This window comes from Variovorax sp. PAMC 28711, assembly GCF_001577265.1.
Classification (GTDB): domain Bacteria; phylum Pseudomonadota; class Gammaproteobacteria; order Burkholderiales; family Burkholderiaceae_C; genus Variovorax.
In genome coordinates this window covers 987984-1213153 of record NZ_CP014517.1, presented here as the reverse complement: position 1 = coordinate 1213153, position 225170 = coordinate 987984, and the positions used below count along the sequence as shown (strand labels likewise).

Here is a 225170-nt window from a genome sequence, read left to right as displayed (position 1 = left end):
CAGTCCGATCTGCCTGCACGTCGACGCCAAACGCTATCTCTGCGCCACGCAGCCGGGCTACGCGGAGGCCTTGTCACCGGCGTCCGTGGCGAGCCTCGCATTGCAGGGCGGCCCGTTCGACGCAGCGCAAGCCGAGGCTTTCATGCGTTTGCCTTTCGCGTCGGAAGCGGTGCGACTGCGGCTGTACGACGACCAGGCCAAGGTGGTTGGCTTGCGCACCCCGACACTGGATCACTTCACGACGGTCATGGAAGTTGCCTGCAGCCACAACGTGTAGCGCCGCAGCGCTATGACCGGAATTAACTGCGCCTATTCGCTATCCGGCGGCTTCTGACACAGAATTTGCGCTTCCCCAAATTCAAAAAGCAGGAGTCTCCCGATGGCCGAAGAAAAGAGCGAAGCGAAGTGTCCATTCAGCCAGGCCACTGGCGCCGGCAGAACCAACCGTGACTGGTGGCCTCAGCAGTTGCGCGTCGACCTGCTGCATCAGCATTCGTCCAAGTCCGACCCAATGGGCCAAAACTTCGACTACGCCACAGCCTTCAAGAGCCTCGATCTCGCGGCGGTCAAGAAAGACCTCGCCGCGCTCATGACCGATTCGCAGGACTGGTGGCCAGCCGACTTCGGCCATTACGGCCCGCTCTTCATCCGCATGGCCTGGCACAGCGCCGGCACCTACCGCATCGGTGACGGCCGGGGCGGTGCAGGGCGCGGCCAGCAGCGTTTCGCGCCGCTCAACAGCTGGCCCGACAACGTGAGCCTCGACAAGGCGCGCCGCCTGCTGTGGCCCATCAAGCAGAAGTACGGCCAGAAGATCTCGTGGGCCGACCTGATGATCCTCACCGGCAACGTCGCCCTCGAAACCATGGGCTTCAAGACCTTCGGCTTTGCCGGTGGCCGCGCCGATGTGTGGGAACCCGACCAGGACGTGTACTGGGGCCGTGAAGACAAGTGGCTCGGCGGCGACGTTCGCTACAGCCAGGGTTCGCCGGGCGTTGAAGAAGCACATGGCGTGCTCGTGAAGGACGACGACAGCCAGGTCCCGCACACCCGCGACCTCGAGAACCCGCTGGCCGCCGTGCAAATGGGCCTGATCTACGTCAACCCCGAAGGCCCGGACGGCAACCCCGACCCGCTCGCCTCGGCCCGCGACATCCGCGACACCTTCGCCCGCATGGCGATGGACGACGAAGAAACCGTGGCACTCATCGCCGGTGGCCACACCTTCGGCAAGACCCACGGCGCCGGCCCGGCCGACAACGTGGCGCACGAACCCGAAGCCGCCGGCCTCGAAGCGCAGGGCTTTGGCTGGCACAACAAGTTCGGCAGCGGCAAGGGCGGCGACACCATCACCAGCGGCCTCGAAGTCACCTGGACGACCAAGCCCACGCAGTGGACCAACGACTACTTCGACCACCTCTTCGGCTTCGAGTGGGAACTCACCAAGAGCCCCGCCGGCGCCCACCAGTGGACCGCCAAGGGTGCCGAAGCGACCATCCCGCATGCGCACGACGCGTCGAAGAAGCTGGTGCCTACCATGCTCACGTCCGACGTGGCGCTGCGCATGGACCCGGCCTACGAGAAGATCTCGCGCCGCTTCCACCAGAACCCCGACCAGTTCGCCGACGCCTTCGCCCGCGCCTGGTTCAAGCTGACCCACCGCGACATGGGCCCGCGCGTGCGCTACCTCGGCCCCGAAGTGCCGGCCGAAGTGCTCGTCTGGCAAGACCCGATTCCGGCCGTCGACCATGCGCTGGTCGATGCGCAGGACGTGGCCGCGCTGTCGAAGAAGGTGCTGGCCTCGGGCCTGACGCCGGCACAACTCGTCGCGACCGCCTGGGCCTCGGCATCGACCTACCGCGGCTCCGACATGCGCGGTGGCGCCAACGGCGCACGCATCCGCCTGGCACCGCAGAAGGACTGGGCCGTCAACGAGCCGGCGCAGCTGGCCAAGGTGCTGTCGGTGCTCGAAGCCATCCAGGCCGAGTTCAACGCCGCACAAAGTGGCCATGACGCCGGCGGCAAGAAGATCTCGCTCGCCGACCTGATCGTGCTGGCCGGCGGTGCCGCCGTGGAACAAGCCGCCCGCGACGGCGGCCGCGACGTCAAGGTGCCCTTCACCCCGGGCCGCGCCGATGCATCGCAGGAACAGACCGACGTGCACTCGTTCGTGCCGATGGAACCGGCTGCGGACGGCTTCCGCAACTACACGAAGGCGCGCTTCAGCGTGCCCGCCGAGGCACTGCTCATCGACAAGGCGCAACTGCTCACGCTGACCGCCCCCGAGATGACCGTGCTGGTCGGCGGCCTGCGCGTGCTGGGCGCCAACGTCGGGCAAAGCAAGCACGGCGTCTTCACCCAGAAGCCAGGCACGCTGAGCAACGACTTCTTCGTCAACCTGCTCGACATGAACACCGCATGGACCTCGGTCGGCGGTGCCGGCGAGCAGTTCGAAGGGCGCGACCGCCAAAGCGGCGAACTGAAGTGGACCGGCACGCGCGCCGACCTGGTGTTCGGATCGAACGCGCTGCTGCGCGCGACGGCCGAGGTCTACGCCAGCGCGGACAGCCAGGCGAAGTTCGTGGATGACTTCGTGAAGGCTTGGGTGAAGGTGATGGAGCTGGATCGGTTCGACATCGTCTGATCGTCGATGCCTGGAGCGCGCACCGGCTGGTTGCGCGCTCCACCGGCTTATTCTTCGCGACCATGTCTCCAGCCAACCTGATCACAGCGGTCGTTCGAACCCACCTGAAGCCTCTGTTGACCGCCCGAGGATTCACGTCCTTGGGTTCGACCTTCAAGCGCCGGGTGGGGGAGGCCACACAGATCGTCAACGTGGAGCGCAGCTCGCGCAACGGTGCGCTCGCGGCGCGGTTCTACATCAACGGGTCCGTGTACCTGCCGGCGCTCGACGCGGTGATCGGCGAGCCCCTCATCGAAGACCCAGACGAGCCGTCGTGTCACGTACGCTTGCGACCGAACGACGCTGACCCCGACGCTCGACGGGAATACGACGTCACCTTGGACACCGATGCCGACTCCCTCGGCGCGGAGATCGCAAGCGATGTGACGGCGCTGCTCGACATGCTCGACGGCCTGACGACGCCGCAGGCTGCGGTGGCGCATCTTGCCGGGCGCAGGCTCGCTCAGTACGAACGCGTCTTCGGTTGGTACCTCAGCCAGAACGAGCTCGATCTGGCGAGTCGCTTCGTGAAGTCGCTCCACGCGGAGTTCGGCGGTGAACGCCGCTGGGCGATCTTCGCCGGTCGACTCGATGACGTTGCGCGTCGGGTGCGAGGCGACATTTCGTGCCGCGAGTGGGTTGGCTGAGGCGTACACCGCAACGTACAAGTCCATCAGCAGCTCTGTTCAAGTAGACTGCACAGAATTCTGTCATCTACTTCTTTCGGAGAGCCGCCATGGGATTCGCATCCAGTGATGTCGTCGCGTTCACGCAGGCCCGGGCCAACTTGTCCGAGTTGGCGGACCAGGCCAAGGCGGGCGCCGAGAAGATCATCACCAAGAATGGTGAGAGCTACGTCGCGCTGATCGATGCCGACCGGCTGGATTACTACCACCGCCTCGAACGCGAGCGCATTCACCTGCTCCTGATCGACGACGCCAAGCGCGGACTGGCCGACATCGCGGCAGGCCGTACCTTCGAGGCCGATGGCGCGCTCGCCAAACTTCAGCAACGCCGCGCCGCTGCGACCAAAACAGCAAGCCCCACCAAGCCCGCCAAGAAGCGTGGCTGACGCGCTGTACCGGGTCGAACTGACCGCGAGCTTTCTGGAGCGCCTGGAAGCCATCGAGGCCTTCCTGGTCGAAGCCGACGCTGGCTTTGCCTTCGACGCGTTGGTGGCCGAGTTGCGTGCCACGGTCATCCCCAACCTGCGCCGCTTTCCACGCATCGGCCGGCGCTATTTGGCCAACCCGCCACAGTCCGCCGAAGCGCTGGCGCAGCTTGCCGCGCTGCCTGCCGGCGCTCCAGACGCGCTGCGCGAATACCTGCATGGTGACTACCTGATGCTTTACGCAGCCACGGAGGCCGATGCCGCCGTGTACCTGCTGTCGATTCGGCATCACCGCCAACTTTCATTCGACTTCGCTGGGCTGTGGGCGAGCTGATCACCAGGAGACGTTGCCATGGAACTCATCGACAACATCAATCGCCTGCTCGGCGATGACCTGAAACGGACGATCCGACCCGGCGGGCGTCTGAAGATCGCCGCCTCCTGCTTTTCGATGTATGCGTATGAAGCGCTGAAGGACGAGCTGGAAAAGGTCGAGCATCTGAGTTTCATCTTCACGTCCCCGACCTTCGTCGCCGAGGAGGCGACCGACAAGATTCGAAAAGAGCGCAGGGAGTTCCACATTCCGCGGGCCGAGCGGGAGCGCAGCCTGTACGGCAGCGAGTTCGAGATCCAACTGCGCAACAAGCTGACCCAACGCGCCATTGCCAAGGAGTGTGCAGACTGGCTGCGGCGCAAGGCCACCTTCAAATCGAATCGCAGCAAAGCGCCCATGCAGCAGTTCGCTTGCGTGCAAGTCGCCGATGCGGACGCGACAGCGTACATGCCATTGCACGGCTTCACCGCCGTCGATCTGGGTTACCAGCCAGGCAATGCCGTCTCCAACCTTGTCAACAAGATGGACGAGCCGGCCTTCACCGCCACCTGGCTCAGCTTGTTCGATCAGATCTGGAGCGACTCCGAGAAGCTCGAAGACGTGACCGCGCAGGTTTGCGACCACATGGCGTCGGTCTACCAGGAGAACTCCCCCGAGAGCGTCTACTTTCTGATGCTCTTCAACATCTTCAACGAGTTTCTCGACGACATCGACGAAGACGTGCTGCCCAACGATCGCACCGGCTACCAGGACACCCTCATCTGGAACAAGCTGTTCAACTACCAGCGCGACGCGGCCACGGGCATCATCAACAAGCTCGAAACCTACAGCGGGTGCATCCTGGCCGACAGCGTTGGTTTAGGTAAGACCTTCACGGCTCTGGCCGTGGTGAAGTACTACGAGCTGCGCAACAAGTCGGTGCTGGTGCTTTGCCCCAAGAAGCTGGCCGACAACTGGCTCAACTACAACCGCAATCTCACTACCAACATCTTCGCCAAAGACCGGTTCAGCTACGACGTGCTCTGCCACACCGACCTCATGCGCACCAGTGGAGAGTCGTTCGGAACGCCGCTCAACCGCATCAATTGGGGGAACTACGACCTGGTCGTGATCGACGAGTCGCACAATTTTCGCAACAACGACATCTTCAAGGACAAGGAGACGCGCTACCAGCGGCTGATGAACCAGGTCATCAGAGAGGGCGTGAAAACCAAGGTGCTGATGCTGTCTGCCACCCCGGTCAACAACCGCTTCAACGATCTGCGCAACCAACTGGCGCTCGCCTACGAGGGCGACTCGGAAAATCTCAGCCCGAAGCTGCGTACCAGCAAGACTGTCGAGAGAATATTTCAGGACGCCCAGTCGGCTTTCAACGTGTGGGCCCGACTCCCGCCCGAGGCGCGAACCGCGCGTGCCATTCTCGATGCGCTGGACTTCGACTTCTTCGAACTGCTCGACAGCGTCACCATCGCGCGCTCGCGCAAGCACATCCAGACCTTCTACGACACCCAGGACATCGGGCCGTTTCCCGAGCGGCGTGCGCCGCTGTCCTTTCACTGCGCCATCACCGAACGTGTCGACGTGATGGGCTTCAACCAGATCTTCGAGCAGCTCTCGCTGCTCAAGCTCGCGGTGTACGCGCCCATCAGCTACATCCTGCCCAGCCGCCTCAAGAAGTACGAGGACATGTACGACACGCAGGTCAGTGCGAGCAACGTCACCTTCCGCCAGATCGACCGCGAGCGCAGCCTGCAGGCGCTCATGGTCACCAACCTGCTCAAGCGTCTGGAAAGCTCCGTCCATTCTTTCCGGCTCACGTTGGAATCGCTGCGTGACAACCATGCCAACACGTTGGACAAGATCGACGCCTTCCAGAAGAGCGGCGACACCGCGCTGGTGAGCGACCTCACCGATGCGCTCGAAGACCTGGATGCGGAAGAGGACGACATTCCGTTCCAGAGCGACGAGGAAATCGGCGGCAAGGTCAAGATCAACCTGGCCGACATGGACTTGCCCTCGTGGGAGCGCGAACTTCAGTCGGACCTGCGGGTCATCGAAGGCCTGCTGGCCTCCATGCACCTCGTCACGCCCGACCACGACGCCAAGCTCCAGCACCTGAAGGCGCAGGTGCTCGCCAAGATCGCCAACCCGATCAACCCCGGCAACAAGAAGGTACTGATCTTCACCGCCTTTGCCGACACCGCCGACTACCTCTACGCCAACCTCGCCCCTGAGCTGCTGGCGCGGCTGGAACTGCACAGCGCCAAAGTCACCGGCAAAGGGTCGCCCAAGTCCACGCTGAAGAAAAGCTACGACTTCCAGGAACTGCTCACCCTGTTCTCGCCGCGCTCCAAAGAGAAGGCCATCGTGCTGCCGGCCGAACCGGCCGAGGTGGACCTGCTCATCGGCACCGACTGCATTTCCGAAGGCCAGAACCTGCAGGATTGCGACTACCTCATCAACTACGACATCCACTGGAACCCGGTGCGCATCATCCAGCGCTTCGGCCGGATCGACCGCATCGGCTCGCCCAACAGCAGCATCCAGCTCGTCAACTACTGGCCCGACATTTCGCTCGACGAATACATCAACCTCAAGGAACGCGTCGAAAGCCGGATGATGATCGCGGACGTGACCGCCACCGGGGACGACAACGTGCTGAGTGCCCAAGCCAACGACGTGTCGTACCGCAAGGAGCAACTGCGCCGCCTGCAGGAAGAGGTGATCGAGCTGGAAGACCTGAAGACCGGTGTCTCCATCACCGACCTCGGCCTCAACGACTTCCGCATGGACCTGCTCAATCACGTCAAGGAGCATGGCGACCTGGGCCGCGTGCCCAACGGCATGCACGCCGTGGTGCCCAGCAACGCCGCGTTGGGCCTGCGGCCGGGTGTCATCTTCACGCTGCGCAACCGCCACAACGGGCTGAACCCGCCCAGCGGCGCACCGCAGCACAACCGGCTCCACCCGTATTACCTCGTCTGTTGGCGCCGGCCGAAAATTGACCCACCTGTGAGGGTTGTGCCGCTTCAAATTTGACCCGGGTGTTCAGCCTACCCTGCTGCTTTTTTAAGCGGCGGGGGTATGAGGAGTGATCACCATGGCCATGATTGGCAAGGTCCTGCGGATGCACCACCGCGAGAAGAAGTCGGTGCGCGAGATCGTGAGGGCGACGAGCCTGTCGCGCAACACGGTGAGGAAGTACCTGCGAACGCCGGTGGCGCAGCCACCGAAGTACCGTCGCCGCCCGGCGGCGACGAAGCTGGCGCCGTTCATCGAAACGATCAAGATGGCGCTGCTGGCCGATGCGCGCCGCCCAAGGAAGGAACGGCGAACTGCCAAGGCACTGCTTCAGCAGATCGCCGCGGCGGGCTACGAAGGCGGCTACACGCAACTGACGGACTTCATTCGTACATGGCGCGCCAGCCAGGGCGGCGTTGCAATCGGCAAGGCATTCGTGCCGTTGACCTTCGAGCTGGGCGAGGCGTTCCAGTTCGACTGGAGCGACGAGTCGCTGGTCATCGGGGGCCTGTACCGCAAGCTGCAGGTGTCGCACATGAAGCTGTGCGCGAGCCGCGCGTTCTGGCTGGTGGCGTACCCGAGCCAGGGCCACGAGATGCTGTTCGATGCGCACACGCGCTCCTTCGCGGCGCTCGGCGGTGTGGCGCGTCGCGGCATCTACGACAACATGAAGACCGCCGTGGACAAGGTGCACAAGGGCAAGGGCCGCACCGTCAACGCGCGCTTCGCGGTGATGTGCGCGCATTACCTGTACGACCCGGACTTCTGCAACGTCGCTTCGGGCTGGGAGAAGGGTGTGGTGGAGAAGAACGTCCAGGACAGCCGCCGGCGCATCTGGATCGACGCGCGTGAGCGGCGCTTCGCCAGCTTCGACGAGCTCAACGCCTGGCTGGGGGAACGCTGCCGGGCGCTGTGGGAAGAAGTCCGGCATCCCGAGCACAAGCAGTTCAGCGTTGCCGAAATGCTCGAGCACGAGCGGGTGCAGTTGATGCCGATGCCGGCCGCGTTCGATGGCTACGTCGAGGAGGTGGCCCGGGTGAGCAGCACCTGCTTGGTGTCGGTAGCGCGCAACCGCTACTCGGTGCCATGCGAGTTGGCCGGGCAGATGGTCAGCACGCACCTGTACCCGACGCGCGTGACGGTGGTCGCTGGCGACGGTGTCGTGGCCGAGCATGAGCGTCTGACGGACAAGAGCAAGACGCGCTACGACTGGCAGCACTATGTGCCGCTGGTGCAGAGGAAGCCAGGCGCGTTGCGCAATGGCGCACCGTTCACCGATCTGCCCGAATCATTGCAGCGGTTGCGTCGTGCACTCTTGCGCGAGAGCGGAGGCGACCGGCTGATGGCCCGGGTGCTGGCCTTGGTGCCGACGGCCGGACTGGAGGCGGTGCTGGTGGCCGTAGAGCTGGCGCTGGACGGTGCACCGCCCTCCGGGCGTGTGAGCGTCGAACACGTCATCAACGTACTCGCGCGTTTGAACTCGGCGCCGCGGCCAGAGAACGTCGAGACGTCGCTGCAGGTGCTGACGCCGCCGATCGCCGACACGGCTCGCTACGACCGGCTGCGCGACTTGAACAAGATAAGGGAGGCCGGTCATGCGTGACGTCATCGCCGAACTCAAGACGCTGCGCCTGCACGGCATGGCGGGAACCTGGGCCGATCTGATGGAGCAGGACAACACCGAGCTGGAGCGTTCGCGCTGGCTGGTCGAGCAGATGCTGCGTGCCGAGACGACCGAGCGCGCCACGCGCTCGGTGACCCACCAGATGAACGCGGCGAAGTTCCCTGTGCACCGGGACCTTGCAGGATTCGACTTCGAGGTCTCGGCGGTCGACCGCAAGCTCGTGCTGCAACTGGCCGAAATGGCCTTCACCGACGAGGCGCACAACGTCGTGTTGGTGGGTGGCCCCGGCACGGGCAAGAGCCATCTGGCGACCGCCATCGGCGTGGCGGGCATCACGCAGCATGGCAAGCGTGTGCGCTTCTACTCGACCGTCGACTTGGTGAACGCACTCGAGCAGGAGAAGGCCCAGGGCAAAGCGGGGCGCATTGCGGCGAGCCTGCTGCGCCTGGACGCGGTGGTGCTCGACGAGATGGGATACCTGCCCTTCAGCCAGGCCGGCGGGGCATTGCTGTTCCACCTGCTCTCAAAGCTGTACGAGCACACCAGCGTCGTGGTGACGACCAACCTGGACTTCGCTGAATGGAGCAGTGTGTTCGTGGATCCAAAGATGACGACAGCATTGCTGGACCGGCTCACGCACCACTGCCACATCGTGGAGACGGGCAATGACAGTTACCGGATCACGCACGCCACTGCCAACTCGAAGAAGCGCATCAAAGCTCGTGAGCAGGAGCGAAAGGCGTCGGCTGGAAACGCCGGTTGAGCAACACCGCAGAAGGGGACAAGGCGCTGCGGGCTTCGCCCTTCGCGCCTTCTTCGTGCAAGCGATCAGTCATCAGAAAGGAAACCGGGAAAGGACGAAGACGGTAGAGTTATGCACAGCCGGCATCCACGATGCCGGCTTCCATCCCCGGGTCAAAGTTCAAACGGCAGGGTGGGTCAAAGTTGAACCGGCGCCGACACTCGATGGCCCTGAGCGGGCCTACGAACACTTCGGAGCGCCGTTTTTGCTGAACACGACAGCGCTGTACCAGAAGATTCGCAACATCCAGTTGCGCTTGCTGCCAAATGGGCAGTTGGTGCCGCACGAAATTTCCAAATACGACCAGAAGATGGTGTTGGAGGCTTTGCACAACTGCATTGCCCACCAGGACTACACGCGCCATGGCCGCATCGTGGTGGTCGAGAAGCCGGACCGGTTGATTTTTGAGAACGAGGGTGGCTTTTTTGAGGGCCAGCCGGACGACTACCGCCTGGGCGAGAGGCTGCCGCGCCGTTACCGCAACGCCTTTTTGGTAGAGGCGATGTCGGGCCTGAACATGATTGACAAAATGGGTTTTGGCATTCATGACATGCATCTGTCGCAGGCCAAGCGCTACTTGCCCATGCCTGACTACGACTTGTCAGATCCCGCTGCGGTTCGGCTCACGATTTATGGCGGCGTGGTGGACCCGGTTTACACCCAGATGCTGATGCTCAATACCGACTTGCCGCTGGCCGATGTGCTGGCGCTGGACCGTGTGCAAAAGAAGTTGGCAATCCCTGACGATGCGGTCGCTCGCCTGAAGCGCAGGGGACTGATTGAGGGTCGAAAACCCAACTTCCATGTGTCGGCTGCCATCGCAAAAGCGACCACCGGCAAGGCGGAGTACATCCGCACGCGGGCGCAGGACGATGAGTTCTATGCCAAGTTGGTGTTGGACTACCTGCGGCAGTTTGGTCAGGCCACTCGCGAGGAGATCAATCGGCTTTTGATGCCCAAGCTCAGCGACGGGCTGGACGAGGTGCAGAAGATCACCAAGATCAGCTACCTGCTTACAAAGCTCAGGCGTAGAGGCGAGGTGGTGAACAAGGGCAGCGATCGCAAGCCGCAGTGGACGCTTGCAGAGAAAACCCTTTGATATGTAGAGAAAAAGTCGGCTGCGCGCCTCCTTTTTCTGACGAAATCTCTTTCAAATCAATAACTTACGATTCTCTGCAGACAACTCGGCGCAGAAAATTGCAGAGAAAACCCATCGCATGAAGCTCAAATTCAAAACTCAGGCCTACCAACTGGCTGCGGTGCAGGCGGTGGTGGACTGCTTCAAGGGCCAGATGGCCGCGCATGGCGGCATCCGCTACCGGCTGGACCTTGGCGCGCAGCCAGCCCGGCCCGCCAGCCCGCAAGCGGCGCTGCCGCTCGACCCGGTCGGTGTGGCCGAACAAGACACGGAAGCGGCGTTCCGCAATGCCGACATCGCCCTGTCCGAGATGGACTTGCTGACGAACATTCAGCAGGTGCAGCGCCAGCAGAACCTGCCGCAGTCCACCGCACTCGTCAAGACCAAGGTGGCCAAGGTGAATCTGGATGTGGAGATGGAGACCGGCACGGGCAAGACTTACTGCTACATCCGCACGATCTTCGAGCTGAACAAGCTGTATGGCTGGAGCAAGTTCATCATCGTCGTGCCCAGCATCGCCATCCGCGAAGGGGTGGCGAAGTCGCTGGAGATCACGGCCGAGCACTTTTTGGAGATCTACCAGAAGAAGGCGCGCTTCTTCATCTACAACTCCAAGCAGCTGCACTACTTGGAGAGCTTCTCATCGGACGCGGGCATCAACGTGATGGTGATCAACGTGCAGGCGTTCAATGCCACCGGGCAGGACGCGCGGCGCATCTATGAAGAGCTGGACGACTTCCAGAGCCGCCGCCCGATCGACGTGATCAGCGCCAACCGGCCGGTGCTGATCCTGGATGAGCCGCAGAAGATGGAGGGCGGCAAGACACTGGACTCGCTGGTCAACTTCAAGCCGCTGATGGTGCTGCGCTACTCGGCCACCCACAAGACGACGCACAACAAAATCCATCGGCTGGACGCACTGGATGCTTACAACCAAAAGCTGGTGAAGAAAATCGCTGTGCGCGGCATCGCGGTCAAAGGCTTGGCCGGCACCAACGCCTATTTGTACCTGCAGTCCATCGACATCTCGACCAAGAAGCCGCCCGAGGCGCGGGTCGAATTCGAGCAGAAGCTGGCCAACGGCGAGATCAAGCGTGTGGTGCGCAAGATCGGCAAGGGCAGCAATCTGTTTGTGCTGTCGGAGGAACTGAACCAGTACCAGGGCTTCGTCGTTTCAGACATCAACGCCAACACCGACACCTTGAGTTTTGCCAACGGCGTGGAGCTGATGGTCGGCGATGCCTACGGTGACGTGAACGAGGCGGTCTTGCGCCGCATCCAGATACGGGAGGCCATCCGCGCGCACTTCGACAAGGAAGAGGCGTTGTTTGCGCAGGGCGTGAAGGTGCTCACGCTGTTCTTCATCGACGAGGTGAGCAAGTACCGCGACTACGCGGCAGCAGACGAAAAGGGTGAGTACGCGCGCATCTTCGAGGAGGAATACAACCAGCAGCTCAACGACGTGCTGGAGCTGGAGGACAGCCCGTACATGCGCTACCTCAAGGGCATTGACGCGGCCCGCACGCACAGCGGCTATTTCTCCATCGACAAGAAGACCAAGCGGCTCACCGATCCGGACATGGAGAAGCGCGGGGAAAACGCGGGTCGGTCCAACGACGTGGACGCGTACGACCTGATCTTGAAGGACAAGGAAGCGCTGCTCTCATGGCCGGCGGTCAATGATGACGAGGTCACGCGCAGCAGGAAGAATGTGCGCTTCATCTTTTCGCATTCGGCCCTGCGCGAGGGTTGGGACAACCCGAACGTCTTTGTGATCTGCGCGCTGAAGCACAGCGACAACACCATCTCCCGTCGACAAGAGGTGGGGCGTGGCCTTCGCCTGTCGGTGAACCAGACGGGCGATCGCATGGACAACCCCGCCACCGTGCACGACGTGAACGTGCTGACCGTGGTGGCGAGCGAGAGCTACAAGGACTTCGTGGCCGCACTGCAGCGGGACATCAGCGATTCGCTGTCGGCGCGGCCCAAGGTGGCTGACAAGGCGTATTTCGCAGGCAAGGTGCTGACCACGGCGGACGGCACGGTGACCGTTTCCGACGACCAGGCGACGGACATCGAGTTCTATCTGATCCAGAACGGCTACGTCGACAAGAAGCGCACCATCACGGCGAAGTATCACGAAGCCAAGGCAGACGGCACGCTCGCGCCACTGCCGGACGAACTGATGCCGCTGGCGGAGCCGGTGTTCAAGCTGATCGACAGCGTGTTCAGCGAAGGCCAGTTGATGGTGCCGGAAGATGGACGCAAGGCCAAGAAGCTGGAGACGAACGCCAACTTCGACAAGCAGGAATTCAAGGCGCTGTGGAACCGCATCAACCGCAAGGCGGCATACAGCGTGTCCTTCGATTCCGCCGAACTGGTGCAGAAGGCCGTGCAGGCCATGGACGACGAACTTCGGGTGACCCCGTTGCAATACACCATCCAGAAGGGTGAGCAGGCGGCACAGGTGACCTATGACGGTCTCAAGGAAGGCGGCGCTTTCGTCCTCAAAGCGACTGAGACCGAGACGAACGCGTATTCCATCCAGTCGGCCGTGAAGTACGACCTGGTGGGCAAACTGGCCGAAGGCACATTGCTGACCCGACGCACCGTGGTCGAGATTCTGAAAGGCATCAACGTCGCTGTGTTCGCACAGTTCAAGACCAATCCGGAGAACTTCATTGCCGAGGCGATCCGTCTGATCAACGAACAGAAGGCCACGGTGATCATCGAGCACCTGGCCTATGACGCCGTGGATGGCCGCTTCGATCTGGACATCTTCACCACCGGCCAGACCAAGCAGGACTTCAGCAAAGCGGGCGAGAAGCTCACGCGCCACATCTACGACTTCGTCCTGACCGATTCCAAGGTCGAGCGCGACTTTGTGACGGAACTGGACACCTGCAAGGAGGTCGTGGTCTACGCCAAGCTGCCGAGGGGTTTTCTGATCCCGACGCCTGTCGGTGACTACAACCCCGACTGGGCCATTTCCTTCCAAGAAGGTGCGGTCAAGCACGTGTACTTCGTCGCTGAGACCAAGGGCTCGATGTCGTCGATGGATTTACGGCCGATCGAAGCCACCAAGATCCAGTGCGCCCGCAAGTTCTTCGAAGAAATCAACCGCAAGTTCGCGCCTGAGAACGTGAAGTACGACGTGGTGGACAGCTTCGGGAAGCTGATGGAACTGGTGAAGTAGCTCGGCGATAGCAACAAGGGACCACAGGCCCGCCGCGTCTTGAACTTCGACGCGCCGCTGCCCGGCATTCGATCGGCGACTTCGGCTGTGCATACCTTCGTGACGGCGTACCCTCAGGCCATGAACCTCGACCGCTTCGACATCGTCCGTTTGCTCCCAACCCGACGCGCTGCCGCCGCAGGCTTGCTTGCGGCGGCAGCGCTGTTGTCGGGCTGCGCCGTCGGCGGCGCGACCACGGCGGATTCCACGGCGAGCGCGGCAAGCGCGACCACGAGCGCAGCGGCGAACGCGTCCGCGGCGCTTGTTCCGTTTTCGTCCGACGAAGGCGTTGCGCGTCTGGCACGCTCTCGTGCCAAGGTGGATTTCGCCACGCTCGCCAACCAGTTCGAACCGCAGTACAACGGTGCGTTCTGCGGGCCGACATCGGCGGCGATCGTGCTCAACACGGTGTACGGGCAGCGCGCCGACCTGCCCCGCGACCACACGCGGTTGCGCAGCAGCGATGTGCAGTTCTTGCCACCGGGCGCCGACCCGATCGTGCCGCGCTTCACGCAGGACAGCGTGATCGACAAGGGCCAAAAGACACGTGCGCAGGTGCTCGGCGAACCGGTCGTCATCGGCGGCAAGCAGGTGCGGGACTTCGGCTACCAGTTGCGGCAGTTCGACGCCATGCTGCGCGGGAACGCGCTCGCCACGCGCGTCGTGGTCGTCGACGATGCGATGCCGGAGCAGGCCATTCGCGGCGACCTGGTCGCCAACCTCGCACGAGGCGGCGACTACGTGGTCGTCAATTACCGGCGCGAAGCCGTCGGGCAAAAGGGCGGCGGGCACATTTCGCCGCTCGGGGCGTACGACGCCGTGTCCGATTCGTTCCTCGTGCTCGATGTCAATCCGGCGGCAGCAGGCTGGGTGTGGATGCCGACGGCCGTGCTGGTCAAGGGCATGCGCACGTTCGACACGGTCGAAAACCGCGGCTACGTGCTCGTTTCCGCGCCGTAGTCGGCCGGTCGCCACTGACCGGACCGAGGGCAAACCTCGACCCGCGCGCCGTCCAGCCTCACTTGCTGTTCTTCCAGCTGCGATGCCGTCGATGGATCGGTGTCGAAGGCGATGCCAAGTGCGCGCGCGACCCGAGGGTCCTCGATCGGAAGCTCCCATGTCAGGAGGACTTGCGTGCAGTCTTTGGCCGGCGCGAAGTCGGCCGTATCGAAGTGCTCGGTGCCGCGCTCGACGACCGCGTGCGGCTGACCGGTATCGAAAATCAGGGCGGTCCCGCGAACCAGTGCAATGCGCTGCCCGGTATTCGGAAAATGCACATCGAGGTTCCTGTCTTCGCTCATGAAGAGATTGCAGAAGGCGGCATCGCCGTACTGCGCAGCGTCGTGGTGATAGCGCGCGCCACGACAGGTCATGAGGGCCACGTCGCTTTCTGCAAGCACCTCTGCCAGTCCGAGCGCGCGGGTCCACGCCGAGACGGCCTGCACGCACCGCGCGTAGTCCGGCCAGCGCGCACGGGCGCGGGCCATGGGCAGGGGTTCGACATCGCCGGGTTCGAGCGCCAGGCGCGACGCGGTCTCGCGCTCCCAATCGGCCACGAGCCGTGAAGGCGGCGCGGGGACATCGAGCACGCTGGAGAGGACGAGGGCGCCGACGCTCCGGCTGCGGATGATGTCGCCGCTCCGGTAATGGGAAACGAGACGGTCTGGCGCGTGCTGCGGCCGGGTGGGAAAGCTCATCGTGGCGCAGTTTAGTCAGGCTTGGAGCGGCGCACTTCGCGGCATACTTGCCGAGGTCATCACTCGCCAGAATCCTCCCCTCCATGGACAAAGAAGTCGAACCCGCGGTGCTCGCGGTCATCAATGAAAAGCGCCTGCTCGGCGACAAGCGCACGCCCGTCGAAATCATCGCCAAGATGGGCGTGTTCGATGCGCGCACGAAAGCCGCCGACTCCGCCTGGCTGGCGACCGGGGACAACGTCATTGCCACCCTCTGGGCCGAGTACGTGAGCCTCAGTGCCGACGGGCACTGGTTTTATCTGGAATCGCTGGATGCACAGCACCGCACCGATGGCGGCGAACGCAGCGCGTTGCAGATCCAGCGCGCCAAGGACCGTCTGGGCCTGCTCAAGCGCACGCTCGACGCGGGCCAGGGCGTCCGGGCCGTGCTGCAGACCAACCGCGTGCCGATCGCCGATCTGGAGACCGACAAGGCCGCCAAGGTGTCGATGCGCATTCCCGATGAGCACGAATGGCACATCGCGAGCTGGGACACCGACCTGAAGATCGCCGTGCTGGTCCGCGGCCCGCGCGGCTGGGCGCCCACCGCCGAAGACATCGAGGCCGCACGTGCGCGGGGCGGCGTACCTGCCCCCGTGGTCGAAAGCGCCGCGGGCGATGCGTCGCCCGAGGCGGTTCAGGCCGCGGCACTGGAGTACCTCACCCGGCATTTCGCGGGCTACGGCTACAAGGCCGCCAACGTGGTCGACCAGAAGCTCGGCTACGACATCGAGGTCGCCGACAAGAAAGGCAACACGCTGCTCAAGCTCGCGGTCAAGGGCACTGCCCGTGGCGTGGCGAGCTTCCAGCTCACCGGCGAGGAGCGCGCGTGCGCCAGCAAGGGCGACCCGTGGCGCCTGGCCGTCGTGTCCGACGCCATCGGCCCCGCCGCGCAGCACAAGCTCTACAAGCCCGACGAGATCGACAAGGCGCCGGGCCTCGCGCTGTAGGCCACAGGCGATGGCACCGCAACCGTCCCTGTTTCTTTCGCTGCCGGAAGGCGCGCCCGATCGCTATGTGCGTTGCCTCAACGCGGGCGGGCGCTGGGCGGTGCACGGCAGCCCGTCGTCGCCGCTGCTGGCGTGGGCACCGGCCGAGGCAGACGCTGCACAGGCCGCCGCCGGGCGTGCCTCCGGGTCGCGCGGCCGCGCGGTCGTCGTCGTGTCACGTTCCCACGTCGAAGAGACCGAGGGCCGCGATTTCCAGTTTTTCACCGAGGCGCTGGAAGCAGCGCTCGTTTCACCCGCGCCGCAGAGCGCGGCCAGGGCGCGTCGGTTGCGCACCGAAGCGGACAAGCTGGAGGCGTTCTGCGTCGTCGTTCGCGCGGCTTCGGCCGCCGCCGACCACGATGCGTTCGCCGAGGTCAGCCGCGCGGCTTCGAAGGCGTTGCGTGCGAAGTTCGGCGGGGGGTCGATCACCTCGGCGTTCGCCTGGCTGGCCGGGCGCACGGGCCAGGAAGCGCTGCAGAGCGTGCTGGCCGGCGATGTCGAACTCGCCGGGTCGCTGTCGATCCAGCAGGTCGTCGAAGCGGCTGACATGGCGCAGAACGCCGAGCAGCTGCGCACGGCAGGCTGACCGCCCGCGCCGGGCGGCTACAAGACCTTGACGGCCCGGCCGATGAACTGGATCGGGCCGGTCGGCCGGTCGATCGGCGAGCCGTTTTCCGGCTCCAGCGTGAGTTCGAACAACTGGTTGGCTTCCAGCGGCGGAAGCTGGTTCAGCGGAACCCGCAGCGTCTGGCCGGGCTTGACCAGGCCGAGCGACACCGGCCCGCGCCACTGGTCGGCCTTGGTCCAGAACTGAAGGGACTTCTGGCTGGGGACCGTCGCGGTGCCCAGCGGCACGAGGCTGAGCTGGCGCGCCGCGTTCGTCTGGATCACGTAGCCCGGCGCCTTGCCTTGCGGTTCGACCAGCACGACCATGAATTCGGGGGAGGGTGGCGGTGCGGCGATGCGCAACGCCAGCACCGAGGCCAGCACGGCGGCGGTGGCGAAACCCGCGCCGGTCATGCCGCGCCACAGGGTGAGGTTGTTCCACCAGTTCGGGCGGGGCGCAGGGCGCTGAACGGGTTTCGCGTCCGAGGTAGCGGCGAGGCTCTGGTCGATGCGTTGCCACAGCGCCGGTGACGGCTCCACGGGAGGCGCCAGCGAGGCGAGCGGCAGCAAGCGCGCTTCCCAGGCCTGCACCGCGTCGCGCAGCGCGGCGTCGTGCGCGAGGCGCGCCTCCACCGCCCGGCGCTCGGCGGCGCTGGACGTGCCGAGCACATAGTCGGCCGCGAGGGCGTCGATGTCTTCGTTCACGACATGCATTCCCGCAGGGTCTTCATGCCGCGTTGAATCCACGCCTTCACGGTACCGAGCGGCGTGCGTGTGCGCTCGGCAATCTCCGAGTGCGAACACCCTTCGACGTACGCGTAGAGGATGCAGTCGCGGCGCGCCGGCTCCAGGCCCGCGAGGCAGCCGTGCAGCCGGCCGAGGTCGGCGCGCAGCTCGAACGGATCGGCCGTCGTCGCATAGGCTGCGAGCGCAGCGTCGTCGTCCAGCGCCGCGCCGGTGTCTTCGTCGACCGTGATTTCGCGCGAGGTGCTGCGCACCATGTTGAGCGCGGCATTACGCACCACGCTGTAGATCCAGCCGCGGCCTTCGCCGCGGGTGGGATCGAAGGTCGCCGCGCGTTGCCAGATGCTCAGGAACGCGTCGTGCAATACGTCTTCTGCACGGTGGTGCGTGCGCACGATGCGCAGCGCCACGCCCAGCAGGAACCGCGCTTCGCGCTCGTAGAGGCGGTGCAGGGCCTGGCGGTCGCCTTGGGCGCAGGCCATCAGTGCGGCGTCGTAGTCGAAGTGGTCGGCAGGCGGCAAGGTCGATCGCGGCGGATGAAAGAGGGCTCGATGGTATTCGAGCCGCGCTTCACCGCCGCGATGCGGCCTCGGTGCCCTCGGTCAGGAGGCCTTCCAGAAGATGTAGTCGGCCTGGTACTTGACCGTCTGCTTCTGGCCCTTGGTGGCGGGCGTGCAAGGCATGGCCGAAGGTGCCACGCCACCCGTGAGTGCGACGCGCTGGATGTAGGTCACGCCGGTCATCGCACCGCTGCCCATGGCCGGATTGGCCTTGACCAGCTGGTAGGGCAGCGAGGTCGGGCTCGATGGCGCGACGGCGAGCTGCGTGGCGGTCAGCTTGGAACCATCCATGGCTTCCCACGTGGCCGGCGGACCGTAGTACTTGCCGACCTGCTTGCCGCTGCGATCCATCAGTTTGGCATCCGGGCCCGCGAAAACCCATTCGGTCTGGCCGGGCGCGTTGGCCTTGTCACGGCATTCGTAGGTGACGTCGCCCATGCCGACAGTTTCCATGGCGACCTTGTTGCCGGGTGGCACCTGGATCGACGCCGGCAGCGACGACTGGTTGAAGCTGGTGCCCATGGCGCCGGAGCCGCCCATGGAGCCGCAGGCGGCGAGCAGTGCGACGGCAGACAGGACGGCCGGAACCGCGACAAGACGTGAAACGTGGGGTGTGCGCATTTGATTTTCTCCAGTGAAAAGGAAGCAGCACATTTGCTGCCACTGGCTCTACACGCCGGATGCGCTGCCGGATGCACCCGTGTCAAAAAAAATCGGCGGCTATCCAGCGGAAGAATGTCACGCGAAGGCGCCATTCGTGTTTTCGGAGCGTGCAACCGTGTCAGGGTTCTCACGGGGTTCAGGCCATTGCCGACAAGAATCGCCGCATGACTACTGCACCTGGCCTCCTCTGCGATAACCAATTGCTCGTGCGTTCCTTCGCCTGGCGCCGGGATGCGACGCACGGCGTGAAGAACGCGCGTGAAAAAGCCCAGGCGCACGAAGCCGAAATCCGGCGCCGTTTTACTGACACGGCGCCGACCGAATGCGGCACGCTCGAAGCGCCGCGCGTCATTCGCCGGTCGGCGTGGCGGCTGTGGTGAACGGCGGCATGTTCGTGGATGGTGCCGGGCGCACGGCTGAGGCAGCGGCTGACAGGCCATTTGATGCGGTGCCGCAAAACTACCTGCCCATGAGCCACTACATCGCCATCCTCATCGTCTCCATCGCTTCGGCCGCAGCCCTCGTGCTCGCGGCGCCGGCGGACGCATCGTCCACCGCATGGGAGCTGCCGCCTTTCGGCGGGGCGACGAAGTGACGGCCTGACGGACCCGGAAATCGGGCGCATCAAGCGCCCCGAAAAAAAGGCGGACACAGTCCGCCTTTTTCATGGGTGCGAGCCGGGTTCAGCGCGGCGGGATAGGCGTTACCGTTTCGTAGATCAGCCCGCCACCCAGCACACTGCCCTCGACAGACGTGCGACCGGCACCTTGCACGCGCGCCTCGCAGGCGGCGCGATCGACCGGCTCTTGCGCAGCGCAACGCGCCATCGCATTGCGCCGGTAGTCCGGCGGATTGGAGAGGTCGCCGCGCGCCGCGGCCTGGCGCGCGGCGCCCGCTTCGCGAATGCAGGCGGCGCGGTCTTGCTGAATGTGCCCGCACACCGCAACTTCCTGCTGGTAAGTGCTGGAATCCGCCGCGCGGCGCGGGCCGGCAGCCGACGCTGCACTCGCACCGACGATGCCGCTGACCGCGATCAGCGCTGCGATGGCGGAACGCTGAATGACTTGCTTCATGGTTGCTCCTCGACGTGTGTCCTGGCGGCGGTTACTTGGCAGGAACCGGGGTGACGGTTTCACGAATGACGCCGCCGCCCATCACGCTGCCGCTGGTCGTCGTGCTGCTGCCGGCGGCACCGCGCAAGCGCGCTTCGCAATCGGCCCGATCGGCCATCGGTTGCAGGTCGCAGCGCGCCATCGCGTTGGCGTTGTTGCCGGCGCGGCCGTCGCTGGTCAGTCCGTTGCGGCCGGCTTCCTGGCGAGCCGCGCCTGCCTCGCGCAGGCACGCGGCCTTGTCCTGTTGCGTGCCGTCGCAGGTCGCGCGCTCGCTTTGCATGCGGGCGGCGGAGCCGGGTGCGCCGGTCGTCTGAGCGAAAGCGGTGGCGGTGCAGATGCCAAAGCCGAGGGCCAGAGCGGTGCGAGTGATCTTGTTCATGGGATTCCTTGAGTTGCCATGCACACTGAGCCACGAGCCCACGGTCGACTGTGGGACGCCGCGGCGTTCCCATCGCTCGGGGCGCGCCGATTCGTGTCGGACGTGTCTGGCAAGCCTGCCAGATGTGCGGTCAGCCTTCTGCGATGCGTTTGGCCAGGTGCGCCAGGGCTTCCTCGACCTGGTCGACCAGGATCAGCGACAGGTCGCCCGGCTGCAGGCGCGCCAGCGCGGTGTCGATCGCGATGAACTCGCCGCGGATTTCCTCGATGTGCCGGGTGCGCGATGCGCCTTGCAGGCCTTGCCGCAACAGCGCCATGACTTCGCCATCGGCGCGCCCGCGTTGCGCCGCGTCCTGGTACAGGATCACATCGTCGAAGGCCTGGCCGAGGATGGCGGTCTGGTCGCGGATGTCGCTGTCGCGGCGGTCGCCGGCGCCGCTGATCACGACCGAGCGCTTGTGCGCCGGCATGGTGTCGACGGCCGACACCAGCGCGCGCATCGCATCGGTGTTGTGGCCGTAGTCGGCGATCACGGTGGCACCGCGGTACGCCATCACGTTGAAGCGGCCGGGCACGCCGGCCGCGTCGTTCATGAAGCTCGCGAGGCCGCTGCGGATCGTGTCCCAGTCCAGGCCCACGGCCCACGCGGCCGCGACGGACGCCATGACGTTGTCGACCTGGAACCCGATGCTGCCGCCGCGCGTGATCGGCACGTCGCGCAGTGGAATGCGTTCGCGCCACGAGCCTTCGGCGGCGACCAGCACGTCCTGGTCGACGTACACGGTGCGCTTGCCCTGTGCGCGATGCGTGGCCATGACAGCGTGTTGCCGATCGGCCGCGAAAAAGATCACTCGGCCCGGGCAGCCGGCGGCCATGGCCGCGACGATCGGGTCGGCCGCGTTGAGCACCGCGTGGCCGTCGTCGGACACGTTGCGCACGATCACGCGCTTGAGCACCGCGAGGTCTTCCACTGTGGTGATGTAGTTCAGGCCGAGGTGGTCGCCGCTGCCGATGTTGGTGACCACCGCCACCTGGCAGCGGTCGAAGCCGAGGCCTTCGCGCAGCACGCCACCGCGCGCCACTTCGAACACGGCGGCATCCACGTCGGGGTGCATGAGCACGTTGCGCGCGCTCTTCGGGCCGCTGCAGTCGCCGCTGTCGGTCTGCCGGCCGTCGACGTACACGCCGTCGGTGTTGGTCATGCCCGTTCGGAGGCCGCTCGAGGCGAGCAGGTGGTTGATGAGGCGCGCGGTGGTGGTCTTGCCGTTCGTCCCGGTGACTGCGACGACCGGAATGCGGCCGTTGTCGCCTTGCGCGTAGAGCGTGTCCATCACCGCCTCGCCGACCGCGCGGCCGCGGCCGAACGACGGCGAGATGTGCATGCGAAGGCCCGGTGCCGCGTTCACTTCGACCACACCGCCGTGCTGCTCCTCGAGTGGCCGCAGCACGTTCTCGCAGACCATGTCGACGCCGCAGATGTCGAGGCCGACCATCTGCGCCGCATCGACCGCGCGCGCGGCGATTTCGGGGTGCACCGTGTCGGTCACATCGGTCGCGCTGCCGCCGGTCGAGAGGTTGGCGTTGTTGCGCAGCACCACGCGCTGGCCGCGCGCGGGCACGCTGTCGGGCGTGAGGCCTTGCGATTCGAGGCGGCCGATCGCGATGTCGTCCAGCCGGATCTTCGTGAGCGAGGTCGCGTGGCCTACGCCGCGGCGCGGATCGAGGTTGACGGTGTCGACCAGCTGGCGCACGGTGCAGGTGCCGTCACCGATCACTTGCGGCGGGTCGCGGCGCGCCGCGGCGACCAGCTTGTCGCCGACCACCAGCAAACGGAAGTCGAAGCCCGGCAGGAATTTCTCGACCATCACTTCGCCGTAGTGCGCGGCGGAGTCGTAGGCGGCCACGAGCTGCTCGCGCGACGTGATGTTCACCGTCACGCCCTTGCCCTGGTTGCCGTCCTGCGGCTTGATCACGACGGGCAGGCCGATGTCTTGCGCCGCTGCCCAGGCGTCGTCGGCATCGGCGACCGGGCGGCCGAGCGGCACCGGCACGCCGGCGGCATTGAGCAATTGCTTGGTGAGTTCCTTGTCTTGCGCGATGGATTCGGCCACGCCGCTGGTGCTGTCGATCTCGGCGGCCTGGATGCGGCGCTGCTTCGAACCCCAACCGAACTGCACGAGGCTGCCGCGCGTGAGGCGGCGGTAGGGAATGCCGCGCGCCACCGCGGCGTCGACGATCGAGCCGGTGCTCGGGCCGAGGCGCTCGGACTCGTCTTCGTCGCGCAACTCGGCCACGGCGGCGTCGGCATCGAAGGCGTTGTTGTGCAGCGCGGCGTTGATCAGTTCTTCGGCCAGCGCGACGGCACGGCGGCCGACCGATTCTTCGCTGTACTGCACCGTGACCTGGTAGACGCCGGCCTCCGGCGTGGGCGCCGTGTGGCCGAAATTGACCGCGCAACCGGCCTGCGCCTGCAAGGCCATGGCTGCGTTCTCGAGGACATGCGCGAGCGCCAGCGGATGGCCCAGCACGATCGGATGCAGTTCGCCGATGTTCGGGAACAGCGCGCGCAGCCGCGCTTCGAAACCGGGCAGCCGCTCGACGGCGTTCTCGTCGCCCTCGCAGGTGACGATGGCCTCGATCGTCGTGTGGCGACTCCAGAGGTTGGGGCCGCGAAGGGCGCGGATGCGGGTGACTTCCATGCCGGGCGTCTCAGGAAAGTTGGGGGGATGTCAGCGACGCCGACTGCGACAGCTGGAGCGACGCAAGCGCCGCGTTCAGGTCGGCTTCGAAGGCTTCGACGCCGGCGCCGATCAGGTTCAGCGGAATGCCGAGCGCCCAGGCCGCGGCGACTGCCGCCAGCAGGCTCTCGAGGCTGACGCCGATGTGCGTCGCGCGCCAGACGGTGAGGCGACCGAGGCCGGGCAGGAACGATTCGCTGCTGCCGTTGGCCAGCACCACGCGGTCTTGCCGTACCAGCACGGCCTTGCCGCCGGTGGACTGGTGCGTGGACAGCGCCGGTGCTTGCGGATCGGTGGAATAAAGAATGACGGCGCCATCGCACAGCGGCGCGAGGCCGGCGACGCGCGGGTCGGCTGCGTTCAGCACGGCGGTGCCTTCGGCCAGCACCACATCGACCTGCGTTCGCAGCACCTTGACCATCTGGTCGCTCTCGGTGATGTCGAACTCGGCGAGCGCCCCTGCGCCTTCGAGGTCGGTCACGATGCCGACTTCGCAGCGGTCGTAGGCCAGGCCGTCGCGCAGGATGCTGGCGGCGCCGTTTTCGATCACCACGGCTTGCACGGCGCGGTTCACGAGCAGGCGGTGGCCGGCTTCCCAGTGGGCGCTGTCGCGCGCGTCGACGCGGCGGCGTTCGAGGAACAGGCCATCGCGGCAGGCCAGGCCCGTGTAGTGGCCGCCGAGGCCGAGCAGCCAGGCGACCAGGCGCGCCAACACGGCGGTGTCTTGCGAGCCCGCCACGCCGATGACCGGAATGCGGCCGGACGCCTCGTCCGGAAAAAGGTGGTCGCAGATCGCGCGACCCACGGGGCGCGGCGAACCGACGGCGGGCTTCAGGTGCATCAGCAGGCCGGGGCCGGCGTTGACTTCGACGATGGCACCGCCTTGCGCCGCGAGCGGTCGGCCGATGTCCTGCGCGACCAGGTCGATGCCCGCGATGTCGAGTCCGACCACGCGCGCGGCCAGCACGGCGGCATGCGCCACTTCAGGGTGGACCTGGTCGGTGCAGTCGACTCCGAGGTTGCCGTTGCGTTGAATGACCACCACGCGGCCCGCCTCGGGCACCGAGGCGCCGTCGAGCTTTTGCCGCTGCAGTTCGAGCTGCAGCTTGGCGTCGGTCGCGAGGTCGATCAGGTCGAGCGGGAACTCTTCTTCGGCGCCGCGGCGTGGGTCGCTGTTGAGCTGCTTGTCGATCAGCGCCACCACGTTCGTCTTGCCGTCGCCGGTCACGGTGATCACCTCGCCGCGCGCCGCAGCGACGACCTGTCCGCCGACCACGAGCAGCCGGTGCTCGGCGCCGCGCACGAAGCGCTCGACCATCACGTCGCTGCCTTCGGGCTCGGCCACCGCGAAGGCGTCCATGACTTCCTCGCGCGTGGTGAGTTCGAGCGACACGCCGCGGCCGTGGTTGGCGTCGGATGGCTTCACCGCCACCGGCAGGCCGATGTCTTCGGCCGCTTCCCAGGCTTCTTCGGCGCTTTCCACTACCCGGCCTTCGGGCACCGGCACGCCGCAGCTCGCGAGCAGCGACTTGGTAAGTTCCTTGTCGCTCGCGATCGATTCACCGATGGCGCTGGTGTAGTCGGTCTCGGCGGTCCAGATGCGCTGCTGGCTCGCGCCGTAGCCGAGCTGCACGAGGTTCCCGCTGTTCAGGCGCAGGTGCGGAATGCTGCGGTCGGTGGCGGCACCGACGATGCAGGCGGTGCTCGGGCCGAGGTAGCAGTCCTCGACCTGGCCCCGGACCGCATCGACCGCCTTCTGCACATCGGCCGGCGTGAACGGGTCGTCGTTGATGGCGGCCATCAGCAGGCGGTGGCCTTCGGTGAGTGCGGCACGCGCCACCTGCTCGTCGCGCGCCCGGAACACCATCCGGTACACGCCGTGCTTCGACGTGCTGCGGGTCTGGCCGAAGCCGGTCGGCATGCCCGCGAGGTTGAGCAGTTCGATGACGACATGCTCCAGCACGTGGCCCGCCCAGGTGCCTTCGTTGAGGCGCTGGATGAAACCGCCGCGTTCACCGACGCCGCAGTGGTGCTCGATGAGCGCCGGCAGCAGGGCGGTCAGGCGCCCGGTGAAACCGTCGATCGTGTTCGAAGGAAAATCCTCGAGCGTGCCCAGATCGAGCCAGGACTCCAGCACAGGCCGGTAGGTCCACACGTTCGGTCCGCGCAGATAGTTGATGCGCAGCAGTTGGATGTCGTCGAAACGGTTCATAAAAACGTTAAGGGTTCGCTCACCCCCAGGCAGGAAATCAAATAAACACAATGCAACATCACGATCCAGTCGGGGCCCGGGAGGGAGAAGAGGGGGCGATTTCAGACGCGCTGAAAATCCGGCTCGCAGTCGCGGAAAACGTTCTGGCAACCCTCACGGTTGACCTCGACGCCGAATTGAGGTTTTCTTCGGGCGTTGTCGCACTGACCGATCAGCGCATTCTGTCGCGCGACGGCAGCGACCGCTGGCGCGAGTGGCGGCTCGCCGACGCGGGCCTGGACCTGCAACTGGTCGACCACGCGGGCGTCGGCACGCTCGACCTGGTGGACGCCGGCGGCCAGCTGGCGCGATGGCGCTACACGCTGGGCCACCAGCCCGCCGCGCTGCGTTTGCAAAAGCGGTTCGCGCAACAGGCGGCGGGCGTCGCAGAAGCGACAGCAACGGCCGACCCGGACGATGGGTCGATCGGCGAGCCCGAGCGCCAGGCGCCACCCTCGACCTGGGTGCTGCTGCGGCTCGGCCGCTTCGCCAGGCCGTATCGGAAGCAGTTGATCGCGGGCTTCCTGCTCACGCTGGCGTCGACCGCCGCGACGCTGGTGCCGCCCTACCTCACGATCCCGCTGATGGACGACATCCTGATCCCGTTCCAGAACGGGCAGCAGATCGCGATCGAGAAGGTGGTCATGTTCCTCGCGGCCCTGCTGGCGGCTGCGCTCACCGGCTGGGGGCTGGGCTGGGCACGCACCTACCTGCTGGCGCTGGTGTCCGAGCGCATCGGCGCCGACCTGCGCACCACCACCTACGAGCACCTGCTCACGTTGCCGCTCGATTACTTCGGCGGCAAACGCACCGGCGACCTGATGTCGCGCATCGGCTCGGAGACCGACCGCATCAACGTGTTCCTCTCCTTGCATGCGCTCGACTTTTTGACCGACGTGCTGATGATCGTCATGACCGCCGTCATCCTCGTGTCGATCAATCCGCTGCTGGCGGTCGTCACGTTGGTGCCGCTGCCCTTCATCGCCTGGATGATCCACGTGGTGCGCGACCGGCTGCGTACCGGCTTCGAGAAGATCGACCGGGTGTGGAGCGAGGTGACCAACGTGCTGGCCGACACCATTCCCGGCATCCGCGTGGTCAAGGCCTTCGCGCAGGAAAAGCGCGAGGCCGACCGCTTCCACGCCGCCAACGCCTACAACCTGCAGGTCAACGACAAGCTCAACAAGACCTGGTCGCTGTTCACGCCCAGCGTGTCGCTGCTCACCGAAATCGGCTTGCTGGTGGTCTGGGGCTTCGGCATCTGGCAGGTGGCGCGCGGACGCATCACCGTGGGTGTGCTCACCGCCTTCATCGCGTACATCGGGCGCTTCTACACGCGGCTCGATTCGATGAGCCGCATCGTGTCGGTCACGCAGAAGGCCGCGTCCGGCGCCAAGCGCATCTTCGACATCCTCGACCATGTGAGCAACGTGCCCGAGCCGGCGCACCCGGTAAAGGTCGAGCGCCTGACGGGCCGCATCGAGATGAAGGACGTGGGCTTCCGCTACGGCTCGCGCGCCGTCATCCGCGACCTCGACCTCGTCATCGAGCCCGGCGAGATGATCGGGCTGGTCGGCCACAGCGGCTCGGGCAAGAGCACGCTGGTCAACCTGATCTGCCGCTTCTACGATGTGACCGACGGCGCCATCAAGGTCGACGGCACCGACATCCGCCGCTTCGCCGTGGCCGACTACCGGCGCCACGTCGGGCTGGTGCTGCAGGAGCCCTTCCTGTTCTTCGGCACCATCGCGCAGAACATCGCCTACGGCAAGCCTGACGCCACGCGCGAAGAAATCGTCGCCGCGGCACGCGCCGCGCATGCGCACGACTTCATCCTGCGCCTTGCGCATGGCTACGACTCGCTGGTCGGCGAGCGCGGGCAGGGGCTGTCGGGCGGCGAGCGTCAGCGCATCAGCATCGCGCGCGCGCTGCTGATCGACCCGCGCATCCTGATCCTCGACGAGGCCACGTCCGCGGTCGACACCGAGACTGAGAAGGAAATCCAGAAGGCGCTCGACAACCTCGTGAAGGGCCGCACCACCATCGCCATCGCGCACCGGCTGTCGACGCTGCGCAAGGCCGACCGGCTGGTCGTGATGGACCGCGGCGAGATCGTCGAGGTCGGCCCGCACGACGCGCTGATGGACAAGCAGGGCGCCTACTGGCGGCTCTACCAGGCGCAGCTGCGCCAGGTGGACGACGATCCGATGGCAGGATCGATGGCGGCCGAACGCATCGGCGTGGCCGTCGCCCTGAGCAACCATGCGGCGCACCCCGCGGGAGAAGCCTGATGGTCGACTTCAAGATCGAACGCGACCCTTTCGGCCAGCTCGTGCTGACCGATGCCGAAGGCCGTCGCCATGTGGGCATCGTGCCGGTCCGCGCGTTTCCGCTGACGGCGCCCGATGCGGGCATGTCGCTGGTCGGCCCCGAAGGCAAGGAGCTCGTCTGGCTCGAACGGCTCGACGACCTCTCCGCCGACGCGCGCGCGCTGTTGACGGAAGACCTCGCGGTGCGCGACTTCGCGCCGACGCTGAAGCGACTGCACGCGGTGTCGAGTTTCGGCGTGCCGAGCACCTGGACCATCAGCACCGACCGCGGCGACACGCGCTTCGTGCTGAAGGCCGAGGAAGACATCCGCCGGCTCGAAGGCGGCGCGCTGTTGATCGCCACCGCGCACGGCGTTCAGTTCCGCATTCCCGACGTCAAGGCGCTGGACCGCGGCTCGCGCAAGTTGCTCGAACGCTTCCTCTGAACCGCCGGTGGTGCCTCAGCGCGAGGCGAACCAGCGTATCGCATACGCGCCGGCGGCCGATGCCACCGCGCTTGCGAAGGTCCCCCAGGCCATGTCGACGAAGGACAGCGTCACGGGCCAGTCGCGCACCACCGCGAGGTTGGTGAGGTCGTAGGTCGCATAGGCGAAGAGGCCGAAGAGGGCGCCCAGGACCGCCGCGCGCGCGACGCTGTCGGCCGCCACGCCCGGCGTGACCGCGAAAATCGTGAGGCCGACCGGGTACATGAGGTAGAACAGCGCCGCCACGCCAAGTCGTGGTTCGGGCGACATCAGGGTGCCCATGGCCTGCTGGTAGTAAGACTTGGCGATCACGCCGAGCCAGAGCAGATCGATGGCCAGCATCACGATGAAAGTGGCGGCCCAGGCAACGAGGTATTTGGTGGTCATGCGCGGCATCGTATCGGCGGCGCCTGGGCTGCTGCGAAAATCGCGCGCTTCACCTACGACCCCGTGGCCGCTCACCGCACAGCCGCTTGCCGATCGCAAAAAATGCCGATGCACACCACCGCCCTCGTCCTCTTTTCCGGAGGCCAGGACTCGACCACCTGCCTGGCCGAAGCGCTCACCAAATACCAGCGGGTGGAGACACTGGGCTTCGACTACGGCCAGCGCCACCGGATCGAACTCGATGCCCGCACGAAGGTGCTGGCTGCCCTGCGCGAGCGCTTTCCCGCATGGGCGCCCCGGTTGGGCGAAGACCACCTGCTGACGGTCGATGCGCTGCACCAGCTCGGCGGGTCATCGCTCACCGAAGAGGTCGCCTTCGCCATGCAGGCCGACGGACTGCCCAACACCTTTGTGCCGGGTCGCAACCTGCTGTTCCTCACGCTGGCCGGCGCGCTCGCCTACCGGCGGGGTCTGCAGGTCATCGTCACCGGCGTCTGCGAAACCGACTTCTCCGGCTACCCGGACTGCCGCGACGACACCATGAAGGCGATGCAGCTGGCGCTGTCGCTGGGGCTCGAGCGCCGCCTGGTCATCGAGACGCCGCTCATGTGGATCGACAAGGCCGAGACCTGGCAACTGGCGCATCGGCTGGGCGGCGACCCGCTGATCGAACTGATCGTCGAGGACACCCACACCTGCTACCTCGGCGATCGCACGCACCGCCACGCGTGGGGTTACGGCTGCGGTCAATGCCCCGCCTGCGATTTGCGCCAGCGCGGTTGGGACAGGTATCAGGCTGTAAGTTGATGCATTGGTAGCGTATTTACGTTATTTCGTGCCCCAGAATCGGGTTCGGCGACGGTAGCTTCAGGCTGTTGTCCTACACCTTTTCACTGAAACCCTGACCTGTAAGTCAAAAGGGTGCATGCATCAACTGGAGTTTTATGCGATCGTCTCGGCTGGTTTTCCCCATGGCTTCGCTCGGCATTGTTCTGACCGCTTGCGGTGGTGGGGGGGGCGGTGGCGGCTCATCCGGCTTCCCCGTCGGGCTCATCGCGCCTGCCCCTGCGCCCGCCACAGCGGCCGCGACACCCGCCCCGGCACCCGCCCCGGCCGCGGCACCGGCGCCAGCCGCGGCGCCGGCTTCGGCCGCAACGGCCATCCAGCCGGCCGCCGTCGGCACGGGCGCGTGTGCAGCCACCGACATTCCTTCAGGCGCGCGCGCGCTCGGCTATACGAAGAATGTGATCAACACCTGCCCGACGGCTGCGCAAGTCTCTCTGGACGGCAAGGGCAAATTCCCGCTGTACGACGGCCATTGGTGGTCCAACAACCGTGCCGCACCCGGCGCTTACGGCACCACCGGGAACGCGTTGATCATTCGGCAGGGCGCTGGCGTGGCCACGGTGTCGCCGCTGGATGGCACCGGCGCCTTGCCGCTGTTGCCGGGCAGTGCGGGGTTCTATGTGGAATTCGACGTTCGTTTGTCGGGCAACGATCCCGACTACTTCCCGGCCGTGTGGGTGATGCCGATCGAGCACAACGGCAAGCAGGACGACAAGTACCCCGGTGACCCGCCGGGCTTCGAGCGGTGGATGGAGCTCGACGTCGACGAGGGCGGCTACGCACCGGGCTGGCTCGGCACGGTGCACAGCTGGACGGGCGTCTGGCCGAATTACGCGTCGAACCGCAATCCTTATCAGGTGCTCGGCCCGGCGGCGCTCGATCGGAGCAAAACGCACAACTTCGCCGCCGCGTTCGACCCCAAGACGCTCAAGGTCACCTGGTGGCTGGACGGCCAGTACATCAACGAGGCGGGCGCGCCTTTTGTGCCCGAGGTCGCACGAAAGCAGAATTTCTACCTGCTGCTCGATGCGCAGAGTCACGGCAAGAACAAGCCGTACGAGATGATCGTGGAGCGCTTTCGGGCCTTCGTGCCGAACTGAGGCCCGGCCCAGCGATCAAGCCGAGGCGGGCGCGCTTTCCTTGCTGAGCGTGTAGCGGGCCGGTCCGCCCTCGGGCTGCGGCACCAGCACCCAGCGTTGGCGGTGGTGTTCTGCGACCGCCGCCCGGTGCGCAATCGACACCATCGCGCCGCCCGCCGATTGCACGGACGCGGCGAGTCGCTTGTACAAGGTGTTCTCGGCCGCTGCATCGAGTGCGCTGGTCGCCTCGTCGGCGAAGAGCCACATCGGTTTCTTGAGCAACACCCGGGCGATCGCGAGGCGCTGCTGCTCGCCGCCCGACAGCTTCTGGCTCCAGGCGTCGCTGTCGTCCAGGCGGCTTGCAAGCTGCGGCAGCAGCGCGTCGGTCAGCGCCTGCTTGAGCGCCTCGTCGCTGTAGTCGGACGTCGGATTCGGATAGGCCAACGCGTCGCGCAACGTGCCGTCCGGCACATACGGGCGCTGCGGAATGAACATCGCGTTGCCCGGCACCGTCACATGCCCGCGCGCGAAAGGCCAGATGCCGGCGAACGAGCGGAACAGGGTCGACTTGCCACTGCCCGACGGGCCCTGGAGCAGCACCGTGTCGCCGGGATGCACCGCAAGCGCCGTGTCGGCCAGCAGCACCTGGCCATCGGGCAAGGCGACCGTCAGGTCGTCGCTTTGCAGCTGTGCGGACGGCGTGCGCGCCAACTCGATCTTCGTTTCGGCATGGGCCCGCATCGCGTCGTCGAAGCTGGTCAGCCGGTCGGTGGTGGCGCGCCACACCGCCACGCGGTCGTAGTTGTCGACGAACCAGCTGAGCGAGTCCTGCACCTTGCCAAAGGCCGACGAGATCTGCATCAGCTGACCCAGCTGGATCGCGCCGGAAAAGAAGCGCGGCGCGGCCACGATGAACGGAAAAATCACCGCGGCCTGTCCGAAGAACGAGGTGAAACCCACGAGGTTCTTCTGCTGCTTGATGAGCTGCAGGTAGTTCTTCAGCACGCTGCCGAAGCGCGTGTCGAGCTGCCGGTGTTCGACCGGCTCGCCGTTGTCGAGCGCAATCGCTTCGCTGTATTCACGCACCCGCACGAGGTGGTGCCGGAAGTCGGCTTCGAAGCGCTGCTGGCGAAAATTGAGGCCGATCAGCGGCCGGCCGATGTAGTGGGTGATCACGGTACCGACGATGCAGTAGACCAACGCGATCCACACCATCGAACCCACCACGTTGTAGGTGCTTCCGCCCAGCGTGACGGGCACCACGCCCGACAGCGCCCACAGGATGCCGATGAAGCTCAGCAGTGTCACCACCGCGTTCAGCAGGCCCATCGACAGCGTCACCGTGTAGTCGGTGAAGAGCTGCATGTCTTCCTGGATGCGCTGGTCGGGGTTGTCGGGCGTGGCGCCCGTGCCGGTCCGGTAGCGGGCGAGTTCCAGGTGATAGAAGGTCTTGTCGGCCAGCCAGCGGCTCAGGTAGCTGCGCGTCATCCAGGCGCGCCAGCGCACCTGCAGCAGCTGCGTCAGGTAGAACTTGACCACCTGCACCGCGATGTTCGCGAAGGCGATCCAGCCGAACACGCCGATTTCGCGCCAGAACACCGCGGCGTCCTTGTTTTGCAGCGCGTCGTAGAAGCGCCCGTACCACTGGTTGCCGAGCACGGCCACGTACACATAGCCGAGGTTGAGCGCGACGATCGCGATGAGCAGCGCCCGCGCCTTCCATTTCTCGTCGGAGCGGAAGTAGGGCGCCGCGAGCCGGCCGATGCGGCGCAGCGTGTCGAGAAACGACCGCGCGGGCGCGGGTGCGGCTGAGGAATCTGCAAGGGCTGAAGAAGACATGGACCGCCATCGTGGAGCGCGCCCAGCGCGCGCATGGCGGTCATCGTAGCGTCGCCGGCCTGCCCAGCCTTAGGCGACGCTGAAACCCGTGCGCCTCAGTCGTCCTTGGGTTTGGGCAGCACCGGCGTCGAGCCCGGCGCCAGCAGGCCGGTCTTCGTGTACGTCATGAGTTTTTCGCGCGTGTCGACGATGTCGAGGTTGCGCATCGTGAGCTGGCCGATGCGGTCGGCTGGCGAGAAGGGCGCGTCTTCCACCTTCTCCATCGACAAGCGCTCGGGCTTGTAGGTGAGGTTGGGCGAATCGGTGTTGAGCAGCGAGTAGTCGTTGCCGCGGCGCAGCTCGATCGTGACCTCGCCGGTGATCGCGCTGGCGATCCAGCGCTGCGCCGTCTCGCGCAGCATGATGGCCTGCGGGTCGAACCAACGCCCCTGGTAGAGCAGGCGGCCGAGCTTCAGGCCGTTCATGCGGTACTGCTCGATCGTGTCTTCGTTGTGGATGCCGGTGACGAGGCGCTCGTAGGCGATGAACAGCAGCGCCAGGCCGGGCGCCTCGTAGATGCCGCGGCTTTTGGCTTCGATGATGCGGTTCTCGATCTGGTCGCTCATGCCCAGGCCGTGGCGCCCGCCGATGCGGTTGGCTTCCATCAGCAGGTCGACCGGGTTGGCGAAGGTCTGGCCGTTCAGCGCGACCGGCATGCCTTCTTCGAAGCGCACCGAGACTTCTTCGGTCTTGACGACGACATCGTCCTTCCAGAAGGCCACGCCCATGATCGGCTGCACGATCTTCATGCCGCTGCTCAGCAGCTCGAGGTCTTTCGCCTCGTGCGTCGCACCCAGCATGTTGGAGTCGGTGGAGTAGGCCTTTTCGGCCGACATCTTGTAGCCGAAGCCGTGCTGCGTCATGAACGCCGACATCTCCGCGCGGCCGCCCAGCTCGTCGATGAAGAGCTGGTCGAGCCACGGCTTGTAGATCTTGAGCGACGGGTTGGTGAGCAGGCCGTATCGGTAGAAGCGCTCGATGTCGTTGCCCTTGAAGGTGCTGCCGTCGCCCCAGATGTTGACGTCGTCTTCCTTCATGGCTGCCACCAGCATGGTGCCGGTCACGGCGCGGCCGATGGGCGTGGTGTTGAAGTAGGTGACGCCGGCGGTCGAAATATGGAAGGCGCCGGCCTGCAGCGCGGCGATGCCTTCGTTGACCAGCTGCGCGCGGCAATCGACGAGTCGGGCCTGGATCGCGCCGTATTCCATCGCCTTGCGCGGGATCTCTTCGTAGTCCGGCTCGTCGGGCTGGCCGAGGTTGGCGGTGTAGGCGTAGGGCAACGCGCCCTTCTGCTTCATCCAGAGCAGCGCGGCGCTGGTGTCGAGGCCGCCGGAGAAGGCGATGCCGACCTTCTGGCCGGAGGGGAGGTGCTGGAGGATGGTGGACATGGAGCGTGGGTGCCGAAGCACGCAGGAAGAAAACGGGAGAGCGCTATTTTCGGCGCTTTTTCAGCGCGGATTGCTGACGCCGCTGGAGACGTGGCCCGAAGGCACGTGACGCGCTGCCGCATCGACGTGACCGGTCTGGTCATCGAAGAAGAAGTCGGGCTCGAATTCGCGAAGGAACTCGCCTTTCGGCAAGCCGCCGAGGAACATCGCCTCGTCGACCCGGATATTCCATTTCATGAGCGTGCGGATCGCGCGCTCGTGGGCCGGCGCGCTGCGCGCGGTGACCAGCGCGGTGCGGATGCGCATGTCGGCATTGCCCGCCTGCTGGAGGCGGTGCAAGGCCGCGAGCAATGGCTTGAACGGGCCTTCAGGCAGCGGCAATTCGGCCTTGCTCGACTCGTGCGCCTGGAACGCGTCGAGCCCTTCGGCCTGGAACACGCGCTCGGCCTCGTCGCTGAACAGTACCGCGTCGCCGTCGAAGGCGATGCGCACCTCGTTTGGATAGGCGTCGCTCGCCTTCACCGACTCGACCAGCACGCGTGCCGCGGGGAAGCCGGCGACCAGTGCTTCGCGCACGTCTTCGGCGTTGACCGACAGGAACAGGTGCGCGCCCAGCGGCCGGAGGTAGCCGTAGGGCGGACGCCCCTGCGTGAACACGCCGCGCTGCAGCTTGATGTCGGCTGCCACGCTCGACTTGAAGATGCGCATGCCCGAGACCGGATCGTTGCGCGACAGGATCACCACCTCCACGCGCTCGACCCCGTCGCCGTTGAAGCGCAAGAGCTTCTGCACCAGCGAATACGCGATGCCGGGCTGCGCAGGCACGTTGAGCCGCTCGAACTGCAGCTTCATGTAGCCCTCGGCATCGCCGGAATCGAACAGCTTGTTTTCTTCTTCGAGATTGAAGAGGGCGCGCGAGGAGATCGCGACGACGAGCTTGTTGTCGAGGGAGACGGCCATGGCGCTACTTCACGAACTGGTTCAACTGGATGATCGGCATCAGCACCGCGAGCACGATCAGCATGACCACGCCGCCCATCGCCACGATGAGCAGCGGTTCCAGGATGGTGGCCAGGTGCATCGCGCGGCGCTGCACTTCGGCGCCGAGCTGGTTGGCCGCGCGCTGCAGCATCAGCGGCAGCGTGCCGGTCTGCTCGCCAAGGCGCGCGAACATCGAGACCAACCCCGGAAAGCGCTTCTTTTGCGCGAGCGCGGAGGCGAGCGGCGCGCCTTCGCGCACCAGCACCAGCGCATCGAGCGCATCGGCGCGCATCGCCTGGTTGCTCAGTGTTTCGGAAGCGGCCTGCAGGGCGCGCAGGATCGGCACGCCTGCCGTCGCGAGCATCGCCAGCGTGCTGGCAAAACGCGCTGCGTTGTACTGGCGCGCCAGCTTGCCGACCAACGGCAGGTTGAGCCAGGCGGCGTCGAACTTCAGGCGGAAGGTGGCGGTCGAGAGCGCCACGCGCGCGCCGACGGCTGCCACCACGATGCCGATCAGCATCAGCCAGCCGTAGTTGCGCACGAACGCGCTGATCGCCAGCATCGCCACGGTGAGGAAGGGCAGCGCGCGCTTGGTGCCCGCGAACACGTTGGCCACCTGCGGCACGACGTAGCTCACGAGAAAGACCACGATGACGATTGCCACCAGCGTGACGATGGCCGGGTAGAGCGCCGCGCCCACCAGTTTCTGCTGCAACGCCATGCGCTGCTCAAGGTCGTCGGCCAGGCTTTCCAGGACCATGCCGAGGTTGCCGGTCTGTTCGCCCGCGCCGATCACGGCGGTGTAGATCGCGGAGAACTCCTGCGGATGCTGCGACAACGCACGCGCGAACGGCGAGCCGCCGTTGACTTCCGCGCGCAGCGATGCGACCAGGTTGCGCTGGCCCACCGTCTCGGCTTCGTCGGTGAGCGCCGTCAAGGCGCGCTCCAGCGGCAGGCCGGACGATACGAGCCCGGCGAGCTGCCGCGTCCACACGGCGAGGCCGGTCGAATTGAAGACGCGCCCGACGCCGAGCGCACGGCGCCAGCCGCCTGCGGCCGGCGCATCCACGCCCCCGCTGCCCACCAGCGTGACCGACAGCGGAATGAGGGCTTGGGCACGCAACAATCCGCGGGCACCGCGCGCGGTGTCCGCTTCGAGCACGCCTTTGCGGGCGTGACCCTCTTGATCGATGGCGTCGAAGGAGTAGGCGGGCATGGCGAACGCGCAGTTTCGCTCAGTCCCGTGTCACGCGGAGCAATTCGGCACGCGAGGTGATGCCGCCGTCGACCAGGCGTTCGCCGTCTTCGCGCATCGAGCGCAGGCCGCCTTGCTCGGCAGCGGTCAGCAGCTGGGCTTCGGAGGCGCGACCGTGGATCAATCCTTGCACCGCTTCGTCGGCGACCAGCAGTTCGAAGATGCCGGTGCGGCCCTGGTAGCCGGTCTGGCCGCAGACGTCGCAGCCGGCGCCGGTGCAGGCGGTGCAGAGCTTGCGCACCAGCCGCTGCGCCAGCACACCGAGCAGCGACGAACTCAAAAGAAAGGGCTCGACGCCCATGTCGGTGAGCCGTGTCACCGCGCTCACCGAGTCGTTGGTGTGCAGGGTCGCGAGCACGAGATGGCCGGTGAGCGAGGCCTGGATCGCGATCTGCGCGGTCTCGAAATCGCGGATCTCGCCGATCATGATCACGTCGGGGTCTTGCCGGAGGATCGCGCGCAAGGCCTTGGCAAAAGTCAGTTCGATCTTGGCGTTGACCTGCGTCTGGCCGACGCCTGCCAGCTCGTATTCGATCGGGTCCTCGACCGTCATGATGTTGCTGCGACCTGCATCGAGCCGGCCGAGCGCCGCATACAGCGTGGTCGTCTTGCCCGAGCCGGTCGGCCCGGTGACCAGAATGATGCCGTGCGGCTGCTGGATCAGTTTTTCGAAGCGCGACAGCGTGCCGCCCTGCATGCCGACGGCTTCGAGCGTGAGCTTGCTTTCGGTCTTGTCGAGCAGCCGCAGCACCGCGCGTTCACCGTGCGCCGACGGCAGCGTCGACACCCGCACGTCGACCGCGCGCGTGCCGATGCGCAGGCTGATGCGGCCATCCTGCGGCAGCCGCTTCTCGGCGATGTCGAGGTCGGCCATGATCTTCAGCCGCGAGATCAACGCGGCGTGCAGCGCCCGGTTGGGCTGCACCACTTCGCGCAGCGTGCCGTCAATGCGAAAGCGCACCGACGAGGTCCGCTCGTACGGTTCGATGTGGATGTCGCTGGCGCCGTCCCGCGCGGCCTGCGTGAGCAGTGCGTTCAGCATGCGGATGATCGGTGCGTCGCCGGCGCTCTCGAGCAAGTCTTCGACCGCGGGCAACTCCTGCATCATCCGCGTCAGGTCGGCGTCGCTCTGCACCTCGCTCACCACGGCGGCGGCGTTCGACTCGCCCTGTGCATAGGCCGCGCTGATGCGCTGCGCCAGCTGCGCCGGCGGCAGAGCCTCGAACGACTTGACGGTGTACTTGCGCATCACCTCGCCGACCGCGCTGCGCGGCGGCGTCTGCGGCATCCACAAAGTGAAGTGGCCGTCGTCCGCTTCTTCGAGCAGCAATTGCTGGCCGCGCGCGAACGCGTAGGGCAGGGGATAGCGCATCGCTTAGGGCAACTCTTTCGCGCTCGACGGATCGGCCGAGGGTGGGAAGGCCCCGCGCAGGCCCACGCGCGGCGCTGGAGCGCGATTGTTGAAGGTGGCGTTGGGTTGCGGAATGAGTTGCGTGCCCTCCATCCGGAGGTTGCCGGCGTCCGCGTTGCCGCTGCGGGTGCTGGCGCCGAGGGTCGGAACTTCGGGCAGCACGGGCGCCGCATCCACGCCGCGCAGCATGACGTTGTCGGTGTTCGGCTGGGTGCGAATCTGCATCGCACGGATTTCGTCGTAACGGCCGGTGGCGAACGATTCGGTGGCGGCGCCATCGCGCATGACGACGGGTCGCAAGAACATCATGAGGTTGTTCTTGACGCGCGAGCGCGTCTCGCTCTTGAACAGGTTGCCGAGGATCGGGATGTCGCCTGCGAGCGGCACCTTGTCGGTGGCGGTGCCATAGGTGTCCGACAGCAGGCCGCCGAGCATCACGAGCCCGCCGTCTTCGACCAGCACGCTGGATTCGAGCGAACGCTTGTTGGTGGTCGGGCCGTTCGGATCGGTGAGCGTGCCCGCGGCGACATTCGAGATCTCCTGGAAGATGACCATCTTCACGGTGCCGTTCTCGTTGATCTGCGGACGCACGCGCAGCGTGAGGCCCACGTCTTTGCGCTCGACCGTGGTGAACGGATTGATCGACGACGTGTTGCCGTTGGTGCTCGCGTACGACCCCGTCGGAAAAGGCACGTTCTGGCCGATGACGATCTTGGCTTCTTCGTTGTCCAGCGTGAGCAGGTTGGGGGTCGACAGCACATTGGCGTCGTTGTCGTTGCTGAAGAAGTTGGCGATCGCGCCGAGGATGTACTGCCCCCCGATCTTGCCGGCGATGCCGAGGTTCAGGCCGGAGCCGAGCTGGATGCCAGCCGGATTCCTGGCAGCGATGGCCTGCGTCAAGGCCAGGATGTTCGCGCCGCTCAGCGATGAGTTGGTGCCGGCGACCGCGTTGTTGCCCAGCGCGGTTTGCCACTGCACGCCGAAGCTCGCGGCCTTGGTGGCGTTCACCTCGACGATGAGCGCTTCGATCATCACCTGCGCGCGCCGGCTGTCGAGCTTGTCGATCACGGCGCGAATCTGACGGTATTGCGGCTCTGCGGCCGTGATGATCAGCGAGTTGGTCGACGGATCGGCCTGGATCTGGCCGCCGGTCGAGGGCTGGTTGGCGTTGTTGAGCGGCGTGTTGGCCGCCGAGTTGCCCAGCCCGTTCTGGACCGGCTGCACCTGCGACACCGGCGGGGTGCCCGTCGAATTGGGGAACGCCGCGCCTGCCGCGCTGCCGCCGCGGGCCTCGCTCGACATCGCTGCACGCAGCGTCGCGGCGAGCTTCACCGCGTCGGAGTTCTTCAGGTAGACGACATAGATGTTTCCGGAAGCGCCGTTGCCGCCCTCGACCGGCGCGCGGTCGAGGCGGTCGACCAGCGTGCGCACCAGCTGGGCACGTGCCGGGTTGGCAGCACGCAAGATGAGCGCGTTGCTGCGCGGTTCGGCGAGCAGCGTGGTGCGGTAGGACGCATCCGCGGTACCGGCAGGGCCGGTCCCGCTCGCGCCGCTGCCCTCGAGCAGCCGATTGACCAGCGGCACCATGTCGGTCGCGACCGAATGCTTGAGCTGGATCACCTCGATGTCCGACGCGTTGGGCACGTCGAGCGAGGCCACGATGCGCGCAAGGCGGCGCATGTTTTCGGCGTAGTCGGTGATGACCAGCGAGTTGTTGCCGGGGTTCACGTTGATCGTGTTGTTCGGTGCGATCAGCGGACGCAGCACCGGCAGCAGGTTGTTGGCCGATTCGTAGTTCAGCTTGAACACCTGCGTGACGATCTGGTTGCCCGACAGCGAGCCAGTGGCGCTGGTCGACGTGGTCACGGCACTGCTTTGCAGCTTCGCATCGGCTTCGGGCAGGATCTTGTAGAGGCCGTCGGCCTGCACCACCGCGAAGCCCTGCAGACGCAGCGCCGCAGCGAACTGGTTGAAGGCTGCGGCCGGCGCGATGGCGCGATCGGTCTGCAGGTTCATCGTGCCCTTCACGCGGGGATCGACCACCACGTCGCGCCCGGTGATCACGGCCATCGTGCGTGCGACGGATTCGATCTCTGCGTTGCTGAAATTGAGCGTGATCGGTTCGCCGCGGCGCGGTGCGGCGGCGTCTTGCGCGAAGGCGGAAGGAATGCAGGTCGCGATCAGGATCTGCGTTGCCAGTGCAACCAGACCGATCCGAACGCCGTGCGAAGACAAATGCTTCATGGTGTCAGCCCAGGGTGATGAGCGAACGCGCGCCGTTGCGCCGTCCGATGATGTTCAACAAATTCGAGAGTGCTTCTTCGCGGCCCGGGGCCGCACTGGCCTCACCGTCGAAGCGGAAGCCGCGGCCGTTCCAGCGGCCGCTGCCGCTGAGTTGCAGGCTGCCTTCGCGCGTGGTGAGCAGCAATGTCGGCGCGGGGCCGCCGTCGAGTGTGAGCCGGTAGCTGCCCATGGGGCGCAAGGTCGACAGACTCGATGACATGTCGGTGGCATCGAGCGCGGCGCGCCCGGCCATCACGAGTTTCGGGCCGTCGAATTCGATCGACCAGGCCTGGGTCGACAGGTCGAGCACGCCTTCGGGCTTGAGGGTGTTCCACGGCGCACCGAACCCGCCCAGCAACGCCGCCGGCCAACGCGACTGGCTGTCTTGCCAGTCCAGACGCAGACCCCCGGCGCGCGGACTCGCCGTGAACTGCACGGGTTGCGTTGCGCAACACGGAATGCGCAGCGCCGCCGCGACGCTGTTCCAGCGCGGCCGCAGCGCCCAGTCGAGATGGCCCGGCAGCGAGATGGATTCGGCACCGCCGCCGCCGCTCGACAGCACCAGGCCAGCACTGCCGTTCCAGACGGTGCCGCGCGGATTGACCAGTTGCAGATGGCCGTTGCTCCACTGCGCCAGGCTGCTGGCAAGCCAGCGCGCCGGCGCGAAGACGGCGGTGGCGAGCACCACGCCCAACAGGCCGCCGACGAGCGCCCAGCGCCAGCCGAAGGCAGCGGTATCGGGAGGGGGAGGGCGTCGGGCCATGGAATGGACAGGGTGAATACGCGATCAGCGTGTGGGTAGATTCATGACCAGCGTGCCATCCCAGCGCACCTTGGCTGCGTCGGTCGGGCCGGCGCCGGAGGCGTTCTGCGATCGCGTGAGGTGCGCTTCGCGCGGCACCGCGCGCGCATTGCTGCGCGCCTGGCTGAACCACTGCGCCAGCGCGTCGGCGGGTGCCGCCCGCATCTGGACGTTGACGCCCTCGTTGGCGCCGATGGTCTGCAGCTGCGCATTGGCGCCGAAGCTTTGGCGCACCGAGGTTTCGAGGGCGCGCAACGCGTCGTCGCGACTTGCGCGCGGCTGCGACTGCAATGCCCTGGCCTGGGTTTGCAGCGCGGTCATCTGCTGCAGTTGCGCATCGAGCTTCGCGTGTTCGGCCGGCGCCGCATTGAGCGTGCGCAGCGCAGGCGCCAGCGCGACCCACCACAGCAGCGCAGCCCCGACCAGCAGCGCCGCGATCAGGACCATGCGCTGCTCGCGCGGCGCGAGTTCGGGCCACCAGGCCTGCCAGCGGTCTTCGATGGCGTTGAAAATTTTCATCGCGTCGCCTCCGCCTGCACCAGCAGCAGGTCGCCTTCGACGCGTGCGCTGTAACCGCGCGCCGAAAGCGTCGCGGCGAGCGCGGATTCGTCAGACGGCTGGATCCCGAGGCCGCGCAGCCGCAACTGGCCCGCGCTGTAGTCGACCGCGCTGGGCGAACGCCCGGCCGGCAGGCTGGCCGCCAGCGCACCGAGCATCGGCTCCAGATCGGCATTCGTGACGCCGCCGGTCGCCTGCTGGAGCGCGGCGACTTCGCGGGCCATCTGCAGCGGTGCGTCGACCACCGGCTGCACCGACGGGAATGTTTGTGTCATCACATCGCGCACTGCGTTGCGCTTGGCCTCGAGTGCGTTGCGCTCTTTCCAGGCCCAGGCGTTGAGCCCGACGAGTTGCGCCAGCACCAGCACCAGCGCCCCCCAGCGGGCAGCCCGCCAGCGCGGCGCGCGCCAGAGCGACTGCGCGATCGAGGTGAACTTCTTGCCGGCGCGGGCGCGACCGGTGGAAGCGAGATCGAACTGCGCGAGATCCCATGGCGAACGGCTCGCCTGAAGCCAGCGCGCTGCCGGTTTGACGATGGGTACCGGCGGGCTGAAGAGGGCTTCGGCCAGCGCGGCCACGCCGGGTTCGGCGAGGACCGACGCGCCCTCGGGCAGGCCGCCGATGAGCGCCAGGCTCGCGCTGGTGAGCGGCAGCACGGCGACGCCGGTCGCATCGCAAACGGTCAATTGCGCGGTGTCGGGCGTGCCGGTCGCGACCAGCATCGGGGGCGAGCCTGCGGGTTGGGGCGTGAACTCGGGAACGATGCGGGTGATGCGTCGGCCTGCGCCCTCCATGGCCTGCGCCACGCTGCGCAGCCAGATGCGGTTGCAAGCCGCGACCCAGACGGGGGTGCCTGCCCGCGCGCTGGGCTCCAGTGCGAAATGCAGCAGTTCGGGCTCATCGAGCAGCCGGTCTTCGAGCAGGCCGTTCAGCACCGAGCGCAGCCGGACCGCGCTGCCGAGGCTGCCTTGCGGCAGCGTCACCTGATGCCACGAGAGCGCAGCCGCCGGAATGCACAAGGTCACTTCCAGGCTGGTCGGCAGCAGCGCCGGGACGGCGCTCCCTTGCTGGCGCAGGCGTCTGCCATCGGTCGTCCAGGCCGCCCAGCTGTAGTCGCTGCCAGCGGAGGCGGGCGGTAGCGGGGCAACGACGAGCAACGGCATGGAGTGACGGGTTGAAACAGGAGAAGCATTGTAGGAGCGGGCCGGCAATCAGTTGCTACACAATTGATAGCGGTGCTGGCAACGATGGCGGGCGTTCCGGGCTTTTTTAACTGATAAGTAAGACAGTGAGGCCGGGCCTCAGGATTTGGGCGGCAAAGGCGTGGCGCCTGCGCCACGGTTGCGCCACACGATGCGCACGTCCAGGCCGTCCCGCCGCAGCAGCGAATGTTCTTCGACCCAGGTGCGGTCCAGCCGCAGCCGACCATGAACTTCGAAGAAGCGCGTGTTGATGCTGTGCTGGAGGTCGTTGAAGCCGCTCGATGCGTCAGGCACAAGCGCGCTGGCGTCGGTGATGCCCTTGAAATGCCCGCGGGTGCGTTGCGCCACGATGCGCTTGGCGCCGGCCAGGTCCAATGCCGGCACGCTGGCATAGATCGCCTCGGCACTCGCCGTGTTCAGGTTCAGCGGCGTGCCGACCGGCAGGATCGTGACATAGGGTTCGATCGCCGAGATCGTCGCGGAAGACAGGCCGAGCCAGGCCAGCTGCGTCGTCTGCTGCGGGAGCAAGGGGCCGGTCGCGTCAGCTGCCGCGGCCGTGCTCGCGGCCTCCACCGGCGTGTTCAACCCGCCAGCCCCCGCAGAGGCAGCAGCAGCCGGCGATGTCACGGCCTGCACGGGCAACGCGCGCTGGAGATTGGCTGTCATGATTGCCACCTCTTGCCCGGGCAGCCCGAGCAATTCGAACAACTTGGTGAATGCGGCGACGGCGGTCTTGACCGGTTTTCCGCCGGACATGAGATTTGTGACATTGAGCTTGGACTGGGCATCGACGATGCGGCCCGACAGAAATGCATCGGGCAACCCCTCGAGCGCATCGCTCGCCACGTTTTTCTCGGCAGCGACAAAGCTGGAGAGGCGCGCTTCCTCGAGGGGTATCGCCCAGGGTTCAGCCAGATGGTCGGGGCCGCCGGCACGTCCGTCCTCGCGCAGGATGAGCCGCGACCAGTCGATGGCGCCGATCAACACCCAGGCCGACTGCATGCGGCCCCGTTCTGCGGCCTCCACTTCGGCGGCGCGCCACTGCTGCCACAGGGCCGCGGCAGCGAACGTGGCCACCAGCGTAACGATGAGCATGGCGGCCAGCAGGGCGGCGCCGCGCTGGCGACGAAAAGAGCGGGCTCTCATGATTTCGGCACGTTCGCCGTGGGGCGAATCCAGTCGCGCGTGAGCAGTCCGGCGAGCGCCTGCCCGGGTGGCAGATCGAGCACCAGCCGCACGCCGTCGGGCATCGCCGTGTCGGCGCCGAGCGATTCGGCGCTGACGGCGGGGCCCCAGCCGTTGTCGCGAAAGTAGGCGAGCTGCCAGCCCTGTAGCGGCATCAGCGGCGTGTCGGCGCCGCGCGCGTCGCTGCCGCCGTCTTGCGCCCACGATGTGGCGCGATCCCATGCCTGCCGCCACTCTCCGCGCGAAACGAAGGGTGCCGATTGCCAGCGATACCAGCGCAGCTGCCCATCGGCCCCGGGGCGCAGCGTCCAGGCCACCACGTAGACGACGGGCTGCGTCAGGTCGGGGCCGCGGCGCGTCAGGCGCAGCACGCGGCCATCCCAATCGATCGCCTGCGTCTGGGCCAGTGCAATCGTCGCGTCGAGGTCCGCGGTCCATTGCGACAGCGTGGTTTGCAGCGTGAGCACCGCGTCGCCGCGTTCGCGGTTCTGCGTCTGCGCGCGGCTCATGCCGTCGAGGCCGCGCCAGCTGATGAGCGCGAGCAGCGCCATCACCGCGATCGCGACCATCAGTTCGATGAGCGTGAAGCCGCGCGGGCAAGCGGCGCGGCGCATCAGTAGCGTCCCACCACGGTGGAAATGCGCAGCACCGTGGCTTCGGTGCCGTCGCGCACCTGCACGTCAATGCGCCGGAAGTTCGGGTTGAGCGTGGCCGTGGTCGACACCGTGACGCCAAAAGGCGTGTTGGCCTGCGTGCACACCAGGCCCGATTCGCCGACCGCCGGCATCACGCGGGCCAGCCGTGCCTTGACGAGCTCGTTTTCCGCGCAGATCTGCGCCAGCATCACATCGGATTGCCGCTGTGCGTTGCGGGTCAGCGACGACGTGGCCTGCGTGCCGGCTGCCAACGCGATGGCCACGATACCGAGCGCGATGAGCACCTCGATCAGCGTGAAGCCGGCGGCGCGGCGCGCGCGAAATGGTTTCACGGCGCGACGACCGCGAACGGCCGCAACCCGTCGGTCGCGATGCGCAGCGTGCGTGCCGGCGGACCTTCAGCCGTCAGCAACAGTTGCTGCGCGGCGATGATCGGGTCCGGCCCCAGCAGCAGCGCCACGGCGGCCCGGCCATCGGGCGCGATCGGCTGTGCGCTCATTCCTCCGCTGAGCCAGGCGCCGGGCAGCGAGCCGGGCGGCAGGCCATCGAACACGAACGATTCGGGCCCTTGTGGCGTGGTGCGAAAACGCACCGCGATGCCGCTGGCGCGCGACTGGGCGCGCGCCGATTCGAGGAGGGCGGCGAGCCGTTCGGCTTCGCGGTCGAGCGAGGCTTGCCCGGAGTCGCGCAGTGCGAGGCCGACGCCGGCCGTGGCCAGCGCGACGATCGCGATCACCACGATCAGCTCCAGCAGCGTGAAGCCTCTATTGCCAGCTGCCGACATCCGCATTGTTGCCCTCGCCACCCGGTTGACCGTCGGCACCCAGCGAGAACACATCGATCTCGCCCTTGATGCCGGGGTTCATGTACTGGTACGCATGGCCCCATGGGTCCATCGGCAATTTCTCGACATAGGGCTTCCAGTTCGGCGCAGCGGGGCCGGACGTCGGCCTCGCGAGCAGTGCCTGCAGGCCCTGCTCGCCGGTCGGGTAGCGCTGGTTGTCGAGGCGGTAGAGCTTCAATGCCTGCATCAGGTTGTTGACATCGGTGCGGGCTGCTGTCACCCGGGCATCGTCGGCACGGCCAATCACGTTGGGCACGATCAGCGCCGCCAACACGCCGATGATGACCAGCACCACCATCAACTCGATGAGCGTGAAGCCGCGGCGCAGCGAGCGAGCGGAGGAACGGGACGGGCGGGGCGCGAGGATCATCGGCCGATGATAATGCGGCCCCATGGCACTTCCTTACGCTCCCGCACGCTGGCCCGCTGCCGCTTCTACCGTGGTGTTGTGGGCGTTGGCGGCGGCCAGTGTGGTGTTCTGGGGCCTGCGGCTTTCGTCGCCGTCCGATTCGCTGGCGCCGCCCGCCGTGACCGTCGCGCCGGCGGCCCCGCCCGATCCGGTGGTGCTGTCGCGCTTCTTCGGCGGCACGCCGGCCGAAACGGTAGCCAAGGTCGCGCCCGAGGCTTCGAGTCGCTTCGTGCTGCTCGGGGTGGTCGCCGATAGCGACCAGCAAGGCGCTGCGCTGATCGCGGTCGACGGAAAGGCGGCGCGTCCGTTTCGTGTCGGCGCCAAATTGAGCGATGACTTCGTGCTGCAGTCGGTGACCACGCGCGCCGCGACCCTCGGCGCGAGTGCCGGCTCGGCGCCGGCGTTCACGCTGCAGCTGCCGACACGCCCGCTGGCCCTTCCCGGCCCCCCGCGCGCGCCCTGATCAGGCCTGCAGGAACAACTTGTAGACCGGGTTGTTCGTCTCTTCGACGTACGGGTAGCCGAGCGTTTCCAGAAATTCGTTGAACACCGCGTTGTCGGCCGCAGGCACCTGCAGGCCGACCAGGATGCGACCGTAGTCGGCCCCCTGGTTGCGGTAGTGAAAGAGGCTGATGTTCCAGTTCGGACGCAGCAGGCTCAGGAACTTGAGCAGCGCGCCCGGCCGCTCGGGGAACACGAAGCGCAACAGACGCTCTTCCTGCGCCAGCCCGGTATGGCCACCGACCATGTGGCGGATGTGCTCCTTGGCCAGCTCGTCGTGCGTGAGGTCGATCGTGGCGAAGCGGTGCGCGACGAAGGTGTCGGCGATCGTCTTCGACTCGCCGCGCGTCGACGTCGTGAGGCCGACGAACACATGGGCCGACTTCGAATCGCTGATGCGGTAGTTGAACTCGGTCACGTTGCGCGACGCACCCGGTAGTTCGCCGACCAGTTCGCAAAAGCGGCGAAAGCTGCCCCGCTCTTCGGGAATCGTGACGGCGAAGAGGGCTTCGCGCTCCTCACCCACTTCGGCACGCTCGGCCACGAAGCGCAGGCGATCGAAATTCATGTTGGCGCCACACAGGATGGCCGCGTACGTTTCGCCGCGCGTGCGGTGCTTGTCCACGTACTGCTTGATGGCGGCAACCGCCAGCGCGCCGGCCGGCTCGACGATGCTGCGGGTGTCGATGAAGACATCCTTGATGCCGGCGCACACGGCATCGGTGTCGACCGTGATGAATTCGTCGACCAGGTTGCTGGCGATGCGGAAGGTTTCCTCGCCGACCAGCTTGACGGCCGTGCCATCGGAAAAGAGGCCGACGTCGGGCAGCGTGATCCGCTGCTTCGCCGCCACCGATTGCATCATCGCGTCGGAGTCGTTCATCTGAACGCCGATCACCTTGATCTCGGGACGCACGGCCTTGATGTAGTTGGCCACGCCCGAGATGAGCCCACCGCCGCCGATGGCGACGAACACGGCATCGAGCGGACCCTGGTGCTGGCGCAATATTTCCATCGCGACCGTGCCCTGGCCGGCGATCACGTCCGGGTCGTCGAACGGGTGCACGAAGGTCATGCCGTGCAGCTTCTGCTGCGCGAGCGCGTAGACGTGGGCGTCCGAATAGCTGTCACCGTGCAGATGCACTTCGCCGCCGAGCGCGCGCACGGCGTCGATCTTCAACTGCGGTGTCGTCAGGGGCATCACCACGACGGCGCGGGCGCCCAGCTTGCGGGCGCTCAACGCCACGCCCTGCGCGTGGTTGCCGGCGGACGCGCAGATCACGCCGACTGCCAGCTGTTCGGGCGTCAATTGCGCCATCTTGTTGTACGCGCCGCGCAGCTTGAAGCTGAACACGGGTTGCTGGTCTTCGCGCTTGAGAAGCACGGTGTTGCCGATGCGGGCGCTGAGCGCGGTTGCCGGCTCGAGCGCCGATTCGACCGCGACGTCGTAGACGCGCGCGGTCAGGATCTTTTTCAGGTAATCGGCAGGCGTGAGGGGCGAAGACATAGGGCCGCGATCATAGGCGCCGCAGTTGCCCAAGAAAAAAGCCCCGAGTCTTGCGACTCGGGGCTAAATCCACCAATTGGAAGGGTGGAGGAGACAACCGGTGCACCCGTTGAGGTGCGATGAAATAAAGTATATCGGCTGTTTGCTGCAATGCAACAAGCAGCGATGCTTTTCCCACACAAAGCGCTTGAGGCGTGATTTTTCCCCGCTGCCAGGCGCACTAAAGGCTGCAAAAAAATGGAATGCACAGTCAGTTGGACCGGCGGCGTTGGCGCCGAATCGCCGATGGGTTTTATCGCCGAAACCGGCAGCGGCCATGTGATCACGATGGACGGCGCGCCTGACGCCGCCAAACCGGAAAACGGTGGGCGCAATCTGGCGCCGCGGCCCATGGAAACGGTGCTCGCCGGGACGGGTGGCTGCACGGCTTACGACGTGGTGCTGATCCTGAAGCGCGGGCGTCACCAGGTCGAACGCTGCAGCGTCAAGCTGACCAGCGAAAGGGCTGAAAAAGACCCGAAGGTGTTCACGAAAATCCACCTTCATTTCACGGTGGCCGGCAAGAACATTCCGGAAGCTGCGGTCGAGCGTGCCATTGCGCTCAGCCACGAGACCTACTGTTCCGCCACGATCATGTTGGCGAAGACTGCCGTGGTCACGACCAGCTTCGAGCTGATCCATCTCTGAGCGCAGGGCGGCTCAGATGCGATGGGCGACCGTGGTCATCACGCGGGACGCCAGCCGCATCAAGCCCTTGACCGGCCGAGGCAACTCCCTGGCACCCGCGCTCCATGCCTGCGCCGCGTGACGCGCTTCATCGACTTTCATTTGTTCGATCACCGCACGTGAGGCGGTATCGCCGGCAGGCAGCCGGTCCAGGTGGCCGTCCAGATGCGCTTCGACCTGCTTTTCGGTTTCGGCGACGAAACCCAGGCTCCAGCGATCGCCCAGCCGGCCTGCCACCAATCCCAGGCCGAACGCCCCCGCATACCAAATCGGATTGAGGAGCGATGGCCGGGCGCCCAGCGCATCGAGGCGCTGTTGCGTCCACGCCAGATGATCGGTTTCTTCGCGTGCCGCTTCGGCGAAATGCGCCCGAAGGTTCGGATCGCGCGTGACAGCCGCCTGGGCTGTGTAGAGCGCCTGGGCGCATACCTCGCCCACATGGTTGACGCGCATCAACGCCCCGGCCTCCCTGCGATCGGCCTCGGCCAGAGCAGAAGGCGCTGATTCGGCCGCGGGCATGGCGCGCGTCGCGCGGGCAGGGGAGAACAAGGTACGCAGCGCCGAATCGGCGGCCGCCAGCAAAACGTCTGAATGGGCACTCATGGCGAGATTGGAACGTATTGCGCGCCCCCCGCGGCTGGAGCGGGTTTCCTTACATATTGTGACGTTCGGCGCACTCGCGGCCTTTGTTGCACCTGTGCAACGAAAGCCCCCGGACACCCGATTTTTCGGGCGATTTGTTTTGCCCTGCCGCGATGCCTCTGGTGCAATAGCAACAACTTCCCAAAAGGAGGTTGGCCCGGGGTCCGGTGGGAACACAAAAGTGCACGAGCACAGTGAGCCCTTCGCGCCGGAGCCCTATGTTTAACCTTGGAGAAACTTGCAATGAAAAAATCCCTAATTGCTCTGGCTGCACTGGCTGTCGCTAGCGTCGCCTCGGCTCAATCGTCCGTCACCCTGTTCGGCGTGGTTGATGCTTCGATCAGCGGCGTGTCGAACAAGGCCGACCTGGTTGTTGCCAACCCACTCGCCCTTATCAACAACCCTTTTGCCCTCTACGGCGTGCCTGGCTCGGCCAAGACGAGCAAGACCGGCTTGAACAACTCGGCCTACAACTCCAGCCGCATCGGCTTCCGTGGTACGGAAGACCTGGGCGGCGGTTTGGCTGCCGGCTTCTGGCTGGAAGGCGCACTGGCCAATGACGAAGGCGCATCGGGCGGCTCCACGGCATTCAGCAACGCAACGACCGGTCAGTTCAATCGTCGCTCGACGGTGAGCCTGTCGGGTGGCTTCGGTGAAATTCGCCTCGGCCGTGATTACAAGCCAACGTTCTGGAACCTGACCGTGTTCGACCCGTTCGGCACCAACGGTTCGGGCACCTCGCTGATCCAGAAGGCTTCGGGCCTGGAAACGTCGAACGTTCGCGCCGGTAACACGGTTGGCTACTTCCTGCCGCCGAACCTGGGTGGCTTCTACGGTCAAGTCCAGTACGCTTTCAGCGAACAACTGAAGGCCAACGACGGCCTGCAAGGCGCAGTGAACAACAACAGCCGTGGTGGCCGTTATGTCGGCGGTCGCTTCGGCTACGCCAACGGCCCGCTGGATGTGGCTGTCGCTTACAGCGAGCAGAACAACAGCTCCAGCTACCTGGCTGGTACCGACAACAAGGCTAAAGACCTGAACGTGGGCGCAAGCTACGACTTCGGCGTCGTGAAGCTCTACGGTATCGCCGGCACCATCAAGAACAAGGTTGACTACACCGGCAGCATCAATGCGCCTGCGTTCAATCCTTCGACCAAGATGGAAGGCTACCAGCTCGGCTTGACGGCACCTATCGGCGCTGGCCTGATCCGCGCTTCGTACGGCCACGTCAAGCTCAAGGTTGATCAGCAGCCCCTGCTGTTTCCTACTTTCTTCGCACCTGCTTACGAAGACCCGAAGGCTGATCAGTTCGCTCTCGGCTACGTGTACAACCTGTCCAAGCGCACTGCCCTGTACGCTACCGGCACGTACGTGAAGAACAAGAACGGCGCTGCTTACACTGCTGGTTCGGGCAACATCGACGCTGGCTTTGCTGCACCTGCAAATGGCTACGCATACCGCCCGAAGACCTCGATCGGCTACGACTTCGGTGTCCGTCACGCTTTCTAATTTGATGCTGGCTTCGCCAGTTCAAAGTTGAAAGACTCGAAAAGCCACTCGACGCAAGTCGGGTGGCTTTTTTTATTGGCCAGAACGGCGGCTCGGCACAGGGCTTGCTCAGTCTTCCGCTGTTCCCTACATACTCACTGATGTTCGTTTTCGTATTGCGTCGTTTGGTCCAGGCCGTGATCGTCATGGTCGTTGTGGCGTTCGTTGCGTTCCTGCTCTTCCAGTACGTTGGCGATCCCGTCGTGTTCCTGTTGGGTCAGGACGCCAAGCCGGAGCAGATCCGGCAGTTGCGCATCGACCTGGGTTTCGACAAACCCTTTGCGGTGCAGTTCTGGCACTTTCTCGTCAATGCGGCGCAGGGCGAATTCGGGCTGAGCCTGCGTCAGGGCGCGAAGGTGTCGCGTCTCATTGCCGAACGCCTCCCGGCCACGCTGGAACTGTCTTTGGTCGCCGCCGTGCTGGCGCTCGTTGTCGGGCTGCCCATGGGTGTGTATGCGGCCCTGCGTCGCGGAACCTTCGGCAGTCAGGCGCTGATGGCGCTGTCCTTGCTCGGCGTGTCGCTGCCGACCTTTTTGATCGGCATTCTGCTGATCCTCGTTTTTTCCGTGTGGCTCGGCTGGCTTCCCAGCTTCGGTCGCGGCGAGGTCGTGAGCCTGGGGTGGTGGACCAGCGGGTTGTTCACCCGCGACGGCTGGAGTCATCTGATCCTTCCGGCCATCACGCTCGCGGTGTTCCAGCTCACGCTGATCATGCGACTCGTGCGTTCTGAAATGCTCGAAGTGCTGCGCACCGACTACATCAAGTTCGCGCGTGCCCGTGGCCTGTCGGATCGCGCGATCCATTTTGGGCACGCACTGCGCAACACGATGGTGCCTGTGATCACGATCACGGGCTTGCAACTCGGCTCGCTCATTGCCTTCGCGATCATCACCGAGACCGTGTTCCAGTGGCCCGGCATGGGCCTGCTGTTCATCCAGGCCGTGACGTACGCCGACATTCCCGTGATGGCCGCCTATCTTTGTCTCATCGCGCTCATTTTCGTGACGATCAATCTGGTCGTCGATTTACTGTATTTCGCAGTCGACCCGCGGCTGCGCGTGTCGACCCTCGGGGGGCATTGATGGCGACGTCGACATCGCGGCTGCAGGTCTCGGGGCGGGCATTCGCCCACATCGCAAAGTTCTATCCCGAGATCGCCGCCTTCCGGCGCGACCTGCATGTGCATCCCGAACTGGGATTCGAGGAGGTCTACACCGGCGCCCGCGTGCACGAGGCACTCAAGGCCTGCGGCGTCGATGAAGTGCACACCGGCATCGGCAAGACCGGCTTGGTCGCGGTGATCCGCGGCCGGTCGACCGCCAGCGGCCGAATGATCGGCTTGCGCGCCGACATGGACGCACTGCCCATGAACGAAGACAACGACTTCGCATGGCGCTCTGCCAAGTCAGGACTCATGCACGGCTGCGGGCACGACGGCCATACCGCGATGCTGGTCGGCGCGGCGCGCTACCTGGCCGAAACGCGCAACTTCGATGGCACGGCGGTGTTGATCTTCCAACCCGGCGAAGAAGGCTACGCCGGCGCCCGCGTGATGATCGAAGACGGCCTGTTCGACCGCTTTCCCGTGCAGTCGGTCTATGCGATGCACAACTGGCCGGCCATGCCGGTCGGCACCATCGGCCTCAACAGCGGCGCCATGATGGCGGCGGCCGATCGCATCACGATCGAGGTTATTGGCAAAGGCGGCCACGGCGCGCACGCGTACCTCACGGTCGACCCGGTGCTGGTCTCGGCGCACATCATCACGGCGGTCCAGAGCATTGTGTCGCGCAACGTTCGCCCCATCGACGCGGCCGTCGTCAGCATCTGCGCGGTCCAGGCCGGCGACCTCGGCGCGATGAGCGTCGTACCCGGCAAGGCCGTGCTCGTGGGCACGGTGCGCACGTTCAGTGCCGCGGTGCAGATGCAGATCGAGAAGCGCCTGACCGAACTGTGTTCGTCCATCGCGGCCGGATTCGGCGCCAGCGCGACCGTCACCTTCGAGCGCATCTACCCGGCCACCCTCAACACCGCTGCCGAAGCGCGCTTCGCGGGCGACGTGGCGCAGAGCCTCGTCGGCACCGAAAACGTCGAGCGCCACATGGAGCCGAGCATGGGCGCCGAAGACTTCTCCTTCATGCTGCAGAAGAAGCCCGGCGCGTATTTGCGCATCGGTCAGGACGCCAGAGGCGGCGCCTTCCTGCACAACAGCCGGTACGACTTCAACGACGAGATCCTGCCGCTCGGCGCCGCGCTCCATGCCGGCCTGATCGAGCAGGGCATGCCATTGCAAGGCGCCGCGCGTTCTGCGCCGTCGTCCATCAAGGAAAGCGCCAAGCCCGGCGTGCACCAAATGGCGGCATGATCGCCGCCTTACCGATTCACCCTGTCCCCACACCCCGAGGAGTTTTCCCCATGAGTTTCAAGCGAAATGTGCTCGCAGCGTCCGTTTTCGTCGCGCTGGCAGCGACCAGTTTGATGGCAGGCGCGCAGACCATCCGTATTGCCAACCAGGGCGATGCACTGTCGCTCGACCCGCACTCGCTGAACGAATCGCTTCAGCTGAGCGTCGATGCCAACGTGTATGAAACGCTCGTCGGTCGCAACAAGGACCTGAGCCTCGCGCCCTTGCTCGCCACCAGCTGGAAGCAGACGTCGCCGACGGTCTGGCGCTTCGAATTGCGCAAGGGCGTTCAATTCCACGACGGCACGCCGTTCACGGCCGACGACGTCGTCTTCAGTTTCCAGCGCGCCAAGGGCGAAGGCTCCGACATGCAGTCGACCATCAGCTCGGTCAAGGAAGTGCGCAAGGCCGGTGATTTCGCCGTGGACATCGAAACGGCTGGGCCGTTCCCGATCCTGCCGGACGTCATCTCGCTCACCATGATCATGAGCAAGAAGTGGTGCGAAGAGAACGGCGCGACCAAGCCCGTCGATCGCCGCAAGGGCATCGAGAACACCGCATCTTTCAAGGCCAACGGCACCGGTCCGTTCCGCGTGCGCGAGCGCCAGCCCAACGTGCGCACCGTGTTCACGCGCAACGGCACCTACTGGGGCAAGATCGAAGGCAACGTGCAGGAAGTGATCTTCACGCCGATCGCCAACCCGGCCACGCGCGTCGCGGCGCTGGTGTCCGGCGAAGTCGATGTGATGGAACCCGTGCCCGTGCAGGACATCGCCCGCATCAACGCGAGCCCGACGGCGCGCGTGATCACCGGCCCCGAACTGCGCACCATCTTCCTGGGCATGGACCAGAAGCGCGACGAGCTGCTGTATTCCAGCGTGAAGGGCAAGAACCCGTTCAAGGACAAGCGCGTTCGCCAGGCGTTCTACCAGGCGATCGACATCGCCGGCATCCAGCGCACCGTGATGCGCGGCGCATCGCGCCCGACCGCGCTGCTGGTCGGCCCGGGCATCAATGGCTGGACCGAAGCACAGGACAAGCGCTTGCCCTACGACGTCGAAGCGGCCAAGAAGCTCTTGACCGAAGCCGGTTACCCCAACGGCTTCGAAGTGACGATGAACTGCCCGAACGACCGTTACGTGAACGACGGTCAGATCTGCCAGAGCGTGGCTTCCAGCCTCGCGAAGATCGGCGTGAAGATCAACCTCGCGACCGAGACCAAAGGCACCTACTTCCCCAAGGTCCTGCGCCGCGACACCAGCTTCTACCTGCTCGGCTGGACGCCCACCACGTACGACGCGCACAACGCGCTGAGCTCGCTCACTGCTTGCCCGGACGACAAGGGCACGGGCCAGTTCAACCTCGGCGCCTATTGCAATCCGAAGCTGGACGCCCTGACCAACCAGATCCAGGCCGAGACCGACAAGACCAAGCGCAACGAACTCATCAAGCAGGCTTTTGCACTGCATGCAGAAGACGTGGGCCATCTGCCGCTGCACCAGCAATCGCTGGCCTGGGGCGTCAGCAAGAAGGTCGAACTCGCACAACTCGCCGACAACTTCATGTACTTCAAGTGGATGAGCATTAAGAAGTAAACACGTTGACGGGGCATGGGCCCCTGCGAACCCCCACACGATGAAAAAAACTCTCGCTCGCTGGTACGACAGCGACGTCGGCTACAGCTTTCGCCATTCACCCGTCGCCATCACGGCGGCGTTGATCGCGTTCGTCTGTGTCTTCTGCGCCGTCTTCGCCGGATGGATCGCGCCGCACGATCCCTACAACCTCGCCACCCTGCGAAGCGAGGATGCGGCATTGCCGCCGGCCTGGATCGACGGCGGTTCGCGCAACTTCCTGCTGGGCACCGACGACCAGGGCCGCGACATCCTTTCGACGTTGATGTACGGCGCCCGCATCTCGCTGGTGGTGGGCATCGCGTCGGTGATCGTTTCGATGGTCGCGGGCGTGGCGCTCGGTTTGCTCGCCGGATTCCGCGGCGGCTGGATCGACAGCTTCCTCATGCGGCTGTGCGACGTGATGCTGTCGTTCCCGACGATCCTGGTGGCGCTGTTGATTGCCGGCGTGGGGCGCGCACTCTTTCCGAATGCGCAGAACACCGTGGCATTCGGCGTGCTCATCCTCGCCATCTCGCTCACCAAGTGGGTCGACTACGCGCGCACCGTGCGCGGCTCCACGATGGTCGAGCGCAACAAGGAATACGTGCAGGCCGCGCGCGTGACCGGCGTGCCACCGCTGCGCATCATGGCGCGTCACGTGCTGCCCAACGTGATGGGGCCGGTGTTCGTGCTCGCCACCATCCAGGTCGCGACGGCGATCATCACCGAGGCGACGCTGTCGTTCCTCGGCGTCGGCGTGCCGCCGACATCCCCGTCGCTCGGCACGCTCATCAGCAGCGGCAACCAGTTCCTGTTCTCGGGCGAGTGGTGGCTGTCGGTGTTTCCCGGCGGCGCGCTCGTGCTCATCGTGCTGAGCGTGAACATGCTGGGCGACTGGTTGCGCGATGCGCTCAACCCGAGGCTGCAATGAGCGCCAACCCGAAGCTTCTCGACGTCCAGCACCTCGTGGTGGAATTTCCCGGCCGACGCGGCACCTTGCGCGCGATCGACGACATTTCCTTCGACATCGCACCCGGGGAAATCCTCGGCGTGGTCGGTGAGTCCGGCGCGGGCAAGTCGCTGACCGGCGCATCGATCATCGGCCTGCTCGAGCCGCCGGGCCGCGTCGCGAGCGGCCAGATCATGCTCGAAGGCCAGCGCATCGATCAGCTCAACCACCAGCAGATGCGGCACATCCGCGGCAAGCGCATCGGTGCCATCTTTCAGGACCCGCTGACTTCGCTGAACCCGCTCTACACCGTGGGCCGGCAGATCACCGAGACCATCCGCGCGCACCTGCCGGTCAACGAGGCCGAGGCGCGGCGTCGTGCGATCTCGCTGCTCGAAGACACCGGCATTCCGGGCGCTGCTCAGCGCATCGACCACTACCCGCACCAGTTCTCCGGCGGCATGCGGCAGCGGGTGGTCATCGCACTGGCGCTGGCCGCCGAGCCGACGCTGATCGTCGCCGACGAGCCGACCACCGCGCTCGACGTGTCGATCCAGGCGCAGATCATTCAGTTGCTCAAGCGCCTGTGCAGGGAGCGCGGCGCTGCGGTGATGCTCATCACGCACGACATGGGCGTGATCGCCGAAACCTGCGATCGCGTCGCCGTGATGTACGCCGGCCGCATCGTCGAGATCGGCCCGGTGCACGAAGTGATCCATGCGCCTGCGCATCCCTACACCGCCGGCCTCATGGCTTCCATTCCCGACATGGCGATCGAACGCGATCGCCTGAACCAGATCGATGGTGCCATGCCCCGCCTCAATGCGATCCCGACGGGGTGCGCCTACCACCCACGCTGCCCGCGCGCCTTCGACCGCTGCACGCAGGAGCGACCCGAACTCATCGAAGCCGGTGCGACGCAAGCCGCCTGCTGGCTGCACGACATGCAGCATGCGAAGGAGCTCGTCGCATGAGCGCGCAACTGTCTACCGGTGCGCTGGTGCAGGTCGACGACCTGGCCCGCACCTTCGACGTGTCGGCGCCGTGGCTCAACCGCGTCATCGAGCGCAAGCCGCGCCTGCTGCTGCATGCGGTCGATGGCGTGAGCTTTTCGATTCCGCGCGGCCAGACGATGGCGCTGGTCGGCGAATCGGGCTGCGGCAAGAGCACCGTCGCGCGCTTGATGGTCGGCCTGTACGGCCCGAGCCGCGGCAGCGTGCGCTTCGATGGCGAGGATGTGCATGCCACCTTCGCTTCGACCCAAGGTCGCGCGCTGCGCCAGCGCATCCAGATGATCTTTCAGGATCCGTATGCCAGCCTGAACCCGCGCTGGACCGTGGAGTCGATCGTCGGCGAGCCGCTGCGCGAGCACGGCATCGTGACCGAGAAGGGTGCGCTCAAGGAGCGTGTGGGCGAGCTGCTGCGCTCGGTCGGCCTCAACCCGCTCGACGGCGTGAAGTACCCGCACCAGTTCTCGGGCGGACAGCGCCAGCGCATTTCGATTGCGCGCGCTTTGGCCACCTCGCCCGATTTCCTGGTGTGCGACGAGCCGACCTCGGCGCTCGACGTGAGCGTGCAGGCGCAGGTGCTCAACATCATGAAAGACCTGCAGCGCGAGCGCGGGCTGACCTATCTCTTCATTTCGCACAACCTCGCGGTGGTGCAGCACGTGAGCGACCACGTCGGCGTGATGTACCTCGGCCGGCTGGTCGAAGTCGCGCCCAAGCGCACGCTGTTTGCGACGCCGCGCCATCCCTACACGCGCATGCTGCTCGACGCGATCCCGCAGATGCACGCCACGGGCCGCGACCGCACGCCGGTTCAGGGCGAGGTGCCGAATCCGCTGGCGCCGCCGACCGGCTGCGCGTTTCACCCACGCTGCCCGCACGCCAACGCGCGCTGCTCGGCGGAACGGCCGAAGTTGCAGACCTTCGACGATGCCCAGGTCGCCTGCCACGCGGTCGAAGAAGGCCGTATCTAGGCCGGATCCAGGCGCTACTGTTCTTCACTCCAGGAGAAGCCGTCACGCGCGATCATCGCGCTCGACGCGCTCGGGCCCCAGGTGCCGGCTGCGTAAGGACGCGGACCGCCGTCGGCGCCCCAGCTGTCGATCAGCGGCTCGACCCAGCGCCAGGCTTCTTCCTGCTCGTCGCTGCGCACGAACAGGTTGAGACGGCCGTCGATCACGTCGAGCAGCAGGCGCTCGTAGGCACCGACGCGTTCGGTGCCGAAGCGCTTGTCGAAATCCAGGTCGAGTTGCACCGGCGCCAGCGGCACCATGCCGCTGCGCACGCCCCCCTTGGTGGTCACGCGCTGGTCTTGTGCCTGCGCGAGCAGGTGCAGTTCGAGCCCGTCCTTCGGTTGCAGGTTGATCACCAGCTTGTTCGCCACGCCGGTGGGCGTGCGGAAGATCGCATGCGGTGCCGGGCGGAAGTTCATCTCGATGCGCGCATCGCGCGAACCCAGCCGTTTGCCGGTACGGATGTAGATCGGCACGCCGGCCCAGCGCCAGTTTTCGATCTCGGTGCGCAGCGCGACGAAGGTTTCGGTGCGGCTGTCGGGCGGCACGCCGGTCTCTTCCTTGTAGCCCGGCACGCGTTCGCCGTAGGCCGTGCCGGCGGTGTACTGGCCGCGCACCGCGTGCAGGCCGAGTGTCTCCGGCGTCCAGCGCTTCAAGGAGCGCAGCACTTTCAGCTTCTCGTCGCGGATCGCGTCGGCGTGCGCGTTGATCGGCGGCTCCATGCCGATCGCGCACACCAGCTGCAGCGCGTGGTTCTGCACCATGTCGCGCAGTGCGCCGGTCTGGTCGTAGAACGCGCCGCGCTTCTCGACGCCCAGGTCTTCGGCGATCGTGATCTGGATGTTGGCGATGTGCTCGCGGCGCCAGATCGGCTCAAACAGCGAGTTGCCGAAGCGCAGCGCGAACAGGTTTTGCACCGACGGCTTGCCGAGGTAGTGGTCGATGCGAAAGACCTGGTTCTCGTTGAGCACCTTGCCGACCGCCGCGTTGATGGCGCGGTTCGATTCCAGGTCGTGGCCCAGCGGCTTTTCGAGCACGACGCGCGTGTTCGGCCCGTTGAGCCCGGCCGCCGCGATCTGCTCGACCGTTTGCGTGAAGAGCGCCGGCGCGGTGGCGACGTACATCACGACGGTGTCGGCGTTGCGTGACTTGAGCATGTCGGCCAGCCGCCCGTAGTCGGCTGGCTTGGACAGGTCGAGCCGCAGGTAGTACAGCATCGACGCGAATTCCTTGAATTCTTCTTCGCTCGGCCGCTTGGCGCCTTCCACGGCCTTGAAGCGCGACGAGATCAGCTCGCGGTACTGATCGTCCGAATGATCGTCGCGCGCGACACCGATGATGCGACCGCCCGGCGGCAGACTGCCGTGGCGGAACGCCTGGAACAGCGCGGGCATCAGCTTGCGCCAGGCGAGGTCGCCGGTGCCGCCGAACAGAACGAGATCGAAGCTCATGGGAGGGAAATCCGTGTGGTGGGAAGTGCCGAATCAGCTGCCACTTTAATGGTAGTTGCACCGATGCTTGAACCGTGCCAGCGGCGGTATGCTCGCGAGCGGCCTGAGGGGCCATTTCGTTTTTTTGAAGCTCGAGGTTGTATGAAGAAATTTTTGTGCGCTGCGGCGCTGATGGGTCTGTCGGCAGCCGCATCGGCACAACAGGTCAACGTGATCTGCTCGGTCCAGGCCGACTGGTGCAACATGATCGCCACGGTCTATGCGCGCACGACGGGCGTCAAGATCAACCTCGCGCTCAAGGGCTCCGGCGAGGCGCTGGCGCAGCTGGTCGCCGAAAAGGAGAACCCGAAGACCGACGTGTGGTTCGGTGGCACCGGCGACCCCCACCTTCAGGCGGCCGAGTCCGGCCTCACGCTCGAATACAAGTCGCCGTCCTTGCCGCAGCTTTATCCGTGGGCGCAACAGCAGGCGCAGCAGTCCGGCTACAAAACGGTCGGCATCTACTCGGGGCCGCTCGGCTTCGGCTACAACACCGAGCTGCTCAAGAAGAAAAAGCTGGCCGTGCCCATGACCTGGGCCGACCTGCTGAAGCCCGAATACAAGGGCGACATCCAGGTGGCGAACCCCGCTTCGAGCGGCACGGCCTACACGATGATTGCCACGCTCGTGCAACTCATGGGCGAAGACAAGGCCTTCGACTACCTCAAGGGCCTGCACAAGAACGTCGGCCAATACACCCGGTCGGGCACCGGCCCGATCAAGGCGGTGGCGCGCGGCGAAACGGCGGTGTCGATCAGCTTCGTGCACGACGCGCCGCAGGAAAAGATGCAGGGCTTTCCGGTCGAGACCGTGACGCCGGCCGAAGGCACCGGCGCCGAGATCGGCTCGATGAGCATCATCAAGGGCGCGCGCAACCTCGATCAGGCCAAGAAGTTCTACGAGTGGGCGTTGACGCCTGCTGCGCAGGCCTTCGGCGCGGCGTCCAAGCAGTATCAGCTGCCGTCGAACAAGGCCACGGTGGTCGATGCCAACGTGCCCGATTTCAAGAAGATCAAGCTCATCAATTACGACTACAAGAAGTACGGCGAGAGCTCGGAGCGCCGGCGCCTGATTGCGCGTTGGGAAAAAGAAGTCAATTCGCTGCCGCGCTGACCGGTGAACCGCCGTCCCAACGCCGCGATCTGGTTCTGTCTCGCGGCCGGATTGCTGGGTTATCTGGTCCTGCCCTGGTACGCGATTCAGGACACGAGTTGGTATGAAGCACTGCCGCGGGTGTTCGCCAGCGGCGAGGCTGCCAACGGCGTGCTGCAGGCCGCGATGCAAGGGCGCGACTGGCTCTTCCTCGGCGTGGCAGGGTTGGCGCTCTGCGCCATCGGCGCCGCGCTGCCGGCGGGCCGCGCACAAGGGCGCTGGTTGTTGGCGGGCGGGCTGGTCGGCGCGGCCGGGCTGGCGGTCAGCGGCTTCCTGATCGGTGCGCGCGGCTGGAGCAGCGCCTTCTTCAACACCACGTTCGGCGAACTGGCGATCAACCAGTTCGGCATCGGCGCCGGCGGCTTCGTCGTGTTGGTCGCGCTGATCCTGCTGGCGGCCTTCGGGCTGGCCCGGCTCGGTTTCTTCAAGGGAGATCTCTTCGTTTCCGGTGCGGTCATCGGCTGCGGCGTGCTGATGGCGCTGTTCATCGCCTACCCGGTGAGCAAGGCACTGGCCGGCGCGTTCCTCACTGAAGAGGGGCAATGGTCGTTGTCGGCTTTCGTCACGCGCGTTTTCACCGAGCGCATCTGGGGCCTGAGCTGCGTGGTGGGCGGCGTGCGTTGCGGGGTTGCCTGGAACACGCTCGCGCTCGCTCTCATCGTGGCGGCGGGCACCACTTTTCTCGGCACCTTGATGGCGTTGATGGCCGAGCGCGGCCACAAGCGCTGGCAAGGGCCGCTGCGCGTGCTGGCGCTGTTGCCGATCATCACGCCGCCTTTCGTGGTCGGGCTCGGGCTGATCCTGCTGTTCGGCCGCGCGGGTGTGGTGAACCAGGTGCTGGAAAGCCTGTTCGGCGTCGAGCCGTCGCGCTGGTTCTATGGGCTCAAGGGGTTGGTCATTGCGCAACTCTTCGCGTTCACGCCGATCGCTTTCATGATCATGCGCGGCGTGGTGCAGGGCATCGCGCCGAGCCTGGAAGAAGCGGCGCTGATGCTGCGCGCCGACCGCCGTCGCACGTTTTTCACCGTGACGCTGCCGTTGCTCAAGCCCGGACTGGCCAACGCGTTCCTCGTCGGCTTCATCGAAAGCATCGCGGACTTCGGCAATCCGATCGTCGTCGGCGGCGACTACTCCGTGCTGTCGACCGACATCTTCTTCGCGATCGTCGGCGCCCAGAACGATCCGGGCCGTGCGGCCTCGCTCGCGTGGATCCTCACCTTCTTCGCGCTCGGTGTGTTCGCATTGCAGCGCGGCGTGCTCGGCAAGAAGAACTACACGACCGTGAGCGGCAAGGGCGACGCCGGCATTCCGATGCCGCTGCCCGACGGCGTGCGCCGTACCATCTATTCGATCGCGTTCCCGTGGATTGTGTTCACGCTGGTGGTCTATCTCTTCGCCTTCGCGGGCGGCTTCGTCCAGACCTGGGGTCGCGACTACACGCTCACGCTGAACCACTTCAAGACGGCGTTCTCGCTGGAGTGGGGACAGTTCGGTCTGGTGTGGGCCGGCACCGCGTGGAACTCGCTCATCACCACGGTGAAGCTGGCCGCGATCTCGGCACCGATCACCGCGACGCTGGGCCTGCTGATCGCGTGGCTGCTGGCGCGCAACGAGTTCAAAGGGCAGGGCGCTTTCGAGTTCGCGGCGCTGCTGGCGTTCGCGATTCCCGGCACCGTGCTCGGGGTGAGCTACATCCTCGCGTTCAACGTACCGCCGCTGGAGCTCACGGGCACCGGCCTCATCATCGTGTTGTGCTTCATGTTCCGGAACCTGCCGGTGGGTGTGCGGGCGGGCACGGCGGCGTTCAAGCAACTCGACCGCTCGCTCGACGAAGCCTCGCTGATGCTGCGTGCGTCGACCTCGCAGACGCTTTTCAAGGTCGTGCTGCCGCTGTTGAAGCCGGCGCTGGTGGCCGCGCTGGTGTACAGCTTCGTGCGCTCCATGACGACGGTGAGCGCGGTCATCTTCCTGGTCACGGCCGAGAACGAACTCGCGACCACCTACATCATCGGCCGCGTCGGCAATGGCGACTACGGCGTCGCGCTGGCGTATTGCACGGTGCTCATCGTGCTGATGTCGGCGGCCATCGCGCTGATCCAGTTCGTGGTCGGCGAACGCAAGCTGGGCCGCCGCAAGGCGGGCCCACCCACTACCGAAAGACTGGCATGAGCGGCATCGTTTTCAAGGACATCACCAAGCGCTACGGCACCGACCCGCGCGCGCCGCTCGCGGTCAAGGGCATCAGCTTCGAGGTGCCCGAAGGCACGCTGACCACCATCCTGGGCCCGTCGGGCTGCGGCAAGACGACCACGCTGCGGATGATCGCGGGGCTCGAATCGCCGACGTCGGGTTCGATCGTCATGGGCGGGCGCGACGTCACCACGCTCGGCCCGGCCGACCGCAATGTCAGCATGATGTTCCAGAGCTATGCGCTGTTCCCGCACATGAACGTCATCGAGAACGTCGGTTACGGATTGCGCATGAGCGGCGTCAAGAAAGAGGAGACCACCTCCCGGGCGCGCGAGGCGCTGCGCGGCGTCGGCCTGGTCGGCTTCGACGAGCGGCTGCCGAGCGAACTTTCGGGCGGCCAGCAGCAGCGCGTGGCGCTGGCGCGCGCATTGGTGCTGGAGCCCGCGGTGCTGCTGTTCGACGAGCCACTCTCCAATCTCGACGCGCGCCTGCGCCGCGAGATGCGCGAAGAGATCCGCGCCATCCAGCAGCGCCTGAGACTCACGGTCGCCTATGTCACGCACGACCAGAGCGAAGCGCTCGCGGTCAGCGACCAGATCATCGTGATGGACCATGGCGTGATCGCGCAGCGCGGCACGCCCGAGGCTTTGTACGGCAAGCCCGAGAGCGAATTCGTCGCCGGCTTCATGGGCGAGGCGATGGTGTTCCCGGCGGTGGCGCAACCCGACGGCCGCGTGGCGCTCGGCCCGTTGACGCTGGCGCCGCGCTACAACGTGCCGCCCGGCGTTGTGAAAGTCGCTGTGCGGCCCGAGGCCTGGCAGATCGGCGCGGCTGTCGGGCTGGACGCGCGCTGTACCAAGTCGACCTATCTCGGCAGCTTCTACGAGTACAACTTCGACACCGCGCTGGGGTCGGTCTTCGTGGTGTCGTCCGACCTGTCGCATCCGCTGGCTGTCGGCGCCCAAACCACCTTGGCGCTGGCCAGCCATGGTGTGTCGGTCGTGACAGGCGCCGCCTGAGTCCTGCGCCGATGAACATCGTCTTCGATTTCGGCGCCGTGCTGCTCGAGTGGGAGCCGGTGGCACTGGTGCGGACGCATCTGGGTCTCCATGCGCCGACGGCGGAAGCCGCACACGCATTGGCTCGCGCGATGTTCGGCCATGAGGACTGGTGGGGATTCGATCGCGGCACGCATCCGCTGGAAGTCGCAGTGGGGCGCATGGCCAAGCGGCTTTCCCTGCCGCCCAACACGCTGAGCGACTTTCTGGCGCCGATGGGCGAGCGGCTGCAGCCTGTCCCGGTGACGGTGAACCTCTTGGACACACTGCGCCAGCGCAGGGATGCAGGGGAAGACCTGCATCTTTACTACCTCTCGAACATGTCGGTGCCCTACGCGCGAGCGCTCGAGGCGCGGGGGCTTTTCTTGCCGTGGTTCGAGGGCGGGATCTTTTCAGGCGATGTGAAGTTGATCAAGCCACAGCGCGAAATCTACGAGCTGCTGGCGACGCGCTACGGTCTCGACGCGGCAGAGACGATCTTCATCGACGACTCGATCGCGAACGTCGACGCCGCACGAAGGTTCGGCTGGCAGGCGATCCATTGCGAAGCCCCGAGCGCGCTTCCCCAGCAGCTCGCACACGCCTTGACGCATCGCGTCTCGCCAGGTCTCAACGCGCCGTCGTGACGGTCTCGCCTGTGCGGACGACCTTGTCGACATCGAAGCCAAGACTGCGCGCGTACTCGAGTTGCTCGCGCAGCGTCGCCTCGTCCAGCTTCGGCGTGCGCGACAGCACCCACAGATAGTCGCGGTTCGGCGCGCCGACGAGCGCGACCTGGTAGTCGCGGTCGAGCTTCAGGATCCAGTAGTCGCCCCACACAGCGGGCAACCAGCTCAACCATGCCGGTGCGAAGCGCACTTCGAGACGTCCGGCTCCGGGCTGGCCGGCCACTGGAACGACCCGTGCCGACCCGGCGACCTCATCGAATTGGCCGTCGGCCAGCCCGCATCGATTGACCACTTGCACCGTGCCGTCTTCCTGCGGCGTGTACTCGGCGGTGACCGGCCCGACGCATTTTTTCTCGAACCGATTCGGCAAGCGTGCCTGCTCGTGCCACAAACCGGCGTAGCGCTTCAGGTCCACCGGCGCGACCACTTGCAGCGGCGCGCGCATGAGCGGCGCGCCATCGGCCGGGCCGGCGCCAGTCTGAGCCCGCGCCGTGCGTGCGGTGCTCAGCGCGATCAGGGCCACCACGCCGCCCACGCAAAAGGCAGCGGCCAGCGTGCCGATGGACACGCTGCGCGCGCGGTCGTGCTCGGCGGAACTCGATGGCGGGGATGCCAGTTCGTTGCGGGAGAAGCGAAAGGACATGGTTTTCCTCCTGATAGAACAGCGTTGAAGGATAGCCGCGGCTTTCCCGGTGCCGCGTCAGCAACGGACCACGGGGGCTGTCGGCGTCGGGCGCAATGCCCGCACCAGAGCATCCGGCTTCGTCAACAACGTGTGAACAGCGCGGAAGTGCGCAGGATAATGATTCGATGAACCAACTCGACGCTCTCCGCCAATGGACCACCGTGGTGGCCGACACCGGCAACTTCAACGACTTTGCCAAGTTCAAGCCGACCGACGCGACGACCAATCCGTCGCTCATCCTCAAAGCCGTGCAGAACGACGCCTACCGGCCCTTGCTGGAAGAGACCGTCGCCAAGCACAAGGGCAAGCCGCTCGACGAAGTGATCGACCGGCTGCTCGTGCGCTTCGGGACTGAAATTCTCTCGATCATTCCGGGCCGCGTGTCTACCGAAGTCGATGCGCGCCTGAGCTTCGACACCGCCGGCACGATTGCGCGCGCCGATCGCATCGTCGCGCTGTACCGCGCCGAGGGCATCGAGATCGAGAAGCGCCTGCTCATCAAGGTGGCGTCCACCTGGGAAGGCATCGAGGCCGCGCGCGAACTGCAGAAGAAGGGCATCAACACCAACCTCACCTTGCTGTTCTCGTTCGCACAGGCGGTGGCGTGCGGCGACGCAGGCGTGAAGCTCATTTCGCCGTTCGTCGGTCGCATCTACGACTGGTACAAGAAGTCGGCGGGCGCCAAGTGGGACGAGGCAGCCAACGCGGGCGCCAACGATCCGGGCGTGAAGTCGGTCCAGCAGATCTACAACTACTACAAGAAGCAGGGCATCGCCACCGAGGTGATGGGTGCGAGCTTCCGCAACGTCGGCCAGATCGCCGCGCTGGCGGGTTGCGACCTGCTCACGATCAGCCCCGACCTGCTCGGCGAACTCGCCGGCAGCGAAGCGCCGCTCACCCACGCGCTCGACGCCGAGGCCGCGAAGAAAATCGACGTCGAGAAGGTGTCGTACGACGAAGCTTCTTTCCGTTTCGCGATGAACGAAGATGCGATGGCCACCGAGAAACTCGCCGAAGGCATCCGCGCCTTCGCGGCCGACGCGGTCAAGCTCGAAAAGTTGATGGTGACGAAATGAGCACGCGCTGCGACCGCACGAGCGCATGGGGTTCGCTGCAGTCGCAGTACGACACGTCGGGCCGCGACTTCGATCTGCGTGAAGCGTTCAAGAACGATGCCACGCGTGTGGCGTCGTTCAGCCAGGAAGCGCCTTTTCTGTTTGCCGACCTGTCGAAGAATCTTGTCGACGTCGCCACCGAAAAGCTGTTGTTCGAACTGGCCCGCGAGTGCGGCCTCGAGGCGCACCGCGACGCGATGTTCGCAGGCAAGCACATCAACAGCACCGAAGACCGCGCGGTACTTCACACCTTGCTGCGCAGCCCGGATGCGACGCCCGAAGTGCTGCAGACGCTCGACGCGATGCTCGCTTACGCGGAGCACGTGCGCGGCGACCACACCATCACCGACGTGGTGAACATCGGCATCGGCGGCTCCGATCTCGGGCCGCAGATGGCCGTGCTCGCCATGGCCGAATTCGTCGCGCCGGGCAAGCGCTTTCACTTCGTCTCCAACGTCGATGGCCACGAACTGGCCGGCGTGCTGCGCGACCTCGCGCCTGAACATACCCTGTTCCTGATCGCGTCGAAGACCTTCACCACCGCCGAGACCATGACCAACGCGCTGTCGGCCAAGCGCTGGTTCGAGCGGGCCGGCGGGCTGGACATTGCGCGTCATTTCGCGGCGCTGACCACCAACGTCGAGGCCGCGAAGGCGTTCGGCATCACGACGACCTTCGGTTTCTGGGACTGGGTCGGCGGTCGCTACTCGCTCTGGTCGGCCATCGGCCTGCCGATTGCGCTGGCCATCGGCGCCGAGGGATTTCGGGGAATGCTCGCGGGCGCACACGCGATGGACGAGCACTTTCGCACCGCGCCGCTGGCGCAGAACCTGCCCGTGCGGCTCGGCCTGCTCGACGTCTGGTATCGCAACTTCCACCGCTTCACCACGCGCAGCATCGCGCCGTACCACAGCGCGCTCAAGCGGCTGCCTGCCTACCTGCAGCAACTCGAGATGGAGAGCAACGGCAAGCAGGTCGACATCGATGGCCAGTCGTTGACTTACGGCACCTCGCCGGTGCTCTGGGGCGAACCCGGCACCAACGGCCAGCATGCCTACTTCCAGATGCTGCATCAGGGCACGGACGTCACCCCGCTGGAATTCATTGCGGTGCGCGATGCCTCGCACGACCTCGAAGGCCACCACGCCAAACTGCTCGCCAATTGCATCGCGCAGGCGCAGGCGCTGATGGTCGGCCAGCACGATGCCGGCGGCCACAAGAACTTCCCGGGAAACCGGCCGAGCACCTTCTTCGTGTTCGAGACACTGTCGCCCGAAACGCTCGGCGCCTTCCTCGCGATGTACGAACACCGCGTGTTCACGAGCGGTGCGCTGTGGGGCATCAACAGTTTCGACCAGTGGGGCGTCGAGCTCGGCAAGGTGCTGGCGAAAGACATCGAACCCCGTCTCGCTTCGGGCGCTACGGACGGCCTGGACGCGTCGACGGCAGGCCTCTTGGTGCGGCTCAAGCCGGCCTGAGCACGCCTCTGGCGGGGTGCCGCCGAATATGATGCCCGGGGGAATTTCCCGCGGGGTTAACAAAGAGGAGTTGTTTGTGAATATTCAGGAATCCGTCAAGACGTGCTTTGCCAAGTACGTCGATTTTTCCGGTCGCGCGTCGCGTTCCGAGTACTGGTGGTTCGTGCTGGCCGAGGTGATCGTCCTGATCATCACCGGCTTCATCCACGAGTACGTCTACTTTCTGGCCGCACTCGCCTTGATCCTCCCTGCACTCGCCGTGGGCGCCCGCCGCCTGCACGACATCGGCAAGAGCGGCTGGTTTCTGCTGCTTGGCCTGATCCCGATCGCCAACTTCGTGTTGCTGTATTTCCTGGTGCAGCCGAGCCAGCCGGAAAGCAACGCCTACGGCGCACCGCCGACGGCCTGAGCCGCAACGCTTTCCTGTTGTCAAAGGCCGCCCTGTGCGGCCTTTTTCTTTGCGCCCGCCCAAACGGTTACATCCTGTATTGCCAGGATCAGGGATTTCACTAGGCAAACGGTGCGTGAAAGTATCAGCACGGGCGGATGAAGTACCAAAACTGCAACGCCGAATCCTCAGAATCCCGGCACGGCGATCGACGGTCGCTGCCTACAACAGGAGACATTTCATGAAGCGTTTCGTCAAAGCCGGCCTCGTCGTCGCACTCGCCGCCGCGGGCGTGGCCCACGCAGCCACCGAACTGGTCATCGCCACCGTCAACAACGGCCACATGATCGAGATGCAGAAACTCACGCCGATCTTCGAAAAAGCCAACCCCGACATCAAGCTCAAATGGGTCACGCTGGAAGAAGGCACGCTGCGCCAGCGCGTGACGACCGACATCGCCACCAAGGGCGGCCAGTTCGACGTGATGACCATCGGGCTCTATGAAGCGCCGATCTGGTCGAAGAAGGGCTGGCTCAAGCCGATCGCGACCGACGCCGCCTACGACGTCGACGACATCCTCCCCGCCATTCGCAGCGGCCTCTCGCTCGACGGCAAGCTCTTCGCGGCACCGTTCTACGGCGAAAGCTCGATGCTCATGTACCGCAAGGACCTGGCCGACAAGCTCGGCATCAAGATGCCCGACCAGCCGACCTGGGCGCAGGTCAGGGACTTCGCCGACAAGGCCAACGACCCGAAGGCGGGCGTCTACGGCATGTGCCTGCGCGGCAAGCCGGGCTGGGGCGACAACATGGCCTTCCTGACCACGCTGGTGAACACCCACGGCGGCCAGTGGTTCGACATGCAGTGGAAGCCGCAGATCGACACCAAGCCCTGGAAGGACGCGATCACCTTCTACGTCGACATGATGAAGAAGGACGGCCCGCCGGGCGCGTCGGCCAACAGCTTCAACGAGAACCTCGCGCTGTTCAACGAAGGCAAGTGCGCCGCGTGGGTCGATGCCACGATCGCTGCGTCGTTCATCTCCGATCCGAAGCAGTCGAAGGTCGCCGACAAGGTGGCCTTCGCCCAGGCGCCGACCGCCTCCACGCCCAAGGGTGCCAACTGGCTCTGGTCGTGGAACCTGGCGATTCCCGCCAGCTCGTCGAAAGACGCTGCGGCCCAGACCTTCATCAAGTGGGCAACGTCCAAGGACTACATCAATTTGGTCGCCAAGGAAACCGGCTGGGCATCGGTGCCGACCGGCACGCGCAAGTCGACCTATGCCAATCCGGAGTTCCAGAAGGCTGCCAAGTTCGCCGCTGCCGAAAAGAAGGCGATCGATTCGGCCAACCTGACCGACAGCACGCTGCCGAAGTCGCCGTACATCGGCGTGCAGTACGCAGCGATTCCGGAGTTCCAGGCGATCGGTGTGGCCGTCGGCCAGCAGATGAGTGCAGCGCTCGCCGGCAAGGTGACGGTGGACCAGGCCCTCAAGACGTCGCAGACCGCCGCAGAACGTGAGATGAAAAAGGGCGGGTACTACAAGTAACCGCCTCCGGCCTGCCAGGGGAGCGATCACATGAAACGCTTACTGCCCCGGGTGCTGATGGCACCCGCCGTGCTCACGCTCTTCCTCTGGATGATCGTGCCGCTCGCGATGACGTTGTATTTCTCCTTCGTGAACTACAACCTCAACGACCCCATGCCGCTGTTCGACAGGGCGTTCGCGGGCCTCGAGAACTTCGAGTACTTCATCACCGACCCGGACTTCTGGCCGGCGGTGTGGAACACGCTGCTGCTCATCGGCAGCGTCATCGTGATCACGGTGGTGATGGGCGTGTTGCTGGCCTTGCTGGTCAACGAGCCGTTCCCGGGCCGCGGCATCGTCCGCGTGTTGCTGATTTCTCCTTTCTTCGTCATGCCCGCAGTCAACGCGCTGCTGTGGAAGCACATGATGATGAACCCCATCTACGGCGTGCTGGCCGACGTGTGGCGCGTGTTCGGCGCGACGCCGGTCGACTGGCTGACCGATTGGCCCTTGCTCTCTGTGATCATCATGGTGGCCTGGCAATGGCTGCCGTTCGCCTGCCTGATCTTCATCACGTCGCTGCAATCGCTCGACCGCGAACAGATGGAAGCCGCGCGCATGGACGGCGCCACGGCACCGCAGCGGTTCTTCTACCTGACCATCCCGCACCTCGGCCGTCCGATGGCCGTGGTGATCATGATCGAGATGATCTTCCTGCTCAGCGTGTTCGCCGAGATCGCCATCACCACCAACGGCGGTCCGGGCAATGCGAGCACCAACCTGACCTACATGATCTTCAAGCAGTCGCTGATGAATTTCGACGTGGGCGTGGCGTCGGCCGGCGCGCTCTTCGCGGTGATCCTCGCGAACATCGTGGCCGTCTTTCTGATTCGTATCGTCGGCAAGAACCTGGACTGAGCACGTCATGCACACCCACCCCCTGCTCACTGCCTTGCGCACGATTTCGGCCTGGGCCGTCACGCTGCTGCTGTTCTTTCCGCTCGGCTGGTTGTTCCTCACCGCCTTCAAGACCGAGCTGCAGGCCATCGCCGTGCCGCCGCTCTTCTTCTTCGAGCCGACGATGGAAAACTTCGGCGAGGTGCAGCGTCGCAGCGACTACCTGCTGTACGCGCGCAACTCGCTGATCACGAGCCTCGGCTCGACCCTCCTGGGCCTGTTGATTGCGGCACCGGCGGCCTACTCGATGGCCTTCTTTCGCACGAAGCGCACGCGCGACATCCTCATGTGGATGCTCTCGACCAAGATGATGCCGGCCGTCGGCGCGCTGATGCCGATCTACGTGCTGGCACAAAGCGCCGGGCTGCTGGATTCGCTCACCGCGCTCACCCTCGTGTTCACGCTGTCGAACCTGCCGATCATGGTCTGGATGCTCTACACGAACTACAAGGACATCCCGCCCGAGATCCTCGAAGCGGCGCGCATGGACGGCGCCGGCATCTGGAAGGAATTTCGCTACGTGGTGCTGCCGCTGTCGGTCGGCGGGCTCGCGTCGACCGGCCTGCTGTGCCTGGTTCTGAGCTGGAACGAGGCGTTCTGGGCGCTCAATTTGGTGTCGGCCAAGGCCGGCACGCTGGCCACGCTGATCTCGCAGTACTCCAGCCCCGAAGGCCTCTTCTGGGCCAAGCTCTCGGCCGCTTCGCTGATGGCGATCGCACCGATCGTCGTGTTCGGCTGGTTCTCGCAAAAGCAACTCGTCCAGGGACTGACCTTCGGCGCGGTGAAGTAATCAAGGAGACAAGAATGGCCTACCTCGAACTCAACAACATCACGAAGAGCTTCGGCGACGCGCACATCATCAAGGGCGTGAACCTGGAGATTCAGAAGGGCGAGTTCATCGTCTTCGTCGGGCCCTCGGGCTGCGGGAAATCGACCCTGCTTCGCCTCATCGCCGGCCTCGAGCCGACCTCCGGCGGGCAGCTCATGCTCGACGGCAAGGACATCACCAACGTGGCCTCGGGCAAGCGCGATCTGGCGATGGTGTTCCAGAGCTACGCGCTGTACCCGCACATGACGGTGGCCGACAACATGTCGTTCGCGCTCAAGCTGGCCGGCGTGCCCAAGAGCGAGATCAAGACCAAAGTCGACTACGCGGCCCGGCAGCTCAACCTCACGCAGTACCTCGAGCGCACGCCCAAGGAACTGTCGGGTGGCCAGCGGCAGCGCGTGGCCATCGGCCGCGCGATCGTGCGCGCGCCCAAGGTGTTCCTGTTCGACGAACCGCTGTCGAACCTCGATGCGGCCTTGCGCGGCAACACCCGCGTCGAAATCCACAAGCTGCACGTGTCGCTCGGCGCCACCAGCATCTACGTGACGCACGACCAGGTCGAAGCCATGACGCTGGCCGATCGCGTGGTGGTGCTGAAAGACGGGCTCATCGAACAGGTCGGAACGCCCATGGACCTGTACGACCGGCCCGCCAACCAGTTCGTCGCGCAGTTCATCGGCATGCCGTCGATGAACATGATTCCGGCGGCTGCCATCCCGAGCTTTTCGTCGCAGACCGGCGGCCGGCTGCCCTCGGACGGTTCGCTCGGCGTGCGCCCCGAAGGCTTGCGCGTGCACCCCGGCCACGGCACCGGCGTGCCGGGCCGCGTCGATCTCATCGAAGCGCTGGGTGCCGACACGCTGATCCACGTCGACGTGGGCGGCACGCCGCTCATCTCGCGCCAGAACGACCGCACGTCGCTGCGCGTGGGCGACGCGGTCGGCGTCGAGCTCGACCCGTCGGTGTTGCACCTTTTCAGTCGCACGGGCCAGACGCTCGCAGCCTGACATCCCCTGACCCGAAAGCCCGACGTGACACTCGCAGCCGCACCGGCCCCCGCCTCTTCGATGGTGCAACTCCATCTGGGGCTCGGCTCCTTCCACCGTGCCCACCAGGCGGTCTACCTGCAGCAATTGATCGACCTCGGCGACACGCGCTGGTCGATCTCGGGCGCCAACCTGCGGCCCGACATGGCCGACGTGCTGGCGGCGCTGCAGTCGCAGGGTGGCGCCTACACGCTGGAGACGGTGACGCCCGAAGGCGTTTACAGCTACCAGCGAATCGCGTCGATCCGAGAGGTGCTGCCGTACCAGAAAGACCTCGCCGCCGTGATCGCGCGCGGGGCCGATGCGGCGACGCGGATCATCTCGTTCACCGTCACCGAGGCGGGCTATTACCTCGATGCAAAAGACAAGCTCGATCGCACCTTCAGCGATCTGGCCAACGACATCGAGCGCGCCAGCAACGGCGTCGCGGGCGAAACCATCTACGGCGCGCTCTGCGCGATCCTGCGCGCGCGCAGGGCGGCCGATGCCGGGCCGGTCACGCTGCTGAACTGCGACAACCTGCGCCACAACGGCGACCGGTTTCGCAAGGGACTCCTCGAATTCATCGGTCTCATCGGCGACGCGGCGCTGCTCGCCTGGATCGAGGTCCATACGTCGTGCCCCAACGCGATGGTCGACCGCATCACGCCGCGGCCACCGCCGGAGCTGCGCGAACGTGTGCGCCAGGCCACGGGCCGGGACGACCTCGCGCCCGTCACCGGCGAGAGCTTCATCCAATGGGTCATCGAGGACCGTTTCATCGCCGGGCGTCCCGCGTGGGAACACGTCGGCGCGCAGCTTGTCGATTCGGTGCAGCCGTACGAAGAAGCCAAGATCCGCCTGCTCAACGCGACGCACAGCTGTATTGCCTGGGCCGGCACGCTGATCGGGCTGCAGTTCATCCACGAAGGCACGCACACGCCGGCTATTCGCAAGATGGCCTACGACTACGTGACCGACGACGTGATTCCCGTGCTCGGTTCGCCCGGCGCGCCGAACCCGGTCGACCTGCCTGCGTACCGCGACGTGGTGCTCGACCGGTTCGGCAACCCGGCCATCCGTGACACCAACCAGCGTGTGGCGATGGACGGTTTCTCGAAGATCCCGGGCTTCATCGTGCCCACCATTCGCGAGCGGCTGGCACGCAACGAAAGCATCGACAGCGTCGCGATGCTGCCGGCGCTGTTCCTCGCGTTCCTGCAGCGCTGGCACAAAGGCGAGGTGCCCTATACCTACCAGGACCAGAGCATGGACCCGGTTGTGGCGCACGCGATCTGCGAGGCGGCCGATCCGGTCGCCGCCTTCTGCGCCGACAGGCCGCTCTGGGGACCGTTGGCGGGCGATGCGCGGCTGGTCGATGCGATGCGCCGCGCCACCGCACGGGTCCAGGATTTCGTCGCGACGGCCACGTCGGCCTGACCCGCCATGCGCATCGCGTTCGCGGGGGAATCCCTCATCGATTTCACTTGCACTTCGGGGCTGAGTTTCGAAGGCCATGAAGGCGGCGCGCTGACCAACAGCGCCATCGCCGCGGCCCGGCTCGGCCAGCCGACGGGCTTCATCACCCAGCTGTCGACCGACCTGTTCGGCGAGCGACTGTGGCGGCACCTCGAAAGCAATGGCGTCGACATGCGCTTCGTTCTGCGCAGCGAGGCGTCGTCGACGCTGGCTTTCGTGGAGCGCCTCGCCACGACGAACCGCTACGCGTTCTATACGCACGGCACGGCCGATACGCTGTGGGCGCCGACGTCGCTGCCGGCGTTACCCGACAGCTGCCGCTACCTGCATTTCGGCTCGATCTCGCTGCTCGCCGAGCCCGCGGCCGGCCGCATCACCGACCTGGTCGAAGCGCAGTGCGGTCGGCGCATCGTGCTGTTCGACCCGAACGTCAGGCCGAGTCTGATCGCGGACATGGCGGCCTATCGCGCGCGCATGCCGCGGTGGGTCGCGGCCTGCGATGTGCTGAAGTTCAGCGACGAAGATTGCGCCTTCCTGACGCCGGGCCTCGGCCTGGCCGAGGCCGCGGCACACTTTCTGGCGCTCGGCCCGCGGGGGCCGAGCGCCGTGATCGTCACACGCGGGGGCGAGGGCGCGACGCTGTACCGCAAGGGCCATTCACCGATCGACGTCGCGGCACCGAAGGTCGACGTGGCCGACACCATCGGTGCCGGCGACACGTTCGCGGCGGGCCTTTCGGTCGCGCTGCTGGAGCAGGGCGTGGAACAGGTGGCGCAACTCGCTGCGCTGCCCGACGACGCCTGGCGCGAGGTGCTGCGCTTCGCGGCGACGGCCGCGGCACTCAACTGCACCCGCGAAGGGTGCGACCCGCCGGGCCGCGAAGCATTGCGCGTTGCGTTGGCGGCCTCTTGAAGCACACGGCATGACCCCGTTCCACCTCTACCTCGACAGCGCCGACATCGACGCGCTTGAGCGCTGCCTGCCGCACCCGGCCATTCATGGCGTCACCACCAATCCGACACTGATGCGCCGCGCGGGGGTGACACGCGACAGCCTGTTCACGCTGCTGCACAACGCGCTGAAGTTGGGCGCCCGGCAGGTCCAGGCGCAGGTGCAGGCGGCTGACGCGGAGGGCATGCTCGCCGATGCGCGCGCAATGCTCGCGGAGTTCGACGTCGGGCAGTTCGTCGTCAAGATTCCCGCTACGCGCGAAGGCCTGCGCGCCGGCGCCGAGCTCAGCGCGGCGGGCGTGCCGGTGACCTACACCGCCGTCTATGCAGCCGAGCAGGCGCACTTCGCCGCGCAGCTGAGCGCGGCCTATGCCGCACCGTATCTCGGACGTTTGCAGGATGCCGGCGCGGACGGGCTCGCGCTGATCGCGCAGATGCAATCGCTGGTCGCGCGCAGCGGCGCTGCCACGCGCCTGCTGGTGGCCAGCGTGCGTTCGCGCGAGGCCTACCTTGCGTTGTTGGACCTCGGCGTCGGTGCCATCACGATCCCGCCGTCGCTCTTTGCCGAACTGATGGACCATCCCGCCACGCTCGACGCCGAGCGTGGCTTCCTGGCCGATGCGGCCGCACTGAACACCCACACTCCATGACCAACGCTTCTTCTCCCGGCCGGCTCGCCGATCGTCACGTTCTCATCACCGGCGCAGGCGGCGGCATCGGCCTGGCCGTGGCCGAGGCCTGCATCGCAGAGGGCGCGCGCTGCAGCATCGTCGACCGCAGCGCGCAGGCGCCGGCGGCCGCTCGCGCGCTGCTGCAACAGCATCCCGAATCGTTGGCCTACATCGGCGCCGACGTGACCGACATGGATGCGATCCCGCGCATGCTCTCGGCGGCCCAGGCCCGATTCGGCCCGCTGCACACGCTGGTGAACAACGCTGCCGTGTTCGACATGGCGCCGCTGCTCGACAGCGACGAAGCCTCGTTCGACAAGATGTTCGCGGTGAACGTCAAGGGCATGTTCTTCGTGATGCAGGCCGCGTTGCGGCACATGGTCGAGGCCGGCACCGAAGGTGCGTCGGTCATCAATCTGGCGTCGCAGGCCGGACGCCGCGGCGAGGCGCTGGTCTCGCACTACTGCGCCACGAAAGCCGCGGTCATCAGCTACACGCAAAGCGCTGCACTCGCGATGGCCCCGCACGGCATTCGCGTCAACGGCATCGCGCCGGGCGTGGTCGATACGCCGATGTGGGCGGGCGTCGACGCGCTGTTCGCCAGATACGAAAATCTGCCGATCGGCGAGAAGAAGCGCCAGGTCGGGCTCGCCGTGCCGCTCGGCCGCATGGGCAGTCCGGCCGAGATGGCGGGGGCCGTGGTCTTTCTGGCCAGCGACGAAGCCCGCTACATCACGGCGCAAACGCTCAACGTCGACGGTGGTAGCGTCATGAGCTGAAAACCATGCAAAGCACCCGCACCCGCCAGACCCCGCGCCATCGCCAGCCCGAGTTGGAGCACGACTTCGCGCGCTCGCCTGAACTCGGCTACGAAAAGCCTGAAGAAGCGGGTTGGGTGCGTTGCCTGGCGCACGGGTTTCCGAGCCCGCTTGCGCGCTGGCACTGCCACGACGAATACGAGCTGCACTTCATCACCGGCACCTCTGGCAAGGCTTTCGTCGGCGACTGGATCGGGCCCTTCCAGCCCGGCCACCTGGTGCTGTGCGGCCCGCGCCTGCCGCACAACTGGATCTCGCTCGACGTGCCGCAGGAAGGCGTCGCGACGCGCGACCTGGTGATCCAGTTCCGCCACGAGCCGCTCGAACAGTTCGCCAGCCAGATCCCCGAGCTCGGCGAAATTCACCAGCTGCTCGAGCGCGCGCGGCATGGCATCGAGTTCTTCGGTTTTTCAGACCGCGCGGAAGCGCAGTGGCAGCGCGTGAAATCCACCCGCGGCCTGCGGCGCCTCGGTGCATTCTGCGATTTCCTGGCCGACCTGGCCGAATGCACCGACTACCGATTGCTCTCGAGCGTGCAGATGAAAGGCGCCGAAGGCGATGCCGAGGTCGACCAGATCAACGCCATCGTCAACCGCATCACCGACAACGTGGCCGAGCCGATCGCGATGGCCGACGTGGCGGCCGAGCTCGGCATGAGCGAGAGTCGCTTCAGCCGCTACTTTCGCCGCTCGACCGGCAACAGCTTCACCGACTTCGTGAACCGCGTGCGCATCAACAACGCCTGCCACCTCTTGATGCAGACCGACCACTACGTGACCGACATCTGCTACCAGGTCGGCTTCAACAATGTCGCGAACTTCAACCGGCGATTCCTGGAGATCAAAGGCATGACCCCCAGCGAATTCCGCCGCCAGTCCGACAGCCGCTTCGGCGGCGCCCACTGACTTAGTCGACGAACCTACCAATAGAAAAAGCCCGTCTACGACGGGCTTTTTCTTGTTCGCAAATCACCGCGGATCCGGCTTCGCCGGTCCGCAGGTGATGCCGGGAATTACATCCCCATGCCGCCCATGCCGCCCATGCCACCCATGTCAGGCATGCCGCCGCCGGCGCCCGACTCGTCCTTCGGTGCATCGGCGACCATGGCTTCGGTCGTCAGCAGCAGCGAGGAAACCGACGCTGCGTTCTGCAGCGCGGTGCGGGTGACCTTGGTCGGGTCCAGGATGCCCAATTCGAGCATGTCGCCGTAGGTGTCGTTCTGTGCGTTGAAGCCGTAGTTGCCCTTGCCGGCCAACACCGCGTTCACCACCACCGAAGCTTCGCCACCGGCGTTGTTGACGATCTCGCGCAGGGGCGCTTCGACAGCCTTCAACACCAGCTTGATGCCGGCGTCCTGGTCGGCGTTGTCGCCCTTGACCTTGTCGCCCACAGCCTGCTTGGCGCGCAGCAGTGCCACGCCGCCGCCAGCCACAACGCCTTCTTCCACGGCAGCGCGGGTAGCGTGCAGTGCATCTTCGACGCGAGCCTTCTTTTCCTTCATTTCGACTTCGGTGGCAGCGCCGACCTTGATCACTGCAACGCCACCGGCCAGCTTGGCCACGCGCTCTTGCAGCTTTTCACGGTCGTAGTCGCTCGAAGCTTCTTCGATCTGAACGCGCACTTGCTTGACGCGCGCTTCGATGTCACCGGCAGCGCCAGCGCCGTCGATGATGATCGTGTTTTCCTTGCCGACTTCGATGCGGGCAGCCGAGCCGAGGTCGGCCAGGGTCACCTTTTCGAGCGTCAGGCCGACTTCTTCAGCGATGACCTTGCCGCCCGTCAGGATGGCGATGTCTTCCAGCATGGCCTTGCGGCGGTCGCCGAAGCCCGGTGCTTTGACGGCCACGACCTTCAGGATGCCGCGGATCGTGTTCACGACCAACGTCGCCAGGGCTTCGCCTTCGACTTCTTCGGCAATGATCAGCAGCGGACGGCCCGACTTCGCGACTTGTTCCAGTGCCGGGAGCAGGTCACGGATGTTGCTGATCTTCTTGTCGTAGAGCAGCACGAAGGGGTTGTCCAGAATCGCCGATTGCTTTTCCGGGTTGTTGATGAAGTACGGCGACAGGTAGCCGCGGTCGAACTGCATGCCTTCGACGACGTCGAGTTCGCTGTCGAGCGACTTGCCGTCTTCGACGGTGATGACGCCTTCCTTGCCGACCTTGTCCATCGCGTCAGCGATGAGCTTGCCGATGGTTTCGTCGCTGTTGGCCGAGATCGAACCGACTTGCGCGATTTCCTTCGACGTGGTGGTGGGCTTCGATGCCTTCTTCAGCTCGGCGACCAGGGCGGTGACCGCCTTGTCGATGCCGCGCTTCAGGTCCATCGGGTTCATGCCGGCCGCGACCAGCTTGAAGCCTTCACGAACGATGGCTTGCGCCAGGACCGTGGCGGTCGTGGTGCCGTCACCGGCGTTGTCCGAGGTCTTGGAGGCCACTTCCTTCACGAGCTGGGCGCCCATGTTCTGGAGCTTGTCCTTGAGTTCGATTTCCTTGGCGACGGACACACCGTCCTTGGTCACCGTGGGGGCGCCGAACGAACGCTCGAGCACCACGTTGCGACCCTTGGGGCCCAAGGTCACTTTGACGGCGTTGGCCAGGATGTTGACACCCTCGACCATGCGTGCGCGGGCTTCACCGCCGAAGACTACGTCTTTTGCTGCCATGTTGATTCTCCGAATTCAGTTGATTGGGGGATGAGGAGAAGTGGATTACTTCTCGACGACTGCGAACAGGTCGTCTTCCTTCATGACCAGCAGCTCGTCGCCGTCGACCTTGACGGTCTGGCCCGAGTACTTGCCGAACAGAACGCGGTCACCGACCTTGACGTTCATGGCGATCAGGTCGCCCTTGTCGGTCTTCTTGCCCGGGCCCACGGCCAGGACTTCACCCTGGTCGGGCTTTTCGGCGGCGGCGTCGGGGATGACGATGCCGGAGGCGGTCTTGGTTTCGCTGTCAATGCGCTTGACGATCACGCGATCGGCCAAAGGACGAAGTTTCATTGCATCTCCTGAATAGAAACGGGGGTTGGTTCCGGGGCGTCGGCCTGAAAGACCGGCTCCCCATCGACTGGAGGCGGCACTTGTTAGCACTCAACCTCAGCGAGTGCTAATGATAAGGGCATTTGGCGGGGTTTCAAGGGCAAAGCCCGCCCGGCGATGTGTGGACAATGTGTCCGGATGCTGCATCCCACCCCGTCGCCCACCACCGATTTCGAGTCGATGTTCGATCTCGCGCCGGTCTCGCTCTGGCTCGAAGATTACAGCGGGCTGAAACGCCTTTTCGACGCCTGGCGCGCGGAGGGCGTCATCGATCTGGCCGCGCACCTGGCCGCCGACCCGAGCCGAATCGCGGCCTGCATCGCGCAGTTCAAGGTGCTGCGCGTGAACCAGCGCACCCTCACGCTGTTCGGCGCCGACAGCCAGCCGGCGCTGCTGGCCGCGCTCGATGTCGTCTTTCGCGATGACATGTCGCAATCGGTCCGCTACGAGCTCGACCAGCTCTGGTCGGGGCAGCTCGATTTCAGCAACCAGACGGTCAACTACACGCTGGACGGCCGCCGGCTCGATGTGCAGTTGCAGGTGCGCGTCCTGCCGGGCCACGAGTCCGCCTGGGACCGCGTGCTGGTGTCGCTGCACGACGTCAGCGCCCGCGTGGCTGCGGCCCGGGAGCGCGCCGAAAGCGAGCGCTACGCGCGGGGCCTGTTCGAGCGCTCGCCGGTGTCGCTCTGGGTGGAAGATTTCAGCGCGGTCAAGGGGCTGCTCGACGACATCCGCCAGCGCGGCATCACCGACTTCGCCACCTTCATCAAGGTGCACCCGGAGTTCGTGATGCGCTGCATGCAGGAAATCCGGGTGATCGACGTGAACCGCGAGACGCTGCGCATGTTCGGCGCGGACGATACGCCGACGCTGCTGCACGACCTCACGAAGGTGTTTCGCGACGAGATGCACGACTCCTTCGCAGACCAGTTGCAGGACCTTTGGAACGGCAAGACCTTGCAGCAGCGCGAGGTGATCAATTACTCGCTGCACGGCGATCTCATCAACATCCACATGCAGTTCGCCGTGCTGGAGGACCACCTGGAGAACTGGGACCTGGTGCTCGTGTCGCTGGTCGACATCACGGCGCGCAAGAAAGCCGAGGCGTACCTCGAATACCTCGGCAAGCACGATGTGCTCACGCGTCTGTGCAACCGCTCGTTCTACACCGAGGAGCTGAACCGGCTCTCGCGCAAGGGGCCGTGGCCGGTGTCGATCCTCACGATCGACCTGAACGGCCTGAAGCCGATCAACGACGAGCTGGGCCACGCCGCCGGCGATGCGTTGCTGAGGCGCGTGGGCGATGTGCTGGCGAAAGCGGTCGAGTCGCCGGGCTGGCCGGCGCGCATCGGCGGCGACGAGTTCTCGGTGCTGCTGCCGATGACCGACGAACGCGGCGCCCAGGCGATGCGCGACCGCATCCTGTCGATGTTCGAGCTCAACAACCAGTTCCATGCGGGCCAGAGCGGGCATGTCCTCAGCGTGTCGATCGGCATCGCCACCTGCGCCGCCGGCGAATCGCTCGACGCCGCGGTGGTGCGCGCCGACCGCGCGATGTACGACGACAAGGCGCGCCATTACGCTGCGCGGGACGGCGCCCCGTGACAGCGCAGCGCATCCGCACCGGCCTCGCGGCGGGCGAGTTCCGGCTGGCCTACCAGCCGAAAGTCGACATGCGCGGCGGCACCGTCATCGGCTTCGAGGCGCTGATCCGCTGGGACCATCCGACGCACGGCCTGCTGCAGCCGGACGCCTTCATCCCGTCGATCGCAGAGGACGAGGTCGTCGAGGCGCTGGCCGACTGGGCCATCGGCGAGGCGCTGCGTCAGGTGGACGTTTGGCACCGGGGTGGCGTGACGACCTCGGTCAGCGTGAACATCAGCCCGCGCGATCTTCTGTGTTCCGATTTCGCGGCGCGGCTCGAAGCGCATCTCGCGCGTTATCCGCTGCTGCAACGCGGCGTGCTCGAACTGGAAGTGCTGGAGACCACGGCCATCACCGACGCCAGTGCCGTGGTGCAGTCGATTGGCCGGTGCGCCGCGCTCGGCGTGCCGGTCGCGCTGGATGACTTCGGCACCGGCTATTCGTCGCTGACGTACCTGCGCCAGTTGCCGGTGGCCTCGCTCAAGCTCGACCAGAGCTTCGTGCGCGGGCTGCTCCAGAACGAGGCCGATCGCGCCATCGTGAAAGGCATCCTCGTCATGGCCGAAGGCCTCGGCTTGCGGACCATTGCCGAAGGGGTCGAGTCGGTGGCGCACGGTCACGCGCTGATGGCGCTCGGCTGCACCCTGGGGCAGGGCTACGGCATCGCCAAACCGCTGGCGCCCGACGCGGTGCCGGCGTGGATCGGCGCGTTCGAGGCGATGCCGCCATGGGGTCGCGTGGTCGAATAAGTGACCAGGTGCGCACTTGGCGCCTCTTTTTGACCGGCGGCGCCTTTTTCGCGCACCGGCCGTGGCTAAACTCCGCCCCCTTTGAAGTTTTTGACAATCATGAAAGTCTGTGTTTCCAGCCACACCGCTCCGCGCGTGATCGCTTAGGCCCGACCGGCGCATGCGCGAAATCCGGCTCCGTTGGAAGGACCGTGTCTCTCATGCCGAGCACGAGATAGAGACCCACGCGCGGTGGACCCGCACGTCGGCCGAAATCCGTCGCGATCTGGAGATCATCGTCAGGACGGCCAACGAGCTCTATGGCCCGCGCTCGCACTGGATCGAGGAACGCGAAGCCCGACAGCCCGACCGCAAGGCGCGCCTGCGCTTCGACCGGCGGGTGCTGCAGGGCGAAGCCGCCGCGAGCCCCTACGCGCGCCAGCTCATGGCGGGTTTTCCGCGGCTCCGGTTCGATGCGCCGCTCGAGCGCGAATACGCCGACCACGTGCACGACGCGCAACGGCGCGCGGCGCTGGCCTGCGGCTGGCTGGCGCTGGCACTGTGGCTTGCCTGGGCCGGCGCTTCGGCGCACGCGGCGGTGCCGACCGCCTAGTGGGTCGCGCGGGGCGGCGTGGCGTTGGCGCTCGGCGTGGGCATCTACCTGTTCGCCACGCGCCGCTTCTTCGTGCGGACCGACCGGGTCGTGCTCACCCTGCTGCTGCCGCTGGCGATCGTCACCGTGATGCAGGCTTTCCGGCAGCCGGTCACCGACCTGTCCCATGCTCGTTTCGCGGCCATCCTCGTGGTGGTGGCGGCGTTCTTTCCGATCGGGCTGTTGCTGCTCCAGAGCGTCGGCGCGGTACTGCTCGTGCTGGTCAGTTGCACGGTCGGGGCGCTGGTGCAACTGCCGGCCGAAACGCACGGCGCGACGCTCGGGTTCGCGGGGCTGCTGCTGTCGACCGCGGTGCTTTCCGCCGTCGGCGCGTATTTCAGGGAGCATTCGCAGCGGGAGCAATTCCTGCTGCACGAACTGCTGTCGCGCCAGGCGTACATCGACCCGCTGACCGGGCTGCAGAACCGCCGCGGCACCGACCACCTCACGCAGATCGCGCGCCTGCAGGCGATTCGTGAAGGCGTGGGCCTGTCGTTCGTGGTGATCGAGATCGACCACTTCAGCCGGCACCACGAACGCTTCGGCCACGAAGCCGGCGACGCCACGCTTATGCAGGTGACGAAGATCCTCGGCGCCTTCGCCCGCCGCCCGCTCGACGTCGCCAGCCGGCTGGGCGGCAACACCTTCGGCGTGCTGCTGTACGACTGCAGGCTGGAGCAGGCGCTCCTGCACGCCGAACAGTTGCGCAATGCACTGCATGCCGTGCGGCTCGACCACGGGGAGGGCGAGGGCGAGGGCGAAGCCGCCGCCACGCTGACCACCCACATGGGCGCGGTCGAGTTGCAGGACGACGAGAAGGCCGAAGACTTCTATCGCCGTGCCGACAGGTTGCTCGATGCGTCCCGACGCGCGGGCCGCGACCGCGTCACGATTCGCTGATCCCGCCGTTGGCTGACGCGGCATCGCGGAATGCCCACGCAGAATCCACCGGATGAATCACATGCTCGCCCCGGTCGTTCTCGCTGCGGCTGCCATGGGCGGCGCGGCCCACGCGCAAACCGTCGTCGCGCAAGAGGCGCCCACGCTGCCGGCCATCACCGTCTCGACGCCGCGCGGCACCGGGTCGGCGTTCGACGTGGCGGGCTCGGTCGATCGCGTCGACGGCGCGCAACTGCGTGACGGCAACCTGCAGGTCAACCTCTCGGAAAGCCTCGCGTCGGTGCCCGGCCTGCAGGTGCAGAACCGGCAGAACTACGCGCAGGACCTGCAGTTGTCGGTGCGCGGTTTCGGCGCCCGCTCGACCTTCGGCGTGCGCGGCGTCCGCATCTACGTGGACGGCATCCCCGCGACCCTGCCCGACGGGCAGGGCCAGACCTCGAACATCGACATCGGCTCGGCCGACCGCGTGGAAGTGCTGCGCGGGCCGTTCTCGGCGCTCTACGGCAACTCGTCGGGTGGCGTCATGCAAGTCTTCACCGAAAGCGGGGAGGGCGCGCCGCAACTGCGCTATTCGTTCGCGGCCGGCAGCAACGGCGTGCTGCGCCAGAGCCTGAAGCTCGGCGGCGCCTCGGGCGCGGTCGACTACCTGCTGAGCGGCAGCCACTTCACCACCGACGGCTGGCGCGACCACAGCGCCGCCACGCGCGACATCGCGAACGGCAAGCTCGGCATCGCGCTCGACAACGGCGACCGGCTCACCCTCGTGGTCAACAGCGTGCACCTGAAGGCGCAAGACCCGCTCGGTCTCACCGCCGATCAATATGCGCTCGCCCCGCGCAGTGCGCCGCTCGCGGTGCAGTACGACACGCGCAAGACGGTCGACCAGACGCAGCTCGGCCTCCTGTACGAGCGGCGCATCGATGCGAACAATGACCTGCGCGTGATGCTCTACACCGGCGAGCGCCGCACCACGCAGTACCAGGCGATTCCGCCCGCCGCCCAGCTCAATGCCTTGCAGGCCGGTGGCGTGATCGACCTCGAACGCCGTTATGGCGGCATCGACGTGCGCTGGAGCGGGCGGTTGCAACTCGCCGACCGGCCGTTCGACCTGGTCGCCGGCCTGGCCTACGACAGCCTGCGCGAGGCGCGCACCGGCTACGAGAACTACCTCGGTCGTGTCGCCGCGCCGCTGCTCGGTGTGCAGGGTCGGCTGCGCCGCGACGAGCGCAACACGGTCTGGAACCTCGACCCCTACGCGCAGGCGACGTGGCGCCTCACCGAACGCTGGACCGTGGAAGCGGGCGTGCGCCGCAGCAGCGTGCACTTCGATTCGCAGGATCGCTACCTTGTCGGCGCCAACGGCAACGACAGCGGCAGTGCGCGCTACAGCCGCACGCTGCCGGTCGCGTCGTTACGCTATCAGGCCACGCCCGATATCGCGCTCTACACCTCGGCTGGCCGTGGCTTCGAGACGCCGACGCTCAACGAGCTGTCGTACCGCGCCGGCGGCCAGAGCGGGCTCAACTTCGCGCTGCAGCCTTCGGTGAACGACAGCGTCGAAGTGGGCGCGAAAGCGCGCGTGGCCGGCGGGCTGCTCACCGCGGCGCTGTTTCGCACCGCAACGCGCGACGAGATCGTGACCAACACGAACATCGGCGGACGCGCGACCTTCCAGAACGCCGGCCGCACCCGGCGCGACGGCTTCGAGGCGGCGTGGCTGCACGAGACGGCGAACCACTGGCGCACGCAGCTGGCCTACACCTGGCTCGATGCGCGCTACCGCGACGGGTTCTGTTCGCCAGCGCCCTGCGCCACGCGCAACACGGTCGCGGCGGGCAACCGCATCCCGGGCATCGCGCAGCAATCGCTGTTCGCGGCGTTCGGCTGGGTGCCGCCCGAAGGCTGGCGCGCCGGCGCGGAGCTGCGCGCCCTCGGTCGCATCCAGGCCAACGACGTGAACACCGCCCGGGCCGCGGGCTACGCGGTGGCGGCCCTCCACGCGGGCTACGTCAAGCGCTGGGAACGCTGGGAGCTGAACGCCTTTGCGCGCATCGACAACCTGTTCGACCGGCGCTACGCCGGCTCGGTCATCGTGAACGAAAGCAATGCGCGGTACTACGAGCCGGCGTTGGGGCGCAACTGGACGGTGGGCCTGGGCGGCACCTACCGTTTTTGAGCGGCAGCCTGGCGCACGACGAGCGCCTTCAGACGTCGTCCGGGACTTCGGCGATGCCGACGCCCAGCAGGCTTTCGAGCAGCGCCGTGTCCGCAGCCAGCGCAGCGCTCGTGCCGGCGTGCACGACCGTACCGCGTTCCAGCACGATGGCCTGGTGCGTCATCTCGAGCGCCAGCACCGGGTGCTGCTCGACCACGATCGACGCCAGGCCTTCGCTCTCGCACAGCCGGCGGATCGAGGCGGCGAGCTCTTCGACAACGATCGGCGCCAGGCCTTCCATCGGCTCGTCGAGCAGCAGCAATTTCGGGTTGGTCATGAGCGCGCGGCCGATGGCCAGCATCTGCTGTTCGCCGCCCGACAACTGGTTGCCGTAGTTGCCGCGACGTTCTTCCAGGCGCGGAAAGAATTCGTAGACGCGCTTCAGGTTCCAGGCGCCGGATCGTGCGATCACCGTCAGGTTTTCCTCGACCGTGAGCGACGGGAAAATTTCTCGCTCCTGCGGCACCCAGCCGAGGCCCGCGCGCACACGGCGATGCGACGGCCAGCGCGTGATGTCTTCGCCGCACCAGCGGATGGCGCCTTGCATCACGCGCGTATTGCCCATCAACGTTTCGAGCAATGTGGTCTTGCCGACGCCATTGCGCCCGAGGATGGCGAGGCTCTCGCCTTGCTGCAGCGTGAAGCCGAGGCGGTTGAGCACGACCGCGTTGCCGTAGCCCGCGATCAGCTGGTCGAAAGCGAGCAGTTCAGACATGGGCGGCTCCCAGATAAACCTCGCGCACGCGCGGGTCGGCGCCGATCTCGGCCGGCGTGCCTTCGGTCAGGATCTGACCGGCCACCAGCACCGAGATGCGGCGCGAAAAACGGAACACCAGCTTCATGTCGTGTTCGATGAACAGCACGCTGATGTCCTGCGGCAGTTCGGCGATGACTTCGAAGAGTTCGCCGCTCTCGTCCTCCGGCACACCGGCTGCGGGCTCGTCGAGCAGCAGGATGCGCGGTTTGGCCGCCATCGCCAATGCGATCTCCAGCAGCCGCTGCTTGCCGTACGCCAGCTCCGCTACCGGCACATCGGCCAGCGCATCGAGCTTCAGGCGGCCGAGCAGCGCATGCGCTTCGTCGAACACGCGGGTGCTGCGCACCAGCGGTCGCCACCACACCGCCCCCAGCCCTTCGCGCTCGCTGATCGCCAGCACCACCGACAGCAGCGGCGTGAGGCTCGGGAACAGCGTGTTGATCTGGAAGGTGCGCGCCAGGCCCATGCGGGCGCGCTTGTCGGCCGACAGTGACGTGATGTCCTGGCCGCCCATCGTGATGGTGCCGGCGGTTGGCTTGAACACGCCCGTGAGCAGGTTGATGAGCGTCGTCTTGCCCGCACCGTTGGGACCGATGAGTGCCTGGCGTGCACCGGGTTCGAGCGACAGGTTGACGTCGCTCACCGCGCGAAAGGCGCCGAAGGAAATGCCGAGACCGCGCGTGTGAAGCGCCGCGCCGGTGGTAAGGGAATTGGCGGCGCTCATGACGGCTTTCCGGTCTTGAACAGGCGCGACAGCGCGCCCATGATGCCGCCGCGTCCCACCATGACGGCCGCGATCAGGAAGATGCCGAGCCAGAACATCCAGTACTGGGGGTTCATGTCGGCGAACGCGTCGTGCACCAGCATGTAGACGATGGCGCCGATCATGCCGCCGTAGAGCCGGCCGGTGCCGCCGAGCACCAGGATGATCAGCACCTCGGCGGAGCGGTTGAAGCCGATCGACTCGATGCCGACGAACTGCGTGGTCTGCGCCAGCAGCGCGCCCGCGACACCGGCCACGCCGGCCGACAGCGCGTAGGCCATGCGCAGGCGCGACGCAACCGGCGAGCCGATCGCGAGCATGCGTTTGCGGTTGTCGTGGATGCCGCGCAGCGTGAGTCCGAAGGGCGAGCGCAGGATCAGCCGCACGCCGAGGAACATGACCAGCACCACGCCGAACGCGTAGCAGAAGGCCGTCTTGCCATAGAGGTCGAAGTCGAACAGGCCGAGCACCGGCGAGATCACCACGCCCTGCAGGCCGTCGGTGCCGCCGGTGATGCCCGAGAGCCGGTTGGCGAGCTCGGCCAGCAGCACGCACACGCCGATGGTGATCATCAGCCGCGTGAGGTCGGCACCGCGCACCACCAGGTAGCTCAGCACGTAGCCGAGGGCCACGCACACGAGCAGCGCGAACAGCAGGCCGCTGAACGGTTCGGCCCAGCCGTGCTTGGCCAGCAGGCCGGCCGCGTAAGCCCCGGCGCCGAAGAAGGCCGCGTGGCCGACGGTGAGGATGCCCGCGTAGCCGAGTGCCATGTCGAGCGACACCGCGAACAGGCCGAAGATCAGGATCTGGCTCATCAGCGTGAGCTTGTCGGGCAGCAGGAAGAAGCTCGATGCCAGCACCAGCCAGAACAGCAGCTCGACGGCACGCAGGCGCGCCGGAGAAAGGGCAATCGTCTTCATGCGATGCCTTTGCGGGGAATGATTCCGTTGGGCCGCAGCAGCAGCATGACGATCATCACGATGTAGATGAGGAACGCGCCGGCCTGGGGGTAGTAGTACTTGCCCGCCATGTCGACGATGCCCACCAGCAGCGCGGCCACGAAAGGCCCGGTGATGGTGCCGGCACCGCCGACGCACACCACGATGAGGAAGTACACGAGGTACTTGAGCGGGAACGTCGGCTCCAGCCCCAACATGCCGAGGCTCAACGCACCGCCGAGTCCGGCCAGGCCGCAGCCCAGCGAGAAGGTCAGCAGGAACAGCCGCTGCACGTTGATGCCGGTGCCCGCCGCCACGCGCTGGTTGTCGACCGCCGCACGCACCATCGCGCCGTAGCGCGTCTTGCCGAGGCCGAGCAGCAGCGCGGCCAGCACGACGACGCCGCAGAAGATCAGGAACAGCCGGTAGCGGCCGACTTCAAGGCCGAAGAGGTCGATGCGGCCATCGAGCATCGGCGGCAGCGCGAAGGCCTGCATCGTCGGGCCGAAAAAATACGTGAACGCGGCCACCGACACGAACACGATGCCGATCGACAGCAGCACCTGGTCGAGCGGATGCGCGCGGTAGAGCCGCCGATAGAAAAAGAACTCCAGCACCGCACCGATCAGCGCAGCGGCCACGAAGGCCGCGGCCAATGACGGGAAGAATCCCACGCCGAAGCGGTTCATCAGCACGCTGGCGGCATAGCCACCGACCATGGCGAAACTGCCATGCGCGAGGTTGACGAAGTTCATGAGCCCCATCGTGATGGACAAGCCCACCCCGATGAGAAAAAGGAGCATGCCGTAGGCCACTCCGTCAAAGATAACGATGCTCATGAAGGGTCCGCTTGCTTGCTTGATCGGCTGGCTGTTTCAGGTTTACTTGGCTTCCTTGGCCGGGTCCTTCACGCGGTCGAACTTGTCGAACTCCACGTTGACCAGCTTGCCGTTGACCTTTTCCGTCTTGCGGATGTAGACGGTCTGCACGATGTCGCGCGTGACCGGGTCGATCTCGATCGGGCCGCGCGGGCTCTCGAAGCGCAGGCCCTTCAGCGCTTCCATGAACGCGTCGCCGGCGGTGTCGCCCTTCGTCTTGGCGAGTGCCAGGTCGATCGCGGCCATGGCGTCGTAGGCGGTCACGGCGAAGTAGCTGGGGCGCAGCGACGTGCCGAACTCGGCGACGAAGTCCTTCACGAACTTCTGGTTCTTCGGCGACGGGTGCGCATACGAATAGTGGTGCGCGGTGACGAGGCCGAGCGCCACTTCGCCGGTGGCGTCGAGGTAGCTGTCGTCGGTGGCTTCGCCGGTGGCGTAGAGCTTGATGCCGGCTTCTTCCATGCCGCGTTCCTTCCACACTTTCAGGAAGGCCGGTGGCATCACGCCCGAGGGGAAGAAGAAGAACACGGCCTGCGGCTTCACGTCCTTGATCTTCTGCACGTAGGCCGAGAAGTCGGGGTTGTTCATCGGCGTGCGGACTTCGCCCGACACCTTGCCGCCGCCGGCGGTGAAGGCTTTCTTGAACGCGGTCTCTGCATCGACGCCCGAGGCGTAGTCGGCCACCACCGTGTACGCATCCTTCACGCCCTGCTTGATCATCCAGCGCGCCATCGGGTCGGTGACCTGCTGCACCGTGAACGACAGGCGCGCCACGTACGGCGAGCTGGACGTGATGGCCGACGAGGCGGCGTTCATCACGAGGGTCGGCACCTTGGCCTGCGTGGCGATGGCGGCGACGGCGTAGGCGTTGGGGCTGAAGTCCAGGCCGGTGAGGATGCTCACCTTGTCGCGCACGATCAGCTCCTGCGCGATGCGCTTGGCCACGTCGGGTGCCGGGCCAGCCGTGTCCTTCTTGATGATGTCGACCGTGCGTCCGGCGATCTTGCCGCCGTGTTCTTTCAGATAGAGCGCGATGCCGGAATCGAACTGCCGGCCGTAGTCGGCGTACGGGCCCGAATAGGTGGCGATGACGCCGATGCGCAGCGGCTCGTCGGCGGCGTGCGCGGCCGTCATGGCGCCCAGGCAGGCCATCGCCAGCGTGGCGAGGGCGGTTCTCTTGTTCATCATCATCGTGAAAACTCCGGGGCGTGAAAAAGCCTGCGGCCGCAAGGAGCAGGCGCAGGCTTTCAGTGGGACCGGGCGAATGCGCTCAGAGGCCAGCAGCCGCGCGCAGCTTCGGCGCGATGCTCGTATTTTCCCAGGTGAACTCCGGCTCTTCCCGACCGAAGTGGCCGTAGGCGGCGGTCTTCTGGTAAATCGGGCGCAGCAGGTCGAGCATCTGGATGATGCCCTTGGGGCGCAGGTCGAAATGCTCGCGCACGAGGGCGGCGATCTTCTCGTCGGAGATGAGGCCGGTGCCTTCGGTGTAGACCGTGATGTTCATCGGCTCCGCCACGCCGATCGCATAGGCCACCTGGATCTGGCACTGGCGCGCGATGCCGGCGGCCACGATGTTCTTGGCGACGTAGCGGGCAGCGTAGGCCGCCGAGCGGTCGACCTTGGACGGGTCCTTGCCCGAGAACGCGCCACCGCCGTGCGGGCAGGCACCGCCGTAGGTGTCGACGATGATCTTGCGGCCGGTGAGGCCACAGTCGCCTTGCGGGCCGCCGATGACGAAGCGGCCGGTCGGATTGATCAGGTAGCGCGTGTTCTGCAGCCATTCCTTCGGCAGCACCGGCTTGATGATCTCTTCGATGATGGCTTCGTTGAACGACGCCTTCATCTTGGTCGACGTCTCGCTCTGGTCGGGGTGGTGTTGCGTGGAGAGGACCACCGTGTCGATGCTGTGCGGCTTGCCGTCGACGTAGCGCATCGTGACCTGGCTCTTCGCGTCGGGACGCAGGAAAGGCAGGCGGCCGTCCTTGCGCAGCTGGGCCTGGCGCTCGACCAGGCGGTGCGCGTAGTAGATGGGCGCGGGCATCAGTTCCGGCGTTTCATCGCAGGCGTAGCCGAACATCAGGCCCTGGTCGCCGGCGCCGGTGTTCAGGTGGTCGTCGCTCGCGTGGTCCACGCCCTGGGCGATGTCGTTGGACTGCTTGTCGTAGCAGACCATCACGGCGCAACCCTTGTAGTCGATGCCATAGTCGGTGTTGTCGTAGCCGATGCGCTTGATGGTGTCGCGCGCGACCTGGATGTAGTCGACGTGCGCGTTGGTGGTGATCTCGCCGGCGAGGACCACGAGGCCGGTGTTGGTCAGCGTCTCGGCGGCCACGCGGCTGCGCGGGTCTTGTTCGAAGATCGCGTCGAGGATCGCGTCGGAAATCTGGTCGGCCACCTTGTCGGGGTGGCCTTCGGAGACGGATTCGGAAGTGAAGAGAAAGTCGTTCGCCATTTTTTGAAAACTCCGGGAAGTTGAAAGGGCGCGTTGCCGATTCCGGAAGGAGTTTTGGCGAACGCTTTAGCAGTACTGTTTAACGTCGCCCTGCAAGTTGTTCTGTAACTCGGCGACAATTTGTATTCTATTCGAGCCGCGTTGTCCCTTGCGCGCGCGTCAGTTCTCACCCCCACTGCCCGATGACCACCCTGTTCCGATTGCTTGCCCACGTGCCGTTGCCATGGATGCAGTGGCTGGGCGCGCTGTTCGGCTGGCTCGTGTACTGGGCGTCGCCGTCGTACCGCGGACGCGTCAAGGCGAACGCCGAGAACGCCGGTTTCACGCGGGCCCAATACCGGCCCGCCATCGGCGCGGCGGGCGCCATGGTCGGCGAGCTGCCCTGGCTCTGGCTGCGGCCGAAGGGCGTCGGCGTGCTGGACCGCGTGCAGTGGCGGAACGACCGGGTGTTCGAGGACGCGCTGGCCGGGAAGCGCGGCGTCATCCTCGCCACGCCGCATGTGGGCAGCTGGGAAATGATCGGCCAGGCCATCGCCGAGCGCTTCGGTCCGGTGCACGGGCCGCTCACCGTGCTGTTCAGGCCCGCGCGCAAGGCGTGGCTCGCCGACCTCATTGCCGGCTCGCGCGACCGGCCCGGGCTCAAGTCGCTGCCGACCAATCTCTCGGGCGTGCGTGGCCTCATCCGTGTGCTGCGGGCCGGTGGCTACACGGGCGTGCTGCCCGACCAGGTGCCGCCCAAGGGGCAGGGCGTGTGGGCGCCCTTTTTTGGCAAGCCCGCCTACACGATGACCCTGCTGGCGCGCCTCGCGCAGCAGACGGGCGCCCAGGTGCTCATGACGTGGTGTGAGCGGTTGCCGGGCGGTCGTTATGTGATCCACTTCGAGCGCGTCGACGCGCCCGCGCTGCATGACGCCAGCGCCACACCCGAGGCGGCTGCCACCGCCATGAACGACACCTTGATGCGACTGATCGAACGACTGCCCGGCCAATACCTCTGGGGCTACGGCCGCTACAAGCAGCCGAGGGACGAGCTGTGAGCGTGGGGGCGAAGCTCGGCATCGGCTTCATGCGGGCGCTCGCGCATCTGCCGTTGCCGGTGGTGCGCGGCATGGGCGCGGTGATGGGACGCATCCTGCACACCGTGGCCGCGCCGCGTCGGCACGTCGTCGACACCAATCTCGCGCTCTGTTTCCCCAACACGTCTTCCGCGCAACGCCGCCGCATCGCACGCGAAACCTTCGTGCACGTGGCACAGGCATGGCTCGATCGCAGCTGGCTCTGGCATGCGCCGCGCGACGTGGTGGAGCAGCGGCTGAACCTGCATGGCGCCCTGCACGAATTCGACGGCACCACGCCGACCATCGTCTTCGCGCCGCACTTTTGCGGGCTCGACGCGGGCGGCACGGCGCTGTCGCTCGCGGTGCGCCGGCCCTGGACCTCGATCTTCACGCCGCAGCGCAACGCGTTCATCAACGACTGGCTCGAAGTGGGGCGCACGCGTTTTCATGGCGAGGTGCAGGTGTTCGATCGCACGGCGGGCGTGAAGCCTATCGTGAGCGGCCTGCGAAAAGGCGGCTTGCTCTATCTGCTGCCCGACATGAACTTCGGTCCGCAAGAGTCGATCTTCGTGCCCTTCTACGGCGTGCAGGCGGCCACGGTGCCTTCGCTCTCGCGCTTCGCCCGCCTCGGCCGTGCCAAGATCGTGCCGGTGCTGTCGCGCCTGACGAAGACGGGTTACGACATCGAAGTGCTGTCCGCCTGGCAGAATTTTCCGACCGACGACGTGGTGGCCGACACGGCCCTCATGAACACGCGCCTGGAAGGCTACATCGACACGATGCCCTCCCAGTATTACTGGGTGCACCGCCGGTTCAAGACACGCCCCGACGGCGAGCCCACGGTCTACTGATTCAGGAAGCGCTCGATCTCGGCGGCCACCAGCTTCGGCTGCTCGTGCACGATCCAGTGGGTCGCGTTCGGCACCTTCTTCACTTCGAGATTCGGCACGTAGTCTTCCAGGCCGGTGAGCAGGCCGGGCAACAAGGCGCTGTCGTCGAGCGCCCAGAACACGAAGGTCGGCACGTTCACCGTGAAGCGCTCCTTCGGCAGCACCGGAATGCTGTCGATCGAGCCGCCCGGCATCGGCGGCTTCATCGGCGTCACGCGGTAGAGATTGCAGGCGCCGGTCAGGCCGGCGTTCCACACCTCGCGGTACTGGTTCTTCACGTCTTCGGTGAGCCAGCCGAAGCCGTCGGGCCCGGCTTTCATCAGTTCGAAGAACGGCCACATGCGCTTGTAGTCGTCGGCTGCCAGCATTTCCTCGGCCTTCGGATGGGCCAGGAAATTCATGTACGCACTGGCCTTCTGCTGCTCGGGGTTCTCGCGCAGTTCGCGCACGAAGGTGCCCGGGTGCGGCGAGTTGATGATCACCAGCTTGGCGACCTGCTCGGGAAACGCGTTGGCATAGCCCCAGCCGAAAGCGCCGCCCCAGTCGTGCGCGACCAGCGCGGCCATCGTGCCGTCGGCGCTTTCCGTTGCGACCAGCTGCTGGATGTCCTGGATCAACAAGGGCGCCTTGTAGGCCGCGACGTCCTTCGGCGCACTCGATTGCTCGAAGCCGCGCAGGTTGGGTGCCACGCAGCGGTAGCCGCCGTGTTCGGGTTTGGCGAAGTGCGCGAGCATTTCGTCCCAGATGAACGCGGCCTCCGGGAAGCCATGGAGGAACACCATCAGCGGCCGGCCGGGCTCACCGCTCGCGCGGCAGCTCAGCGTGGTGCCGTTGGGCAGGGTGCGGGCAAATTTCTCGATCATTGTTTTTGTCTCCGGGTTGTTTTTTTGCGGGGCTCTATTCGGCTTGGGGTTCCGGCGCAGGCTCGGGCTCGGGATCGGCCGCGGTCACGGGACCGTCGGGATGAATCCATCGCCACAACAGTTCGGCCGCCTCGCCGACGCCTTGCTTTTTCAGCGCCGAGAACAGTTTGACCTCGCCGCCGCCCGCCTGGAGTCGCGTGATCGACAGGATCTTGGCGCCGTCGCTGCGGGTGAGCTTGTCGGATTTGGTGAGCAGCACCAGCAGCTTCAGGCCCTCGGCGACGCGTGGGCGGATCACGTCGAGCAGGATCTCGTCCAGGTCGGTCAGCCCCTGTCGCGGGTCAACCATCAGCACCACACCGCGGAGGCTTTCGCGTGTCATGAGGTAGTTGCCCATCACGCGCTGCCAGCGCAGCTTCGCCTCCTTGGGCACCGCGGCGTAGCCGTAGCCGGGCAGGTCGGCCAGCACCCCGTCGTCGACCTTCTGCTTGCCGACGCCGAACAGGTTGATGTGCTGCGTGCGGCCGGGCGTCTTGGAGGCGAAGGCCAGCCGGGTTTGCTGGGTCAGGGTGTTGATGGCGGTCGATTTGCCGGCGTTGGAACGCCCGACGAAAGCGATTTCAGGCAGGTCGACAGGCGGCAGGTGCTCCAGCTGGGGCGCGCTGGTGAGGAAGTGGGCGGTGTGCATCCAGCCGAGCGCGACGCGTTCGCGTTCGGCGGTGGCGGCGTCGGGAGCGGAGCGGGTGGAAGCCGGCTTGGGCGGCGGGGTGGTCATCGATGGGGCTTTCGGAACGGGGGGCCATTGTAGAATCGCGGGGTTTTGCGCCATAAATCCAAGCCCCCGATATGAAGTTGTTTGCCCACTTTCTGCTTGCAGCCCTCATGGGCGCCGCCGTGGCGCCAAGCCTTGCGGCCGATGCGCCTGGCGCCGCTCCCGCCGCCGCCGCGCCCGCCAAACCGGCAAAACCCGATCCGGCCAAGGGCGACACGATCTTCAATGCGACCCCGGCCAACAGCCAGAGCTGCGCTTCATGTCACAACGCCGACGGCAACTCGGCCATCGCCGCGAATCCGAAGCTGGCGCAACAACATCCTGAATACATCCTCAAGCAGCTGCAGGAATTCAAGTCTGGCAAGCGCAAGAGCGCGATCATGAAGCCGCTGGCGTCCGCGCTGAGCGAAGAAGACATGCGCAACATCGCCTGGTTCGTCGGCTCCAAGAAGATCAAGCCGGGCTTCTCGAAAGACAAGGACACGATCGCGCTGGGCGAGAAGATCTGGCGCGGCGGCATCGGCGATCGCATGATCCCGGCCTGCGCAGGCTGCCACAGCCCGAACGGCGCCGGCATTCCGGCCCAGTATCCGCGTCTCGGCGGCCAGCACGCCGACTACACCGTGGCCCAGCTGACCGCTTTCCGCGACGGCGTGCGCCTGAACAGCGCGCCGATGACGGGCGTCGCCGCCAAGCTCAACGATCGCGAGATCAAGGCCGTCGCCGATTACATCGCGGGCCTGCGCTGATTCGCTTTCGCGTGAACTAACCGCCGACAACCCAACCCAACAAGGCGGGCCGATCCAGCAGGATGGCCCGCCTTTGTGTTTTTTCCCCTCCTGATTCTTCATGTCCGTTTCCACCCATGGCCTTCGACTGAAACGCGGCTCGCGCGCTCTGCGCGCCGTGGTGGAGCTGTTCTCGTCGATGCGCTTCGCGATCGCGCTGCTCACGATCATCTGCATCGCGTCGGTCATCGGCACCATCGTCAAGCAGCATGAGCCGCTCGGCAACTACATCAACCAGTTCGGACCGTTCTGGGCGCAGTTTTTCCGCACGGCCCGGCTCGACTCGATCTACAGCGCCTGGTGGTTCCTGCTGATCCTGCTGTTCCTGGTGATCAGCACGTCTTTGTGCATCGCGCGCAACACGCCCCACATTTTTGCGGACCTGAAGAACCTGAAGGAAGGCATCCGCGCGCAAAGCCTGAAGGCTTTCGGGCAGCGAGCGCAGACGTCGCTGGCGGAAGCGCCCGAGGCCGCGGCCAACCGCGTCGGGCAACTGCTGTCGGGCGGCGGCTGGAAGGTGAAGCTGCAGCACCGCGAAGGCAGCGGATGGATGGTCGCCGCGCGCGCCGGCGGCGCGCACAAGTTGGGCTACATCGCGGCGCACAGCGCGATCGTGCTGGTGTGCATCGGCGGGCTGCTCGACGGCGACCTCGTGGTGCGCGCGCAGACGTGGTTCAACGGCAAGAGCGTGTTCAACGGCGGCGGCATGATCGCCGACGTGGCGCCCGAGCACCGCCTCTCGGCCCGCAACCCGACCTTCCGCGGGAACATTCTGGTGCCCGAGGGCGGGCAGTCGAGCGTGGCCATCCTCAACCAGTCCGATGGCGTGCTGCTGCAGGAGTTGCCGTTCTCGATCGAGCTCAAGAAGTTCATCGTCGACTACTACTCGACCGGCATGCCCAAGCTGTTTGCGAGCGAGGTGGTGCTGCACGATCGCGAGACCGGTGAGCAGATTCCGGCCCGCATCGAGGTCAACCACCCGGCCAGCTACAAGGGTGTGGAGATCTATCAGTCGAGCTTTGACGATGGCGGCTCCAGCGTGAAGCTCAAGGCCGTGCCGATCGCTGCGGCGGCCAAGCCGTTCGAGGTCGACGGTGTCATCGGCGGCGCGTCGACCGAGATCACCAACGGCGCCGAGAAGCTCACCCTCGAGTTCAGCACGCTGCGCCTCATCAACGTCGAAAATTTCGCCGATCCGCAGGCCGGCAGCGGCCTCGACGTGCGCAAGGTCGACCTGCGGCACAGCTTCGAGTCGCGCCTCGGCGCGGCCAACAAGACCAACAAGCCCAAGGTGTTGCGCAACATCGGTCCGAGCATCGGCTACAAGCTGCGCGACGCGGCAGGCCAGGCGCGCGAATTCCAGAACTACATGGTGCCGGTCGACACCGGCGACGGCCAGCCGATGTTCCTGCTCGGCATGCGCGAACGGCCGGAAGACGCCTTCCGCTACCTGCGTGTGCCGGCGGACGAAGACGGGTCGATGGATGGTTTCGTGCGCATGCGCACCACGCTCGCCGATGCCGGCCTGCGCGCACGCGCCATCGACCGCTACGTGGCCCGGTCGGCCGACCCCGCGCGACCCGAGCTGGCCGACCAGCTGCGCACTTCGGCCACGCGCGCGCTCGCGTTGTTCGCCGGTGCGGAGTCGCCGAAGGCCGATGCCGCCAGCACCGGCGGCTGGCAGGCCATCGCCGAGTTCATGGAAGCCAACGTGCCCGAGGCCGAGCGCGAGCGCGCGGGCACGGTGCTGGTGCGCATCCTCAACGACGTGCTGTTCGAGGTGCTCAACATCAGCCGCGAAACCGCCGGCCTCGCGCCGCTGCCGGCCGATGAAAAGTCGCAAGCCTTCCTGACCCAGTCGGTGCTCGCCATCAGCGACGCGCATTTCTATCCGGCGCCCGTCGCCATGATGCTGACCGACTTCAAGCAGGTGCAGGCCAGCGTGTTCCAGGTGGCGCGTGCGCCCGGCAAGAACATCGTCTACCTCGGCTGCCTGTTGCTGATCGTCGGCATTTTTGCGATGCTGTACGTGCGGGAACGGCGGGTCTGGATCTGGCTCGCCCCCGACGAAAAGCAGGGCGGCCACACGGAAGCCACGATGGCTTTCTCGGTCAATCGCAAGACGATCGACAGCGATCGCGAATTCGAGCATCTGAAGCACAAGCTGCTCGCTCTCAACAAGGACCCGGCGTCATGACGACCACCACCCTCACGCTCAACGACAGCTGGCTCTCGCGCCGCAACACCTTCGACTGGGTGTTCGCCGCGCTGGTTCTGGCCGGCGGTGCCTTCGCGTTCTCGCGCTATGCGGGCTCGATGGACTACTACGAGAAGCCCATCCTCGCGGCCACGATGCTCGCGGCGATTTCGCTCGGCTGGTTCTGGCGCCCGCTGCAGGTGCTGGCACTCGTGGTGGCGGCCGCGTCGGTGCTGGCCATCGTGTCGTATCAGGGCGATCTCGGCCGCGCAGAAACCGTCTTTCAGCTCAAGTACTTCCTGTCGAGCCAGTCGGCCATCCTCTGGATGAGCGTGCTGATCTTCATGAGCACGATCTTCTACTGGCTCGGGCTCTTCGGCGGCAAGCAGGGCGATGCGATGGAGCTCATCGCCTCGCGCCTTGCGTGGGTGGCCATCACGATGGCGCTCATCGGGACCATGGTGCGCTGGTACGAGAGCCATCTGCTCGGGCCGGACATCGGCCACATTCCTGTCAGCAACCTCTACGAAGTCTTCGTCTTGTTCTGCTGGTTGACGACGGCGTTCTACCTGTACTTCGAATCACGCTACGGCACGCGCGCGCTCGGCGCTTTCGTGATGCTGGTTGTCAGCGCCGCGGTCGGCTTCCTGCTCTGGTACACGCTGGTGCGCGATGCCCACGAAATCCAGCCACTCGTGCCCGCACTGCAGAGCTGGTGGATGAAGCTGCATGTGCCGGCCAACTTCATCGGCTATGGCACCTTTTCCCTGGCCGCGATGGTGGCGTTCGCCTATCTCGTGAAGGAGCAGGCCGAGGAAAAACGCTGGTTCAAGCTCACGCCGATCTGGTTGCTGGGTGTGGCGCTGTGCTTCGTGCCGGTGGCGTTCCGCCAGCGGGTCCAGGAAGCGGGCGGCAGCTACTGGGTGATTTACGCCGGCATTTCGGCGCTCATCGCGGCCGGCATCCTGCTTGGGCGCAAGCGCATCGCGGCGCGCCTGCCGGCCAACGAGGTGCTCGACGACGTCATGTACAAGTCGATCACCGTCGGTTTCGCCTTCTTCACGATCGCGACGGTGCTCGGCGCCCTGTGGGCAGCCGATGCGTGGGGCGGCTACTGGAGCTGGGACCCGAAGGAAACCTGGGCGCTGATTGTCTGGCTCAACTACGCGGCCTGGCTGCACATGCGGCTCGTCAAGGGCCTGCGCGGCACCGTGGCCGCCTGGTGGGCGCTCGGCGGTCTGGCCGTCACGACCTTCGCGTTCCTCGGGGTCAACATGTTCCTGAGCGGCCTGCACAGCTACGGCACCTTGTAGGCGCCCGCTGTCGCTGGATCAGGCTGGATTGAAACCGTGCACGCGAATTGCGCGTAACCAATTCAGGGGACGCAACGAACTACCCTTGGCAACAACGACTTCAGTGAAAGGCGACCCATGCGCAGGCATTCCGGTAACGATGGTTTCAATCACCCGCTTTCGAGCGAGGTCACGCCACGCAGCGTGTACGAGGAGCGGCGCGGTCTGCTCAAGCTGATGGCGGGCGGGGCGGCTGGTGCCGCGCTGGCCACCTGGGCGGGTCGGGAAGCCCTGGCGCAGACGGCAGGGCCCGGGAAGCTGGCCAAGCTGCCTGGCGCGAAGTCCACGGTGGCAGGCGCCATGAGCATGGACAAGCTGACCGACTACAAAGACGCCAGCACGTACAACAACTTCTATGAGTTCGGCACCGACAAGGCCGATCCTGCGAAGAACGCAGGCACGCTCAAGACCCGGCCATGGACGGTCGAAGTCGAAGGCCTGGTCAAGAAGCCGGGCAAGTACGGCATCGAAGACCTCCTCAAGTTGAGCGCGCAGGAAGAGCGCATCTACCGCCTGCGATGCGTTGAAGGTTGGTCGATGGTGATCCCGTGGGTGGGCTACTCACTTGCCGAGCTCATCAAGAAGGTCGAGCCCCAGGGCAACGCGAAATATGTCGAGTTCGTCACCCTGGCCGACCCGAAAACCATGCCCTTCGTCGGCTCGCGTGTGCTCGATTGGCCGTACGCCGAAGGCCTGCGCATGGACGAGGCGATGCATCCGCTGACGATGCTCACCTTCGGCATGTACGGCGAGGTGCTGCCCAACCAGAACGGCGCGCCGGTGCGCCTCGTGGTGCCGTGGAAGTACGGCTTCAAGTCGGCCAAGTCGATCGTCAAGATCCGTTTCGTCGAGAAGGAGCCGAGCACCGCCTGGAACAAGTCGGCCGCGAACGAATATGGTTTCTTCTCGAACGTCAATCCGAACGTCGACCATCCGCGCTGGAGCCAGGCGACCGAACGCCGCATCGGCGATGGGGGCGGCCTGTTCGCCAAGCGCCGCAAGACCGAGATCTTCAACGGCTACGAAGCACAGGTCGGCCAGCTTTATGCGGGCATGGACTTGAAAAAGTTCTTCTGAACAAGCGCGGCGCATGAACAAGCTGCTGATGCACAAGGCTGCGAAGCCGCTGATCTTCCTGTTGTGCCTGCTGCCCTTCATTCGGTTGGGCTATGGCGCCTTCACCGACGGGCTGGGTGCGAACCCGGCCGAGTTTTTGATCCGGGCCACCGGCGAGTGGACGCTGCGCTTCATCTGCATCGTGCTGGCCGTGACGCCGGTGCGCGTCATCACGAAGTGGAACGCGCTCGCGCGGCTGCGCCGGATGCTGGGACTGTTCGTCTACTTCTATGTCGTCGTGCACCTGCTGAGTTACAGCTGGTTCGACATGGGCTTCGTGATCGGCGACATCGCGACCGATATCGCCAAGCGGCCTTTCATCCTGGTGGGCTTTCTCGCGTTCGTGTTGCTGACGCCGCTCGCCGCCACCTCGTTCAATCGCGCGATCAAGGCGATGGGCGCCAGGCGTTGGCAGATGCTGCACAAGCTGGTGTACGTGATCGCGGGCCTCGGCCTCCTGCACTTCTTCTGGATGCGTGCGGGCAAGAACAATTTTGCCGAGGTGTACGTCTACGCCGCGATCGTTGCCGTGCTGCTGGGCTGGCGCGTGTGGAATTTCTTCGACAAGAAGAAGAAGCTTCAGCGCGCGCCGGTCGGGCGCGGGCAATTGTCCAAGCCATAGCACGCCGGTCGGCCTAGCCGCTCAGCCGGCCAATTGCTCGCTGCGCAGCTGGTCGTCGAGCGTTTCGCGGCGACGAATCAGCGTGGCCTGTCCGCCGTTCACAAGCACTTCCGCCGCGCGGCCCCGCGTGTTGTAGTTGCTGGCCATGCTCATGCAATAGGCGCCGGCGGAGAGCACGGCCACCAGGTCGCCGGCCTGCACATCGAGCGCGCGGTCGCGGCCGATCCAGTCGCCGCTCTCGCAGATCGGCCCGACCACGTCATACAACGCGGCGGTGCCCATGCGCGGTTGCAGCGGCACGATTTGCTGGAAGGCCTGGTACATCGCAGGGCGCGGCAGGTCGTTCATGGCAGCATCGATGATGCAGAAATTCTTGTCGTCGCCAGGCTTCGTGTAGAGCACTTCGCTCACGCAGACGCCGGCATTGCCGACCAGTGAACGACCGGGTTCGATCATCAGCTGGCGATCGCCGAAGCCGCGCGCGTCGATGCGCGCCAGCAACTGCTTCCACAGGGCATCGGCGGCCGGTGGTGTGTCGCCGTTGTAGTCGATGCCCAGGCCGCCGCCGAAATCGATGTGATGCAGGCGAATGCCGGTCGCTTCGATCGCTTCGACCAGGTCGAGGATCTTGTCCATCGCATCGAGATACGGGCTCGCCTCGGTGATCTGCGAGCCGATGTGGCAGTCGATGCCCACCACGTCGAGGCCCGGCAACCGCGCCGCATGCTGGTAGGCCGCAACGGTGCGGTCGTGCGCCACGCCGAACTTGTTGCCCTTGAGCCCGGTCGAGATGTAGGGATGCGTCTTCGGATCGACGTTGGGATTGATCCGGATGCTGATGCGGGCGCGCTGCCCGGCAGCAAGCGCCACCTCGTTGAGCACCTCGAGCTCGGCTTCGCTCTCGACGTTGAAGCAGCCGATGCCGGCGGCCAGTGCCTGCTTCATCTCTGCGCGGGTCTTGCCGACGCCAGAAAAAATGACCTTCGCGGGGTCGGCACCGACCGCCAGCACCCGGCCGAGTTCGCCGCCCGACACGATGTCGAAGCCGCAGCCGGCTTCTGCGAAAACACGCAGCACGCCGAGCGAGGAATTCGCCTTCATGGCGTAGCAGATCAGTGCATTCCGGCCTTCGAAGCCCCGCTGATAGGCGGCGAGCGCATCGAGCATCCACTGCTTCGAATAAACGAAAAGCGGCGTTCCGTGCGCTCGCGCGAGTGCGTCGAGCGCCACGTTTTCGACGCACAGCACGCCGTCGCGCCGTGCGATGTGGGGTTGTCCGGGAAGTCGAGTGAGCGGGTCGTTCACCGGGCCACTCCCGGCGCGCTGGCAGCAGCGGCGGGCGCAGGTGCCGCGTTGTCCGATGCACCCGGCATGCGAGGCGTCATCAGCTCGGGCAACGTTGCGCGGCTGGCCGCAGCGGCATCCTTGGGCAGGTAGAGCGCTCCGCGCTGGCCGCAACCCGAGAGCACGGCGGCGCCAGCGAAGAGGCAGACCACGAGCGCAGCGTGGCGGCGGGCGCTCACTAGAATTTGGGGAACATTCAACATGGCGAAATTGTAATGACCGACCCCGAGTACATGAACCGCGCAGAAGCAGCGCTTGCCGCCATCGAGCAAGCCTGCGATCGCATCAACGATGCGACCGATGCGGACATCGACAACCAGCGCGTCGGCGGAATGATCACCATCACGTTTCCGAACCAGAGCCAGTTGATCGTGAACCTGCAGCCACCGCTCCAGGAGATCTGGCTGGCGGCGCGCTCTGGCGGCTACCACTACCGCCACGACGGCGCTTCGTGGATCGACACCAAGACGCGCGAGGAATTCTTCGGCAATCTCTCGCGCGAGGCGAGCGCCCAGGCCGGGCAGCCGCTGGTGTTCGCGGCGGCCTGAGCGTTCCGGCCTAGTTTCGGAACAGATCGAGGATGCGGTTGCGCTCCTCGGGCGGCGGTGTCGGCGCCACCGGCACGCCGGTCAGTGCTTCCACCGGCACGGCCGGCGCGGTGTCGAGCCCCAGGCTCGCGACGCTGCGGCCCGGCGCATAGTCGTCGAAGTACCACTCGCCGCCGACATTGACGATGCCGGAAGGTGGCGAGCTGGAAAGGTCGGTCACCGGCACGCCCTTGAGCGCAGTGTCCATGTAGCTGATCCAGATCGGCAGGCTGAGTCCGCCGCCGGTTTCGCGATCGCCCAGCTTGCGCGGTGTGTCGTAGCCCATCCAGGCGATGGCTGCCATCGTCGGCTGGAAGCCGGCGAACCAGGCGTCGAGCGAATCGTTGGTGGTGCCGGTCTTGCCGTAGATGTCGGGACGCTTGAGCATCGCCTGTGCCTTGGCGGCCGTGCCGCCGCGCGCCACAGACTGCAGCAGCGTGTCCATGATGAAAGCATTGCGCTGCGGGATCGCCCGCATGGTTTCGTTCAGGAGCGGCGGCTGCTTGTCGACCAGCACCCGGTCGCGGTGATCGGTGATCTTCGTGACCAGGTACGGATTGACGCGGTAGCCACCGTTGGCAAAGACCGAATAGGCGGTCGCCATCTGCATGGGCGTGACCGAACCTGCGCCCAACGCCATCGGCAGGTAAGCCGGGTGCTTCTCACGCTCGAAGCCGAAGTTGGTGATCCAGTCCTGCGCGTAGTGCGTTCCGATCGATTGCAGGATGCGGATGGACACCAGGTTCTTCGATTTCATCAGCGCGGTGCGCATCGACATGGGGCCTTCGAAACCACCGTCGTAGTTCTTGGGCTCCCACGGCTGGCCGCCGGTCGTGCCCGCGTCGAAAAACAGCGGCGCGTCGTTGATCACGGTGGCTGGCGAGAAGCCTTTTTCAAGCGCGGCCGAATAAATGAAAGGCTTGAAGCTGGAGCCAGGCTGCCGCCATGCCTGAGTCACGTGGTTGAACTTGTTCTTGCCGAAGTCGAAGCCACCGACCATCGCCTTGATGGCGCCGTCCCGCGGATCGAGTGCCACGAAGGCGCCTTCCACTTCGGGCAGCTGGGTGATTTCCCAGGTGTTCTTCGGTGTTTTCATGGCGCGGATCACCGCACCGCGGCGAATGCGGATGTTGGGCGGCGCCTTGTCGGACAAACCAGATTGCGCGGGCTTCAGGCCTTCGCCGGTGATCTGCACCGTTTCGCCGTTGCCGCGAATCGCGTCGATCTGCTTGGCCGTTGCCTTGAGCACCACTGCCGCGATCACGTCGCCGTTGTCGGGATGGTCGGACAGCGCGTCGTCAATGGCTTCGTCGAGTTCCTTGGCGTCCGAGGGCAGATCGACGAATTTCTCGGGGCCGCGGTAGATCTGGCGGCGCTCGTAATCCATGATGCCCTTGCGCAGCGCCTTGTACGCCGCCGCCTGGTCGGCTGCAACCAGCGTCGTGTAGACCTTCAGGCCCCGCGTGTAAGTGCTGTCGCCGTACTGTGCATACATCAGCTGGCGTACCGTCTCGGCGACGTATTCCGCGTGGAGGCGCGTCGTGTCGGAGGCGTCGCGCAGCTTGAATTCTTCCTTCTTCGCATCGGCGGCCTGCTCGGCGGTGATGAAACCGGCTTCCTGCATGCGGCCGATCACATAGACCTGGCGAGCGCGCGCACGCGTTGGGTTGTTAACCGGGTTGTTGGCGCCCGGCGCCTTCGGAAGCGCGGCCAGCATCGCAGCCTCGGCGATGGTGATCTCCTGCAGCGGCTTGCCGAAATAAGCTTCCGACGCCGCGGCGAATCCATACGCGCGGTTGCCCAGGTAGATCTGGTTGAGATAGATCTCGAAGATCTGGTCCTTGCTCAGCAAGTGCTCCAGCTTAAAGGTCAGCAGGATCTCGTAGATCTTGCGTGTGAGCGTTTTCTCGGAGCTCAGGTAGACGTTGCGGGCCACCTGCATCGTGATGGTCGAGGCGCCCTGGCTCTTCATCTTGTTGACGTTCGCGAGGCCTGCGCGCACCACGCCCTTGTAATCGACGCCACCGTGCTCATAGAAGCGCGCATCTTCTGCAGCCAGCACAGCGTCCTTCATGATTTTCGGGATCGTGGAGATCGGTGTCAGGTTGCGACGCTCCTCGCCGAACTCGCCGATCAATGTGCCTTCGGCCGAGAAAACGCGAAGCGGCAGTTTGGGCCGATAGTCCGACAGCTCGGAAATGTCCGGCAGGTTGGGGTAGGCCACGGCGAGCGCGACGGCGACCACGCACATCAGTGACACGACGCCGGCGGCGACGATGCCCGCGCTCCAGAAAACGATTCTCATCAGCCACTTGAGCCATGTGGGTCGAGTGGAGGGAGGCGGCTTGCGGGGGCCCGGAGGGCTTGTTTTTTCGGGCATGGAGCGGTGGGGAGTCTCCGCACATTATAAAAAGTCGGCGTTCAGGGGCCGGTCAGGTACGCTACAAAAGGGCCGCTCCCGTCAATTCGTGACCTAAGTTGCAAGCGGCGTGACCTTTTGACAACGATTGCCGGGCCTCCGCGTTTGGACGCTTGGCCGGTCACGATTGTTGCTGCTAGCATGCAACCACTCGCAAATATTTCCAATCGTTACAAACGACAGGACAGTACCTTGACCGCCTTGGGATCGCTTTTTCGCCGTCAACCCGCGCCATTGCTCGGTTTGGACGTCAGTTCTTCCAGCGTCAAGCTGGTCGAACTTGGCCGCGATGCCTCTGGCAAGCTGGTGCTGGAGCGTTGCGCGATTGAACCGCTGGAGCGTGGCTGGATCACCGATGGCAACGTCGAGAAGTTCGATGAGGTGGCTGAAGCAGTCCGTCGTGTCGTCCGAAAAAGCGGCACGCGCACCAAAAATGTCGCGCTCGCGCTTCCGCCTTCTGCGGTGATCACGAAGAAGATCGTGCTTCCCGGCGGCATGAGCGAGCAGGAACTCGAAATTCAGGTCGAGTCCGAGGCCAACCAATACATTCCGTTCTCGCTGGACGAAGTGAGTCTCGACTTCTGCGTGATGGGCCAGAGCGCCAACTCCACCGGCGACGTCGAGGTGCTGATTGCCGCTTCGCGCAAGGAAAAAGTCCAGGACCGCCAGGGGCTGGCCGAAGCGGCCGGTCTGAAAGCGGTGATTCTGGACGTGGAGTCGTATGCGTCCCGGCTCGCAACCGCGCGTTTGATCGAGCAACTGCCCAACCAGGGCCGCGATGCCGTCGTCGCACTTTTCGAAGTCGGCGCGTTCACCACCAGCATGCAGGTGTTGCGCAACCAGGAAGTGCTGTACGACCGCGACCAGGCTTTTGGCGGCGCGCAACTCACGCAACTGATCGTGCGCCAGTACGGCTTCTCGGCGGAAGAGGCCGAAACGAAAAAGCGCAGCGGCGATCTCCCCGACGACTACGGTTCCGGCGTCCTGAAGCCCTTTGTGGCCAGCATTGCCCAGGAAATAGCCCGGGCGCTCCAGTTTTTCTTCACCAGCACGCCGCACAACCGTGTCGACTACGTGCTGCTGGCGGGCGGGTCGGCCGCGCTGCCGGGCCTCACCAGCGCAGTCACGCGTCAAACGTCTTTCGCGTGCTCGCTCGTGAACCCGTTCGACGGCATGGAAATCGGCGCCGGCATTCGCGAAAAGAAAGTGCGCCGTGAAGCGCCTTCCTATCTGACGTCGTGTGGACTGGCGATGCGGAGGTTCCTGCAGTGATCCTCATCAATCTATTGCCGCACCGCGAGGCTTCGCGAAAACGCCGCAAGGAGAGCTTTTATGCCACGCTCGGCGCTGCCGCCCTGCTGGGTGGCTTGATCGCCGGTGGCGCCTATGTCTGGTATCAGGCGCAGATTGCAGGCCAGCAGTCCAAGAACACCTATCTCCAGTCAGAAATCCAGAAGCTGGAAGTGGAGATCAAGGAAATCTCGACGCTGCAGGGCGAAATCACGGCATTGCGTGCGCGCCAGCAAGCGGTGGAAGATTTGCAGGGCGACCGCAATCTGCCGGTCCACCTCATGAACGAACTCGTTCGGCAACTGCCGGACGGCGTCTACCTCACCAGCATGAAGCAGGACAACCAGGTCGTCACGCTCCAGGGAATGGCGCAGTCGAACGAACGTGTCTCCGAACTATTGCGCAACCTCGGCAACAACAGCCCGTGGCTGGTCAAGCCCGAACTGGTCGAGATCACCGCGGCCAATGTGAACCTCACGCCGCGTGATCAGCGCCGCGTGGCGAGCTTCACGATGCGAATCGGCGTCAAGCGGCCGACGGACGCGGAAAAGGCTGTCGGCGCCGCCGCAACGGCCTCCGCCGCGGTGAAGGGTTAAGGGGTCAGCATGGCAATACGACGCCCATCCAGCAATATCGATGTCGCAGCTTCCCTGCGTCGTTTCGGCAGTCAGTTCCAGGGCCTCAACCCGAACGACCCTTCCGTATGGCCGGCGGCACCGCGCTATGCGTTGTGCCTGGCAGTCACGCTCCTGGTGCTGGTCGCCTTGTGGTTCGTCTGGCTGACCGGGTCCAACGACGAGCTCGAATCCGAGCGCGCCAAGGAAGTGGCGCTCCGAGTCGACTACACCAAGAAGGTGGGCCAAGCGGCCAATCTCGATCTCTTGAAGAAGCAGCGTGAGCAGGTTCAGCAATACGTGACGCTGCTCGAGAAGCAGTTGCCCAGCAAGGCCGAAATGGACGCCTTGTTGTCGGACATCAATCAGGCTGGACTCGGCCGCAGCCTTCAGTTCGAACTGTTCCGCCCGGGTCAGATCTCGGTGAAGGACTACTACGCCGAGTTGCCGATCGCGCTGCGGGTCACCGGCAAGTACCACGACATGGGCGCCTTCGCTGCCGACGTCGCCAACCTGTCGCGCATCGTCACGCTGAACAACATCGCCATCGTGCCGCAGAAGGATGGCGCCTTGACCATGGACGCGACGGCACGCACCTTCCGCTACCTGGACTCGGAAGAGCAGGCCGCACAAAAAGCTGCGGCGAATCCGAAGGTCAAGCAATGAGAGCACTCCTTTGGACCGGCTTCTGCCTGATGGCATTGGCCCTCGCCGGATGCGGCTCGTCGGACCGCGACGATCTGCAAAAATGGATGGCCGACCAGCGCGCACAGGTCAAGCCCACGGTGCCGCCGATCTCGGAACCCAAAAAATTCACGCCACAGGCCTACACCGAAGTTGCGGCCTTTGAACCCTTCAACAGCCAGAAGTTGACCCAGGCGCTGCGCCGTGATTCGGCGCAGCCCAGCACTTCCGGATTGATCGCGCCCGAGTTGTCGCGCCGGAAGGAATCGCTCGAGGCGTTTCCGCTGGATTCGATGGCGATGGTCGGCAGCCTGAACCGCAACAACCAGCCGGTGGCGTTGATCAGCGTGGACAAATTGTTGTATCAGGTGCGTGTGGGCAATCATCTGGGCCTGAATTACGGCCTGATCACCAAAATCAGTGAAACCGAACTCGCCTTGCGTGAAATCGTGCAGGACGCCGCCGGTGAGTGGATCGAACGCGTGGCGACGTTGCAGTTGCAAGAAGGGCCGAAAAAATGAACCGACAAAACCCGATCACCGCACTGTGGCTGCGCGCCGCGGGCGTGACCCTTCTCGCGCTGACCTCGGCCGTTTGGGTCCATGCGCAGAATTCCATTCAAGCCGTCACGAGCTCGACCCAGTCGGGGGCTGAAGTCCTGAAGATCGATCTGGCACAGCCGCTCACGGTCGTACCGACCGGCTTCGTCATTCAGACGCCGGCGCGCATCGCATTGGACTTCCCGGGCGTGATCAACGCGATCGGCCGCACGGCGATCGACGTCAATCAGGGCAACCTGCGTTCGGTGAACGTCGTCCAGGCGGGTGAGCGAACACGTCTGGTGCTGAACCTGAAGGAAGCCACGGCGTACAAGACCGAAATTCAGGGCAAGTCGTTGCTGGTGTCGCTGGAGCCGGTTGCAGGCACTGCACTCGCCGCCTCCACCGCCACGGCGTTTGCCGAGAACCGCAACCGCGACATGGTGCCTTTGCGTGATGTTGACTTCCGCCTGGGTTCGGACAACACCGGCCGCGTGATCGTCGATCTCGCCAACAACCAGACCGGTGTGGACATTCGTCAGCAGGGCAAGAACCTGGTGGTCGAGTTCACCAAGTCGACGTTGCCAGAAGGCCTGCGCCGCCGTCTCGACGTGGCCGATTTTGGAACGCCGGTGCAGCTCATCACCACGCAGCAATCGGGCGACCGCGTGCGCATGGTCATCGAGCCGAAGGGCGAGTGGGAACACAGCGCCTACCAGAGCGAAAACCAGTTCGTGGTGGAAGTTCGCCCCCGCAAGATCGACCCGACCAAACTGACGCAAGGCGCTGGCTACAACGGCGAGAAGCTCTCGCTGAACTTCCAGAACATCGACGTCCGCTCGCTGCTCCAGGTGATTGCCGACTTCACGAACTTCAACATCGTGACCTCGGATTCGGTCACCGGATCGCTGACGCTGCGCCTCAAGGACGTGCCGTGGGACCAGGCGCTCGAAATCATCATGCAGGCCAAGAACCTCGGCATGCGCAAGAACGGCAGCGTGCTGTGGATCGCGCCCAAGGATGAAATCAACGCCAAGGAAAAGCTCGACTTCGAAGCGCAGGCAGCGATCCAGAACCTGGAGCCGCTGCGCACGCAATCCTTCCAGCTGAACTACACCAAGGCGCTGGTGATTGCCCAGGGTCTGACCGGCAGCGGTGCTTCGTCGGGTGGCGGTGGTGGTTCGGGCAGCACGACGCGCATCCTGAGTGCGCGGGGCAGTGTCATCGCCGAAGCGCGCACCAACCAACTGTTCGTGTCGGACATTCCGTCACGCCTCTCGCAGGTCGCCGAACTGATTCAGAAGCTCGATATCCCGGTGCGACAGGTGCTCATCGAAGCGCGCATCGTGGAAGCCTCGGACACGTTCGGCAAGTCGCTCGGCGTGAAGCTCGGCGGCGGCGCGGTGAACAACCGCAACTCGCTCGGCACGTTCCCCTCGGTCACCGGTGGCGGCACGGTCACGACGAACACCAACGGCGTGATCAGCTCGACCAGCACCAGCCCGACGGTCACGTTCCCGCAGTTCACCCAGGGCAACTTCATCAACCTGCCGTCGACCGGCGTGTCCGGCAACGGCAACGCCGCAGGCACCTTCGCGATTTCGCTGTTCAACAGCAGCTTTTCGCGCATGTTGAATCTTGAAATTTCCGCGCTCGAGGCCGACGGCAAGGGCAAGGTCGTGTCGAGCCCGCGTGTGGTGACGGCCGACCAGACCAAGGCGCTGATCGAGCAGGGCACCGAGCTGCCCTACCAGGTCGCGACGTCGAGCGGCGCCACATCGATCGCGTTTCGCAAGGCGAACCTGAAGCTTGAAGTGACGCCGCAGATCACGCCCGAAGGCAACATCATCCTGACGCTGGACGTCAACAAGGACACGGTCGGCCAGGCGACGACGGCAGGTTTCGCGATCAATACCAAGCACGTGCAGACCGAAGTGCTGGTCGAGAACGGCGGCACGGTGGTCATCGGTGGTATCTTCGAACTCACCGAATCCAACGATGAGTCGCGCATTCCGGTCCTGGGTGAAGTGCCTGTCCTCGGTGCACTGTTCCGGACGCGCAACCGCGTTGCCAACAAGACCGAAATGCTCGTCTTTATCACTCCGAAGATGATTACCGACCGCAACGCCGCGCGCTGACGCGCGGGCGTCGCAGCGATACGCGTGGCGGTCGCATTTGTCGGGTTGCCCGGCGCCGGAAAATCCGCGGTGGGCCGGCGGCTGGCGCAGCGCCTGCAGCTTCCTTTCGTCGACAGTGACCATGTCATCGAGCAGCGCATCGGCTGCTCGATCCGCGAGTATTTCGACCGCGAAGGCGAGACGAACTTCCGCGATGTCGAACAGTCGGTGATCGCTGATCTCGCCGCCAACGCGCGCGGCGTGGTGGCAACCGGCGGCGGTGCGGTGTTGCGCCAGCCGAATCGCGTCCAATTGCGCGACCGCTTTCACGTGATCTATTTGCGCTCTTCGCCGGAAGATCTCTTTCGGCGCTTGCGCCACGATGTGAAGCGCCCCTTGCTCCAGGTGGCCGATCCGCTCGGTCGACTGCGCGAACTTCATTCGGTGCGCGATCCGCTCTACAGCGAGACGGCGCACGACGTCGTCGAAACCGGCCGGCCCTCCGTCTCCATGCTCGTCAACATCATCCTGATGCAGCTCGAACTCGCCGGCGTGACCCTGTCGGATCCGCAAGCCGAGCCGCCGCCCTGACGGCCTGCGGATCGACGGGTCGGGGCCGGCCGAGGTCCGCGCCTCTACACTCTCCCCATGCCATTGACCGCCTTTCGTGACCGGGTCGATATCGACCTCGGCGACCGCAGCTATCCGATTTTGATCGGCACCGATCTGCTCGGTGATTTCGACGCCTTTGCGGCGACCCCGGCCGCGGCCACCGCGCTCATCGTCACCAACACGACGGTAGCGCCGCTGTACCTGGCAGCCTTGCGCAACACGTTGACCGCGCGGTTTCGCGCGGTGCATGTGCTCGAGCTGCCCGACGGCGAGGTCTACAAGGATTGGGCGACGCTGAACCTGATATTCGATGCACTGTTGCGCCATGGGGCGGACCGCAAGACCGTTCTCTTCGCCCTGGGCGGCGGCGTGGTGGGCGACATGACCGGCTTCGCCGCCGCGAGCTACATGCGTGGCGTGCCTTTCGTCCAGGTGCCGACCACCTTGCTGGCCCAGGTCGACTCGTCGGTCGGCGGCAAGACGGCCATCAACCACCCGCTGGGCAAGAACATGATCGGCGCGTTCTACCAGCCTCAGCTGGTGCTGTGCGATCTTGCGACGTTGCAAACGCTTCCGCCGCGCGAGCTCAGCGCCGGGCTGGCGGAAGTGATCAAGTACGGCCCGATCTCCGACATGGCGTTCTTCGACTGGATCGAGGCGAATGTTGACGCACTGGTCGCGCTCGATCCGGCGGCGCTGGCGCATGCGGTCAAGCGCAGCTGCGAGATCAAGGCGGGAGTGGTCGGCCAGGACGAGCGCGAAAACGGCCTGCGCGCGATCCTGAATTTCGGCCACACCTTCGGCCATGCGATCGAGTCGGGCCTGGGCTACGGCGAGTGGCTGCACGGCGAGGCGGTCGGCTGCGGCATGGTCATGGCAGCGCATCTGTCACAGCGCCTCGGCGGCGTCGACGCCGCTTTCGTCGAGCGGCTCACTCGCCTGATCGAGCGCGCCGGGCTGCCCATCGTCGGGCCCGCGCTCGGCGACGCGCGCTATCTGGAATTGATGCGCATCGACAAGAAATCAGAGGCCGGCGAGATCCGCTTCGTTGTCATCGACAAGCCCGGTTCGGCCGTCGTTCGCAGCGCACCCGATGCAATGGTGCGCGAGGTTCTCGTGCAGTGCTGCACCGCCTGAACTCCTGTATGTCGTGGACGCCATGAGCCGCCTCGCGCCCTACGCCTGTGACCCGGCGCAGTCTCGCGGACGCCGCCACACCGAGCCGCCCGCTCCGACCCGCGACGCCTTCCAGCGCGACCGCGACCGCATCGTGCACTCCACCGCGTTCCGCCGGCTGGTCTACAAGACGCAGGTGTTCCTGAACCACGAGGGCGATCTGTTTCGCACGCGGCTCACGCACTCGCTCGAGGTGGCTCAGCTCGGCCGGTCGATCGCGCGCGCCCTGCAGCTGAACGAAGATCTGGTCGAGGCGATTGCGCTGGCCCACGACCTGGGTCACACGCCGTTCGGCCATGCCGGGCAGGACGCGCTTGATGTCTGCATGCATGCGCACGGCGGCTTCGAGCACAACCTGCAAAGCCTGCGCATGGTCGACGCGCTGGAGCTGCGCTACCCCCAATTCGACGGGCTCAACCTCAGCTTCGAGACCCGCGAAGGCATCCTGAAGCACTGCTCGCGCGTCAATGTCGAGCGCATCGAAGCCGGCGAACCCGCCGGCGTGGCGCGGCGCTTTCTGGACCGCACGCAGCCGTCGCTCGAGGCGCAGCTGTGCAATCTCGCGGACGAGATCGCCTACAACGCCCACGACATCGATGATGGCGTGCGCTCCGGCCTCATCAGCATGGAGAGCCTGGCCGAGGTCGAGCTGTTCGCCCACTATCGGCAGCAGGCCCTCGACGAATACCCGGCACTCGCCGGCCGCCGGGTGCTCTACGAAACCATCCGCCGCATGCTCAGCGCGCAGGTGTACGACGTGATCGACGCCACGCGCGCGGCCCTGGCGGCGGCGGCGCCGGTCGATGCCGACGCGGTGCGGCGAGCAGCGCCGATCGTGGCGTTCAGCGAGCCGATGCGCGTGCAGTCGGCGGCGCTCAAACGCTTTCTTTTCGCCAACCTCTACCGCCACCCGCAGGTGATGGCGACGACCGAACAGGCGAGCGACGTGGTCCGTGAACTGTTCGATGCCTACCTCGACCGGCCCGACGACATGCGCCCTTCGTTCGCGGAGCGCGCCGATCGGCATCGGGCCGTGGCCGACTACATCGCCGGCATGACCGACCGCTTCGCCATGCGCGAGCACGAGCGCCTCACCGGACGGCGGTGGGTCGTGTGAGCTCAGCGACGGCGGGCGCCGTGGCCAAAGTGCCGGCCGCCGCGCTGGCGGTGTTGTTCGCGGGCGTGAGTGCCGCGCTGCATCTCGGCAAGTTGCCGCCGGCCGTGCCCGCGTTGCAGGCCTCGCTGGGCGTCGGGTGGGTCGAGGCCGGCTTTTTGCTGTCGCTGGTGCAGGGCGCCGGCATGACGCTCGGCGTGTTTGCGGGCCTCGCTGCAGATTCGATCGGGTTGCGGCGCAGCATGCTGATTGGCCTGGTCATCGTGACGCTGTCGAGCGCAGCGGGCGGTCTCGTGCAGCCGGGACCGGCGGCCGTCGCCTGGCTCCTTGCACTGCGCGCGCTCGAAGGCGTGGGCTTCCTGCTCGCCGTGATGCCCGGCCCCGGCCTCATCCGCGCGCTGGTCCCGCCTGGCGCCGACAAGGGGGCGCTGGGTTTGTGGGGCGCCTACATGCCGCTGGGCGTGGCGCTGGCGCTGCTGCTTGGCCCGGCCATCATCGCCCGGGCCGGATGGTCGGGTTGGTGGTGGTCGTTGTCGCTGGTGTCGGCCGCAGCGGCGGTCTGGGTGGTCGTGCAGGTGCCCGACGACCGGGCGCGTGCTGCCGCGACGCAAGCGGTCAGCGTGGCCGGTTGGCGCGCGCGGCTGCTCGACACCGTGCGGGCCAGCGGGCCACGGCGTGTGGCATTGGCATTCGCGGTCTATTCCTCGCAGTGGATGGCCGTCATCGGATTTCTCCCGGCGATCTATGCCGAGGCCGGCGTGCCACCCGGCTGGAATGCCGTGCTGACGGCGCTCGCTGCGGCCATGAACATCGTCGGCAACCTCGCGGGCGGGCGGCTGCTGCAGCGCGGCGTCGCGCCATCGCGGCTGTTGCGACGGGGCTTCGCGCTGATGGCGCTGGGCAGCATCGCCGCCTTTGCGCAGTGGGGGCAGGGCGCCGACGCAATCGCGTTGCCACCCGCTTGGCGCTACGCCGCGGTTTGCCTCTTTTCATTGGGCGGTGGTGTCGTACCCGCCACGCTCTTCATGCTGGCGGTGCGCCTCGCGCCGGGCCCGTCGACCGTGTCGACCACGGTCGGCTTCATGCAGCAGGCGTCGGCGCTGGGCCAGTTCATCGCGCCGCCGGTGGTGGCGTGGGTGGCGCACCGCGTCGGCGGATGGCAATGGACATGGGTCGTCACGCTCGCGTGCTCGGTCGCCGGCATCGTGCTGGCCGGACGACTGGTGCAAGCCGACCCTCCCGGGCGCGCAGGATGAGCGGCGCTGCCACAATCAGTGCGGCACAGGCTGAAGCAGACATGCGGCACTGGCTGGAGCGCGCGGTGATCGGCCTCAACCTCTGCCCGTTCGCCAAGGCCGTGCACGTGAAGCAGCAGGTCCACTACGCGACGTATCTCGATGGCGGCGATGCGGGCTTGATGGACGCGCTGCTCGCCGAAGCTCGGGCGCTTGCAGACAGCGCGCCGTCCTTGCGGGACACCACCCTTTTGATCGCACCGAACACCTTGACCGACTTTCTCGATTTCAACGACTTCACGCTTCGCGCCGAACGCCGGCTGACGCGTGCCGGTTTCGAGGGCGTGTTCCAGCTCGCGAGTTTCCATCCTCTATTCCAGTTCGCAGGCAGCGAACCCGACGACCTCGCGAATGCCACGAACCGCGCGCCGTACCCCACGCTGCACCTGCTGCGCGAAGACAGCGTAAGCCGGGCCGTCGAGGCCTTCCCCGACGCCGGGGACATCTTCGAGCGCAACATCGAGACGCTCGAATCGCTGGGTGCGGCCGGCTGGGCTGCGCTCGACGTCGGCCCGGGAGGCGCACACCGATGAACGCTGTCGCCAAGCCCTCGAAAGCCGCCAAGGCGGAGGCCGACGTGCTGGCCGAATTGCGACCCGGGCAGTCGCAGGAGCTGCTCAAGGAGCTTCACATCCTCACGCGCGAAGGGCGACTCAACCAGGATTCGCGACGCAAGCTCAAACAGGTCTATCACCTGTTCCAGTTCATCGAGAAGCTGCTGCGCGAACTGCCCGACGGCGGCGCGCACGCCACCCTGGCCGATCACGGTGCGGGCAAGTCGTACCTTGGCTTCATCATCTACGACCTGTTTTTCAAGGCGTTGCAGGACGGCCACGTCTACGGCATCGAGACGCGCGCGGAGCTGGTCGAAAAGTCGCGCGTGCTGGCAAGGCATCTGGGCTTCGACCGGATGTCGTTTCTCAACCTCACGGTGGCGGCGTCGGCGCACGCGGCCGAACTGCCGCCGCGCATCGACGTCGTGACTGCGCTGCACGCCTGCGACACCGCGACCGACGACGCCATCGCGTTCGGCCTCGCGAAGCAGGCCGGCTTCATGGTGCTGGTGCCGTGCTGCCAGGCCGAGGTGGCGGCCTGCCTGCGGGAGACCAAGGCGCTCGCGCTGTCGCGCACGCCGCTCGCCGAGCTGTGGCGCCATCCGCTCCACACCCGCGAAATCGGCAGCCAGCTCACCAACGTGCTGCGCTGCCTCTATCTCGAGGCGAACGGTTACCAGGTCACCGTGACCGAGTTGGTGGGCTGGGAGCACAGCATGAAGAACGAACTGATCATCGCGCGCCGCACCGGCCACGCGAAGACGAGCGCGGCCGAGCGGCTGAAGAGCCTGCTGGGCGAGTTCGGTCTTGCGTCGCTGCTCGAGACGCGCTTTCGCTTGTCCTGAACAGAATCATGGCGCGCCTGCCCCGACTCACGCTGGCGGACCATCCGCATCAGGTGATCCAGCGCGGGCACAACGGCCAGCCGATCTTCATCGACCGTGACGACCGAGAGCGTTTGCTCTTTCTGATGGCCGACAGTGCGACGCGCTTCGGCGTGGCGATCCACGCTTACGTGCTGCTCGACAACGCCTTCCACCTGCTCGCCACGCCATCGGGGCCGGATGGCATGTCGCAGTTCATGCAGGCGGTCGGCCGGGGCTATGTGCGCTACTTCAACGATCGCCACGGCCGGAGCGGCACGCTGTGGGACGGCCGGTATCGGTCGACGCTGATCCAGGCGGACCGATATTTGTTGCCCTGCATGGTGAGCATCGACCTGCGCCCGGTTCGTGCCGGTCTCGTGGAGGAAGCCGGCGCATTTGCGTGGTCCAGTCATGGCCACTACGCCGGCTCTCGGAACGACCGCCTCGTCACGCCCCACGCCTTGTACTGGGCGCTCGGCAACACCCCCTTCGCGCGCGAAGCCGGTTATGCCGATTTGGTGCACGCCGGCGTGTCCGCTGCCGACGAGGCCGCCCTGGACGAAGCCACGCTTCGGGGCTGGGCGGCAGGCGATGAGCAGTTCCTCGAATCGCTGCAGAAGGCCACCGAGCGGCGGGTGGTCAAATCCAGGGCGGGCCGGCCATCCTCTGCGAACTCGGCATTTCAGAAAGCGGCATAACGCCCGCAGCGGCGCCGCATAGCGCTATGAATTTTGATATGTCCCCAATTTAATGAGAACCGGAAGCTCGGGGATTTAATGTGAATCCGACCCCGAATAAATTATTTGGCATTGTTTGTGCATCGCAATATGCTCACCTTCCCCCGAGAAATTGCAGCGAAAAAATGAAGGAGTGCGCCCCCATGACGACGGATGCCGAAATCAAACACCTCGAAGATCACGGTCTGTATTCGTCCGCCCACGAGCACGACGCGTGTGGCCTGGGCTTTGTGGCCCACATCAAGGGTGAGAAGCGGCACGACATCGTGACCCAGGCGCTCAAGATTCTCGAGAACATCGACCATCGCGGCGCAGTGGGCGCTGACAAGCTGATGGGCGACGGCGCCGGCATCCTGATCCAGATTCCGGACGCGCTGTATCGCGAGGAGATGGCCAAGCAAGGCGTCGAGCTGCCGCCGTCCGGCGAATACGGCGTCGGCATGATCTTCCTGCCGAAGGAGCACGCCTCGCGCATGGCGTGCGAGCAGGAGATGGAACGCGCCGTCAAGGCCGAAGGACAGGTGCTGCTCGGCTGGCGCGACGTGCCGGTCAACCGCGACATGCCGATGTCGCCGGCGGTCAAGGTGACCGAACCGATCCTGCGCCAGGTCTTCATCGGTCGCGGCAACGACGTCATCGTGCAGGACGCGCTGGAACGCAAGCTCTATGTCATCCGCAAGACGGCCAGCGCCAACATCCAGAACCTGAACCTCAAGCACAGCAAGGAATACTACGTTCCGAGCATGTCGAGCCGCACCGTGGTCTACAAGGGTCTGCTGCTGGCCGACCAGGTGGGCGTGTACTACCTCGACCTGTCCGACGAACGCTGCATCTCGGCGATCGGCCTGGTGCACCAGCGCTTCTCGACCAACACCTTCCCCAAGTGGCCGCTGGCCCACCCGTACCGCTACGTTGCCCACAACGGCGAAATCAACACGGTGCGCGGCAACTACAACTGGATGAAGGCGCGCGAAGGCGTCATGTCGTCGCCGGTGCTGGGCCCAGACCTCAAAAAGCTGTACCCGATCAGCTTCGCGGGCCAGTCCGACACCGCCACCTTCGACAACTGCCTCGAACTCATGACGATGGCCGGCTACCCGATCAGCCAGGCCGTGATGATGATGATCCCCGAGCCGTGGGAGCAGCATACGACGATGGACGAGCGTCGCCGCGCGTTCTATGAATACCACGCCGCGATGATGGAGCCGTGGGACGGCCCTGCCTCGATCGTCTTCACCGACGGTCGCCAGATCGGCGCCACGCTCGACCGCAACGGCCTGCGGCCTTCGCGCTACTGCGTGACCGATGACGACCTGGTCATCATGGCGTCCGAGTCCGGCGTGCTGCCGGTGCCCGAGCACAAGATCGTGCGCAAGTGGCGCCTGCAGCCCGGCAAGATGTTCCTGATCGACCTCGAGCAGGGCCGGATGATCGACGACGACGAGCTCAAGGCCTATGTCGTCAACACCAAGCCGTACAAGCAGTGGATCGAGAACCTGCGCATCAAGCTCGACAGCGTCGAGGCCCCTGCGCCCGAGGTTCACGAGAGCAAGGTGTCGCTGCTCGACCGCCAGCAGGCTTTCGGTTACACGCAGGAAGACATCAAGTTCCTGATGAGCCCGATGGCGCAGGCCGGCGAAGAGGGCATCGGCTCGATGGGCAACGACAGCCCGCTGGCCGTGCTCTCGAGCAAGAACAAGCCGCTCTACAACTACTTCCGCCAGATGTTCGCGCAGGTGACCAACCCGCCGATCGACCCGATCCGCGAAGCGATCGTGATGTCGCTGAACAGCTTTATCGGCCCCAAGCCCAACCTGCTGGACATCAACCAGGTCAATCCGCCGATGCGGCTCGAGGTGAGCCAGCCGATCCTCGACTTCGCCGACATGGCGAAGCTGCGCAACATCGAGCAGCACACGCAGGGCAAGTTCCGCAGCTCGACGCTCGACATCACCTACCCGGCCGACTGGGGCCGCGAGGGCGTCGAAGCGAAGCTGGCGTCGCTGTGCGCCGAAGCGGTGGACGCAATCAAGGGCGGCAGCAACATCCTCATCGTGAGCGACCGCCTGGTCAGCCCGACGCAGGTGGCGATTCCGGCCTTGCTGGCCTCCAGCGCGATTCACCAGCACCTCGTGCGTGAGGGGCTGCGCACCACGGCCGGCCTGGTGGTGGAAACCGGCAGCGCCCGCGAGGTGCATCACTTCGGCGTGCTCGCAGGCTATGGCGCGGAAGCGGTGCATCCGTATCTCGCCATGGAAACGCTGGCCGCCATGCACGCCGACCTGCCGGGCGCACTGTCGGCCGAGAAGGCGATCTACAACTACGTGAAGGCGATCGGCAAGGGCCTGTCGAAGATCATGTCCAAGATGGGCGTGAGCACCTACATGAGCTACTGCGGCGCGCAGTTGTTCGAGGCCATCGGCCTCAACAACGATGCGATCGGCAAGTACTTCACCGGCACCGCGAGCCGCGTCGAAGGCATCGGCGTGTTCGAGATCGCCGAAGAAGCGCTGCGCATGCACGCCGCGGCCTTCGGCGACGACCCGATCCTCGCCAACATGCTCGACGCCGGCGGCGAATACGCCTGGCGCACGCGCGGCGAAGACCACATGTGGACGCCCGACGCGATCGCCAAGCTACAGCACAGCACGCGCGCCAACAACTGGAGCACGTACAAGGAATACGCGCAGATCATCAATGACCAGAGCCGTCGCCACATGACGCTGCGTGGGCTGTTCGAGTTCAAGATCGATCCGTCGAAAGCCATCCCGGTCGAAGAAGTCGAGCCCGCCGTCGAGATCGTCAAGCGCTTCGCCACAGGCGCGATGTCGCTTGGCTCGATTTCCACCGAAGCGCATTCGACGCTGGCCGTGGCCATGAACCGCATCGGCGGCAAGAGCAACACGGGTGAGGGCGGTGAAGACCCGGCCCGCTACCGCAACGAACTCAAGGGCATCCCGGTCAAGCTCGGCGACACCCTCAAGAGCGTGATCGGCGACGCCAACGTCGAGGTCGACCTGGCGCTGAAGGCAGGCGATTCGCTGCGCTCGAAGATCAAGCAGGTCGCCTCGGGCCGATTCGGTGTCACCGCCGAATACCTGAGCTCGGCCGACCAGATCCAGATCAAGATGGCGCAGGGCGCCAAGCCCGGAGAGGGCGGCCAGCTGCCCGGCGGCAAGGTCACCGAGTACATCGGCAAGCAGCGCTACTCGGTGCCGGGCGTCGGCCTGATCAGCCCGCCGCCGCACCACGACATCTATTCGATCGAAGACCTGGCACAGCTGATCCACGACCTGAAGAACGTCGCGCCGCACGCCAGCATCAGCACCAAGCTGGTCAGCGAAGTGGGTGTGGGCACGGTCGCGACCGGCGTCACCAAGTGCAAGAGCGACCACATCGTGATCGCCGGTCATGACGGCGGCACGGGGGCGTCGCCCTGGTCCTCGATCAAGCACGCGGGCGGCCCGTGGGAAATCGGCCTCGCCGAAACCCAGCAGACGCTGGTGCTCAACCGCCTGCGCGGCCGCGTGCGGGTGCAGGCCGACGGCCAGATGAAGACCGGCCGCGACGTCGCGATCGGCGCGCTGCTCGGGGCCGACGAGTTCGGCTTCGCGACCGCGCCGCTGATCGTCGAAGGCTGCATCATGATGCGCAAGTGCCACCTGAACACCTGCCCGGTGGGCGTGGCCACGCAGGACCCGGTGCTGCGCAAGAAGTTCTCGGGCAAACCCGAGCACGTGGTCAACTACTTCTTCTTCATTGCCGAAGAAGTGCGTCACATCATGGCGCAGCTGGGCATCCGCAACTTCAACGAGATGATCGGTCGTGCCGACCTGCTCGACATGAAGCGCGGCATCGAGCACTGGAAGGCGAGCGGCCTCGACTTCAACCGCCTGTTCGCGATGCCGAACGTGCCGGCCGACGTGCCGCGTTACCACGTCGAGAACCAGGACCACGGCCTCGAGCACAACCTGGACACCAAGCTCATCGAGAAGTCGCGCGCGGCCATCGACAAGGGCGAGAAGGTGCAGTTCATCGAGGTGGCGCGCAACGTGAACCGCACGGTCGGCGCGAAGCTGTCCGGGGCGCTGACACGCGTGCATCCCGAAGGGCTGCCCGACGATTCGATCCGCATCCAGCTCGAAGGCACGGGCGGGCAATCGTTCGGCGCGTTCCTGGCGCGCGGCATCACGCTGTACCTGATCGGCGACGCCAACGACTACACCGGCAAGGGCCTGTCGGGCGGCCGCATCGTGGTGCGACCCAGCCTCGAATTTCGCGGCGAAGCGGTGCGCAACACCATCGTCGGCAACACCGTCATGTACGGTGCGACGACCGGCGAGGCCTACTTCTGCGGCGTCGCCGGGGAGCGCTTCGCGGTGCGTTTGTCAGGCGCTACCGCAGTGGTCGAAGGCACCGGCGACCACGGCTGCGAATACATGACGGGTGGCACGGTGGCGGTGCTCGGCAAGACCGGGCGCAACTTCGCCGCCGGCATGAGCGGTGGCCTCGCTTTCGTCTACGACGAAGACGGCCAGTTCGCCTCGCGCTGCAACCTGTCGATGGTCACGCTCGAAAAGGTGCTGACCACTGCCGAACAGACCGCCACGATCAAGCGCGGTATCTGGCACAACGGCCTGACCGATGAAGCGCAGCTGCGCAAGCTGCTTGAAGAGCACCACCGCTGGACCGGCAGCAAGCGCGCGCGCGAACTGCTCGACGACTGGACGATGGCGCGCACCCGGTTCGTGAAGGTGTTCCCGAACGAATACAAGCGCGCATTGGGCGAGATCCACGACCGCAAGGTCGAGCTCGCGAGCAGCGGCAACAACGCGCACGCCGGCCTCGAGCCGCATGCAGCGAAGACGCCGGCCAAGGTCTGAGCGGCCGCAGCGAAACGAAGAACAGCGAAGAACAGAGGACAGCACGATGGGAAAAATCACCGGCTTCATGGAGCACGAGCGTATCGAAGAGGGCTACAAGCCCGTGGACGAGCGTCTCAAGCATTACAAGGAATTCGTGGTCGGCCTGACGCCGGAAGAGGCGAAGGTACAGGGCGCGCGCTGCATGGACTGCGGCACGCCGTTCTGCAACAGCGGCTGCCCGGTCAACAACATCATTCCTGATTTCAACGATCTGGTGTATCGCAATGACTGGCAGAACGCCTTCGCGGTGCTGGATTCGACCAACAACTTTCCCGAGTTCACCGGTCGCATCTGTCCCGCGCCCTGCGAAGCGGCGTGCGTGCTGAACGTGAACGACGACGCCATCGGCATCAAGTCGATCGAGCACGCGATCATCGACCGCGCCTGGGATGAAGGCTGGGTCACGCCGCGCGTGGCCCAGCACAAGACCGGCAAGAAGGTCGCCGTGGTCGGTGCCGGGCCTGCCGGCATGGCGGCGGCGCAACAGCTCGCGCGCGTGGGCCACGACGTCACGCTGTTCGAGAAGAACGATCGCATCGGCGGCTTGCTGCGTTACGGCATTCCCGACTTCAAGATGGAGAAGACGCACATCGACCGTCGCGTCGAGCAGATGCAGGCCGAAGGCGTGGTGTTCCGCACCAGCGTCGTCGTCGGTGCCGCCAAAGACCCGATGGGCAAGGGCTCGAAGGTCACGAACCTGGCCAAGGAAACCGTTACGCCCGAGCAGCTCGACAAGGAATTCGACGCGGTGCTGCTCACCGGCGGCTCGGAGCAATCGCGCGACCTGCCGGTGCCCGGCCGCGAACTGGACGGCATTCACTTCGCGATGGAAATGCTGCCGCAACAGAACCGCGTGAACGCGGGCGACAAGCTCAAGGGCCAACTGCGCGCCGACGGCAAGCATGTCATCGTGATCGGCGGCGGCGACACCGGCTCCGACTGCGTGGGCACCAGCAACCGCCACGGCGCGGTCAGCGTCACGCAGTTCGAGGTGATGCCGCAGCCGCCCGAGGAAGAAAACCGGCCGATGACCTGGCCTTACTGGCCCATCAAGCTGCGCACCAGCTCCAGCCATCAAGAAGGCTGCGAGCGCGAGTTCGCGATCTCGACCAAGGAGTTCATCGGCGACGGAAAGAAGGTCACCGGCCTGAAGACCGTTCGGGTCGAGTGGAAGGACGGCAAGATGGTCGAGGTCGCAGGCAGCGAGCAAATCCTGAAGGCCGACCTCGTCCTGCTGGCCATGGGCTTCGTGAACCCGGTGGCCACCGTGCTCGACGCTTTCGGCATCGAGAAAGATGCACGCGGCAATGCCAGGGCGAGCGTCGATTTCATTGGTGGCTACGCGACCAACGTGCCGAAGGTGTTTGCCGCAGGCGACATGCGGCGCGGCCAGTCGCTGGTGGTATGGGCCATCCGCGAAGGGCGGCAGGCCGCGCGCTCGGTGGACGAGTTCCTGATGGGCTTCAGCGATCTGCCGCGCTGATGACTGTCGCGAAGCCACAACGGTGCTCCCTTTATCATGAAGGGAACCGCACGCCGGGATGCCTGAGAAGGTGCCCCGGCTTTTTTTGTTTCCATGGACACCGCCCTTTCTTCTCCCTCTCTCGTTGAATTTCGCGATGTCGTGTTCGGCTACGGCGCGCGCGCGATCCTCGATGGCGTCTCTTTCGAGGTGCCCCGCGGAAAGGTGACGGCGTTGATGGGTGCTTCCGGCGGCGGCAAGACCACGGTGCTGCGCCTGATCGGCGGCCAGCAGCGCGCACAGCGCGGCGAAGTGCTGTTCGACGGCCAGAACGTCGGTGGCATGGCGTCCGACGTTTTGTATGCGGCGCGGCGCCGCATGGGCATGCTGTTCCAGTTTGGGGCGCTGTTCACCGACAGCAGCGTGTTGGAAAACGTCGCGTTTCCGCTGCGGGAACACACCCGGCTGCCTGAGGCGCTGGTGCGCGACATCGTGCTGATGAAGCTGGAGGCGGTCGGGCTGCGCAATGCGCGCGACCTGATGCCGAGCGAAATCTCCGGCGGGATGGCGCGTCGCGTGGCGCTGGCCAGGGCGATCGCGCTCGATCCCGAACTCGTCATGTATGACGAACCGTTCGCCGGGCTCGATCCGATTTCGCTCGGTACGGCCGCCCGGCTGATCCGCCAGTTGAACGACACGCTGGGCCTGACCAGCATCATCGTGTCGCACGACCTCGAAGAAACTTTCCGGATCGCCGATCACGTGATCATCCTGGCGAACGGCCGCATTGCGGCCCAGGGCAAACCGGAGGATGTGCGTCAAAGCAGCGATCCGCTGGTGCACCAGTTCGTCAACGCGCTGCCCGAAGGCCCGGTGCACTTTCACTATCCCGGCGTGAGCGTCGCGGACGATTTCGGCAACGCCAACGGAGGTCGCGCATGAGCTGGTGGCGACCCTCCGACGTGGGGTTGGCCGCGCGCAACAAGCTGGCCGATATCGGCAGCGCGGCGCGGCTGTTCGCGCGCCTCCTCGGCTCGGCCGGCTCGTCGCTGCGCCGGTTCTCGCTGGTTCGCGACCAGATCCATTTTCTCGGCAACTACTCGTTGCTCATCATTGCGGTCTCCGGCCTGTTCGTCGGCTTCGTGCTGGGGTTGCAGGGCTACTACACGCTGCAGCGCTACGGCGCGTCAGAGGCGCTCGGCCTGCTCGTCACCTTGAGCCTGGTGCGTGAACTCGGGCCGGTGGTCGCGGCCTTGCTTTTCGCGGGCCGCGCCGGCACGTCGCTGACGGCCGAGGTGGGCATCATGAAGCGCGACGAGGTGCTGAGCTACATGGAAATGACGGCGGTCGATCCCGTCAAGCGGATTCTGGCGCCGCGATTCTGGGCTGGCGTCATCACCATGCCACTGCTGGCCGCGGTGTTCAGCGCCGTGGGCGTGATGGGCGGTTACGTGGTGGGCGTGCTGATGCTCGGGCTGGACCCGGGCGCCTTCTGGGGCCAGATGCAGAACGGGGTCGACGTGTGGCGGGATGTCGGCAACGGCGTCATCAAGAGCATCGTCTTCGGCTTCACCGTGACGTTCGTGGCGTTGCTGCAGGGCTACGCGGCCCAACCGACGCCTGAAGGGGTCGCGCGTGCCACCACGCGAACCGTGGTCGTGGCCTCGTTGGCCGTGCTCGGGCTGGACTTTTTGCTGACAGCCATGATGTTCAGCATCTGACACGAAAGTAGACACACTTATGCAACGCTCCAACAACGATATTTGGGTCGGGCTGTTCGTATTGATCGGCGCGGCGGCACTGCTCTTTCTTGCGCTCCAGTCGGCCAACCTGTTGAACCTGAATTTCCAGAAAACCTATGCCGTGACGGCACGTTTCGACAACATCGGCGGACTCAAGCAACAAACTGCGGTTAAAAGCGCAGGCGTTGTGGTCGGGCGTGTTGAATCGGTCACGTTCGACGACAAGAATTTTCAGGCCAGCGTCACGCTTGAGTTACAGAGCCGTTACAGTTTCCCGAAGGACAGCTCGCTCAAGATCCTGACCAGCGGCCTGCTCGGTGAGCAATACATCGGTATCGAGGCTGGTGCAGACGAAAAAAATCTGCAGGCGGGCGACACGATCACGTCGACGCAATCTGCCGTCGTGCTCGAAAATCTGATCAGCCAATTCCTCTACAGCAAGGCGGACGGAAGTGCGTCGCCAGGGACTGCACCCAAAAAATGAACACGTTGAAGCCATTTCCTCTTGCTACTAAAAAGATAGCGCGATACGCCAGCGCGACAGGCGCAGCCGTCGCCTTTGCCTTGTTGGCCGGTTGTGCCACCGGTCCGAATGCCAACCCCGCAGATCCGTTCGAGCCGATGAATCGCAGCGTCATGCGCTTCAACGACGGCATCGACAACGCGGTGTTGCGCCCGACGGCGACCGCCTATCGCAATGTGGTGCCCTCCTTGGTGCGCACTGGCGTGAGCAATTTCTTCGGCAACATCAGCGATGTCTGGAGCCTTGCCAACAATGTGCTGCAGCTCAAGGTGCAAAACAGCGCGGAAACGTTCATGCGCCTGAACGTCAATACTTTCTTCGGGCTGGGCGGTTTGCTCGACGTGGCGGGTGACCTCGGCATCGAGCGGCATCGCGAGGATTTCGGCCAGACGCTGGGTCATTACCGTGTTCCGGCCGGCCCCTATCTGGTGCTGCCCCTTCTGGGCCCGTCGACCGTGCGCGACACTGCAGCCTTGCCGGTCGACAGCTATGGTGATGGCGTCGGTGCCATCCAGGACATTGCCTGGCGCAATTCTTTCTACGCCCTGCGCGTGGTCGACGGGCGTGCCAACCTGCTGCGCGTGAGCCAGATGCTCGAAGACGCCGCACTCGACAAATACTCGTTCACCCGGGATGCGTTCCTGCAACGGCGTCAGAGCGAGGTCTACGACGGCAATCCCCCCGGCGATGGCGGGCAATAGCCCGGCCGGGGAACTGTCTCGGCATGGCGCGCCTCCAACGGGTTGCAACCACTGAACCGTTTCATTTTCGGGGACTTATTTCAATGAATCAGACAATCCTGCACCGTCGTACTCTTGGTCATTTCCTGCTCGCCGGCGCCTTGCTGGTCGGCGGTGCGGTCGGCCTTTCGCGCGGTGCGCACGCGGCTGACGAGGCGCCCGATGCGCTGGTGAAGCGGCTGACGACCGATGTGCTCGAGACCATCAAGTCCGACAAGTCGATCAAGGCGGGCGAGACCCAGAAAATCATGGCGCTGGTCGACAGCAAGATCCTGCCGAACCTCGATTTCGCGCGCATGACGGCCTCGGCGGTCGGTCCGGCCTGGCGCCAGGCGACACCGGAGCAAAAGACCCGGCTCCAGGATGAATTCAAGACGCTGCTGGTGCGCACCTACGCCGGCGCGCTCGACCAGGTGAGCGATCAGACGGTCACGGTCAAACCGTTCCGCGGCTCTGTGGACGACAAGGAGGTGTTGATCCGCACCGAAATCACCGGTCGGGGTGATCCCGTGCAGCTGGATTACCGCCTGGTCAAGACGCCCGGCGCGGCGGGCGGCTGGAAGGTCTACAACTTGAATGTGCTGGGTGTGTGGCTGGTCGACACCTACCGGACCCAGTTCGCCGAGCAGATCAACAGCAAGGGCATCGACGGCCTGATCGCCACGCTGGCTGCGCGCAACAAGAGCAGCGTGAAGAGTTGAGCGACGCGCTCAGGTTGCCCACACCATGATGCTCGTCCTGCCTGCCCGTCTCACCCACGAAGAAGCCCCAGCCTGCATGCGCATGCTGCAACAGGGGCTGGCGGGGCAGACCGACGCCGGATCGGCCGCGGTGATCGATGCGAGCGCGCTGGCACAGTTCGACTCATCGGCCATCGCGGTGCTGCTCGAGGTCCGTCGCGAGGCCAGCGCCCTCGGTCGCGGGTTCGCGGTCAAGGGCCTTTCTGCGAGGCTGCGTGAGCTGGCTTCCCTGTACGGCGTCGCCGGCCTTTTGCCCGCCGCCCCCTAGGAAAACCGCTGGCCCGTAAAATCGCCGGCTTCCCATGCCAGCGATCTCCTTCCAGTCGGTCTCCAAGACCTATCCCCCTTCCCGACAACAGCGCGCCCAGGGCAAGCCCGGCTTGCGCGCGGTCGACGAGGTTTCCTTTCAGATTGAAGAGGGCGAGTTTTTCGGCCTGCTCGGTCCCAACGGCGCGGGCAAGACCACGCTGATCAGCATGCTGGCCGGGCTGTCGCGCCCGACGGCGGGTGCCATCAGCGTGCACGGCTTCGATGTGCAGCGTGACTTTGCCCAAGCCCGGCGCACGCTCGGCATCGTGCCGCAGGAGCTGGTGTTCGACCCGTTCTTCAACGTGCGCGAGTCGTTGCAGATCCAGTCAGGCTACTTCGGTATCAAGAACAACAACGCCTGGATCGACGAGCTGCTGCAAAGCCTCGGCCTGACCGACAAGGCGACTGCCAATATGCGCCAGCTTTCCGGCGGCATGAAGCGCCGTGTGCTGGTCGCGCAGGCGCTCGTGCACAAGCCTCCGGTCATCGTGCTGGACGAGCCGACCGCCGGCGTCGACGTTGAATTGCGGCAAACGCTGTGGCAGTTCGTCGCCCGGCTGAACAAAGAGGGCAGCACCGTGTTGCTGACGACCCATTACCTCGAAGAAGCCGAAGCCCTCTGCAATCGCATTGCCATGCTCAAGCAGGGCCGCGTGATCGCGCTCGACAGCACCAGCGCGTTGCTCAGCGCGTCGGCGAGCAACGTGCTGCGCTTCAAGACCGATGCCGATCTGCCCTGGGCGATCGCGCAGCACGCGCGCATCACCGGCCGCATCGTGCAACTGCCGGCGCGCAACGCGCACGAGGTCGAACAGCTGCTGGCATCGATCCGCGAAGCCGGCGTGGCGGTGGAAGACGTCGAAATGCGCAAGGCCGACCTGGAAGACGTGTTCATCGACCTGATGGCGGGCGAACAGACCCCGCTGGAGGTCGCCCGATGATCGCCGTCACGGGTTGGCAGGCGCTGCTCTACAAGGAAACCTTGCGCTTCTGGAAGGTCGGATTCCAGACCGTCGGCGCGCCCGTGTTGACCGCGCTGCTCTATCTGCTGGTGTTCGGCCACGCACTCGGCGACCACGTCAAGGTCTACGGAACGATCGGCTACACGCAGTTCCTGGTGCCCGGGCTGGTGATGATGAGCGTGCTGCAGAACGCGTTCGCCAACAGCTCGTCGTCGATCATCCAGAGCAAGATCATGGGCAACCTGGTCTTCGTGCTGCTCACGCCGCTGTCGCATTGGGGCTGGTTCTTTGCTTACGTGGGTTCGTCGGTCATCCGCGGGCTGGCTGTGGGCCTCGGCGTGTTTCTCGTGACGATTTTCTTCGCGATGCCGACCTTCGCAGCGCCGGGCTGGATCATCGTGTTCGCGTTTCTGGGCTCGGCGATGCTCGGCACGCTCGGCCTCATTGCCGGGCTCTGGGCCGAGAAGTTCGACCAGATGGCCGTGTTCCAGAATTTTCTGATCATGCCCATGACCTTCCTCTCGGGCGTGTTCTATTCGATCGGCTCGCTGCCGCCGATCTGGCAGAAGGTGAGCCACCTGAATCCGTTTTTCTACATGATCGACGGCTTCCGCTACGGCTTCTTCGGCGTGAGCGATGCGTCGCCGTGGCTCAGCCTGGGCATCGTCGGCACGGCCTGGCTGGTGGTCAGCGCGATCGCGGTGCACCTGCTGCGCATCGGCTACAAGATTCGTGGATGAACCGACATGACCGCTGAAGAACTGCAAACCATCATCCAGGGCGGCCTGCCCTGTGAACACATCGCGCTCGAAGGCGACGGCCGTCACTGGTACGCGACCATCGTGTCGGGCGAGTTCGAGGGCAAGCGCGCGATTCAGCGCCACCAGCGCGTCTACGCGACCCTGGGTGCGAAAATGCAGACCGACGAAGTGCACGCGCTGTCGATGAAGACTTACACGCCCACCGAGTGGGCTGCTCTCAACCCCTGAGCCTTATTCCATGGACAAACTCCTGATTCGCGGTGGGCGCACGCTCAGCGGCGAGGTATTCATTTCCGGTGCCAAGAACGCCGCGTTGCCCGAACTGTGCGCCGCGCTCTTGACCGACCAGCCGGTCACGCTGCACAACGTGCCGCGTCTACAGGACGTGTCGACCATCCTCAAGCTGTTGCACCACATGGGCGTGACCAGCGAGCGCGACGACAAGGGCACCGTGCGCCTGGACGCCGGCGACCTGAGCAACCCCGAAGCGCCCTACGAACTGGTCAAGACGATGCGCGCCTCGGTGCTCGCACTGGGCCCGCTGCTCGCGCGCTTCGGCCATGCACGCGTGTCGCTGCCGGGCGGTTGCGGCATCGGTTCGCGTCCGGTCGACCAGCACATCAAGGGCATGCAGGCGATGGGCGCCGAAATTGTCGTGGAGCACGGCTACATGATCGCCAAGCTGCCGGCGGGGCAGACGCGCCTCAAGGGCGCGCGCATCCTGACCGACATGGTCACCGTCACCGGCACCGAAAACTTCCTCATGGCCGCGGCGCTGGCCGATGGCGAGACGCTGCTCGAAAACGCGGCACAGGAGCCGGAGATCGTCGATCTCGCCGAAATGCTCATCAAGATGGGCGCGAAGATCGAAGGCCACGGCACGAGCCACATCCGGATCCAGGGCGTTGACAAGCTCCACGGCTGCGAGCACGCCGTGGTGGCCGACCGCATCGAAGCCGGCACCTTCCTCTGCGCGGTGGCCGCGACCGGCGGCGATGCCGTGCTGCGCCACGCGCGCGCCGACCACCTCGATGCGGTGATCGACAAGTTGCGCGAAGCGGGATGCACTGTCGACGCGGTCGAGGGCGGCATCCACGTGGCGTCGGCCGGTGCCAGCGCGTTGAAGGCCCAGGGCTTTCGCACGACCGAATACCCCGGCTTTCCGACCGACATGCAGGCCCAGTTCATGGCGCTCAACTGCGTGGCGCAAGGCGCCTCGGCCGTGACCGAAACCATCTTCGAGAACCGCTTCATGCACGTGAACGAGCTCGTGCGGCTCGGCGCCAGCATCCATGTCGACGGCAAGGTGGCCGTGGTCGAAGGCGGGCACCAGCTGTCGGGCGCGACCGTGATGGCCACCGACCTGCGCGCCTCCGCCAGCCTCGTGATTGCCGGCCTCGTGGCCGACGGCGAAACCATGGTCGACCGCATCTACCACCTCGACCGCGGCTACGACCGCATCGAAGCCAAGCTGCGCGGTCTGGGCGCCGACATCGAACGTGTGACCGGAGCGGCGGCGTGATCACCCTCGCCCTGTCGAAGGGCCGCATCTTCGACGAGACGCTGCCGATGCTGGCTGCCGCCGGCATCGAGGTGACCGAAGACCCCGAGAAATCGCGCAAGCTCATCCTGGCCACCAACCAGCCGGACGTGCGCGTCGTGCTGGTCCGCGCGTCCGACGTGCCGACCTACGTGCAGTGGGGCGGCGCCGACCTCGGCGTGACCGGCCTCGACACCATGATCGAGCACGGCAACGCCGGGCTCTACGTGCCGCTCGACCTCAAGATCTCGGCCTGCCGCATGAGCGTGGCAGCGCGTGCCGACTTCGACTACGCGCATGCGGTGCGCCAGGGCTCGCGTCTCAAGATCGCCACCAAGTTCGTCGGCATCGCGCGCGACTTCTTCGCCAACAAGGGCGTGCACGTCGACCTGATCAAGCTCTACGGCAGCATGGAACTCGCGCCGCTCACGGGCCTGTCCGACGCCATCGTCGACATCGTTTCGACCGGCAACACGCTGCGCGCGAACAACCTGGTCGAGGTCGAGCACATCATGGACATCAGCGCGCGCCTCGTCGTCAACCAGGCCGCGCTCAAGCTCAAGCGCGAACCGATTCGCCGCATCATCGACGCGTTCGCGTCGGCCATCCCACAGTCCTCACAGTCCTGACGCCATGAAATTGGTCGCTGCTCCCGCCCGTCTGTCGACGGCTTCCGCCACCTTCAACGAAGAGTTCAAGGCGCGGCTGCACTGGTCGGCCGATGCGGATGCGGCCATCGAAAAAGTCGTGGCCGACATCCTCGCCGACGTGCAGCGGCGCGGCGACGACGCGGTGCTCGAATACACGAACCGCTTCGACGGACTGGGCGCCGTGTCGGTCGCGCAGCTCGAGCTCACGCAGGCCGAACTGAAGGCGGCTTTCGAGTCGCTCCCCGCCGTCCAGCGCGAAGCCCTCGAAGCTGCCGCGGCCCGCGTGCGCAGCTACCACGAGGCCCAGAAAAAAGCGTCCGGCGAGAGCTGGAGCTACCGCGACGCCGATGGCACGCTGCTCGGCCAGAAGGTCACGCCGCTCGACCGCGTCGGCATTTACGTGCCGGGCGGCAAGGCCGCTTATCCGTCGAGCGTGCTCATGAACGCGATTCCGGCGCACGTTGCGGGCGTCGGCGAAATCATCATGGTGGTGCCGACGCCGCGCGGCGAGAAGAATCCGCTGGTGCTGGCAGCCGCGTACGTGGCGGGCGTCACGCGGGCCTTCACGCTCGGCGGCGCGCAGGCGGTGGCGGCGCTGGCCTATGGCACCGTCACCGTGCCGGCCGTCGACAAGATCACCGGTCCGGGCAACGCCTACGTGGCCGCCGCCAAGCGCCGGGTGTTCGGCACCGTGGGCATCGACATGATTGCGGGCCCGAGCGAAATCCTCGTGCTGGCGGACGGCAGCACGCCGCCCGACTGGGTCGCCATGGACCTGTTCAGCCAGGCCGAACACGACGAGCTCGCCCAAAGCATCCTGCTGTGCCCCGACGCGGCCTACATCGATCGCGTGCAGGCCGAAATCGACCGCTTGCTGCCGACCATGCAGCGCGCCGACATCATTGCGGCCAGCCTGAACGGCCGCGGCGCGCTGATCCACACGCGCAGCATGGAAGAGGCCTGCGAGATCAGCAACCGCATCGCGCCTGAACATCTCGAAGTCAGCAGCAGCGAGCCGCACCGCTGGGAGCCGCTGCTCAAGCATGCAGGCGCGATTTTCCTGGGCGCGTTCACGAGCGAGAGCCTCGGCGACTACTGCGCCGGCCCGAACCATGTGTTGCCGACCAGCGGCACCGCGCGCTTCAGCTCGCCGCTTGGCGTCTACGATTTCCAAAAGCGATCCAGCTTGATCGAGGTGAGCGAGCAGGGCGCGCAAGTGCTCGGCCGCATCGCCGTCACGCTGGCGGAGGGCGAGGGTTTGCAAGCGCACGCCCGGGCCGCCGAATTGCGTTTGCGCACGAGCTGATTCGCGATAGCCTGCAGGCCATGTTCAATACCGTCGGCTACCTGAGACGCTACCGTGATCCGCACGGCGCGCTGGGAATGTTGGCACCGGCCTGTCGCCAGGTCGACACCGTTCAGCTCGTGCGGGTGCCGATGCATCCGGTGTTGCTCGACAGTGCCGCCGTGCCGCCCCGCGCCAAGGTGATGCTCGGCCGAATGTTTGGCCATATGAGGCTGGTTCCGAAGGCCTATGCGTCCGGCGGGCGGGCGCTTCTCGTCCGGGAATTCCTGACGGTTCCGTTGTTCCTGGTTGCGCCGGTGCTCTGGCCACGCCGGCGCGCGATGTGGTTCCTGTGCAACCACAACATCGGGCAGGCGGCCAAGCGGCCCGTGCATCGCTTCATGATGCGCACGCTCGCTGCAGTGGGTTTCCGCTTCGTCGTCTACGAGTCGCTCGACACCTGGACGCCGGTGGCTGCGCACCCGGACCCTGCACGGGTGATCGCATTGCCCCACCCGATCCCCAGCGTGGTTCGGCGGGCGCCGGTGCGCGAGCTTGCCGGGCGCCGCATCGTGGTCGGGTTCATCGGCAATTTCAGGGCAGAGAAGTCGCCGCTCTGGGCGCTCGATGCGATCGCCAGGGCCAGCGCCGAGGGGCGTTTCACGCCGGCGATCGACATCCTGATCGGCACAGCCGACGCGGAATTCCTCGACCGCTGGCGGGACCGGGCGGCAGTGATCGACACTACGACCCGAGCCGATTACCTGCGCGCACTTGAATCCTGCGACATGGTGGTGCTGCCCTACGACGAACTGTCATACAGCTGGCGAGTGTCGGGCGTCCTGTCCGAAGCTGTGGCGCTGGGTTGCCTCGTGGTCACGCCGGACCTGCCGACGCTGCGTGATCAGGTCGGGCTGCCTTTGCCGGCGGGCGTTTGCTATAAGGATCGGTCGGAACTGGTCGACTGCGTACAGCGGGCGATCGGCATCGCACTTCGGCCCGCAGGGGCGCAAGCCACGCAGGCGCACATCGACCATCGGTCGATCGTCACCACCGCAAAAGTGATCGCACGGATGGGGGCATCGTGAAACCGGAATCATTGGATCTACAGAACAGCAGGCACCACTGGAGTCTCGGCCACAAGCTTCGCAGGGCGACCTGGATGCTGGTCTGGAACGTGCTGGGCCGCTTCGGGCCGCGTGCCTTTTCACCGATGCGGATCCTGCTGCTGCGCATGTTCGGCGCGACGATCGGCGAGGGCGTGCTGATCTGCCCGGCGATCAAGGTGCTGATGCCCTGGCACCTGAACATCGGCGCATTCACGGCCGTCGCCGAGGGAGTGGACATCTACAACTTCGGCCAGGTCCACATCGGCAAGAACACCTGCGTCTCGCAGGGCGTGTGGCTGTGCACCGGCTCGCATGATTACAACGTGCCCAACTTTCCGTTGATCTGGGACGACATCCGCGTCGGCGACGGTGTGTGGCTGGCGGCGCAGAGTTTCGTGGGCCCTGGCGTCACGATCGGCGACGGTGCGGTGGTCGGTGCGCGTTCGGTCGTGACGCGCGATCTCGAGGGATGGACTGTTTATGCGGGGAATCCATGCGCGCTGATCAAGCCGCGGCGGCGCGACTAGCCCGGCGCCTCCGCCTCGTGGTGGGCGCCGTGATGCTGCTGGCGATCGGTGTCACCCACGCGATGACCCTTCGCGAATTCCGCACCCTCGAGACGCAGGAGAAGAAAAACGGCAAGGCCTACGCCAGCTATTACCTTGTCGGCGTGATGGAGGGGTTGCGCGAAGCCAGCGACGCGTCGCTGCGCAACGGCCAGAAGCCATCGTTCTGCATTGAAAACCGGAAGATCGAGCCGTCGATGGCGCGCTCGCTCTACCAGACCGAACTCGCGCGCCATGCCGATATTTACGAGGCCGACATGCCGGTGCAGCTCGTGATGTCGAACGCGCTGGGCAACAGCTACCGCTGCACGCACTGACCACTTTTTTCCCATGACCGTTTCCCCGCTGGCGCGCTTTCGCCCCGATGTGCAGTCGATGCACGCCTATGCCGTGCAGGACGCGCGCGGCCTCGTCAAGCTCGACGCCATGGAGAACCCCTACGGTTTGCCGCCGGCGTTGCAGGCGGCGCTCGGCGCGCGGCTCGGCGCGCTCGCGCTCAACCGCTATCCCGGTGATCGCGGCGACGATCTGAAGCGCGCGCTGGCCATCCACGCGCACCTGCCTGAAGGCTTCGCCTTGATGCTCGGCAACGGGTCCGACGAACTCATCTCGCTGCTCGCCATGGCCTGCGACCTGCCCGGTGCAGCCATCCTCGCGCCGGTCCCCGGCTTTGTGATGTACGCGATGAGCGCACAGTTGCAGGGTCTCCGGTTCATCGGCGTGCCGCTCACCGCCGACTTCGCGCTCGACGCGGCCGCGATGCTCGCCGCCATCGCGCGCGACAAGCCGGCCATCGTCTACCTCGCCTATCCCAACAACCCGACGGCCAATTTGTGGGACGACGCCGTGATCGAGAAGATCGTCGAAGCGCAGGGCGCCCAGGGTGGACTGGTCGTCATGGACGAGGCCTACCAGCCGTTCGCCTCGCGCAGCTACCTCGACCGCATCGAGCGCCACGGCCACGTGCTGCTGATGCGCACGCTGAGCAAGTTCGGCCTCGCGGGCGTGCGGCTCGGCTACCTGATGGGGCCGGCGGCGCTGATCGCCGAAGTCGACAAGGTGCGCCCGCCCTACAACATCAGCGTGCTGAATTGCGAGTGCGCGCTCTTTGCCCTCGAGCACGCCGACGTGTTCGAGGCGCAGGCCGAGGCAATCCGGACCGAACGCACGACGCTGCTGGCCGGGCTGGCGGCGCTGCCCGGCCTGAAGGTGTGGCCGAGCGACGCGAACATGGTCCTGGTGCGTGTACCGGACGCGACAAAGACCTTCGACGGCCTGAAGGCGCGCGGCGTGCTCGTGAAGAACGTTTCTAAAATGCACGAATTGCTGGCAAATTGCCTGCGTCTCACCGTCGGAACGGCCGACGAAAACGCGCAGCTGCTCGCCGCCCTCGAAGCCTCACTATGAACACTCCCACCGCCCCCGAAGCCGTCGTCGCGGCCGGCGCACGGACCGCGACCGTCACGCGCAACACCGCCGAAACGAAGATCACCGCCAGCGTCAACCTCGACGGCACCGGCCGGGCGAAGCTGTCCACCGGCATCGGCTTCTTCGACCACATGCTCGACCAGATCGCGCGCCACGGCCTGATCGACATCGCCATCGATTGCCAGGGCGACCTGCACATCGATGGCCATCACACGGTCGAAGACGTCGGCATCACGCTTGGCCAGGCGGTCGCCCAGGCCGTCGGCGACAAGAAGGGCATTCGCCGCTACGGCCACGCCTACGTGCCGCTCGACGAAGCGCTGAGCCGTGTCGTCATCGACTTCTCGGGGCGTCCGGGCCTGGTGATGCATGTGCCGTTCACCAGCGGAATGATCGGCACCTTCGACAGCCAGCTCACCTACGAATTCTTCCAGGGCTTCGTGAACCACGCCTTCGTCACGCTGCACATCGACAACCTGAAGGGTGTCAACGCGCATCACCAGTGCGAAACGGTGTTCAAGGCCTTCGCGCGCGCGTTGCGCTCTGCGCTTGAGCTCGACCCGCGCTCGGTCGGCGTCATTCCTTCGACGAAAGGCTCGCTCTGACCACGAACACAGTGGCCGTCGTCGACTACGGCATGGGCAACCTGCGCTCGGTGTCGCAGGCGGTGCAGCACGCGGCCGACCAGGTCGGCGTGCAGGTCTTCGTCACGTCCGATCCCGAGGTGGTGCGCAAGGCCACGCGCGTCGTGCTGCCGGGGCAGGGCGCGATGCCCGATTGCATGCGTGAACTGCGCGAATCGGGCCTGCAGGAGTCAGTGCTTGAGGCCGCCGCCAAAAAACCGCTCTTCGGCGTGTGCGTCGGCATGCAGATGCTGCTGTCGCGCAGCGACGAAGGCCCGACCGACGGGCTCGGCCTGATTCCGGGCGAGGTCGTCAAGTTCGACCTGCTGGGCCGCCTGCAACCCGACGGCAGCCGCTTCAAGGTGCCGCAGATGGGGTGGAACCAGGTGCGGCAGGCCGAGCCGCATCCGGTGTGGGCCGGCGTGCCCGACAACAGCTATTTCTATTTCGTGCACAGCTTCTACGCGCGGCCGACCGATGTGAAGCACAGCGTGGGCGAGGCCGACTACGGCGCGACCTTCACGGCCGCGATCGCCCGCGATAATATTTTTGCGACCCAGTTCCACCCCGAAAAGAGTGCGGACCACGGATTGCAGCTCTATCGCAATTTTCTCCACTGGAACCCCTAGCCCTTCCGGGCTTGCCTGTCGCCATGCTGCTGATTCCCGCCATCGATCTCAAAGACGGTCACTGCGTTCGCCTGAAACAGGGCGACATGGACCAGTCCACCCTCTTCAGCGAAGACCCGGCCGCGATGGCCCGCAAGTGGGTCGAAGCCGGTGCGCGGCGCCTCCACCTGGTCGACCTGAACGGCGCTTTCGCCGGCAAACCGCAGAACCACGCGGCCATCAAGGCGATCCTGCGGGAAGTCGGCGATGAAATCCCGGTGCAACTGGGCGGCGGCATTCGCGACCTCGACACCATCGAGCGCTACATCGACGACGGCCTGCGCTACGTGATCATCGGCACCGCCGCCGTCAAGAATCCGGGCTTCCTGAAGGACGCCTGCGTCGCCTTCGGTGGCCACATCATCGTGGGCCTCGACGCGAAAGACGGCAAGGTCGCCACCGATGGCTGGAGCAAGCTCACCGGCCACGAGGTGGCCGACCTCGGCAAGAAGTTCGAGGACTACGGCGTCGAGTCGATCATCTACACCGACATCGGGCGCGACGGCATGCTCTCGGGCATCAACATCGAAGCCACCGTCAAGCTGGCGCAGGCGCTCACGATTCCCGTCATCGCCTCGGGCGGCCTGTCGAACATGGCCGACATCGACGGCTTGTGCGCCGTCGAATTCGAAGGCATCGAAGGCGTGATCTGCGGCCGCGCGATCTATTCCGGCGACCTCGACTTCGCAGCGGCCCAGGCCCGTGCCGACGAACTCGCCGGCACCTGAGCGGCGCGTCGGGCGCATGCCGATCCAATCCCTCGACTTCCGCGGCCAGCCGGCGCTGGCGCTCGCCCTGCCGAGCGGCGAGCGCGCCGTCGTGGCGCTGCACGGTGCGCATGTGCTCTCCTGGACCCCGGCCGACGGCGTCGAGCGTCTTTACCTGAGCCCCGATGCGGTGTTCGACGGCAAGGCCGCCCTCCGCGGCGGCGTGCCCATCTGCTGGCCGCAGTTCAACCAGCGCGGCGCGTTGCCCAAGCACGGTTTCGCGCGCAACCTGCCGTGGCAGCCTGCCACCGACGCAACGGAGGGCGAGCTCGCGCTGGTGCTGCAGGACGACGAGGCCACCCGCGCCCTCTGGCCGCATGCGTTCCGTCTGCGGCTGGCCGTGACGCTCGCGCCCCGCAGCCTGCGCATCGCATTGACCGTCCAGAACACCGATGGCATCCCATGGCGCTTCACTGCCGCGCTGCACAGCTATCTGGCGGTCGCCGACATCGCCGCGGTTCGGCTCGAAGGCCTCCAGGGCGCCAACCGCTGGGACGCGGTGCGCGACGAGCGCCAGGTCGAGATGGCCGAAGCGCTGCGCTTCGACGGCGAGTTCGACAGCGTCTACGCCGCGCCGGCCGCGCCGCTCAAGCTGGTGCAACGCGCCGGCATCCTTGAAATCGAACACAGCGCGAGCTGCACCGAAACCGTGGTCTGGAACCCTGGCGCCGCGCTCGCCGCCAGGCTGGCCGACATGCCCGACGACGGCTACCGCCACATGCTCTGCGTGGAGGCCGCGCGCATCGACGACAACGTGCTGCTCGCGCCCGGTGCCGAGTGGCTGGGCTGGCAACAACTGACCGTGATCTGAAAATTCCCATGCTCGCCAAACGCATCATTCCCTGCCTCGACGTGACCGGTGGCCGTGTCGTCAAGGGCGTCAACTTTCTCGAGTTGCGCGACGCCGGCGACCCGGTCGAGATCGCCGCGCGCTACAACGCCCAGGGCGCCGACGAGCTCACCTTCCTCGACATCACCGCCACCAGCGATGGCCGCGACCTGATCCTGCCGATCATCGAAGCCGTGGCCTCGCAGGTCTTCATTCCGCTGACGGTCGGTGGCGGGGTCCGCACGGTCGAGGACGTGCGCCGGCTGCTCAATGCGGGCGCCGACAAGACGAGCTTCAATTCGGCCGCCATCGCGGACCCGCGAGTGATCGAAGACGCCTCGCAGAAGTACGGCGCGCAGTGCATCGTGGTCGCCATCGACGCCAAGCGGCGCAGCCCCGAGGAAGCGGCCACGCGCGGTCCGGGCTGGGACGTCTACAGCCACGGCGGCCGCAAGAACACCGGGCTCGATGCCGTGCAATGGGCGGTCGAGATGGCGCGCCGCGGCGCCGGCGAGATCCTGCTGACCAGCATGGACCGCGACGGCACCAAGAGTGGTTTCGATCTGGCGCTGACCCGTGCGGTGAGCGACGCGGTCGGCGTGCCGGTGATCGCTTCGGGCGGCGTCGGCGCGCTCGACCATCTGTCGGACGGCATCCAGATCGGCGGCGCCGATGCGGTGCTGGCCGCCAGCATCTTTCACTACGGCGAATTCACGGTGGGCGAGGCAAAGGCGCAGATGGCTGCGCGCGGTATTCCGGTGCGGCTTTGAGCCTGTTCGCCGCTCGGTCACGACGGTTTGCGACAATGCTTTGATGGATTGGCTCAACGAAGTGAAATGGGATGCGAACGGCCTGGTGCCGGTCATCGCGCAGGAGCAGGGCAGCAACGACGTGCTCATGTTCGCGTGGATGAACCGCGAGGCGCTCGCCAAGACCGCCGAGCTCGGTCGCGCGGTGTATTTCAGCCGCTCGCGCGGCAAACTGTGGTTCAAGGGCGAAGAGTCGGGCCATGTGCAGACGGTGCACGAGATCCGGCTCGATTGCGACAACGACGTCGTGCTGCTCAAGGTCACGCAACTCGGGCATGAGCCCGGCATCGCCTGCCACACCGGACGCCACAGCTGCTTCTTCAGCAAGTACGACAAAGGGCAATGGACCGCGGTCGAGCCGGTCTTGAAAGACCCGAAAAGCATCTACACATCATGAAGACGACGACGAACACCGACGCGCTGGATCGGCTGGCGACCGTGATCGAAAGCCGCTTGCCCGCGCAGGGCGGCGATCCCGACACGAGCTATGTGGCACGGTTGCTGCACAAGGGTCCCGATGCCTTCCTGAAGAAAATCGGGGAAGAAGCGACCGAGGTCGTGATGGCCGCGAAGGACGCCGACCACGGTGGCGATCGCAGCAAGATCGTCGACGAGGTCGCCGACCTGTGGTTTCACTGCCTGGTGGCACTGGCCCATTACGGACTCAGGCCGGCCGAGGTGATCGCCGAGTTGGCGCGCCGCGAAGGCACCAGCGGCATCGAGGAAAAAGCCCTGCGCAAGTCGCAGCAGCGGGAAGCCGCCGAAAACTCTGACAAGGATGCGTGATGGCCAACGAAATCATTGACGTGACCCCGAACGACTCGCTCAAGACCTGGGGCTGGGTGAGCTATGTGTTGCACCTGGTCGTGGCGGTGGCCGCGGTGTTGCCGGGCGCGCAGGTGTCGGTGTTGCTGCTGCTCATCGCGTTGGTGATCGACCTGGTCAAGCGTGACGAAGCCACAGGCACCTGGCAGGCGTCACATTTCAGCTGGCGCATCCGCTCCGTGCTGTGGGCGGGCGTGCTCTATTTGCTGACGTCGTGGCTCTGGTTGTTGCTGCTGGTGCCGGGCTGGATCGCCTGGGCGTTGATCTCGCTGTGGTTTCTCTACCGCATCGTCAAGGGCATGGTCCGCATGAACGCGGGCCGCACCGTGGAGTCCTGAATGGCGTCGACCGATCCGAACTGCATTTTCTGCAAGATCATCGAAGGCAAGATTCCTTCGCGCAAGGTCTACGAGGACGATGAAATCTTCGTGTTCCACGACATCGCACCGTGGGCGCCGGTGCATTTCATGATCGTGCCGAAAAAGCACATCCCCTCGATGGCGCAACTCACGCCGGACGATGCAGCGTTGATGGGGCGCATCATGACGCTCGCGCCGAAGCTGGCGCTCGACGAAGGTTGCCGTCCCTATCCGGACGGCGGCTTCCGTGTGGTGGTGAACACCGGCAACGAAGGCGGACAGGAAGTTCATCATCTCCACGTTCACGTCATGGGCGGCCCGCGCCCATGGCTCAGGGGCTGATGCCAGTCGCCCGGTAAAATTAGACACATTCTTCAGGAGTCATTCATGGGTTCTTTTTCAATTTGGCACTGGTTGATCGTGCTGCTGGTCGTTGTCATGATTTTCGGCACCAAGAAGCTGCGCAACATGGGTGGGGATCTCGGTGGCGCGGTCAAAGGTTTCAAGGACGGCATGAAAGACGGTTCGAGCGACACGCCGACGCCGCCCGCCGGCCAGGTGACATCGAATCCGGCGACCGACAAGTCGACGATCGACGTCGAAGCTCGCCAGAAGTCCTGATCCGTCACACGACGTGTTCGATCTCGGTCTGGAGAAGATGGCGCTGATCGGCGTGGTCGCGCTGGTCGTGATCGGTCCCGAAAAGCTGCCGCGTGTCGCGCGCACCGTCGGCATGTTGCTCGGCAAGGCGCAGCGTTACGTGAACGACGTCAAGTCGGAAGTGAATCGCTCCATGGAGCTCGACGAGCTGCGCAAGATGAAGAGCACGGTGGAAGACGCCGCGCGCGACGTCGAGCACACCATTCATTCCGGCGCGAGCGATCTTGAGAAGGAGCTTTCAGGCGCCAGCGGCGAAACGCTCTCGGCCCTGGCCGAGCCCGACGCGATCCCGCCCGAGTATCGGCATCCCCGCAAGAACTGGCGCCTGAAGCAAGGCGCCACCCCGCAGTGGTACAAGGCGCGCAATGGTGTGCGCACCAAGGCGCTTTCGGGCGCCGCACGTGTCGCGCGCTTTCGTCCCCACAAGATCAATTGAGCGTCTTCACGCGCCGGCCGCCGCAAAGGCCAATGCACCTTTCTCATGGCCGACACTAAAGACAAAGAAGACGAACTCGCAGGCACCGAGCAGCCGTTCGTGGCGCACCTGGTCGAGCTGCGCGACCGCCTTCTGTACTGCGCCTATGGCCTGGCCGTGGCGGCCGCGCTGCTTGCGATCTGGCCCGGCCCGGGCGGTCTGATCGATCTCATCGCAGTGCCCATCCGGGCGCACATGCCGCCGGACGCCAAGCTGATCGCCATCGGCGTGTTCTCGCCGTTCTTCGTGCCGCTCAAGGTGCTGGGCATGACCTCGGTGCTGCTCGCGCTGCCCTGGCTGATGTACCAGGTCTGGATGTTCGTCGCGCCGGGGCTCTACAGCCACGAAAAGAAGTTCGCCCTGCCGCTGATCTTCTTCGGCAGCCTGCTGGCGTACAGCGGCATCGCATTCGTCCAGTTCTTCGTGCTGGACAAGATGTTCAACTTCATCCAGAAGTTCACCCCGGCCGCGGTGGCCGCGACGCCCGATATTTCGTCGTACGTCGAGGCGATCCTGTCGCTCTACATCGCGTTCGGCGTCGCGTTCCAGGTGCCGATCGTCGTGATGCTGCTCGTGAAGTTCGAGATGGTGACGGTCGAAAAGCTGCGCTCGTTCCGCGGCTATTTCATCGTGGTGTCCTTCGTGGTCGCTGCCGTGCTGACGCCGCCCGACGTGGTCTCGCAGCTCGCGCTGGCGATACCGATGTGCCTGCTCTACGAGATCGGCATCATCGCGTCGAAGTATTTCGTGAAGCACAGCAAGGCGCCGGACGAAGACACCGTGTCGACCGAGGTCGACTCTTCGCCGAACCCCTGATCGTCTGACTATTCGGTCTCGGGCGTCGGCGTCGTCGGTGCGCGCCGGTTGGTGGTCTTGGGGCGCAAGCCCGGTGTCACGTCGAGTTCCATCTTGTCGCCCCCGCGCCGCAACGCGAAGCGTGATGTTTCGCCCGGCTTGAGGCCCGCCACCGCGGTCAGCAACTGCTGGACGTTCTCGATGGGCTTGTCGCCCACCGTGGTGACCACGTCGCCCGGCCGAATGCCGGCCTTGGCCGCCGGACCGTTCTGCAGCACGCCGGTGATGATCACGCCGCTGTCGGCTTTCACACCGAAGGTTTCGGCCAGTTCGGGCGACAGGTCGTTGGGCTCGACACCGATCCAGCCGCGGCGCACCTGGCCTTCCTTCACGATGCCTTCGAGCACGATCTTCGCCATCGACACGGGGATCGCGAAACCGATGCCCATGCTGCCGCCAGAGCGCGAATAGATCGCCGTGTTGATGCCCTGGAGGTTGCCGTTGACGTCGATCAGCGCGCCGCCCGAGTTGCCGGGGTTGATGGCGGCATCGGTCTGGATGAAGTTCTCGAAGTTGTTGATGCCGAGCTGGTTTCGGCCCAGCGCCGACACGATGCCGCTCGTCACGGTTTGCCCGACGCCGAACGGATTGCCGATGGCCAGCACCTGGTCGCCGACCTGCAGCGCATCGGAATTGCCGAGGACGATGACGGGCAGTTTGTCGAGCTCGACCTTCAGCACGGCCAGGTCGGTGTCGGGGTCGGTGCCGATCACCTTGCCGGTGGTGTGACGGCCGTCGTTCAGCGTGACCTCGATCTCGTCGGCGCCCTCGACGACATGGTTGTTGGTGAGAATGTAGCCATCGGTGCTCACAATCACGCCGCTGCCCAGGCCCACCTGCGCCTGGTCTTCGCCCTGGTCGCCGAAGAAGAACTTGAACCACGGGTCGTTGCTGCGCGGATTGCGGCGCGCGGCCTTGCTGGTGTTGATGCTCACCACGGCCGGCGAGGCCTTCCTGGCCGCGGCACTGAGGCTGCCGGGTGCGATCGAACTGGCGCCGCCGTTCGGGGCCTCGACCACCGACACCACGCCGCCGAGCGATGTCGATCGCTTGTTGAGCCATTCGGGCTTGAGCGTGCCGACAACGAAATAAGCCGCGAGCAGGACAGTCACGGCTTGTGCAAACAGCAGCCAGGTGCGTTTCATTTTGGGAGATTCGGGAAAGGATGCTTGGAAAAGTGCATTGTCTCCCAGCGTCGGCCGGGCGCCTTGTAGGCGGGCGCTTCCGGCAGGGGTCAGGCAGCAGATGCCGACTCGCTGCGCCGTGCGGCCACAATCGGCGCATGAGCACCACACGCCACGAGCTGCTGCACGCCTTCGATCTGCTGCTGGCGCCCGAGCGCTTCAAGGACTACGGACCGAACGGACTGCAGGTGGAGGGCCGCACCGTGGTCCGCAAGATCGTGTCGGGCGTCACGGCAAGCCGTGCACTGATCGAGGCGGCCATCCATGCCGAAGCGGACGCGATCTTCGTGCACCACGGTCTGTTCTGGAGCGGGCAGGACGGGCGTGTCACGGGCTGGATGAAGCAGCGCCTCGGGCTGCTGCTCGGTGACGATGTCAATCTGTTCGCCTACCACCTGCCGCTCGATGCGCATCCCGAGCTCGGCAACAACGCCCAGCTCGGGTTGAAGCTGGGTCTGCTGGCGCACCCCGCATCGGCAGGGCGCTTCGGCAAGCAGGACCTGGGCTTCCTGGGTGGCCGCGCCAACGGGGAATCGTTCGCCGACGCGAGGGCGCTCGCTGCGCATGTCGAAACAATGCTGGGGCGCCCGGTCACGATGGTGGACGGCGCCTCGCGCCCCCTCCAGACGATCGCCTGGTGCACGGGCGGTGCGCAGGGCTACTTCGAAGACGCCATCGCCGCCGGTGCGGATGCCTTCATCACCGGCGAGATTTCGGAGCCCCAGGCGCACTATGCGCGCGAGATGGGCGTCGCTTATCTCGCCTGCGGTCACCACGCGACCGAGCGCTACGGCGCGGCGGCCGTGGCCGGACACGTTGCTGCCCAGCTCGGTCTGGCACACGAATTCATCGACATCGACAACCCGGCATGAGCGGGCTGCCGATCGCCATCACGCTAGGGGATCCCGCCGGCATCGGCCCGGAGATCATCGTCAGGGCCTTTCACGATGCGCCGCAATGGACCCGCGGCTGCTTCGTGGCCGGCGACGTCGGCACGGTGCGCGCCGCGTCTCAGGCGCTGCGAAAGGACGGACAGCCGGCATGGCCCATCGCGCAGATCGACGGTCCCGAAGCAGCCCGGCATGCGCCGCCGCATTGCATTCCGGTGCTGCAGGTGGTCGCCCCACCGACCGGCGTGGTGATGGGCCAGGTCAGTGCCGAGGCGGGCCGCGTGGCGGGCGAGTGCGTCGTCTGGGCCGCGCGCGCAGCACTGCGCGGAGAGGTTGCCGCCATCGTGACCGCGCCGCTCCACAAGGAAGCGCTCGCCGCGGCAGGCTTTCCCTATCCTGGCCACACCGAACTTCTGCAGGCTGAGTCGGCGGCTCATCTCGGCCGCACATTGGCCGACGTGCCGGTGCGCATGATGCTGGCGAACGACGAGCTGCGCACGGTGCTGGTGAGCATCCACATGTCGTTGCGCAATGCGATCGATGCGGTCACCTTCGACAGCGTGCTGCAGACGCTGCACATCACGCACCGCGCGCTGTCGGCCGCGCTGGGCCGCGCGCCGCGCATCGGCGTGGCGGGGCTCAATCCGCACGCGGGCGAGGGCGGTCTGTTCGGGAGCGAAGAGCGCGACATCATCGCGCCGGCCATTGCGGCAGCGCGGGCCGCGGGGCTGGATGCGCAAGGCCCGCATGCGCCGGACACGGTCTTCATGCGGGCCCGGCGCGGTGAGTTCGACGTGGTGGTGGCGATGTACCACGACCAGGGATTGATCCCGGTCAAATACCTGGGCGTCGAGAAGGGCGTGAACGTGACGCTTGGTCTGCCCCTGGTGCGGACCAGTCCCGATCACGGCACCGCATTCGACATTGCCGGCAGCGGGCGCGCCGATGCGTCCAGCCTCATCGAAGCGCTTCGCATGGCTCGCACGCTGGTGGGCGCGTCAGCGTGATGACGGGCGTCGGACGCTGTCCCGAATTTCGCGCAACAGCACGACGTCTTCCGGCGTCGCGGCGGGCGCTGCTTCTTCGGTTTTGCGCATCTTGTTGACCTGCTTGACCATCATGAAAATGATGAACGCGAGGATCACGAAGTTGACCGCAATGGTGATGAAGTTGCCGTAAGCGAGCACCGGAACGCCGGCTTTCTTCAGGTCGGCGAGGTTGCTCGCCACGCCGGCCGGAACGGTGCCGAGCACGATGAACAAATTGGAGAAATCCAGCTTGCCAAACACCATGCCCGCCAGCGGCATGATGATGTCGGCGACCAGCGAATCGACGATCTTGCCGAATGCGCCCCCGATGATCACGCCAACAGCCAGATCGATCACATTGCCCTTGACGGCAAACTCGCGGAATTCCTTCAGCACGCTCATGGCGATCCTCTTCTTGGGGTGGGCAGAAGGCGGTCAGTATAGGGGCGCAGTCTTGGCATCCGAGGTGTCGCGCGCACCCTGTTGCGCGATGAATTCGCCTCTTACGCTCCGCTACAATCGCCGGTTGACCCCAGCCCCAGCGAGAAGATTGAGGACCCCCCATGAGTGACATCCCCGTCGGCGCCCCCCGTATCGACAGCAGCAAGCGGACGTGGTTGATCGCCTCCGGTTGTGCCGGTGCAGTGGGTGGCGTGGCCACCGCCATCCCTTTCGTGAGCACGTTCCAGCCTTCCGAAAAGGCCAAGGCAGCGGGCGCCCCGGTCGAAGTCGACATCGGCGCGCTCCAGCCCGGCGAGAAGATGACGGTCGAGTGGCGCGGCAAGCCCGTGTGGATCCTCAAGCGCACGCCTGCGCAATTGGCTGAATTGCCCAAGCTCGACGGCCAATTGGCCGACCCGCAATCCAAGCGCAACCCCGACGAGTTCACGCCGGAATACGCGCGCAATGAAAACCGCTCGATCAAGCCGGAAGTGCTGGTCGTGGTGGGCATTTGCACGCACCTCGGTTGCTCGCCCACAGACAAGTTCCAGACCGGTCCGCAAGCATCGTTGCCCGACAACTGGGAAGGCGGGTTCCTCTGTCCCTGCCACGGCTCCACTTTCGACCTGGCCGGCCGCGTCTTCAAGAACAAGCCCGCGCCCGACAACCTGCCGGTACCGCCGCATATGTATCTCTCCGACACGCGCCTCGTGATCGGCGACGACAAGAAGAAGGCCTGAGGGACACGACATGGCTGAATTCAAGGACATTTCCCCGAACGCGCCGGTCGGCGCAAAGGCCCTCAACTGGGTCGACAACCGCTTTCCCCTGACCAAGCTCTGGAATGACCAATGGGGGAAGTACTACGCGCCGAAGAACTTCAACTTCTGGTACATCTTCGGCTCGCTCGCGATGCTGGTCCTCGTGATCCAGATCGTGACCGGCATCTTCCTGGTGATGCACTACAAGCCCGACGCCAGCCTCGCGTTCGCATCGGTCGAATACATCATGCGCGACGTGCCGTGGGGCTGGCTGATCCGCTATATGCACTCGACCGGGGCCTCGGCCTTTTTCGTCGTTGTGTACCTGCACATGTTCCGCGGGCTGATCTACGGCAGCTACCGCAAGCCGCGTGAGCTGATCTGGATCTTTGGTTGCGCCATCTTTTTGTGCCTCATGGCCGAAGCCTTCATGGGCTACCTGCTGCCTTGGGGGCAGATGAGCTACTGGGGCGCGCAGGTGATCGTGAATCTGTTCGCCGCGATTCCCTTCGTGGGTCCGGACCTCGCCCTGCTGATCCGCGGCGACTACGTGGTGAGCGATGCCACCCTGAACCGCTTCTTCAGCTTCCATGTGATCGCTGTGCCGCTGGTGCTGCTGGGCCTGGTGGTGGCGCATCTGATCGCGCTGCATGAAGTGGGTTCGAACAATCCCGATGGCATCGAGATCAAGGCGAACCGTGGGCCGGATGGGCATCCGCTCGACGGCATCCCTTCGCACCCCTACTACACGGTCCACGACATCTTCGGCGTGGTGGTGTTCCTGACGATCTTCTCGGCCGTGATCTTCTTCGCGCCGGAAGCAGGCGGCTATTTCCTCGAGTACAACAATTTCATTCCGGCCGATTCGCTCAAGACGCCCAATCACATCGCGCCGGTCTGGTACTTCACGCCCTACTATTCGATGCTGCGCGCCATCACCGGCGAGATGATGTACGCCTTGATGGCTTGCGTCGCGGGCGCGGCCGTGTATGCCGTTTGGAAGTCCCGCATGGCCGCGCTCCTGAAGGGCGTTGCGGTTGCGATGGCCGTGATCGCCATCGTGCTGATGCTCAACATCGACGCCAAGTTCTGGGGCGTCGTGGTGATGGGTGGCGCGGTCATCATCCTGTTTTTCCTGCCCTGGCTGGACCACAGTCATGTGCGGTCGATCCGCTACCGCCCGAGCTGGAACAAGTATCTCTACGGCGTGTTCGTCATCAATTTCGTGGTGCTGGGCTACCTGGGTGTTCAGCCTCCTTCGCCGATCGGCGAGCGCGTGTCGCAGGTCGGTACGTTGTTCTATTTCGGCTTCTTCCTGTTGATGCCGTGGTGGAGTCGTCTGGGCGAATTCAAGCCGGTGCCGGAACGCGTGACGTTCTCTGCGCATTGAGCTGGAGAGCAGAAGAATGAAAAAACTGATCCTCACGCTGATCGCCGCACTGGGCATCGTCACCGGCGCACAAGCGGCCGAAGGCGGCCTGGCCTGGGACAAGGCGCCGAACAAGACCAACGACGTCCAGTCGCTGCAGAACGGCGCGAAGCTGTTCGTCAATTACTGCCTGAACTGCCACTCGGCTGCCTTCATGCGCTACAACCGCCTGCAGGATCTCGGCATCACCGAGCAGCAGATCAAGGACAACCTTCTGTTCACGACCGACAAGGTCGGCGAAACCATGAAGGCGAACATCGATCCGAAGCAGGCCAAGGACTGGTTTGGCGCCAACCCGCCGGACCTCACGCTGGTGGCGCGCTCGCGTGCCGGCCACGGCGGCACAGGCGCGGATTACCTCTATACCTATTTGCGCACCTTCTACCGTGACGACACCAAGGCCACGGGTTGGAACAACATGGCTTTCCCCGCCGTGGCCATGCCGCATGTGCTCTGGGAACTTCAAGGCGACCGTCGCCCGGTGTTCGAAAAGATGGAACAGCACGGCCACGAAACCGAAGTCTTCAAGGGCTGGGAGCAGGTGAGCCCCGGCACCATGACGCCGCTTCAATATGACCAGGCCATGGGTGACTTGGTGGGTTACCTGCAGTGGATGGCCGAGCCGGCGCAGAACCAGCGCGTGCGCATCGGGGTTTGGGTTTTGCTGTTCCTCACGATGGCGATGATCTTCGTCTGGCGTCTGAGCGCCTCTTACTGGAAAGACGTCAAGTAGTCCGTTTTTCCCGATCGGATGCTGACGCGTCCGGTCCCTCAGAGTGGGCTGCGCACGCATCCCACTCTTTTTGATTTTTAGGAGTCTTTCGCCATGATGGTGCTGTATTCAGGAACAACCTGCCCCTTTTCCCACCGCTGCCGCTTCGTGCTGTTCGAGAAGGGCATGGATTTCGAAATTCGCGACGTCGACCTCTACAACAAGCCGGAAGACATCAGCGTGATGAACCCGTACGGTCAGGTGCCGATACTGGTCGAGCGCGACCTGATCCTGTACGAGTCGAACATCATCAACGAGTACATCGACGAGCGCTTCCCGCATCCGCAACTGATGCCCGGCGACCCGGTCGACCGCGCCCGCGTGCGACTGTTCCTGCTCAACTTCGAGAAGGAACTTTTCGTGCATGTCTCGACGCTCGAGAACCGCACGGCCAAGGGCAACGACAAGGCGCTTGAAAAAGCGCGTGCGCACATCCGCGACCGCCTCACGCAGCTGGCGCCGGTGTTCCTGAAGAACAAGTACATGCTGGGCGACAACTTCTCGATGCTCGACGTCGCGATCGCGCCGCTGCTGTGGCGCCTCGACTACTACGGCATCGATCTCAGCAAGAACGCTGCGCCGCTGCTGAAGTACGCCGAGCGCATCTTCTCGCGCCCGGCCTACATCGAAGCGCTGACGCCTTCCGAAAAGGTCATGCGCAAGTAAGCGCGTTCTCGCCGACATGATCAACGCGCTCGAATCGTCTTCCACGCGCCCGTATCTCATCCGGGCGCTGTACGAATGGTGCACCGACAACGGTTTCACGCCGTATGTCGCGGTGCAGGTCGACGACACCGTTCAGGTGCCGCGGGAGTACGTGAAGAACGGCGAGATCGTGCTGAACATCAGTTTTGATGCCACCAGCTCGCTGAAGCTGGGCAACGACTTCATCGCGTTCAAGGCGCGGTTCGCCGGCACCGCGCGCGAGATCAACGTGCCGATCGGGCGCGTCATCGCGATCTATGCGCGTGAAAACGGGCAGGGCATGGCGTTCCCTGCGCCGGCCTCCGCAGCTTCGGCACCGGGCCAGCCCGCTTCAGTCGACGGCCCGGCACCGGCGCTGCGTGATGCGTCGCGTCCGGACGGCGATCCGAAAATCATGCACTTGGTCACCGGTGACGAACTGACCGACGAATCCGTCGCCGATGCCTCGGCGGGAGATGGTGAACCGCCCCGACCGCCACCGGCGACCGGCGGCGCCAAGCCTTCGCTGAAACGCATCAAGTAGGCATCGAGCCTGCACCGCTAGAATTCTTTTTCCGTGCCGCCTTAGCTCAGTTGGTAGAGCACCCGCCTTGTAAGCGGAAGGTCGTCAGTTCGATTCCGACAGGCGGCACCAAATTTAAGCCCGGCAACATCCGACGTTGTCCGGGCTTTGTTTCTTTTCGCTGTACAGCCTTACTTTTCCCGTCCGAAGTCGTCCATCGAAGTATGCCGTAGTCCGGCTATGCTCGGGGGCACATTTGGGGGCACCAATTTTTGCCTGGGGGCATATCGGTAACTGCTCGCACACGAAGACTGTTCGAGCCGTATAGGCGCTTGCTCGCGCTGTACAGAACGAAGGGTGCACAACAGTATCTAGTGGCATTAGTGGAAGTCGCACGGCACGAGCGCATCGAGCAGTTGCGCCGCTCGCGCATGCCCATGCGCCGCATCGCTTCATCGTCGGGCGCAGCGTGTCCACTGTCTGTCGCCTGCTCCAACGTCTGGGCCTGGCTAGCATGAAGGCGCTTGAGCCTATTGCGCCAATCCTTCGCTACGAGCGAGAAGCGACCGCCGGGCTGCTGCACATTGACACCAAGAAGCTCGGGCGCATCGTGCAGCCCAGCCACCGTGTGACGGGCGACCGTCGCGATGCCGCACACGAGGCGCCGGCTGGGAGTTTGTTCATGTGGCCATGGACGACCACCCGCGCGTGAGCTTCGTGCAGACGCATACCAACGAGCGCAAAGGTTCGGTCGCGATCTTCCTTCTGGCGGCGGTGGCGCACTACGAGTCGCCGGGCGTGAAGATCAATCGCCTGAGCACGGACAACGGCTCGGCCTACCGATCGCAGCTGTTTGCCGAGCCCTGGTATCAACCACACCTTAACCAAGCCTTACCACGCGAAGACCAATGGCAAGGCCGAGCGATTCATCCAGACGTGCCTGCGCGAGTGGGCTATGGAAGCGTCTGGACCAACAACGCGGAGCGCACTGCATCCCTGCCAGCCTTCCTGAGCTACTACAACACCTGACGGCCGCACTCGGCCCTGGGCTAAAAGCCTCCAGCCTCCCGCCTCTGCGGAAATAACCTATTGTGCAACTCAGCACCTAGCGCGCTTGGGCTAATTAGCGGATATTCGATAATGCAAGAGAGCTTCCAGCATGCTATTAAACCCGCTCAGCGCAATTCCTTGACGAACGCGTTTTCAGATGATGAACGCGCCATGATAAGGACTACTGGCTTTAGCGAGGTAGAGCTGTTGAAAAGCTTGAAACTCGCTGCGAGACAGATGCGAAATTTAGCTCCGAACCAGAATACAGTGATCCTGCGGCCAGAACTTCCTCAGGTCGAAACCGTCGTAACTGCCGTCGTCGCTTGAATTGTAAAATTAAATCAATTTTACTCAAGATAGGGTCAATACGACGTAACTTCCCCCAAATTTTGCGGAACCAACGAGCATCCTCGATGCGAGCTGGCCAGGACGCTGCATCGATCAACGGGAGTTTATAGTCTGAAAACAAAGCTAAGATAAAAGTGGAGCACGTTAATCCACTCCCGTCTTGCATATTGACAAAATTGCCACTTGCATCAAAATTTCCGGTCGGACGGAAGAAAGCACTGTACGGAATTGGATGAATTCCTGTGCGAGATGAAATCGCAACTATCTCAGCCCAATCGCAAAACAATTCCTGTACATCTGGATCAATCCCGTCCATCTCAATCCAGCTATAATGGCGGGCCTCCCACCGTTGGTAAAGCAGAGTCTTGTTCCAGCCTAAATGCAACATCACAAGAGCTCTGGAAGCCTGCTTGTAGACGAGCGCGACGTGACGCTGTCCCCGTTCTCTTGTAAGAGAGCTTCCCGCTATGGCGATACCGAGGACGTTTTTTTGGGTGAATGGAGTTTCTTCAGGTGGGCGAATCAACACTTTCCCCCGCCGACGGATTCTCCATACCCACGAACATCGCTTGTGGACTTTTCCCCTTCTCTTCGATTGCATCCCAAGCGCGTCGATACGTCTTCTTCCACGCCGGTAAAGCCTCTTGAGTCCGCGCCGTGGCACGTATTAAACCAGTAAGAGCTTTACTACTGAGGCGAGCAGTATCAACGTCAGCTAATAGCTTGTTCGTGGCAAACCATTCGTGCGACTGAGCATTCGATTCAACAAAACGCATCAGCTGCTTTGCAGCATCCCTTGAGAGTTTTTCGGTTTCAAGCTTGTACGCGATCGACAGTGCAGCAGCTACAACTCTATTCGCAGTAGACAGAGCTGTTTGAGCTCGAGAATCCGCAACAAGTGCTAATTGCTCTAAAGCTGAGGCAAAGATATTTGTTGTTGGCGCACTAGCAAAACAAACCAATGCAGGCCGCTGATGCGGATCAACTACAGGAGTGGTGAGGCTGTTTTCAGCCCAATAAGAATGGCTTTTGCGCCGATCGCGTTCCAGAGTCCGACATGCGGTTAAGAAAAATTCTTCGTCCGTGGATGACGAGGGCTGCGGGTTGATCATTGCATGCCCTTGTTGAGAATGTTGTCGCAAACGCTAGCCAGTTCGGAGATAACACCAACTATTTTCTCTCGCGGGATTGGTTGGTTCCGATCTGCATCAGTATTTACATCCAAGATGGACTGGACATAACTGTTCTGAATTGTGTTCAACGCAATCCCTGTTGTCGGCGCAGTCCCATCGAACATCGATGCATTGACGAAAATGCTTGCCCATGTGGCCAACGCATTAATCTGCAGGTCGGGAATCAGTGCCGACGCCAGAGGCGTATTTACCCGAAGTTGAAAGTCTTTATGTCGCGAGGAATCAAGGTTAACAAACGACAGAAGCTCCGCGAGCTTTCTATATCCGGCATCGCGATCTGCAACTGGAAAAAGCGCGCCTCCGCCGATGGCCACCCGGTAGATGGGCATTTGCTGCCCTGAGAGCCAGGCTTCCAAGCGCCTTGCGAGATCTCTTATCTCTTCCACGGCATCGAAGAGTACAGGGGGTATGGATTCGGGCATCACGTCCAACCTAGGCTGCACGACGCAGTCCATACGATTCATGGTGAACTTAATCTCAATACGACGGCGGGCGTCCAGCGGGGCACTCGCAACTCGCTCCGACATAACAGGGCGAGAGCCCGTCTCTGCCGGTTCACCGCCGGTCAGTGCACGAACCACGATGCTTGGGTCTTCAGGCCATATGACGCTAGAAAACAGTGTGATGCGAACATGATCCGCGCTCCACTTCGTATTGCCATCTGCCACCGAAACTCCTTTGGACCGCCGCTAGTAATGTAAGCACTAGTATCAGTCAGATTGTGAGTGTGAAGCTTACCCCAGCCACGTTAGGTTTTTCACGAAAAAGGTTGTAGGGAAGCTGTGAGCGGCACCATGCACGGCTCCGCCGGGCCCTCGTCGTCTTAGGCAAGGAGATACGAAGACCACGATGTAGCAGCTACTGATCCACAAGTACCGTCGTCCAAGTGAGCTACACCCATAGCGGACGTTCCACGACACGCACAAAAGTGTATGGAGAGGGTCCCTTCTCAAATAAGTGACATATTCTGGAATAAGCCTTAGAGTCTATCCATACAAAATGAGATTGAATCTCTGACAGCTTCCACAGCGCCGTCGAACCATCCGTTCAAAGGCATGCGCGTCGGCTACGTCCGGGTTTCCACCGCCGGCCAGCACGATGCACGTCAGCTGGACGGAGTACCCCTCGATAAAACTTTCGCCGACCAAGCGAGCGGCAAGGACACGGAACGGCCGCAACTCAAAGCCATGCTCGAGTTCGTGCGGGAAGGCGATTGCCTATTCGTTCACAGCATGGACCGCCTGTCGCGTTCGCTTCGGGATTTGCAAGACGTGGTCAAGGGGCTGACCGACCGCGGCGTGTCCGTCTGGTTCGTGAAGGAAGGCATGAAGTTCACCAGCAGCGATGACCCCATGGCCACGTTGATGCTGCAGCTCCTCGGTGCCGTGAGCCAGTTTGAACGCGCGCTTATCAAGGAGCGACAGCGCGAAGGCATTGCGATCGCAAAAGCCAGCGGGGTCTACAAGGGCCGCAAGCCGGCCTTAAACAAGGAAGCTGCCGAGACGCTGCGCGACATGGCTGTAAACGGGATTCCCAAAGCGCAAATCGCATCCACGCTTGGCATTTCCCGGGCAACGGTCTACGAATACCTCAAGACCACTGCCTGAGCCGTAATGTTCCGCGACCTTCTAAGTGTTCGCAGTGCCCCGGACGCCGGGCATAGCCGTACAAGTCCGGCAAACGCGGCCTTCGCCTGTACGGGAGCAACTTGATGGACGACTTCTTTTGGCAGCCACAAGGGGCGCGACTCAGCGAGTCCGCTGCGCAAGCCTTGGCGATTCCGGGCTCACGCAAGCCCCAGCCTGGACTGTTCAGACGGCTTTGGTCCCAACACATTCAGGCTTTGGTCGACTCAGATCCAGGAGAAGCCCGCTACGCCATGGAGATGTCGGTCGAGCACTCACCAGCCACGTGGGCGATCGCGATGGAGACCAGCCCCAGCGAATGGGGGGACGCCCTCTCCCGCTGCGATGCGGTCGATCCCTTGATGTGCCGCATTGACTGGAGCCTGCCGGGGTTGGTGACTGATGGGCCGGAGTGCGGGCTTGCCGGAATCATCGAGCAGCTCGATCCCATGCGGATAGCTTTGGACGTGGTCGATGATTCGCCCAGCAGCGCATCGTCGGTCGACTATGGGCGCATCTCGCGGGCGCAAACCGAGAGCCTGTGGCTCGACGAGCGGGACCGTTGGCGGTACGACTGGTACGAGGAGCGTGTAGCGCACGATGCTGAACTCGCCGAGGAGCTTGCGTTGTTTCAGGTGGTGGCCGACAGCGATCCCCGTTTCGAGGATTCATGCGAGGAGTGGAACGAGTTCATTCTGGAGAACGGGTTGTGGCTGGGTCTGGAGCAAAGCTGCTACGAGGGTGTGTTGCTACCCGCCGACCAGCGCGCGCTGCGGCTGGCGACCTGTCCTGGGGCAATGCTGTCCAAGCTGCGCTGGCTATTCGAGTGTTGTCCGCCCCACGTGAAGCATCGCCTCGCTTTGAAGTACTGGGTGGTACTTCGCATCGATCGCAGCAAGCGTACGGGCAACCCTGATTGGCGACCCGAGCGGGCTGTGCATGAGCCGCCCGAGTCGGCCTTCTTTCGGCCGCCTAAGGTGAGGTTCCGGCCTTACTCTGGATGATCGGTGCGGTGCCGCCCAAAATGGTCGCCAGGCGTCGGTTGGGCAATTCAGGTGGCCTGACCCACATTCCGACTTTTTCAGGAGTTTGAGGAGACTCTCCAGTAGCGATATCCCTCTGAATTCCTCCGCAGGCGATCAACGGGAAATCAGGGTCGCGGTATTTTCGCCATTCTGCCCACTCGGCCATCAACTCGATGTCGACCGCGGTGAACGGATGGAGCGCGTTAAGTGGGAAGGGAATCTCCATTCCGTAATGTTACGGCCTGAGAACCGAATCCGCCACCCTGTAGAGTCTGGGCAGCTCGCTTCAACGTATCAAGCTCATACTGAGAAGCGGAGGAGCGCGTTGAAGTGGCCTGGCGCCGCTCGTGGTATTTCCATAATCGATCAGATGCCTGGTGGTTGCGGCCGCAGCGGTCATCATTGGAGGCAGCAAGATGCATTTCGAAGAACCGATAGAAGCAGAAATGGACGCATTGATGGCGACCGACACCGCGCGAGCAGCGCGAAAAGGCACGGATAGCGTGCCGCCCACTTCCCGTTTAATCAAGCCAGGGAAGAAGGCCAAACCTGAGGCTTTGATCGGCGAGGCGAGTGCCATATGGCTGGGCGATGTTCTTGCGTTTCTGAAGGGCCTGCCTGCTGAGCCAGTGTTCGACCTCATCGTGACTTCCCCGCCCTACAACATCGGCAAGGAGTACGAGAGTAAGCAGGGATTGGAGGCCTATTTGGAATGGCAGGCCAGCATCATCGATGAGTTGATCCCGCGTCTCAAAGACGGTGGGAGCCTCTGCTGGCAGGTCGGCAACTTCGTGGTAGACAGCCAGATATTTCCTTTGGACATCGAGTTCGCTCCGATCTTCAAAAGACACAAGCTTCAAATGCGCAACCGTATCATTTGGACGTTTGGCCATGGGCTCCACACGCAGCGCCGCTTCTCGGGGCGCTATGAAGTCGTTCTCTGGTATACGAAGACTCGGTTAAAAAAGGACGATTACACCTTCAACCTCGATGAGGTAAGGGTGCCATCAAAGTATCCGGGCAAGAAGCACTTCAAGGGGCCCAACGCAGGCCAATTTTCGGGCAATCCCCTGGGCAAGAATCCCGAGGATGTCTGGAATATTCCCAACGTGAAAAGCAACCACGTTGAAAAAACCATCCACCCCTGCCAGTTTCCGGTTGGGCTTATCGAGCGCCTCACCCTCGCGCTAACTAATCCGGGGGATCTCGTTTTCGACCCGTTTGCAGGCGTCGCGTCCGCGGGCGTCGCTGCCGCGATTCATGGACGTCGCTTTTGGGGTTGCGAGTTGGATGCGGATTATGCCGAGGTGGGCAGGCAGCGCATGCAGGCCGCACTCGACGGCAACGCCATCTATCGGCCTCATGACCGGCCGATTTACGACCATACCCAGAGCTCGCTGTCGAAGACGCCGCCCTCCGTCTCTGCCCCGACGGACGAGGGCTCAAGGTGAAGCACTTCACGCTAAGCCACTGCGCTGGCGACAAATGCATATCAGCGGCTTTGCGCAAAACCGTCGCCGACGCGATCACCAGCGTTACTGAAAAAGCGGGGCCTGGCGCCGCGACGCGCATTCGCGGTCAGTTGCTCTCTCAGCTTAAGGCCACGGGATGGTCTGGTGAGGTGTGCGTCTCCGCCGATTCGGACATGACGATTACAGCGGCCAAAGACGACATTGGCTTGTGCATACAGACCGGGAACATCTCGCGCGTCTACGCGGACCTGATGAAGCTGCAGGCCATGTATTTGGACAACCTCGTCAAGGGCGCAATCATTATTTTGCCCTCTCAGGACATGGCCAAACTGCTCGGTGACAACCTCGCGCAGGCAAAGCGATTGGAGCGCGAGCTCGCGATTTTCAAGAAGGCCTATCACGTCCCCACGCTCGTTTTTGCAATGGAATCTTGACATGCTCACATCGTTGCCTCTGAACCCAAAAGACTCTCGCTTCGGCTGGACGAAGGCCGCTCGCATTGAAGAGTTCGGCAAAAAGCTGGTGGCCGCCAATGGCGCAACGCATCGAGTGGTGATCCAAGGGCAGACGCAGGACATCAAGATCATCCGCGTCCATCAAAACGTGCCCAAATACCGACTTGAGAACGGGCGCACGGCGTCCGCCCAAGTAGAGCACCTCGCGAAGAATCCGCAGGAGTCAGTTGGCTTGTTCTTGGACGACCCTGAGCTTTGGAAGGCGCAGGAAATACAGCACGCCCTCCTTTTGAAGCTGGCCGAGAAGTCCGACCTTCGAAAGTATTTCGAGAACGCTGCCAACAAGCAGGTCGACCCGATCCTGCTCGACGAGCACGGCTTCGTGATCAATGGGAACCGCCGGCTCGCCACCTGGCGCGATCTTTTTCATTCGGATTCGAGCAAATTCGGGCATTTCGAATACATCGATGTTGCGGTCTTGCCACCTGTGGACACGAAAGCGATCGACCGCCTGGAGGCAGAACTTCAAATCGAGAAGGACATCAAGGCCGACTACTCGTGGGACTCGAAAGCCAACATGATGCTGGCCAAGCGCCAGCGCGAGGGCTACTCCGACAAGGAACTGGGCGAGGTGTATGGAATGAAGGAAGCAGATATCAAGGAGCTGCTCGACATGCGGGATTACGCCCACGACTGGCTCCTGTCGCGTGGCAAGGACAACATGTGGTCCCTTGTCGCGGGCGGCGAGCTTGCCTTTCGCAGGATCGTCACATCCCGCGGCAAAGTCGGCGGTACTGGAAGGCAGCAGCTTTTCAAGGAGGCGGCGTTCGCGTTGATCGACAAGCCCGACGAGGTCAAGGACAGCCTGCACGACGCTATCAACGGCATGGCGCAGCACATCGGGCCAATCATCGAGAAGCTCAAAGCCGCCTTTCCGATTTCCACTGTTGCAGTCGACGACGAAACGACGGACCTGTTCGGCGGCGGGCCGGCCAAGTCGAGCGGCGAAGCTGACGACCTGGCACTTTCAAAAGAGATCTGTAAGGGCGATAACGCCGGCGCCGCGCGCCAAATCATCGTCGAGTTCATCGAGAGCCAAAAGCAGCTCAAACGCGACACGAAGTCGGCTGAGAAGCTGCTCGACTGCTGCGCACGAGCGACCGGCGCGCTTGAGGACGGCATCAAGCTCGGCCTGGGCGCCGAGACGAAGGTCGAGGGCGTCGCCGGCCAGTTGGACAGGTTGGAGGCCCAGATCGCAAAGATCAGGGAATTCATCGCGTCGAAGGCATGCTGAGGATCGACTATCGTGAAGGCGATCTCTCGGCGTTCATGCGCTGGGAGCCGGAGGACGACGGGCAGGAGTGGCCCTCGCTCGTCCGCCGGCTGGCGATGGACCACACACCGAACGCGCGGCAGGAGGGCAGTCGCGAGCTGTCGATGCCCTGGTGGAATTTCGCCTCGCTGCGCGGCTCGATGCTCAACATCCTCAGCACGTATGGGCTGCGCCTCGGTGTCGGCTACGAGGTGGGCCCGGCCGCGCGGGAGCTCCTGCTCAGGTCGGCGCGCGCGGCGGCGGGATACGACGCCGCAGTCAGGCAGGAGTGGGTGGACCAAGCGGTCCTACGCTCCGAGCTGAAATCCCTCGGCTTTGCCCGCGACCTGTCACCGCAGCAGGCTCGCAACGTGGCCAAGATGGCGTCGCTGCCGGCAGCCGCGACTTTTTCCGTTCCTGGCGCGGGCAAGACTACCGAGGCGCTGTCCTTCTTTTTCTTCAAGGCACGGGACTCGGAGCGTCTGCTGGTTGTCGCCCCTAAGAACGCCTTCGCAGCGTGGGACGAGCAAATCGTCGACTGCATGCCGCAACTGGGGAGGCAGTTTGTGCGTCTTCGTGGAGGCCGGGACAAGATCGAGCGGATGCTGATGGACGATCCTCGCTTTATGCTGATCACCTACCAGCAGCTGGTGAACGTGGGCGACATGCTCGCGGCCCATTGCGCGCGTCACAAGGTCTTCGTCTTCCTGGACGAAAGTCACCGTATCAAAAGCGGCATTGCAAAACGCACCGCAAGAGCCGTGCTCTCGTTGGCCCATTTGCCTGTCGGCAAGCTGGTGATGTCCGGCACGCCGATGCCGCAGGCCGTCGACGACCTGATACCGCAGTTCTTTTTTCTCTATCCCGAGATCGATGCGAATGTTGACAATGTTGTCGACCTGATCAAAGCCGTATACGTGCGGACGAACAAGACAGAACTGGGGTTGCCGCCGATCACTCGCCAGCGAGTTCGCCTGCCTCTGGCTCCTCTGCAGCGCGAGCTATATCGCTTGATGAAGCACGAGGTCGCCCGCGAGGCTGCATCGGCGTTAAGTATTCGAAGCAAACAGTCGTTTCGAGCACTCGGGCGGTCGGTGACACGGCTCTTGCAGTTTGTATCGAACCCTGCGCTGCTCGCATCCGAGTTCGGCTTCGCGCACCCTGACTTGCTGGCCGCCGTTCTTGAAGAGGGTGACGGGCCCAAGTTGCGATACGTTTTGCGTCGCGCGCGGCAGCTCGCGCTCGAAGGCAAAAAGGTGTTGATCTGGTCGTCTTATGTGCGGAACGTCGAATACATCGCGGCGCGTCTGTCGGACCTGGGGGCTGTTTACATCCATGGAGGAGTGGACGCGGGGGACGAGGACGACGATGAGACGCGGGAGGGCAAAATCAAGCTCTTTCACGACGACCGAAACACCATGGTTATGGTGGCAAACCCTGCCGCCGCAGGCGAGGGCATTAGCTTGCATCGTGTCTGCCATCACGCCATGTATCTCGACCGCACTTTCAACGCGGCCCACTACCTGCAATCCGAGGATCGAATTCATCGCTTCGGCCTCTCCGCGGATGAAGAAACGATCATCGAGATCGTTGAGTGCGAGGAGACCGTCGACGAAACCGTCCTCGAGCGCCTCGACTACAAAATCAAGCAGATGGCCGCAGCCCTTGACGATTCGGCGCTCGGCGTCGACCCCATCGCGCTCGATCCAAACGATATTGAGGACTACGACTATTACTCGGTGGGATTGAAGGAAGAGGATATTGAGGCGCTGTTGCGCGACCTCGAAAAGGGGTTTGCGTGATCGCGTTGTCGCCTGGCATCGCATATGGTTGCTTCAACTTGCTGCGCCTGGCCGACGAGCACCCCATGCCGTTTCAGCAACTGCGCTCGGAGCTCCCTCGCCAGGGCGGCATGGAGGTTGGGCGATTGTTGGAAGTGGCGCAGGAGCTGCACTGGCTGCGCGCCAATGACTGTGGCATTGCAGTCCTGACGCCGGCCGGGGCGCGGCTGCTCGGCATTGACTTGGATTACTTGAAGCTCCGGCAGGCTCTGCTCGACTACGTCGAGACGATCCGGCCACCCTGGATCAAAAATGCGATCGACGGGCGTTTAAAGGTGCTGAGCTTCTCGCCGACCGAGGTCGCGCAATCATTGATCGAGGCGGAGCTTGCCCGCGGCTACGAGAACGACGTCGTCCACTTTTGGGACCGACTGGCGGCGATCGCCCGGGGGCTTAGGAACGCCGAACTCGGCGAAATCGGTCGCGAGGGGGAGCGGCTAACGTTGGCCTTTGAGCGCGAGCGAACGGGGCGTGAACCGAAGTGGAGGTCTGTAGAGAGCAACAGCGACGGCTACGACGTGCTTTCCGTTGCGTCGGCCAGCGACCTTCAACAACTGCCTATAGAGGTAAAGGCGTCGCGAATGGGGATGCGTGGAACCTTCCATCTGACTCGAAACGAATGGGACGCAACAGAGTTGATGCCACTGCATCAATTTCACCTGTGGGATCTGTCAAAAAATGGAAGTCCGACCTTGGCCGTCGTGTCTCGACCAGAGGTTGGCGAGCATGTCTCTCTCGACGTCGGCGAGGGACAATGGGGCGAAGTTGTGATTCCCTTTGCAACTTTCGCTCCACTGTTTGAGCGCACGGTTGGGCACGGCGCGAGACTTGGCTGCGCTGATAGTCACTGAGTATCCTGTGTGAGGTAAGCGGCGCGCCCACGGATGTCGCCGACGGGGATCTGCTCCTCCGACTCATCGGGAGCGGCAGCGTCTCGCACGCGCGCGCGTACATCTCCGAATCGCTCGTCGAGCGCCCCCCCAGCCCAATCAGCGGACGCTCCCGGTATCAGAAAATGCAGGGCATCGCTGCGGCATGCTGACCAGTTCGCCCATCTCCTGTCTACTAATGTCGGCTTGTAGCCAAACTGTGCAGCGAGAACGATCGATGGTGCCGCGTATGTTTGAGCATTCCAGACAAAGGCGCCTGTCATCACTACCCCGATCACGAATTACCAACGCATCAGCAACTGCGATTGCATGTTTGAGGCTGATGCCACGATTGAAGAATTGATCGACGCGCGCCACCATTCGGTCAAGCTCGCCGGTATTCATTGCGCTTGTGTGTGGCCAGCAATCACGATCAGGGTCATCTCTGAAATCGTTAGCCGGTGGTTGCCCCGCCGAGTCGAAATTCTTTAGATGCCCCGGGGAAGGGCCTACAAAACCTACAAATCTGGGTTTCGTTGGTTTCGTAGGGAGCGACCCGGGCCCGTCCAGCTTCTTCAGTCGGGCAAGCCAGCTCTTATCGCCCGTCCCTTTGCAGAGGGGTTGATCCGATATCGCTCGCTCGGCCTGCCGCCTGCCGCACCTCCTTGGATCACATCTCGCCGCAGCCAGTCGAAGTCGCAGAGCAGGTCAGCCGCCTTGCGTACAGCTTCGGGCGTCGGCATGCCGGTCCAGCCCTTCACCGCGACCTCACGCGGCGTAAATGAATCGATCAGGGCGCCGGCCTTGATCTTTCGCAGAAGCCCCGCGGCCGCCCCGGTTTCTGGCGTCGTCGCCGCGCTATAGAGGCGCTCGGCATGGCTGCGAAGGTAGTCACACCACGCCAGTGCTCGGAGTAGGTCTCCCTCTTTGATCAGCTGCGTATCTGGGTTTTCCAGCAGCGCAAAGATTAGCGCCAGGGCTGGGATCAGCTTGCGGTATTTCGAGAGGTGGCCTTCCATCGCAGGGTGCAGCTCCCCGAGCTTCAGTTCCTGGCCCAAATGCGTGCTCCATTCCACATACAGAGCTTGTGCCTTGGGGTCGAATCGCCAAACTTGGGGCTCGGTGTCGCTGGCAGGTTGAAGATCTGCCAGCCGCTTAAACGCTTCCCATGCGTGCGCTTTTGCAGCTGTGTCAGGCCATTGATCGACATGGACGAAAGCCCCAGCCGTATCCGGCCATACGGTGAGGCCGAATCGCTGCAGCAAGCCGTCATCAGCACTGCCCCCTGCTACGGCTCCCCGAACATACTCCTGCACCCGTCCCGGCTGGATGCCACCGATCATCGAGAGGCAGATTCGAGGGATATGCACTGTGCCGCGGCCGATGCGATCAAAGGTGTAGCTTTGATTGCCGTCATAGCTTTGCAGGTAGAACGAGCGTGCACCTTCTTGGCCTTGTTTGTCCATGCTTGTGAGCAAGCCGTACAGCTCATCCCGGTAGCTCAGGATGCCCCATGGGTTGGCATTCAGCAGTTCCCCCAGCTTCTCCACCGTGGCATCGTTTACGGTGAAGCGGCGGGCGATAGGCTCGGCAGCTACTACTTCGGGAATCAAAAGCGAACGCGCCGCCGCCGGGTCTTTTGATGCGAGTCCTTTGGCCTTTTTCTCCCGCTCGGCACTGGCCAGTTCGGCGACTTTGCTGTCAAGCGTCCAAGCCTCATGCGCGGCTTCGTGCAGTTCAAATTCAGCCAATTGCAAATGAAACAAGGGTTTTAAAGCCTCCCCCAACGCCGGAGATTTCATGACGCCGGGGCGACCCACAATCAGGCCCCATAGATTGGGCACCACTTGCCAGTCATCGAACTCTTTAGGCTGCACTACTGCACGCGCGCCGATCAGGCTGGACGCAGCAATAACTGCGCCAACGGCGGCAAAGTCGGGCGGGCATTGCATGCGGTGAGCAATGTCAACCACCCATCCGCGCAGGTTCGACGGCAATAGCTCGGGGTCGAAGGACTGCACCGGCGGCAGGGCATCGGGCAAAGGCGTTGGCTCAGGCCACTCTTCAGGAACTACCCGCGCGGTTTCGAAGGCAGCGCGAACAGTGCCCCTTGAGTCAAGGACCGTGCTCATGCTGAAACCGCTTGGCCTGCCAGCCGGTGCAGGTCGTTGAAGTCAGTGTCCTCCTCGCCGCGGGGCAATCCGGTAAATATCGGCACCGCCAGCAGGCCCCCCACGACGCGGGTCGCCTCAGTAGCTGCTGTAAGACCTGGGTTGCCTTCGGTCTTCCAGTCGTCATCGGCGCAGAGCACGAGCGTGATGCCAGGGTACTTTGCGCGCAGCGCCTGCGCAACGGCCAGCAGGTTGCCGGAATTGAACGCGATTGCCACGGCATGTCCCGTATTTTCGTGAAGGGTGGCGCCAGTGGCGTAACCCTCGCAGATCGCCAGCTTCCCACGAGGCTGGCCAATAGCGTGATAGCAGCCCTTGACCTTGCCTCCGGGCTGAAAGCGTTTCGTGCCATCGAAGGCAATAGCCTGAAAGCTGTGCATGCGGCCTTGTGCGTCACGCACAGGGATCAGCAGCGTGTCATTCATCTCGACCCGTATGCCGTAAGCGCGAACGCCCTTGGAACTTAGATAGGGATGCGCCTCAACAGGGGACGCGGCAGTCCAGCGAATCAGGGCGGCAACCGCTGCATCGGACTGGCGCTTGCGCTGCTCTTCACTGTGTTGGCGACGAAGAGCGTCGATGCGCAATGCCAAGGTTTTCCGTGCAGATGGTGTCAGCGTGCGCTCGTGATGACGGGTTTCCACGTAGCCACACCGAAAACAATGGGCTATCCCGTGATCATCGGCAGCCACGGTGAGACCCATCGTTTTATCGCTCCGTTTCCCCGGACAGGCTGGACAAAATACTCGATGCCCTCCAACAGAGAACTCGGCCCATTGAATGCTGGGGTTCATGTTGGGCATCTCAGTTCACCGACTCGAGCCAGGCTGTGACAGTGCTCGCACGGAATCGCGTGCAGCGCGCTCCCTGCTTGATCGGCGCGGGGAAAGTCCCAGCCTTTATTTTTGCGTACAGAGTCGACCGACTCAGCCCGGTGAGCGCCGCAACGGTGTCGAGTCGAAGGAGCGCAGCAGGATTGTTTGCCGCCTCAATCGGTTGGCGAAGAACCTTTGCGCTGACAGGAGGAACCGCTCGGGGCAGGGGCAGGGGGCGTCTGCTGGGCATCCCCAGAGTTGGGAGGTTCGCTAAGGGAGCGAGCTTCCAATGATGTCCGTTTGTGGCCACTTGGGTACCTTGATATGTAGTTGTACAAGGTTCTGAAGTGTTACCACATTTTTTCCCTATTCAAGGGGGGTCGAACTTTCCCGGATTCACTTGGCTGACTTCGCACAACACAGACCGGGAGTTGTTTAACGATCCGAACCCTCGCTGGTGAGGATGGGGCTACCAGATTGTCCAGCCTCAAGCGCCGTCACTAATGCACCCCAATCGTCCATGATCAGGCGCCGCTCACTAAGGTGCTCGCTCCGGGCGTAAGCTGCCACTACCTTGCTGCGTTCGGCGTGGTCCAACTGACGCTCCAGTGCAGCCACACTCCAGCCTCTTTCTGAAAGTAAGCTCCGTGCAGACGCACGGAAGCCATGCAGTGTCTGCCTGCCTTGATATCCCATCCGGATCAGCATGCGCCCGATTGTGTTCTCGCTCATAAAGCCGTCAGCGCCGAAGCTGTTGGGGAAGACGTTGGTCGTGTCGCTGGTCAGTAGATGGATGGCTTTCAACGTCTCGACGGCAGCCTGAGATAGTGGAACGATGTGCGCTTGATTTAGACCCTTGCCCATCTTCATGCGGGCTGCAGGAATGCGCCACTCGCGGCTATCGAAGTCGATTTCTCGCCATTGAGCCAACCGCAACTCTTGCGAGCGCACGAACGTGAGCAGCGCCAGGCGAGTTGCAAGCAAGGTGAGTCTGTCGGCCGCTTGATAACTCTGTAGGTCCCGCAACAGCGTGCCAAATTCCCGGCGGTCAGTGATCGCCGGCCGGTGCTTGACGCCGGGTAGCACGATCGTCTTCACCAAATCGGCGGCCGGGTTGTATGTAGCTCGGCCGGTGGCGATGCCATAGCGGAATATCTGGCCGCACAGTTCCCGCAGTCGGGTTGCTGTGTAGGCTGCGCCGCGACTCTCTACTTTTCGTAGCATCGCCAGCAATTCGGGCGGGGTAACCGTTGCGATCGGGCGGTTGCCGATGACCGTGAAGACGTCGGACAGCAAATGCGTCATCGTTTTTGCCGCGGTTACGTTCGACCATCTCTTGGAGTTGGCCTTGTGCCAGTCAAGCGCCACCGCCTGAAAGCTGTTGGCTGCCTCTGTTGATACCTTGACCTTTGCGGCCTTGCGCGCTTCGCCTGGATCCTCACCGCGACCGAGAAACTGCTTGGCAATCTCGCGCTGCTCTCGAGCGTCTTTCAGGCCAACGGCGGGGTAAACACCAAACGCAAGGCGCTTTTCTTTGCCGCCGAATCGGTACTTCAATCGCCAGTACCGCCCGCCAGTCGGAAGGACCTCCAAATAAAGGCCCCCGCCGTCGGCATGCTTGCCGGGCAGGGTGAGGTTGCGAAGCTTCGCATCTGTCAATTTCATCGGGCATCCGTCGCAGGGTGGGGGCACATTTGGGGGCAGATTCTGCCCCCGCTCTGACGACTTCAAGCATTCATGCGGGTTGGCGGGCCATGTTCGAGTCAGACAGGCGGCACCACCCTATTCGACCCCGTCAGGACCGCGCCGTTCTCAGCGGCGCGCCTGGACTTTGATCCGGATCGTCGCGACATCCCATCCCCTTGATTTCAGCCGTGTGACGAGCATCGGGGAGAGCTGTCGCAGCTTGGCGGCGGCGGCACTTCCGGTGACCAGCACACACCACACATCGCCCTCGGCAGGGCCCGGCTGCAGCGCCGCGCGCATGTCCACGGGGATCAGCTCCTCCACGGCTTTCAGCCTTTCGGACGCATCGCGCGCCCGCGCGAGCAAGCTGGCGAGCGTGGGCGACTCGTGGGCGGCTTGCTGCAGGGTGAAAGGGGCGGTGCGACGGTTCATGGGAGAGCACGAGGGCTTGGGCGGGGCGGCTAAAATGCCAGGTTTGCCGACATGCGTGTGTCGGCCGTTCAGTGCGAACCGGGCCCACTTGCTTTACGGCCGGGGGCGCCCAACTGCATTCACCATATCTTAGGGAATTCGGTCGCGGCATCTGACTTCCAGATGCTCGTTCCTTCCTCCATCCATGGCCAACAACTTCCTGACCCAAATTTTCGGCAGTCGCAACGACCGGCTCCTCAAGCAATATCGCAAGACGGTCGATCGCATCAATGCGATGGAGCCGGACTTCGAGAAGCTCAGCGACGACGCGCTGCGTGCCAAGACGGTGGAGTTCAAGGAGCGCGTCGCCCGGGGCGAGTCGCTCGACGACATCCTGCCGGAGGCATTCGCCACCGTGCGCGAAGGCTCCAAGCGGATCATGAAGATGCGCCACTTCGACGTGCAATTGCTGGGCGGCATGGCGCTGCACAACGGCAAGATCTCCGAGATGCGCACGGGCGAAGGCAAGACGCTCACCGCAACCTTGCCGGTGTACCTGAACGCGCTGTCCGGCAAGGGCGTGCACGTGGTCACGGTGAACGACTACCTCGCAAGTCGCGATGCCAAGTGGATGGGCCGCCTCTACAACTTCCTGGGCCTGACCGTCGGCATCAACCTGCCCCAGATGCCGCGCGAAGAAAAGCAGGAAGCCTACGGCAGCGACATCACCTACGGCACCAACAACGAATACGGCTTCGATTACCTGCGCGACAACATGGTGTACGAGCCCGGCGATCGGGTGCAACGCGGCCTCAATTTCGCGATCGTCGACGAGGTGGACTCGATCCTGATCGACGAAGCCCGCACGCCGCTCATCATCAGCGGCCAGGCCGAAGACCACACCGACACCTACCTGGCGATCAACAAGGTGGTGCCGCTCCTGACCAAACAGGAAGGCGAAGCCGATCCTCGCACCGGCGAAGGCGTGATCAAGGCGGGCGATTTCACGGTCGACGAGAAAACGCACCAGGTGTTCCTGACCGAAGACGGCCACGAGAACGCCGAGCGCATCCTGACCGAGTTCAAGCTGTTGCCCGAAGGCGCGTCGCTGTACGACCCCACCAACATCACGCTGATGCACCACCTGAACGCCGCGTTGCGCGCGCGTCACCTGTATCACCGCGACCAGCACTACGTGGTGCAGGAAGGCGAGGTCGTCATCGTCGACGAGTTCACCGGCCGGCTGATGAGTGGTCGGCGCTGGAGCGATGGTCTGCACCAGGCCGTCGAAGCCAAGGAAGGCGTGAACATCCAGGCGGAAAACCAGACGCTGGCCTCGATCACCTTCCAGAACTATTTCCGGCTCTACGGCAAGCTGGCCGGCATGACCGGCACGGCCGATACCGAAGCCTACGAATTCCAGGAAATCTACGGGCTCGAGACGACGATCATTCCGCCCAACCGTCACAGCAAGCGCGACGACCAGCTCGATCGCGTCTACAAGACGACGCGCGAAAAATACGAAGCCGCCATTCAGGACATTCGCGAGTGCTACGACCGGGGCCAGCCCGTGCTGGTCGGCACCTCGTCGATCGAGAACTCGGAAATCATCGACGAGCTGCTCAACAAGGCGGCCTTGCCGCACCAGGTGCTGAACGCCAAGCAGCACGCGCGCGAAGCCGACATCGTGGCGCAGGCCGGCCGCACGAAGATGATCACGATCGCGACCAACATGGCCGGTCGCGGCACCGACATCGTGCTCGGCGGCAACATCGAGAAGGTGATCGAAGCGGTCGAGAACGACGAGTCGCTCGACGAGGCCGGCAAGGCCGCCGAAGTCGCGCGCATTCGCGCCGAGTGGACCAAGGACCACGAGTTCGTGAAGTCGCTCGGCGGCCTGCGCATCATCGCCACCGAGCGTCATGAGTCGCGCCGCATCGACAACCAGTTGCGCGGGCGTTCGGGACGTCAGGGCGATCCGGGTTCGTCGCGCTTCTACCTGAGCCTGGACGATCCACTGATGCGCATCTTTGCCGGCGACCGGGTCAAGTCGATCATGGACCGACTCAAGATGCCCGACGGCGAGGCAATCGAAGCCGGCATCGTCACGCGCAGCATCGAAAGCGCGCAGCGCAAGGTCGAAGCCCGCAACTTCGATGTGCGCAAGCAGTTGCTCGAGTACGACGACGTGTCGAACGACCAGCGCAAAGTGATCTACCAGCAACGCAACGACATCCTCGACGCCACCGACCTGCGAGCGCAGATCGCTGCGCTGCGCGAGGGTTGCTTCACCGACCTGGCGCGCCAGTACGTGCCCGCGGAATCGGTCGAAGAGCAGTGGGACCTGAACGGTCTTGAGAGCGCTTTGGCAAACACCTGGGGCCTCGATTTGCCGCTCGTCCAGGAAGTGGAAGCCGCAACCGCCATCGCCGACGACGAGGTCGTGGAAAAAGTCGTCGCGGCGGCCAACACGGCTTTCGACGCGAAGCTCGCGCTGATCGGCGAAGAAAACTTCGTGCAGTTCGAGCGCATGGTGCTGCTGCAAAGCATCGACAGCCAGTGGCGCGAGCATCTGGCCTCGCTCGACTACCTGCGCCAGGGCATTCACCTGCGCGGCTATGCCCAGAAGCAGCCGAAGCAGGAATACAAGCGCGAAGCGTTCGAGCTGTTCGGCCAGTTGCTCGACTCGGTCAAGAACGAGGTCACGCGCCAGCTCATGACGGTGCGCGTGCAGTCCAGCGAGCAGCTCGAAGAGGCCGCCGAAGCACTCGAGAGCCGCGGCGAAAATGTCTCGAATCTCACCTACACCGCGCCGACCGAAACCGGCGAAGTGGAGGTGCGGGTCGATGAAGAAAACCAGCGCCGCATCGCGGCCGCGGGTCTGGGCGCGCTCGGCGCCGAGGCCGCCGCCTTTGCGCGCGTGGGACGCAACGACCTCTGCCCTTGCGGCAGCGGCAAGAAGTTCAAGCATTGCCACGGCAAGCTCAGCTGACCTGAAGACACCACCATGCCTGTGAATCTGTCCGCTCCCGATCCCGCCGCCTTGTTCGCGGTGCCCGGCGTCCGCATCGGCGTGGCCGAAGCCGGCGTGCGCAAAGCCAACCGCAAAGACCTGACCGTCGTGCTGATCGATGAAGGCGCGGCGGTTGGCGGTGTCTTCACGCTGAACCGTTTTTGCGCCGCACCGGTGCAGGTGTGTCGCGACCATCTGGCGCGGAACTACGGCATTCGCGCCATGGTCATCAACACCGGCAATGCCAATGCCGGCACCGGGCAGGACGGGCTCGCACGCACGCTGCAGACCTGCGTGGCACTGGCTCGCGAGCTGGACATTGCGCCCGAGCAGATTCTGCCGTTCTCGACCGGCGTGATCATGGAGCCGCTGCCGGTCGACCGCATCGAGGCCGGCCTCCCGGCCGCACTGGCCGATGCGGCGCCCGACCATTGGGCACGGGCTGCAGAGGGCATCATGACCACCGACACCGTGCCCAAGGCTTTCAGCCAGCAGGTGCAGATCGGCGGAGTCACGGTGACCATCACCGGCATCAGCAAGGGCGCCGGCATGATCCGCCCGAACATGGCCACCATGCTCGGCTTCATGGCGACCGATGCGAAGATCGACCCGGCACTGGTGCAGCCGCTGGCGAAGGCGCTGGCCGATGCATCCTTCAACCGGGTGACGATCGATGGCGACACCTCGACCAACGATTCGTTCGTCGTCATCGCGACGCAGAAGGCGGCACACGCGCCGGTCGCTTCGCTCGATTCCGAAGACGGCCGCACGCTGGTCTCGGCGATGCAGAACGTGGCGCGCCAGCTGGCCCAGGCCATCGTGCGCGACGGCGAGGGCGCCACCAAGTTCATCACGATCCGTGTCGAAGGCGGACGTGATTCGGCCGAATGTCGGCAGGTTGCCTATGCCGTCGCGCACTCGCCGCTGGTGAAGACGGCGTTCTTTGCGAGCGACCCCAACCTGGGCCGCATCCTGGCCGCCGTGGGCTATGCCGGCATCGACGACCTCGACCAGACCGGCATCGATCTCTATCTCGACGACGTGCATGTGGCCGTCGACGGTGGCCGCAACCCGGCCTACCGCGAGGAAGACGGCCAGCGCGTCATGAAGCAAAGCGAGATCACGGTGCGCATCGGCCTCGGCCGCGGCAACGCGAGCGACACGGTGTGGACCTGCGACCTGAGCCACGACTACGTGACCATCAACGCCGACTACCGTTCATGAACGAGCAGTTCCAGCGCCTGATCGAGCGCGCCGAACAGCTCATCACGCGCATTGAAGCGGTCCTTCCCCAGCCGTTGAGCGCGCCCTCCGACTGGAACGCATCGATTGCCTGGCGCTACCGCCGCCGCAGTTCGGGCCATGGCGTGATGGAGCCGGTGCGCCACGTGGCTGCGATGGCGCTCGACGATCTGAGGGAGATCGACGCGCAGAAGGAAAAGATCGAGCGCAACACGCGGCAGTTCGTCGAAGGCAGGCCGGCCAACAACGTGCTGCTGACCGGCGCACGCGGCACCGGCAAGTCTTCGTTGATTCGCGCCTGTCTGCAAACCTACGCACCGATGGGCCTGCGCCTGATCGAGGTCGACAAGGCGGAACTGGTGGACCTGCCCGACATCGTCGAGGTGGTGTCGGGACGCCCTGAAAAATTCATCGTCTTCAGCGACGACTTGAGCTTCGACGAGGGCGAGCCGGGCTACAAGGCGCTCAAGTCGATCCTCGACGGTTCGATCGCCGGGTCGGCGCCCAACGTGCTGATCTACGCGACCAGCAACCGCCGCCATCTGCTGCCCGAGTACATGAAGGACAACCTCAGCTACACGCACACGGACGACGGCGAGGTGCACCCGGGCGAGGTGATCGAAGAAAAGATCTCGCTGTCGGAGCGCTTCGGGCTCTGGGTGAGCTTCTATCCGTTCAGCCAGAACGAATACCTCACGATCGTGGCGCAGTGGCTGTCGTCTTTCGGCGTGACGCCGGCGGCCATCGAAGCGGCCCGGCCGGAGGCGCTGGTGTGGGCCCTCGAGCGGGGTTCGCGCAGCGGCCGCGTGGCCTACCAGTTCGCGCGCGACTACGCCGGACGGGCGAGCCTGTGACGGCGGTGTCTGCGCGGCAGCACACCGAAGTGGCGGTTGGCATCCTGATCCGCGAGGCCGACGACGCACTGCTGCTGTCGACACGGCCCGAGGGCAAGCCATACGCGGGTTATTGGGAATTCCCGGGAGGCAAGATCGAAGCCGGTGAAACCGTCGAACAGGCGTTGCGGCGCGAGTTGCAGGAAGAACTGGGGATCACCATCGCAAGCGCCATCGCCTGGAAGGTGACCGAGCACGACTATCCGCACGCATTGGTGCGCCTCCACTGGTGCAAGGTGACCCAGTGGACGGGGGACTTTGAGATGCGCGAAGGGCAGGCCATGAAGTGGCAGCAGCTTCCGCTCGAGGTGACGCCGGTGCTGCCGGGCGCGATGCCCGTGCTGGGCTGGCTCGCCGACGAGCGCGGCGTGTCTTAGGCGCGCTGATCGCCCGCTACTGCAGCTTCGGGTCGCCGAACGGATCGTCGTCCGGCGGCGCATCGGCCGGCATCCTGAATTCTTCGCTGGCCCAGGCGCCGAGGTCGATGCCCTTGCAGCGCGCGCTGCAAAAGGGGCGATACGGGTTGCTGGCGGCGTAGACACTGTCGCCACCGCACGCCGGGCAGCGCACGATGCGCTCGCCGATTTTTCCGGTCTCGCTCATGCGCAAAGGGTAAGTTCGAAAGGTGCGGCTTCGCCGGTCTGGTGCAGACGGTCGTCAGCTTCGTGGCGCATGAGGCGCACCGACACCATCAGCCGGTTGCCGCTGATCTCGGGCACCAGTCCGAGGCTCGGGTCGATGCGCAGGCGCAGCAACTGGAAGCTGCGGCCCTGGGGCAGGCTTTGCTGGAACTGGCCGTTGGTGGCGATCACCTTGTAAGGGACATCGGCGTCGCGCAGCAGCTTGAGCAGCAGATAGATCGATTCGGCGAGCGGCGCCAATGTGACGAGCCAGCGTTCGAGGTCGGATCGACGCGACGCCGCGGTGCCGTTCTGCCACGCGAAATAGGCGGGCAAGTCGAACTCGCACGTGCCGCCCGGAATGCCGACGCGGCTTCGAATGCTCATCAGCCATTCGTTTTCCGTCAGCGACTGTCCGGCCTTGCCGGGAATGGTGTTCAGCGCAGCGAAGTTGCGTTCGAGCTGCCCGACGACCTGGTCGAGCGCCTGCTCCGAAATGGCCGGGTTGCCGCGGTAGCTGTTGAAAACGTTCTTGTGCTTGTCGAGATCGCGCAGGACATCGGCCTTCAGGTCAGCCCGCGCCGCCACGTCCATGATCTCGAAGATCGTGACGAGGGCGTAGTGATGCGACAACGCGGAATCGGCAGGCACCAGTTCGCCGAGGCGACGAAAGAGATGCTCCAGCCGAAGGTAGGTGCGGATGCGCTCGTTGAAAGGGTACTCGTAGAGAATCAAGCTGCTCGGTTCCTGTCACAGGTCATCATAGCTTTACCGTGCCTGTACGGGCGGTGGTTCTACAGGGCGAATCACTTGCAACATCCGGTCGCCAAGTTGCAACTGTCCGTGCATCGACAGATGCGTATCGTTCGGAAAATAGAAGTCGCGGACCCGACCCCGTTCCTCGGCGGCGAACCGGAAAAGATCGGGACCGATCCGTGCGTCGTTGAATGCCTTCATGAAGTCCGCGTTGTGCGCGGTGTCGATGTACACCGTGGTCTTGTCCGGGATCACCATCCAGATGAACTTGAAGTCGGGGTGGGCGGCATTGAACGTCGTCATGAACGTCACATCCGCCGGCTTGAGTGGCGGGTTGTCGGTGTCCTCGTAGAAGAACAGGGCTTTCTCGCACAGCTTGTGACTGAAGTACAGGCAGCCATCCTTTACCGGGCGGACCCACGTTTCCTCCGAGTACTCCGTGTCGCCCGTGGCCCGGCGCGCCTTGCGCGTATTGAGCCAGGTGATGATTCCGGTGGTGAGCTTGGCGCTTGAATTGAGCTGGAAGCCAGGCACCTGTTCCAGCGGCTCGAGGAAAGGCGTGGTCTTGACCTGCGGTTGCTTGATCATGGCGTTGCACGTCTGGCTCTTGGCGACGCGTTCGCTGAGCAGCCGCTCCACACTCTCCACGACGACCAGCTTGCCCTTGAACCCCGCATGCTGCGCCCAGGTCGTGAAATCGCTGCACAGGTAGCCGATCTGGCCCCAGTAGATGGTCGACACGGCATAACCGGCGGCTACCAGTCTGGACTGCCAGCGATGCGTCATCGAGAAGCTGTCGCCGATCACGAGAACGTCGGCTTCGGTGAGCGGCACGCCCTTCACGAGCGACTTGTCCACGACCGGTGGCGGAGCCAGCCAGCCGAAGTCGGCATCGGACAAGCGGCCGATCCGGCTCAGGTCGCCATAGGGCGCCGGGGTGAACAACGTGACGACGAGCATTGCGCTGACCACGGCAAAGCCGGCAACGAATGTCTTGAGCCAGGCAGACGGGGCCGTCATGACGCGCGTGCGTTGCGGTTCGGCGCGCCGATCGCAGATTGCACCACCTTCAACATCTGTTGCCCGAAATAGAGCTGACCCTGCATCGACCAGTGTGTGTCGTTCGGCCAGTAGAGATCTACGACCTCACGGCGCGCGACGCGCGCCATCGAGAAGAGATCGGGGCCAATGGCGAGTTCATTCGCTCGCCTTTCGAATTGCTTCGCGTGCTCGGCGTCGAGATAGACCGACGTCTTGTTGGGAATCACCATCCACAGCATTTTCGTCGGTGCCGCCCGATCGCGGATTTGGGCCAGAAATTCTGCGTCATCGATGGTGAGTTCGCGGAATTGCCTGTCGTGCATCAGAAAAAGACCATGCTCGCACATGCGGTTGCTGAATTGCGCGCAACCGTCGGGAACGTTGGCTGCGAACACGGAATCGCCATAGCGCGGCACATTGAAAACCACGTCGTTCTTGCCCATATAGCGGATTCTCTGGGTGTTGCGCCACACCTCCAGCCCGCTGAACACCGTGCCGTTCCAGTTGACCTTGAAGTCGGGCGCAGCGGCCGACGGACTTGAAGGGGGTATCGGTACAGCAGTGAAAGGTCGACGCATTGCCTTACAGGCTTGTGCGTTGGAAATGCGCTGGGGCATCACGCGTTCGACACTTTCAAACAGTACGAGCTTGCCCGCGAAGCCAGATCGGCGTAGCCACGGTCCGAAGTCATCGCAAATGGCGTCGATGTTGTCCCAATGCGTCGTCGCCACGCGGTAGCCCGCTTTGACCAATACCGATTGCCATGCGAAGAACATCGAATAGCTGTCGCCGATGATGAGGACGTCTGCATCCTGGATCGGCGCGTTGACGATGTCGGCCATGGCGATCGGCGGCGGCGTCGAGCGCCAACCGAACTCGCGCTCGGAGATTTTTGCGATACGGGTCATGTCGCCGTGCGCAGGTTGCGTCGACAGCGTGACCATCAGGTTCGCGAACAGCACCCCGAAGGCCATGAGAAAGAGTCCGAGCCAGACGCGCGACGCCTTCATGGCCTAGAACTGGAAGTAAAGAAAGGGGCTGTACGAGCCGAGCTTCGACACGGAAAGTCCCAGCAGGATGACGGTCCCGATCGCGGTCGCGACCGTCATGGCGCTGGAAAGTCGAGGGCGGCCGCCCAGTGCGGCAACGGACGGCACCCAGCGCTCCAGTGCGATGGTCGGCGGCAGTGCCAGACAAATGATCATGCCCAGCAGCAGGGTCTGGAAGAACTCGGGTTTTCGGAACGGCACCGTGAACTCGCTGAACGCACTGACCGGTGCGCCGTGAAATCCCAGCATGCCCTTGTAGATCTCGATGGCCGCATTAAGGCTTTCGGCGCGAAACACGACCCAGGCAATCATCACGCACAGGAAGGTCAGACACCAGCCCAGCACGCGTGCCCACCAGCCTGGCGCAGCACCACGACGAACCTTGGCATTCCAGACGTGATTGACCATCAGGAAAGCGCCATGCAGCGCGCCCCAGATCACGAAAGTCCAGGAGGCGCCGTGCCAGAGGCCGCCCAGCAGCATGGTGAGGAAAAGATTCAGGTACCGGCGCGCCTCGCCTTTGCGGTTGCCGCCCAGCGGCACGTACAGGTAGTCGCGCAGGAAGGTGGAAAGCGAGATGTGCCAGCGCCGCCAGAATTCGATGATGTTGGTCGACTTGTAGGGCGAACGAAAGTTGAGCGGCAACTGCACGCCCATGCACAGCGACAGTCCGACCGCCATGTCCGAATACCCCGAAAAGTCGAAATAGATCTGCAGCGTATAGGCGAGCACACCGAACCACGAGGTGTACAGCGAGGGCAGCACGCCGGTGTGGACGCCGTTGAACATCATGTCGGCGTACTGGCCCAGGCGATCGGCGATAAGCAATTTTTTGGCCAGACCGAAGGTGAAGATGGCGAGGCCGAGCGCCAGTTTGTTGGTGTCGACCCGGTAGATCGCCGGATTGGCGAACTGCGGCATCATTTGCTTGTGATGCAGCACCGGTCCCGCGATCAGGTGCGGAAAGTAGGTGACGAAGAGCACGTACGGTACGAAGCGGCGTTCCTGCACCTTGCCCTGCCAGCAATCGACCAGGAAGGCGATCTGGGTGAACGTGTAGAACGAAATCCCGATCGGCAGCGCCACATGGAGCAGCGGCACCGACGACAGGCCCGCTTCCGCCAGGCCACTGTTTACGTTGGTGAGGAAGAAGTCGGCGTATTTGAAGACCGCCAGCACGCCGAGATTGATGGTCAGCGCCGCGATGAGCCATTGCTTGCGTGTGCGGTCGCTGCGACCCGGTTGTGGCGTCAGCTGCAGCCCCATCCAGTAGTTGAAGCAGATGGAGCCGAGCAGCAGCGGAAGCGCCTTGATGCTCCACCACCCGTAGAAGAACAGCGAGGCCAGTGCCAGGAAGCCCGCCGCTGCGCGGGCATTGCACCGGCCGATCAGGAAGAACCCGAGCAGGACCAGCGGAAAGTAGAAAAAGATGAACGCGTACGAATTGAAAAGCATGTCTGTCGGACGAAGGTCGTGAACCCTGTTCGCCCATTTCTTCTTCGAGTTCTATGGCGGCTCGGCGTGAGCAAGCCCCGGATTATCGCGTAGGCGATTGCACCCACTGATCCCACAGAGAATGAACCTCGAGGCCAAGTTCCTCCAGCGTCTTCCCGCCGTTGAAAATAACGCCATCGGCCGCTCTCAACCGGCGTTGCCGGGAGGTTTGGTTCGCCATCACGGCGAGCACTGTCTTGCGTGTCCAGTTCGACCTTGCCATGACGCGCTCGACCTGTTTTTCTTCCGGCGCGTCGATCACCAGCACGCGATCGACGCGACGGCGCCAGCGGGTCGATTCCACCAGCAACGGCACATCGAAAACCACGAGGCCCGCGACGGCGGCTGCTTCCTGACGCGTGCATTCCTCACCGATCAGCGGATGCAGGATGGCCTCGAGCTTGGCCTTGAGCGTGGGGTCGGCGAACACGAGCTCGCGCATGCGGGCGCGGTCCAGGCCAGCGTTGATGTCGAGCACCTTGGCGCCGAACTGCTGCTCGATCGGTTGCATCGCGGCACCGGCCGGTTGCGTCAGGGCGCGGGCGATGGCGTCCGTGTCGACCAGTGTCGCGCCGAGCGCGACGAACATGCTCGCCACCGTGCTCTTGCCACTGCCGATTCCACCGGTCAATCCGAGACGTTGCATCGAAGCGGACCGTGTCGGGGATCAGCCCGGCGCGAACGGGAAGGCGAAGGGCACGAGCCGCTTCACCTCGGCCGGACCGATGGCGAGGCAAACGAGTCCGGCGCCGGCGAGAAACGGTCCGAACGACATCGGAATGTTCTTGTTGGCCAGCCGACCGGCGGCCAGGAGCGCAAGGCCAAGCACTGCGCCGACCAGCGAAGACACCAGCACGATGCCGATCAGATAGTCCGCACCCAGCCAGGCGCCCAAGGCCGCCAGGAGTTTGAAGTCCCCGTAGCCCATGCCTTCCTTGCCGGTGGCCAGGCGATAGGCGTGATACACGAGCCACAAGCTGAGGTAGCCGAAGACGGCGCCCCACACCGCAGACGAGAGCGCAATGCCCGTCAGTCCCAGGGCTGCTGCGCCCAGTCCCATCCATAGCAGCGCGTAGTTGAGTGAATCCGGCAGCAGCTGGGTGTCCAGGTCGATCAGGAACTGGCAGATCAGCAGTGCGGCGAATGCGGCCCAAAGCGCTCCGGTGAGCGTGAACCCGTAGCGCCATGCACACAGCGCAAAAAAGGCACTGGTTACGATTTCGACGGCGGGGTAGCGCGGGCTGATGGACGCCCTGCAGCTCGAGCACCGGCCACGCAGCGCCACGTAACTCACAACCGGGATGTTCTCGTACCAGCGAATGCCGTGGCCGCAGTGACCGCATCGCGATGCGGGCCGGGACAGCGTGAGCGGCGGCAGGGCGTCGAGGCGCATCGCGGCGTCGGAAGCGCCGCGTTCCAGCGTCGAAGGAATGGCGGGGCCCTTGGGCCCGAGCACCTGGCGCCACAGCGACGGTCCGCTCTCCGCCGCCATCAGGTTGCCCACAGATTCTTCGAGCCAGCCACGCAGCATCATCGCGGGAAGCCGATAGATCACGACATTGAGGAAGCTGCCAATCAGGAGCCCCAGCAGGGCGGCCAATGCCGTGTCAACGTCCTGCGACACCAGCATCAAACGACTTGGCCGAGCTTGAAAATCGGGAGGTACATCGACACGACGATGCCGCCGATGATCACGCCCAGAAACACGATGATGATGGGCTCCATCAAGCTGGACAGGCCGGCGACCATGTCGTCGACCTCGGACTCGTAGAAGTCCGCCGCCTTGCCCAGCATGTGATCGATGGAGCCGGATTCTTCGCCGATCGCGGTCATCTGCAGGACCATCGACGGGAACAGGTTGGCGTTGGTCATCGCGCTGGTCAGGCTGGTGCCTGTCGACACCTCTTGCTGAATCTTCGCTGTGGCGTCGGCATAGACCGAATTTCCCGAAGCCCCGCCGACGGAGTCGAGCGCTTCGACCAGTGGCACCCCGGCGGCGAACATCGTCGCGAGCGTGCGGGTCCAGCGGGCCACACACGACTTGTCGATCAGGGTTCCGAAGATCGGCACGCGAAGCAGCAGGCGGTCCATGAACTTCTGAACGCGTTCGTTGCGCCGCCAGGCCTGCATGAAGAAATAGATGCCGCCGCCGATGACGCCGAAGATCAGCCACCAATAAGCGACAAAAACTTCGCTGATGGCCATCACGATCAGGGTGGGCGCCGGCAGGTCTGCGCCAAACGAACTGAACACCTGTTTGAACGCCGGAATCACGAAGATCATGATGATGGCCACCACGACGAACGCGACGATCACCACGGATGTCGGATACATCAGTGCCGACTTGATCTTCGACTTGATCGCTTCGGTTTTCTCCATGTAGGTGGCGAGGCGGTCGAGCAGTTCTTCCAGAATGCCGGCGGCTTCACCGGCTTCCACCAGATTGCAATAGAGGTTGTCGAAGTATCTGGGGAACTTGCGGAAAGCGGCTGAAAGCGAGGTACCAGTTTCGACATCGCTTCGAATGTCGTTGAGCAGTCGGGCGACGTTCGGATTCGCATTGCCGCGACCGACGATGTCGAAGGCCTGCAGCAACGGCACGCCGGCCTTCATCATGGTCGCGAGCTGTCGCGTGAAGATCGCGATGTCTTTCGGTTTGATCGACTTGCCACCGCGCATCCGGCGCTTTTTGATCTTCGACGCGAGAACACCTTGCCTGCGAAGTGAAGCCTGCACCTGGTTTTCACCCGCAGCCCGGACCTCACCGCGGACCGCCTTGCCATTGCGGTCCTTGCCTTCCCATTCGAAGACGAATTCTTTGAGCGTGCGTGTCGATGTGGCGGTGGCCATGGAAACTCCGATTCGCAGTGTTATAGGTTGGTGACCGCGACCACTTCTTCGAGTGATGTGAGTCCCTGCATGACCTTGCGCAGCCCGGATTGACGCAGGGATCGAACACCCTCCGCCTCGGACTGCCTTGCGATGTCCAGCGCGCTGCCGTCGCGCAGGATGATCTTCTGAATTTCTTCGGTGATCGGCATCACTTGGTAGATGCCGACGCGGCCTTTGTAGCCGCCGTTGCAGGCAGAACATCCCACCGGGCGGTAAGGCGTCCACGAGCCGTTGGCGTCCGCTTCGGCATAGCCGGCATCGAGCAGTGCTTCCCGCGGAATGTCGGCGGGCTCGCGACACACGACGCAGAGCCGGCGGGCCAAGCGCTGCGCGGTGATCAGGATCACGCTGGAGGCGATGTTGAAGGGCGCAATCCCCATGTTGCGCATCCGCGTGAGCGTGGTGGGCGCGTCGTTCGTGTGCAGCGTGGACAGCACGAGGTGACCTGTTTGCGCCGCCTTGATGGAGATGTCGGCGGTTTCAAGGTCGCGGATTTCGCCGACCATGATGATGTCCGGGTCCTGACGCAGAAAGGCGCGCAACGCGGTCGCGAAGGTCAGGCCCGCCTTCTCATTCACATTGACCTGGTTCACGCCAGGCAAGTTGATTTCCGACGGATCTTCTGCCGTGGCGATGTTCACGCCCGGCTTGTTCAGGAGATTCAGGCAGGTGTAGAGCGACACGGTCTTGCCCGAGCCCGTGGGACCCGTGACGAGAACCATGCCGTACGGCCGCCCGATGGCACTGAGGAGTCGGGCCTTTTCATCGGCGTCGTAGCCGAGCGCATCGATGCCGAGGCGGGCGCTGCTCGGATCGAGAATCCGGATCACGATCTTTTCGCCAAACAGCGTTGGCAGGGTGCTCACCCGAAAATCGATGACGCGGTCGGGGCCGATCTTCAGCTTCATCCGGCCGTCTTGCGGGACGCGCTTCTCGGAAATATCCAGCCGGGAAATGACCTTGATGCGGGACGCGAGCTTGTCCTTGATGACGGTCGGCGGGCTGGCTATCTCGCGCAGCTCGCCGTCTACCCGAAATCGCACCCGATACTGGTGCTCGTAGGGCTCGAAATGGATGTCCGATGCGCGCATGCTGAATGCGTCCAGCAGCATCTTGTGCAGGAACCGGACGACTGGCGCGTCTTCGACTTCGGCGACGGCCTGTTCGTTGGAGTCGCCCGACGTGTCCGCGGAGGCCTCGTCGAACTCGAACTCGGCACCGACGATGCCTTCGATGGTTTCAGCCGCGCTGACCGCTGCGGCTTCGACCATGCGCGACAGCTTGTCGTATTCGGCGATGACCCAGTCGACACCCATTTGCGACGCGAACTTGATCTTCTCTGCCGCTTGCTGGTCAGACGGATCGGCCGTTGCAACGATCAGGCGGTTGCTGCGCTTGCTGAGAACGACGATCCGATACGCCTGACAGAGCTTGGTGTCGAGCAGGTCCTTCGGGAGCCGCTGCGGGTCGATCGCATCGAGGTCGAGCAGCGGGGCGCCGAACGCGCTCGACAGTGTGTGGGCAAGATCGGCTGCAGACACGGCACCGGTGCCCGTCAATTCGGCGATGAAACTGGTGCGGCTGCTCTGCGACTTCTGATAAATCTCCTCGGCCGCCTTTGCGGGCAATTTGCCTGCCGCTATCAAGGCGCGCGCGAGCCCAGGAAGGGCTATGGGCGAATGTTCTTTGACGAGAGGTTCGGCAGCGGCCATGCAGCGAGTGTAAAAAACGTGAAAAAGTGCTTCACGATCATCGCTGATCGCCTTTGGACTGTAAACCGCATTGCGCTGCGAGATCGCGTAGCAATTGGCATTACAACCACAAAATGGCTGGTCGGGGTGAGAGGATTCGAACCTCCGGCCTCTACGTCCCGAACGTAGCGCTCTACCAGGCTAAGCTACACCCCGATATCAGTTACAAGTAGCGAAATCGCCCTTGTCTTTTTCAGATTCAGGCTCTGCGCTCTAGCAATTGAGCTGCCAATTCTAGCAAACCCGTCGTGTGCGAATTCGCCGGAAAGCCATCGAGAGCGTCCATCGCGCGCTGCGCCTCGCTCGCTGCCGTGATCCGCGTTGCGTCAAGTGCCCCGGTTTCGCGAACGATGTCGACGATGCGTGCAAGTTGGCCGCTGTCGCCGGTTTCAATGGCAGCACGAATCAAGGCGGCATCGGCGGGCGCGGCGCGTTGCATGGCCAGAATTAGGGGCAGGGTGGTTTTGCCTTCGCGAAGATCGTCGCCCAGGTTTTTGCCGGTTTCACTGGCGTCGCCTGCATAGTCCAGCACGTCGTCGATGACCTGGAATGCGGTCCCCAGCGCCTGACCGTACATCGCGCACGACTGTTCCACTTCTGCGCTCGCGCCGGACAGGACGGCGGCCAATCGCGTGCTCGCCTCGAAAAGTTTCGCAGTCTTCGAGCGAATGACGCGCAGGTAGGCGCTTTCGTCGAGCGAAGCGTCGTGCATGTTCATCAACTGCAGCACTTCGCCTTCGGCGATCACGTTGGTGGCCTCCGCGAGGATCTGCATGACCCGCATGTTGTCGGCGTCCAGCATCATCTGGAATGCGCGCGAGTACAGGAAGTCACCCACGAGCACGCTGGCAGGATTGCCGAACGATTCGTTGGCTGTTGGCCGGCCGCGGCGCAAGGTCGATTCGTCGACCACGTCGTCGTGCAGCAGTGTGGCGGTGTGGATGAACTCGACCACCGCCGCGAGGTTGTGCCGCTGCGCGCCGGTGTAGCCGAGTGCGCCGGCCATCAACAGCAGCAGCGCGGGGCGCAGGCGTTTGCCGCCCGCAGAGATGATGTACTTCGACACATGACTCACCAGCGGCACGCCGGTATCGAGTCGGGCGGCGATCACGCGGTCGACCTCGACCATGTCGGCGGCAATGAGGCCAAGGACGGCGGTGGTGGAAGAAGCGTCTGCGGCAGGAACTGACAAGGCGTGTGCGCGGGCGCGCTGCTAGGGTGGCGATGGAATGCCGTTCAAGGCATCGGACTCCCAATTATAGAGAGCCACCGCCGCTTGGCAGAGCCGTTGATGTTAGCGGCTGCAAACCGTGCTAGAATAGAGGGCTCTACGGAATTCGTCCGTGGAGCTTCCTTTTCAAGAGGTCTTTCATGTACGCGGTCATAAAAACCGGCGGCAAGCAGTATCGCGTTGCTTCCGGCGAAAAAATTAAAGTAGAACAGATTGCTGCGGACGTAGGCCAGGAAATCGTGTTTGATCAAGTTCTCGCAGTCGGTAACGGCGCAGAGATCAAGGTCGGCACGCCCCTGGTGTCCGGCGCATCCGTCACGGTGACAGTCCTGTCACACGGTTTGCACGACAAGGTTCACATCTTCAAGATGCGCCGTCGCAAGCACTATCAGAAACGTCAAGGCCATCGCCAGCAGTTCACCGAACTGCAAATCGGCGCGATCGCCGGCTAAGGAGAAAATTCCATGGCACAGAAAAAAGGCGGCGGCTCAACGCGAAACGGGCGCGATTCCAAGCCCAAGATGCTCGGCGTGAAAGCGTTTGGCGGCGAACTGATCAGCGCAGGCTCGATCATCGTGCGCCAGCGCGGCACCAAGTTCCACCCCGGCGTCAACGTCGGTCTGGGCAAGGACCATACGCTCTTCGCCCTGGTCGACGGCCACGTGTCGTTCGGCATCAAGGGATCGCTGAACAAGCATATGGTCAACGTGACCCCTGCGGCGTAAGCCAGTCACTTCGATCCGTTCGAAGCCCCGCTTGTCGGGGCTTTTTCATTTGTAAACTGGACAGCCCATGAAGTTCGTCGACGAAGCCTTCATCGACATCGCAGCCGGCGATGGCGGCAACGGCTGCGTGTCGTTTCGACATGAGAAATACAAGGAGTTCGGCGGCCCGAACGGCGGCGACGGCGGCCGTGGCGGGCACGTATTTGCCATTGCCGACTCCAATCTGAACACGCTGGTCGACTTCCGCTTCTCGCGGCGGCACGATGCGAAGCGCGGACAGCACGGCATGGGTTCCGACATGTTCGGTGCTGCCGGCGACGACATCACGCTCAAGATGCCGGTCGGCACCATCATCAGCGACGCCGAAACCGGCGAGGTGCTGTTCGAACTGCTGGCGGATGGCGAAGTCATCACCATCGCCAAGGGCGGTGACGGCGGCTTCGGCAACATGCGCTTCAAGAGCGCGATCAATCGCGCACCCCGGCAAAAGACGCCGGGCTGGCCGGGCGAGAAGCGCAGCCTCAAGCTGGAGCTCAAGGTGCTGGCGGATGTAGGCCTTCTGGGCATGCCAAACGCCGGCAAGTCCACGCTGATCAGCGCGATTTCGAACGCGCGGCCGCGCATTGCGGACTATCCGTTCACGACCCTGCACCCCAATCTCGGCGTGGTTCGTGTCGGGCCCGAGCAGAGCTTCGTGGTGGCGGACTTGCCCGGCCTGATCGAGGGCGCTTCCGAAGGCGCGGGCCTCGGCCATCTGTTCTTGCGCCACCTGCAGCGCACGCGGCTGCTGCTGCACGTCATCGACCTGGCACCGTTCGACGAAGCGGTTGATCCCGTCGCCGAGGCCAAGGCGATCGTGGGCGAATTGAAGAAGTACGACACCGCACTCTACGAAAAGCCGCGCTGGCTCGTGCTCAACAAGCTGGACATGGTGCCGGACGACGAACGCGCCGCGCGCATCAAGGACTTCGTCAAGCGCATGCGCTTCAAGGGACCGGTGTTCGAGATTTCGGCACTGACGCGCGAGGGCTGCGAGCACTTGGTGCAGGCAGTCTTCCAGCACGTCAAGGCGCAGCATCTGGCCGAGCAGCCGCCTGTTGAAATCGATCCACGCTTTGCCAATCCGGCGCCCGACGCGGGCTGAAATGACCCTCAATTCCGGATCCACAGCATTGCGCGATGCGCGTCGAATCGTCGTCAAGGTCGGCTCGAGCCTGGTGACCAACGACGGTCGCGGACTCGACGAAGCGGCCATCGGCGAATGGTGCCGCCAGCTTTCCACGCTGGTGCGCGAGGGGCGCGAGGTGGTGATGGTATCGAGCGGGGCGATTGCCGAGGGCATGAAGCGTCTCGGCTGGCGCAACCGGCCCAAGGCGATCAATGAATTGCAGGCTGCCGCAGCGGTCGGACAGATGGGGCTTGCGCAGATTTATGAAACGAAGCTGCGCGAAAACGGCGTCGGCAGCGCGCAGGTGCTGTTGACCCATGCCGATCTCGCCGACCGCGAGCGGTACCTCAACGCCCGCTCGACGCTCGTCACGTTGCTGCGTCTTGGCGTGGTGCCCGTCATCAACGAGAACGACACCGTCGTCAATGACGAAATCAAGTTCGGCGACAACGACACGCTGGGTGCCTTGGTCGCCAACCTGGTGGAGGCCGATGCGCTGGTCATCCTCACCGACCAGAAGGGCTTGTTCACGGCCGATCCCCGCAAGGACCCGCAAGCCACGTTTGTGCATGAAGCCGCTGCAGGCGATCTGGCGCTGGAGGCCATGGCGGGCGGCGCAGGATCGAGCATCGGCAGCGGCGGCATGATCACCAAAATTTTGGCCGCGAAGCGCGCGGCCGGCTCGGGTGCCTCGACCGTCATCGCCTGGGGCCGCGAGAGCGATGCGCTGCTGCGTCTCACGCGCGGCGAGGCGATTGGCACCCTGCTCGTCGCACAAACTGCCAAGCACCAAGCCCGCAAGCGCTGGATGGCCGACCATCTCCAGATGCGCGGCGCGGTGCTGGTCGACGCCGGAGCGGCAGCCAAAGTGCGCGGCGAAGGCAAGAGCCTGCTGCCGATCGGCATGACAGCGGTGGAAGGCGAGTTTTCTCGCGGTGACGTGATCGCGGTGCGCGACGAAACCGGCGCTGAGCTGGCCCGCGGGCTCGCCAACTATTCGAGCGCCGAGGCCCGACTGCTGTGCCGCAAGCCTTCAGCCGAGTTCGAGCGACTGCTCGGGTATGCGGCCGAGCCGGAGATGGTGCATCGGGACAACATGGTGCTCAGCCCCGCTACGACCGGCGGGCGCTGAGACCGTTACTCCAGGTTGCGCACGGGCTGCTTGATGTGGTCGACGATGTCGGCCACAGACGAGCGCGGCGCGCTGTCGCGGCAAACCCCCTGTCTGGCAAGGCGCTTGGTGTAGTTGGAGGGCGCGTCGCCGACCTTTTTCCACTCGGGATTGGCGATCGGCTGCCAGGCATCGGCACCGTAGCGTGCGTACGTTTTGGACTCGTTGGTCGCACAGCGCATGCCGTCGTAGAAGGCGTTGAGTCCGCCGCCCGACTTGTTGCGGGCCACCACCACGTAGCGCACGATGCCGTCACCGCCGATCGCGACCGTGGCGGGATCGATGCCGATCTTCAGCGACATGAACACCGGCATCTCGATGTCGACCAAACGCGATTGGTCGAACGCTGGCGGTGGCGGCACTTCGGATTCTTTCCAGTCCGGATCGTCGGCAGCCAATCCGGACTGCGCTGCGGCGATGGTGGCCACGCCCATGCACAGTGCAAGCGCGAGTGTGCGCCTAGCGTGGCGCATGAAGCGGGTCTGGCGGGAAGGGGATGTCGTTGGCAGGATTGGCATTCGGGTCCGGGTCGAAGCTTGCACCGGGAGGCAGCTCGAAGTTGGGTTCAAAGCCTGCGGCAGACGGATGGCGCTCGAACTCTCGAGCGCGCACGTTGCTGCGCAGGAAGCGGTTGCGAAAATCTGGGCGCGGCAGGTAACGGGACAGCTCGGTCAGCGCCATCTCGTACACGCCGCGTTTGAATTCGACCACGACGTCGAGCGGCACCCAGTAGTCGTGCCAACGCCAGGCGTCGAATTCAGGATGGTCGGTCGCGCGGAGATTGAGATCCCAGTCGTGCCCGACCAGCTGGAGCAGGTACCAGATCTGTTTCTGGCCCTTGTAATGACCTCTTGCGTCCCGCCGAATGAATCGATCCGGCACCTCGTAGCGCAACCAGTCACGGGTACGGGCCATGATGCGCACATGCTCCGGATGGAGCCCCACTTCCTCGTGCAGTTCGCGGAACATGGCTTGCTCCGGGCTCTCGCCGCGATCGATGCCGCCTTGCGGGAACTGCCAGGAGTGGGTGCGTATGCGCTTGCCCCAAAAAACCTGGTTTTTCTGGTTGAGCAGGATGATGCCGACGTTGGGCCTGAAGCCGTCCCGGTCGAGCATAATCAAACCCCAAATTTCTATGAACTGAGTCGATTATGCACGCCGTGTTACGCACGGCAAGCGACCTGTTCGACGGCCTCTCCGGCCTCTCTCTTTCCTGTCAACGATCCGGTCCTCGCAAGATGAAAGCTTCCCGTTTTTTTGTCTCCACCCTGAAGGAAGCGCCGGCCGATGCGGAGGTGGCGAGCCATCGCCTCATGATGCGCGCCGGCATGATCAAGAAGCTCGGCACGGGCATCTACACCTACATGCCGATGGGGCTGCGCGTGATCCGCAAGGTCGAGCAGATCGTTCGCGAAGAGATGAACCGCGCCGGCGCCGTGGAACTCTCGATGCCGGTGGTGCAACCGGCCGAGCTCTGGCAGGAGTCTGGGCGCTTCGAGAAGATGGGCCCCGAGCTGCTGCGCATCAAGGACCGGCACGAGCGCGACTACGTGATGCAGCCGACCAGCGAAGAAGTCGTGACCGACATCGCGCGCCAGGAAATCCGCAGTTACAAGCAGCTGCCGCGCAATTTCTATCAGATCCAGACCAAGTTCCGTGACGAGCGCCGGCCACGCTTCGGCCTGATGCGCGGGCGCGAATTCATCATGAAGGACGCCTACAGCTTCGACCGCGACCTCGACGCCGCCAAGCTGAGCTACCAGGCCATGTCGGACGCCTACCGCCGCGCCTTCGATCGCTTCGGCCTGAAGTACCGCGCGGTGGCGGCCGACAGCGGCGCCATCGGTGGCGACCTGAGCGAAGAATTCCAGGTGATCGCGGCGACGGGCGAAGACGCCATCGTCTATTGCGCCGAGAGCGACTACGCCGCCAACCTGGAAAAGGCCGAAGCGCTGGCACCGGCCGGTCCGCGCGCTGCGGCCATGAACGCGCTTGTCAAAACGCCGACGCCGGGCAAGAGCACCTGCGCCGACGTGGCCGAACTGCTTGGCGTGCCAATTGCAACCACCGTCAAGTCGCTGGTGCTCGCGACCGATGTTCTCGACGAGGCCGGGAGTCTGAAAGGTTCGCGAATTTGGTTGCTGCTGCTGCGCGGCGATCACGACATGAACGAAATCAAAGTCAGCAAGGTACCGGGGCTCGACCAGGGCTTTCGCTTCGCGACGATTCCCGAAATCGACGCGCACTTCGGCTGCAAGCCGGGCTATCTTGGCCCGCTCGATCTCAAGCAGCCGGTGACGCTCGTGGCCGATCGCGAGGTGGCGGTGATGGCTGACTGGATCACCGGCGCCAACGAGGTCGACTTCCACATGACCGGCGTGAACTGGGGGCGCGACCTGCCTGAGCCGACCCTCGTCGCCGACATCCGTAACGTGGTCGCCGGTGACCCGTCGCCCGACGGCAAGGGCCTGCTCGCCATCGAGCGCGGCATCGAGGTCGGCCACGTGTTCGTGCTCGGCACCAAGTACAGCAAGGCGATGAACGCGACCTTCCTCGACGAGGGCGGCAAGCCGAAATTCCTCGAGATGGGCTGCTACGGCATCGGCATCACGCGCTTGCCCGCCGCCGCCATCGAGCAGAACCACGACGAGCGCGGGATCATCTGGCCCGACGCGATCGCGCCGTTCACGCTGGTGATTTGTCCGATCGGTATGGACCGCAGTGCCGACGTCAAGGCCGCCGCCGAAGCGCTCTACGAAGCCATGCTCGCCACCGGCGCGGACGTGCTGCTGGACGATCGCGGCGAACGCCCCGGCGCGATGTTCGCCGACTGGGAACTCATCGGGGTGCCGCACCGCATCGTCATCTCCGACCGCGGCATCAAGGAAGGGCAGTACGAATACCAGCATCGCCGCGAGACCGAGGCGACCAAGGTGCCGGCCGCCGAAGCGGCGTCCTTCCTGAAAGCCCGACTCGCAGGATGAGCGTTCCCGTGCCGTCCGCGCCGACGTCGCTTCTCTCGAGAAGAACGTGGCTGTTGCGCGCGTCGGTCGCATCGGTGGCGCCGATGGCGCTGTCCTTCGCGAAACCAGCGCACGCCGGCGCCCAGATCGAAGAGCCGATGATCGACTCGGTGCGCAACGCGCTAAGCACCGCCATCCGCAGCAGCGCCCCGCCGGTGCCCGAGTTCGGCGACACCGCTTCGCGCCTGGCCTATCTGCGTTGGCTGGGCGAGATGAGCGAGCGGCTCAAGAAGAAGGTCCCCGGTGCGCAGGAGCGCATCGAGCTGCTGCAAACGGTCTGGTACGAAAGCAAGCGGTCGGGTCTCGACGTGAGCCTGGTGCTCGGGCTCATCCAGGTCGAAAGCAACTTCCGCAAATGGGCGGTCTCCAGCGCCGGCGCGCGCGGGTTGATGCAGGTGATGCCCTTCTGGACCCGCGTGATCGGCGACGGCGACTCGGCCAAGCTCTTCCACATGCGCACCAACCTGCGCTTCGGCTGCCAGATCCTGCGGCACTACCTGAATCGCGAGGGCGGCAACCTCTTCATGACGCTCGGCCGCTACAACGGCAGCCGCGGACGCTCGCCGTACCCGGACGCGGTGTTCGCCAACCAGCGACTCTGGGCCTACAAGGACCGCGGCGACGCGCCGATCCTGCCGGTCACGCCGGCAGCGGGCTGAGCCGTCTTCATCACCAGCACCTGGTCGATCCGGTAGCTGTCAACGTCCACCACCTCGAAGCTGTAGCCGCCCCAAGTCACGCTGTCGGTGCGCTTGGGCACGCGGCGCAGCATCACCATCAGGAAGCCGGCCAGCGTTTCGTATTCCTCGGCATGCGGCAGTTCGTCGATGTCGAGAGCGCGTTGCACGTCCTGGATCGGTGTCACGCCGTCGATGAGCCAGGAGCTGTCGTCGCGGCGCACGATCTGCTGCTCCTCGTCCTGCAGGCCGACCAGGTCGCCCATCACGGTGCTCATCACGTCGTTGAGCGTGATCACGCCGACGACCAGGCTGTATTCGTTGACGATGATCGCGAAGTCTTCATGCGCCTGCTGGAACTGCTCCAGCACTTCGGTGAGCGAGAGGCGATCGGGGACGACCAGCGCCTTGTGCAGCGGCACGCCCTGATCGAGCGCGAGCGGCTGGCCGCTCAGCACCCGCTGGAACATGTCCTTGGCGTCCACGTAGCCGAGCACATGGTCGATGTCGCCATCGCACACCGGATAGGCCGAGAACGGTTCGGCCACGATGCGGGCACGCAGCACCGATTCGGGGTCGTCCTTCTGGAACCAGGCGATGCGGTCGCGCGAGGTCATGACGCTGCTGACGAGGCGTGTCTCGAGCTCGAACACGTTGGCGATCACCTGCTGCTCCCGCACCGCCAGCACGCCGGCGCGCGCGCCGGCTTCGGTCATGGCGAGGATGTCGGCCGAGGTGATCTTGTCGACGCGTTGGAGCGGGATGCCGAGCACCTTGAAGAGCAAGTCGGTGCTGCGGGTGAAAAACCACACCAGCGGCTTGAACGTGGTGATCAGCACATTCATCGGGCCGACCATGCGCACCGCCAGCCGCTCCGGATCGCTCATGCCGAGCCGTTTCGGGAACAGGTCGGCGAAGACCAGGAACAGCGCGATCACGATGACGAATGAAGCCGCGAACGACCAGCCCTGCGCAGCCTCGACGCTCAGCCATCGTTCCAGAAGGCCCGCGAAGAACGGCGAAAACGCGCCTTCGCCCACCACGCCGCCGAGGATCGCCACTGCATTGAGACCGATCTGCACCACGGTGAAGTAGTGGCCGGGCTGTTCTTGGATGCGCATCACGCGTTCGGCGCGCAGGTCGCCTTCGTCGGCCATCTGGCGCAGGCGCAGGCGGCGCGAGGCCGCGAGCGTGATTTCGGCCAGCGAAAAGAAGGCGCTCGCTGCAATCAGCGCGACGATCACGAGGAGGCTTTGGATCAGAGTCAAGTTCATGGACGGTCAAACACGGACCGCCATGGTGCCACGCCGATCGGGGCTATTGCATGAAGCCGATGCGGCTGCGGCCGGCCGCGGCGCGTGGCAGGTCATCGACGCGCACTTCGTCGCGGTGCGCGAGGCGTGCGTTGCCGAAACCGGTCATGAGTGCGCGCCGCATGTCGCGTGGCGCGAGCGTGGCGAGGTGATCGAGCACGTCGGATGACGGTTCTTCCGCGAGCAACCGGCCCCAGTCGTGGTCGCTCCGGATGCCGACGTAGAGCTGGCGTGCGATTTGCCGTGCCGCCTCGTGCGAAGGCGCCTCGATCTCGAACACGTTCATGCGGTTCAGGATCGGCTCGGGGATGCCCCGTGCATCGTTCGCGGTGGTGATCCAGATCACCTGGCTCGCATCGATGGGGACTTCGGCGAACTCGTCGACGAAGGCGTGCGCGGTGTCGTGCTCCAGCAGGCTGTAGAGCGCGCCGAGCGGGTCGTACTGCGCATCGGCGCCAGCCTTGTCGATCTCGTCGATCACTATCACCGGGTTGGCGTACTGCCCTTCAACCAGCGCCTCGAACACCTTGCCGGGCTTGGCGCCTTTCCACTGCGACGATGCGCCCGACAGCAGCCAGCCGGCCGTCATGGAACTCATCGGCACCAATGACATGCCGGTGCCGAGCAGGTCGGCGAGTTTTTTCGCGAAGTGGGTCTTGCCGATGCCCGGTGCGCCGAGCAGCAGCATGGGCGTCACTTCGAGGCCGTCGCGGCTGTCCTGTGCCAAAGCGACATGGCGGCGCACGTCGTCGAGCACTTCAGTGAAATTGGGAAGCTGCGCATAGAGCGAGGCCATCTCTGGCACGCCGCTGGGCTTGACCTGAAAGCGGTCGGGTCCGCGCTCGAGCATGCGCTCGTAGGTGGTGCGAAGGTTCTCGTGATCGCGTTCCGGGAGCTTGGCGAGCTTGCGTTCGACGTCGTGCGTCTGGAACACGCTGCGCAGATTGGCCACCGGCAACTGGAAGGACTGGCTCGCGGGAACCAGATCTCGAGACGTACGGGAATCCATGGACACCTCCGGTTTCGAACACTCGAACATTCGGAGACAGCATAAGCCGTGCCCGACAACCGGAGGCGCTAATTACTTCACGGACGCTGCATGTTGCAGGCGGTCGGCAGCATCGCGTCCTTGGCCGAGATCAGCAGCGCGGTCTTGGTGCCGACACCGGTGTTCTCCAGGTCGTACTTGATGTCCTTGCCGTTCACCTTGGCGAACGTCGACACGTACAGCGGCTGCTGCAGTTGATGATCGTCCTTGCGCATCCACACTTCACCCATGTCGCTCTGGAACTTCATGTCTTCGAGCTTGCGCGCCACGTCGAGCGCCTTGACCGACTTGGCCTGCGTCATGGCTTCGGCCAGCATGTCCATCGCGGTGTTCACGCGCAGCAGCAGGAAGTCGTTCTTGAACTTCTTCTTGTATTCGGCGGCATACGCCTCGGTCTTGTTGTTGGCCACGTTGCCATGCCATTCGGAGAGACTGAACACGGTGTCGATGCCGGTGTCCTGCAGCACGGTCGGCACGCCGATGGTGTTGGCATAGAGCGTGTAGACGTTGGCCTTGGAGCCCGATTCCTTGATCGCCTTGATGAGCAGCGTGAGGTCGTTGCCCCAGTTGGTCGTCATCACCGTGTCGGCGCCCGAGGCCTTGATCTTCTGGGCGTAGGGCGAGAAGTCCTTCACCTTGCCGAGCGGCACCAGGTCGTCGCCGACCAGCTCGATGTCCGGCCGCTTTTTCGGCAGCATTTCGCGGAAGGCCTTTTGCGCCTGGTAGCCGGCCACGTAATCCTGGTTGAGCTGGTGCACCTTCTTGATTTCGGGGCGCGCCGCGATCGCCGAGGTGACCGCGTTCATGCTCATGTCGACATTCTGGATAAAGCGGAAGTGCCAGAAGTTGCACTTGATGCCCGTCATGTCCGGATCGAAGGCGGAGTAGTTCATCACGATCATCGGCTCATCGCCGCGGCTGATGCCCTTGTTCACGCCGTCGACCAGCGCCGCCGTCACGTTCGATCCGTTGCCCTGGAACACGTAGCGCGCGCCCTTGTCGTACGCAGAGCGCAGGGCGCTGGCGCTGTCTTGCGGGCTTCCCTTGCCGTCCAGCGGCATGATCTCGAGCTTTTGGCCCAGCACGCCGCCGCGCGCATTGATGCGCTCGGCCGCCATGTAGAAGTGCTGGAGTTGCTGCTCGCCGACGTTGGCGAAGGGCCCGGACAACGGGTCGATGTAGGCGATCTTGATCTGCGCCGCGGCGGGCACCGACGCCGCCGAAGCGAGCGCGACCACAAGCGCGGCGCGCCTGAAATTCCTGAACATGTTGTGTCTCCTGCTTTTTTCTGGAGCGCAACGACATTGCTGCGCCAGCGGGACTACAACAGGAGACAGGCGCGCGGTCGATCACCTGCGCGACTGGTTTGCTATAACAAATATGCGGGTCTAGACGGCGCCACCGGGATGGGTCGGGTCGACCCACAGCACCGATTCGGGCTTTTCCACCGGCTCGATGTCGAGATTGACGGCGACTGCCTCGCCGTCGCTGCGGCACAGCACGCACTGGAGCGGTTCGGTGGCGCTGGCGTTGATTTCCTGGTGCGGCACGTAGGGCGGCACATAGATGAAGTCGCCCGGCCCGGCCTCGGCCGTGAACTGCAACTGGTCCCCCCAGCGCATGCGTGCACGGCCACTGACCACGTAGATCACCGATTCGAGATGGCCGTGGTGATGGGCGCCGGTCTTGGCATCGGCGTGGATCGTGACCGTGCCGGCCCACAGCTTCTGCGCGCCCATGCGCGCGAAGTTGACGGCCGCCGCGCGGTTCATGCCCGGCGTCTGCGCCGTGTTCGTGTCGAGCTGGCCGGCCTTGACGACGCGGACGCCGTCGTGTTTCCATGGTGCGTCACTCTCATGCGCAGGGTCGTGGTCGGCGTGGTCGTGGCTCATGTTGAAAGGCTCAGGCGGCGGGCGCGCCGTTCACCATTTGCTGCAGCTCGCCGGATTCGTACATCTCCATCAGGATGTCCGAGCCGCCGACGAATTCGCCCTTGACGTAGAGCTGCGGGATCGTCGGCCAGTTGCTGTATTCCTTGATGCCCTGGCGGACTTCCGGGTCGTCCAGCACGTTCACGGTCTTGAGCGATTTGGTGTCGACACCGATCGCCTTGAGGATCTGGATCGCGCGGCCGGAGAAGCCGCACATCGGGAAACTGGCGTTGCCCTTCATGAAGAGCACGAGCTCGTTGGATTTGACGAGGTCGGCGATGCGTTGTTGTGCGTCGGACATGGAGTCTCCTTTGGGAAAAACGTGATTGGCGCGATTATTTCACCGCGCGCCAGATTCCGCCGGAGCAGCGCGCGATGCCGGCCAGGTCGTTGCGGCTTTGCACTTCAGCGAAGCCGCGGGCGATGAGCAGGTCGCGCACCGCATCGGCCTGGTCGTGACCGTGCTCCAGCAGCAGCCAGCCACCGTCCGCAAGGTGCAGTGGCGCATCGCGCGCGATGCGGCGGAGGTCGTCCAGGCCGTCGGGTCCGGCAGCCAGCGCGGCCAACGGCTCGTGGCGCAGTGCGTCGAGGTGGCGGTCGCCGGCGGCGATGTAAGGCGGATTCGAGATGATCAGTGCATAGCCTGCGGCCGCGCCATCCAGCCAATCGGCCTGGACGAACCGCACCGGCAGGTCGAGGCGCCTCGCGTTGGCGGTGGCAACGGCCAGGGCGTCGGCGCTCGCATCGACCGCATCGACCTGTGCATCGGGCCGCGCCCGTTGCAACGCCAGCGCGATCGCGCCGCTGCCCGTGCCGAGGTCAAGCGCACGTGGTGCCTCCAGGCGGGCGAGGCGTTCCAGCGCCCAGTCGACCAGCGTTTCGGTGTCCGGCCGCGGCACCAGCACGCGGGCATCGACCTGCAACGTGAGCCCGTGGAATTCCTTTTCTCCGACCAGATACGCCACCGGCTCGCCCGAGCGCCGCCGCGCAAACAGGGCCGTGAGTGCCGGCCAGGCGGCTTCCGGAAACGCGTCGGTGTCGTGCGCCAGCAGCCAGGCGCGGTCGTGCAGCGGGCGGTTGAGCGCACGCAGCGTGAGCAGTTGCGCGTCGAGCCGATCGATGTCCAGCGCAGCGGCTGCGGCCAGCGCGTTCGCCACGGTGGCAGGCACCTGGCTCATGCCGGCAGCGCCGATTCGAGGTCGGCGAGTTGCTCAGCTTCGCGCGCGGCCTGCAGCGCGTCGAGCACGTCGCCGAGGTCGCCTTCCATCACCGACAGCAGCTTGTAGAGCGTGAGGTTGATGCGGTGGTCCGTGAGCCGGCCCTGCGGAAAGTTGTAGGTGCGGATGCGGTCGGAGCGGTCGCCGCTGCCCACCAGCCCCTTGCGCAGCGCCGCCTCTTTCGCGGCACGCTCGCTGCGCTCCTTTTCCTGGATGCGCGCCTGCAGCACCTGCAGCGCCTTCGCCTTGTTGGCGTGCTGGCTGCGGCCGTCCTGGCACTCGGCCACGATGCCGGTCGGCAAGTGCACCACGCGCACGGCCGAGTCGGTCTTGTTGATGTGCTGGCCGCCGGCGCCGCTGGCGCGGAAGGTGTCGATGCGCAGATCGGCCGGGTTGAGCTTGACGGCCAGCGCCTCGTCCGGCTCCGGCATGACCGCCACGGTGCAGGCGCTGGTATGGATGCGGCCCTGCGTTTCGGTCGCTGGCACGCGCTGCACGCGGTGGCCGCCCGATTCGAAACGCAGGCGGCCGAAGGCGGCATCACCCACGACGCGCACGACCACTTCCTTGTAACCGCCGAGTTCGCTCTGCGATTCGCTCACGATCTCGCAGCGCCAGCCCGCGCGCTCGCAGTAACGCGTGTACATGCGCAACAGGTCGCCGGCGAAAAGCGCCGACTCGTCGCCACCGGTGCCTGCGCGGATTTCGAGAAACGCATTGCGTTCGTCGTCCGGGTCGCGCGGCAGCAACAGGCGCTGCAGCCCGTCTTCGATCTGCACCAACTCGGCCTCGCCCTCCGCGATTTCCTCCTGGGCCATCTCGCCCATGTCGGGATCGTTCAGCATTTCGCGCGCGGCGGCAACGTCGGCCTCGCGCTGCTGGTAGCGCGCATAGCGCACGGCAAGCTGCGTAACCTCGGCGTGCTCCCTGGAAATGGTGCGGTACTGCGCCATGTCGCCCATGATGTCTTCGCGCGACAGCAGGAAGTCGAGTTCGCCGAGGCGTTGCGTATAGCGCTCGAGTTGGTGACGGAGGAAGGGTTTCACGGCAAGGTCAACGGAAAAGAGGGGAGGCCGCTGCAGCGCGCAACGGAAAGCGAAAAAGCCGCGAGGTGCAGCCCGAGCGACCACCGTCGCTAACGCTCTTTGCGCAGGAACAGTCGCGAGATGGTTTGCGCCGTTTGCGCCCGCGCCGTGGCGTCGCCGGCGTGTAGCTCGGCCATCGCGCCGTGCAGCATCTTCTGGGTCAGGCCGCGCGACAGCGCTTCGAGCACCGCGTCGACCGGCTCGCCCCGGGCGAGCAGCTTGCGTGCACGCGCCAACTCGGCGCTGCGCCAGTCGTCGGCCTGCGCGTTGAGCTGCTGGATCAGCGGCACGGTGCCGCGCTGGTCGAGCCAGTGCATGAAGCTCTGCACACCGGCGTCGATGATCACTTCGGCCTGGGCCACCGCAGCCTGGCGGCTGGCATGGCCCTGTTGCACCACCTGCGCGAGGTCGTCGACGGTGTAGAGATAGACGTCTTCGAGCGCCTTCACTTCGGGCTCGATGTCGCGCGGCACCGCGAGGTCGACCATGAACATCGGGCGATGCCGGCGCACCTTGAGCGCGCGTTCCACGGCGCCGAGGCCGATGAGCGGCAGCGTGCTCGCGGTGCAGCTCACGACGATGTCGAATTCGGCGAGCCGCGCCGGCAGATCGGCCAGTCGCATCGCCTCGCCGCCGAAGCGCGAGGCGAGCTTTTCGCCGCGCTCCAGCGTGCGGTTGGCGATGGTGATGCTCTTCGGCTCTTTGGCCGCGAAGTGGGTCACCGCGAGATCGATCATTTCGCCGGCGCCGACGAACAGCACCCGCGTCTCCTTCAGGTCTTCGAACAGCTGGCCGGCCAGGCGCACCGCGGCGGCGGCCATGCTGATGGAATGCGCGCCGATTTCGGTCGCGGTGCGCACTTCCTTCGCGACCGCGAAAGAGCGCTGGAACAACTGGTTGAGCGTGCTGCCGAGCGCGCCGGCGGTTTCGGCGGCGCGCACGGCGTCTTTCATCTGGCCGAGGATCTGCGCCTCACCGAGCACCATCGAATCCAGCCCGCTGGCCACGCGAAAGGCGTGACGTGCCGCCGCGTCGTCGTGCAGCGTGTAGGCATGCGAGCGCAGCAGGTTGGGCGCGACACCGCCGCTCTCGGCGAGCCAGCCGACGGTGTGCTCCAGCGCGATGTGGTCCGCGGCGCAGTAGATCTCGGTACGATTGCAGGTGGAGATGATCGCGGCCTCCACTTGCGGATGGCGTCCAGCGGGGAAGGAACTGCGCAAACTCTGCAGGGTCGGGGCCAGCTGATCGAGCGCGAACGCGAAACGACCGCGCAGATCGAGCGGCGCGGTCGTGTGGTTCAACCCGAGGGCCCAGACTGACATAGACCACGATTATAAAATTTATGGCGCACCTTGGCCTTCTTCGTCTGGATGGCCGGGACAATGGCGGCGATACGCACCTTTTCCACGGCTCCCTCCATGTCTCCGCTCGACCTGACGACTCACCTGCTCAATTTCGTGGCACCGGCCTTTTTCGTGGCGATTGTGCTTGCGTTGGCCGCGCGGTTGTTGGTTAAGAAGCAGGCTGGCGCGCCCGCGCTATGGACTCAGGCCGCGGTCAATTTCGCAGCGGGCGTCGCGGTGCTCGCGGCTGGCCTCGCGTTCTACGGACGCGACGGAATGATGAACACCTATGCCGCGCTGGTGGCCGTTTGCGGTACCGGCCAGTGGTTGCTGGCAAAGGCCTGGCGCCGCTGAGCGTCACGCGGTGCGCGGTCCGGGATCGGGTCCCGGCACCGTGGAAGGCTCCGGCGCCGGTCCCGGCATCGGTGCCGCCGCGTAGGCGGCGAGCGGTAACTGGGCCGAGTTCAGCCCGTCGAGGATGGTGAACAGCAGGTCGCTCCGCACGCCGCCCGCCAGCCGCGGGCTCTGCACATACGCGATCAGCTGGAAGATCAGAAAGCCGCTCTCGATGCCGTCGAGCATCACCGAAGGTTCGGGCGAGGGCAGCACTTTGGCGTGGTCGCCGCAGGCGGCCAGCATCACGTCGCGGGCGCGGTGCGCGTCGGTGGTCAGCGGCATCGGCAAGCGAATGAGCACGCGGCCTTCGGCGTTGGCCAGCGTCATGTTGCGCACGGTCTTGGTGATGAATTCCGAGTTGGGCACGATCAGCGTGGAGCGGTCGCCCAACTGGATTTCCGTGGCGCGCACGTTGATGCGCTTCACGTCGCCCTCGGCGGTGCCGAGCACGACCCAGTCGCCCACCTTCACCGGCCGCTCAGCCAGGAGGATCAGTCCGGAGATGAAGTTCTGCACGATCGCCTGCAGACCGAACCCGATGCCCACCGACAACGCGCTCGCCACCCACGCGATGCGGTTGACCCCGATGCCCAACGCAGACATGGCAAAGGCCACCACCAAGATCGTGCCGACGTAGCCCAGCAGCGTGGTGATCGAACTGCGCATGCCGGGCTCGAGCGCGGTCTCGGGCAAATAACTGTTTTCGAGCCATCTTTTGAACACGCGCAGCAGCACGAAGCCCGCCAGCAGCACCACGATCGCACTGACGATCGCGCCGGGCACCACCTGGAATTCGCCGATCTTCAGCCCGCTGCTCACCTTGCCGCTGCGCTGGAACACTTCGGCCGGGCTGGTGCCCAGCGGCGTGATCAGCGCGACCATCATGTAGAAGAAAAGGGCGGTCCGCGCGACCCCCGACAGCACCACCGCCGACTGGTCGAGCGTGGTCGATGCCAGCCCGAAACTCCTTTCGAGGCGCTGACCGAACGCACTCTTCGACGAGACCGTCGCCATGAAGACGTCGTCGACGAACTTGAAGAGCACGTAGAACGCCGCCGCGACGATGCCGCTCCAGGTCAGCTGCGATGCGAGAAAACTCGCCATCGCCACATAGCCTGCCGCCACCAGCACCCAGATCGCCACCATCAAGACGGCGACGCAGGCCAGCAGGATGCCGACCCACATCGGCCGCTCGGCCGGTTTCTCGGTGCCGTCTTCGGTGACCGCTTCGGCCCGCAGCGGTCTCAAACGCTGCAGCACGATGCCAGTGAGCGCGGTCAGCGAAAGCGCGGTCAGCACGTGCGTCGCGACCACGGCGGCGAAGCTGGCGTCGACCAACGCATTGATCTGCGCCGGTGCCCATACCAACGCCGCCACGAGTGCGACCAGCCACGGCATCGGTGCAAGACGCACAGCCACGGCCTCGGACATCGGTGGCAGCCGCCATGACGGCCGCCCCGCCGAAAGCAGCGCACGCCCGAGCCCTACCACGAAGGCGATGAAGATCAGCGACTGCACCACGGCCAGCATCGCCTTGCGCGCCTGCGGCCCCCAGACGCCGTGCTGGTCGAGCACGTAGAACGCCCAGTGCGCAGCCGCCGCGACCAGCAGCACGTTCGTCGCGACGATCGCGATCACCAGCAGCGAGCGGCGCAGCCGGCCAGCGGGCAGGAAGCGCGCCGCCAGCCGCGCCAGCCCGTGTTCGGCCAGCCGGTTGCCAAGCAGCGCAACGAGGAGGGCGACGACCAGCGCGCCGAGCACGGCGGTACGGTGTGCCGGTTGGCGCGCGACCGCCACGCTGGTTTTCAGTTCGCTCGCGAGGGCACGGATGCGCTGCGTGTCGTCGCTCCAGGCGACGCGCAGGTCGCTCCAGAACTCGGCACCGAGCGGCGATGCAGCGCGTTCCGTGAGCTGGGCCTCGAACAGCGCACGGCGCTGCGAAAGCAGGTCGCTGCCGCGCTGCTGGGCGTCGATCGTGAGCAGCTTGGCAAGGCGGACATCGGCGTCGAGCGCGTTGCGCTGCCTGGTCAACGTGGCGCGCTGCCGCGTGATGTCGGGGTCTTCGGTCGCGCCGGCGGCCGGCGGATTGCCGAGCTCGCCGAGGCGCGCATTGAGATCGGCCAACTGTCCGCTGCGCGAGGCGACGAACTTGTCGACCTCGGCGCCGATGTCGTTGATCTGCGCGAGCAGACTGCGCACGCCGGCATTGGTCTTCACGGTCGCCGGGATCTTGTCGAGTTGCGCGCGCAATTCGGCGACGTTCCGTTCGGGCTCGGGGGCGGGAGGGTTGTTGTCCTGCGCGAAGGCAGCGCTGCTCAGTGCGACCGCCAGCAGCACGGTCGCGAGGCGTTGTGTCCAGGTCATGGCACGGTCATGGAAGCCGGGCACCGATCAGGAGGGCGTGAACAGGTCGACCCTGTCCGTGATGATGCCGTCGGTGCCGAGGTCGATCAGGCGTTGCGCGGCCCCGTCGTCGTTGACCGTGTAACTCAGCGTGCGCAGACCTGCGGCCTTGGCCCCTGCCACGGTGCCGATGTCCCACAGCGCGTGGTTGCACACGATGGCCGCGCAGCCGAGCCGCTGCGCCGTGGCGAGCCAGCCGTCGCGCAGCGCGTCGAGGAGCAAGCCGCGCGGAAGTTCAGGTTGTGCGGCCGCGGCGCTTTCCAGCGCTTCGACCTGGAAAGAGGTGAGCAGCGGCGCGATGGCCGCGCCGTGCCAGAGGCGCGCCGCATGCTGCGCCACCACTTCGCCGGTCTGGCGCTCGGTGCCCGGCGTGGGCTTGATCTCGATGTTGAGCAGATAGCCGTTGGCGCGGCAGAAGCGGGCCGCGTGTTCCAGCGTGCAGAGCGGCTCGCCGGCGAAAACGCGCGAATGCCAGCTGCCCGCGTCGAACTGCGACAGCGCGTGCCACGGCAGTTCGCCTCCGACCCCTTGGCCGCCGTTGGTGGTGCGGGCCAGCGTCGCATCGTGCATGAGGAACGGCACGCCGTCGGCGCTCAGCTTGGCATCGCACTCGAACATGCGATAACCGTGCGCCGCGCCGAGCCTGAAAGCCGCCAGCGTGTTCTCGGGCGCCAGCTTGCCGGCGCCCCGATGCGCGATCCAGCGCGGGTAGGGCCAGGGCGCCAGCGTGGTCATCGGTCAGTCGGCCCGTTTTCCGGAGCCGGCGTCGAACCAGTGCAGCTTGTCGGGGCGTGCGGCGATCTTCACCGTGTCGCCGGTCACCGGCGGATGGTCGCTCGCATCGGCGCGCATGATGATCTGCTCGTCGCCGATGCGGCCGTAGACCAGGCGCTCGGCGCCCAGCAGTTCGACCTGTTCGACCTGCACGGTCCAGCCGCTTTCGTCGAGCGCCATGTGTTCGGGGCGGATGCCGAGAATCTGGCCGGGCCGCACGCCCGGCGCGTGCTTGAGCAGGTTCATCGGCGGCGACCCGATGAAGCTCGCCACGAAGGTCGTGGCGGGGCGGTTGTAAACCTCTTCGGGCGTGGCGAACTGGTCCATCACGCCGCCGTTCATCACGATGATGCGTTGCGCCAGCGTCATCGCCTCGACCTGGTCGTGCGTGACGAACAACGAGGTGATACCGAGCTCGCGGTGCAGCTTCTGGATTTCGAGACGCGTTTGCGCGCGCAGCTTGGCGTCGAGGTTCGACAGCGGTTCGTCGAACAGGAACACCTGCGGCTGACGCACGATCGCGCGGCCCATGGCGACGCGCTGACGCTGGCCGCCCGACAACTCGCGCGGCTTGCGCTCGAGCAGGTGGCCCAGTTCAAGGATCTTTGCGGCCTTGTCGACGCGCGTCTTGATCTCGGGCACCGGCACCTTGGCGATCTTCAGGCCATAGGCCATGTTGTCGAACACGCTCATGTGCGGGTAGAGCGCGTAGTTCTGGAACACCATGGCGATATCGCGTTCGGACGGTTCGAGCTCGTTCACCACGCGATTGCCGATGAGGATCTCGCCGGCCGACACCTCTTCGAGGCCCGCGACCATGCGCAGCAGGGTCGACTTGCCGCAGCCCGAAGGCCCGACGATGACGATGAATTCGTGGTCGGCGATCTCGGCGCTCACGCCGTGGATCACCTGGTTGGCCTTGGGGCCGACGCCGTAGCGCTTGATGACGTTGCGAAGGGAAAGAGCAGCCATTTTTTATTTCTCTGTATCAACCAGGCCCTTGACGAACCATTTTTGCATCAGCACCACGACCAGTGCGGGCGGCAGCATCGCCAGGATCGCTGTGGCCATGATGACGTTCCATTCCTGTTGGCCGTCGCCGCCGGCCATCATCCGTTTGATGCCGATCACCACGGGGTACATGTCTTCGTTGGTGGTTGCGAGCAAAGGCCAAAGATACTGATTCCATCCGTAGATGAACTGGATCACGAAGAGCGCCGCGATCGAGGTCTTCGAGAGCGGCAGCAGCACGTCGATGAAGAAGCGCATGGGGCTCGCGCCGTCCATGCGCGAGGCTTCGGTCAGTTCGTCCGGCACCGTCATGAAGAACTGCCGAAACAGGAACGTCGCGGTGGCCGACGCGATCAGCGGGATCGTGAGGCCCGCGTAGGTGTTGAGCATGTTCAGATCCGACAGCACCTTGTAGGTGGGCAGGATGCGCACCTCCACGGGGAGCATCAGCGTGACGAAGATCATCCAGAACACCGTCTTGCGAAACGGAAACTTGAAGTACACGATCGCGAAGGCCGATAAGAGCGAGATCGAGATCTTGCCGATGGCGATGACCATGGCGGTCACGAAGCTCACCCACATCATGTGGGCGACCGGTGCATTGGAGCCGACGGCGTTCTCGCTGCCGAACAAGGCAGCCTTGTAGCTCGCCCAGAAGTTGCTGCCGGGCAGCAGCGGCATGGGGGCCTGGACGATTTCCTGCGCCGTGTGGGTGGACGCTACGAAGGCGAGATAGAGTGGGAAAGCGACGACGAAGACGCCGAGCACCATCACCACGTGCGCCAGAATCCCATGGGTTCCGCGTTTTTCGACCATGTCAATAGTTCACTTTCTTTTCGACGTAGCGGAACTGCACCACGGTCAGCAGCACCACGATGAGCATCAACACCACGGATTGCGCCGCAGAGCCGCCCAGGTCCATGGCCTTGAAGCCGTCGTGGTAGACCTTGTAGACCAGGATGGTGGTGTCCCTGCCAGGTCCGCCCTGTGTGGCGGCGTCGACGATCGCGAAGGTATCGAAAAACGCGTAGACGACATTGATCACCAGCAGGAAGAACGTGGTGGGCGTGAGCAGCGGAAACTGCACCGTCCAGAAGCGGCGCCAGGGCTTGGCACCGTCGATGGCGGCCGCTTCGATCAGTGACTTGGGAATCGACTGCAGACCCGCGAGGAAGAACAGGAAGTTGTAGGAGATCTGTTTCCACACCGCCGCCATCACGATCAGCGTCATGGCGTGCGTCGAATTGAGCAGGTGGTTCCAGTCGACGCCGAACTTGCCGAGTGCATACGAGACCACGCCGAGCGACGGCGAGAACATGAAGACCCAGAGCACGGCGGCCACGGCCGGCGCCACGGCATAGGGCAGGATCAGCATGGTCTTGTAGAACATGCCACCGGTCAGGATGCGGTCCGCGAACACCGCCAGCATCAACGACAGGCTGATGCCGATGACCGCGACCAGCACCGAGAACAGCGCGGTGGTCTTGAACGAATCCAGGTAGGACGGATCGTCGATCAGCTGCCTGAAATTGTCGAGTCCCACGAATTCCACCGAGGTGCCGAACGCGTCCTGCTGCTGCAGCGACTGCAGGATGGCCTGCGCGGCCGGCCAGAAGAAAAACACGAGGATCACCGTCATCTGCGGAACGATCAGGAGCCAGGGCAGCCAGCTCGATTTGAATACGACGCGTTTTTCCATGTGTCCCTTATAAGAAAAATCCCGCCCGGCCACCCTCGTCAGGAGGGCAAGCGGGCGGGGCGGATATTAGCCGGACACGAAGGCCCGGTGCGCCGATCGTCTGGCGATCAGCCTTTGTTGGCCTTCTGGAAGCGTTCGAGCTGCTCGTTCCCGCGCTTGACGATCTCGTCCAGCGCTTCCTTCGCAGTCTTCTTGCCGTTCCACACGTTCTCCAGCTCTTCGTCCTCGATCGCGCGAATCTGCACGTAGTTGCCCAGGCGAATACCGCGGCTCTTGTCGGTGACCTTGCGGATCATCTGCGTCACGGCGACGTCGGTGCCGGGGTTCTGCTTGTAGAAGCCGGAGTCCTCGGTCAGCTTGTACGCGGCCAGGGTCACGGGCAGGTAGCCCGTGCGTTTGTGGCTGGCCGACTGGACTTCAGGGCTGGAGATGAAGGTGAAGAACTTGGCCACGCCCTTGTATTCCTCGGGCTTCTTGCCGGCCATGACCCAGAGGCTGGCGCCGCCGATCACGGTGTTCTGCGGCGCGCCCGGCACGTCCGGGTAATACGGCAGCGGGGCAACGGCGTATGCGAACTTGGCATTCTTGGCCACGTTGCCGTAGAAGCCCGACGACGTGTTGATCATGGCGCACTCGCCCGACACGAAGCTCGCTTCGGGCACGTTGCCGCGGCCCTTGTAGATGAAGAGGCCCTGCTTGGCCATGTTGGCCAGGTTTTCGATGTGACGAACATGCAGCGGCGAGTTGATCTTCATGCGCGCGTCGAGGCCGGCCAGGCCGTTGCTCTTGGTCGCGAACTCGACGTTGTGCCACGCCGAGAAGCTCTCAAGTTGGGTCCAACCCTGCCAGGCGGTCGTGAAGGGGCACTTGTGGCCGGCGGCCTTGAGCTTGGCGGCGGCCGCAGTCACTTCGGGCCAGGTCGCGGGCAGCTTGTCGGTCGGGATGCCCGCCGCCTTGAAGGCGTCCTTGTTGATGTAGAAAACGGTGGTGGAGCTGTTGAACGGGAAGCTCAACATCTGGCCGTTTGGCGCCGTGTAATACCCCGCCACCGCCGGGATGTAGGCAGCCGGGTCGAACTTTTCACTGGCGTCCTTCATTACCTTGCCGACCGGAACGATTGCATTCTTGCTCGCCATCATGGTGGCAGTGCCGACTTCGAACACCTGCAAGATGTTCGGCGCGTTGCCGGCGCGAAAAGCAGCGATCGATGCAGTCATCGATTCGTCATAGGTGCCCTTGAACGTCGGCACGACCTTGTATTCCTTCTGGCTTTCGTTGAACTGCCTGGCCAGGTCGTTGACCCATTCGCCGTTGACGGCGGTCATCGAATGCCACCACTGGATTTCGGTTTGGGCCTGCGCCGTGGTGCACAGCGTGGCGGCCAGCGCCGAGGCCATGGCGAGCGTTTTGAATCGCATGAAGACTCCTGAAGGGGAAAACAAAAGGGCGGATGCTAGGTCATTTGCATGACGGTTCTGCGTCTTCCCTTGTCGCACGGAGTCACCGCGGCGACCAACCGGGGAAACCCTTTTGGGTGCCCGACCTTGGTGCGCGGCGTCCGCTTGCTGCGGTGCACCATGCTAGCCTTCCCCGCATGACGAAGACCTCTCTGGACAAAAGCAAGATCAAGTTCCTGTTGCTGGAAAACATCCACCCGTCGGCGCTGGAGACCATCCGGGGAGCGGGCTACACGCAGATTGAAACCATGACCACGGCGCTACAGGGCGAAGAACTGAAGGCCAAGCTGGCCGATGTTCATTTCCTGGGCATCCGGTCGCAGAGCAAGCTGACCGCCGACGTGCTGTCGGCCGCGCCCAAGCTGGTCGCCGTCGGCTGTTTTTGCATCGGCACCAACCAGGTCGACCTGAACGCGGCGCGCGAGCGCGGTGTGGCCGTGTTCAACGCGCCGTATTCCAACACGCGCTCGGTGGCCGAACTGGTGCTGGCCGAGGCGATCCTGCTGTTGCGCGGCATCCCGGCCAAGAACGCGCTGGTGCACCGCGGCGGCTGGATGAAGTCCGCGGCCAACTCCCACGAAATTCGCGGCAAGACGCTCGGCATCGTCGGCTACGGCTCCATCGGCACGCAGTTGTCGGTGCTGGCCGAAGGGCTCGGCATGCACGTGGCGTTCTACGACGTGGTCAGCAAGCTGCCGCTGGGCAACGCGCGGCAGGTGCCGCAGCTGCACGACCTGCTGGCGCAGAGCGACATCGTGAGCCTGCACGTGCCCGAGCTGCCGTCGACGCAGTGGATGATCGGTCCGGCCGAGATCGCGGCGATGAAGCAGGGCGGCATCCTGATCAACGCGGCGCGCGGCACGGTGGTCGATATCGATGCACTCGCCGACGCCGTGAAGGGCGGCAAGCTTTGGGGCGCTGCCATCGACGTGTTCCCGGTCGAGCCCGGCAGCAACAATGAAGAATTCCAGTCGCCGTTGCGCGGGCTGGACAACGTGATCCTCACGCCGCACGTGGGCGGCTCGACGATGGAGGCGCAGGCCAACATCGGCGGCGAGGTGGCGGAAAAGCTGGTGAAGTACAGCGACAACGGCACCTCGACCTCGTCGGTCAACTTTCCCGAGGTCGCGCTGCCGGCGCACCCGGGCAAGCACCGTTTACTCCATATCCATCACAACGTGCCGGGCGTGTTGTCGCAGATCAACCAGATCTTCGCGGACAACCACATCAACATTTCCTCGCAGTTCCTGCAGACGAACGAGAAGGTCGGTTACGTGGTGATGGACATCGACGCAGCGTCGTCCGATCTGGCGCTGGAAAAGCTGGCGCTGGTGCCGGGGACGATCCGGAGTCGGGTGTTGTTCTGAGCGCCGGGCGCGGATTCGGGGCCTGACCTAAAATCGCCACCCCGGCAAGAGGGTGCGCAGCGCCCGACCGAGGCCCCACTTCCCGATGAATGCTCCGACCGCGTTGACCGCGTTGTTGTCGCAGGCCGAAGAGCCCGCGCGACTTCGCGAGATCCCCTACAACTACACCAGCTTTTCCGATCGAGAAATCGCGATTCGCCTCCTGGGCGAGCGCGGCTGGGAACTGCTGCAGGTGCTCCGCGGCGAGCGCCGCACCGGGCGCTCCGCCCGCATGCTCTACGAGGTGCTGGGCGACATCTGGGTGGTCCAGCGCAACCCCTATCTCGTCGACGACCTGCTCGACAACCCGCGCCGTCGCGGCCAGTTGGTCGATGCGCTGAACCACCGGCTGACCGAGGTCGGCAAGCGCCGCACGCCCGATGTCGATGCCGAGCGCGATGTGCTGGTGGGCGAGCTCGCGGCGCTGGTGTCCCGGGCCATCGCCGGCTTCGACACGATGTTCCGCGACGTCGCTGCGCTGCGCCGCAAAGCCACTCGTGTCCTCGGCCGGTTGACGGCCAAGGACAACATCAAGTTCGACGGCCTGTCGCGCGTGTCGCACGTGACCGACGCGACCGACTGGCGGGTGGAATACCCGTTCGTCGTGCTGTGCCCCGACACCGAAACCGAGATGGCCGGCCTGGTCAAGGGCTGCATCGAACTCGGCTTGACCATCATTCCGCGCGGCGGCGGCACCGGCTACACGGGCGGCGCGATTCCCCTGACCTGGGACAGCGTGGTGATCAACACCGAAAAGCTGGAAGCAATGACCGAGGTCGAGATGCGCGCGCTGCCGGGGCTCGACGCACCGGTGCCGACGATCTGGACCGAGGCCGGCGTGGTGACGCAGCGCGTGGCCGATGCGGCCGAGCGCGGCGGCTACGTGTTCGCGGTCGACCCGACCTCGGCCGAAGCGTCGTGCGTCGGCGGCAACGTCGCGATGAACGCGGGCGGCAAGAAGGCCGTGCTGTGGGGCACCGCGCTCGACAACCTCGCGTCGTGGCGGATGGTGACGCCGCAGGCCGAATGGCTCGAGGTCACGCGCATCGGCCACAACCTCGGCAAGATCCACGACGCCGAGCGCGCGGTGTTCGAACTGAACTATTTCGCGGCGGACGGCAAGACGCATCTGCGCACCGAGCGCCTCGACATCGAAGGCAAGACCTTTCGCAAGGAAGGCCTCGGCAAGGACGTGACCGACAAGTTCCTGTCGGGCCTCCCTGGCATCCAGAAAGAGGGCTGCGACGGCCTCATCACCAGTTGTCGCTGGGTGGTGCACAAGATGCCGGCACACACGCGCACCGTGTGCCTCGAGTTCTTCGGCAACGCGAAGGACGCGGTGCCCAGCATCGTCGAGATCAAGGACTTCATGTTCGCCGAGCAAAAGCGCTCGGGCGTGTTGCTGGCGGGCCTCGAACACCTCGACGATCGCTACCTGAAGGCGGTCGGTTACGCGACCAAATCGAAGAAGCACGGTGGCCTGCCGAAGATGGTGCTGTTCGGCGACATCGCGGGCGACGATGCCGACGACGTGGCCCGTGCGACGTCGGAAGTGGTGCGCATCGCGAACTCGCGCAGTGGCGAAGGCTTCATCGCCATCAGCCCCGAGGCGCGCAAGAAATTCTGGCTGGACCGCAAGCGCACGGCCGCCATCAGCCGCCACACCAACGCCTTCAAGATCAACGAAGACGTGGTGATCCCGCTGCCGCGCATGGCCGAGTACACCGACGGCATCGAGCGCATCAACATCGAGCTGTCGCTGCAGAACAAGGCGGCGCTCGCCGATGCGCTCGAAGCGTTCCTTGCGCGCGGCAACCTGCCGTTGGGCAAGACCGACGACGCCAACGACATCCCGAGCGCAGAACTGCTCGAGAGCAGGGTGCAGCAGGCGATCGCGCTGGTGCGTCAGGTTCGCGCGCGCTGGCTGAGCTGGCTCGGCGACATCGATGCGCTGTTCCCGCAACTGCAGGACCATTCGCTGCGCGCGAGCTGGAAGACCGAGCTGAAGGCGCCGCTCGCCAAGATTTTCACCGGCGACGAGTTCGTGCCGATCCTCGCCGAATGCAATGCCATCCACCAGCGCGTGCTCAAGGGCCGCGTGTGGGTCGCGCTGCACATGCACGCGGGCGACGGCAACGTGCACACCAACCTGCCGGTCAACAGCGACAACTACGAGATGCTGCAGACCGCGCATGCCGCCGTGGTGCGCATCATGGCGCTGGCGCGCAGCCTGGACGGCGTGATCTCCGGCGAGCACGGCATCGGCATCACCAAGCTGGAATTCCTGACGGATGCCGAGCTGCAGCCTTTCACCGATTACAAGCAGCGCGTTGACCCGGAAGGGCGCTTCAACAAGGGCAAGCTGCTGCGTGCAGATACGCCGGCGTCACACGGTCTGCATGCCGATCTGACCAACGCCTACACGCCGAGCTTCGGCCTCATGGGCCACGAGTCGCTGATCATGCAGCAGAGCGACATCGGCGCCATCGCCGATTCGGTCAAGGACTGCCTGCGCTGCGGCAAGTGCAAGCCGGTGTGCGCAACGCACGTGCCGCGTGCCAACCTGCTCTACAGCCCGCGCAACAAGATCCTGGCGACCTCGCTGCTGGTCGAGGCCTTTTTGTACGAGGAGCAGACGCGCCGCGGCGTCAGCATCAAGCATTGGGAAGAGTTCGAGGACGTGGCCGACCACTGCACGGTGTGCCACAAGTGCCTGTCGCCCTGCCCGGTGAAGATCGACTTCGGCGACGTGTCGATGAACATGCGCAACCTGTTGCGCAAGATGGGGCAGAAGTCGTTCCGGCCCGGCAACGCGGTCGCGATGCTGTTCTTGAACGCCACCAACCCGCAGACCATCAAGGCGATGCGCGTCGGCATGGTCGGCATCGGCTTCAAGGCGCAGCGACTGGCCAACGATCTTTTGCGTCGGGTCGCGCGCAAGCAGACGGCAGCGCCGCCGGCCACGCTGGGTGCGGCGCCGATCAAGGAACAGATCGTTCACTTCATCAACAAGAAGATGCCCGGCGGTCTGCCCAAGCAGACGGCACGCGCGCTGCTCGACATCGAAGATGCCGACTACGTGCCGATCATCCGCAACCCGAAGGCGACCACGGCCGAAACCGAGGCCGTCTTCTACTTCCCCGGCTGCGGCTCGGAGCGCCTGTTCTCGCAGGTCGGCCTGGCCACGCAGGCGATGTTGTGGCACGCCGGCGTGCAGACGGTGCTGCCGCCCGGCTATCTGTGCTGCGGCTACCCCCAGCGCGGCAGCGGCCAGTTCGACAAGGCCGAGAAGATGATCACCGACAACCGCGTGCTCTTCCACCGTGTCGCCAACACCCTCAACTACCTCGACATCAAGACCGTGGTGGTGAGCTGCGGCACCTGCTACGACCAGTTGCAGGGTTACCAGTTCGACAAGATCTTCCCGGGTTGCCGGATCATCGACATCCACGAATATTTGCTGGAGAAGGGCATCACGCTGGGCGCGGCCAGCGGTGGTGGCTACCTGTACCACGACCCCTGCCACAGCCCCATGAAGCTGCAGGACCCGATGAAGACGGTGAAGGCGCTGGTCGGCGACAACGTGCTCAAGAACGACCGCTGCTGCGGCGAATCGGGCACGCTGGGCGTTACGCGGCCCGACATCTCGACGCAGATCCGATTTCGCAAGGAAGAAGAGCTGAAAAAGGGCGAAGCGCAGCTGCGCGAGAGCGGCAAGGTCGAGGCGAAGGGCAACGTGAAGATCCTCACCAGCTGTCCGAGCTGCCTGCAGGGTCTCTCCCGCTACGGCAACGATTTGAACAACGGCCTGCTCGAAGCCGACTACATCGTGGTCGAAATGGCCAACCAGATCCTCGGCGAAAAGTGGTTGCCCGAGTACGTCGCCGCGGCCAACAGCGGCGGCATCGAGCGGGTGCTGGTGTGATGGCCGGCCGCGTTGAGCGCTGCGGCGTGAGGAGCATTTGATGGCAGGCTTGCAAGCTGGCGCACCAACGCCGCGTTCGATCACCGTGCATGGCGCCTCGCGCGTGCTGGAAGTCGGATTTTCGGATGGCGCGAACTTCCGCATTCCGTTCGAGCTTTTGCGCATCTACTCGCCCTCCGCGGAAGTGCAGGGCCATGGCCCGGGTCAGGAAGTGCTGCAGACAGGCAAGCGGAACGTCAGCCTCGTCGAGCTCGAACCGGTCGGCAACTATGCCGTGAAGCCGGTGTTCAGCGACGGGCACGAAAGCGGCATCTATTCGTGGGATCTGCTGTACGAGCTGGGGTCAAAGGAGGCCGAACTCTGGGCCGCGTATGCGACGCGGCTCGCCGAAGCCGGCATCGATCGCGATGCGCCGATGCCGCTCGGCGGCGGACATGGCTGCGCCTCGCACTGAGAAAGCCCGCTGTTCGGCGGGGTCACCCTCTTGACGCCGGTGCTTACGCCCTAACATCGGGCGCATGAGCACCACCCACTTCGGCTTCGAATCGGTCGACGAAAAAGACAAGGCGCAACGCGTGCGCGGCGTCTTCGATTCGGTCGCTACCCGTTACGACCTCATGAACGACCTCATGTCGATGGGGTTGCACCGTGCCTGGAAGGCGTACACCGTCATGGTCGCCAATGTCGGCGAAGGTTCGAAGGTGCTGGACATCGCGGGCGGCACCGGCGACCTGGCACTGGCCTTCGCCAAGAAGGTCGGCGCGACCGGCGAGGTGGTGCACACCGACATCAACGAAGCGATGCTGCGCACCGGGCGCGACCGGCTGCTGGACGCCGGCGTCTCGCTGCCGACGATGGTCTGCGACGCCGAGAAGCTGCCCTTTCCGGACAACCACTTCGACGTGGTGACCGTGGCCTTCGGCCTGCGCAACATGACGCACAAGGATCTTGCGCTCAAAGAAATGAACCGCGTGCTCAAGCCGCGCGGCAAGCTGCTCGTGCTGGAGTTTTCCAAGGTGGCCAAGCCGCTCGCGAAAGCTTACGACTGGTATTCCTTCAAGGTGCTGCCGCGCCTGGGCAAGGTGGTCGCGGGCGACGACGCCAGCTACCGCTACCTGGCCGAATCCATCCGGATGCACCCCGGCCAGGACGAGCTCAAGACCCTCATGAAAGAGGGCGGATTCGGACATGTGGACTATCACAACATGACGGGTGGCGTGGTCGCCCTGCATGTTGGAATCAAATGTTGAACGTAGGACTGACAAGATTGAAAGAGGAGACAGTATGTCGAAATTGATGGTTTCCCTGCTCACCGTGGCGTTGCTGCTGGGCGGTGTTTCTGCCGAGGCCAAGCGCATGGGCGGCGGCGGCTCGTTCGGGCGCCAGTCGCCCAACGTGACGCAACGCCAGGCCACCCCGCCGGCTGCTCCCAACCAAGTGGCGCCGCAGAACGCGGCGGCTGCCAAGCCGGGCGCTGCTGCACCGGCTGCTGCGGCCGCACCCAAGCGACCGTGGGGCGCGATGCTCGGCGGCCTGGCCGCGGGCCTCGGTCTCGCCTGGCTCGCGCATTCGCTCGGTCTCGGCGCCGCCTTCGGCAACATCCTGCTGATCGGGCTCCTCGTGCTGGCTGCGGTCGTGGCATGGCGCATGTTCGCCGCCCGCCGTTCAGGGGGCACGAACAACGGCAGCCGTCAGGGCGGCTTCGCCTTCGAAGGTGCAGGCAACGCCGGCAATGCGAGCGCGCCGGCCCAGTACAGCCCGGCCAACGTCGGTAACGACGCGTCGGCGCGACCCTGGGAACGTTCGTCCACGGCCTTTGACGCAACGCCCGCGCAGCCCGGTGCAGAGCTTGACCGCCACGGCAGCAGCCTCTCGGCGGCAGGTGCGGCGGCTGGCGGCAGCATGATCGGTTCGGCGTTGGCCGGTTCGCAGTCCTGGGGTATTCCGGCAGGCTTCGACGTCGACGGCTTCCTTGGCGCCGCCAAGCGCAATTTCGTGACCTTGCAAGATGCCTGGGACCGCGCCGACGTCACCCTGCTGCGCTCCATGATGACCGACGGCATGGTCGACGAAATCCAGAGCCAGCTCGCGGACCGTGCAGGCCACACCGGCGGCATTTCGAACAAGACCGATGTCGTCATGCTGGACGCCAAGCTGCTCGGCATCGAGGAATTGCCGGACGCTTACATGGCGAGCGTCGAGTTCTCCGGAATGATCCGCGAAGACGCATCGGCCGGCCCGAGCCCGTTCCGCGAGGTGTGGAACATGACCAAGCCGACCAGCGGCGCGGGCGGCTGGGTAGTGGCTGGCGTGCAAGCACTGCAGTAAACGACCCGCGGCAGCCCTCGGGCTGGGCGCATTCGGGATAATGGGGACATGGCCACACCATCGTCCCCATTTGCTTTTCTAGGCGACCTGTTCAACAAGCTCGGCGCGCGCCTGCAGCCGCCGCCCTGGGCGGTGCACGAAGTGCAGCACCGAACCGTGTTGTTCCTCAACCATGTGCTCCAGCAGGAGCCCGAAGCCCAGCAGCGCCTCTTGCGCCAGCAGGGCAAGGTGGTGCAGTTCCAGTGGCGCTTCGTCACGATGGCTCTGGTCGCCACGCCGGCGGGTCTGCTCGATCTGGCGCCCGACGGTGCGATGCCCGACCTGACGCTCACCGTCACAGAAGAATCCCCGCTCGGCCTGGTGCGCGCGACGGTGCGTGGCGACAAGCCTGCGGTGCAGATCGTCGGCGACGTCCAGCTGGCGGCCGAAGTCAACTGGCTGGTCGACCATGTGCGCTGGGACGTCGAAGACGACCTCGCCCGCGTGATCGGCGACGTGCCCGCCCATGCCGCTGGCAACGGTGCACGCCGCGCGGTGGACGCGTTGCGCAAGTTCGTCGGTGGCCGCGCCGCTGCGGATCCGCAAGGCCCCGGATCCGGGTCTGCGGGCGACGCCGCATGAGTCGTTTCTACCGCGGCGTCTTCATCGTCTGGATCGCCCTGCGGTACGGTCTCGACGAGCTCGTGCTCACGAGCTTCCAGAAGCCGTGGCTGCGCGTGCTGGCGCGGATCATGTCGGTCGGGCGCAACCTCGATGCGCCGCGCGGGCAGCGTTTGCGTGAAGCGCTGGAGCGGCTCGGCCCCATCTTCGTGAAGTTCGGGCAGGTGCTCTCGACCCGGCGCGACCTGCTGCCGCCCGACATCGCCGACGAACTGGCGTTCCTGCAGGACCGCGTGCCGCCGTTCGCCTCGTCGATCGCGGTCGCCACCATCGAACGCGCGTTTCGCCGCCCGGTCAGCGACATCTTCGTGCAGTTCGACGAGAGGCCGATTGCCAGTGCTTCGATCGCGCAGGTGCATTTCGGCAAGGTTCGGCTGCGCGATGGCACGCTGCGCGACGTGGCGGTCAAGGTGCTGCGGCCCAACATGCGCGGCGTCATCGAGAAAGACCTCGCGCTGATGGCGATGATGGCCGGCTGGGTCGAGCGCCTTTCGCCCGACGGCAAGCGCCTGAAGCCGCGCGAAGTGGTGGGCGAATTCGACAAATACCTCCATGACGAGCTCGACCTCGTGCGCGAGGCCGCCAACGCCGCGCAACTCCGGCGCAACATGGCCAAGCTCGAACTGGTGCTGATCCCCGAGATGTACTGGGACTTCTGCCATCCGGAGGTCATCGTCATGGAGCGCATGACCGGCGTGCCGATCGCGCAGCTCGACAAGCTCAAGGCGGCCGGTGTCGACATCCCGAAGCTGGCGACCGACGGCGTCACGATCTTCTTCACGCAGGTGTTCCGCGACGGCTTCTTTCACGCCGACATGCACCCGGGCAATATTCAGGTGAGCCTGCAGCCCGAGACCTTCGGGCGCTACATCTCGCTGGATTTCGGCATCGTCGGCACGCTGACCGAATCCGACAAGGAATACCTGGCGCAAAACTTCGTGGCGTTCTTCCGGCGCGACTACAAGCGCGTCGCCGAACTGCATCTGGAGAGCGGCTGGGTGCCCGAAGGCACACGCATCGACGAGCTCGAAGCAGCGATCCGCACCGTGTGCGAGCCGTACTTCGACCGGCCGCTGAAAGAAATTTCGCTCGGCATGGTGCTGATGCGCCTGTTCCAGACCTCGCGACGCTTCCACGTCGAGATCCAGCCGCAATTGGTGCTGCTGCAGAAGACGCTGCTCAACATCGAGGGGCTCGGGCGCCAGCTCGATCCCGAGCTCGATCTCTGGGCGACCGCCAAGCCGTTCCTCGAAAAGTGGATGACCGACCAGATCGGCCCGCGCAAGTTGTTGGAAGAACTGAAGGCCGAAGCGCCGCGCTATGCCAAGTTGTTGCCGCAACTGCCCCGCCTGTTGCACGACTTTCTGCAAAATCGCCCGGCGGACCACCGGCGCGAACTGCTGGAACTTCTGGCCGCGCAGAAGCGCACCAACAAGCTGCTCCAGGCGATCGTCTACGGTGGCATGGGTTTTGTATTGGGTCTGCTCGCCATGCAGCTGCTGCTGCGCGTCAGGATTTTCTAGAGGAGAGCCCCTGTGCTGCTAACCCTGGTCGTCGTCTATCTGTTGATCACCATCGCCATCGGCCTCGTGGCTGCTCGTCGGGTGAAGAACACCACCGACTTCGCGATCGCCGGACGGCACCTGCCGCTCTTCATGATCGTGACCACCACTTTCGCGACCTGGTTCGGCTCGGAAACCGTGCTCGGCATCCCGGCCAAGTTCATCGAGGGCGGGTTGCACGGCGTGATCGAAGACCCGTTCGGCGCCGGCACGTGCCTGATCCTCGTCGGGCTCTTTTTCGCTGGCAAGCTGTACCGCATGACGCTGTTGACCATCAGCGACTACTACCGCGAGCGCTATGGTCGCGTGGTCGAGGTGGCGTGTTCGCTCATCATCATGCTGAGCTACCTGGGCTGGGTGTCGGCGCAGGTCACCGCGTTGGGGCTGGTGTTCAACGTGCTGTCGGCAGGCACCATCAGCATCGCTGTCGGCATGGTGATCGGCGTGGTGTCGATCCTGGCATACACGCTGTTTGGCGGCATGTGGTCGGTGGCCGTGACCGACTTCATCCAGATGATCATCCTGGTCGTCGGCCTGACGGTGATCGCCGTCTTCGCCGGACAAATGGCTGGCGGTGCCGACAAGGTGGTGGCTTTCGCGGTCAGCAAGGACCTCTTCAAGTTCTGGCCCGAGCCCAACTTCAAGGACATGGTGTTCTTCTTCGCCGCGGCGATCACGATCATGCTGGGCTCGATCCCGCAGCAGGATGTGTTCCAGCGCGTGATGTCGGCCCACAGCGTCAAGGCCGCCACGCGCGGCCCGGTCATCGGTGGCATCGCGTACATCCTGTTCGCGTTCGTGCCGATGTTTCTGGTGGCGAGCGCGCTGCTGATCATGCCGGAGCAGACCGCGCAGCTGCTCAAGGACGATCCGCAAAAGGTGCTGCCCACGCTGGTGCTGGAGAAGATGCCGTTTGCGATTCAGGTGCTGTTTTTCGGTGCGCTGCTGTCGGCCATCAAATCGACCGCATCGGCCACTTTGCTGGCGCCCAGCGTGACCTTCACCGAGAACATCTGGCGGCAGTTCCGCCCGGCCGGGACCGACCGCGAAAACCTGCTGACGATGCGCATCACTGTGCTGGTGTTCAGCGCGGCGGTGCTCGCCTATGCGATCCGCATGCAGGGCACGCCGATCTACGAGCTGGTGTCGGGCGCCTACCAGGTGCCGCTGGTGGGCGCTTTCGTCCCGCTGGTGAGCGGCTTGTATTGGCAGCGGGCGACCACGCAAGGGGCTGTGGCGTCGATCGTGTGCGGCATCGGGGTGTGGCTGCTGTTTTTGGCGATGCCTTGGGGCGCTGAATTCCCGGCGCAGTTGGCGGGCGTGCTGGCGTCCGCGGCCGGGATGCTGGCCGGATCGCTGACGCCGCAATGGGTCGGCAACGTGCGCACGCCGCATCGGCCCCTGGCGACCGGCTCTGTCTGAGAGGGGAGTGCCGGCGCGGGCCGACCCTTATAATCGAGAGCTTTGCAAGCGGCGCCCTGCCGCGTTTTGCTTCCCCTTATCCATGCCCATCTACGCCTACAAGTGCAGTTCCTGCGGCTTTGCCAAGGACGCTCTGCAAAAAATGTCCGACGCACCGCTCACGGTGTGTCCGAACTGCGGCGCAAGCACGTTCGAGAAGCAGGTCACGGCCGCCGGTTTCCAGCTCAAGGGCTCGGGCTGGTACGTGACCGACTTCCGCGACGGCGGGGGCAAGAAAGCCGCCGAAAGCAAGCCCGCTGAAAGTACGGCGGGCGACAAGCCTGCCGATGCTTCGAGTGGCAAGTCGGACGCACCGGCCGCTCCACCTGCTTCGGCACCCGCACCCACGAGCGCGCCCGCTGCCGCCCCGGCCGCCGCCCCGGCGCCTGCTTCCAAGAGCGACTGAGACGTTCATGTTCGCGCTGCGCAAATGGCTGTTGTCCGGCTTGCTGGTGATCGTGCCGCTGGTGATCACGCTGGGCGTGCTCAACTGGATCATCGGTACGCTCGACCAGACGCTGTGGCTGCTGCCCGAAGACTGGCAAAAGTGGCTGTTCGACCACAAGGTGCGCGGCCTGGGTGTGCTGCTCACGCTGGCCATCCTGCTGGTGGTGGGGGCGGTCGCCAGCAATTTCGTCGGCAAGCGGCTGCTCGGTTGGGGCGACGCCGTGGTGCGCCGCATCCCGGTGGTGCGCTCGATCTATTCGAGCGTCAAACAGGTCTCCGACACGCTGTTCTCCGAGAACGGCAACGCATTCCGGACCGCAGTGCTGATCCAGTGGCCGCGTGAAGACGTCTGGACGATCGCTTTCGTGACCGGCGCACCCGGCCGCGAAGTGCTCCGCCACCTGGGTGGCGGCGAGTTCCTGAGTGTCTATGTGCCGACCACGCCGAACCCGACGGGCGGCTATTTCGTGATGCTCAAGCGCAGCGACTGCATCGAACTGAAGATGAGCGTGGACGACGCGCTCAAGTACATCGTGTCGATGGGGGTGGTCGTTCCGGGCGGCCCTTCCACGATCGCGATCAAGCAATAAATCGCGCCCTCGCGGCGCCGGAAATCATCATGGCCATGCGTTCTTCCTATTGCGGTCTCGTGACCGAAGCCCAGATGGGCCAAACCGTCACCCTTTGCGGTTGGGTCAACCGTCGCCGCGACCACGGCGGCGTGATCTTCATCGATCTTCGCGATCGCGAAGGCTATGTGCAGATCGTCTGCGATCCGGACCGCGCCTCCACCTTCGCCATCGCCGAAGGCCTGCGCAACGAGTTCTGCGTGCAGGTCACGGGCCTGGTGCGCGCGCGCCCTGCAGGCACGGTCAACGAGGGCTTGAAGAGCGGCAAGATCGAGGTGCTGTGCCATGAACTGAAGGTGCTCAACCCGTCGGTCACGCCGCCGTTCCTGCTCGACGACGACAACCTGAGCGAAACCACGCGCCTCACGCACCGCGTGCTCGACCTGCGCCGCCCTGCGATGCAGCGCAACATGATGCTGCGCTACAAGGTCACGATGGAAACGCGCAAGTTCCTCGACGCCAATGGCTTCATCGACATCGAGACGCCGATGCTCGGCAAGTCGACGCCCGAAGGCGCGCGCGACTACCTCGTGCCCAGCCGCGTGCACGACGGCAGCTTCTTCGCGTTGCCGCAGTCGCCCCAGCTCTTCAAGCAACTGCTGATGGTGGCCGGCTACGACCGCTACTACCAGATCGTCAAGTGCTTCCGCGACGAAGACCTGCGCGCCGACCGCCAGCCCGAATTCACCCAGATCGACATCGAGACCTCCTTCCTTTCCGAAGAAGAAATCCGTGAGATGTTCGAAGGCATGGTGCGTACCATGTTCCGCAACGCGGCGGGCATCGACCTGCCGGTGTTCCCCACCATGACGTACGGCGACGCCATGTTCAGGTACGGCTCCGACAAGCCCGACCTGCGCGTCAAGCTCGAGTTCACCGAACTGACCGAACTGATGAAGCGGGTCGAGTTCAAGGTGTTCTCGAACGCGGCACTCATGCAGGACGGTCGCGTCGTCGCGTTGCGCGTGCCGGGCGGCGGTGCCGAAGGCGGCCTCTCGCGTGGCGAGATCGATGCGTACCAGGAATTCGTCAAGATCTACGGCGCCAAGGGCTTGGCCTACATCAAGGTCAACGACGCCGCTGCGGGCCGCGAAGGCCTGCAGAGCCCGATCGTGAAGAACCTCGACGACGCGACGCTGGCCGAGATCATCGCGCGCACGGGCGCCCGCAACGGCGACATCCTGTTCTTCGGGGCCGACAAGGAAAAGATCGTCAACGACGCCATGGGCGCGTTGCGCGTGAAGATCGGCCACAGCGCCTTTGGCAAAAAGAATGGTTTGTTCGAGGATCGCTGGGCGCCGCTTTGGGTCGTCGACTTCCCGATGTTCGAGTTCGACGAGGAAGGCCAGCGCTGGTCCGCCGTGCACCACCCGTTCACCGCGCCCAAGGACGGTCATGAAGACCTGATGGACACGGCTCCGGAGAAGTGCATCGCCAAGGCCTACGACATGGTGCTGAACGGCATCGAGATGGGGGGCGGCTCGGTCCGTATCCACCGCGAAGAAGTGCAGAGCAAGGTGTTCCGCGCACTCAAGATCAGCGCCGAGGATGCGCAGCTCAAGTTCGGCTTCTTGCTCGATGCGCTGCAGTACGGCGCACCGCCGCACGGCGGCATCGCGATCGGCCTCGACCGCCTGGTGATGCTCATGACCGGCGCCGAGTCGATCCGCGACGTGATCGCCTTCCCCAAGACCCAACGCGCGCAGGATTTGCTGACGCTGGCGCCGAGCCCCGTCGACGAAAAGCAGCTGCGCGAACTGCACATCCGCCTGCGCAACGTCGAAGCCGCCTGAGCGAGGCGCCAATGACCACCCGGCCCTGGAAGATTCCGGAGTCGGTGCTGGTCGTCATCCACACGCCGGCGCTCGATGTGCTGCTGATCCGGCGGGCCGATGCGGTCGACTTCTGGCAATCGGTCACCGGCAGCAAGGATGCGGCCGACGAACCGTTCGCCCTGACGGCCGCCCGCGAAGTGGCTGAAGAAACCGGCATCGATTGCAGCGAAGGCAGCGTGCTGGCCCCGCATCTGGTCGACTGGCAGGTGCGCAACGTCTACGAGATCTACCCGCAGTGGCGCGCGCGCTATGCGCCGGGCGTCACGCGCAACACCGAGCACCTCTTCGGCCTGTGCGTGCCTGAACGGTTGACGCCGACGCTCGCGCCGCGCGAGCACACCGAATGGAAATGGTTGCCTTACCGCGAGGCGGCCGACGCCTGCTTTTCCCCGTCCAACGCCGAAGCTATTCTCTTGCTGCCACAATTTCGGCAATGAATTCTCCCGCCCACACGCTCCGCGTGGCAACGTACAACATCCACAAGGGTGTGCAGGGCATCGGGCCGGCGCGACGCCTCGAAATCCACAACCTCGGCCACGCCATCGAGCAGCTCGACGCCGACATCGTGTGCCTGCAGGAAGTGCGCAAGATGAACCGGCAAGCTGCGGCGCAATTCACGCGCTGGCCCGCATTGCCGCAGGCCGACTTTCTGTGCCCCGAGGGCTACACGGCGGTTTATGAAACCAATGCCGTCACACGCCATGGCGAACATGGCAACGCGCTCTTGACGCGCTGGCCCGTGCTGCGGCAGGGCCACCAAGACATTTCGGACCACCGCTTCGAACAGCGCGGCCTGCTGCACGTCGTGATCGAGGTTGAAGGTCGGCCGGTGCACGCGATCGTCGTGCACCTGGGCCTCATCAAAGGCAGTCGCGTGCGGCAGGTGGCGTTGCTCAATGCATTCATTGCGCGCGAAATCCCGCCGGGCGAAGCGGTGGTGGTTGCGGGCGACTTCAACGATTGGGGCGCGCGCATGCGCTACGCGATGAACGCGGCCGGCCTGCGCGATTCGGGCGACCTGCGGGGCCCGCGCACGCTGACCTATCCGTCGCGGCTGCCGGTCGCGCAACTCGACTTCATTTACGGTCGGCATCTGACGCCGGTGTCCTGCACGGTGCCGCGCGGTCCAATCTGGTCGCGCATGTCCGATCACCTGCCGCTCGTGACCGATTTTTTGCTATCGAATTCATAGCGTTGTAAGCCCGAATCATGGGCATTTCAGGCCCGATGGGCTTGCAAATATTTCACTGTTAGGATGCCCGGATGCTGAAGAAAATCGACGCTGCAGAGCGCCCCGAACCAAGCGACGACCACGAAGGAACGCCTGTTTCCGTCAAGATCCGCGAGCGCCTGCAAGCGGCGCGCAAACGCTTCAACGCCAACGACAACATCGCCGAGTTCATCGAACCCGGAGAACTCGAGGCCCTGCTCGATGAAGTCGAAGTCAAGATGAAGGGCGTGCTCACCAGTCTGGTGATTGACGTGGAGCACGACCACAACACCGACAACACCGCTCGGCGCGTGGCTAAGATGTACCTTAACGAGGTGTTCCGCGGCCGCTACGTGCCCCCGCCCGCGCTCACCGAATTCCCGAATGCAGAGCATCTGAACGAGCTCATGATCGTCGGCCCGATCACCGTGCGAAGCGCGTGTTCGCATCACTTCTGCCCGATCATCGGCAAATTGTGGATCGGCGTGATGCCCAACGAGCACACCAACGTGATCGGTCTCTCAAAGTACGCGCGCCTGGCCGAGTGGGTCATGGGCCGCCCGCAGATCCAGGAGGAAGCGGTGGTGCAGCTCGCCGACTTGATCCAGGAAAAAACCCAGCCCGACGGTCTGGCGCTGGTGATGGAGGCGGAGCATTTCTGCATGGCATGGCGCGGCGTGAAGGAAATGGACAGCAAGATGATCAACTCGGTGATGCGCGGCGTGTTTCTGAAAGATGCGAATCTGCGCCGCGAATTTCTTTCACTCCTCCCCCGAAAGAGCTGAGCCATGCTGGTTCGTCTTCTCTATGCCAGCCGCGCGGTCGACACCAGTCCCGCCGCGATCGACGCGATCCTTGCGCAATCTCGTGCGCACAACATGCCGTCCGGCATCACCGGCATCCTCTGCTACGGCTCGGGCATCTTCCTGCAGGCGATCGAGGGCGGACGCATGGCAATCAGCCAGCTCTATGGGCACATCCAGCGGGACGCGCGTCACAAGGACGTGGTGTTGCTGCACTACGAAGAGATCTTCGAGCGCCGCTTCGGTGGCTGGACGATGGGCCAGGTCAACCTTTCGCGGCTCAACGCATCGACCCTGTTGAAGTATTCGGACAAGCCGGAGCTCGATCCCTATGCCGTCTCCGGCAAGGTGTCGCTCGCGCTGCTGGAAGAGCTGATCGCGACGGCTGCGATCGTCGGCCGGCACTAGGCTTCGGTTTCGCGGGGTGCCGCTTTCCGCCTTCGCGTTGATCCTGCTCGCAGGCTTCATTCACGCCAGCTGGAACATCGCCGCCAAGAAGGCCAACGGCGATGCCCGCTTCGCGTTCCAGAGCGGTGTGTTCCTCATGGTCGTGTGGGCCCCGGTCGGCCTCTGGTTCGGCTGGGACGTGGTGCCGCAGTGGGGTGCGATCGAATGGGGCTTCGTCACGCTGAGCGGCGTGCTCCATGTTTTCTACCTGGTGATCCTGCTGCAGGGCTACCGCAAGTCTGACCTGACTGTCGTGTACCCGCTGGCGCGCGGCTCGGGCCCGCTGTTGTCCTCGGCTTTCGCCATCCTGTTCCTCGGCGAACGCATCAGCCTCGTCGGCATGGCCGGCATCGTGGGCGTGGTGCTCGGCGTGTTCCTCGTGGCGGGCGGTCCCGGCCTCTGGCGCAAGACAGAAGACCCGGCGCAGCGCGAGCGCGTGCACATGGGCCTGCGCTCCGGCGTGCTCACCGGCGCCTTCATCGCGGCCTACACCGTGGCCGACAGTTATGCGGTCAAGTTCCTCGCCATGTCGCCGATCTTGCTCGACTATTTCGGCAATTTCATCCGTACCGGCTTGCTGCTGCCCGCCGCGCTGCGTGACCGCGCCACCACCGCACGCATGTGGCGGGAGCAATGGAAGTACGCGCTGTTGATCGCCGTGATCAGCCCGGTGTCGTACGTGCTGGTGCTTTACGCCGTGAAGCAGGCCCCGATCTCGCACGTGGCGCCGGCGCGCGAAGTGTCGATGCTGTTCGCCGCGCTGATCGGCGGACATCTGCTGCGGGAAGGGGATCGGCTGCTTCGCTTGCTGGGTGCGCTCTTCATTGCGGCCGGCGTGGTGGCGCTCGCGCTGGGCTGACGGGCGGCGACATGGCCCTGCTGCTCGGTTGCGACTTTTCCAGCGCACCCACCGCGCGCAAACCGATCGTGGTGGCCATCGGGGCGACGGACGGCCCCCGTGTCGTGCTGCATCGCCTCGAACCTTTCGCGTCGCTTCAGGCGTGGAGCGATTGGCTCGCTGCGACGCCGGCATGGGTCGGCGGCTTCGATCTTCCGTTCGGGCTCCCGCGCGAACTGGTCGCGCAACTGGGCTGGCCGCTCGCGTGGCCGGCTCTCATGGCGCACTACGCGAGCCTGAGTCGGGCGGAGATTCGCGAGACGTTCGCGGCGTTCTGCGCCGCGCGCCCGGTCGGAGGAAAGTTCGCCCACCGGGCTGCGGATGGGCCCGCGCGCGCCAGCCCTTCGATGAAATGGGTCAATCCGCCGGTGGCTTTCATGCTGCACGCGGGCGTGCCCCGGCTCATCGCCGCCGGTGCCGCGTTCCCCGGATTGCACATGCCTCCGGGCGCACCTTCAAAAAAGATCGCGCTGGAGGCCTATCCCGGCTTGCTGGCGCGCGAGATGATCGGCCGACGCAGCTACAAGAGCGACGACCGCAGGAAGCAGACCGCCGAGCGCCTCGCCGCGCGCGTCGACCTGGTGGCGGCGCTCGAGGCGGGCGCCACGCGCCTTGGTTTGGCGCTCGCACTGAATGCCGACCAGCGTCGGCATCTCATCGAAGACGCAAGCGGCGACCGCGTCGACGCCGTACTTTGCCTGGTGCAGGCGGCATGGGCCGCGGCACGCGCGGACAGCCCGGGCGCCGGCTATGGATTGCCAGCCGCGATCGACCCGCTGGAAGGCTGGATCGTCACCGCCTGAGCCTTCTTGTCCTACATGGATTCGGGGAGGTTTCAGCGTCGCCGTTTGCGCCCCTTTGGCTAAATTAACGGCAGTGGTTCGAACCCGAATCACGCAACGCACATCGGAAGGAAACGACATGAACAAGGATCAAGTAGCAGGCCGCGTCGACGAAGCCAAGGGCAAGATCAAGGAAGTCGCCGGCAAGGTGGTGGGCAACGAAAAGCTGCAGGGCGAAGGCCTCGCCGACCAGGCATCGGGCAAGGTGCAAAGCACCTACGGCGACACGAAGGAAAAGGCCAAGGACGCCATTAAGTCGGGCGCCGACAAGCTGTAAACAAGCTTTGCGAATCCGCCGCGCCAGGCGCGGCAGATTCCGCACAACGATCAAGGAGGCGAAAAATGAATGTAAAGATACAAACCACCGGAAAGTCACGCGTGTGGCTCGCCGCGGTGTTGGCATGCGGTGCCGTGACACTGGCAGCGTGCGACAAGAGCGACAACCGCACGGTCGGCGAGAAGGTTGATGCGGGGCTTGCGAAAACAGAGCAGGCGGCCGACACGGCAGCGGCGAAGACCAAGGACGCACTGGCTGAAGCCAAGGCCAAGGTCGAGAGTTCCTCTGCGTCGGGCGAAGCGTCCGCCAAGCAGGGCGCGGCCGACGCCGGGGAAGCCGCGAGGAATGCGGGCGCATCGATCTCTGTGACGGTAGACGATGCCTCCATCACGGCTGCAGTGTCAGCAGGCCTCGCCAAGGATGCCGACCTGAGCGCGATCAAGATCGATGTCGACACCAAGGGTGGTGCCGTGATGCTGAAGGGCCCGGCGCCGAGCAGTGCCGCCAAGCTTCGCGCCACCGAGATCGCGAAGGCGGTGAACGGTGTCACCTCTGTCGACAACCAACTCGACGTGAAGATGTAATTGATTTCGGCGAGGCCCCTAATAAGGCCCAGCAAAAAGCCCCGCAACGCGGGGCTTTTTAGTGGACCTCTTGGACGACGTCGCGATCAGTACTCGTCGCGACGGCGGCTTGCCAGCGCGATCAGCGCTGCGATCGCCGCACCGGCGGCTGCAGCCACCAGGACCGAGCGCATTGGCTGGCCCGAAATGTACTTGCCGGTGACGTCGGCAGCCGCTTCGATTCGGCGCTGTGCGCGTGCGCTCGTGGTTGACGCAGCATCCAGACCGCGCTGCACGGCCTGCTGCACGCGCGCTGCAATCTGCTCGACGGTCGGCTCTGCATCACGCTTGAAATCACGAACCTTTTCGCCCGCTGCATTCACGGCGTTCTGCGCGTAGGCGCGCGTTGAATCGATCGCGTCGCTGGCGGTCTGACGTGCGTCGTCTGCAAGTTGCGAGGAGGATTTTGTGCTCATGTTCATTGGGGTTCCTTCAAGTTGATTGTGATGACAGCAGGCTCATGGTAGCGGTGCTTACCGCGTCGCCGCAAGCCTGCCATGAAGCTGGCAAATGCCAGAACGGCAAAGATCGCCAAAGGGATCTCGAACGGAAAATCAGCTTAGCGCCACCGCCGTAAAACACCTGTCAGCAGCCGCGGGCGCGAGGCGTAGGAGATCGGCGAATCGCCTGGGATCAGTTCAGCTTGGCGGGAAGCATGGCGCTGAGTTTCGTGCCCTGGCCCGGCTGCGAGGTCACGATGAGCTTGCCGCGCGCGGCCTCCACACGATGGCGCATGCCCGCCAATCCGTGTGTCGACGGTCGCGGAATGCGCGTGTCGAATCCCTTGCCGTTGTCGCCTAGTTCGGCGATCACATGGTTCTCGTAGTTCTTCAGGACGATCGTCGCCTCTGTCGCTTCGGCATATTTGCCGACGTTGGTCAGGCCTTCTTGAATCATGCGGTAGACCGTGAGTTGGTTCGCCTCGTCCAGCTTCACCGGCTCCAGCGCCATCTCGACCCCGATGCCGGAGCGTTCCGCAAATTCGCGACCGAGAATTTCAAGGGACGCGATGAGTCCGAGATTCGAGAGTGACGAAGGCCGCAAGTCTTCGATGATCCGGCGCTTCAGAGCGATGCCGCTGTTGAGCAGTTCGGTCAGGTGCTGGAGCCGCTGAATCGCGTCCGGCGAGTCGGCCAGCCTCGACTTG

223 protein-coding genes, 2 tRNA genes and 1 pseudogene (2 of these 226 cut by a window edge) are annotated in these 225170 nt (G+C 64.7%); 145 read left to right on the top strand and 81 right to left on the bottom strand.

Annotated elements, in window-relative coordinates; all coding sequences use genetic code 11:
• From AX767_RS06120 to AX767_RS06070, 11 genes are all read left to right on the top strand, one after another.
• Positions 1-277, top strand: the 3' portion of a protein-coding gene (locus tag AX767_RS06120) for a phosphonate degradation HD-domain oxygenase (protein WP_068629585.1). It extends 293 nt beyond the left edge of the window; 277 of the gene's 570 nt are visible here — the last part of the coding sequence; the start codon falls outside the window, past its left edge; the stop codon is at positions 275-277.
• A 102-nt stretch (positions 278-379) separates the two neighbouring features.
• Positions 380-2644 carry a catalase/peroxidase HPI gene (katG, locus tag AX767_RS06115; RefSeq protein ID WP_068629582.1) on the top strand — a complete coding sequence of 755 codons (2265 nt, stop codon included), beginning with the start codon at positions 380-382 and terminating at the stop codon, positions 2642-2644.
• A gap of 140 nt (positions 2645-2784) precedes the next feature.
• Positions 2785-3330, top strand: a complete 546-nt coding sequence (locus AX767_RS06110) for a DUF4304 domain-containing protein (RefSeq protein ID WP_068629580.1) — start codon at positions 2785-2787, stop codon at positions 3328-3330.
• A gap of 89 nt (positions 3331-3419) precedes the next feature.
• A complete protein-coding gene (locus AX767_RS06105; RefSeq protein ID WP_068629578.1) occupies positions 3420-3755 on the top strand; it encodes a type II toxin-antitoxin system Phd/YefM family antitoxin in 336 nt (111 codons plus the stop codon).
• Entirely contained in the window at positions 3748-4128 is a 381-nt protein-coding gene (locus AX767_RS06100) for a type II toxin-antitoxin system RelE/ParE family toxin (protein WP_068629576.1), read from the top strand. Before AX767_RS06105 ends, AX767_RS06100 begins: the two co-directional genes overlap by 8 nt.
• An 18-nt stretch (positions 4129-4146) precedes the next feature.
• A complete protein-coding gene (locus AX767_RS06095) occupies positions 4147-7167 on the top strand; it encodes a helicase-related protein (protein WP_237288567.1) in 3021 nt (1006 codons plus the stop codon).
• Positions 7168-7228: 61 nt separating this feature from the next.
• Positions 7229-8752, top strand: coding sequence for an IS21 family transposase (gene istA / locus AX767_RS06090; RefSeq protein ID WP_068633399.1), 1524 nt, complete (start codon positions 7229-7231; stop codon positions 8750-8752).
• Positions 8745-9536 carry an IS21-like element helper ATPase IstB gene (istB, locus tag AX767_RS06085; protein ID WP_068629574.1) on the top strand — a complete coding sequence of 264 codons (792 nt, stop codon included), beginning with the start codon at positions 8745-8747 and terminating at the stop codon, positions 9534-9536. Before istA ends, istB begins: the two co-directional genes overlap by 8 nt.
• A gap of 55 nt (positions 9537-9591) precedes the next feature.
• Entirely contained in the window at positions 9592-10674 is a 1083-nt protein-coding gene (locus tag AX767_RS06080; protein ID WP_237288566.1) for an ATP-binding protein, read from the top strand.
• A 118-nt stretch (positions 10675-10792) separates the two neighbouring features.
• Positions 10793-13909, top strand: coding sequence for a type III restriction-modification system endonuclease (locus AX767_RS06075; RefSeq protein ID WP_068629571.1), 3117 nt, complete (start codon positions 10793-10795; stop codon positions 13907-13909).
• A 39-nt stretch (positions 13910-13948) separates the two neighbouring features.
• The gene (locus tag AX767_RS06070) at positions 13949-14908 is read left to right on the top strand and encodes a phytochelatin synthase family protein (RefSeq protein WP_156480971.1); all 960 of its coding nucleotides are present in this window, start codon (positions 13949-13951) and stop codon (positions 14906-14908) included.
• On the opposite strand, the gene AX767_RS06065 is transcribed toward AX767_RS06070, so the two are convergent.
• Positions 14884-15645 carry a hypothetical protein gene (locus tag AX767_RS06065; protein WP_068629567.1) on the bottom strand — a complete coding sequence of 254 codons (762 nt, stop codon included), beginning with the start codon at positions 15643-15645 and terminating at the stop codon, positions 14884-14886. The two genes, AX767_RS06070 and AX767_RS06065, sit on opposite strands and share 25 nt — an antisense overlap.
• An 83-nt stretch (positions 15646-15728) precedes the next feature.
• Here AX767_RS06065 and AX767_RS06060 point away from each other — a divergent pair, with 83 nt between their 5' ends.
• Positions 15729-16634 carry a protein NO VEIN domain-containing protein gene (locus AX767_RS06060; protein WP_068629565.1) on the top strand — a complete coding sequence of 302 codons (906 nt, stop codon included), beginning with the start codon at positions 15729-15731 and terminating at the stop codon, positions 16632-16634.
• A gap of 10 nt (positions 16635-16644) precedes the next feature.
• Entirely contained in the window at positions 16645-17259 is a 615-nt protein-coding gene (locus AX767_RS06055; protein ID WP_068629563.1) for a hypothetical protein, read from the top strand.
• A 17-nt stretch (positions 17260-17276) separates the two neighbouring features.
• On the opposite strand, the gene AX767_RS06050 is transcribed toward AX767_RS06055, so the two are convergent.
• From AX767_RS06050 to AX767_RS06040, 3 genes are all read right to left on the bottom strand, one after another.
• Positions 17277-17993, bottom strand: a complete 717-nt coding sequence (locus tag AX767_RS06050; protein ID WP_068629561.1) for an anti-sigma factor — start codon at positions 17991-17993, stop codon at positions 17277-17279.
• On the bottom strand, positions 17981-18544 hold the full coding sequence (locus AX767_RS06045) for a sigma-70 family RNA polymerase sigma factor (RefSeq protein WP_068629559.1): 564 nt from the start codon (positions 18542-18544) through the stop codon (positions 17981-17983). Before AX767_RS06045 ends, AX767_RS06050 begins: the two co-directional genes overlap by 13 nt.
• Before the next feature lie 81 nt (positions 18545-18625).
• The gene (locus AX767_RS06040; RefSeq protein WP_068629557.1) at positions 18626-19204 is read right to left on the bottom strand and encodes a DUF3455 domain-containing protein; all 579 of its coding nucleotides are present in this window, start codon (positions 19202-19204) and stop codon (positions 18626-18628) included.
• Positions 19205-19410: 206 nt separating this feature from the next.
• Here AX767_RS06040 and AX767_RS06035 point away from each other — a divergent pair, with 206 nt between their 5' ends.
• Together AX767_RS06035 and AX767_RS21525 are read left to right on the top strand one after the other, a co-directional pair.
• A complete protein-coding gene (locus tag AX767_RS06035; RefSeq protein ID WP_156480970.1) occupies positions 19411-19626 on the top strand; it encodes a hypothetical protein in 216 nt (71 codons plus the stop codon).
• Positions 19569-19841, top strand: a complete 273-nt coding sequence (locus tag AX767_RS21525; RefSeq protein ID WP_168164806.1) for a hypothetical protein — start codon at positions 19569-19571, stop codon at positions 19839-19841. The genes AX767_RS06035 and AX767_RS21525 overlap by 58 nt, the downstream gene beginning before the upstream one ends.
• A gap of 88 nt (positions 19842-19929) precedes the next feature.
• On the opposite strand, the gene AX767_RS06025 is transcribed toward AX767_RS21525, so the two are convergent.
• The 4 genes from AX767_RS06025 to AX767_RS06010 all read right to left on the bottom strand — a co-directional run bounded on the left by AX767_RS06025 (position 19930) and on the right by AX767_RS06010 (position 25686).
• Positions 19930-20319: a hypothetical protein gene (locus AX767_RS06025; protein ID WP_068629552.1), complete on the bottom strand. Its 390-nt coding sequence runs from the start codon at positions 20317-20319 to the stop codon at positions 19930-19932.
• A gap of 31 nt (positions 20320-20350) precedes the next feature.
• Entirely contained in the window at positions 20351-20737 is a 387-nt protein-coding gene (locus tag AX767_RS06020; protein ID WP_068629549.1) for a hypothetical protein, read from the bottom strand.
• Positions 20738-20867: 130 nt separating this feature from the next.
• Positions 20868-23435, bottom strand: a complete 2568-nt coding sequence (gene cphA / locus AX767_RS06015) for a cyanophycin synthetase (protein ID WP_068629548.1) — start codon at positions 23433-23435, stop codon at positions 20868-20870.
• Positions 23436-23445: 10 nt separating this feature from the next.
• On the bottom strand, positions 23446-25686 hold the full coding sequence (locus tag AX767_RS06010) for a cyanophycin synthetase (protein WP_068629546.1): 2241 nt from the start codon (positions 25684-25686) through the stop codon (positions 23446-23448).
• Between the two features lie 50 nt (positions 25687-25736).
• Here AX767_RS06010 and AX767_RS06005 point away from each other — a divergent pair, with 50 nt between their 5' ends.
• Entirely contained in the window at positions 25737-28016 is a 2280-nt protein-coding gene (locus AX767_RS06005) for a cyanophycin metabolism-associated ABC transporter (RefSeq protein ID WP_068629544.1), read from the top strand.
• Entirely contained in the window at positions 28016-28480 is a 465-nt protein-coding gene (locus tag AX767_RS06000; RefSeq protein ID WP_068629542.1) for a cyanophycin metabolism-associated DUF1854 family protein, read from the top strand. Before AX767_RS06005 ends, AX767_RS06000 begins: the two co-directional genes overlap by 1 nt.
• Positions 28481-28495: 15 nt before the next feature.
• Here AX767_RS06000 and AX767_RS05995 read toward each other — a convergent pair whose 3' ends face one another.
• Positions 28496-28906, bottom strand: a complete 411-nt coding sequence (locus AX767_RS05995) for a DUF2177 family protein (protein ID WP_068633397.1) — start codon at positions 28904-28906, stop codon at positions 28496-28498.
• Between the two features lie 102 nt (positions 28907-29008).
• Between AX767_RS05995 and queC the strand changes: the two genes are divergently transcribed.
• Positions 29009-29713, top strand: coding sequence for a 7-cyano-7-deazaguanine synthase QueC (gene queC, locus AX767_RS05990; RefSeq protein ID WP_068629540.1), 705 nt, complete (start codon positions 29009-29011; stop codon positions 29711-29713).
• Positions 29714-29877: 164 nt separating this feature from the next.
• The gene (locus tag AX767_RS21860) at positions 29878-30852 is read left to right on the top strand and encodes a hypothetical protein (protein ID WP_068629538.1); all 975 of its coding nucleotides are present in this window, start codon (positions 29878-29880) and stop codon (positions 30850-30852) included.
• A 15-nt stretch (positions 30853-30867) separates the two neighbouring features.
• On the opposite strand, the gene AX767_RS05980 is transcribed toward AX767_RS21860, so the two are convergent.
• The 14 genes from AX767_RS05980 to gspG all read right to left on the bottom strand — a co-directional run bounded on the left by AX767_RS05980 (position 30868) and on the right by gspG (position 45644).
• A complete protein-coding gene (locus AX767_RS05980; protein ID WP_068629536.1) occupies positions 30868-32670 on the bottom strand; it encodes an ABC transporter ATP-binding protein/permease in 1803 nt (600 codons plus the stop codon).
• Positions 32671-32765: 95 nt separating this feature from the next.
• Positions 32766-34097 carry an argininosuccinate synthase gene (argG, locus tag AX767_RS05975; RefSeq protein WP_068629534.1) on the bottom strand — a complete coding sequence of 444 codons (1332 nt, stop codon included), beginning with the start codon at positions 34095-34097 and terminating at the stop codon, positions 32766-32768.
• A 60-nt stretch (positions 34098-34157) separates the two neighbouring features.
• The gene (locus AX767_RS05970; RefSeq protein WP_068629532.1) at positions 34158-35057 is read right to left on the bottom strand and encodes a 5'-nucleotidase; all 900 of its coding nucleotides are present in this window, start codon (positions 35055-35057) and stop codon (positions 34158-34160) included.
• 4 nt (positions 35058-35061) lie between these two features.
• Positions 35062-36294 carry a type II secretion system inner membrane protein GspF gene (gene gspF / locus AX767_RS05965; protein ID WP_068629530.1) on the bottom strand — a complete coding sequence of 411 codons (1233 nt, stop codon included), beginning with the start codon at positions 36292-36294 and terminating at the stop codon, positions 35062-35064.
• 19 nt (positions 36295-36313) lie between these two features.
• On the bottom strand, positions 36314-37705 hold the full coding sequence (locus AX767_RS05960) for a GspE/PulE family protein (protein ID WP_068629527.1): 1392 nt from the start codon (positions 37703-37705) through the stop codon (positions 36314-36316).
• Positions 37706-37708: 3 nt separating this feature from the next.
• Positions 37709-39988: a type II secretion system secretin GspD gene (gene gspD, locus AX767_RS05955; RefSeq protein WP_068629525.1), complete on the bottom strand. Its 2280-nt coding sequence runs from the start codon at positions 39986-39988 to the stop codon at positions 37709-37711.
• A gap of 4 nt (positions 39989-39992) precedes the next feature.
• The gene (gene gspN / locus AX767_RS05950) at positions 39993-40790 is read right to left on the bottom strand and encodes a type II secretion system protein N (protein ID WP_068629523.1); all 798 of its coding nucleotides are present in this window, start codon (positions 40788-40790) and stop codon (positions 39993-39995) included.
• Positions 40791-40814: 24 nt separating this feature from the next.
• The gene (gspM, locus tag AX767_RS05945) at positions 40815-41348 is read right to left on the bottom strand and encodes a type II secretion system protein GspM (protein ID WP_068629521.1); all 534 of its coding nucleotides are present in this window, start codon (positions 41346-41348) and stop codon (positions 40815-40817) included.
• On the bottom strand, positions 41345-42550 hold the full coding sequence (gene gspL, locus AX767_RS05940; RefSeq protein ID WP_068629518.1) for a type II secretion system protein GspL: 1206 nt from the start codon (positions 42548-42550) through the stop codon (positions 41345-41347). The genes gspM and gspL overlap by 4 nt, the downstream gene beginning before the upstream one ends.
• A gap of 138 nt (positions 42551-42688) precedes the next feature.
• Positions 42689-43735, bottom strand: coding sequence for a type II secretion system minor pseudopilin GspK (gene gspK, locus AX767_RS05935; protein WP_068629516.1), 1047 nt, complete (start codon positions 43733-43735; stop codon positions 42689-42691).
• Complete coding sequence (locus AX767_RS05930) at positions 43732-44388, bottom strand: PulJ/GspJ family protein (RefSeq protein ID WP_068629515.1); 657 nt, start codon at positions 44386-44388, stop codon at positions 43732-43734. Before AX767_RS05930 ends, gspK begins: the two co-directional genes overlap by 4 nt.
• Entirely contained in the window at positions 44388-44762 is a 375-nt protein-coding gene (gene gspI / locus AX767_RS05925; RefSeq protein ID WP_068629513.1) for a type II secretion system minor pseudopilin GspI, read from the bottom strand. The genes AX767_RS05930 and gspI overlap by 1 nt, the downstream gene beginning before the upstream one ends.
• A complete protein-coding gene (locus tag AX767_RS05920; protein ID WP_068629510.1) occupies positions 44759-45220 on the bottom strand; it encodes a prepilin-type N-terminal cleavage/methylation domain-containing protein in 462 nt (153 codons plus the stop codon). Before AX767_RS05920 ends, gspI begins: the two co-directional genes overlap by 4 nt.
• Positions 45195-45644, bottom strand: a complete 450-nt coding sequence (gene gspG, locus AX767_RS05915) for a type II secretion system major pseudopilin GspG (protein WP_156480969.1) — start codon at positions 45642-45644, stop codon at positions 45195-45197. Before gspG ends, AX767_RS05920 begins: the two co-directional genes overlap by 26 nt.
• A gap of 22 nt (positions 45645-45666) precedes the next feature.
• Between gspG and AX767_RS05910 the strand changes: the two genes are divergently transcribed.
• Positions 45667-46146, top strand: coding sequence for a type II secretion system protein N (locus AX767_RS05910; protein ID WP_068629506.1), 480 nt, complete (start codon positions 45667-45669; stop codon positions 46144-46146).
• Here the strand turns inward: AX767_RS05910 and ilvA are convergent, their stop codons facing one another.
• On the bottom strand, positions 46147-47691 hold the full coding sequence (gene ilvA / locus AX767_RS05905) for a threonine ammonia-lyase, biosynthetic (RefSeq protein ID WP_068629504.1): 1545 nt from the start codon (positions 47689-47691) through the stop codon (positions 46147-46149).
• A 237-nt stretch (positions 47692-47928) separates the two neighbouring features.
• Between ilvA and AX767_RS05900 the strand changes: the two genes are divergently transcribed.
• The gene (locus AX767_RS05900; protein WP_068629502.1) at positions 47929-48378 is read left to right on the top strand and encodes an OsmC family protein; all 450 of its coding nucleotides are present in this window, start codon (positions 47929-47931) and stop codon (positions 48376-48378) included.
• A 12-nt stretch (positions 48379-48390) separates the two neighbouring features.
• Here the strand turns inward: AX767_RS05900 and coq7 are convergent, their stop codons facing one another.
• Entirely contained in the window at positions 48391-49020 is a 630-nt protein-coding gene (gene coq7, locus AX767_RS05895; protein ID WP_068629500.1) for a 2-polyprenyl-3-methyl-6-methoxy-1,4-benzoquinone monooxygenase, read from the bottom strand.
• Positions 49021-49302: 282 nt separating this feature from the next.
• Between coq7 and AX767_RS05890 the strand changes: the two genes are divergently transcribed.
• From AX767_RS05890 to AX767_RS05860, 7 genes are all read left to right on the top strand, one after another.
• Positions 49303-50568, top strand: coding sequence for a porin (locus AX767_RS05890; RefSeq protein WP_068629498.1), 1266 nt, complete (start codon positions 49303-49305; stop codon positions 50566-50568).
• Positions 50569-50708: 140 nt separating this feature from the next.
• Positions 50709-51689, top strand: coding sequence for an ABC transporter permease (locus AX767_RS05885; protein WP_068629496.1), 981 nt, complete (start codon positions 50709-50711; stop codon positions 51687-51689).
• The gene (locus AX767_RS05880; protein ID WP_082754847.1) at positions 51689-52972 is read left to right on the top strand and encodes a M20 aminoacylase family protein; all 1284 of its coding nucleotides are present in this window, start codon (positions 51689-51691) and stop codon (positions 52970-52972) included. Before AX767_RS05885 ends, AX767_RS05880 begins: the two co-directional genes overlap by 1 nt.
• Positions 52973-53022: 50 nt before the next feature.
• Positions 53023-54606, top strand: coding sequence for an ABC transporter substrate-binding protein (locus AX767_RS05875; RefSeq protein WP_068629494.1), 1584 nt, complete (start codon positions 53023-53025; stop codon positions 54604-54606).
• 40 nt (positions 54607-54646) lie between these two features.
• Positions 54647-55558, top strand: a complete 912-nt coding sequence (locus AX767_RS05870) for an ABC transporter permease (protein WP_068629492.1) — start codon at positions 54647-54649, stop codon at positions 55556-55558.
• Entirely contained in the window at positions 55555-56550 is a 996-nt protein-coding gene (locus AX767_RS05865) for an ABC transporter ATP-binding protein (protein ID WP_068629490.1), read from the top strand. The genes AX767_RS05870 and AX767_RS05865 overlap by 4 nt, the downstream gene beginning before the upstream one ends.
• Positions 56547-57557 (top strand): ABC transporter ATP-binding protein, encoded by a 1011-nt coding sequence (locus AX767_RS05860; RefSeq protein ID WP_068629489.1) that lies wholly within the window; start codon positions 56547-56549, stop codon positions 57555-57557. Before AX767_RS05865 ends, AX767_RS05860 begins: the two co-directional genes overlap by 4 nt.
• Before the next feature lie 14 nt (positions 57558-57571).
• Here AX767_RS05860 and zwf read toward each other — a convergent pair whose 3' ends face one another.
• A complete protein-coding gene (zwf, locus tag AX767_RS05855; RefSeq protein ID WP_068629487.1) occupies positions 57572-59047 on the bottom strand; it encodes a glucose-6-phosphate dehydrogenase in 1476 nt (491 codons plus the stop codon).
• 141 nt (positions 59048-59188) lie between these two features.
• Here zwf and AX767_RS05850 point away from each other — a divergent pair, with 141 nt between their 5' ends.
• From AX767_RS05850 to AX767_RS05835, 4 genes are read left to right on the top strand one after another with little or no spacing between them, the layout of a single operon-like run.
• The gene (locus tag AX767_RS05850; RefSeq protein WP_068629485.1) at positions 59189-60199 is read left to right on the top strand and encodes an ABC transporter substrate-binding protein; all 1011 of its coding nucleotides are present in this window, start codon (positions 59189-59191) and stop codon (positions 60197-60199) included.
• A 3-nt stretch (positions 60200-60202) separates the two neighbouring features.
• Positions 60203-62407, top strand: a complete 2205-nt coding sequence (locus AX767_RS05845; protein WP_068629483.1) for an ABC transporter permease — start codon at positions 60203-60205, stop codon at positions 62405-62407.
• On the top strand, positions 62404-63447 hold the full coding sequence (locus AX767_RS05840) for an ABC transporter ATP-binding protein (RefSeq protein ID WP_068629481.1): 1044 nt from the start codon (positions 62404-62406) through the stop codon (positions 63445-63447). The genes AX767_RS05845 and AX767_RS05840 overlap by 4 nt, the downstream gene beginning before the upstream one ends.
• A gap of 11 nt (positions 63448-63458) precedes the next feature.
• Positions 63459-64112 carry an HAD family hydrolase gene (locus AX767_RS05835; protein ID WP_068629479.1) on the top strand — a complete coding sequence of 218 codons (654 nt, stop codon included), beginning with the start codon at positions 63459-63461 and terminating at the stop codon, positions 64110-64112.
• Here AX767_RS05835 and AX767_RS05830 read toward each other — a convergent pair.
• Entirely contained in the window at positions 64096-64797 is a 702-nt protein-coding gene (locus AX767_RS05830; RefSeq protein ID WP_068629477.1) for a lipocalin family protein, read from the bottom strand. The genes AX767_RS05835 and AX767_RS05830 overlap by 17 nt on opposite strands.
• Positions 64798-64964: 167 nt before the next feature.
• Between AX767_RS05830 and tal the strand changes: the two genes are divergently transcribed.
• From tal to AX767_RS05770, 12 genes are all read left to right on the top strand, one after another.
• Entirely contained in the window at positions 64965-65915 is a 951-nt protein-coding gene (gene tal, locus AX767_RS05825) for a transaldolase (protein ID WP_068629475.1), read from the top strand.
• Positions 65912-67432, top strand: coding sequence for a glucose-6-phosphate isomerase (pgi, locus tag AX767_RS05820; RefSeq protein ID WP_068629473.1), 1521 nt, complete (start codon positions 65912-65914; stop codon positions 67430-67432). Before tal ends, pgi begins: the two co-directional genes overlap by 4 nt.
• A 76-nt stretch (positions 67433-67508) precedes the next feature.
• Positions 67509-67841, top strand: coding sequence for a DUF805 domain-containing protein (locus tag AX767_RS05815; RefSeq protein WP_068633395.1), 333 nt, complete (start codon positions 67509-67511; stop codon positions 67839-67841).
• 220 nt (positions 67842-68061) lie between these two features.
• Positions 68062-69369 (top strand): ABC transporter substrate-binding protein, encoded by a 1308-nt coding sequence (locus AX767_RS05810; RefSeq protein ID WP_068629471.1) that lies wholly within the window; start codon positions 68062-68064, stop codon positions 69367-69369.
• A gap of 30 nt (positions 69370-69399) precedes the next feature.
• Entirely contained in the window at positions 69400-70266 is an 867-nt protein-coding gene (locus tag AX767_RS05805) for a carbohydrate ABC transporter permease (protein ID WP_068629469.1), read from the top strand.
• Between the two features lie 7 nt (positions 70267-70273).
• The gene (locus tag AX767_RS05800) at positions 70274-71095 is read left to right on the top strand and encodes a carbohydrate ABC transporter permease (protein WP_068629467.1); all 822 of its coding nucleotides are present in this window, start codon (positions 70274-70276) and stop codon (positions 71093-71095) included.
• A gap of 14 nt (positions 71096-71109) precedes the next feature.
• Positions 71110-72141, top strand: coding sequence for an ABC transporter ATP-binding protein (locus tag AX767_RS05795; RefSeq protein ID WP_068629465.1), 1032 nt, complete (start codon positions 71110-71112; stop codon positions 72139-72141).
• Positions 72142-72201: 60 nt separating this feature from the next.
• Positions 72202-73599 (top strand): D-arabinitol 4-dehydrogenase, encoded by a 1398-nt coding sequence (dalD, locus tag AX767_RS05790; protein ID WP_068629463.1) that lies wholly within the window; start codon positions 72202-72204, stop codon positions 73597-73599.
• Positions 73600-73605: 6 nt separating this feature from the next.
• Positions 73606-74550, top strand: coding sequence for a carbohydrate kinase family protein (locus AX767_RS05785; RefSeq protein ID WP_068629461.1), 945 nt, complete (start codon positions 73606-73608; stop codon positions 74548-74550).
• Positions 74551-74560: 10 nt separating this feature from the next.
• Positions 74561-75238: a transaldolase family protein gene (locus tag AX767_RS05780; RefSeq protein ID WP_068629459.1), complete on the top strand. Its 678-nt coding sequence runs from the start codon at positions 74561-74563 to the stop codon at positions 75236-75238.
• Positions 75235-76038, top strand: a complete 804-nt coding sequence (locus AX767_RS05775) for an L-iditol 2-dehydrogenase (protein WP_068629457.1) — start codon at positions 75235-75237, stop codon at positions 76036-76038. The genes AX767_RS05780 and AX767_RS05775 overlap by 4 nt, the downstream gene beginning before the upstream one ends.
• 5 nt (positions 76039-76043) lie before the next feature.
• Complete coding sequence (locus tag AX767_RS05770) at positions 76044-76982, top strand: AraC family transcriptional regulator (protein WP_068629455.1); 939 nt, start codon at positions 76044-76046, stop codon at positions 76980-76982.
• A gap of 107 nt (positions 76983-77089) precedes the next feature.
• Here AX767_RS05770 and groL read toward each other — a convergent pair whose 3' ends face one another.
• Together groL and groES are read right to left on the bottom strand one after the other, a co-directional pair.
• Positions 77090-78742 carry a chaperonin GroEL gene (gene groL, locus AX767_RS05765; RefSeq protein WP_068629453.1) on the bottom strand — a complete coding sequence of 551 codons (1653 nt, stop codon included), beginning with the start codon at positions 78740-78742 and terminating at the stop codon, positions 77090-77092.
• A 45-nt stretch (positions 78743-78787) separates the two neighbouring features.
• Positions 78788-79078 carry a co-chaperone GroES gene (gene groES / locus AX767_RS05760; RefSeq protein ID WP_068629451.1) on the bottom strand — a complete coding sequence of 97 codons (291 nt, stop codon included), beginning with the start codon at positions 79076-79078 and terminating at the stop codon, positions 78788-78790.
• Positions 79079-79255: 177 nt separating this feature from the next.
• Between groES and AX767_RS05755 the strand changes: the two genes are divergently transcribed.
• The 5 genes from AX767_RS05755 (at position 79256) to AX767_RS05735 (ending at position 85217) form a co-directional block, all read left to right on the top strand.
• On the top strand, positions 79256-80722 hold the full coding sequence (locus AX767_RS05755; protein ID WP_237288564.1) for a sensor domain-containing diguanylate cyclase: 1467 nt from the start codon (positions 79256-79258) through the stop codon (positions 80720-80722).
• Positions 80719-81510 (top strand): EAL domain-containing protein, encoded by a 792-nt coding sequence (locus AX767_RS05750; RefSeq protein WP_068629449.1) that lies wholly within the window; start codon positions 80719-80721, stop codon positions 81508-81510. Before AX767_RS05755 ends, AX767_RS05750 begins: the two co-directional genes overlap by 4 nt.
• A 160-nt stretch (positions 81511-81670) precedes the next feature.
• Positions 81671-82102, top strand: a complete 432-nt coding sequence (locus tag AX767_RS05745; protein ID WP_068629448.1) for a hypothetical protein — start codon at positions 81671-81673, stop codon at positions 82100-82102.
• An 18-nt stretch (positions 82103-82120) separates the two neighbouring features.
• The gene (locus AX767_RS05740; protein ID WP_068629446.1) at positions 82121-83041 is read left to right on the top strand and encodes a GGDEF domain-containing protein; all 921 of its coding nucleotides are present in this window, start codon (positions 82121-82123) and stop codon (positions 83039-83041) included.
• Positions 83042-83135: 94 nt separating this feature from the next.
• On the top strand, positions 83136-85217 hold the full coding sequence (locus tag AX767_RS05735; RefSeq protein WP_068633392.1) for a TonB-dependent receptor: 2082 nt from the start codon (positions 83136-83138) through the stop codon (positions 85215-85217).
• A gap of 28 nt (positions 85218-85245) precedes the next feature.
• Here AX767_RS05735 and AX767_RS05730 read toward each other — a convergent pair whose 3' ends face one another.
• The 6 genes from AX767_RS05730 to metK all read right to left on the bottom strand — a co-directional run bounded on the left by AX767_RS05730 (position 85246) and on the right by metK (position 91044).
• A complete protein-coding gene (locus tag AX767_RS05730; protein ID WP_068629444.1) occupies positions 85246-85971 on the bottom strand; it encodes an ABC transporter ATP-binding protein in 726 nt (241 codons plus the stop codon).
• Positions 85964-86737, bottom strand: coding sequence for an ABC transporter ATP-binding protein (locus AX767_RS05725; protein ID WP_068629441.1), 774 nt, complete (start codon positions 86735-86737; stop codon positions 85964-85966). Before AX767_RS05725 ends, AX767_RS05730 begins: the two co-directional genes overlap by 8 nt.
• Positions 86734-87696, bottom strand: coding sequence for a branched-chain amino acid ABC transporter permease (locus AX767_RS05720; protein ID WP_068629440.1), 963 nt, complete (start codon positions 87694-87696; stop codon positions 86734-86736). The genes AX767_RS05725 and AX767_RS05720 overlap by 4 nt, the downstream gene beginning before the upstream one ends.
• A complete protein-coding gene (locus AX767_RS05715) occupies positions 87693-88553 on the bottom strand; it encodes a branched-chain amino acid ABC transporter permease (RefSeq protein WP_068629438.1) in 861 nt (286 codons plus the stop codon). Before AX767_RS05715 ends, AX767_RS05720 begins: the two co-directional genes overlap by 4 nt.
• 42 nt (positions 88554-88595) lie before the next feature.
• Positions 88596-89783 (bottom strand): ABC transporter substrate-binding protein, encoded by a 1188-nt coding sequence (locus AX767_RS05710; protein WP_082754841.1) that lies wholly within the window; start codon positions 89781-89783, stop codon positions 88596-88598.
• Between the two features lie 79 nt (positions 89784-89862).
• Entirely contained in the window at positions 89863-91044 is a 1182-nt protein-coding gene (gene metK / locus AX767_RS05705) for a methionine adenosyltransferase (protein WP_068629436.1), read from the bottom strand.
• A 182-nt stretch (positions 91045-91226) separates the two neighbouring features.
• On the opposite strand from metK, the gene AX767_RS05700 reads away from it, so the two are divergent.
• Together AX767_RS05700 and AX767_RS05695 are read left to right on the top strand one after the other, a co-directional pair.
• Entirely contained in the window at positions 91227-92081 is an 855-nt protein-coding gene (locus AX767_RS05700) for a lysophospholipid acyltransferase family protein (protein WP_068629434.1), read from the top strand.
• Complete coding sequence (locus AX767_RS05695; RefSeq protein ID WP_068629431.1) at positions 92078-92953, top strand: LpxL/LpxP family acyltransferase; 876 nt, start codon at positions 92078-92080, stop codon at positions 92951-92953. Before AX767_RS05700 ends, AX767_RS05695 begins: the two co-directional genes overlap by 4 nt.
• On the opposite strand, the gene AX767_RS05690 is transcribed toward AX767_RS05695, so the two are convergent.
• Together AX767_RS05690 and yihA are read right to left on the bottom strand one after the other, a co-directional pair.
• Positions 92947-93855, bottom strand: a complete 909-nt coding sequence (locus AX767_RS05690; RefSeq protein WP_068629429.1) for an alpha/beta fold hydrolase — start codon at positions 93853-93855, stop codon at positions 92947-92949. The two genes, AX767_RS05695 and AX767_RS05690, sit on opposite strands and share 7 nt — an antisense overlap.
• A 34-nt stretch (positions 93856-93889) precedes the next feature.
• Positions 93890-94630: a ribosome biogenesis GTP-binding protein YihA/YsxC gene (yihA, locus tag AX767_RS05685; protein WP_068629427.1), complete on the bottom strand. Its 741-nt coding sequence runs from the start codon at positions 94628-94630 to the stop codon at positions 93890-93892.
• Positions 94631-94701: 71 nt separating this feature from the next.
• Between yihA and AX767_RS05680 the strand changes: the two genes are divergently transcribed.
• From AX767_RS05680 to AX767_RS05660, 5 genes are all read left to right on the top strand, one after another.
• Entirely contained in the window at positions 94702-95376 is a 675-nt protein-coding gene (locus AX767_RS05680; RefSeq protein ID WP_068629425.1) for a c-type cytochrome, read from the top strand.
• A 100-nt stretch (positions 95377-95476) separates the two neighbouring features.
• Positions 95477-97612, top strand: a complete 2136-nt coding sequence (locus AX767_RS05675; protein ID WP_068629423.1) for a cytochrome c biogenesis protein ResB — start codon at positions 95477-95479, stop codon at positions 97610-97612.
• Complete coding sequence (ccsB, locus tag AX767_RS05670) at positions 97609-98925, top strand: c-type cytochrome biogenesis protein CcsB (protein WP_068629421.1); 1317 nt, start codon at positions 97609-97611, stop codon at positions 98923-98925. The genes AX767_RS05675 and ccsB overlap by 4 nt, the downstream gene beginning before the upstream one ends.
• Positions 98926-99042: 117 nt before the next feature.
• Positions 99043-100041 carry a protein-methionine-sulfoxide reductase catalytic subunit MsrP gene (msrP, locus tag AX767_RS05665; RefSeq protein WP_068629418.1) on the top strand — a complete coding sequence of 333 codons (999 nt, stop codon included), beginning with the start codon at positions 99043-99045 and terminating at the stop codon, positions 100039-100041.
• A 13-nt stretch (positions 100042-100054) separates the two neighbouring features.
• Positions 100055-100702 (top strand): sulfite oxidase heme-binding subunit YedZ, encoded by a 648-nt coding sequence (locus AX767_RS05660; protein ID WP_068629416.1) that lies wholly within the window; start codon positions 100055-100057, stop codon positions 100700-100702.
• Between the two features lie 21 nt (positions 100703-100723).
• Here the strand turns inward: AX767_RS05660 and lysA are convergent, their stop codons facing one another.
• Both lysA and lptM read right to left on the bottom strand, forming a co-directional pair.
• Positions 100724-102007 carry a diaminopimelate decarboxylase gene (lysA, locus tag AX767_RS05655; protein ID WP_068629415.1) on the bottom strand — a complete coding sequence of 428 codons (1284 nt, stop codon included), beginning with the start codon at positions 102005-102007 and terminating at the stop codon, positions 100724-100726.
• Positions 102004-102249, bottom strand: coding sequence for an LPS translocon maturation chaperone LptM (gene lptM / locus AX767_RS05650; protein WP_068629413.1), 246 nt, complete (start codon positions 102247-102249; stop codon positions 102004-102006). Before lptM ends, lysA begins: the two co-directional genes overlap by 4 nt.
• Before the next feature lie 12 nt (positions 102250-102261).
• On the opposite strand from lptM, the gene cyaY reads away from it, so the two are divergent.
• A complete protein-coding gene (gene cyaY / locus AX767_RS05645) occupies positions 102262-102594 on the top strand; it encodes an iron donor protein CyaY (RefSeq protein WP_068629411.1) in 333 nt (110 codons plus the stop codon).
• A 10-nt stretch (positions 102595-102604) separates the two neighbouring features.
• Here cyaY and AX767_RS05640 read toward each other — a convergent pair whose 3' ends face one another.
• The gene (locus tag AX767_RS05640; RefSeq protein ID WP_082754839.1) at positions 102605-105013 is read right to left on the bottom strand and encodes a penicillin-binding protein 1A; all 2409 of its coding nucleotides are present in this window, start codon (positions 105011-105013) and stop codon (positions 102605-102607) included.
• Between the two features lie 231 nt (positions 105014-105244).
• Here AX767_RS05640 and AX767_RS05635 point away from each other — a divergent pair, with 231 nt between their 5' ends.
• The 42 genes from AX767_RS05635 (at position 105245) to tatC (ending at position 142223) form a co-directional block, all read left to right on the top strand.
• A complete protein-coding gene (locus AX767_RS05635) occupies positions 105245-106324 on the top strand; it encodes a pilus assembly protein PilM (RefSeq protein WP_068629407.1) in 1080 nt (359 codons plus the stop codon).
• Positions 106321-106938: a PilN domain-containing protein gene (locus tag AX767_RS05630; protein WP_068629405.1), complete on the top strand. Its 618-nt coding sequence runs from the start codon at positions 106321-106323 to the stop codon at positions 106936-106938. Before AX767_RS05635 ends, AX767_RS05630 begins: the two co-directional genes overlap by 4 nt.
• A 9-nt stretch (positions 106939-106947) precedes the next feature.
• Entirely contained in the window at positions 106948-107622 is a 675-nt protein-coding gene (locus AX767_RS05625) for a type 4a pilus biogenesis protein PilO (RefSeq protein ID WP_068629403.1), read from the top strand.
• A 29-nt stretch (positions 107623-107651) separates the two neighbouring features.
• Complete coding sequence (locus tag AX767_RS05620; protein WP_237288562.1) at positions 107652-108161, top strand: pilus assembly protein PilP; 510 nt, start codon at positions 107652-107654, stop codon at positions 108159-108161.
• The gene (pilQ, locus tag AX767_RS05615; RefSeq protein ID WP_068629399.1) at positions 108158-110317 is read left to right on the top strand and encodes a type IV pilus secretin family protein; all 2160 of its coding nucleotides are present in this window, start codon (positions 108158-108160) and stop codon (positions 110315-110317) included. Before AX767_RS05620 ends, pilQ begins: the two co-directional genes overlap by 4 nt.
• Before the next feature lie 24 nt (positions 110318-110341).
• Positions 110342-110887: a shikimate kinase gene (locus AX767_RS21855; protein WP_068629396.1), complete on the top strand. Its 546-nt coding sequence runs from the start codon at positions 110342-110344 to the stop codon at positions 110885-110887.
• A 57-nt stretch (positions 110888-110944) separates the two neighbouring features.
• The gene (gene aroB / locus AX767_RS21850; RefSeq protein ID WP_068629394.1) at positions 110945-112045 is read left to right on the top strand and encodes a 3-dehydroquinate synthase; all 1101 of its coding nucleotides are present in this window, start codon (positions 110945-110947) and stop codon (positions 112043-112045) included.
• Positions 112046-112067: 22 nt separating this feature from the next.
• Positions 112068-113201, top strand: a complete 1134-nt coding sequence (locus AX767_RS05600) for a deoxyguanosinetriphosphate triphosphohydrolase (RefSeq protein WP_068629391.1) — start codon at positions 112068-112070, stop codon at positions 113199-113201.
• Positions 113202-113221: 20 nt separating this feature from the next.
• A complete protein-coding gene (locus AX767_RS05595) occupies positions 113222-114454 on the top strand; it encodes an MFS transporter (protein WP_068633388.1) in 1233 nt (410 codons plus the stop codon).
• Positions 114451-115026 (top strand): DUF1415 domain-containing protein, encoded by a 576-nt coding sequence (locus AX767_RS05590; protein ID WP_068629389.1) that lies wholly within the window; start codon positions 114451-114453, stop codon positions 115024-115026. Before AX767_RS05595 ends, AX767_RS05590 begins: the two co-directional genes overlap by 4 nt.
• Positions 115023-115892 (top strand): class I SAM-dependent methyltransferase, encoded by an 870-nt coding sequence (locus tag AX767_RS05585; protein WP_068629387.1) that lies wholly within the window; start codon positions 115023-115025, stop codon positions 115890-115892. The genes AX767_RS05590 and AX767_RS05585 overlap by 4 nt, the downstream gene beginning before the upstream one ends.
• 8 nt (positions 115893-115900) lie before the next feature.
• Positions 115901-116611 carry a transposase gene (locus AX767_RS05580; RefSeq protein ID WP_068629385.1) on the top strand — a complete coding sequence of 237 codons (711 nt, stop codon included), beginning with the start codon at positions 115901-115903 and terminating at the stop codon, positions 116609-116611.
• 182 nt (positions 116612-116793) lie between these two features.
• Positions 116794-121533 (top strand): glutamate synthase-related protein, encoded by a 4740-nt coding sequence (locus tag AX767_RS05575; RefSeq protein ID WP_068629383.1) that lies wholly within the window; start codon positions 116794-116796, stop codon positions 121531-121533.
• A 46-nt stretch (positions 121534-121579) separates the two neighbouring features.
• A complete protein-coding gene (locus tag AX767_RS05570) occupies positions 121580-123058 on the top strand; it encodes a glutamate synthase subunit beta (protein ID WP_068629381.1) in 1479 nt (492 codons plus the stop codon).
• A 93-nt stretch (positions 123059-123151) separates the two neighbouring features.
• Positions 123152-123979, top strand: coding sequence for an ABC transporter ATP-binding protein (locus AX767_RS05565; protein ID WP_068629379.1), 828 nt, complete (start codon positions 123152-123154; stop codon positions 123977-123979).
• Complete coding sequence (mlaE, locus tag AX767_RS05560) at positions 123976-124758, top strand: lipid asymmetry maintenance ABC transporter permease subunit MlaE (protein WP_068629377.1); 783 nt, start codon at positions 123976-123978, stop codon at positions 124756-124758. Before AX767_RS05565 ends, mlaE begins: the two co-directional genes overlap by 4 nt.
• Positions 124759-124777: 19 nt before the next feature.
• Positions 124778-125263 carry an outer membrane lipid asymmetry maintenance protein MlaD gene (mlaD, locus tag AX767_RS05555; RefSeq protein WP_068629375.1) on the top strand — a complete coding sequence of 162 codons (486 nt, stop codon included), beginning with the start codon at positions 124778-124780 and terminating at the stop codon, positions 125261-125263.
• Entirely contained in the window at positions 125260-126003 is a 744-nt protein-coding gene (locus AX767_RS05550; protein WP_068629373.1) for an MlaA family lipoprotein, read from the top strand. Before mlaD ends, AX767_RS05550 begins: the two co-directional genes overlap by 4 nt.
• 83 nt (positions 126004-126086) lie before the next feature.
• The gene (locus AX767_RS05545) at positions 126087-126743 is read left to right on the top strand and encodes an MlaC/ttg2D family ABC transporter substrate-binding protein (protein ID WP_082754837.1); all 657 of its coding nucleotides are present in this window, start codon (positions 126087-126089) and stop codon (positions 126741-126743) included.
• Positions 126744-126771: 28 nt separating this feature from the next.
• A complete protein-coding gene (locus tag AX767_RS05540; protein ID WP_068633385.1) occupies positions 126772-127050 on the top strand; it encodes an STAS domain-containing protein in 279 nt (92 codons plus the stop codon).
• A gap of 34 nt (positions 127051-127084) precedes the next feature.
• Positions 127085-128032, top strand: coding sequence for an ABC transporter ATP-binding protein (locus AX767_RS05535; RefSeq protein WP_068629371.1), 948 nt, complete (start codon positions 127085-127087; stop codon positions 128030-128032).
• Positions 128029-128793: an ABC transporter permease gene (locus AX767_RS05530; protein WP_068629368.1), complete on the top strand. Its 765-nt coding sequence runs from the start codon at positions 128029-128031 to the stop codon at positions 128791-128793. Before AX767_RS05535 ends, AX767_RS05530 begins: the two co-directional genes overlap by 4 nt.
• A 6-nt stretch (positions 128794-128799) precedes the next feature.
• Positions 128800-129042, top strand: coding sequence for a BolA family protein (locus AX767_RS05525; RefSeq protein WP_068629366.1), 243 nt, complete (start codon positions 128800-128802; stop codon positions 129040-129042).
• Positions 129043-129052: 10 nt separating this feature from the next.
• A complete protein-coding gene (gene murA / locus AX767_RS05520; RefSeq protein WP_068629364.1) occupies positions 129053-130336 on the top strand; it encodes a UDP-N-acetylglucosamine 1-carboxyvinyltransferase in 1284 nt (427 codons plus the stop codon).
• Complete coding sequence (gene hisG / locus AX767_RS05515; RefSeq protein WP_068629362.1) at positions 130333-130983, top strand: ATP phosphoribosyltransferase; 651 nt, start codon at positions 130333-130335, stop codon at positions 130981-130983. Before murA ends, hisG begins: the two co-directional genes overlap by 4 nt.
• A gap of 4 nt (positions 130984-130987) precedes the next feature.
• Positions 130988-132310: a histidinol dehydrogenase gene (hisD, locus tag AX767_RS05510; protein WP_068629360.1), complete on the top strand. Its 1323-nt coding sequence runs from the start codon at positions 130988-130990 to the stop codon at positions 132308-132310.
• A gap of 20 nt (positions 132311-132330) precedes the next feature.
• Positions 132331-133377, top strand: a complete 1047-nt coding sequence (locus tag AX767_RS05505) for a glycosyltransferase (protein WP_068629358.1) — start codon at positions 132331-132333, stop codon at positions 133375-133377.
• Positions 133378-133451: 74 nt separating this feature from the next.
• Positions 133452-133925, top strand: coding sequence for a putative colanic acid biosynthesis acetyltransferase (locus AX767_RS05500; RefSeq protein ID WP_068629356.1), 474 nt, complete (start codon positions 133452-133454; stop codon positions 133923-133925).
• Positions 133892-134281, top strand: a complete 390-nt coding sequence (locus AX767_RS05495) for a hypothetical protein (RefSeq protein WP_237288560.1) — start codon at positions 133892-133894, stop codon at positions 134279-134281. Before AX767_RS05500 ends, AX767_RS05495 begins: the two co-directional genes overlap by 34 nt.
• 13 nt (positions 134282-134294) lie before the next feature.
• Positions 134295-135371 carry a histidinol-phosphate transaminase gene (gene hisC, locus AX767_RS05490; RefSeq protein ID WP_068629354.1) on the top strand — a complete coding sequence of 359 codons (1077 nt, stop codon included), beginning with the start codon at positions 134295-134297 and terminating at the stop codon, positions 135369-135371.
• Entirely contained in the window at positions 135368-135997 is a 630-nt protein-coding gene (hisB, locus tag AX767_RS05485; protein WP_068629353.1) for an imidazoleglycerol-phosphate dehydratase HisB, read from the top strand. Before hisC ends, hisB begins: the two co-directional genes overlap by 4 nt.
• 32 nt (positions 135998-136029) lie before the next feature.
• Complete coding sequence (gene hisH, locus AX767_RS05480) at positions 136030-136644, top strand: imidazole glycerol phosphate synthase subunit HisH (protein WP_068633381.1); 615 nt, start codon at positions 136030-136032, stop codon at positions 136642-136644.
• A gap of 23 nt (positions 136645-136667) precedes the next feature.
• On the top strand, positions 136668-137411 hold the full coding sequence (gene hisA / locus AX767_RS05475) for a 1-(5-phosphoribosyl)-5-[(5-phosphoribosylamino)methylideneamino]imidazole-4-carboxamide isomerase (RefSeq protein WP_068629351.1): 744 nt from the start codon (positions 136668-136670) through the stop codon (positions 137409-137411).
• A gap of 16 nt (positions 137412-137427) precedes the next feature.
• Positions 137428-138261 (top strand): D-hexose-6-phosphate mutarotase, encoded by an 834-nt coding sequence (locus tag AX767_RS05470; RefSeq protein WP_068633379.1) that lies wholly within the window; start codon positions 137428-137430, stop codon positions 138259-138261.
• 8 nt (positions 138262-138269) lie between these two features.
• Entirely contained in the window at positions 138270-139049 is a 780-nt protein-coding gene (gene hisF / locus AX767_RS05465) for an imidazole glycerol phosphate synthase subunit HisF (RefSeq protein ID WP_068629349.1), read from the top strand.
• A gap of 43 nt (positions 139050-139092) precedes the next feature.
• Entirely contained in the window at positions 139093-139485 is a 393-nt protein-coding gene (gene hisI / locus AX767_RS05460) for a phosphoribosyl-AMP cyclohydrolase (protein WP_068629347.1), read from the top strand.
• Entirely contained in the window at positions 139482-139874 is a 393-nt protein-coding gene (locus AX767_RS05455; protein WP_068629346.1) for a phosphoribosyl-ATP diphosphatase, read from the top strand. Before hisI ends, AX767_RS05455 begins: the two co-directional genes overlap by 4 nt.
• Positions 139874-140251, top strand: a complete 378-nt coding sequence (locus tag AX767_RS05450; protein ID WP_068629342.1) for a DUF4870 family protein — start codon at positions 139874-139876, stop codon at positions 140249-140251. Before AX767_RS05455 ends, AX767_RS05450 begins: the two co-directional genes overlap by 1 nt.
• Positions 140252-140614, top strand: coding sequence for a histidine triad nucleotide-binding protein (locus AX767_RS05445; RefSeq protein WP_068629340.1), 363 nt, complete (start codon positions 140252-140254; stop codon positions 140612-140614).
• Positions 140615-140659: 45 nt separating this feature from the next.
• Positions 140660-140893, top strand: a complete 234-nt coding sequence (gene tatA / locus AX767_RS05440) for a Sec-independent protein translocase subunit TatA (protein ID WP_068629338.1) — start codon at positions 140660-140662, stop codon at positions 140891-140893.
• Positions 140894-140906: 13 nt separating this feature from the next.
• Positions 140907-141368 carry a Sec-independent protein translocase protein TatB gene (gene tatB / locus AX767_RS05435; RefSeq protein WP_068629336.1) on the top strand — a complete coding sequence of 154 codons (462 nt, stop codon included), beginning with the start codon at positions 140907-140909 and terminating at the stop codon, positions 141366-141368.
• A 45-nt stretch (positions 141369-141413) separates the two neighbouring features.
• Entirely contained in the window at positions 141414-142223 is an 810-nt protein-coding gene (tatC, locus tag AX767_RS05430; RefSeq protein WP_068629334.1) for a twin-arginine translocase subunit TatC, read from the top strand.
• Positions 142224-142231: 8 nt separating this feature from the next.
• On the opposite strand, the gene AX767_RS05425 is transcribed toward tatC, so the two are convergent.
• Positions 142232-143407, bottom strand: a complete 1176-nt coding sequence (locus tag AX767_RS05425) for a Do family serine endopeptidase (RefSeq protein WP_068629332.1) — start codon at positions 143405-143407, stop codon at positions 142232-142234.
• Positions 143408-143544: 137 nt separating this feature from the next.
• Between AX767_RS05425 and AX767_RS05420 the strand changes: the two genes are divergently transcribed.
• Both AX767_RS05420 and pdxA read left to right on the top strand, forming a co-directional pair.
• Positions 143545-144318: a Nif3-like dinuclear metal center hexameric protein gene (locus tag AX767_RS05420; protein WP_068629330.1), complete on the top strand. Its 774-nt coding sequence runs from the start codon at positions 143545-143547 to the stop codon at positions 144316-144318.
• Positions 144315-145343: a 4-hydroxythreonine-4-phosphate dehydrogenase PdxA gene (gene pdxA, locus AX767_RS05415; protein WP_068629328.1), complete on the top strand. Its 1029-nt coding sequence runs from the start codon at positions 144315-144317 to the stop codon at positions 145341-145343. The genes AX767_RS05420 and pdxA overlap by 4 nt, the downstream gene beginning before the upstream one ends.
• On the opposite strand, the gene mscL is transcribed toward pdxA, so the two are convergent.
• Complete coding sequence (gene mscL, locus AX767_RS05410; protein WP_068629326.1) at positions 145335-145766, bottom strand: large conductance mechanosensitive channel protein MscL; 432 nt, start codon at positions 145764-145766, stop codon at positions 145335-145337. The genes pdxA and mscL overlap by 9 nt on opposite strands.
• A 161-nt stretch (positions 145767-145927) precedes the next feature.
• On the opposite strand from mscL, the gene petA reads away from it, so the two are divergent.
• The 7 genes and pseudogenes from petA to AX767_RS22145 form a co-directional block, all read left to right on the top strand.
• Entirely contained in the window at positions 145928-146545 is a 618-nt protein-coding gene (petA, locus tag AX767_RS05405; RefSeq protein ID WP_068629324.1) for a ubiquinol-cytochrome c reductase iron-sulfur subunit, read from the top strand.
• Positions 146546-146555: 10 nt separating this feature from the next.
• Positions 146556-147956 (top strand): cytochrome b, encoded by a 1401-nt coding sequence (locus tag AX767_RS05400; protein WP_068629322.1) that lies wholly within the window; start codon positions 146556-146558, stop codon positions 147954-147956.
• A gap of 16 nt (positions 147957-147972) precedes the next feature.
• The gene (locus AX767_RS05395; RefSeq protein WP_068629320.1) at positions 147973-148728 is read left to right on the top strand and encodes a cytochrome c1; all 756 of its coding nucleotides are present in this window, start codon (positions 147973-147975) and stop codon (positions 148726-148728) included.
• Between the two features lie 93 nt (positions 148729-148821).
• Positions 148822-149433 carry a glutathione S-transferase N-terminal domain-containing protein gene (locus AX767_RS05390; RefSeq protein WP_068629318.1) on the top strand — a complete coding sequence of 204 codons (612 nt, stop codon included), beginning with the start codon at positions 148822-148824 and terminating at the stop codon, positions 149431-149433.
• A gap of 16 nt (positions 149434-149449) precedes the next feature.
• Complete coding sequence (locus AX767_RS05385; RefSeq protein WP_068629316.1) at positions 149450-149995, top strand: ClpXP protease specificity-enhancing factor; 546 nt, start codon at positions 149450-149452, stop codon at positions 149993-149995.
• Between the two features lie 35 nt (positions 149996-150030).
• Positions 150031-150106 (top strand) — tRNA-Thr (locus AX767_RS05380).
• A 251-nt stretch (positions 150107-150357) separates the two neighbouring features.
• Positions 150358-151027 (top strand): annotated as a pseudogene (locus AX767_RS22145) (integrase core domain-containing protein); the annotation flags it as partial.
• Between the two features lie 187 nt (positions 151028-151214).
• Here the strand turns inward: AX767_RS22145 and AX767_RS21270 are convergent.
• The 3 genes from AX767_RS21270 to AX767_RS05370 are packed head-to-tail and all read right to left on the bottom strand — an operon-like array spanning position 151215 to position 153233.
• Positions 151215-151901: a hypothetical protein gene (locus AX767_RS21270; protein WP_156480967.1), complete on the bottom strand. Its 687-nt coding sequence runs from the start codon at positions 151899-151901 to the stop codon at positions 151215-151217.
• Positions 151882-152484, bottom strand: coding sequence for a hypothetical protein (locus tag AX767_RS21265; RefSeq protein WP_156480966.1), 603 nt, complete (start codon positions 152482-152484; stop codon positions 151882-151884). The genes AX767_RS21270 and AX767_RS21265 overlap by 20 nt, the downstream gene beginning before the upstream one ends.
• Entirely contained in the window at positions 152481-153233 is a 753-nt protein-coding gene (locus tag AX767_RS05370) for a hypothetical protein (RefSeq protein WP_156480965.1), read from the bottom strand. The genes AX767_RS21265 and AX767_RS05370 overlap by 4 nt, the downstream gene beginning before the upstream one ends.
• 387 nt (positions 153234-153620) lie before the next feature.
• Between AX767_RS05370 and AX767_RS05365 the strand changes: the two genes are divergently transcribed.
• Positions 153621-154172 (top strand): recombinase family protein, encoded by a 552-nt coding sequence (locus tag AX767_RS05365; protein ID WP_068629312.1) that lies wholly within the window; start codon positions 153621-153623, stop codon positions 154170-154172.
• 104 nt (positions 154173-154276) lie between these two features.
• Entirely contained in the window at positions 154277-155194 is a 918-nt protein-coding gene (locus AX767_RS05360; protein WP_068629310.1) for a hypothetical protein, read from the top strand.
• On the opposite strand, the gene AX767_RS21260 is transcribed toward AX767_RS05360, so the two are convergent.
• On the bottom strand, positions 155163-155441 hold the full coding sequence (locus AX767_RS21260; RefSeq protein ID WP_156480964.1) for a hypothetical protein: 279 nt from the start codon (positions 155439-155441) through the stop codon (positions 155163-155165). The genes AX767_RS05360 and AX767_RS21260 overlap by 32 nt on opposite strands.
• A gap of 190 nt (positions 155442-155631) precedes the next feature.
• On the opposite strand from AX767_RS21260, the gene AX767_RS05355 reads away from it, so the two are divergent.
• The 5 genes from AX767_RS05355 to AX767_RS05335 are packed head-to-tail and all read left to right on the top strand — an operon-like array spanning position 155632 to position 161146.
• The gene (locus AX767_RS05355) at positions 155632-156666 is read left to right on the top strand and encodes a DNA-methyltransferase (RefSeq protein WP_210392560.1); all 1035 of its coding nucleotides are present in this window, start codon (positions 155632-155634) and stop codon (positions 156664-156666) included.
• Complete coding sequence (locus AX767_RS05350; protein ID WP_068629309.1) at positions 156663-157121, top strand: BglII/BstYI family type II restriction endonuclease; 459 nt, start codon at positions 156663-156665, stop codon at positions 157119-157121. The genes AX767_RS05355 and AX767_RS05350 overlap by 4 nt, the downstream gene beginning before the upstream one ends.
• A 1-nt stretch (position 157122) precedes the next feature.
• Positions 157123-158436 carry a hypothetical protein gene (locus tag AX767_RS05345; protein ID WP_068629307.1) on the top strand — a complete coding sequence of 438 codons (1314 nt, stop codon included), beginning with the start codon at positions 157123-157125 and terminating at the stop codon, positions 158434-158436.
• Positions 158430-160256, top strand: a complete 1827-nt coding sequence (locus AX767_RS05340) for a DEAD/DEAH box helicase (RefSeq protein ID WP_210392558.1) — start codon at positions 158430-158432, stop codon at positions 160254-160256. The genes AX767_RS05345 and AX767_RS05340 overlap by 7 nt, the downstream gene beginning before the upstream one ends.
• On the top strand, positions 160253-161146 hold the full coding sequence (locus AX767_RS05335) for a DUF3883 domain-containing protein (RefSeq protein WP_068629305.1): 894 nt from the start codon (positions 160253-160255) through the stop codon (positions 161144-161146). The genes AX767_RS05340 and AX767_RS05335 overlap by 4 nt, the downstream gene beginning before the upstream one ends.
• A gap of 138 nt (positions 161147-161284) precedes the next feature.
• Here the strand turns inward: AX767_RS05335 and AX767_RS21255 are convergent, their stop codons facing one another.
• The 6 genes from AX767_RS21255 to AX767_RS05315 form a co-directional block, all read right to left on the bottom strand.
• On the bottom strand, positions 161285-161569 hold the full coding sequence (locus AX767_RS21255; RefSeq protein WP_156480963.1) for a hypothetical protein: 285 nt from the start codon (positions 161567-161569) through the stop codon (positions 161285-161287).
• A 170-nt stretch (positions 161570-161739) separates the two neighbouring features.
• On the bottom strand, positions 161740-163206 hold the full coding sequence (locus tag AX767_RS05330; protein WP_168164805.1) for a YfjI family protein: 1467 nt from the start codon (positions 163204-163206) through the stop codon (positions 161740-161742).
• 86 nt (positions 163207-163292) lie between these two features.
• Positions 163293-164129 (bottom strand): toprim domain-containing protein, encoded by an 837-nt coding sequence (locus tag AX767_RS05325; RefSeq protein WP_168164804.1) that lies wholly within the window; start codon positions 164127-164129, stop codon positions 163293-163295.
• Between the two features lie 10 nt (positions 164130-164139).
• On the bottom strand, positions 164140-164400 hold the full coding sequence (locus AX767_RS20920) for a helix-turn-helix transcriptional regulator (RefSeq protein ID WP_082754831.1): 261 nt from the start codon (positions 164398-164400) through the stop codon (positions 164140-164142).
• Positions 164401-164585: 185 nt separating this feature from the next.
• The gene (locus tag AX767_RS05320) at positions 164586-165815 is read right to left on the bottom strand and encodes a tyrosine-type recombinase/integrase (protein ID WP_068629299.1); all 1230 of its coding nucleotides are present in this window, start codon (positions 165813-165815) and stop codon (positions 164586-164588) included.
• A gap of 147 nt (positions 165816-165962) precedes the next feature.
• A complete protein-coding gene (locus AX767_RS05315) occupies positions 165963-166268 on the bottom strand; it encodes a hypothetical protein (RefSeq protein ID WP_068629297.1) in 306 nt (101 codons plus the stop codon).
• Between the two features lie 184 nt (positions 166269-166452).
• On the opposite strand from AX767_RS05315, the gene secA reads away from it, so the two are divergent.
• From secA to AX767_RS05295, 4 genes are read left to right on the top strand one after another with little or no spacing between them, the layout of a single operon-like run.
• The gene (gene secA / locus AX767_RS05310) at positions 166453-169239 is read left to right on the top strand and encodes a preprotein translocase subunit SecA (RefSeq protein WP_068629295.1); all 2787 of its coding nucleotides are present in this window, start codon (positions 166453-166455) and stop codon (positions 169237-169239) included.
• Positions 169240-169254: 15 nt separating this feature from the next.
• Complete coding sequence (argJ, locus tag AX767_RS05305) at positions 169255-170484, top strand: bifunctional glutamate N-acetyltransferase/amino-acid acetyltransferase ArgJ (protein WP_068629293.1); 1230 nt, start codon at positions 169255-169257, stop codon at positions 170482-170484.
• Entirely contained in the window at positions 170481-171356 is an 876-nt protein-coding gene (locus AX767_RS05300; protein WP_068629291.1) for an ATP-binding protein, read from the top strand. Before argJ ends, AX767_RS05300 begins: the two co-directional genes overlap by 4 nt.
• 5 nt (positions 171357-171361) lie before the next feature.
• Complete coding sequence (locus AX767_RS05295) at positions 171362-171772, top strand: NUDIX domain-containing protein (RefSeq protein ID WP_443082768.1); 411 nt, start codon at positions 171362-171364, stop codon at positions 171770-171772.
• 16 nt (positions 171773-171788) lie between these two features.
• Here AX767_RS05295 and AX767_RS05290 read toward each other — a convergent pair whose 3' ends face one another.
• The 11 genes from AX767_RS05290 to AX767_RS05240 all read right to left on the bottom strand — a co-directional run bounded on the left by AX767_RS05290 (position 171789) and on the right by AX767_RS05240 (position 182190).
• Positions 171789-171998: a DNA gyrase inhibitor YacG gene (locus tag AX767_RS05290; protein WP_068629287.1), complete on the bottom strand. Its 210-nt coding sequence runs from the start codon at positions 171996-171998 to the stop codon at positions 171789-171791.
• Positions 171995-172750: a cell division protein ZapD gene (gene zapD, locus AX767_RS05285; protein WP_068629284.1), complete on the bottom strand. Its 756-nt coding sequence runs from the start codon at positions 172748-172750 to the stop codon at positions 171995-171997. The genes AX767_RS05290 and zapD overlap by 4 nt, the downstream gene beginning before the upstream one ends.
• Positions 172751-172783: 33 nt before the next feature.
• Positions 172784-173731 carry a hypothetical protein gene (locus tag AX767_RS05280; protein WP_237288557.1) on the bottom strand — a complete coding sequence of 316 codons (948 nt, stop codon included), beginning with the start codon at positions 173729-173731 and terminating at the stop codon, positions 172784-172786.
• A gap of 56 nt (positions 173732-173787) precedes the next feature.
• Positions 173788-174822, bottom strand: a complete 1035-nt coding sequence (locus AX767_RS05275; RefSeq protein WP_068629280.1) for a hypothetical protein — start codon at positions 174820-174822, stop codon at positions 173788-173790.
• 3 nt (positions 174823-174825) lie between these two features.
• Positions 174826-176316 carry an MBOAT family O-acyltransferase gene (locus AX767_RS05270; protein ID WP_068629278.1) on the bottom strand — a complete coding sequence of 497 codons (1491 nt, stop codon included), beginning with the start codon at positions 176314-176316 and terminating at the stop codon, positions 174826-174828.
• A gap of 82 nt (positions 176317-176398) precedes the next feature.
• A complete protein-coding gene (gene coaE / locus AX767_RS05265) occupies positions 176399-176944 on the bottom strand; it encodes a dephospho-CoA kinase (protein WP_237288556.1) in 546 nt (181 codons plus the stop codon).
• A gap of 78 nt (positions 176945-177022) precedes the next feature.
• Positions 177023-177985, bottom strand: a complete 963-nt coding sequence (locus AX767_RS05260; RefSeq protein ID WP_068629273.1) for a prepilin peptidase — start codon at positions 177983-177985, stop codon at positions 177023-177025.
• Positions 177985-179205 (bottom strand): type II secretion system F family protein, encoded by a 1221-nt coding sequence (locus tag AX767_RS05255; RefSeq protein ID WP_068629271.1) that lies wholly within the window; start codon positions 179203-179205, stop codon positions 177985-177987. Before AX767_RS05255 ends, AX767_RS05260 begins: the two co-directional genes overlap by 1 nt.
• A 20-nt stretch (positions 179206-179225) precedes the next feature.
• Positions 179226-180959, bottom strand: coding sequence for a type IV-A pilus assembly ATPase PilB (gene pilB, locus AX767_RS05250; RefSeq protein WP_068629269.1), 1734 nt, complete (start codon positions 180957-180959; stop codon positions 179226-179228).
• Positions 180960-181077: 118 nt separating this feature from the next.
• Positions 181078-181154, bottom strand: a tRNA-Pro gene (locus AX767_RS05245).
• A 43-nt stretch (positions 181155-181197) separates the two neighbouring features.
• Complete coding sequence (locus tag AX767_RS05240; protein WP_068629267.1) at positions 181198-182190, bottom strand: polyprenyl synthetase family protein; 993 nt, start codon at positions 182188-182190, stop codon at positions 181198-181200.
• 179 nt (positions 182191-182369) lie between these two features.
• On the opposite strand from AX767_RS05240, the gene rplU reads away from it, so the two are divergent.
• From rplU to proB, 4 genes are all read left to right on the top strand, one after another.
• Positions 182370-182681: a 50S ribosomal protein L21 gene (rplU, locus tag AX767_RS05235; RefSeq protein WP_068629265.1), complete on the top strand. Its 312-nt coding sequence runs from the start codon at positions 182370-182372 to the stop codon at positions 182679-182681.
• Between the two features lie 12 nt (positions 182682-182693).
• The gene (rpmA, locus tag AX767_RS05230; protein ID WP_068629263.1) at positions 182694-182954 is read left to right on the top strand and encodes a 50S ribosomal protein L27; all 261 of its coding nucleotides are present in this window, start codon (positions 182694-182696) and stop codon (positions 182952-182954) included.
• 67 nt (positions 182955-183021) lie between these two features.
• Complete coding sequence (gene cgtA, locus AX767_RS05225; protein ID WP_068629261.1) at positions 183022-184098, top strand: Obg family GTPase CgtA; 1077 nt, start codon at positions 183022-183024, stop codon at positions 184096-184098.
• 1 nt (position 184099) lies between these two features.
• Entirely contained in the window at positions 184100-185254 is a 1155-nt protein-coding gene (gene proB / locus AX767_RS05220; RefSeq protein ID WP_068629259.1) for a glutamate 5-kinase, read from the top strand.
• A 5-nt stretch (positions 185255-185259) separates the two neighbouring features.
• Here the strand turns inward: proB and AX767_RS05215 are convergent, their stop codons facing one another.
• On the bottom strand, positions 185260-185766 hold the full coding sequence (locus AX767_RS05215; RefSeq protein WP_237288555.1) for a CNP1-like family protein: 507 nt from the start codon (positions 185764-185766) through the stop codon (positions 185260-185262).
• A complete protein-coding gene (locus tag AX767_RS05210; RefSeq protein ID WP_068629256.1) occupies positions 185753-186409 on the bottom strand; it encodes an RNA pyrophosphohydrolase in 657 nt (218 codons plus the stop codon). The genes AX767_RS05215 and AX767_RS05210 overlap by 14 nt, the downstream gene beginning before the upstream one ends.
• 122 nt (positions 186410-186531) lie before the next feature.
• Here AX767_RS05210 and AX767_RS05205 point away from each other — a divergent pair, with 122 nt between their 5' ends.
• Positions 186532-188277, top strand: a complete 1746-nt coding sequence (locus tag AX767_RS05205; protein ID WP_068629254.1) for a proline--tRNA ligase — start codon at positions 186532-186534, stop codon at positions 188275-188277.
• Entirely contained in the window at positions 188274-188975 is a 702-nt protein-coding gene (locus AX767_RS05200) for a lytic transglycosylase domain-containing protein (RefSeq protein WP_068629252.1), read from the top strand. Before AX767_RS05205 ends, AX767_RS05200 begins: the two co-directional genes overlap by 4 nt.
• Here the strand turns inward: AX767_RS05200 and AX767_RS05195 are convergent.
• The 8 genes from AX767_RS05195 to hemA all read right to left on the bottom strand — a co-directional run bounded on the left by AX767_RS05195 (position 188921) and on the right by hemA (position 196909).
• Complete coding sequence (locus AX767_RS05195) at positions 188921-190261, bottom strand: hemolysin family protein (protein ID WP_068633371.1); 1341 nt, start codon at positions 190259-190261, stop codon at positions 188921-188923. The genes AX767_RS05200 and AX767_RS05195 overlap by 55 nt on opposite strands.
• Before the next feature lie 49 nt (positions 190262-190310).
• Positions 190311-191315, bottom strand: coding sequence for an AAA family ATPase (locus AX767_RS05190; protein WP_068633369.1), 1005 nt, complete (start codon positions 191313-191315; stop codon positions 190311-190313).
• Between the two features lie 77 nt (positions 191316-191392).
• Positions 191393-192622 (bottom strand): branched-chain amino acid ABC transporter substrate-binding protein, encoded by a 1230-nt coding sequence (locus AX767_RS05185; RefSeq protein ID WP_068629250.1) that lies wholly within the window; start codon positions 192620-192622, stop codon positions 191393-191395.
• A gap of 120 nt (positions 192623-192742) precedes the next feature.
• The gene (locus AX767_RS05180) at positions 192743-193246 is read right to left on the bottom strand and encodes a cupin domain-containing protein (RefSeq protein ID WP_068629248.1); all 504 of its coding nucleotides are present in this window, start codon (positions 193244-193246) and stop codon (positions 192743-192745) included.
• A 10-nt stretch (positions 193247-193256) separates the two neighbouring features.
• The gene (gene grxD, locus AX767_RS05175; protein ID WP_068629247.1) at positions 193257-193586 is read right to left on the bottom strand and encodes a Grx4 family monothiol glutaredoxin; all 330 of its coding nucleotides are present in this window, start codon (positions 193584-193586) and stop codon (positions 193257-193259) included.
• Between the two features lie 34 nt (positions 193587-193620).
• Positions 193621-194463: a peptide chain release factor N(5)-glutamine methyltransferase gene (prmC, locus tag AX767_RS05170; RefSeq protein ID WP_068629244.1), complete on the bottom strand. Its 843-nt coding sequence runs from the start codon at positions 194461-194463 to the stop codon at positions 193621-193623.
• A complete protein-coding gene (prfA, locus tag AX767_RS05165) occupies positions 194460-195548 on the bottom strand; it encodes a peptide chain release factor 1 (RefSeq protein WP_068629242.1) in 1089 nt (362 codons plus the stop codon). Before prfA ends, prmC begins: the two co-directional genes overlap by 4 nt.
• Before the next feature lie 89 nt (positions 195549-195637).
• The gene (gene hemA / locus AX767_RS05160; protein WP_068629240.1) at positions 195638-196909 is read right to left on the bottom strand and encodes a glutamyl-tRNA reductase; all 1272 of its coding nucleotides are present in this window, start codon (positions 196907-196909) and stop codon (positions 195638-195640) included.
• 30 nt (positions 196910-196939) lie between these two features.
• On the opposite strand from hemA, the gene AX767_RS05155 reads away from it, so the two are divergent.
• Complete coding sequence (locus AX767_RS05155) at positions 196940-197284, top strand: hypothetical protein (protein ID WP_335338848.1); 345 nt, start codon at positions 196940-196942, stop codon at positions 197282-197284.
• 3 nt (positions 197285-197287) lie between these two features.
• Here AX767_RS05155 and AX767_RS05150 read toward each other — a convergent pair whose 3' ends face one another.
• From AX767_RS05150 to ugpB, 6 genes are all read right to left on the bottom strand, one after another.
• Positions 197288-199690, bottom strand: coding sequence for a DUF3772 domain-containing protein (locus AX767_RS05150; protein WP_082754829.1), 2403 nt, complete (start codon positions 199688-199690; stop codon positions 197288-197290).
• 27 nt (positions 199691-199717) lie between these two features.
• Positions 199718-200464 carry a glycerophosphodiester phosphodiesterase gene (ugpQ, locus tag AX767_RS05145; RefSeq protein ID WP_068629238.1) on the bottom strand — a complete coding sequence of 249 codons (747 nt, stop codon included), beginning with the start codon at positions 200462-200464 and terminating at the stop codon, positions 199718-199720.
• A 3-nt stretch (positions 200465-200467) separates the two neighbouring features.
• Positions 200468-201475 carry a sn-glycerol-3-phosphate ABC transporter ATP-binding protein UgpC gene (ugpC, locus tag AX767_RS05140; RefSeq protein ID WP_068629236.1) on the bottom strand — a complete coding sequence of 336 codons (1008 nt, stop codon included), beginning with the start codon at positions 201473-201475 and terminating at the stop codon, positions 200468-200470.
• Positions 201476-201478: 3 nt separating this feature from the next.
• The gene (ugpE, locus tag AX767_RS05135) at positions 201479-202330 is read right to left on the bottom strand and encodes a sn-glycerol-3-phosphate ABC transporter permease UgpE (protein ID WP_068629235.1); all 852 of its coding nucleotides are present in this window, start codon (positions 202328-202330) and stop codon (positions 201479-201481) included.
• A 1-nt stretch (position 202331) separates the two neighbouring features.
• Entirely contained in the window at positions 202332-203213 is an 882-nt protein-coding gene (ugpA, locus tag AX767_RS05130) for a sn-glycerol-3-phosphate ABC transporter permease UgpA (protein WP_068629233.1), read from the bottom strand.
• Positions 203214-203320: 107 nt separating this feature from the next.
• Positions 203321-204631: a sn-glycerol-3-phosphate ABC transporter substrate-binding protein UgpB gene (gene ugpB / locus AX767_RS05125; protein ID WP_068629230.1), complete on the bottom strand. Its 1311-nt coding sequence runs from the start codon at positions 204629-204631 to the stop codon at positions 203321-203323.
• Between the two features lie 176 nt (positions 204632-204807).
• Between ugpB and serA the strand changes: the two genes are divergently transcribed.
• From serA to AX767_RS05030, 19 genes are all read left to right on the top strand, one after another.
• Entirely contained in the window at positions 204808-206037 is a 1230-nt protein-coding gene (serA, locus tag AX767_RS05120; protein ID WP_068629228.1) for a phosphoglycerate dehydrogenase, read from the top strand.
• An 85-nt stretch (positions 206038-206122) separates the two neighbouring features.
• Positions 206123-210001 (top strand): DUF3683 domain-containing protein, encoded by a 3879-nt coding sequence (locus AX767_RS05115; protein WP_068629226.1) that lies wholly within the window; start codon positions 206123-206125, stop codon positions 209999-210001.
• A gap of 40 nt (positions 210002-210041) precedes the next feature.
• Complete coding sequence (locus tag AX767_RS05110) at positions 210042-210455, top strand: gamma-butyrobetaine hydroxylase-like domain-containing protein (RefSeq protein WP_068629224.1); 414 nt, start codon at positions 210042-210044, stop codon at positions 210453-210455.
• 64 nt (positions 210456-210519) lie between these two features.
• Positions 210520-211251, top strand: coding sequence for a bifunctional demethylmenaquinone methyltransferase/2-methoxy-6-polyprenyl-1,4-benzoquinol methylase UbiE (gene ubiE, locus AX767_RS05105; protein ID WP_068629222.1), 732 nt, complete (start codon positions 210520-210522; stop codon positions 211249-211251).
• 34 nt (positions 211252-211285) lie between these two features.
• A complete protein-coding gene (locus tag AX767_RS05100) occupies positions 211286-212329 on the top strand; it encodes a Tim44 domain-containing protein (protein WP_068629220.1) in 1044 nt (347 codons plus the stop codon).
• Between the two features lie 48 nt (positions 212330-212377).
• Entirely contained in the window at positions 212378-212950 is a 573-nt protein-coding gene (locus AX767_RS05095; RefSeq protein WP_068629218.1) for a hypothetical protein, read from the top strand.
• On the top strand, positions 212947-214512 hold the full coding sequence (ubiB, locus tag AX767_RS05090) for a ubiquinone biosynthesis regulatory protein kinase UbiB (protein ID WP_068629215.1): 1566 nt from the start codon (positions 212947-212949) through the stop codon (positions 214510-214512). The genes AX767_RS05095 and ubiB overlap by 4 nt, the downstream gene beginning before the upstream one ends.
• Before the next feature lie 12 nt (positions 214513-214524).
• On the top strand, positions 214525-215973 hold the full coding sequence (locus tag AX767_RS05085) for a sodium:solute symporter family protein (RefSeq protein WP_068629213.1): 1449 nt from the start codon (positions 214525-214527) through the stop codon (positions 215971-215973).
• Between the two features lie 82 nt (positions 215974-216055).
• The gene (locus tag AX767_RS05080) at positions 216056-216418 is read left to right on the top strand and encodes an FmdB family zinc ribbon protein (protein WP_068629211.1); all 363 of its coding nucleotides are present in this window, start codon (positions 216056-216058) and stop codon (positions 216416-216418) included.
• A 7-nt stretch (positions 216419-216425) separates the two neighbouring features.
• Positions 216426-217049 (top strand): DUF502 domain-containing protein, encoded by a 624-nt coding sequence (locus tag AX767_RS05075; RefSeq protein WP_068629210.1) that lies wholly within the window; start codon positions 216426-216428, stop codon positions 217047-217049.
• A 29-nt stretch (positions 217050-217078) separates the two neighbouring features.
• Entirely contained in the window at positions 217079-218881 is a 1803-nt protein-coding gene (aspS, locus tag AX767_RS05070; protein WP_068629207.1) for an aspartate--tRNA ligase, read from the top strand.
• Positions 218882-218892: 11 nt separating this feature from the next.
• Positions 218893-219360 carry a dihydroneopterin triphosphate diphosphatase gene (nudB, locus tag AX767_RS05065; RefSeq protein WP_068629205.1) on the top strand — a complete coding sequence of 156 codons (468 nt, stop codon included), beginning with the start codon at positions 218893-218895 and terminating at the stop codon, positions 219358-219360.
• Positions 219357-220115 (top strand): endonuclease/exonuclease/phosphatase family protein, encoded by a 759-nt coding sequence (locus AX767_RS05060; protein ID WP_068629203.1) that lies wholly within the window; start codon positions 219357-219359, stop codon positions 220113-220115. The genes nudB and AX767_RS05060 overlap by 4 nt, the downstream gene beginning before the upstream one ends.
• A 71-nt stretch (positions 220116-220186) precedes the next feature.
• Positions 220187-220918, top strand: a complete 732-nt coding sequence (gene folE, locus AX767_RS05055) for a GTP cyclohydrolase I (protein WP_068629201.1) — start codon at positions 220187-220189, stop codon at positions 220916-220918.
• Positions 220919-220921: 3 nt separating this feature from the next.
• Positions 220922-221344: a BLUF domain-containing protein gene (locus tag AX767_RS05050; RefSeq protein ID WP_068629198.1), complete on the top strand. Its 423-nt coding sequence runs from the start codon at positions 220922-220924 to the stop codon at positions 221342-221344.
• Between the two features lie 16 nt (positions 221345-221360).
• Positions 221361-222242, top strand: a complete 882-nt coding sequence (locus AX767_RS05045; protein ID WP_068629196.1) for a DMT family transporter — start codon at positions 221361-221363, stop codon at positions 222240-222242.
• Positions 222243-222253: 11 nt separating this feature from the next.
• Positions 222254-223084, top strand: coding sequence for a DUF429 domain-containing protein (locus AX767_RS05040; protein WP_068629194.1), 831 nt, complete (start codon positions 222254-222256; stop codon positions 223082-223084).
• Positions 223085-223202: 118 nt separating this feature from the next.
• A complete protein-coding gene (locus tag AX767_RS05035) occupies positions 223203-223400 on the top strand; it encodes a CsbD family protein (RefSeq protein ID WP_068629192.1) in 198 nt (65 codons plus the stop codon).
• Positions 223401-223465: 65 nt separating this feature from the next.
• Positions 223466-223984: a BON domain-containing protein gene (locus AX767_RS05030; RefSeq protein WP_068629191.1), complete on the top strand. Its 519-nt coding sequence runs from the start codon at positions 223466-223468 to the stop codon at positions 223982-223984.
• Positions 223985-224070: 86 nt separating this feature from the next.
• Here the strand turns inward: AX767_RS05030 and AX767_RS05025 are convergent, their stop codons facing one another.
• Positions 224071-224445, bottom strand: a complete 375-nt coding sequence (locus tag AX767_RS05025) for a hypothetical protein (protein ID WP_068629188.1) — start codon at positions 224443-224445, stop codon at positions 224071-224073.
• A 211-nt stretch (positions 224446-224656) separates the two neighbouring features.
• A protein-coding gene (locus AX767_RS05020; protein ID WP_082754827.1) for a CHASE3 domain-containing protein crosses the window boundary here: on the bottom strand, positions 224657-225170 show its end. It continues 803 nt past the right edge of the window; only the last 514 of its 1317 coding nucleotides appear in the window; its start codon lies beyond the right edge, outside the window; it ends in the stop codon at positions 224657-224659.

Excerpts from the sequence above, each read along its gene's own strand:
- AX767_RS05355 (WP_210392560.1), top strand. The coding sequence starts at position 155,632 with ATGCATTTCGAAGAACCGATAGAAGCAGAAATGGACGCATTGATGGCG.
- AX767_RS05200 (WP_068629252.1), top strand. The coding sequence starts at position 188,274 with ATGAGCGTTCCCGTGCCGTCCGCGCCGACGTCGCTTCTCTCGAGAAGA.
- AX767_RS06075 (WP_068629571.1), top strand. The coding sequence starts at position 10,793 with ATGAAGCTCAAATTCAAAACTCAGGCCTACCAACTGGCTGCGGTGCAG.
- AX767_RS05255 (WP_068629271.1), bottom strand. The coding sequence starts at position 179,205 with ATGGCCACCGCCACATCGACACGCACGCTCAAAGAATTCGTCTTCGAA.
- AX767_RS06010 (WP_068629546.1), bottom strand. The coding sequence starts at position 25,686 with ATGAACCGTTTCGACGACATCCAACTGCTGCGCATCAACTATCTGCGC.
- AX767_RS05270 (WP_068629278.1), bottom strand. The coding sequence starts at position 176,316 with ATGCTTTTCAATTCGTACGCGTTCATCTTTTTCTACTTTCCGCTGGTC.
- AX767_RS05190 (WP_068633369.1), bottom strand. The coding sequence starts at position 191,315 with ATGGATTCCCGTACGTCTCGAGATCTGGTTCCCGCGAGCCAGTCCTTC.
- serA (WP_068629228.1), top strand. The coding sequence starts at position 204,808 with ATGACGAAGACCTCTCTGGACAAAAGCAAGATCAAGTTCCTGTTGCTG.
- lptM (WP_068629413.1), bottom strand. The coding sequence starts at position 102,249 with ATGTTGAATGTTCCCCAAATTCTAGTGAGCGCCCGCCGCCACGCTGCG.
- AX767_RS20920 (WP_082754831.1), bottom strand. The coding sequence starts at position 164,400 with ATGCCCAGCAGACGCCCCCTGCCCCTGCCCCGAGCGGTTCCTCCTGTC.
- mscL (WP_068629326.1), bottom strand. The coding sequence starts at position 145,766 with ATGAGCGTGCTGAAGGAATTCCGCGAGTTTGCCGTCAAGGGCAATGTG.
- aspS (WP_068629207.1), top strand. The coding sequence starts at position 217,079 with ATGGCCATGCGTTCTTCCTATTGCGGTCTCGTGACCGAAGCCCAGATG.
- AX767_RS06105 (WP_068629578.1), top strand. The coding sequence starts at position 3,420 with ATGGGATTCGCATCCAGTGATGTCGTCGCGTTCACGCAGGCCCGGGCC.
- msrP (WP_068629418.1), top strand. The coding sequence starts at position 99,043 with ATGCGCAGGCATTCCGGTAACGATGGTTTCAATCACCCGCTTTCGAGC.
- groL (WP_068629453.1), bottom strand. The coding sequence starts at position 78,742 with ATGGCAGCAAAAGACGTAGTCTTCGGCGGTGAAGCCCGCGCACGCATG.
- coaE (WP_237288556.1), bottom strand. The coding sequence starts at position 176,944 with ATGTTCGTCGCGCTCGGCGCGACACTGGTCGACACGGACGCCATCGCC.
- AX767_RS05770 (WP_068629455.1), top strand. The coding sequence starts at position 76,044 with ATGCAAAGCACCCGCACCCGCCAGACCCCGCGCCATCGCCAGCCCGAG.
- AX767_RS06035 (WP_156480970.1), top strand. The coding sequence starts at position 19,411 with ATGACTACTGCACCTGGCCTCCTCTGCGATAACCAATTGCTCGTGCGT.
- AX767_RS05315 (WP_068629297.1), bottom strand. The coding sequence starts at position 166,268 with ATGAACCGTCGCACCGCCCCTTTCACCCTGCAGCAAGCCGCCCACGAG.
- AX767_RS05840 (WP_068629481.1), top strand. The coding sequence starts at position 62,404 with ATGAGCGGCATCGTTTTCAAGGACATCACCAAGCGCTACGGCACCGAC.
- queC (WP_068629540.1), top strand. The coding sequence starts at position 29,009 with ATGCCGATGCACACCACCGCCCTCGTCCTCTTTTCCGGAGGCCAGGAC.
- murA (WP_068629364.1), top strand. The coding sequence starts at position 129,053 with ATGGACAAACTCCTGATTCGCGGTGGGCGCACGCTCAGCGGCGAGGTA.
- AX767_RS05260 (WP_068629273.1), bottom strand. The coding sequence starts at position 177,985 with ATGCTGGTGTCGCAGGACGTTGACACGGCATTGGCCGCCCTGCTGGGG.
- AX767_RS05425 (WP_068629332.1), bottom strand. The coding sequence starts at position 143,407 with ATGAAACGCACCTGGCTGCTGTTTGCACAAGCCGTGACTGTCCTGCTC.
- hisH (WP_068633381.1), top strand. The coding sequence starts at position 136,030 with ATGGGCAACCTGCGCTCGGTGTCGCAGGCGGTGCAGCACGCGGCCGAC.
- AX767_RS05570 (WP_068629381.1), top strand. The coding sequence starts at position 121,580 with ATGGGAAAAATCACCGGCTTCATGGAGCACGAGCGTATCGAAGAGGGC.
- AX767_RS05210 (WP_068629256.1), bottom strand. The coding sequence starts at position 186,409 with ATGCTCGACCGGGACGGCTTCAGGCCCAACGTCGGCATCATCCTGCTC.
- AX767_RS05025 (WP_068629188.1), bottom strand. The coding sequence starts at position 224,445 with ATGAACATGAGCACAAAATCCTCCTCGCAACTTGCAGACGACGCACGT.
- argG (WP_068629534.1), bottom strand. The coding sequence starts at position 34,097 with ATGTCCACCATCCTCCAGCACCTCCCCTCCGGCCAGAAGGTCGGCATC.
- AX767_RS05930 (WP_068629515.1), bottom strand. The coding sequence starts at position 44,388 with ATGCGCCGCGCCGCTTGCCCGCGCGGCTTCACGCTCATCGAACTGATG.
- AX767_RS06065 (WP_068629567.1), bottom strand. The coding sequence starts at position 15,645 with ATGAGCTTTCCCACCCGGCCGCAGCACGCGCCAGACCGTCTCGTTTCC.
- AX767_RS06040 (WP_068629557.1), bottom strand. The coding sequence starts at position 19,204 with ATGCGCACACCCCACGTTTCACGTCTTGTCGCGGTTCCGGCCGTCCTG.
- istA (WP_068633399.1), top strand. The coding sequence starts at position 7,229 with ATGGCCATGATTGGCAAGGTCCTGCGGATGCACCACCGCGAGAAGAAG.
- gspD (WP_068629525.1), bottom strand. The coding sequence starts at position 39,988 with ATGAAGCATTTGTCTTCGCACGGCGTTCGGATCGGTCTGGTTGCACTG.
- AX767_RS05385 (WP_068629316.1), top strand. The coding sequence starts at position 149,450 with ATGATCAACGCGCTCGAATCGTCTTCCACGCGCCCGTATCTCATCCGG.
- AX767_RS05980 (WP_068629536.1), bottom strand. The coding sequence starts at position 32,670 with ATGTCTTCTTCAGCCCTTGCAGATTCCTCAGCCGCACCCGCGCCCGCG.
- AX767_RS05180 (WP_068629248.1), bottom strand. The coding sequence starts at position 193,246 with ATGAGCCACGACCACGCCGACCACGACCCTGCGCATGAGAGTGACGCA.
- AX767_RS05910 (WP_068629506.1), top strand. The coding sequence starts at position 45,667 with ATGGCACTTCCTTACGCTCCCGCACGCTGGCCCGCTGCCGCTTCTACC.
- AX767_RS05390 (WP_068629318.1), top strand. The coding sequence starts at position 148,822 with ATGATGGTGCTGTATTCAGGAACAACCTGCCCCTTTTCCCACCGCTGC.
- AX767_RS05735 (WP_068633392.1), top strand. The coding sequence starts at position 83,136 with ATGGGCGGCGCGGCCCACGCGCAAACCGTCGTCGCGCAAGAGGCGCCC.
- cyaY (WP_068629411.1), top strand. The coding sequence starts at position 102,262 with ATGACCGACCCCGAGTACATGAACCGCGCAGAAGCAGCGCTTGCCGCC.
- AX767_RS05320 (WP_068629299.1), bottom strand. The coding sequence starts at position 165,815 with ATGAAATTGACAGATGCGAAGCTTCGCAACCTCACCCTGCCCGGCAAG.
- tal (WP_068629475.1), top strand. The coding sequence starts at position 64,965 with ATGAACCAACTCGACGCTCTCCGCCAATGGACCACCGTGGTGGCCGAC.
- AX767_RS05290 (WP_068629287.1), bottom strand. The coding sequence starts at position 171,998 with ATGAGCGAGACCGGAAAAATCGGCGAGCGCATCGTGCGCTGCCCGGCG.
- AX767_RS05565 (WP_068629379.1), top strand. The coding sequence starts at position 123,152 with ATGGACACCGCCCTTTCTTCTCCCTCTCTCGTTGAATTTCGCGATGTC.
- AX767_RS05745 (WP_068629448.1), top strand. The coding sequence starts at position 81,671 with ATGCGCGAAATCCGGCTCCGTTGGAAGGACCGTGTCTCTCATGCCGAG.
- AX767_RS06055 (WP_068629563.1), top strand. The coding sequence starts at position 16,645 with ATGGCACCGCAACCGTCCCTGTTTCTTTCGCTGCCGGAAGGCGCGCCC.
- folE (WP_068629201.1), top strand. The coding sequence starts at position 220,187 with ATGCTGAAGAAAATCGACGCTGCAGAGCGCCCCGAACCAAGCGACGAC.
- AX767_RS05215 (WP_237288555.1), bottom strand. The coding sequence starts at position 185,766 with ATGCGCCACGCTAGGCGCACACTCGCGCTTGCACTGTGCATGGGCGTG.
- ugpB (WP_068629230.1), bottom strand. The coding sequence starts at position 204,631 with ATGCGATTCAAAACGCTCGCCATGGCCTCGGCGCTGGCCGCCACGCTG.
- AX767_RS05100 (WP_068629220.1), top strand. The coding sequence starts at position 211,286 with ATGTCGAAATTGATGGTTTCCCTGCTCACCGTGGCGTTGCTGCTGGGC.
- petA (WP_068629324.1), top strand. The coding sequence starts at position 145,928 with ATGAGTGACATCCCCGTCGGCGCCCCCCGTATCGACAGCAGCAAGCGG.
- pilB (WP_068629269.1), bottom strand. The coding sequence starts at position 180,959 with ATGGCCGCTGCCGAACCTCTCGTCAAAGAACATTCGCCCATAGCCCTT.
- AX767_RS05800 (WP_068629467.1), top strand. The coding sequence starts at position 70,274 with ATGCACACCCACCCCCTGCTCACTGCCTTGCGCACGATTTCGGCCTGG.
- AX767_RS05810 (WP_068629471.1), top strand. The coding sequence starts at position 68,062 with ATGAAGCGTTTCGTCAAAGCCGGCCTCGTCGTCGCACTCGCCGCCGCG.
- AX767_RS05715 (WP_068629438.1), bottom strand. The coding sequence starts at position 88,553 with ATGAGCATCGTTATCTTTGACGGAGTGGCCTACGGCATGCTCCTTTTT.
- cgtA (WP_068629261.1), top strand. The coding sequence starts at position 183,022 with ATGAAGTTCGTCGACGAAGCCTTCATCGACATCGCAGCCGGCGATGGC.
- mlaD (WP_068629375.1), top strand. The coding sequence starts at position 124,778 with ATGCAACGCTCCAACAACGATATTTGGGTCGGGCTGTTCGTATTGATC.
- yihA (WP_068629427.1), bottom strand. The coding sequence starts at position 94,630 with ATGACCACCCCGCCGCCCAAGCCGGCTTCCACCCGCTCCGCTCCCGAC.
- AX767_RS05035 (WP_068629192.1), top strand. The coding sequence starts at position 223,203 with ATGAACAAGGATCAAGTAGCAGGCCGCGTCGACGAAGCCAAGGGCAAG.
- AX767_RS05540 (WP_068633385.1), top strand. The coding sequence starts at position 126,772 with ATGCTCGTCCTGCCTGCCCGTCTCACCCACGAAGAAGCCCCAGCCTGC.
- gspK (WP_068629516.1), bottom strand. The coding sequence starts at position 43,735 with ATGAGAGCCCGCTCTTTTCGTCGCCAGCGCGGCGCCGCCCTGCTGGCC.
- AX767_RS05075 (WP_068629210.1), top strand. The coding sequence starts at position 216,426 with ATGTTCGCGCTGCGCAAATGGCTGTTGTCCGGCTTGCTGGTGATCGTG.
- AX767_RS06050 (WP_068629561.1), bottom strand. The coding sequence starts at position 17,993 with ATGCATGTCGTGAACGAAGACATCGACGCCCTCGCGGCCGACTATGTG.
- AX767_RS05620 (WP_237288562.1), top strand. The coding sequence starts at position 107,652 with ATGGCATTGGCCCTCGCCGGATGCGGCTCGTCGGACCGCGACGATCTG.
- AX767_RS05400 (WP_068629322.1), top strand. The coding sequence starts at position 146,556 with ATGGCTGAATTCAAGGACATTTCCCCGAACGCGCCGGTCGGCGCAAAG.
- AX767_RS05300 (WP_068629291.1), top strand. The coding sequence starts at position 170,481 with ATGAACGAGCAGTTCCAGCGCCTGATCGAGCGCGCCGAACAGCTCATC.
- AX767_RS05360 (WP_068629310.1), top strand. The coding sequence starts at position 154,277 with ATGGACGACTTCTTTTGGCAGCCACAAGGGGCGCGACTCAGCGAGTCC.
- zwf (WP_068629487.1), bottom strand. The coding sequence starts at position 59,047 with ATGAGCTTCGATCTCGTTCTGTTCGGCGGCACCGGCGACCTCGCCTGG.
- AX767_RS05970 (WP_068629532.1), bottom strand. The coding sequence starts at position 35,057 with ATGGCCGTCTCCCTCGACAACAAGCTCGTCGTCGCGATCTCCTCGCGC.
- AX767_RS05030 (WP_068629191.1), top strand. The coding sequence starts at position 223,466 with ATGAATGTAAAGATACAAACCACCGGAAAGTCACGCGTGTGGCTCGCC.
- AX767_RS05530 (WP_068629368.1), top strand. The coding sequence starts at position 128,029 with ATGATCGCCGTCACGGGTTGGCAGGCGCTGCTCTACAAGGAAACCTTG.
- AX767_RS05870 (WP_068629492.1), top strand. The coding sequence starts at position 54,647 with ATGAAAAAAACTCTCGCTCGCTGGTACGACAGCGACGTCGGCTACAGC.
- AX767_RS06095 (WP_237288567.1), top strand. The coding sequence starts at position 4,147 with ATGGAACTCATCGACAACATCAATCGCCTGCTCGGCGATGACCTGAAA.
- pilQ (WP_068629399.1), top strand. The coding sequence starts at position 108,158 with ATGAACCGACAAAACCCGATCACCGCACTGTGGCTGCGCGCCGCGGGC.
- AX767_RS05495 (WP_237288560.1), top strand. The coding sequence starts at position 133,892 with ATGCGCGCTGATCAAGCCGCGGCGGCGCGACTAGCCCGGCGCCTCCGC.
- AX767_RS05535 (WP_068629371.1), top strand. The coding sequence starts at position 127,085 with ATGCCAGCGATCTCCTTCCAGTCGGTCTCCAAGACCTATCCCCCTTCC.
- AX767_RS05835 (WP_068629479.1), top strand. The coding sequence starts at position 63,459 with ATGAACATCGTCTTCGATTTCGGCGCCGTGCTGCTCGAGTGGGAGCCG.
- AX767_RS05275 (WP_068629280.1), bottom strand. The coding sequence starts at position 174,822 with ATGAAGGCGTCGCGCGTCTGGCTCGGACTCTTTCTCATGGCCTTCGGG.
- AX767_RS05585 (WP_068629387.1), top strand. The coding sequence starts at position 115,023 with ATGAACGCTGTCGCCAAGCCCTCGAAAGCCGCCAAGGCGGAGGCCGAC.
- AX767_RS06005 (WP_068629544.1), top strand. The coding sequence starts at position 25,737 with ATGCAACATCACGATCCAGTCGGGGCCCGGGAGGGAGAAGAGGGGGCG.
- AX767_RS05060 (WP_068629203.1), top strand. The coding sequence starts at position 219,357 with ATGAATTCTCCCGCCCACACGCTCCGCGTGGCAACGTACAACATCCAC.
- AX767_RS05640 (WP_082754839.1), bottom strand. The coding sequence starts at position 105,013 with ATGCCCGAAAAAACAAGCCCTCCGGGCCCCCGCAAGCCGCCTCCCTCC.
- ugpQ (WP_068629238.1), bottom strand. The coding sequence starts at position 200,464 with ATGACCACGCTGGCGCCCTGGCCCTACCCGCGCTGGATCGCGCATCGG.
- ubiE (WP_068629222.1), top strand. The coding sequence starts at position 210,520 with ATGAGCACCACCCACTTCGGCTTCGAATCGGTCGACGAAAAAGACAAG.
- katG (WP_068629582.1), top strand. The coding sequence starts at position 380 with ATGGCCGAAGAAAAGAGCGAAGCGAAGTGTCCATTCAGCCAGGCCACT.
- AX767_RS05545 (WP_082754837.1), top strand. The coding sequence starts at position 126,087 with ATGAATCAGACAATCCTGCACCGTCGTACTCTTGGTCATTTCCTGCTC.
- AX767_RS05700 (WP_068629434.1), top strand. The coding sequence starts at position 91,227 with ATGACCACCCTGTTCCGATTGCTTGCCCACGTGCCGTTGCCATGGATG.
- AX767_RS05340 (WP_210392558.1), top strand. The coding sequence starts at position 158,430 with ATGCTGAGGATCGACTATCGTGAAGGCGATCTCTCGGCGTTCATGCGC.
- AX767_RS21265 (WP_156480966.1), bottom strand. The coding sequence starts at position 152,484 with ATGATCAACCCGCAGCCCTCGTCATCCACGGACGAAGAATTTTTCTTA.
- AX767_RS05890 (WP_068629498.1), top strand. The coding sequence starts at position 49,303 with ATGAAAAAATCCCTAATTGCTCTGGCTGCACTGGCTGTCGCTAGCGTC.
- AX767_RS05860 (WP_068629489.1), top strand. The coding sequence starts at position 56,547 with ATGAGCGCGCAACTGTCTACCGGTGCGCTGGTGCAGGTCGACGACCTG.
- AX767_RS06020 (WP_068629549.1), bottom strand. The coding sequence starts at position 20,737 with ATGAACAAGATCACTCGCACCGCTCTGGCCCTCGGCTTTGGCATCTGC.
- AX767_RS05920 (WP_068629510.1), bottom strand. The coding sequence starts at position 45,220 with ATGCGGATGTCGGCAGCTGGCAATAGAGGCTTCACGCTGCTGGAGCTG.
- ugpE (WP_068629235.1), bottom strand. The coding sequence starts at position 202,330 with ATGGTCGAAAAACGCGGAACCCATGGGATTCTGGCGCACGTGGTGATG.
- AX767_RS05280 (WP_237288557.1), bottom strand. The coding sequence starts at position 173,731 with ATGCTCGTCGTCACGTTGTTCACCCCGGCGCCCTATGGCGACCTGAGC.
- AX767_RS06000 (WP_068629542.1), top strand. The coding sequence starts at position 28,016 with ATGGTCGACTTCAAGATCGAACGCGACCCTTTCGGCCAGCTCGTGCTG.
- AX767_RS06025 (WP_068629552.1), bottom strand. The coding sequence starts at position 20,319 with ATGAAGCAAGTCATTCAGCGTTCCGCCATCGCAGCGCTGATCGCGGTC.
- cphA (WP_068629548.1), bottom strand. The coding sequence starts at position 23,435 with ATGGAAGTCACCCGCATCCGCGCCCTTCGCGGCCCCAACCTCTGGAGT.
- proB (WP_068629259.1), top strand. The coding sequence starts at position 184,100 with ATGACCCTCAATTCCGGATCCACAGCATTGCGCGATGCGCGTCGAATC.
- AX767_RS05580 (WP_068629385.1), top strand. The coding sequence starts at position 115,901 with ATGGCGCGCCTGCCCCGACTCACGCTGGCGGACCATCCGCATCAGGTG.
- ccsB (WP_068629421.1), top strand. The coding sequence starts at position 97,609 with ATGACGACCACCACCCTCACGCTCAACGACAGCTGGCTCTCGCGCCGC.
- AX767_RS05505 (WP_068629358.1), top strand. The coding sequence starts at position 132,331 with ATGTTCAATACCGTCGGCTACCTGAGACGCTACCGTGATCCGCACGGC.
- hisA (WP_068629351.1), top strand. The coding sequence starts at position 136,668 with ATGCTGCTGATTCCCGCCATCGATCTCAAAGACGGTCACTGCGTTCGC.
- hisC (WP_068629354.1), top strand. The coding sequence starts at position 134,295 with ATGACCGTTTCCCCGCTGGCGCGCTTTCGCCCCGATGTGCAGTCGATG.
- AX767_RS05420 (WP_068629330.1), top strand. The coding sequence starts at position 143,545 with ATGAGCACCACACGCCACGAGCTGCTGCACGCCTTCGATCTGCTGCTG.
- AX767_RS05795 (WP_068629465.1), top strand. The coding sequence starts at position 71,110 with ATGGCCTACCTCGAACTCAACAACATCACGAAGAGCTTCGGCGACGCG.
- AX767_RS21525 (WP_168164806.1), top strand. The coding sequence starts at position 19,569 with ATGCGGCACGCTCGAAGCGCCGCGCGTCATTCGCCGGTCGGCGTGGCG.
- grxD (WP_068629247.1), bottom strand. The coding sequence starts at position 193,586 with ATGTCCGACGCACAACAACGCATCGCCGACCTCGTCAAATCCAACGAG.
- ubiB (WP_068629215.1), top strand. The coding sequence starts at position 212,947 with ATGAGTCGTTTCTACCGCGGCGTCTTCATCGTCTGGATCGCCCTGCGG.
- AX767_RS05455 (WP_068629346.1), top strand. The coding sequence starts at position 139,482 with ATGAAGACGACGACGAACACCGACGCGCTGGATCGGCTGGCGACCGTG.
- AX767_RS06060 (WP_068629565.1), top strand. The coding sequence starts at position 15,729 with ATGGACAAAGAAGTCGAACCCGCGGTGCTCGCGGTCATCAATGAAAAG.
- AX767_RS05850 (WP_068629485.1), top strand. The coding sequence starts at position 59,189 with ATGAAGAAATTTTTGTGCGCTGCGGCGCTGATGGGTCTGTCGGCAGCC.
- AX767_RS05325 (WP_168164804.1), bottom strand. The coding sequence starts at position 164,129 with ATGAACCCCAGCATTCAATGGGCCGAGTTCTCTGTTGGAGGGCATCGA.
- aroB (WP_068629394.1), top strand. The coding sequence starts at position 110,945 with ATGCCATTGACCGCCTTTCGTGACCGGGTCGATATCGACCTCGGCGAC.
- rpmA (WP_068629263.1), top strand. The coding sequence starts at position 182,694 with ATGGCACAGAAAAAAGGCGGCGGCTCAACGCGAAACGGGCGCGATTCC.
- AX767_RS05730 (WP_068629444.1), bottom strand. The coding sequence starts at position 85,971 with ATGTCTGAACTGCTCGCTTTCGACCAGCTGATCGCGGGCTACGGCAAC.
- AX767_RS05805 (WP_068629469.1), top strand. The coding sequence starts at position 69,400 with ATGAAACGCTTACTGCCCCGGGTGCTGATGGCACCCGCCGTGCTCACG.
- AX767_RS05550 (WP_068629373.1), top strand. The coding sequence starts at position 125,260 with ATGAACACGTTGAAGCCATTTCCTCTTGCTACTAAAAAGATAGCGCGA.
- hisF (WP_068629349.1), top strand. The coding sequence starts at position 138,270 with ATGCTCGCCAAACGCATCATTCCCTGCCTCGACGTGACCGGTGGCCGT.
- AX767_RS05525 (WP_068629366.1), top strand. The coding sequence starts at position 128,800 with ATGACCGCTGAAGAACTGCAAACCATCATCCAGGGCGGCCTGCCCTGT.
- gspM (WP_068629521.1), bottom strand. The coding sequence starts at position 41,348 with ATGAAAATTTTCAACGCCATCGAAGACCGCTGGCAGGCCTGGTGGCCC.
- AX767_RS05395 (WP_068629320.1), top strand. The coding sequence starts at position 147,973 with ATGAAAAAACTGATCCTCACGCTGATCGCCGCACTGGGCATCGTCACC.
- hisI (WP_068629347.1), top strand. The coding sequence starts at position 139,093 with ATGGATTGGCTCAACGAAGTGAAATGGGATGCGAACGGCCTGGTGCCG.
- AX767_RS05095 (WP_068629218.1), top strand. The coding sequence starts at position 212,378 with ATGGCCACACCATCGTCCCCATTTGCTTTTCTAGGCGACCTGTTCAAC.
- argJ (WP_068629293.1), top strand. The coding sequence starts at position 169,255 with ATGCCTGTGAATCTGTCCGCTCCCGATCCCGCCGCCTTGTTCGCGGTG.
- gspF (WP_068629530.1), bottom strand. The coding sequence starts at position 36,294 with ATGCCCGCCTACTCCTTCGACGCCATCGATCAAGAGGGTCACGCCCGC.
- AX767_RS05755 (WP_237288564.1), top strand. The coding sequence starts at position 79,256 with ATGCTGCATCCCACCCCGTCGCCCACCACCGATTTCGAGTCGATGTTC.
- AX767_RS05680 (WP_068629425.1), top strand. The coding sequence starts at position 94,702 with ATGAAGTTGTTTGCCCACTTTCTGCTTGCAGCCCTCATGGGCGCCGCC.
- hemA (WP_068629240.1), bottom strand. The coding sequence starts at position 196,909 with ATGTCAGTCTGGGCCCTCGGGTTGAACCACACGACCGCGCCGCTCGAT.
- prmC (WP_068629244.1), bottom strand. The coding sequence starts at position 194,463 with ATGAGCCAGGTGCCTGCCACCGTGGCGAACGCGCTGGCCGCAGCCGCT.
- AX767_RS05150 (WP_082754829.1), bottom strand. The coding sequence starts at position 199,690 with ATGACCTGGACACAACGCCTCGCGACCGTGCTGCTGGCGGTCGCACTG.
- AX767_RS05600 (WP_068629391.1), top strand. The coding sequence starts at position 112,068 with ATGAGCCGCCTCGCGCCCTACGCCTGTGACCCGGCGCAGTCTCGCGGA.
- AX767_RS05110 (WP_068629224.1), top strand. The coding sequence starts at position 210,042 with ATGGCAGGCTTGCAAGCTGGCGCACCAACGCCGCGTTCGATCACCGTG.
- secA (WP_068629295.1), top strand. The coding sequence starts at position 166,453 with ATGGCCAACAACTTCCTGACCCAAATTTTCGGCAGTCGCAACGACCGG.
- AX767_RS05625 (WP_068629403.1), top strand. The coding sequence starts at position 106,948 with ATGGCAATACGACGCCCATCCAGCAATATCGATGTCGCAGCTTCCCTG.
- AX767_RS05830 (WP_068629477.1), bottom strand. The coding sequence starts at position 64,797 with ATGTCCTTTCGCTTCTCCCGCAACGAACTGGCATCCCCGCCATCGAGT.
- AX767_RS05995 (WP_068633397.1), bottom strand. The coding sequence starts at position 28,906 with ATGACCACCAAATACCTCGTTGCCTGGGCCGCCACTTTCATCGTGATG.
- AX767_RS05675 (WP_068629423.1), top strand. The coding sequence starts at position 95,477 with ATGTCCGTTTCCACCCATGGCCTTCGACTGAAACGCGGCTCGCGCGCT.
- AX767_RS21860 (WP_068629538.1), top strand. The coding sequence starts at position 29,878 with ATGGCTTCGCTCGGCATTGTTCTGACCGCTTGCGGTGGTGGGGGGGGC.
- AX767_RS05365 (WP_068629312.1), top strand. The coding sequence starts at position 153,621 with ATGCGCGTCGGCTACGTCCGGGTTTCCACCGCCGGCCAGCACGATGCA.
- AX767_RS05780 (WP_068629459.1), top strand. The coding sequence starts at position 74,561 with ATGACCCCGTTCCACCTCTACCTCGACAGCGCCGACATCGACGCGCTT.
- gspG (WP_156480969.1), bottom strand. The coding sequence starts at position 45,644 with ATGATCCTCGCGCCCCGCCCGTCCCGTTCCTCCGCTCGCTCGCTGCGC.
- rplU (WP_068629265.1), top strand. The coding sequence starts at position 182,370 with ATGTACGCGGTCATAAAAACCGGCGGCAAGCAGTATCGCGTTGCTTCC.
- AX767_RS05040 (WP_068629194.1), top strand. The coding sequence starts at position 222,254 with ATGGCCCTGCTGCTCGGTTGCGACTTTTCCAGCGCACCCACCGCGCGC.
- AX767_RS05470 (WP_068633379.1), top strand. The coding sequence starts at position 137,428 with ATGCCGATCCAATCCCTCGACTTCCGCGGCCAGCCGGCGCTGGCGCTC.
- AX767_RS21255 (WP_156480963.1), bottom strand. The coding sequence starts at position 161,569 with ATGAATACCGGCGAGCTTGACCGAATGGTGGCGCGCGTCGATCAATTC.
- AX767_RS05875 (WP_068629494.1), top strand. The coding sequence starts at position 53,023 with ATGAGTTTCAAGCGAAATGTGCTCGCAGCGTCCGTTTTCGTCGCGCTG.
- coq7 (WP_068629500.1), bottom strand. The coding sequence starts at position 49,020 with ATGAGTGCCCATTCAGACGTTTTGCTGGCGGCCGCCGATTCGGCGCTG.
- AX767_RS05115 (WP_068629226.1), top strand. The coding sequence starts at position 206,123 with ATGAATGCTCCGACCGCGTTGACCGCGTTGTTGTCGCAGGCCGAAGAG.
- AX767_RS05885 (WP_068629496.1), top strand. The coding sequence starts at position 50,709 with ATGTTCGTTTTCGTATTGCGTCGTTTGGTCCAGGCCGTGATCGTCATG.
- AX767_RS05345 (WP_068629307.1), top strand. The coding sequence starts at position 157,123 with ATGCTCACATCGTTGCCTCTGAACCCAAAAGACTCTCGCTTCGGCTGG.
- dalD (WP_068629463.1), top strand. The coding sequence starts at position 72,202 with ATGGTGCAACTCCATCTGGGGCTCGGCTCCTTCCACCGTGCCCACCAG.
- AX767_RS05500 (WP_068629356.1), top strand. The coding sequence starts at position 133,452 with ATGCTGGTCTGGAACGTGCTGGGCCGCTTCGGGCCGCGTGCCTTTTCA.
- istB (WP_068629574.1), top strand. The coding sequence starts at position 8,745 with ATGCGTGACGTCATCGCCGAACTCAAGACGCTGCGCCTGCACGGCATG.
- gspL (WP_068629518.1), bottom strand. The coding sequence starts at position 42,550 with ATGCCGTTGCTCGTCGTTGCCCCGCTACCGCCCGCCTCCGCTGGCAGC.
- AX767_RS05900 (WP_068629502.1), top strand. The coding sequence starts at position 47,929 with ATGGAATGCACAGTCAGTTGGACCGGCGGCGTTGGCGCCGAATCGCCG.
- AX767_RS05785 (WP_068629461.1), top strand. The coding sequence starts at position 73,606 with ATGCGCATCGCGTTCGCGGGGGAATCCCTCATCGATTTCACTTGCACT.
- AX767_RS05865 (WP_068629490.1), top strand. The coding sequence starts at position 55,555 with ATGAGCGCCAACCCGAAGCTTCTCGACGTCCAGCACCTCGTGGTGGAA.
- AX767_RS05450 (WP_068629342.1), top strand. The coding sequence starts at position 139,874 with ATGGCCAACGAAATCATTGACGTGACCCCGAACGACTCGCTCAAGACC.
- AX767_RS05185 (WP_068629250.1), bottom strand. The coding sequence starts at position 192,622 with ATGTTCAGGAATTTCAGGCGCGCCGCGCTTGTGGTCGCGCTCGCTTCG.
- hisD (WP_068629360.1), top strand. The coding sequence starts at position 130,988 with ATGAAATTGGTCGCTGCTCCCGCCCGTCTGTCGACGGCTTCCGCCACC.
- hisB (WP_068629353.1), top strand. The coding sequence starts at position 135,368 with ATGAACACTCCCACCGCCCCCGAAGCCGTCGTCGCGGCCGGCGCACGG.
- AX767_RS05880 (WP_082754847.1), top strand. The coding sequence starts at position 51,689 with ATGGCGACGTCGACATCGCGGCTGCAGGTCTCGGGGCGGGCATTCGCC.
- AX767_RS05205 (WP_068629254.1), top strand. The coding sequence starts at position 186,532 with ATGAAAGCTTCCCGTTTTTTTGTCTCCACCCTGAAGGAAGCGCCGGCC.
- tatC (WP_068629334.1), top strand. The coding sequence starts at position 141,414 with ATGGCCGACACTAAAGACAAAGAAGACGAACTCGCAGGCACCGAGCAG.
- AX767_RS05775 (WP_068629457.1), top strand. The coding sequence starts at position 75,235 with ATGACCAACGCTTCTTCTCCCGGCCGGCTCGCCGATCGTCACGTTCTC.
- AX767_RS21260 (WP_156480964.1), bottom strand. The coding sequence starts at position 155,441 with ATGGAGATTCCCTTCCCACTTAACGCGCTCCATCCGTTCACCGCGGTC.
- metK (WP_068629436.1), bottom strand. The coding sequence starts at position 91,044 with ATGGCGAACGACTTTCTCTTCACTTCCGAATCCGTCTCCGAAGGCCAC.
- AX767_RS05690 (WP_068629429.1), bottom strand. The coding sequence starts at position 93,855 with ATGATCGAGAAATTTGCCCGCACCCTGCCCAACGGCACCACGCTGAGC.
- ilvA (WP_068629504.1), bottom strand. The coding sequence starts at position 47,691 with ATGTCTTCGCCCCTCACGCCTGCCGATTACCTGAAAAAGATCCTGACC.
- tatA (WP_068629338.1), top strand. The coding sequence starts at position 140,660 with ATGGGTTCTTTTTCAATTTGGCACTGGTTGATCGTGCTGCTGGTCGTT.
- AX767_RS05720 (WP_068629440.1), bottom strand. The coding sequence starts at position 87,696 with ATGAAGACGATTGCCCTTTCTCCGGCGCGCCTGCGTGCCGTCGAGCTG.
- AX767_RS05710 (WP_082754841.1), bottom strand. The coding sequence starts at position 89,783 with ATGATGATGAACAAGAGAACCGCCCTCGCCACGCTGGCGATGGCCTGC.
- pdxA (WP_068629328.1), top strand. The coding sequence starts at position 144,315 with ATGAGCGGGCTGCCGATCGCCATCACGCTAGGGGATCCCGCCGGCATC.
- mlaE (WP_068629377.1), top strand. The coding sequence starts at position 123,976 with ATGAGCTGGTGGCGACCCTCCGACGTGGGGTTGGCCGCGCGCAACAAG.
- AX767_RS05725 (WP_068629441.1), bottom strand. The coding sequence starts at position 86,737 with ATGAGCGCCGCCAATTCCCTTACCACCGGCGCGGCGCTTCACACGCGC.
- AX767_RS05660 (WP_068629416.1), top strand. The coding sequence starts at position 100,055 with ATGAACAAGCTGCTGATGCACAAGGCTGCGAAGCCGCTGATCTTCCTG.
- ugpA (WP_068629233.1), bottom strand. The coding sequence starts at position 203,213 with ATGGAAAAACGCGTCGTATTCAAATCGAGCTGGCTGCCCTGGCTCCTG.
- AX767_RS05960 (WP_068629527.1), bottom strand. The coding sequence starts at position 37,705 with ATGCGCTATCCCCTGCCCTACGCGTTCGCGCGCGGCCAGCAATTGCTG.
- ugpC (WP_068629236.1), bottom strand. The coding sequence starts at position 201,475 with ATGGCTGCTCTTTCCCTTCGCAACGTCATCAAGCGCTACGGCGTCGGC.
- AX767_RS05575 (WP_068629383.1), top strand. The coding sequence starts at position 116,794 with ATGACGACGGATGCCGAAATCAAACACCTCGAAGATCACGGTCTGTAT.
- groES (WP_068629451.1), bottom strand. The coding sequence starts at position 79,078 with ATGAAACTTCGTCCTTTGGCCGATCGCGTGATCGTCAAGCGCATTGAC.
- AX767_RS05050 (WP_068629198.1), top strand. The coding sequence starts at position 220,922 with ATGCTGGTTCGTCTTCTCTATGCCAGCCGCGCGGTCGACACCAGTCCC.
- AX767_RS05080 (WP_068629211.1), top strand. The coding sequence starts at position 216,056 with ATGCCCATCTACGCCTACAAGTGCAGTTCCTGCGGCTTTGCCAAGGAC.
- nudB (WP_068629205.1), top strand. The coding sequence starts at position 218,893 with ATGACCACCCGGCCCTGGAAGATTCCGGAGTCGGTGCTGGTCGTCATC.
- AX767_RS05590 (WP_068629389.1), top strand. The coding sequence starts at position 114,451 with ATGAGCGGCGCTGCCACAATCAGTGCGGCACAGGCTGAAGCAGACATG.
- pgi (WP_068629473.1), top strand. The coding sequence starts at position 65,912 with ATGAGCACGCGCTGCGACCGCACGAGCGCATGGGGTTCGCTGCAGTCG.
- gspN (WP_068629523.1), bottom strand. The coding sequence starts at position 40,790 with ATGGCCCGACGCCCTCCCCCTCCCGATACCGCTGCCTTCGGCTGGCGC.
- AX767_RS05445 (WP_068629340.1), top strand. The coding sequence starts at position 140,252 with ATGGCGTCGACCGATCCGAACTGCATTTTCTGCAAGATCATCGAAGGC.